Below are 222,015 nucleotides of genomic sequence, written 5' to 3'. Positions count from 1 at the left end.
AAGATCAATTGATCGACTTGACCTTTTCAAGAATCTCCTTGGACGGTTCGCTTGGAATGTAAATCGTTTTTTTATCTTGAACTAAAGGATGAATTCCAGAACGTAATGGCGCATGAATTCCCGATTGATCGAACCAGATCCTATCTGGATCAATGATGCCGTTCTGACTTGAAATTTGAAGTGTTTCCCAGATATCGGCAGCCTGTTCCGGAGATGCGGATCTCTCGATAATCCCGAGAAGATCTGAATTCTTGACTACGCGACCGTTAAATGGACCTTGCCCTAAAAGAATGACGGCACGCCGATATATAGCGCCGACATACTTGCACTTGGCGTCTCCTTTATTCATCTCTACTGCGTCAATAAGTAATTTGTCGTCGCAGAGTTTCTTTGCTGCACGCCTCTGGGGGGACCACTCACTTAACCCACAATATGCTGTTCCATGCATATCCCCACCGGGATCGCATCGGGCATAGCATGCATCGTGCGCCTTGCAGGCTAAAGTCATTTCGCACCCGGCCACGCTTTCAGGAACCACCGGATCGGTTGGGCCTGATCCACAAAAGCTTACCTCTTCAGAGTGAGCTGGAAAGCAAATAGAAAGCAAAACCACAAGCTTGATTCCAAATACCCGTCTCATCGAACACCTCCGTTTGCTCGTTAATTGAACAGAAATATAACCCGCTTCAAATCGCGGGAGGCGATTCCGCCGCAAGCCATCCGGGCAATTCAATGGCGGAATCCGCTTCGCGGGTTCCGCCCTACCAACACGCTTACGGCCTTTACAGATATCAATTATGGACCTAGTTGCTCGCGCTCCTGATAGGTTTCCGCAACAAAGTCAATAAAAGCAACTGCAGAGGCAACTGCCAATCTTGCATGCCTAGGCTGCAAACCACGATGTTGGCCATCACGACCATGGCCTGTTCCGTATAACCCTCTAAGTTGAGCCAAGTTATGCGTGATGGAAGTAAGGTTCCGAAGGATAAGCTTAATATTATCTGCGCCCTTGGCCTCATCCGGTATATTCTCTGGAACCAACTTCAACTCTTTAACCACCAACTTTGTCAGATCCCCCAAGTCTGCAGATCTACCGTACTCGACGCCGCGCTTTGTTAGAATAGTCTTGCAGCAAGTCTCGACCAATTCTTTAGCAGTTCCGATAGCTAAATCAGGATCAGCATCTACTGCTCGCTCCAATCGCTGTATCTCCTTCGCCATCCAGCCAGCACTCAATGCATCGGCGACTGTTCGCGCCCGAGAAACCGCCCGCGTCCCTTGGTTAGATATCTTTCTGTAGGTAAAACGAGGGCGTCCTCCAATGCGTTCCTCTTCTACCAGCTCCCATCCCGCCGCACGCAATTGATCATTGATCTGAGATACAGCATTGATGACAACATCACGATCCGGCCTTACAACTGGATGCACAACCTCGCAAAGGAAGCGCAAAAAATTCTCAGCAGAGCCACTCATAAGCGAAAACCTGCTGTCTGCGAAGACCCAGTCCGCATCCCAGTCGTCGTTGTTGACCGTGTGCTGCCAAATGTCGCCAGCCGCATCACTAAAACGATAGTCTGTCGATGGAAGTCTTTCCAAATCATACAATCGACTTAAAAATTCAACATCATTCAATTGACCTTGCCACGGAATCCCTTCCAATCTCAGGCCATCGATGATGTTCTTCCGCGTCTCTCTTGGAAGTTCCGAGCCTTCCGCCCTCCAATCTTTTGGCAACGCTCGTGATGGCACGATTGCTACCGAGTACCAGTCCTGCGTTTCTTGCTCAAGGACACTTTTAATCCTTCCCGTAATCTGCTCTTCAATCTGTGTTCGCCTTGAACCCATGCGGGCATAATCATGCGGTGGAACGTCGAAATAGATTGTCCAGAGCTCAGTGCCACCGTTCCAGTTGTCGTACCCAGTTTGCTCAGCTCGCGCAGGAAAAGTACGCACTATTGCAGCAGCCTCTGCCATATCCTCCGATACTAATAGCGCATGCACAGTGCCGAGAACATTTTCCAGATTTTCTTTATCCATATTTCCGCTTCTTAATTTATGGAAGTTGATTGAAGAATATGAGAAACATGAAAAATCTTCTTTGCCATTCAGACCTTAAATATCATTATTTCCATGGCCCTGCTGCGACAGGCGACATCGCCTGCCGCTCCCATCCCATCAATCAAATTCACCTTGCCGCATCCCTGCGTTATCGCCAATCACTCCTCCTCATACCTAGGCTTGTAAGCCTCCACCAACCGCGCCTGCACCTGCCCCGGCACAGGCTCGTAATGACTGAAATCCAGCGAATACCGCCCTCTTCCGGCCGTCACCGACTTCAACTCGGCGGCATACCCCTCCAGCTCCGACAGCGGCACCTGCGCCTTGACGACGATCTCGCCGCCGCGCAGTGAGTCGGTGCCGTTGATGCGGGCGCGTTTGGAGGAGAGGCCGCCGCTGATGTCGCCCATGTGGTGTTCGGGGGCGGCGACTTCGAGGTCGACGATGGGTTCGAGCACCTGCGGGCGGGCTTTGGCGATGGCGTCGAGGAAGGCTTTCTTGCCGGCGGCGATGAAGGCGACTTCCTTGCTGTCGACGGGGTGGTGCTTGCCGTCGTAGACGATGACGCGGACGTCCTGCATGGGGTAGCCGGCGACGGCGCCGCTGGCGAGCACCTGGCGGATGCCCTTCTCCACGGCAGGCATGAACTGGCCGGGGATGGTGCCGCCCTTCACTTCGTCGCGGAATTCGAAACCGGTGCCGCGCGGCAGCGGTTCGATGCGCAGGAAGACTTCGCCGAACTGGCCGGCGCCACCGGTCTGCTTCTTGTGGCGGTGGTGGCCTTCGGCGTTGGCGGAGACGGTTTCGCGGTAGGCGATGCGCGGCGGGCGGGTCTTCACTTCGACGCCGAAGCGGTCCTTCAGGCGCTGCAGGTGGATGCGCAGGTGCAGGTCGGACAGGCCGCGCACCACGGTCTCATTCGTTTCGACCTCGTGCTCGACGTGGAAGCACGGGTCTTCCTCGGCGAGCTTGTGCAGGGCGATGGCGAGCTTCTGTTCCTGGCCCTTGCTGGCGGCGTCGACGGCGAGGCCGAACATGGGCCTGGGGAAATCCAGCGGCGCGAGGTGGATGTGGTCTTCGTCGTGGCTGTCGTGCAGCACGGCGTCGAAATGGAGCTCGTCGATCTTGGCGACGGCGGCGATGTCGCCGGGCACGGCGCGGTCGATCTCGACGTGATCCTTGCCCTTGAGCTTGAACAGGTGGGCGACCTTGAAGGGCTTCTTGCCGTCGTCGACGAAGAGCTGGGTGTCCTTCTTCACCGTGCCCTGGTAGACGCGGAACACGCCGAGCTTGCCGACGAAGGGGTCGTTGACGATGCGGAAGACATCGGCGACGACGTGGGCGTCGGGATCCGGGCGGGTCTCGAAATCGGCGGCGGCCTCGCCCTGCCCTTTCACGAACATGGGCGGATTGGCTTCGCCGGGGTGCGGGAAGAGTTTCTCGGCGATGTCGAGCAGTTCCTTCACGCCGGTGCCGGTGCGCGCGGAGACGAAGCAGACCGGGACGAGGTGGCCTTCGCGCAGGCATTGCTCGAAGGCGTCGTGCAGCTCCTGGCCGCCGAGGCCTTCTTCGCCGACTTCGAGGAAGTGGTCCATGACCTGTTCGTTGATCTCGACCACCTGGTCGATGATGCGCTGGTGCCAGTCGGCGACAGGGCCGAGGTCGCTGTCGCCTGTCGTGTTGCCGAAGCAGTCGATGACGGATTTGCCGCCGTTCGCGGGCAGGTTGAGCGGCAGGACTTCGTTGCCGAAGGTCTCGCGCAGGTCGTCGAGCAATGCGCGGAGGTCGGCGCCGTCGTGGTCGATCTTGTTGATGACGATGGCGCGGCAGAGCCGGCGGCCCTGGGCGTATTCCATCATCCGGCGCGTGCCGTAGCCGATGCCGGTGTCGGCGTCGACCACTACGGCGACGGTTTCGACCACGGCGAGTGCGGCAAGCGTGGGGCCGCGGAAGTCGGGGTAGCCGGCAGTGTCGATGATGTTGACGTGGATGCCTGCGTGATCCGTGCTGGCGATGGCGGCGTCGATGGAGTGGCCGCGTTCCTTCTCGATGGGGTCGAAGTCGGACACCGTGGTGCCGCGTTCGATGCTGCCTGCCGTCTGGACTGCGCCGCCGGCATGCAGCAGGGCTTCGAAGAGCGTTGTTTTGCCGGCGCCGGGGTGGCCTGCCAGGGCCACGTTGCGGATCTGCGATGTGCTGTAGGACATGACCGACTCTCCTTCTTTCCAAAGGTCAGAGCCGTCATGGCTGTCCGCTGCGGGCACTGCCTCCGAGCGGTGCTCGGCGGGCGGTCATGGCGGGGCGTCCGGGGGACGCGGGTCAAGCATCGGCAGTTGCGGGGCGGGGGTCAAGCGGCGGTGCGGCGAGGGTTTGATGGCAGTCAAACGGGGCCATCGACGCCTGCGGCTGAGAGCGGGCTAAACTCGCCGGGCCCGCCCATCGGAAACGCGGGTGTGTTCAGCCTGCCGTTACCGCGCCGGCCCTAGCGTGCGTTCGCGCCATCCCGGCGCCCGGAGTCCGCCATGTCCCGCCTCGCCGCTTCGCTGCTTGCCGCCGCCCTTGCAACCGCCACCGCTGCGGCATCCGCCCAGGACTACCCTGCCGGCTACAACGATCCGCCGGCCTACGGCGACCGCATCGCCCCGCTCTACGAATATGCCGAGGTGGTGCGCGTGGACCCGATCATCGGTCGCGGCGAGCGCTACGCCCGCACCGATGACCGCGACTGCTACCAGGAAGGCGGCTACTACACCGATCGCGATGATGGCCGCCATGACGACCGATACAGTCGTCATGACGATCGCTACGGCGACCGCTATCGCGATGATCCCTGGGGCACTTACGACAATCTCGACCGCAGCCAAAGCCACGGCACGCAGACCGGGCGCAATGTGGCGACCCTGCTCGGCGGCCTCGTGGGCGCGGCCTTGGGCAGCAAGGTCGGCGGCGGTTCGGCGCGCTATGCGACGGCGGCGGTGGGATCGATGGTCGGCAGCATGGCCGGCCGCGAGATCTACGAAGGCACCCAGCGACAGCGCCAGGAAGCCCGCGTGACCGTCTGCGACCCGGTGCGCGACGATGTCCGCGAGGCTGGCTACGGCGATGTGCAGGACGATGTGGTCGGCTACGACGTGACATACCGCTACGGCGGACGCGAATACACCACGCGCACCGACCACCACCCCGGCGACCGCATCCGCGTGCGGGTGGACGTGCGGGCGGAGTGAGCCGCGCGGTTCGACATCGACCGAGCAACGAACGACGGGGCCTGCGGGCCCCGTTTCGTTTGCGGCGCCGGATGGCATGCATGCGGCCTCGGGCACCGCGATAGACTGGCCCGAGCCCCCGCCCCGGAGATCGCATGCCACTCGTCACCGCGCGCGCTGCCCGCATCCTGTCGATCATCGTACTGCTGACGATCGCGCTCGCCTGCCCGTTGGCGGCGCTGGCGCAACTGCCCGGTCTGCTGCCCGTGAAGGACACGGGGACCGATTCGTCGCAGGCGCCGACCACGCAGCCTGCCGCGCCGGCCGCAGTGCCGGTCGGCGAGATCGCGTCGCGGATCTCCGACGACGAACGCTTCGTCGAGGAAGTGCGGCTGCGCACGGCGGGCGCCGACCCGGTGAAGCGCCTCGGCCCGGGGCTGGCGGCGATCGAGCGGTCGGTGGACGGCAAGATGCGCCTGTTCCGCAACGAAGAGCTGATGCAGTTGCCGGTGATGCGGCTGGAAAGCCTGGAGCGGCACTGGAAGTTCGATGCGCGCCAGTTCGCGCTGTGGCGCGAGGAGATGAAGCTGGCGACCACGGCGCCGACGAACGATGCCCAGGAGATCGCACGGCGGCGCGCGGACTGGATCGCGACGCGCGATGCGGCGACGGAGTCGAGGCTGCCGGCGCCCCTGCGCGCGCGGGTGGACGCGATCATCGTGCAGCTGGACGGTGCGGAGGTGGCGCTGTCCGGACCGCTGGTGAAGCAGATCGAACTGGCGCGGCGCGCGAACCGCCTGGAAGCGCGCATCGCGGCCGGACAGGCTTCGGTCGTGGCGGCGATCAAGCACATCGATCGGCGACTCATGCGCATCGATGCGAAGCCGATGTGGGCGATGAACGACGGGAGCGACGACGACCGGGCGCTGGAAGGCCTGCGCACCGGACTGCAGGTCGAGATGGATTTCATGCGCCAGTACGGCGCGGCCGATGCCGGCAACCAGCGCGCGCTGCACGTACTGCAGTTCCTGCTGCTGGCGGCGCTGCTGTGGCTGGCGCGGCGAGCGCGACGCGGCGACCTGGCCACGGCGACGCACCCGAGCTACGGGCGCGTGCTGCGCCGGCCGTTCTCGTCCTGGCTGCTGCTGGCGATGATGGCTGTGCCGCTGTTCGAACCGAACGCGCCGCTGCTGCTGCACCAGTTCGCGATGCTGGTGGCGCTGATTCCCGTCCTGCGGATGCTGCCGCCGGAAGCGCGTGGGGTCTTCGGCGCGTGGCCGATCGCGGCGACCCTCTTCTACCTGCTGCAGCGTCTGGAATTCCTGCTGCTGGCCAACGCGGCGCTGTATCGCGGCTACCTGTTCGGCCTGGCGCTGCTGGCGATGGCGCTGACCCTGTGGCTGCTGTGGCGCGCGCACCGGGCCCGCAGTGCCGCGCCGCCGACGCGCGCGCTGCGCCTGCTGCGGATCGGCGCGTGGATCGGCGTCGGCCTGCTCGCGCTCTCGGCGCTGTCGAACCTCTTCGGTAACGTGTCGCTGGCCGAAACGCTGCTGTCCGCGATCATCGACAGCGGCTACATCGCGCTGGCGCTGTATGCGAGCGTGAACGTGGCCTCGGCGCTGGCGCATGCGGTCCTGCACCTGGCGGCCGGCGCGGGCGTGCGCGTGGTCGGCGATTCGGCCGAGGCGATCGCGAGGATCGTGGCGCGGGCGCTGGGCATCGCGGCGCTGGTGGGCTGGGCGATCTTCACGATGCAGCAGTTCCGCGTCTGGCGGCCCGCCTACGCGCTGGCGCGCGACGTGCTCCAGCATGCCTTCACCTTCGGCGAGATCAGCATCAGCCTGGGCAACGTGCTGGTGTTCGCGATCGCGGTGGTGGTGGCGTTCCTGGCCGCACGCGCGGTGCGCTACCTGCTGCGCCACGAGGTGCTGCCGAAGATGTCGCTGCCGCGCGGCGTGGACAACAGCGTGGCCTCGCTGAGCTATTACGCGATGCTGATGCTGGGCCTGCTGCTGGCGCTGTCGGCGGCGGGCTTCAAGGTGGGCCAGCTGGCGTTCGTGTTCGGCGCGCTGGGCGTGGGCATCGGCCTGGGCCTGCAGGACGTGGTGAAGAATTTCGTGTCGGGCCTGATCCTGATGTTCGAACGGCCGATCCAGCCGGGCGACGTGGTCGATGTCAGCGGCACCAATGGCACCGTGCGGATGATCGGCATGCGGTCCACCACCATTACGACGTTCGAGGGCGCGGACGTGGTGGTGCCCAACGGCATGCTGCTGTCGGAAAAGCTGACCAACTGGACCCTGCTGGACCGGCGCCGCAGGCTGGAGGTGCCGGTGGGGGTGGCCTACGGCAGCGACGTGCCCGCCGTGATGGCGTTGCTGCGCCAGACGGTCGAGCAGACGCGCGGCGTGGCGATGTCGCCCGCGCCCGCCGTGCTGTTCAGCGGGCTGGGCGCGAGCGCGCTGGAGTTCTCGGTGCGCGCGTGGACGCACGAGTACGACGACTGGGTGCTGATCCGCAGCGATCTGGTGTCGCGGATCCATGCGGCGCTGGTCGGCGCGGGCATCGAGATCCCCTTCCCGCAGCAGGACCTGCACCTGCGCAGCGTGCCGGAGGGCTGGCCCATGGCGGAGGCGGCGGGCGAAGGCGAGGACCGGCCCGACGGAGACGGCCCGCCGGGCGCATCGCGCTGATCGCGCTTCACGCGCGATGCATGCGCCGCACGCCGCGCGACGGCGTCAGAACTCCGCGACCTGATCGAGCTTGAGTTCCGGACCGTTGGCGCCCTTGGCGAGCTTGTACTGCATCTGGCGCATGGTGCCGGTGGGCTCGCCCCTGTCGTCATGCAGCGGGAAACGACGCGCGAGCACCTTCTCGACGATCGCGAATTCGTCCTTGCCGCGATAACCGGCGCTGTTCTTGGCGTCGGCGGCGAGATCGGGCATCGAGACTTCGACCATGCGCCGGCCCTGGTCGGAAGCGACCACGATGACCGAAGCGCGATCGCCGGTGTCGGCCGATTGCATGAACACGTAGATCTCGGGCTCGCCGTCGGCGTCCAGATCAGTCATCTCCGCGCTCTTGAACAGGCCCGCGACGGTCTTCTTCAGCGGCTTGTTGGACAGGGTCAGCCCCTTGGACGTGATCGTGACGGTGCTGCTGGCAACACCGGACACGATGTCCACCTGGTACGACTGCCGCTTGTGGGTGAAGGTGTGGGTGTAGACGCCGGCCTGCTTGCCGTCCACCGGCTTGTTGCCGGCGGCCGTGGTCGCGCCATCGCTGCCGGGGGCACCCGGAGCCTCGGCGGCGTCGGACGACTGGGCGATATCGGCACCCGCGGCATCGGGCGATGCGCCCTGGGTGTCGTCGTCGGTCGAGCAGGCCGCGAGCGCGAGGACGATGGTGGCGGCGAGGAGAGCTTGGCGCATGGTCGGGCCCCGGTAAGTGGTTGGGTCAGGCGTCGCGACCCGCCCCCTGACGGTCGCGACGCCTGCAGTCTACCCAAGCCGCCTGCCGATCCCAAACCGGGGCGTTTCCCCACCCGCCCGACTCATGCGTGCTCGATCCGCGACGTTGCCGAAGCCGTGGGATGCGCGGACGGATACGGCGACAGCAGCGCGGCTTCCTGGCGCTGCAGCTCGGCACGCAGGTCCCCGGCGACGGTTTCGAGATGGGCGCGGCGCTTCGGATCGGTGATCGACGCGATCACGGTCGGGAACGCGGCGTCGTTCACCAGCAGGTTGGTGTTTTCGATGGGATCGCTGGCGAGGTCGTACAGCTCCCACTGGTCGGGCACGGGCCGTTCGCTCCAAGGGTCGCAGTAGCGCACCAGCTTCCACTGGCCGGAGCGCAGCGCGCGCACGTGCGCCGGCTGCGGCACCGCGCCGGACGACAGCGCAGGCACGTACGGGCGCGACTCGCCCTCGGCCGGCGGCGTGCGCAGCAGGTCGACGGTGGCGGCGTACACCGCGTACTGCTGCCAGGACTGGACGTTGTGCGGGTCGGCGTCGTGCGGCAGCGGCTCGGTGATCATGTCGTCGGTGACGAACAGCACGCCGCTGCGCGGCTGGCCGTCGGGACCGATGACCGGACCGCTGACGATGCGTTCCTCGCTGCGCAGCAGCGGTTTGAGGTTGGCGCCGGGCAAGGGGCCGGCGGCATGCGTCTTCGACAGTTCGTGGCGCACGCGCTCGATGTGGTCGTCGGTGGCGTGGGCGAGCTTGAGCAGGGTCGGCAGGATGTCGATGTGGCTGGTCTGCGCGGTCACGATGCGCGGCACGTCGCGCACGGTGTTGAAACGCGGCGCGCTGACCAGGAACGGCACGTGCACGGCTTCCTGGTAAGCCCCGTGCCACTTCTCGATCATCATCCCGTGCGCGGCGCCGTATTCGCCGTGGTCGGACGCGAAGACGACGATGGTGTCCTTGCGCAGCCCGCTCTGCTCCAGCGTCTCCAGCACGCGCAGGATGTGGCGGTCGACCATCGAGATCATGTAGGCGTAGTACTGCAGGAAGCCGACCGCAGCGCCGTCGGGATCCTTCTGCAGCTGGAAAGGAATGGCGATGCCCAGGGTCGCCTTGACCGCGTTCTGCAGCACGGTCTGCGGATCGCCGCCCATGCCCTGGCCGATGCTCAGGCCGGTCTTCGCCGCCAGGCCCAGCGCGACCTTGTACGAGGCGTCGAACTGCGCGCGCGGCTTGTTGTTGGCGAGCAGGTCCTCGTCCTGGGTCGGCGAGGCGGTGGCGCAGTCCTGCGGCAGGCCCGTCGGATTCATCGGCACCTGGAAGGTGCCCTCGGTCGGCTTCGTGCTGATCGTGCCCTGCGGCGGGATCGGCACGGAACCGCCCGGTCCGACAGGCGACGGCGGCTGGCGTACCGCGATCGCGGCGCCGTGCTCGGGCGGCCACTGCGGCTGCAGTCCGCGCGGCAGCGTGGGATAGGTGGCGATGTCGTGCGGGTTGGTGAACGAGACCACCGCGAAGAACGGCGGCGTCTGCGGCTTGTTCGTGTCCAGCGGCGCATCCACGCCCTGCTGCGACAGCGCGCGGTTGTACGGCACGCCGAGCGCGCGCCCGCGCAGGAAGCTGCAGGCCAGGTCAGCGAACTGATAGTCGCGGTAGGTGCCGAGGTTGTTGATCGAGGCGCCGTGCGGCTCGGGCCATGACAGCTCCCAGTCGCCGAAGCCGTATTCCTGCAGCGTGTGGTTCGGCGGCTCGCTGACGTGCCACTTGCCGAAATAGTGCGTGGTGTAGCCCAGCGCGCGGAACCAGTCGCCGGCGGTCGGCGTGCCGTCATGGCGCAGCCAGGGGAAGTTCGAAGCGTCGCCGTTCTTGAACAGACCATCGGTCTGGGTGACGCCGGTGCGCGGCCCGTACTGGCCGGTCATGATGCTGGCGCGACTGGGGATGCAGGCCGACTCGGCGATGGTGTGGTCGGCGAACACGGTTGCGTACTCGCGCAGCTTGCAGAAGCCCGGGAAATGCTTCGCATACGGATTGGTCGCCGGGTCGATGTCGCCGACGAAGTCCAGCACCTGCTTGATGCCCTGCGCGAACCCGGCATCGCCGTAGCCGCGCTGCGGGTAGTACAGCTGGTCGACGAGGATCATCAGGATGTTCGGCCGCGCCTCGCGGACCTGCTCGATGCCCGCGACGACATCCTCGGCGGTCCTGGTGCCGTCCGTGCCTTGCCCTTCTCCCGCGCCCTGCCCCATGCCCTGTGCCATGCCCGCCGCTCCGTGGTGGTCGAAACCGACGTTGTACCCGATCCGGAAGGGACGGGCGGATCAGTTCGGCATCATTCCACGCACGAGAATCGACGACGAACCGACGATGCCGGGGCCGTGCTTCGGCGGATCGCCGTGCCGGGACGACGGGTCCGGGGGTGCCGCGCCTCGGCGAAGCCTGCGATAATTCCCGGCCTTGGCCCCGTAGCTCAGCTGGATAGAGCGGTCCCCTCCTAAGGGACAGGTCGCACGTTCGAATCGTGTCGGGGCCGCCATCCTTCGTCTGTCCCTCGAACCGTTCCCCTCGAACCCTTCCCTTCGAACGACGCCGGCCCCTGTCGCGGCGCGCCGGCCAGCCCCAGGAGTTTGCGATGACCCACCCCGTTCTGGCCGCCCTCGGCCTCGGCGCCACCGAATCCGGTACCTACCTCGGCAGCGGCGAATGGTCCACCACGTCCGACGCGGGCGTGCTGGAGCCGATCAATCCGACCACGGGCGAGGTGCTGGGACGCGTGCATGCCTCGTCGCAGGCCGACTACGACGTGATCGTCGAGCGCGCCCAGGCCGCGTTCAAGATCTGGCGCACCACCCCGGCGCCGCGTCGCGGCGAAGCCATCCGCCTCTGCGCCGACGCGCTGCGCACCCACAAGGACGCACTCGGTTCGCTGGTCGCCCTCGAAATGGGCAAGTCCAAGCCGGAAGGCGACGGCGAAGTGCAGGAAATGATCGACATCGGCGAGTTCGCGGTCGGCCTGTCGCGCCAGCTCTACGGCCTGACCATGCACAGCGAGCGCCCCGGCCACCGCATGTACGAGCAGTGGCACCCGATCGGCATCGTCGGCGTGATCTCCGCCTTCAACTTCCCGGTCGCGGTCTGGGCCTGGAACAGCTTCATCGCCGCCATCTGCGGCGACATCACGATCTGGAAGCCGTCGCCGAAGACCCCGCTCTCGGCCATCGCCTCGATGAAGATCTGCAATGAAGCACTGGCGAAGGCCGGCTTCCCGGACATCTTCTTCCTTTTCAACGACGCCGGCAGCGACCTCGCCCAGCAGTTCGTCGACGACAAGCGCGTGCCGCTGATCAGCTTCACCGGTTCGACCAAGGTCGGCCGCATGGTCGGCGAGCGCGTCGCGCGCCGCATGGGCCGTTCGCTGCTGGAACTGGGCGGCAACAACGCGATCATCGTCGACCCGACCGCCGACCTGAAGCTGGCGATCCCGGCGATCGCGTTCGGCGCGGTCGGTACCGCCGGCCAGCGCTGCACCACCACGCGCCGCCTGATCGTGCACGAAAGCATCTACGAGGACGTGCTGGCCAAGCTGATCGCGGCCTACAAGCAGGTCGAGACCAAGATCGGCGACCCGACCGACCCGAAGAACCTGATGGGCCCGCTCAACAGCAAGGACGGCGTGGACGCCTTCCTCGACGCGATCGCCAAGGCGAAGGCCAGCGGCGGCACGATCGAGACCGGCGGCACCGCGATCGACGGCCCGGGCAACTTCGTGCGCCCGGCCATCGTCACCGGCCTGACCAACGACGCCGAGATCGTCCAGCACGAGACCTTCGCGCCGATCCTGTACGTGATGAAGTACAAGACCCTGGACGAAGCCATCGACATGCAGAACGCCGTGCCGCAGGGCCTGTCGTCCTCGATCTTCACCACCAACCTCAAGTCGGCGGAAGCCTTCCTCGCCGCATCCGGCAGCGACTGCGGCATCGCCAACGTCAACATCGGCACCAGCGGCGCCGAGATCGGCGGCGCGTTCGGCGGCGAGAAGGAAACCGGCGGCGGCCGCGAGTCGGGCTCCGACGCGTGGAAGGCCTACATGCGCCGCCAGACCAACACGATCAACTACTCCGACGCGCTGCCGCTGGCCCAGGGCATCAAGTTCGACCTCTGATCGGCCGTTGCATCCCCGGGCAGGCCACCGGCCTGCCCGGGCGCCGTGTCCTCACCCCCCGGGAGACTTCGCGCCATGAACGAACGCAAGACCAGCACCCTCGCCATCATCAGCCTGGTCGCGGGCATCTGCGGCTGGACCGTGCTGCCCCTCCTCGGCACCATCGCTGCGATCATCACCGGCCACATGGCGCGCGGCGAGATCCGTCGCTCCGGCGGCACGCTGGACGGCGACGGCATGGCGATGATCGGGCTGGTGCTCGGCTGGCTGCAGGTCGTGATCACCGTGCTGGGCCTGCTCTTCATCTTCCTGTTCCTGGGCGGACTGGCCTGGTTCGCCAGCGTCGCATCCTGACGCGGGCACGCCGGCCACCATGTACGGACTCGCACGCCCCTTCCTGTTCCACCTCGACGCCGAGCGCGCGCACAACCTCGGCCTGTCGATGCTCGAAAAGGCCTATCGCACCGGCCTGAATCCGCTGCTGGCGCGTTCGCGCCCGGCGTTCCCGGTGAAGGTGCTGGGCCTGACCTTCCCCAACCCGGTCGGCCTGGCCGCCGGGCTGGACAAGAACGGCGCGCATGTCGATGCCCTGTTCGCGCTGGGCTTCGGCTTCGTCGAGGTCGGCACGGTCACGCCTAAGCCGCAGGCCGGCAACCCGAAGCCGCGCATGTTCCGCCTGCCGGAGCACAACGCGATCATCAACCGCCTGGGCTTCAACAACGACGGCGTGGACGCGCTGGTGCGCAATGTCGAGAAGGCGCGGCGCAAGGGCGACGGCATCCTCGGCATCAACATCGGCAAGAACAAGGACACCCCGAACGAGGACGCGGCGTCGGACTACATCCACTGCCTGGAGAAGGTGTATCCGCTCGCGGACTACATCACGATCAACATCTCCTCGCCGAACACCGCCGGCCTGCGCGAGCTGCAGGAGGAACAGGCGCTGCGCCGCCTGCTCGGCGAGCTGCAGGAAACCCGCGAACGCCTGTGGACCCGCCATGGTCGCCGCGTGCCGATGCTGGTGAAGGTGGCGCCGGACCTCGCCGACGAGGACATCGACGTCACCGCGCGCGTGCTGGCCGAGATGCAGGTCGACGGCGTGATCGCGACCAACACCACCGTGTCGCGCATCGCAGTCCACCAGCATCCGCTGTCGAAGGAAGTCGGCGGTCTGTCGGGCGAACCGCTGATGGCCAAATCCACCGCCGTGCTGCGCATGCTGCGCACCCGGCTGCCGGAACAGATCCCCCTGGTCGGCGTGGGCGGCGTGCTCACCGGCGCCGACGCGGTGCAGAAGATGGCCGCCGGGGCCAGCCTGGTGCAGTGCTACACCGGCCTGGTCTATCGCGGCCCGCAGCTGATCGGCGAATGCGTCGACGCCATCCGGCGCCGCAAGGAAGCCCCCAGTCGCGGACACCTGCCGCCCAACATGCCGCGCACATGAGCGTTCGCGAGACCGTATCGGCCCCGTTGCGCAATACCTTCGGCGTCGATGCGCGCGCCGGGCGATTGATCGAAATCGATGATGCGAACGACCTGCCGGCGCTGTTCGCCGGCGCGCTGGCCGGCGCGTCGCCGCTGGTCGTCGGCGGCGGCAGCAACCTGCTGATCGTCGAGAACCCCGCGCTGGCGCTGGCGCTGACCTCGCGCGACATCCGGATCGTTCGTGGACACATCGTTCGTGAACAGGGCGATGGCGCCATCGTCCGCGCCGATGCCGGCGTCGAATGGCATGCCTTCGTGCTGTGGACGCTCGAACACGGCTTCGCCGGGCTGGAGAACCTGTCGCTGATCCCGGGCACGGTCGGCGCCGCGCCCATCCAGAACATCGGCGCCTATGGCGTGGAAGTCGGCGAACGCATCCATGCGGTCGAGGTCTTCGAGCGCGCCACCGGCGCCTTCCACCGCTTCGATACCGCCGCCTGCGCGTTCGCCTACCGCGACAGCGTGTTCAAGCACGACCTCGACCGCTACCTGATCGTCGCCGTCGAATTCGCGCTGCCTCACGCAGCCTCGCTGCCGTCGTCGGCGCTGAAACTCGACTACGCAGGCATCCGCGAGGAACTGACCGCGATGGGCATCGATGCGCCGGATGCGCGCACGGTCGCCGAGGCGGTGATCCGCCTGCGCCGCCGCAAGCTGCCCGACCCGGCCGTGGTCGGCAATGCCGGCAGCTTCTTCAAGAATCCGATCGTGCCGCTGGCGCAGGCCGAGGCGCTGCTCGCGGACCATCCGCGACTGCCCGTCTTTCGCGGTGCCGGCGACGACAGTCGCAAGCTCTCCGCCGCATGGCTGATCGATGCCTGCGACTGGAAAGGCCGGCGCAGCGACACCGGCTCCGGCGATGCCGGCGTGTCGGAGCAGCACGCATTGGTCCTGGTCAACCACGGCCGGGCCAGCGGTGCCGAACTGCTCGACCTGGCCCGGCGCATCGCCGAAGACGTGCAGTCGCGCTTCGGCGTGGCGATCGAACCCGAACCGCGCCTGATCGGCGCCCATTGGTAGCCCTCCCGCCCGCATGTCGACCGTCATCGTCCGCCACCCTGCCGCCAGCCTCGCCACCGCCTGCGAACTGACGTTCATGGCACGCGCGCGGATCGAAGTGGACATCCTGCAGCCCCAGCACGCCGCCTACCGCGCCGCGCTGACCGAGGCCGGGGCCGAGGTCATCGCGCTGGATGCGATGGAGTCACTGCCCGACAGCGTCTTCGTCGAGGACGCCGCCGTCGTGCTGGACGAGATCGCGATCCTCACCCGCCCGGGCACGCCTTCGCGCGAACCGGAACCGGACGCCGTCGTCGCAGCGCTGGCGATGCATCGTCGCGACATCGCACGGATCGTCGCGCCGGGCACGCTGGAGGGCGGCGACGTGCTGCGCGTGGGTCGCACGCTGTACGTCGGCCTGACCACGCGCACCAACCGCACGGGCATCGAACAGCTCGCCGCGCTGGTGCAGCCGCATGGCTACACCGTGGTCGCAGTCGACACGCCCGGCAGCCTGCACTTGAAGACCGCCTGCACCGCGCTGGACGACAAGACCCTGCTGGCCAACCCGGCCTGGGTCGACCTGGCGCCGTTCGCGGGCTTCCGCATCCTCGCCGTCGACCCGGACGAACCCTTCGCCGCGAACGTGCTGCCGGTCGGCGACACGCGGATCGTCAACGCCGCGTTCCCGCGCACGCGCGACCTGGTCGAAACGCACTGCGCGATGGCCGGGCTGCCCACGATCGCGGTCGACATCGGCGAGTTCGGCAAGGCCGAGGCCGGGCTGACCTGCATGAGCCTGGTGTTCAGGAGCGGCAACCGCTCCGGATGAGCACGGACCGCACCCCGCACCTGCGCGCCGCGCTGCTGATGTTCTGCAGCACGGTGTTCTTCGGGCTGATGGTCATCGCGATCCGCCTCGCATCGGAAACGCTTCACACCTTCGAGATCGCGTTCTTCCGCAATTTCTTCGGTCTGATCGCGGCACTGCCCCTGCTGCTGCGCCACGGCCCCGACCTGCTGAAGACCACGCAGCTGCCACGCTACGGCGTGCGCTGCCTGATCGGCGTGGTCTCGATGATGGCCGGCTTCTGGGCGATCGGGCACCTGCCGCTGGCGCAGGCGGTGGCGCTGTCGTACTCCACGCCGATCTTCGTGACCATCGCCGCCGTGCTGTTCCTGCACGAACAGGTGCGCGCGCGGCGCTGGATCGCGGTCGGCCTGGGCTTCGTCGGCGTGCTGATCATCGTCCGACCGGGCAGCGCGAGCTTCAGCGCCGGCACGCTGGTGGCATTGGTCGCGGCGGTGCTCAGCGGCGTGGTCTCGATCCAGATCAAGCAGCTGTCGCAGGTCGACCCGGCCGACCGCATCGTCTTCCTGACCACGCTGATCTGGGTGCCGATGTCGCTGCTGCCGGCGCTGACGGTGTGGGAATGGCCGCAGGGCATCACCTGGCTGTGGGTGATCGCCGCCGGCGCCATGGGCACGGCCGGCCACATGCTGTGGACCCGCGCGCTCAAGCTGGGCGACGTCTCGGCGCTGACCCCGATCAGCTTCACCCAGCTGCCGATCGTGGCGATTGCCGGCTGGCTGCTGTTCCAGGAGCCGGTGGACCGCTGGACCGCCATCGGCGCGCTGGTCATCTTCAGCGCGAACGCCTACATCGCGCACCGCGAAGCCCGGCTCGCGCGCCAGGCTGCGACCCACGCACCCACTCAGGCCGCCAAGCCGGGCGAATGAGTGGTGCCGGCCACACCCTCGCTGCACGCATGGCTGTACGCCGCCGTCGCGCAGCTGGTGTAATGGATCCGGGCTGGCGCGGAACGCCCGCCCGCCATGCAATCTCCCCCAGGACAGTCCACGCCCCATGAAGATCCGCTTCGTCCATGTCGGTCTCGTCATCGCCGCCACGCTGATGATCGCGATCTGGCTGTCGGCCAAGATGCGCGAAGCGCATGTCGCGAAGGTACTGGCCGAGCCGGTCCCGGTGAATGCCACCGCCGCCGGCACGCCTGGCGCCGCCAACCAGCGCAGCCACCAGGCCTTCCAGACGATGGCGCGCAAGTTCCTGCGCGACGCGCCGAACATGAGCCCGGAAATCCGCCTCGAGCGCGCCCGTGCGCTGGCCCGCGAGGTCGAGGCGCGCGAGCGTGCGGGCGAACTGACCGGCGAGGAAGCGGTGCTGATCCGCATCGGCCTGATCCAGGCCGCCGTGGTCGACGACACCGAACGCGTCCGCCAGGCCCAGGCCGTGGTCGACCACTACCGGGAGCAGTCGGCGCAGCGACAGGCCGCCACTGCCGCACGGCAACGGCAGGACGCCCGCCAGCGCGAGTACAAGGCGCGCGAAGCGGAGATCGTGGCCGAAGTGCTGGCCATGTCCAGCTACCCCGGCGGCCTGAGCCGCGACGATTACCTGCGGCTTCGCCTGAGCGAGGCGCATCGGGCCATCTACGGAACAACTCGCCCGCCTGCTGTGCCCTGATCTGGCGGCAACGCTGCGCCCCCACCTTCGGCACATGCCCGGGCGCGGCTTTCGGCTAGGCTCGGCGGTCACCTGCCCTTCCTGGACCTGGACCCGCCGATGAAACACGTTCCGACCACCCTGGGGCTCGCCCTGGCCCTTGCTCTCAGCCTCACCGCGCCAGCGGCCCTGGCCGCCGACGGCAAGCCGCAGCTCGGCAGCTTCGGCGTCGACCTCGCCAACCGCGACACCTCGGTGAAGCCGGGCGACGACTTCGATCGCTACGCCAACGGCGCCTGGTTCGACGGCTACACCCTGAAGGACTACGAGACCCGCTACGGCTCCTTCAACGCCCTCGCCGACCGTGCCGAGGAGCAGACCCGCGCGATCGTCGAGGAACTGCTGGCGCGCAAGGACCTGAAGCCGGGCAGCAACGAGCAGAAGGTGCGCGACTACTACGCCAGCTACATGGACAAGGCCGCGCGCGACGCCGCAGGGATCAAGCCGCTGCTGCCCACTCTTCAGCGCATCGAGCGCATCGACTCGATGGCCAAGCTCACCGCCGCGTTCGGCAACGCCGCCATGGACGGCACGTCCAGCCCGATCGGCGCCGGCATCACCCTCGACCGCAAGGATCCCGATCGCTACCTCGTCTCGATCGGCGTCGGCGGCCTGGGCCTGCCCGACAAGGACTTCTACCTCAACCAGGAGCCGCGCTTCGTCCAGATCCGCGCCGCCTACCTCGACCACGTGCAGAAGATGCTCGGCTTCGCCGGCGTGAAGGACGCCAAGGCGCGGGCCGAAGCGATCATCGCGCTGGAAACCGAACTCGCGAAGCAGATGTGGGATCGCGCCCAGTTGCGCGACCGCGACAAGACCTACAACCTGCGCACCTTCGCGCAGCTGGGCCAGGAGTTCGCCGGCTACGACTGGGCCGCGCACTTCGCCGCGCAGGGCCTCGTGCGTCCGCCGGCCGAGGTCAACATCGGCACGCCCAGCGCGGTCACGCCGATCATCGGCATCATCGGCAAGACCCCGCTGAACGTCTGGCGCGACTACCTGACCTTTCACGCCGTGCGCAACCACGCGCCGGTGCTGAGCACCGAGATCGACGAGGCCGCCTTCGCCTTCACCGGCATGGTGCTGCAGGGCCAGAAAGCGCAGCGCGAACCGTGGAAGCGCGGCATCGCGCAGCTCAACGGCATCGGCGACGCCGTCGGCCAGATCTACGTCGCCCGCCACTTCAAGCCCGAAGCCAAGGCGGCGATGGACACGCTGGTGGAGAACCTGCGCAAGGCGCTGCGCATCAACATCCAGAACCTCGACTGGATGGGCGAAGCGACCAAGGCCGAGGCCTACCGCAAGCTGGAAACCTTCAACCCGAAGATCGGCTACACCAAGAAGTGGCGCGACTATTCCAGCGTCACCATCGTGCCGAACGACCTGATGGCGAACGTGCTGTCCGTGCGCCGCTACGCGATCAACGACCAGCTGCGCCGCCTCGGCACCAAGCCGGACCGCGACGAATGGTTCATGACGCCGCAGACCGTCAACGCGTACTACAACGCCTCGTTCAACGAGATCGTGTTCCCGGCCGGCATCCTGCAGCCGCCGTTCTTCGACCTCAACGCCGATCCGGCGGTGAACTACGGCGCCATCGGCGGCGTGATCGGCCACGAGATGGGTCACGGCTTCGACGACCAGGGCTCGAAGTCGGACTACGCGGGCATCCAGCGCAACTGGTGGACCGACGAGGATCGCGCGCGCTTCGAGGCCCGCACCAAGGCGCTGGTCGCGCAGTACAACACCTACTGCCCGCTGCCGAACCAGTGCGTCAACGGCCAGCTCGCCCTAGGCGAAAACATCGGCGACCTCGGCGGCCTGTCGATGGCCTACACCGCTTATCGCCTCAGCCTCAATGGCAAGGAGGCACCGGTGATCGACGGCCTGACCGGCGACCAGCGCTTCTTCCTCGCCTGGGCGCAGGTGTGGAAATCGAAGTACCGCGACGAGGCGATGCTCAACCAGCTCAAGGTCGGCCCGCATTCGCCGCCGCGCTTCCGCGTCAACGGTCCCCTGCGCAATCTCGACGAGTGGTATCGCGCCTTCGACGTGAAGCCGGGCGACAAGCTCTACCTGCCGCCGGAACAGCGCGTGCGTATCTGGTAAGACGACGGATTCCGTCCGCTGCATGCAGAACGGCCGCCCCTCGGGGCGGCCGTTTTCGTTGCGGGTGTCCATGGGGGGTGTTCATGGCGGGTGCCATGGCCTGCCATTTCGGGCCATGCCAGCCTGCTGCCCGGCCGTCGCACTGGGCGCCTCAGCTCCCCAGCAGGCTGTTCGCCACCATCGCCGCGTGCTGTGCCTTCATGGTTTCGTTCAACTGCTGGTGCGCCAGCGCCTTGTTGTTCCACAGCGCATGCCAGGTCTCGCGGAGGTGGGCGTCATCGCGCTGCAGGGCGAAGCTGGCAAGGGCGCTGTCGTAGTAGGTCAGCGCACCCCGCGCATTGCCCTGCATCAGGCAGTCGTTGCCGTGGAGCAGACGCTCGCGCAGGAAGTCCAGCGCATCGCACCCGCCATTGTGTTCCGGCTGCCCCATTCCCCTACCCCCACGCATTACAAGACGCACATCACAACGAAAATGAGAACACGATCAGGACATCCTACCTGATCGGGATCGTCAGGCCGATCCTCAGGCCGGACAAGAAGCAAAAAGAAAGGGCCCGGCGAACCGGGCCCTTCGGGGTGTTGCGGGTCCTTCCTCTTCGTCGCTTACGGCGTGACGGTGAGATTCAGGGGCATCGCCAGACTCGGCAGGACCGGGTCGTTGGTCGTGATGCAGACGTTGCCGGCATAGCTGCCCGGGGCAAGGCCCGTACCGTAGACCACGGTCATCGCCTGAACACTCGTGCCACGCGCCAGGGTGCCCGATGCCGCGTAGGTGCCGCTGATCCACGGGGCGCCGCAGGGCACGTTGCCGATGATGCGCATCGTCAGGCCGGGCAGCGACGGATTCGCAACCCAATTGCCGGTGCCGTTGGTGGCGACCGTGATCGAAGCGAAGCCGGCATTGCCGCTGGCCGTGTTCGAACCATACCAGGCGAAGCGGTTGACGAAGGTGCCGCGGGTGCTGATCAGCAGCCAGTAGCGACCCGGCGGCAGGTTCACGTTCTGGCCTGCGGCCGCCAGGTTCAGCTGGATGTCGCTGCTGCCCACCGTGGTGACGCCCGGACCGGTCGGCGTGGTGGTGTAGGTCCACACCGCCGCAGCCGGGTTGGTCTGCGGATTACCCGCTGGCACACCGGACGCATCCGGATAGATGCTGAAGGTGAGGTTGGTGGCCGCCGAGGTCAGGACGGTGCCGCTGACGACGAAGCCCTGCGAGTACAGCGTCGTGATCTGCGTGTTCTGGGTGATCACGAAGTCATCGGCAGCGAACTGCGCTTGGCTGCCGGCGGTGGCCGGGTCGGTGTAGGTCGTGCTGCGGAAGCCGCTGGCGATGCCCTGGCTGGTGGCATCGATCAGGCGCTGCGAGCCCGTGCCGCTGTTGGCGAAGGCATACGTCAGGTTGGAACCGCCCGTGTTGCTCACCGGGAAGTACACCGAACCCACCGCATTCGTCGCCAGGGAGAGCGACAGGCTGGTCGGCAGGGTCGCGACCGGCGGCTGCACGGCCACACCCACCGGCATGCGCAGCACCGGCGCGGTACCGATGGCCGGGGTCAGCACCACGTTGCCGAAGGCGGTCGAGCCGTTGGCCGGGAGGGTGGCGCCGTAGATCGTGAACTTCACGCGCAGCGTGCCGTTGGCGGGCACGGTGATGATCGGCGAGACCGCGCCGCTGACGCCCTGCAGCTGCACGCGCCAGCTCGTGGACACCGCGTTCGGGTTGCGGAACGTGCGGTAGAACACGCAGGTCGGGAAGCAGCTGCGGTTGTACAGGTTCGGCTGGTTGAGCGTGGTCGGGTCGCCGCCGGTGGCCGGATTGGCCGCCTGGTAGTTGGCCAGCGTCTCATCCAGCACGAGGCCGGCGTTGATCGCGCGATCCACCTGCACGCGACCGCTGCCGCGCGCGAACGGATTGGCGAGGGTCACCTGGTCTTCCAGATAGACCGTCTGGTTCGCGGTCATCGCCAGCGCCGACTTGATCTCCGGCGGCGTCCAGGTCGGACGGGCCTGACGGACCAGTGCGGCGGCACCGGCCTGGTGCGGCGAGGCCATCGAGGTACCGCTGAGCAGGCCGACGAGGTTTTCGGAACCCGTGAGCGCCGTACCGGAGGTCACCGCAAGCACGTCGACACCCGGCGCCGTGATGTCCGGCTTCATGATGTTGAAGGTGCCGGCCGGGCCACGCGAGCTGAATGCCGCCAGCGCATCGGGCGTGTTCGGCAGCGGGATCGCCGGGAACGTGATCTGCGCGGTCGTCGTGGTCGGATTGGCCTGGCCGAAGTTGCGCAGGGCATCGCCCTCGGCCTGGGTCACGCTGAACACCGGGACGGTGGTGGCCGGCACCGACGGCAGGATCACGCCAGCGGCGTTGTTGGCGATGATCACCGCAACCGCACCGGCGGCCGAGGCGTTGTTGACCTTGATCGCGAACGAGCAGGTGCCGCGGCGGATCACCGCGATGCCGCCGGCGAAGGTGTTGGCCGGATAGGCGGCGCAACCGTCGCTGGCGGTGTTGATGCCGGCACTGATGAACAGCGGCGTGGTGCCCGGGATGGTCGCCGAGAAATCGACGCCACCGGAGCCCTGGTTGACGATGATCGGCGCCAGGTTGGCCGGCACCGGGGCCGGACCGGTCACCGACATGGCGATGCCGAAGCCGGCGCGACCATGCTGGGCGGCGGCGGTCGAGCTGACCCACGGCTCGTGGTGACCCATGGTGTTCGGACCCGGGCCGCTGTTGCCGGCCGAGGCCGCGACGAAGATGCCTGCGTCGACGGCGCCGAGGAAGGCCAGCGACGTGGCTTCGGTCCACGGCGAGGAGCCGCCGCTGATCGAATAGTTCAGGACATCGACGATGCCGTCGGCGACGGCCTGGTTGACTGCGGCGGTAGTCGAGGTGTTGCCGCAGAGGCCGCGACCGCTGGAGATCTGCGTGTAGCAGACGTCGTAGGCGATGATGTTGGCGTGCGGGGCGACACCGGAGATGCGCACCGTGTTGCCGGAGAACACCGCGTCGCGCGTGTTGCCGGCGACCGTCGAAGCGACGTGGCTGCCGTGCGAGTTGGTGTCGCCGAAGCCGGGCTCCTCGCGGCTGTCCGCGTTGGTGCAGGCGTTTTCAGGAGCGCCGCAGATGAAGTCGTAGCCGCCGATCAGCTTGTCGTTGCAGCGGCCTTCGTCGGCGCCGCCCGGGGCGCAGGTGCCGAGGTAATTGCCGCTGCCGAGCGGATTGGTGTGGGAATAACCGTCGACCGGGCCGACCGCCGAGAACGACGGGCTGCCGAAGTTGATGCCGGAGTCGATGATGCCGACCACCACGCCTTCGCCCCTGTACGGGCCGGGCGCGCCGGGATTGGTGCCGTTCCACACCGCAGGCGCGCCGATGAGCGCGGGACCGCTGTCGGTGTCGAGTTCGTATTCGCGATAGGGCTCGACCAGGCGAACGTCCGACATCAGGCGCATCGAGCGCGCTTCGGCTTCGCTCAGTTCCACCACCATGCCGTTCAGCGCGTGCTGCATGGTCAGGCGCGGCGTGACGTCGCGGCCGACCATCATCGACATGCGCGTTTCCATCTGCGCCTGGCGGTTTTCGAGGTAATCGACGTAGCGTTCGGAGTTCGTGCCTTCGACGTCGAGGCGCAGCGCGCCCTGCTCATCGCGGACGCGCTCAGGCTGCGGCAGCCCGGGCAGCGTGCCCTTGTAGCTGGCCAGCGCGGGCTCGCGGAACACCACGACGTAGGTGCCGCGCTGCTCCTCCATGACGTTGCCGGCGGAGGCGGATGCCTTGCCGCCGCTGCCCTGGTTGATGGCGCCGACGGTCTCGCCCTGGCCCTTGATCGCCGTCGCGGCGGAACCGCCCGCGTCGTCGGTCGTGAACTGTGCGCCGTTCGGATAGAGATACGCTGCGGTCGCGACCGCGATGAGTGAGAGTGCGCCTGCGGCTGCGCCCCACTTCTTCATACGTGACATGTTCGATGTTCCCCGGATTGAGTGGCGTATGTGGCACGCCCGGGGATACCACACACCGGGCGGGTCCATGAAGCCGGAGCCGCCGCGGATGCGACGACGCCCCCTGTTTCACGCCCGCAACGCGGACGCTTGGCCGATTCTATACGGCGTCAAGGAAAGAATTGTGTATTTCCACGACCCACGCACATTTTTTTCTGCAGCAGGGCCGGATGCTGCGCCGCACAAATAACGATGCGTCATGGATGCGGCAAATATCCGCAACAGGAAGTGCCGGATCGCAGACAGGCAGGCGTCCACGCGAGGTCGGGCGCAACCACGACCGACCTGCTTGCGCATCGCGGACCTTGTCGAATGGTCAGGCGAGACGTCGGCCGTAATTGCGTTCGACGTAATCGTCGATGATGCCGAGGAACTCGCGGGCGATGTATTCGCCGCGCAGGGTCATCGCTTTTTCGCCGTCGATGAAGACCGGCGCGGCCGGCGCCTCGCCGGTCCCGGGGAGGGAGATGCCGATGTTGGCGTGCCGCGATTCGCCCGGGCCGTTGACCACGCAGCCCATGACCGCGAGTGTCAGGTTCTCCGCGCCTGGATGGGTGATCTTCCACTCGGGCATCTTCGCGCGCACATGTTCCTGCACCGACTGCGCGAGTTCCTGGAAGAAGGTGCTGGTGGTGCGCCCGCAGCCCGGGCAGGCGGTGACCATCGGCGTGAACGCGCGCAGGCCCATGGTCTGAAGGAGTTCCTGGGCGACGATGACTTCCTGCGTGCGCGACGCGCCGGGCTCGGGCGTGAGCGAGATGCGGATGGTGTCGCCGATGCCTTCCTGCAGCAGCACGCCGAGCGCGGCGGCCGAAGCGACGATGCCCTTGCTGCCGATGCCCGCTTCGGTGAGACCGAGATGCAGGGCGAAGTCGGAACGACGCGCGAGATCGCGATACACCGCGACCAGTTCCTGCACGCCGCTGACCTTCGCGCTCAGCACGATGCGCTCGCGCGCCAGACCCAGCTCGACCGCACGCTCTGCGGAATCGATCGCCGACAGGATCAGCGCCTCGCGCAGCACGCGCCCGGCATCCCAAGGTTCGACGCGCTGCGCGTTCTCGTCCATCAGCCGTGCGGCCAAGGCCTGGTCGAGCGAGCCCCAGTTGGCACCGATGCGCACCGGCTTGCCATGGCGGCAGGCGAATTCGATCAGCTGCGCGAACTGGGTGTCCTTCTTCTTGCCGAAGCCGACGTTGCCGGGGTTGATGCGGTATTTCGCCAGCGCCTCGGCACAGGCCGGTTCGTCGGCAAGCAGCTGGTGCCCGTTGTAGTGGAAATCGCCGATGATCGGCACCGAGATCCCCATCATCGCCAGCTTGTCGACGATGCGCGGCACCGCCGCCGCCGATTCGGAGTTGTTCACCGTCACCCGGACCAGCTCCGAGCCCGCGCGCCACAGTTCGGCGATCTGCTTCGTGGTCGCGGCAACGTCGGCGGTGTCGGTGTTGGTCATCGACTGCACCACCACGGGAGCCTGGCCGCCGAGGGCGACCTTGCCGACCAGGACCTGGCGGGTGGAACGACGCGGCACGGGGCCGAAGGCGGGGGCCGCGGCGTCGCGGCAGGGCGGGATCTGTTCGGACATGCGCGCATTCTAGCGGCCGTCGCCCGTCTCCCGCAGGAGGCCCCAAGGCTTCAGCACCCGGACGCGGGGCTTCCCGTATCCTGTGCCGATGTTCGATCCCCCCGCTCCGGACGACCGCAAGGCGTTCACGCCGAGCCAGCTGAACGCGCTGGCCCGCAACCTCCTCGAAGATGCCTTTCCCCTGGTCTGGGTGGAGGGCGAACTTGGCAATCTGTCGCGCCCATCGTCGGGACACCTCTATTTCACCCTCAAGGACGACCGCGCCCAGGTCCGCTGCGCGCTGTTCAAGCCCAAGAGCCAGTGGCTGAAATTCACGCCCCGCGAGGGCCTGCGCGTGCTCGCCCGGGGGCGGCTGACACTCTACGAAGCGCGCGGCGACTACCAGCTGATCCTCGACACGATGGAGGAGGCCGGCGAAGGCGCGCTGCGCCGGGCCTTCGAGCAGCTCAAGGCAAAGCTGCAGGCGGAAGGCCTGTTCGACCAAACCCGAAAGCGCGCCCTCCCCGCCCATATCCGCCGCCTCGGCGTCCTGACCTCACCCTCCGGCGCGGCCGTGCGCGACGTGCTGAGCGTGCTGCGCCGCCGCTTCCCGCTGCTGGAGGTCGACATCCTGCCCGTGCCGGTACAGGGTGAAGCCGCCCCGGCGCAGATCGTGCGCATGCTCCAGGCCGCCGGCCGCTGCGGCCGCTACGACGCACTGCTGCTCACTCGCGGCGGCGGCTCGCTGGAAGATCTCTGGGCCTTCAACGACGAGGCGCTGGCGCGCGCGATCGCCGCATCGCCTGTACCCGTGGTGTCGGCAGTCGGCCACGAGGTCGACATCACCCTTGCCGATTTCGCCGCCGACCTGCGCGCGCCGACGCCATCGGTCGCGGCCGAACTGCTGGTGCCTGATCGCAGCGACCTCGCCTCGCGCCTCCGCGCGCAGGCGCGGCGGCTGCAGGCGAACTGGGACCGCCATCAGCGCCACGCCGCGCAACGCGCCGATCGCGCCGCACTGCGTCTACAGGCGCAGCGACCGCTGGCCCGTCTCGACGCCCTGCACCACCGCCAGGAAGCCGCGCTGCGCCGGCTGCAGGCTGCGTGGCAGCGCCAGCAGGCCGCACGCACCGCGCAGCTGCGGCACCACGCCGCCGTGCTGCGCGCCGCGCGTCCGCAGCGGCGACTGGAACAATTGCGCGAACGCCTGCGCTCGCTGTCGGATCGGCCGCGCGCCGCCACGGTGCGGCTGCTGCAGGCGAAGACGATGCAACTTCACGGGCTCGCGCGTTCGCTGGAAGCGGTCAGTCCGCTGGCGACCGTCGCGCGCGGCTACGCGATCCTGCAGCGCGAAGACGGCCGCATCGTGCGCAGCGTGCGCGACGTGCAGCCGGGAGAACGACTCGATGCCCGCGTCGCGGACGGCGTGCTGCGGGTTCGCGCTGAAGACAGCCACGAGCCGGACGCATCGCCCTAGAGAACATGCATCCGTAGAGCGGAGCTTGCTCCGCTCATTCTGCTCGCCATCATGAAGATCGAGCGGAGCAAGCTCCGCTCTACAAGGCACAAGACGCGATGCGCGTCATGTCAAGGGCCGCCCCAGATCTCCTCGTCGACGGTCTTCGCCCGCTTCGCGGGACGCACGCGACCGTGCACGTCGATGGCCACGCCTTCGCGACGCAGTCGCTTCAATTGCTCGTCATGATCCGGCGAACCCGGCGGAAAGGCGCTGCGGCCGTCCGCGCGCAGCACGCGATGCCACGGCAGCGCGGGATCCTCGTTCTGCGAGAGCAGGCGTGCGACCAGGCGGGCACGCCCCGGCAGGCCCGCGCGCTGCGCCACCACGCCATACGCAGCCGTCTCGCCGCGCGGGATCGCGCGGATCGCGGCCAGGATGCGTTCGGCGGCAGACAGGGGGTCCATGGACCGGTAGCATAGTGCACCGCGCTCCCCCGCTCGCCACGTCGAGTTCCCCGTGCCTTCGAGTCACCGCACCATGCAGAATTTCGAACAGATCCGCAGCCACCTCACCTCCGGCGACTTCCGGATCACGATGCAGGAGCCCTACGTGCTGTGCGTCGAGCTGTCCCTCGACCAGGGACGACGCCACCAGGCCATCTTCCTGTCCGAACTCGTGGACGACGATGGTCGCCACTACCTCCGCGTCAGCACCGTGATCGCGCCGACCACCGGCATCGACTGCCGCCGCGCCCTCGCCTTCAACTGGGAAAGCCGGGTCGGCTACCTCGCCATCGGCGAACTCGACCGCGTGCCCTACCTGCAGCTGTGCGAGAACCGTCCGTACGACAGCCTCACCGGCGCCGAAGTGGATCGCCTGATCCTGGAGATCGGCGGGATGGGCGACGAACTGGAACGCGCGCTGTCCGCAGGCGGCGACCTGCTCTGAGCCACGGCGTCTCCGAATGCAGCAAACGAAAAGCCCCGGCAATGCCGGGGCTTTGGCGTGATGCGCGGGACCGATGCCTCAGGCCCAGCCCAGCGCCTCGAACAGCTTGAGCAGGCCGTAGGCCACGCCACCGGCGGCCGGGATCGTCAGCACCCACGCCCACAGGATGCGCTCGATCACGGTGAACTTCAGCTTGCGCGGGTTCTTGCCGAAGCCCACGCCCATGATCGCGGTGGAGATGCTGTGCGTGGTCGACACCGGCATGCCGAAGTGCGCGGCGCCGACGAGGATGGTCGCCGAGGCGGTTTCCGCCGCGAAGCCGTCGATCGGATGCAGCTTCACCATCTTGTGGCCGAGGGTCTTGATGATCCGCCAGCCGCCCATCGCGGTGCCGGCCGCCATCACCACGGCGCAGGTGACGACGATCCAGGTGTCGATCTCGTTCTGGTCGCCGCCCGGATGGAGGAACGCCGCCCACGACGGCAGGTTGTCCAGCGTCCCGGCGCTTTCGGCGGCGAAGATCGTCAGGGCGATGATGCCCATCGTCTTCTGCGCGTCGTTGGTACCGTGGGCGAAGCCCATGTAGCCAGCGGAGACCAGCTGCAGCTTGCCGAAGATCGCATTGACCCAGCGCGGACGCGCCAGCCGGCCCAGCGCGCCACCCAGTTTCGACAGCAGCTTGATGCTGCCGTAGAGAATGCCGAGGATCAGCACCCCGAGGGTGAATCCCGCGATGGGCGAACTGACCATCGGGATGACCACCTTCCACAGCAGGCCCTTGTTGCTGGTCCAGCCTTCCGCGCCCAGCTTCGACCAGATCAATGCGGCGAAGTTGTTGTCGGCGGCGGCCAGGGCGGCACCGCAGAGGCCGCCGATCAGGGCGTGCGAGGAGGAGGACGGCAGGCCGAACCACCAGGTGATCAGGTTCCAGGTGATGCCACCGAGCAGGGCGCAGAGGATCACCTGCGAAGTCACGTTGACCACTTCGGTGTCGATCAGGCCCGAGGCGATGGTCTTGGCGACGGCGGTGCCCCAGAACGCACCCAGCAGGTTCATGAAGGCGGCCAGCATCACCGCCTTGCCGGGGCTGAGCACCTTGGTCGCGACGACGGTGGCGATGGAGTTCGCCGTGTCGTGGAACCCATTGATGAACTCGAAGACGAGCGCGGCCAGGATGACCACGAGGACGAGAGTGAGCATGTCGACTCCGTCAGCTGTTCTTCAGCACGATCTGGTAGGCCACGACGCCCGCTTCGCGGCAGCGGTCGATGGCCTTTTCCAGGATCTCGAAGAATTCCTTGAGCAGGAACATCTGCAGGGGCTCGAGCTTGCCGGAATAGATGTCGCGATAGAGCTCGAGCATCAGGCGGTCCGCCTCGTTCTCCAGCGCGCGCAGCTTCTCGTTCAGCGCGGTCATGCGGTCGATGTTGAGGTGGCGCAGTTCGCTGACCATCTCCACCACCACGCCCGAGGCCTGCTCCAGCATCGCGGCGCGCGGCGCGAAATCGATGCCTTCCAGGTGCTTGATCGCGAGGGAGTAGCGGTCGGCGAACTTCTCGATCTGCTTGGGGATCTTGTACAGCGCCGAGCCCAGGGCCTCGATGTCCTCGCGCTCGATCGGGGTGATGAAGCTGTCGACCAGGGCCTTGCCGATCTTCTCCGAGGCGGCGCGCTCGCGGGTGCGGGCCAGCTTGAACTCGTCGAGCGCCGGCTGGCGGTCGGTGACCTTCATCATGGCGTGCAGCGCCTTGGCGCTGTCGTGCGCGGCCGCGGCGGCCTCGTCGAGCAGGCCGTAGAACTGCTGGCCGGAGCCGAAGATCGTTTGCAGGGAGAACATGGGCGATCGCCTCGATGACAGTGATGTGAATATGGTAAGTCTGAATTGTGACTTTCAAATGACAGCAGACCCTTTGGCGTCACCTGGATGACACCAAATCGTCATTCGGCGGGTTCCGGGCGAAGCTGAACAGGCCACGCCCCGACGCCCCGGGACGGTCATGGGCGCCTGTTATCATCCGCGGACCGTATGGCTCCCCCAGACCCCCTCCCAAGCATGACCCCGCCGGCGCCCCGCACCCGAGGCCGCCAGCGGCCTGTCATCCCCGCACCCCTCTCCCGCCGCCACGCCCTGTCGGCCCAGGCCACCGCCCTCAATAGGGGTGCCGGCCGTGCTTGAGCTGCTCGTCGTCATCGCCCTGATCTTCGTGAACGCCTTCTTCGCCCTGTCGGAGATGGCCCTCATGACCTCGCGCAAGCTCAGGCTCAAGCAGATGGCCGAGACCAGCCGGGGCGCGCGCAAGGCCCTGGCCTTGGCCGAGCATCCGGACAACCTGCTGTCCACGGTGCAGGTGGGCATCACCCTGATCGGCGTACTGACCGGCTTCTTCGGTGGCGAAGCGATCGGGCTGCTGATCGCCGACTGGATCGACGACCTGTTTCCCATGGCGCACGCCTACGCCGACAAGATCGGCATCGGCACCGCCGTGACCCTGATCACCGCCGGCCAGGTGATCTTCGGCGAACTGCTGCCGAAACGACTGGCCCTGACCAATGCCGAAGTCATCGCCAGCCGCGTCGCGATCCCGCTGGACATGCTGGCGCGCGCGGCAACGCCTGTGGTTCGCGCGCTGGGCTGGATCAACCGCGCCGTGCTGCGCCTGCTCGGCATCCGCGACGATGCACGCAACGCGATCACCGAAGAGGAAATCCAGCTGCTGGTGAGCGAAAGCCACGAGCAGGGCGTGATCGACGACGACGAACGCAACATGATGCAGCGGGTCATGCGCCTGGGCGACCGCACGGTCGAAAGCATGATGACCCCCCGCACGCGGATCGTCTGGCTGGACGCCAATGCCGGCTTCGACGAGAACCTGGCGGAGATGCGCGACACGCCCTACTCGCGCTACCCGGTCTACCGGGGCAGCGATGCCGATGTGCTCGGCGTGCTGGAGGTGAAGTCGCTGCTCGATCGCCTGGACGAGCGCAGCCCGGACCTGTTCCGCACCCTGCGCCCGGCCCTGTTCGTGTCCGAATCGACCCACGCCCTGAAGCTGCTGGAGATCTTCCGCGAAGAGCAGCAGTCGCTGGCGCTGGTGGTCGACGAATACGGCGAGATCACCGGCATGGTCACCGTGAACGACATGATGGGTGCGGTGGTCGGACGCCTGCAGTCCAGCGAAACCCCGGATGCGGATGCGCTGGTCATCGAGCGTGCGGACGGATCGCTGCTGGTCGACGGCTCGCTGCCGGTGGACGAGCTGCGCGAGATCATCGGGCAGCGCCTGCCGCAGCAGGACGAGCACGATTACCACACCGCCGCAGGCATGGTGATCGCGCATTTCGGACGCATTCCGAATACCGGCGAATCGTTCGAGTGGGCCGGCTGGCGCATCGAAGTGGTCGACCTGGACGGTCCGCGCATCGACAAGCTGCTGCTGACCCGGCTCATGGACGAGGCCGATGGCGACTGACGGGAACGACACCTCCGGCCAGCGTCCCGTCGGGATGCGCGCCGTACTCGATGGCCTTTGCGATGGCGACCCGGACGATCAGCTGGTCCTGAAGGATCTCGCCGGCGGACTGGGGCGCAGCGCCTTCGGCATGCTGCTGCTGGTCGCGGCCCTGCTGGCCTTCCTGCCGCCGGGCGTCGCCGGAGCGGTGAGCGGCCCGTTGGCCGTGCTCGTCGGCCTGCAGCTGCTGCTGTTGCGCGAACATCCCTGGCTGCCCGCCTTCGTGGCCCGGCGCGGTCCGCAGCGCAAGACCCTGGTGCGTCTCGACCGAGCGGGCGATCGCTGGTTCCGCTGGCTGGAACGCGTGATCCGTCCGCGCCTGACGATCGTGATCGACCACCCGGTGGCGACGGTCTTCACCGGCCTTCTGCTGGTGCTGCTGGGCATCCTGCTGGCGCTGCCGATTCCGTTCACCAACTACATCTTCGCCGGCCTGCTGCTGCTCTACGCGCTGGCCCTGCTCGAACGCGACGGGGTGCTGATGCTGGTCTCCTGGGCCGCCGGGCTGGTCGCGATCTACGTCTTCGGCGCGGTCTCCGGCAATCTCGCCGCGATGCTCTGGGCCTGGGTCGCCGCGCTGGGCTGAGCGCGCGCACATCGATGTCATCCCGAGCGCATGCGAGGGACCTGCCTTGCGCAAGGCATTCGCGTGGCTGGGTGACAATCAGCAGGTCCCTCGCATGCGCTCGGGATGACATGACACGTGCGGACGCACCAGCGCCACCGCATCGGTCGAAACGATCGATCAGTCGATCAGGGCCATGAACTCGTCGAGGCCCAGCGGGTAGCCGAGCCAGTAGCCCTGCGCCAGGTCGCAGTTGCGCGATCGCAGCAGGTCGAACTGGCCTTCCTTCTCCACGCCCTCTGCAATGACGGTCATGCCCAGCGAATGCGCCATGGCGATGATCGCGCTGGTCAGTGCCAGGTCGTCGGGATCGCGCATGACGTCGGCGATGAAGCTGCGGTCGATCTTCACGCCGTCGACCGGGACGCGACGCAGGTGGCTGAGGCCCGAGAAGCCGGTGCCGAAGTCGTCCAGCCACACCTTGATGCCGCTGTCGCGGAGGTGGCCGAGGATCTTCCTCGCCTGCTCCTCGTCGTTGAGCACCGTGGTCTCGGTCAGCTCCATGTGGATCAGCTCGGGCGGCAGGCCGCTTTCGCCGAGCGCGGCGAGCATCTGGTCGCGGAAGTCGCCGCTGCGCAGCTGGCGCGCGGACACATTGATCGACACGAACAGGGCATTGGCCGCGCCGCCGCGCTGGCGCCAGCGCATGGCGTCGCGACAGGCCGCGCGCACCACTTCAGGACCGATGACCTCGATCAGGCCGCTCTGTTCGGCCACGTCGATGAACACCGACGGCGCAACCGGGCCATGCACCGGATGCTGCCAGCGCAGCAGGGCCTCGGCGCCGGCGAGGCGCTTGTCGGCGACGTTGTAGATGGGCTGGTAGACCAGCGAGAGTTCGCCGCGCTCCCATGCGCCGCGCAGGTCCTGCTCCATGCGCACGCGGCGCGAGACCGCCTGCTCCATCGCGCGGCTGTAGAAGCGGTAGCCGTTCTTGCCCGCGACCTTCGCCTGGTACATGGCGATGTCGCCGTTCTTCATCAGCATGGTCGCGCCGGACGCGTCGTCCGGGAACACGGTGACGCCGATCGACGTGCCCAAAAAGACCTGGCGATCCTGCACCACGATCGGACGGCTGAGCTCGGCGACCAGGGTTTCGGCCAGATGCGCGGCGGCGGCGCGGATGTCGCCATGGTCGCCCACCGGATGCAGCAGGATCACGAACTCGTCGCCGCCGAAGCGCGCCAGTTCGCCGGCTTCGCCGCCGATGCGCAGCACGGCTTCGCGGATGCGGTTGGCGAACTGGATCAGCACTTCGTCGCCGACATCGTGGCCCAGGGTGTCGTTGACCCGCTTGAAATCGTCGATGTCGGCGAACAGCAGCGCGAGCTGGCTGCCCACGCCGCGCAGCTGCATCAACCGGTGGTCGAGCGTTTCGCGGAACGCCAGGCGGTTGGGCAGCCCGGTCAGGGAATCCGTGTAGGCCATGCGGCGCATGTCGCGATCGTGGCGAACGATGCTCTCGGCCATGCGCGAGAAGGCGTTGACCAGGGCGCCGACCTCGTCCTTGCGCCGGCTCGCGGGCAAGTCGGTGGCGTAGTTGCCGGCCTCGATCTGCAGCGCGGCGTCCGACAGCCGCCGGATCGGCCGCACCAGCGCGCGCTGCAGGGCGATGCCGACCAGCACGGCCATCGACACCAGCATCATCAGCAGCAGCGCGATCCAGGTCAGGTGGCGGCGGCCGATCTCGTTCAGGCGCGAGGTCGTCTCGCGGTTGATCCGCGCTTCCTCGACCTGGATCTTGTCGAGCGAATAGCCCACGCGCACGCCGCCGAGGCGCTGGTCGCCGATCAGGATCGGCGTGGAAATGTCCATCACCTGCGCGGTATCGAGCACCTGCAGGTCGCGGGCGGCGACGATGCGACTCGCCAGCGGATCGCCCATCTGCTGGCCGAAGGTCGGGATGTCGCCCGAGCCGTCATGGAGGATGTTGCCGCGCGCGTCGTAGACCAGCACGTAGCTCACGTCGGGCTGGCGCAGGATGCTGCGCGTGGTGTTGCCGATGGCGTCGAGGTCGAAGTAGTAGACCGGATTGACCAGCAGGTCGGCGGCCTGCGTCACCTGGGCCTCGCCGCGCTGGCGCAGGCGATCGAACACCAGGCTGCGCGTGCCCTCCTGGCTCAGGCGCAGCACCTCGGCCTGGGTGGTGGTCTGGCGCTGCCAGATCAGGGCCACGACCGCGAGCATCATCACCATCGCGACGGTGATCAGGGTCATGAACTTGGCCTGCAGCCCGGCGAAGAGCTTCATCCGCTGAACCCCCGGCGCATCGGCTCATTCCACATCGGCTTTCACCCTGGCCACGCCGCTGCGCAGCCGTTCCAGCACCTGCGATGCGCCGTCGTCGATCGGCAGGAAGCGCGTGGTGCGGAAGAAATGGCGCATCGCCTGGGCCGCCTTCGGATCGGAGGCGGCCTCGATCAGCACTTCGCGCAGACGCGCCTGCACCTTCGGGTCGAGGTCGGCACGGACCATTTCAAGCGCGCGCGGCACCGGTTCGGTGATGTGGATGACTTCCAGATCCTTGCGGAACGACGGCGGCACGCGTGCCGGGTTGTTCCAGTCCAGGTCGCTCATCGTGCCCGCATCGACGAGGCGCTTGTGGACCCAGGCGCCGATGTTCAGCTCGGACCGCGCGAACACGTAGCCGACGTTGTCGCGGCTTGGCTTGTCCATCGGCGACAGCAGCAGGCTCAGCGACAGGTCCCGGCGCAGCAGCTCGATCGCCGGCACGAAGTAGGCGCTGGTGGAGGCGTTGTTCTGGAAGGCGACGCTGCGTCCGGCGAGATCCTCCAGCCGGACCAGCCCGCTGTCGCGGCGGACGAAGAACACCGTGCGGTAGCGGCTGACGCCGTCGCGCTCGGTCAGCAGCATCGGCCTCACGTTGCCGCGCGACTGCAGCAGCACCGCCGACGCGGCGGTCTCGGTGACCCAGTCGACCTGGCCACGGCGCAGGTAGCTGGTCATCTGCTGGGCATCGCGGGCCATCAGCACCCGGCCCTCGCGGATGCCGACGTCGGCCATGCGCGGCACGACGTAATCGAGCAGCGGCTTGAGCTGTTCGTAGTGGATCTTCGGGTCGTCGCTGATGCGCCCGAGGACAAGAATGTGACGCTCACCGTCACCCGCTGCCGAAATCGGCACGATGGCGAACAGACCGGCCAGCAGCAGGATCGGGGCGAGAAGGCGGGCGAGCAGGCGCGTCGGCATCAGGTCCCCGTCATCGACGTGGCGCCGCCCGGGCGAAGCGGGCGTCGTCGGAACCGGGCACGGACGACCATCGCAGGATCAGTCCGCAGTCTTGCGCGGTGCGGGCAGGCGGCCATGGGCGATGTCCGCCATGCGCTGCGCATCGGCCAGCATTCCCCGCAACAGCCGGACTTCGCGCGCATCCAGCCCGGCGCGCAGGAACAGGCGCCTGAACTTGCGGATCGCGGCAGCCGGGGTCCGGCCTTTGTGGAAATCGATAGCATCCAGGGTGTCCGCCAGTTGCGAGAAGAAGCCCTCAAGTTCGCCGTGCGTGGCCGGAGGCTCGCTGCGGACCTCCGGTCGCTCGTCCTGTCGCCGCACCGCGATGGACGCATCCACCGGGTCCGACGACGCCTGAAGTGACCCAATTCGCAATTCGTATGCCAAGACCTGCACAGCCGCCGCCAGGTTGAGCGAACTGTAGTCGGGATTGGCCGGGATGTGCACGGCGGCATGGCACAGCTGCAGTTCGTCGTTCTCCAGGCCGGTACGCTCGCGGCCGAAAACGACCGCCACGTCCGCGCCACCGTCGGCAGTGTCGAGCGCGCGCGCCGCGCCGACGCGCGGCGACAGCTCCTCGAGGGCGATCCGCCGGCTGCGCGCGGTGCAGCCCAGGACCAGGCGACAATCGGCGACGGCCTCGGCCAGGGTCTCGAAGCGGCTGGCGCTGTCCAGGAGATCCGCCGCCCCGGCGGCCAGGGCCACCGCCTCCGGGTGCGGGAAGCGCTCGGGCGCCACCAGGACCAGCCGGGACAGGCCCATGGTCTTCATCGCACGAGCAGCGGATCCGATGTTTCCGGGGTGCTGGGTCCCCACCAGGACGATGCGGACCCGGTCGAGGGAGGACGGAAAGGTGGACGATTCGGGGGAGGTCGGGTCGGAAGTCATGGCGACAATGTTAAACTCCCGCGCCGGCCCCGAGCCGGACTGTTCTTTTCCCCTGCCCCTTTTCGCTTGCGCCCCTCCGGGCGCGTGGAGTCGTTCGCGATGCATCAGCCCGCTGTCAATGTCATGGTCAAGGCGGCTCGCGCCGGCGGCAACATCCTGCTGCGCCACATGGCCCGCCTCGATGCCATCGAAGTGACCGAAAAGGACCGCATGGACTACGCCAGCGAGATCGACGGTCTGGCCGAGGCCGAGATCATCAAGGAGCTGCGCCGCGCCCAGCCGGATTACGCGGTCCTCGGCGAAGAAGGCGGACACCTGAAGGGCAACCGCGGCCCCAGCCGCTACACCTGGGTCATCGACCCGCTCGACGGCACCAGCAACTACCTGCGCGGCATCCCCCACTGGTGCGTGTCGATCGCCCTGTGCGAAGGCGCAGAACCGCTGCATGCGGTGATCTTCGACCCCCTGCGCAACGAACTGTTCACCGCCAGCCGCGGTGGCGGCGCGCAGGTCAACGGCAAGCGCGTCCGCGTCTCGGAACGCCGCGAACTGCAGGGCGCCCTGCTCGCCACCGGCTTCCCGCCGCGCGAACGCAAGCGCACCGATGCCCAGCTCGACTGCATCAAGAGCCTGCTCGTCCACGCCGAGGACATCCGCCGCGCCGGCTCCGCCGCGCTGGACCTCGCCTATGTCGCCGCCGGTCGCCTCGACGGCTATTTCGAGGCCGGCATCATGGCCTGGGACATCGCCGCCGGCGTGCTGATGGTCCGCGAGGCAGGCGGGAGGGTCTGCGATTTCCGTGGCGCCGCGCTCAGCCCGATGCACATCGATACCGGTCCGCGCCAGATCGTCGCCGCCAACGTGCGCATCATCGAGCCGCTGCAGAAGACGATCGTCAATACCGGCTACGCCAAGGCCTTCGACTGACCGAGGCATCTCCCTTGCAGAGCGGGTCGCAGACCCGCTGCCCTTCTCCGAAGGCGACCAGCGGATCTTCGATCCGCTCTGCAACAGCCAAGGAAGACACAAGGAAAAAGGCCGCGCATCGCTGCGCGGCCTTTCTTTTTGGTGCGATGCCGCCCGGATTACGGGCGACGCGCCAGCTCGGCTTCGTCCTTCGCCTTCGGCAGCAGGTCCTGCTTGCTCACGCCCAGCCACATCAGCAGCGGGCAGGCGACGAAGATCGACGACAGCGTACCGATGATGATGCCGATCATCTGCGACTCGGCCATGCCCTGCAGCGAACCGCCACCGTAGAGGTACAGCGCGAACACCGTGAGGAAGGCCACGAACGAGGTGATCACCGTACGCGACAGGGTCTGGTTGATCGAACGGTTGAGGACCTCGTACGGGTCGGCGCGCATGCCGCGGAAGTTCTCGCGGACGCGGTCGAAGACCACGATGGTGTCGTTGATCGAGAAACCCATCACCGACAGGATGCCGGCCAGCACGGTGAGGTCGAACTCGTGCCCGCTCAGCGCGAACCAGCCGATGACCACGACCACGTCGTGCAGGGTCGTGATGATCGCCGCGACCGCGAACTTCAGCTCGAAGCGCATCGAGATGTACATCAGGAAGCCGACGACCACGAAGACCAGCGCCAGCAGGCCATCCCAGGCCAGTTCCTTGCCGACCTGCGCGCTGATCTCGGAGCTGCGCATCATCCGCGCCGGATTGCCGGGCTCCGACGCCGCCACGCGGACGTTCTCGGCCAGGCTCGACGCATGGTCGCCGGTCGAGTTCTTCTTGGTGGAATCGTCGCGCAGGCGGACCAGCAGTTCCCTGCCGGTGCCGAAGGCCTGCACCTGGGCGTTCTCGAAACCTGCGGTCTCCAGGCGCTCGCGCACGCCATCGACGGCGACCGGCTTGTCGTAGGCCAGCTCGACGCCAACGCCGCCGGTGAAGTCCAGGGCGAAGTTGAAGCCCTTGAAGACCATGCCGCCGATCGCGGCGAACATGATCAGCGCCGCGACGGTCAGCGAGATCATGCGCAGGCGCATGAAATCGATCTTGCTGTCGTAAGGGAACACATTGAACGGTTTCATGATTCTGGCTCCCTCAGATCGCGATGGACTGCAGCTTGCGGCGGCGACCGTAGATCAGCGTCGCGATGGCGCGGGACACGGACACGGCGGTATAGGCCGAGGTCGCGATGCCCAGCATCGTGGTGATACCGAAGCCCTTCAGCGGACCGGTGCCGAACACGAACATCGCCAGACCGGCCAGGAACGCGGTGATGTTGGCATCGAGAATCGTGCCCGAGGCGCGGTCGTAACCCTCGGAAATCGCGGTCAACGGTGGCAATCCCGCGCGCAGCTCCTCTCGTATGCGTTCGTTGATCAGCACGTTGGCGTCCACCGACATGCCTACCGTGAGCGCGATGCCGGCGAGGCCGGGCAAGCTCAGGGTTGCGCCGAACACGGACATCAACGCGAACACCATGAGCAGGTTCAGCAGCAACGCGAGACAGGTCACCAGGCCGAACATGCGGTAGTAGATGAGGAAGAACGCGAGCGCGAACAAGAAGGAGAAGGCCACGGCCTTGAGGCCGCGCTCGACGTTCTGCTTGCCGAGGCTCGGGCCGACGGTGCGCTCTTCGACGATGTCCATCGGTGCCGCCAGCGCGCCGGCACGCAGCAGCTTGGAGAGGCTCTCGGCTTCCTTGCGCTCCAGACCGGTGGTGATGAAGTTCTTGCCGAAGGGCTCGTTGACGTTGGCGATGGAGATGACCTGCTCCTTCACCTGGAAGCTCCTGACTTCCTTGCCGTCGACGATGCGCGAGACCGGCACGCGCTCGATGTAGACCACCGCCATCGGCTTGTTCACGTTCTCGGTGGTGAACTGCAGCATGCGCTGACCGCCGGAGCTGTTGAGCGTGACCTGCACGGCCGGCAGGCCGTTCTGGTCGACCGAACTGCGCGCGTCGACCATGTCCTCGCCGGAGACGATGATGCGCTTGTTCAGCAGCACCGGCGAGGGCTTGCCATCGGGACCGAGGTCGCGGCTTTCGTACAGGCGCGCGCCGGCCGGCACGTTGCCGGTCTCGCGCGCTTCGAGGGCATTGCCTTCGTACACGCCGCGGTATTCCAGGGTCGCGGTCGCGCCGAGGATGCGCTTGGCTTCGACCGGATTCTGCACACCCGGCAGCTGGACGAGGATGCGGTCCGCGCCCTGGCGCTGGATGACCGGCTCGGCGACATTGAGGGCGTTGACGCGGTTGCGCAGCGTGCCGAGGTTCTGTTCGATCGCGTTGAGCGTCATGCCGCGCACGATTTCCTCGGAGACCTCCACCTTGATCAGATTGCCCGAGGCATTCATGTTGAAGGCGTTCGGCGCGACGAAACCACCGGACCCGGTGTCGGTGGCGCTGGCCGTGAGCGAGGTCTGCACCAGGCCCTGCGCCTTCTGCAGGTCGGTGGGGCGATTGAGGGTGATCCAGATGCCGCGTTCGCCATTGCGATCCACCGACTCGTAGCCGACGCCTGCATCGCGCAGCTTCACGCGGATGTCTTCGAGATAGGCATCGAAGCGCTTGTCGATCGCCGCCTTGCGGTCCACTTCCATCAGGAAGTGCACGCCGCCCTGCAGGTCGAGACCGAGGGCCATGGGGCGCGCGCCGATCGCGGTCAGCCAGTCAGGCACGTTCGACGCCAGGGTGAGGGCGACATCGTAGTTGCTGCCGAGCACACCGCGCAGGGCGTCGGCACTCTTGCTCTGGACATCGAGATCCGCTGTGCGGACCAGCAGGTTCTCGCCCTCCAGCTCGATCTCCTTCGGTTTGAGACCGGCCTTGGTCAGCGTCTGCACGACGCGCTGCTTCAGCGCATCGTCGACCTTGGCGCCACGGCTGGCGGAGATCTGCACGGAGGGATCCTGCGGGTAGATGTTGGGCAGCGCGTAGAGCGCGCTGACCAGCACCACGATCAGGGCAATGGCATATTTCCAGCGGGAATATTCGAGCATGACGAGCACCGCGTCCGGTCCTGCGACCGGCCGCATCGGGGTGGACGGAAGGTCAGAGGGACGTCATTACTGCGACGACTTGAGCGTGCCCTTGGGCAGGACGTGGCCGATCGCGCCCTTCTGCACGCGGATCGTCACGCCATCGGCGACTTCGACGGTGATGAAGCTGTCGCCGAGGTCGCGGATCACGCCGGCGATGCCGCCGCTGGTGATCACCTCGTCGCCCTTGGCGAGCTTGTCGAGCATCGCGCGGTGTTCCTTGGCGCGCTTCATCTGCGGGCGGATCATGATGAAGTACATGACGGCGAGCAGCGCGATCGGCAGGAGCAGGCTGCCCATGCCCGGGCCGGCGGGAGCGGCCGCAGCCTGTGCATGCGCGGGGGAGATGATCAGGTCGAGCAGGTTCATTTCGGATCCGTGAACGAAAATTAACGCCGGATTATGCCATGCGGGCGGGCCTTGGCGTGTTCGACCCCTTCCCCCGGCCGGGCCTCGTGGCGCCGGCGACCTCTTGCTGACCGGTCTCCCGGTGAAAAGTTCAACCCGGAGAAGCGCTTGCGCCGGCGCGGGCGGCGTGGAAAGCCTCGCGGAAGGCAGCGAACCGGCCCGCATCGATGGCCGCGCGGATGTCGGCCATCAGCTTCTGGTAGTACCAGAGGTTGTGCAGGGTGCCCAGCATCGGCGCCAGCATTTCGTTGCAGCGGTCGAGGTGGCGCAGGTAGGCGCGGGTGTAGCCGTTGCTGCAGGCGTAGCAGCCGCAGCCCTCCTCGATCGGCCGCACGTCGCGCTCGTACTTCGCGTTGCGGATGCGCACCGTGCCGAAAGATGTGAAGTAGTGCCCATTCCGCGCGTTCCGGGTCGGCATGACGCAGTCGAACATGTCGACCCCGCGCGCCACCGCCTCGACCAGGTCCTCGGGCCGGCCCACGCCCATCAGGTAGCGCGGGCGATCGGTCGGCAGCTGCGGGCAGGTGTGCTCGAGCATGGCGTTGCGCTCGTCCTCGGGCTCGCCGACCGCGAGGCCGCCGATGGCGTAGCCGTCGAAGCCGATCTGCTTCAGCCCATCGGCCGAGCGCGTGCGCAGGTCGTGGTGCACGCCGCCCTGGACGATGCCGAACAGCGCCGCGTCGTTGCCCTCGTGCGCCTTCTTCGAGCGCTCGGCCCAGCGCAGCGACAGCTCCATCGACTTGCGCGCCACGTCCTCGGTCGCGGGATACGGCGTGCACTCGTCGAAGATCATCACGATGTCCGAATCCAGCACCTTCTGGATGCGCATGCTCTCCTCGGGGCCGAGGAAGACCTTGCTGCCGTCGGTGGGCGCGGCGAAGGTGACGCCGGCTTCGGTGATCTTGCGCTTGTGCGCAAGCGAGAAGACCTGGAAGCCGCCCGAGTCGGTGAGGATCGGGCCGTTCCAGCGCGCGAAGCCGTGCAGGCCGCCGTGGTCGGCGATCACGTCCAGGCCCGGGCGCAGATACAGATGGAAGGTGTTGCCGAGGATGATCTCGGCGCCGAGCGCGCGGATCTGCTCGGGGAACACGCCCTTCACCGAGCCGTAGGTGCCCACGGGCATGAACGCGGGGGTTTCGACGGTGCCGCGCGGGAAGGTCAGGCGGCCGCGACGGGCCACGCCGTCGGCGCCGAGGAGTTCGAAGGACAGTCTGGACATCCGGCCATTATGACCGAGCGCGGCGGCCCGGCCGCTGCGTGGGTGCATCGGTCGCGATCACCCACGCGGGAAACGCAGCGGTTCGCCGGCCAGGCGCAGGGAGAGGCGGTCACCGATGCGCGCGGCGGTGGCGGCGTCGAGCGCGATCTCGGCGGTCTCGCCGCTGTCGAACCGCAGCCGGCCGAGATGCTCCGGGCCGATGAAACGCGCGGAGACCAGCTGCGCCGACAGCGGCCCGACCGGGTCGTGGACCAGCTGGCCGGGGCGGACGCGCAGGTCGGCGCCCTCCCCCAGGCCCAGGGTCTCGCTGCGCAGCCAGTCGCCCTGCCCGACGAAGCCGGCGACCCGGCGGTCACGGGGCCGGGCGTACAGGGCTTCGGGCGCGTCCCACTGCAGGATCCGGCCCTCGGCCATCACGCCGATGCGGTCGGCCATGGCGAAGGCTTCGGCCTGGTCGTGGACGACCAGCAGCGCGGTCGCATCGGCGGCCTTGAGCAGGCGGCGGGTGTCCTCGGCCAGGCGGCCGCGGATCTCCACGTCGAGGTTCGAGAAGGGTTCGTCCAGCAGGACCAGCAGCGGCTCCGGGGCCAGCGCGCGGGCCAGCGCGACCCGCTGCTGCTGGCCGCCGGACAGCTCGTGCGGATAGGCCGAGCCGCGGTCGGCGAGGCCGACCAGGGCCAGCAGGTCCCTCGCCCGCGCCGCACGCGCGGCACGGGGCAGCGCGTGCAGGCCGAAGGCGACGTTCGCCGCCGCGTCGAGATGGGGGAACAGCGCGTAGTCCTGGAACATCATGCCGATCCGCCGGGCCTCGGGCGGCAGGCCCGTGCCGGGGCCGGCGACCTCGCGGCCGTCGAGCGCGATCCGCCCGCCGCGCAGCGGTTCGAAGCCGGCGATGGCGCGCAGCACCGTGGTCTTGCCGCAGCCGGAGGCACCGAGCAGGCAGCCGATCTCGCCTCTTGCCAGCTGCAGCGACAAGCCATCGACGGTCGGCCGCGCGCCTACCGCACCGGGATGGACCACGGTCACCGCATCGAGGTCGAGCAGGGGCGCGGTCGCAGTGGGCGGCATGGGATCGGGCATCGGCGGGTTCATGGCGAAAGACGGGGTTCGGAGGCGCTGGCAGGAGGTGTTGCAGGCGCGGGGGCGGGACCTGCGTCGAATCCGCTGCGCGCCAGCAGCACCACGGCGGGCAGCCCCGCCAGCACGATCAGCAGCGCAGCGACCGCGCCCTCCTCGTAGGTGCCGCGCGCGGCTTCGGCATACAGCCAGGTCGCGAGGGTGTCGACGCTGAGCGGGCGCAGCATCAGGGTCGCCGGCAGTTCCTTCATCGCATCGACGAAGACCAGCATCGCCGCAGCGGCCAGCGCCGGGCGCAGCAGCGGCAGGTGGACCCGCCAGAGGCTCGCCGTCGGACCCGCGCCGAGGCCGCGCGCGGCCTGGTCGAGCGAGGGCGGAATGCGCGCCAGTCCCGCCTCGAGGCCGCCGGTGGCGATGGCGAGGAAGCGGATCGTGCAGGCGAGGACCAGCAGGGTCAGGCTGCCCATCAGCAACGGCGTGCCTTCGGACAGCGAGAACAGGACACGATCGACGACGCCCGCCGGGGCCAGCAGGGCGATGGCCAGCACCGTGCCCGGCAGGGCATAGCCGAGGCTGCCGACGCGCAGCGCGAGACCGGCAACGACACCACGGCGACGCGCATTCGCCAGCCGCGCGCCCCACACCAGCACCAGCGCGGCGACCAACGTGGCCATCGTGGCGAACGCAGCGATCCGCAGCGTGTTGCCGGCGCTGGCCCATAGCTGCGGCGAAATGCCCTCGCCGCGCAGGCGTTCGAGGGCCTCGACCGCGAGATGCGCGGCCGGCGCGACGAAGCCGAGCAGCACCGGAATCGCGCAGGCGATCGTCGCCAGCAGCGCAGGCCCGCCGCGCAGGCGCTGCGGCACCAGCGGACGCGCGCGCCCGCCGCCGGCGTAGCGCTGACGTCGACGGCCGAAGCGCTCCAGCGCCAGGGCCAGGATCACCACCGCCAGCATTGCCAGCGCGATCTGCGCCGCACCCGGCAGGTCGCTGCGCGTCACCCAGGTGGTGTAGACAGCGACGGTCAGGGTCTTCACGCCGAGGAACTCGGAGGCGCCGATGTCGTTCAGGGTTTCCAGCAGCACCAGCGCCGTGCCGACCGCGATCGCCGGACGCGCCAGCGGCAGGGCCACGCGCACGAACAGCGCCGCGCCGCCGACGCCCAGCGAACGCGCCGCCTCGACGAGGCTGGCGGCCTGCAGCGCGAACATCGCGCGCACGGTGAGATAGACGTAGGGGTACAGCACCAGGCCGAGCAGGACGATGCAGGCCGGCAGCGATCGCAGGTCCGGCAGGCGGAAGTCGCGCGGGCTGTCGTAACCGAGCAGCGCGCGCAGTCCGGTCTGCAGCGGGCCCAGCGGATGCGAGAGGTCGAGATAGGCGAAGGCGACGATGTAGGTCGGCACCGCCAGCGGCAGCAGCAGCGCCCAGCCGAACAGGCGACGGCCGGGGAAGTCGTAGGCGCTGACCAGCCAGGCGCAGATCGTGCCGACCGGCACCGCCACGGCGGCCACGCCGACCAGCAGCAGCACGGTGTTCCAGGTCGCCTGCGGCAGCACGTGCGCGGCGAGGTGCGACCACAGGCCCGCACTGCCCTGCACCGCCGTCCACAGCAGCGCACCCAGCGGCAACGCGACCAGCGCCGCGACCGCGAACGCGGCCGCGAGCCAGGCCCGTTCGCCCGGAGTCGAACGCATCAGGCGCGCGGCATCACTGGTCGAAACCGACGCGATCGACCAGCACGCTGGCGCGCGCGCGATGCTTGACGATGTCGCCCAGCGGCAGCGGATCGGTCTTGAGCGGGCCGAAGCCGGCGACGATCGGATCGACCGCCACGCCCTTCTTCACCGGCGATTCGTAGTTGGCCTGCGCATACACGCGCTGGGCGTCATCGGAGACGAGGAATTCGAGCAGGCGCACCGCATTCGCGCGGTTCGGCGCATGGCGGGCCACCGAGGCGCCGCTGATGTTGACGTGGGTGCCGCCGCCGGCGAACACCGGGCGCACCACCTGGATGGCATCGCCCCAGCGGCGCTGCTCGCTGCCGGGGGACTCGGACTTCATGCGGCCGGCGTAGTAGGCGTTGGCCAGACCGATGTCGCAGATGCCGGCGAGGATGTCGCGGGCCACGTCGCGGTCGCCGCCGGTGGCCTTGCGCGCGAGGTTCGCCTTGACGCCGCGCAGCCAGGCCTCGGTCTTCGCCTCGCCCTGGTGCGCGATCATCGCCGCGACCAGGCTGATGTTGTAGGGATGCTGGCCGGAACGCACGCAGATGCGGCCCTTCCATTCGGGCTTGGCCAGGTCTTCGTAGCGCAGGCCCGACAGTTTCAGCGAACGCTCGGCGTAGACCACGCGGTCGCGCAGCGACAGGGCGAACCAGTGACCGGTGCGGCCGCGCAGATGCGGCGGGATCGCCGATTCCAGCGGCTTCGACTTCACGCCTTGGGTCACGCCACCGAGCACGAGATCGATCAGCTGGCCGCTGTCGGCGGTCATCAGCAGGTCGGCGGGCGAACGCGCGCCTTCCGCCTTGACACGCTCCAGCAGGCCGTCGCGCAGGAACACGGTGTTGACCTGGATGCCGGTCTCGCGTGTGAAGCGGTCGAGCAGCGGCTGGATCAGCCCGGGCTCGCGGGTGGTGTAGAGATTGAGCGTCTTCGCTACGGGCTGCGCAGGGGCCTGCGCAGCGGCCACGGGCGCGAGGCACGCGAGCGACACGAGCAGCGAAGCGACGACGGCGGAAGCGCGGGACAGCAAACGAGGAGCAGCAGTCAGAGACATGGCAGGCATGGCGCAGGCTGGGGGGAAGCCCGGGAGGAGGATTCTAGTCCGTGCGGCCGCGTCGGCCATCGCCACAGGCGGTCGCAGCGAACGCTGCGGACACAAGTGGCATAGCGCGACCGGGACCGCCATGGTCCGGCGACTATGATGTCAGCGCCGTCCGCCCCACCCTCCCGGCACCCCACGGAGACGAGATGCCATGATCCATGCCCGCCTTGCCGCCCTGCCCGTCCTCTCCGCGTGCCTGGTGTTCCTCGCATGCGCGGCGCCGGCCTTCGCCGATGACGACGGGCCGCACGACGCGGTCTGCCGGCAATGGATGAAGACCCCGATCCCGAAGCAGGACATCGGCAGCGCGCCGGCCGACTGCGATGCCGAAGTCCTCTACTACGGACGCGACGGCAAGGGCACAGGCCGTGACCTCGTCGCCGCGCGGCACTGCGCCTACCGGCAGCGCGGCACGGGCGCGCAGGTGGAATCGCAATCCGAGGTGTTCGGCGGCAGCGGCATCCTGATGATGCTCTACGCCAACGGCGAGGGCGTGAAGCGGAACCTCCCGCTCGCCAAGCGCTTCGCCTGCGAATACGGCGGCGCGCCGGCCGAAGTCGACGGGCGCCTCGAACACATCGACGCCATCGCCGAAGGGACCGACACGCAGGCGATGGACATCTGCGACGACATCACCAGCGGCCTGATGGCGGGCTTCTGTTCGAGGCGCAGCGCGGATGCCGCACGATTCGAACGTAACCAGCGCTGGCAAATGCTGCAAGCCGCATGGACACCCGCACAGCGCGCGGCATGGGCGGATGTGCGCAAGGCCGCCGACGATTATTTCGACCTGGTGTCCCGCGAGGAAACCGACATGAGCGGGACCGCACGCGGCGCGTTCGCGGTGGGCGCGCGCGAGGATCTGGAAATCGCCCTGCTCGACGCCGTGACCCGCTTCGAGAGCGGCAAGCGCCCCACGCAGAAGGCCGGCGATTTCGCCCGCGCCGACAAGGCCTTGAACGCGACCTACAAGGCCACGCTGGCGAAGCTCGTCGCCGGGCTCGGCGACGGGATGTTCGGGGACTACGGCACCATCGGTCCGGACGGCGTGCGCCAGACCCAGCGCGCGTGGCTCCGCTATCGCGACGCCTGGGTGCGCTTCGCGACGCTGCGCTGGCCGGGCACGCCGGCGGATGCGTGGAAGGCCTGGCTCACCGAGGAACGCACCAAGGCGCTGGCCGAGCTGGTGTCCGAAGGTTGACCCGGCTCAGCCCGGACGCTTGAGCGCGAACACATCCCGCGTCGTCGCATAACCGGCGCCGCCGAGACGGCCGATCACGTCGAGCCTGGCCGGGTCGACATGGCGACCGTCGGCCAGCACCGCGTCGTCGATGTGCGCGAACAGCACTTCGGCGAACACGATGTGATGGTTCGGCGCCTCGGCCGGATACGGCAGGATCGAGGCCAGTCGGCATTCGAAGGCCACCGCCGCGCCGGCGACGCGGGCGACATCGACGCGCTCGGCGGGCACGGCCTCGATGCCGCAGTGCGCGAACTCGCTGCTCCCGTGCGGCAGCGCCGCCGAGGTCGCGTTCATCGCGTCCGCCTGCGCCATCGACACCAGCTGGATCACCAGCTCGCCGCGTTCGCGGAGGTTGCGCAGGGTGTCCTTCTCGCCACCGTCGGGGCGGTTGCCGATGCTGATCATCAGCGTCGGCGGCGCGTCGCAGACGACCTGGAAGAAACTGAAGGGCGCGAGGTTGTCGATACCGGCGGCCGAACGCGTGGACACCCAGGCGATCGGTCGCGGCGTGACCGTGGCGATCACCCAGCGATAGGCCTCGGCGGCGCCGAGCGCCTCGAAATCAAGGCGCATGCGCACCGCCAGTGGTGTCGGCGTCGTATCGCTGCGGCCACAGCAGCATCGCATCGCCGTAGCTGAAGAAGCGGTAGCGCTGCTCGACCGCGTGGCGGTAGGCCTCGAAGATGCGGTCGTAGCCGCTGAAGGCGGAGACCATCATCAGCAGCGTGCTTTCCGGCAGGTGGAAGTTGGTGACCAGCGCGTCGACGCTTTCGATGCGGTAGCCCGGGAAGATGAAGATCTGCGTTTCGCCGGCGAATGGGTGCAATTCGCGGCGGCCGTCGTCGTGCGTGCGCATCGCGCTTTCCAGCGCGCGCACCACCGTCGTGCCCACCGCGACCACGCGCCCGCCGCGCTCCCGGGTGCGGCGCACCTGCGCGACCAGCTCCGCGCCGACGTTCAGCCATTCGCTGTGCATGCGGTGGTCGCGCACGTCGTCCGCGCGCATCGGCTGGAAGGTGCCGGCGCCGACGTGCAGGGTGACGTGGCCGAACTCGACGCCGCGATCGCGCAGGGCCTGCAGCAGGCCCTCGTCGAAATGCAGGCCGGCGGTGGGCGCGGCGACCGCGCCGACTTCCTTCGCGAACACCGTCTGGTAGCGCTCCAGGTCGTCGCGGCCCGGTTCGCGCTGGATGTACGGCGGCAGCGGCAGGCGGCCGGCGTGCAGCAGCCAGCTCTCCAGGCTGTCCTCGACATGGAAGCGCAGGTGGTAGAACTCGCCGTCACGGCCCAGCACCTCGGCCTCGCCACCAGCATCCAGCGCGATGCGGCCGCCGGGCTTGGGCGACTTGCTGGCGCCGATCTGCGCCCGCGCCTCGTTGCCCGGCAGCAGGCGCTCGATCAGGATCTCGACCCGCCCGCCGGTGGCCTTCTGGCCGAACAGGCGCGCCGGGATCACCCGGGTGTCGTTGAAGATCAGCAGGTCGCCGGCCTGCAGCAGCGCCGGCAGGTCGCGGATCGCGCGGTCCTCCAGCGCAGCGGGCGCGGGCGGCACCACCAGCAGCCGGCTGGCCGAGCGTTCGGCCAGCGGCGCCTGCGCGATCAGCTCGGGCGGCAGGTCGAAATGGAAATCGGATTTCTTCATGGGGACGGTCAGCGTTCGAATTTGGTCGACAGCACGATCGACGAGGTGGTGCGGGCGACGCCGTCGATGGCGCCGATGCGGTCGGTCAGCACGTCCATGTCGCCCACCGCCGGCACCGCGCCGATCGCGATCAGGTCGAAGCCGCCGCTGACCGAATGCAGCGAGCGCAGCTCGGGCATGCTGCGCAGGGTGTTCACCACCGTGGTCATCTGCTTGGGATGCACGGCGATCATGATGTGGGCGCGCACGTAGCTGCGCTCGTACTCCTCGTCGACGCGGACCGTGTAGCCGCTGATCACCCCCTCGCGCTCCAACCGCTCGATGCGGCTCTGCACCGTGGTCCGCGACAGGCCCAGCCGGCGCGCGATCTGGGCGGTGGACGCCCGGGCGTTCTCGCGGAGCAGGGAAAGCAGTTGCTGGTCGGTGTCGGTGAGCTTCATTTGGCATCCCGGTTTCGTCGATTCGACGAAATATCATCGAAATCCGCACAGACCGCAACTGTCAAACGACCACAGAATGGCAATAATAGCCGGATAGCCGCTTTCAGATGGAGGATCGCCATGGCCCTGCTCGACACCCTTGCCCCGCTGCGCGCCCATGGCGGCCAGCGCCGGACCCCCGGACTGGACGACGCCACCCTGCTGGCCTTCGCCGCCAACCACTCCGACCTGGTGGAGGCCATCGAGGCCGCCGGCGTCGAGTACGCCCGCATCCGCGACGAGTTCCCGGAACTGCTGGACCGCGACGAGGCCGACCAGGCCATCGTGATCCAGGGCGGCTTCGTGAACTTCTACTCGAACGACACCGTGAACCCCTACGTCGCGCTGACCGCGCGCGGCCCGTGGATCGTGACCCTGAAGGGCGCGGTGCTGCACGACTCCGGCGGCTACGGCATGCTCGGCTTCGGCCACGCGCCGCAGGCGGTGATCGATGCGATGTCGAAGCCGCAGGTGATGGCCAACATCATGACCGCGAACCTGTCGCAGCTGCGCTTCGAGCGCGCCATCCGCGCCGAAGTCGGCCACACCCGGGGCGGCTGCCCCTTCGACAGGTTCCTGTGCCTCAACTCGGGTTCGGAATCGGTCTCGCTCGCCGGCCGCATCGCCGACATCAACACCAAGCTCATGACCGACCCGGGCGCACCGCACGCCGGCCGCAAGGTCAAGCGCATCGCGGTCAAGGGCAGCTTCCACGGCCGCACCGAACTGCCGGCGCTGTACTCGGACAGCACCCGCAAGACCTACATGGCCCACCTGGGCAGCTACCAGCACCACGTCGGCCAGCTCATCACCATCGAGCCGTACAGCGTCGAGCAGCTGGAGCAGGCGTTCGCCGACGCCGAGCGCGAAGGCTGGCACATCGAGGCGATGTTCCTGGAGCCGGTGATGGGCGAAGGCGACCCGGGCCGCTCGGTGCCGCGCGCGTTCTACGAGGCCGCGCGCCGCCTGACCAAGGCCCACGGCACCCTGCTGCTGGTCGACTCGATCCAGGCCGGCCTGCGCGCCAACGGCGTGCTGTCGATCGTCGACTACCCCGGCTTCGAGGGCGTCGAAGCCCCGGACATGGAAACCTATTCGAAGGCGCTCAACGCCGGCCAGTACCCGCTGTCGGTGCTCGCCGTGAACGAGCGCGCCGCCGGCCTGTACCGCAAGGGCACCTACGGCAACACCATGACCACCAACCCGCGGGCGCTCGACGTCGCCTGTGCGGTACTCGCCCAGCTCACCCCGGAACTGCGCACCAACATCCGCGAGCGCGGCAAGCAGGCGGTCGCCAAGCTCGAAGCGCTGAAGGCCGAGCTGCCGGGCCTGATCACCAAGGTCCAGGGCACCGGCCTGCTGTTCTCCTGCGAACTCTCCAAGGAGTTCAAGGGCTACGGCACCGGCTCGACCGAGGAGTGGATGCGCGAGCACGGCATCGGCGTGATCCACGGCGGCGAGAACTCGCTGCGCTTCACCCCGCACTTCGCGATGCAGGAAGACGAACTCGACCTGCTGGTCGGCATGGTCAAGCGCGCCCTGCTCGAAGGTCCGCGCGTGCAGCAGGCCGCCGCGGCCTGATCGCAAACCGATCGCCTCCGCAGCGACGCGCACACGAAAAAGCCCGGGTTTCCCGGGCTTTTTCCTTTCCTGCCTCGAACGATCAGATCGAATCGAGGAAATCCAGCAGCTGCTGGCGCGCGGTCGCGTCCAGCGCACGATAGGCGTCGCGCGATGCCGCCGCTTCGCCGTCGTGCTGCTGGATGGCCTGGTCGACCGTGGTCGCGCGGCCGTCGTGCAGGTACGGGCCGCTGGCGCGCAGGCCCCACAGCGGCGCGGTCTTCATGTCGCGCGGGCCGGCGGTACCGTCGGCAATGCCGTCGCCGAGCGCGCCCATGTCGTGCAGCAGCAGGTCCGAGTACAGGCGCACCGGCTTGAAGTTCAGCGCCGCCACCGTGTTCGCCCCGGTCATCATCTGCGGCGTATGGCACCCGCTGCAGCGCACCTGGTCGAACAGCACCTTGCCCTGCAGCGCGGACGGCGTGAGCACGCGCACCGGCGGCGGGCCGAGGAAGCGCATGAAATCCGCGACGAACTCGAAGTCGGCCTTGCCGCTGACCGGGTCGGGCCGATCCTCGGGATCGGCGATGCGATCGAACTGGGCAAGCAGCGCGGCGTTGCCGTTCGGCGCGTTCTCCTGCGGGAACAGGCGGTTGGTGATGCCCATTTCGTTGGTGTACGCATCGGCCGAGAACGCCAGCACCGAGGCGTGCTGCGCCTTCCAGCCGAAGCGGCCGATGCGCACCTGGCCGCTGGCCGGGTCGGTCACCAGCGACGGCACGCCATTGAGGCCGAGGGCGCGCTGCTGTTCGGCGTTGGAGAGGATCACGCTTTCCGGGATCGCCTCGACCAGGCCCATGCCGAACAGCGGCGTCGACTGGCGCGGCGCGCGGGTCGTAGCCTCCGCCGGAATGGTTTCGAGGATGCGCGGATCGATCGAGTTCTGCTGCAGCAGCGAGCCGCCGAGCGCGCCCATCGGATCGAACACACCGTTGACCGTGCGGCCGAAGCGGGTCACGCGGATCGGCGACCCGCCGCCCGCCGCCGCTTGGCCGTGGCAGGCGATGCAGGAACGGTTGTTCATGATCGGGCCGAGGCCGGATGCGGGTGTCTCGGCGACGTTGAAGGCCGCCAGACCGGTGTTGAACGCCGCCAGCTGCTCGTCGGTCAGGCCGGCGAGCGGCGCACCGAACACGGTGTCGGGCGTCAGCTCGGGCAGTGACGACACGGGCCGCGTGAACGGGCGCACCGCAGGGCGCTTGAACGGCACACGGCCTGCATTGGGGCGGTTGCGATCGGACGCCGACAGCGCCGGCTGCACGAGGATGCCGGTGGCGGCCAACACCGTGGCGGCGAGGATGGCGACGTGCAGAGGACGGGATCCGATGCGCATGGCTCACTCCTCGCCCGGCGGAGGAAGTGCGCCCCCATGCGGTGGCGGACGACGGCCACGGTGCGGCCCGCCAGCGGCCCCGCCATTCTGCCCGTGCGGCGGCCGATGTTCGGCACGCCAGGCCTGGAAACGCTGGAAACCGGCCTCGCCGAGCATCGTCTTCAGCTGCGCGTCGGTGCGGGCGCGCAGTGCCTGGCGCTGGTCACGGGCGTCCTCGTCCAGCTGGCGCATCTGCGCGTGATGCGCCGCAAGGGCATCGGCGACCGCCTTCGCCTGGGCTGCCGTGATGCCGAGATCGCGCTGCAGGTCGGCCGCGCGCGGTGGGCCGGGTGGCGGCGGGCGGCGCTCCGCGTTGCCGGCGCCGGGGGCATCCGGCGGCATGGGATTAGCCGCATGCACCGGCAGCCCCCAGGCCAGGGCGCAGAACGATGCCGCCATCGTCGCAAGCAGTCGTACACGCGCATCGATCTTCGCGCGATGGATCATGGCGCCTCCCGTTTCGATAACGCCGGTCATTCCGGCATCTGCAGGCTGATCCACGATTGCGCAGGCAGCGTGGAGCGATCGTGCAGAAACCGTGGAGATTGCGCGGCGCACGTTCCGGGCCGCCCCGCGCCGGGCTAAGGTGACGCCGTCCCACTCGTGCACGATCCCGCCCGCCCATGTCGCTCCGTCTCTGGCATCGCCTGCTCCTCGCCTTCGTGGTGCTCGGCATCGCGGCACTGGCGACGTTCGCCCTGCTCCAGGAACGCAGCTTCCAGCGCGGCTTCCTCGACTACGTGAACCGGCTGGAGCGCGAGAAGATCGACACCGGCGCGGCCAACGTGGCGCGCGCCTTCGCCCGCCACGGCGACTGGGGTTTCCTGATCGGCGACACCCCGCGCCTGATGCGCCTGCTCGAACTCGGCCCCGGCGACCGACCAGGCAATCGACCGGGTGAGCGCCCCGGCGGGCCTCCGGGCGAAGGCCCACCCCCACCGCGCCTCCCGCGTGGCGATGTTGCGGACGCGCCGCCCCCGTTCGCCGCCGACGGCCGGCCGCCCCGGCCGCCGCGCCCGGGCCTGGGCGTGAACCTGCGGCCCCGCCTCCTGCTGCTCGATGCCAACGGCCAGATCGTCGCCGGCAACCCGCAGGTACCGCGCACCGCACCTGCCGTGGATGTCGTCAGCGACGGCGTCGTGGTCGGCCGGCTGCTGGTCGCGCCCCTGCCCCGGCTGCGCGAGGACATCGACCTCGAATTCGCCCGCGAACAGCGCCGGCACATGCTGTGGATCGCCGCCGCCGTGCTGCTTGTCTGCCTGCCGCTGAGCTGGCTGCTCTCGCGCTGGCTGCTGCGCCCGGTGCGCGCCCTCGCCGATGGCACGCGCGCGCTCGCGGCCGGCGACTACGCGACGCGCATCGACATCGACCGCGACGACGAACTCGGCGCACTGGGCCGCGACTTCAACGCCCTTGCTGCGGCGCTCGAAAAGCACCGCGAGGCGCGCCGGCAATGGGGCGCGGACATCGCCCACGAACTGCGCACGCCGATCAGCGTGCTCGCCGGCGAGATCCAGGCGTTGCAGGACGGCGTGCGCCAGGTCGACGCCGAGCGCCTCGCGTCGCTGCAGGCCGAGTGCCAGCGCCTGCGCGCCCTCGTCGACGACCTCTACCAGCTCGCGCTGTCGGATGCCGGCGCGCTGAGCTACCGCTTCGAAGCGGTGGACCTCGCACAGCTGATCCGCGAGGCCGCCCGCACCCACGAAGGCGTGATGCGCGACGCCGGGCTCGCGCTCATCGAAAACGCGGTGCCGGCCACGGCCACGATGGCGCGCGGCGACGCGGCCCGGCTGCGCCAGCTGCTCGACAACCTGCTTGGCAACGCGCTGCGCTACACCGATCGTCCCGGCCAGGTAGTGATGGCGCTCGATCCCGTGCCCAACGGCTGGCGCGTGCGCATCGACGACAGCGCGCCGGGCGTCGGCGACGACGCGCTGCCGCATCTGTTCGAACGCCTGTACCGCGCCGAGCCCTCGCGCAGCCGTCGCCACGGCGGCGCCGGCCTCGGCCTGTCGATCTGCCGCAACATCGTCGAGGCCCATGGCGGCACGATCACCGCCGCGCATTCGCCCGAAGGCGGCTTGCGCATCGAGCTGGTGTTGCCGGATCGTTGACGCGATGGCGCAGACACCACGCATCCTCATCGTCGAGGACGAACCCAAGCTCGCCGCGCTGCTGCAGGACTACCTGCAGGCCGCCGGCTACGGCAGTTCGATCGTCGACGACGGCCTGCGCGCGCTCGCCGCGCTGCGCGCCGAACCCCCGGATGCCGTGCTGCTCGACCTGATGCTGCCCGGTCTGGACGGGCTGTCGATCTGCCGCGAACTGCGCGCATCGAGCGACTCGCGCCTCGCGCAGCTGCCGATCCTGATGCTGACCGCACGCGTGGAGGAAATCGACCGGCTGCTCGGGCTGGAACTCGGCGCCGACGACTACATCTGCAAGCCCTTCAGCCCGCGCGAAGTGGTCGCGCGGGTGAAGACCGTGCTGCGTCGCGTGCGCACGCCGGCCGTGGACGTCACGCCGCCGCTGCTGCTCGACGAAGGCCGGCTCGAAGCGCGTTTGCACGGCATCGCGCTGCCGCTCACGCCGGTGGAATTCCGCCTGCTGCAGGCGCTGCACGCCCGTCCGGGACGGGTGTTCTCGCGCAGCCAGCTGATCGACGCCGCGTATCTCGACCACCGCGTGGTCAGCGACCGCACCGTCGACAGCCACATCAAGAACCTGCGCCGCAAGATCGCCGACGCCGGCCAGGGCATCGACCCGATCGTCTCGATCTACGGCATGGGCTACAAGCTCGACTGGGACGCCGCCGACGCATGACCCTGCCGGCCCTGCGCATCGATGCCGGCGACGCGCTGCCGCGCATCCGCGTGCCGACGCTCTACCTGCGCGCGCGCCACGACCGGCTGATGCATCCCTCGGCGGGTGACACGATCCTGCGCGGCATCGGCGATGTGCGCCTGCACGCACTCGACGGCCCGCACCTGCTGCTGCAGACGCGCGGCGAGGCCTGCGCCGAGGTCATAGCCGCGTTCGCACGCGACACCGTTCGCTGACGCGACTCAGGCGATCCGCAACGCGTCGAACTGCGCAGTCGTGCCGTTGAAACGATCCATGTCCACCGCGCCGCTGATCCCCGCCACGCTGCCGCTCTGCGAGTACTGCCAGAACGTCCACGTCGGCCAGCCGGTCGGCACCTTCGGCGTCGCCGCCGAGGTGTATTCCGCCACCCACAGCGGATAGGCGCCGAAGCCGGTCAGGTATTCGTTGGCGAAGCTCACGCCGGAATACAGGATGGGTTTCGCGCCGTAGGCCTGTTCCAGTTGGGCGAGGAAGGACTTGAGGTCATCAACGAGGTCGGGACGACTGCCCTTCGCCAGCACCTCGATATCGACCACCGGCGGCAGGTCGCCCGGCTTCACGTCGGCATGCTGCCTGAAGTTGCCGAACTGCGCCGACGGGTCGTCGTTCGTCTCGTAGAAGTGGTAGGTGCCGACCACCAGCCCCGCCTCGCGGGCGGCCGTGATGTTATGCGCGTAGTCCGGATCGACACCGGTGATGCCCTCGGTCGCCTTCACGAACACGTAGGTCATGCCCGCGCCCTTGATCTTCGCGAAATCGATCGTGCCCTGGTACTTCGACACATCGACGCCCTGCACCTCGCCTGCTCCGTCCGTCGCCATCCTGTTCCCCTGCTCCGTTGGCTGCGCATGTCGCGCGAAGCGTTCACCGTACGAAGCCGCGCCGACGCGGTCAACGTACGCAGGCCACGCGATACCGGACTGATCCGTGATGCGGACACTCGCGTGTCGAAGGGCGGCGCCCGCCTGCTACCCTTCGCCGCAGACCCGCCGCCGACCGCATCGCCATGAAGACCGTCGAAGTCCGCCATCCGCTCGTCGCCCACAAGCTCGGCCTGCTGCGCGACGCCGCCACCGGCCCGGCCCTGTTCCGCCAGGTGGTCGGCGAGATCGCCACCCTGCTCGCCTACGAAGCCACCGCCGACCTCGCGCTGGGCACGCGCCGCATCGACACCTGGGCCGGCCCGCTCGATGTCGGCCGCTGCGACCAGGACGCGATCACCCTCGTGCCCATCCTCCGCGCCGGCCTCGGCTTCCTGCCCGGCGTGCAGGTGCTGCTGCCCTCGGCCCCGGTCAGCGTGATCGGCCTGCGCCGCGATGAAGAGACCCTGCAGCCGCAGGCCTACTACCAGCGCCTGTATCGCGACATCGCCGGCCGCACCGCGCTGCTGATCGACCCCATGCTGGCCACCGGCGGCAGCGCCATCGCCGCCATCGACACCCTCAAGGCCGCCGGCTGCGCCCGCGTCAAGGCGATCTTCCTCGTCTCCGCCCCCGAAGGCCTGCGCGCCCTCGAAGCCGCGCATCCCGACACCGAAGTCTGGACCGCCGCCATCGACGACCGTCTCAACGACCACGGCTACATCCTCCCCGGCCTCGGCGACGCCGGCGACCGGATCTTCGGCACGCCCGCATAGTTCGCTTTTCCGCTTTGCCCTTGCCTTGTAGGAGGGCCTTCAGGCCCGAGCTCTTCCGCTTTACTCGCAAGAGCGAAGAGCTCGGGCCTGAAGGCCCTCCTACAAAGCGCGGCCCTCCTGCAACGCCATGGACGGCGCTTGCCCCATCCGCCCCGCCCCGGCACGATGTCGCGATGAATCCGCCGTCCTCCGCCATGCCCTCCTGCGTCGTCAATTGCGCGGTCTACCGCGACGGCGTCCGCACCGACATCACCCTCGACCAGATCAGCGACGTGCTGTCCGTCGACGACCACAGCTTCGTCTGGGTCGGCCTGTACGAACCCGAAGAGGCCCAGCTCGACAAGCTGCAGGAGGAATTCGGCCTGCACGACCTCGCCATCGAGGATGCGCACCACGCCCACCAGCGCCCGAAGATCGAGGCCTACGGCAACTCGCTGTTCCTCGCCGTGCACACCGCTCAGCTGGTCGAAGGCCACATCCGCTTCGGCGAAACCCACGTCTTCGTCGGCCCGCGCTTCCTGGTCACCGTGCGCCACGGCGCCTCGCTGTCGTACCGCCACGTCCGCGCCCGTTTCGAACGCGAACCCGAACTGCTCGCCCAGGGCCCCGCGTTCGCGCTGTACGGCATCCTCGATTTCATCGTCGACAACTACCAGCCGATCGTGAACGAGTTCCGCGACGAACTGAACGCGCTCGAACACGAGATCCTCGCCGCCAACTGGCGCCGCGACACCATCGTCAAGCTGTACGAGCTGAAGAAGGAACTCACCCAGATGCGCCTCGCGGTCGCCCCGCTGCAGGACATCCTCGCCCAGCTCACCCGCACCCAGATGACCCAGGTCACCGAGGAAGCCAAGCTCTACTTCCGCGACGTCCTCGACCACGTCGTCCGCCTCAACGACATGATCGACACCCTGCGCGAGATGCTCTCCGCCGCGATGAGCGTGAACCTCTCCATGGTCACCATCCAGCAGGGCGAAACCGTCAAGAAACTCGCCGGCTGGGCCGCCCTCCTCGCCGCCCCCACCCTCATCGCCAGCTGGTACGGCATGAACTTCGAATTCATGCCCGAACTGAAAGGCAAATACAGCTACCCCATCCTCATCGGCAGCGTCGCCGTCGTCTGCATCGTGCTGTACCGCTACCTCAAGAAGGTGCGGTGGTTGTGAGCCTGCATCGGGGCATTGGATGCGCGCTGCTGGCCGCAGCGGCAATCGGATGCACGCATACGCGCGATCCCGGCGATCTGCCGCTGCAGCGCATGGATGCATCCGCGCGATTGCAGATCATCGGCGCAGACGGCAATGTCCTCACGGCATTCGAATCCGGATACCTTTCCGTTCCCGGCCTCATCATTGCCGGTGACACGCTGTCGCTGCACCCCGGTCGACACCGCATCGGCTACGCCTGCCCGCAACCCCCGGACGCCGTCATTCTCAACGATGCCGTCCCCACCTTCGAATTCGATTTCCGCAAGGGACACCGCTACGCATTGCGATGCGACAGAGGCAATCCTGTCATCGAAGACATGGGGCGAGACTGACCGAACCAGCCTCTTACCCGCCCTCGTAGAGCGGAGCTTGCTCCGCTCCTGCTCTTGTAGAGCGGAGCGCAGCTCCGCTGCACCGCCTCCGCCAGCCAGCGTACCTACCGCGCCGGCACGATCACGACCTACGGAAAGAACACAGCGGAGCTGCGCTCCGCTCTACAACAGCCCGGCACGCACCACCTTCACCGCACTGGATGTATCGCTACTTCTTCGCGTCGATACTCCGCACCAGCGCATGCACTTCGCCCGCCGGCAGCGCCAGGCGCGGCAGCTTGCGGTCGTCGATGCCACCCGCAGGCGCGATCACGACACTCGCGCCGATGCGGGTCAACACATCCACGCCGCGCAGGCGATACACCCGCTTGTCGTCATCGCCCTTCGCAGGTGCAGGCTCACAGACCTGCCCGGGCAGCGCCTCCTTCACGATCGCGCAGCCCCGCGCGCTCAACACCAGGTCGACCTTGCGCATCATGCCGAAGCCGTAGTTGGAGGCGGCGCCGTCGAGCAGCGGCTGCGCGAGTCCGGCGAAGAACAGCGCGCCGCCGATGCTGACCACGCGGATCTCGGTGATCAGCTGCCCCTGCTTGCGCAAGGTCGCGTACCACAGCCAGTGCAGCCACGGCGCCCAGAACAGCGACAGGAATCCGAGCATGAACCAGTCGATGAATGCGTTCGGCCAAGCGTCGAACCAGATCAGCAGCACCATCCACGCTGGCCACAGGCACAGATACAGCGACAACAGCAGCAGGAACTGCACGACCGGCCTGCGGATGCGGCGCAGGTTCCGATCAGACATCCACAGCGTCGCCCAGACATCCACGCCGAATGCAACGGCAAATCCGGTGAAAAACAGGATGGCGAAGGGCACAACATGCCACTGGGAGGCCAGATGTGATGGCAGCACGAAGAAGGCGATCGACGTCAGCCCTGCCGCCAACACCGAAGTCGACCAGAACAGGCCAATCGAGCCCGGTGCAAGCCGCACCGAGAACGTGCGCCGCTTCGCTGGGCTGGCATCGGGCTCGACCACGGACAGCGGCCGTCGCGACAGCGAACGACGACGACGCACGACTGCGTCCGGCCGCGATTTCGGCGGCGCCGGCAGGATCGAGCTGGCCGTCCACTGCAGCACTGACCACACCGGAAACAACACCAACACCAACGCCGCCACCAACCCGATCGCCACGAACAACCCGAACGCGCCGAGTACCACGCCCAGCTCCGAGAACGACAGCGCGGGGAGATAGCCGACGCGCCAGAAGTGCACCAGCAGCATCAGGCCGCCGAGCATCGGCGCCAGCCACAGCGTCGAACGCGTCGCGGAGACCAGCCGCGCACCGACGGGCCAGAGCACGCCGGGATTGGGGGCGGCGGCCGGCTCGGCGCTCGCCCCATTCGCGATCGGCGCATCGCTCACGACGCGCCCCCCACAGGCACAGCACACAGCGCCGGCGTACCCGTCGGCATCCCCGGATCGGGCGCGAGCAGCGCACGCGTCAGCTCGGGCCATTCGTCGTCATCCATGTACTTCTCGACGGCGTGCGGGTGGCGCAGGCCCTGCTTGGCGAAGTTGACGGCGAGCAGCCGGGGCGGTGCGATTCGCAGGTCTTCGGCGACCTGCCGGCACGACTGCCGGATCTTCACCGCCATGCAGGTGGCGCCCTTCCATCCGCAGGGAATCACGCCGTACTTGTTGGTCGCGGCGTCGCGCTTGCTCAGGCCGAGGATCAGCCGCTGCGGCACCATCGCGCGCTTGGCGGGATCGGGCTGGCCGGTGTCGGCATTGCGGAAATAATTCCGGAACGCGATGGACGGCTGCGCGGGCACCAGCATCGCGACGCGCAGATCCTGCAACTGCGTGGGCGGCGCGTAACCGGGCACCGTGCCTGCGCTGCGCTGGTGGTAGATCGGCGGCATCGCGTCGAACTGCGCGCCCGCCGAGGCATCGCCCAGCGCATTGGTGATGACGTAGGCACCGGAGCTGTGGGTGAACACGCGCAGCGGCGTGTCGCCCTCCACCTGGGCCAGCAGGCGGCGCAGCTCCAGCCCGACCAGGTAGCCGTTGTACTGCGCGTTGTCCCAGATGAGCAGCGGCGTCCTGCCCTTCAGGCCGTCCCAGTACATGCGCACGAAGGTGATGAGCCGACCATCACGCGCGGCGGCATTGCGGAAACTGGTTTCGGCTTCCTCGTACCACGCCTGTGCCTCGGCATGATCGTTGTTGTAGCCGTGGATCAGCAGCACCACGTCATCGTACCCCTGGCCCAGCTGCGAGATCCGCTGCGCTTCGCGCCTGCGCAGCACGCCCTGCACCGCCGCCCAGTCCGCGTCGAAATCCCCGCTCGCCGTCACGCTGGTATTGGCCAGCAGCTTCGGCCAATCCGCGTCCACGCCCGGCGCGCGCCCTGACTTCCACCGATACAGCGACTTCAGGCTGGCGAACTCCGCGCTGCCCGGCTTCACGTACGGACGCGGCCCGTTCCTGACGTTGATGAAGTGGGACACATCCAGCGACACCGCCCCCGGCGGATACAGGTCGCCATGGCGATCCATGTAGAACGCCTCCGCATTCTCTTCCGCCCGCATGCAGTCGTTGAAGAAGACCTGCTTCGGCTTCGGCTTGCCGGTGCAGTCGTCGGGTAATCCCCCCTCAGAACCGGCCTGTGCCGGCGCGGCGAGGGACAGCCCCGTCAGGCAGAGCGCAGCGAGCGCGAGCGTGTGGATGAATCGCATGGTGGTGGATCCCCTGTCGTTGGTGTTGCCGGGTCTTTCCTGTCGCTGGCGCGGATGGGCCCTCCGGCCATCACTTCACCGATCGGGCTCCCCCCGCTTTTTTGGGAGCGACGCGAGTCGCGACGCCGCAGCATCCAAGCGTGCAGCCAATGAATCAATCGATGCCTGCCATCGCTTCCGAAATTTGCCGTGGCGGGGCCTGTTCCCCGGCGCGCGGCCATACGAGGCACGCTGCACGCAGCAATGCGTCCGCACGCGTCGAGATCGCCTGCTCGTCCCACGCCGCGACGGCGTCGCGCTGGAAGTAGGTATTGATCAGGAGCGCGCTCTGGCCGAGCTTGGTCTTCTTGCCGAGCACGAGTCCCTTCCCCGGTTCCCGAGTGTCCCGGAAAGGCCCATTGCTGACGCTGCTGTTGAGCGGCTGTGTCAGCAATGTCAGGTTTCCGAACCGATGAAGCGCAGCTTGGCGGCTTTCCAAATGATCCTGTGTCATGCCATCGTCCGTATAGTCCGAAAGCGACTGCCAGCTCTGCGGCATGATGTGCTCCACGGACAGTTCCGCCTGCGTCGGCACATGCTGACTGCCCTGCAGGGTTCCACGCGCCGCGTACTCCATCGCCCTGAGAACGCCGCAGACCTTGCCCGGCTTCAGCTCCGTATACACAGCGCGATTGCGCCAGTGGTGGGCGAACGCCGCGTCGTCCGGCCAGATCTCGCTCGCCGAAGTCGCTTCGGAAAGCGCCTTGCGCAGCGCCTCATGCGCTGCCGTCTGGGACGACATGACCGCCTTGAGCACGCGGATGAAGAACCTGTTGTAGCTTTTCGTCGTGAGGCCGCAGACGGCACGCCTCACGAGGTACGACGACAGGTCGCGAAGTGCTTGCTTCAGTTCCGCGCTGTCCTCTGGCAAACGCTCCCGCAGCGCGAGATAGAGCGGCGTCACGGTAGCCACATCCAGCGCCTTGATCAGCCGCGCGAACTCGGCCACATGGCCCGTGCCCTCGGGCGAAACCAGTTCGGCGAAATGCTGGCTCGACGCCTTCAGCGCCTTCAGCTCGGCCTCCAGGTCTCGCTCCTCCTTCAGCCACCACGACTTGAAGGCCTGGAAGACATGACTGGCCAGCGTGACCTCGCCGCTGCGCAGGATCGCGTAGTTGTAGAAGAAGAGATCTATGCGCGGATAGGTCAGGCGGCCCTGACGCTCCTTCTCGCGCCAGTACTGATTCGCGGTCACGCCGCGGGAGCCCGATGCGACGAGATCGAAGGGTTTCCAGTACCTGTCGTACAAGGTATCGACGACATCCCCGCCACTGCGGGCCGCCTGCAGGAAGAGGAAATTCCTGACGAGGTCCGAGGCCAGCAACGGCTCGCCGCGTGCGTTCAAGGTTTCGAAGATCACCTGCGGGTCGTCTTCGACCTCCAGCCGCAGGGTCATGATCTGGATGTGTTCCGAGAGCGCCATGTACAGGGCTTCCGCCCGTCGCTTGTCCAATGCGAGGCCTGCCCCAAGCTCGGGCACGACCGCGCTGTCGCGTATCCAGCGGATCAGCTGATCGCCGTTCGTGCGGTCGTTACCCGGTGCGACCTCATCGGACAGGTCGACACCCCGCATGAAGGCAAGGCAGGCGTGGTGCAGGTACAGGAACGTCTGCACCATCAGCGGCCGATCGAGATGCTTGCGACCATCGCGAACGGGATGTTGCGCGCAGATGTCGTCCGAGGACTTCGCCTGATTCAGCCACACGATCTCCTCGCGGCCTGCCTGCGTTGGCCAGACCTTGTAATGATCGTTGGGTTCGGTGGGGTATGGTCCAGGATTGCGCAGCAGCGCATCCAGTATTCCCGGCAGATGCGTCTCTGGAATCTCCTGCGCTGCCATGCGGAAGGCCAGCAGCAGGAGGTGCAGCGTCGTCGATCGCTGCTGACCATCGATGACTTCGAACGACGACACACGGCCGAAGCTGCTGGGTGCCGGCGTCATGATGATGGAGCCGAGGAAGTGCTTCTGCAGCGGCTTCATGCCGTCGATCTGCGCCTGCGGCAGATTCATCCGCTCAAGCACCGCCTCCGCGCGGTCCTGGATATCCGCCCACAGCGGACCAACCTGCTTTTCGAGCGTCCAGACATAGCCGCGCTGGAAGATGGGGATCTGGTACTGGCACTGGCCACTGAACAGACCGATGACCGTCGTCTTGCTGGGTTGCATTCTTCAAATCCATTTGGTTGTTGTGATTGATTCGATACGCGGCGAGGTACGAGCACATGTGCCCGCTTTCAGCCCTCACCGCAATTCCGACACCGACTGCCACTCGCCGGCATCGTCGCGGAAGCGCCAGAACAGCCAGCCATTGGTCGGGCGCCCGGTCACTGCCGATGCCGCTGCGCTGAGCGAACTGTAGGCATGGCCTTCGTAACGCACGCTGCCGTTCTTGTTGAAGACGGCACTGTAGACCTGTCCCTTGTACACCGCACGCAGCGCCATCGCTTTCGGCGGGCAGCTGGTCTCGCCGGTCGCGGTTGTCTTGCGTGCTCGCGTGCGCGTTGCGGTGGCGGGTTCGCGCGCGGGTGCGCTGCGCGGCCTAGCGAACATCGATTTGCGCTGCTCGGCATCCTGCTGGCGCATCGCTGCCTGCAGTGCCCGCTGCTTGTCGGCGGCGCCCGGCAAGCGCCCGACCTGGCCGTTGCCCGGCGGCCTGAACACACGCAGCAGCAGCGATTCCAACGGCTTGATGTGCTCGTCTCGCGAGGTGAGGTACACGCTGAAGCTGTCCCAGGCGCCGGCATGGCGGTCCTTCTGGTGCTGCTTCATGCGGCGCATCAGGTCCGTGGCGAGGCCGACGTAGTACAGCGTGTCGCCGTCGTACAGCGCGTAGAGCCCGGCATGGCCACGGATCAGTTCCTCCACCTGCTTGCGGTAGCGGTCTTCGAGGATGTCGCCGGACATCTTCTCGATGAATTCGCGGACGAGGATGTCGGTCTTGCGTGCGGGCATTATCGTTCCTCGTCAGCGGATCATGACTTCAAAGCACATGCATTGGTGAATCACCAGCGCGCAAACCTGAACTCTACTTACGCAGATCATTCAATCGTCCGTCGCAATTGTTCTTCAACGGAGACACCCACAGTGTTCCTGTCCGTTGCCATCAAGAACACACACCGCCCACCGCTGGCCGACGCCCAGACTTGGCCGATAGTGCGCTTCTCTCGCGAATCATCGTTGCTGAAACGATCGCCGCCCTTGTATTCGATGACGAACAAACGGCCATCGTCCAATTGCGCAACGAAGTCGGGGTAGAAGCGGTCGGTCGATGTCGGCAGCCAGAACGCATGCGATGGCTGTCTTTCGAGATTGCGTACCCAGAAGCGCACTTGCGGCAACTGGTCCAACGCAATCGCACAGGCAGTTTCCTCAGCATCGATCTCGGGCTTGAGTTCGCCGGGCCTCGGATAATAGTGCCTGCGGAAGCGATACTTGCCTTCGTACAACCAACGAGCAGGATAGGCATGCGGGTCGAACCGGAACGAGAAGTGCTCATTCAATGTCGGCGCAGCGGCAGGGGTCGCCAGGCTTTGCTGGAAGGCAGTCCGTCGCTGCCCCCTGAGCAAGGCATCCAGCCGCTCCGAAGCCGCATCTGCCACGGAATTCAAATGCCGCAGGAGATAGGCAAGATCGAATCCGGCCAAATCAAGACTGTCTAGCAAGCGACCCAACCACGCAATCATGTCGGGCTGCAACAGAGCATCGCGGCGCAGCCGGCGATCAAGCGCTCGGATGAGGGTCTCGCGACTGACACCCTCGTCGCCTTCATCCAGATCAAGCCGATATTGAGCGTGGTCCTCTCGGATGCCCAACTTGCCTTTTTCGATATCGATAAGGTATGGCTTCACTGCCTCTTCCCGGCGCAGATCAGGCAGGTCGGCAGGCAGGCCGGTAAGCGAGTAATCTGCGAGCTCGGTCAACAACTCCGGCTCATACAGCATCAGCTCGCCTTGCAGCGGGATCGCCAGCATGGGGACCGCTGCGAACACTTCGCCGCGCTGGCTGGGTGCCTCGGCAGCCTCGACGTGAACCTGATGCCGCTGTAGCACCCGCATCGCGGCCTCTCGAACTGCCTTGTTGCGCGGCAAGCGCTCCACCGCTGCCTCGATGAGCTCGGCTGTCAACGCGCCGGTCACAGTCATCGTTGCCGGCGCCCCGCCTTCAATGGCAGGCGTCATCCGTACCTGATCGGGCAGCGCCTGTACGAGGGCTGCCATGGCCTCTACGTGTTTGGCTTCCACCTCGAAGCTGGTTTCCACCGCCAGAGGTTGCGGCGCCTGCGGCGTAAAGAGATCGCCACCATCCAGCGACGGCTGGACGTATCGCGCGGCCGCCATTTCCTCGAAACCCATGGAAATAAGCCGGTCGGTCAGCTGTCCTGCAACCAGTGCGGTGCTTGGCCCGCACACATGCGCATAAGCACGGTTAAGAACCTCTGCCGTACGCCTGCGCGCATATGGCATACGCAGCACGCGCCCAAGCAACTGCTCCATTCTTGTGTTCGACCGAATGTTCTGCGCGGTACAGAACACATATGCGAACGAACAATCCCAACCTTCCTTCAGTGCTTCGACGGTGATGATGAAACGGATCTGGCAATCACGCTGGAACAAGTCGACGCCGTCCAATTCACGGCGACTACCTGTATGGATAGCGATCTGCGATGCCGGAATGCCGTGCGCATCAATGAGATGCCTCTGCAGCATTTCAAACGTGACCTCGCCCCCCCTGTCTTCCGCCTGAAACAGCGCGATCGGACGAACATAATCGACCTCGCTGCTTGCCGCCTCTTCCAGACGCGCTCGCGTCAGAACCGCATCACGCACCGCTTCGTGCCAATTTGGATGTGGCGCCAACACGATCGGCAACTTGATCATGTCTTCGGCCTTCAACGCCTCAGCCGATACGTGATAGAGCACGTTTTGGCCCAACGCTGGCGTAGCCGTCCACTCAATCACGCAAGCCGGCCGGATGCGCTCAAGAACGGCGAGGGACAAGTCGCTCTGCGCGTTATGCGCTTCGTCCATGATCACGATCGGCCGATGCCATGCCAGAAGATTTGCGAAGCTTCGCTTAATCTTGCCGATGTCGGCCTGCGACAAGTATGGCTGCGCAGCAAGGTCCGCTTCGCTCACACGTTCGAAGATCGGCGCATCCGGCGCGTCGGCGAAGTGAGGCTCGAAATCTTCCCGATACGCATAGGCGTTCCGCCCCTGGGTCTTGTCCACGCGAAGCGTCTGGATCGTGCCCACCAGAACGATGGCGCGTTCGCCGAAGTCGTGGGCACGCAATTGCCCGGCGTCCGCGATGTCCAGCACGCTGAGCCGCTCGGCAGGCCAATATCGCAGCAGGGCATCACGGTAAGGGTGACCTGGCGTCTTCAGCGCCTCGATCGTTTGTATGCGAATCGCGTCGCTGGGGACCAGCCAGAGTGCCAACGGCGCTGAAGTCCCCGCGTACAGACGCGCGGCGCGCTCGACGGAGTGGGCTGCCATCAGCGTCTTGCCGCCGCCGGTCGGGATGCGCAGGCAAGTAACCGGGATTTCCGGTTGTTCATTGGAGAACACGCGATACGGCAACAGCGGTGCCTGCTCGCCCAACGCCTCAAGACGCGCGGCGGTGAAAGCCTTCTGCATCTCATCGGCAGTGGCACAGCCGCGTGCGGCGACGAGGAAGGCGTCCAGTGCGGCCAGTGCATCCTGTTGATACGGCTTGAGGGTCAGGTCCATGTCAGCCCCGGCGGATGTCGTAGGGAATTTGCTTGAATGTGATTTCGAACCGCTTCAGCGTGGCCGGGCCAAGGCGACAGGCCTCGCCGTAGATCAGCCACGGACCGGAGTGCTCCGGAAAACATGCCCGCAGCTCTTCGAACACCGCATGGGTCAAAACATTGCCGGCTTGTGGGCGCCGATCTCCGAGCACGCCGTTGTAGAGCAGCGCCACCGCAGTCTCGCCGTGCACACCGAGGATAGGCGATGGCATTTTCCGCGCACCCGACGCCGGCGCATCGCCCCATGGGGTGCGCGTATGCAAAAACCAAAGATAAGCAGCGAGCGGAGCAAAGCTCACGTCCTCACGAATGCGCCCCTCGGCATCGAACACCGGCTCACCCAAGCGCATGAAGCGAAATCCTCCGCCCCCCTGCCAGCCCACTGTCTGGGAAATGCCTGTTTGATCCCCTGCAACAACGTCCGAAAGTCGTAAAAAACAGTGAGTTTCCGCCTGCGCTCCTGCCTCGATACCAATCCAGTTCCGCGCCATTTTATGCGCAACAGCCGCAGCTGTCCCGGAGCCCAAGAAACTGTCGAGAACAATATCTTTCTCTTTTGTCGAGATCCTAAGAATCCTAGCTAGAAGCGCCTCAGGCTTTTTTCCTCTTCGAAAATCTACCCCACCTTCATTTGCGAGATCAGCCTTCGGAATATCTCTATGTGGCCAGAAATCGGAAAGCTTGCCCGTTCGAACCACCTCCCCCGCTTCGACCTTTGCGGTATCCGACAGCCATACGACGATTTGTTGACCTACATAGTAGGTAGTGACATTTTCACCCTTTGCTCTACCACGCGAAACTAAATAATCTGCTGAATACAGACCATCCCCACAAAGGGACATGATCTTGTTCTGAAATTCGTTCTCCGCCTGCACACTTGTAAGTCTGAATATTTTTGGAAAATTCTCAACGTACTCATTAAGAATTTCATCTTTTCTCTCGTCGAATTTCCTAAGAGAGATGGATGAAATCTGGCAGGATGCATGCCGATATATAACGACATCCTCTCCAGTAGAGGGAGCTTTAAACCTCGCAACCTCTTCTCTCACGCCAGCATCGACCATGACCTGGTTGTACCGCTTCATATCTTTCTGCTCAAGCGGTCCCGCCCCAGACAAATCATGGGCGACAAAATTTTTCTTAGATTTCGCATAAGCAAGAATTCTTTCGTGAGTATTTACCAAGAACCCCCCGCCCTGCCCAAGACCCGAAACACCGGATCTTTCATATGCGATATCTCCGAGAAAATTAACCCGGCCAAAAACTTCATCCATTGCAACCTTAAGGTAATGCACCTCATTGTCGTCGATAGTCACCCAGATGCTTCCGTCTTCGCTCAGAAGTTCGCGCAGCAGCACGAGACGGGGATACATCATCGACAGCCACTGGCTGTGCTCCAGATTGTCATCGTAATGTTCAAACGCACTCTTGGTGTTGTAGGGCGGATCTATAAACACGCATTTCACCCGACCGGCATACAGCGGCAGCAGGCTCTTGAGCGCGTCGAGGTTGTCGCCCTGGATCAGCAGGTTCTCGCTGCCGGGCTCGCCCACTTCGGCGACTGGTTGCAGCAGGCGGTATTGAACGTGGCGCGCGGCACGGCGGGCCTTCTGGTCGCCAAGCCAATTCAATTCGGGCATTGCAGTGTCTCGTGATGACGCGAAGGGCACAGTCTATCCGCCCAGACAGACGCAAGCGAACACCGCCAGGCACCACTGTTCGGGTCGATATTGACCCTCCCCGCCCCCTGCCCTACAGTCGCGGCAGGTGCTGAACACACCTTCATTAGCTAGGCGGAATACCGCACCCGACAGACAGGCGGTTTTTTTGCGCCCATCGTTTCCGTATGCGTGCATACGGCGGGCAAGTTTCACCTATGGCCGGGTGTCCGCAGCGATACAAGACCCTCACGGGGAAACCTGCGGGCGGGCCTAGCACCGTGTTCAAGCACCCGGCCGCCCTCTCTTGAACAAGAGGGCGAATTCGAACACTCACAACGCTAGGAAATCCACATGCCCAGGACCACCCGCCGGCGCGCTGCGCCGTTGCCTGCCGTGGCGGCTGCGCCCGTTGCCAGCCCCGCGCCCGTTGCCTCGACCGACGAGGCCCATCCCGATCGCCAGACCACGCTGTACGGCACCGCGCGCGACCTGCGTCGCGACGGGTTCCGCACGGGCACGCGGTGGTCGCCGGTGCTGCGCCTCAGCGGCCGGTGGCTGGCGCGGGCGGGGTTCGACATCGGCCAGCGTGTCCGCGTGCGCGTGGATGCGGGGCGGCTGGTGATCGAGCCGGCGGGCTGAGCCCCGCGCCGACGGCCCGGCGAGGGCGCTTGGACCGCCATCGCCGGCCCTGCGAGGGCCATGCGTGCCGGTGCGGGGGCCATCGTTGCCCCTCGAAGGGCCATGCGTGGCGAAAAAAGCGGCATCGATGGCGGTCCGAGGGGCAGCGTTGCGCCTCGAAGGGCCGACGTTGCCGGTCGACAGGCGCAGCGATGGCCAAAAAAGCGCCATCGCTGGCCCTCGAAGGGGCACGCGTGCCGCTGGAAGGGCCGAGGTTGCGGCTTCGGCGGCCACGGTGTGGCGAAAAAAGCGGCATCGCTGGCGGTTGGAGGGGCATGCGTGGCCGTTTGAGGGGCAACGTCGGCGCTCGGAGGCGCAACGGTGGGGGTTGGAGGGGGCGTGGGGGTGCGGAAGAGCTCGGGCCTGAAGGCCCTCCTGCAAGGCTGGGCGCGGCGGCTGCGCCACCGCGCAAATCCCCCCGCACTCGCTGCGCGAGGTCGGCCCCCTTTTGCAAAGGGGGCGATGTTCAAGGGGGCGATGTGCGGCGTCGTTTGCAAAGCAGGTCCCTCGCGTTCGCTCGGGATGACAGGGCGTGCGCGGCATGCGGGGACGTATGGAATTTCTTGTGCGCGAAACGTCGGGACGCGAGGCATCCGATTGATCTGACAGGTGTTGGCGGCCGGAGCGATTGCCTACACTGCGCAGGCTCGCCCGAGAGGGCCAAGGACAGGATGGTCATGCAGTCACCCCCGCGATCACTCGGCCTCTGGGCGCCCTTGGCGCTGGCACTGCTGTCGGCCTGTACGTCCCCGCCCGGGCTGTCCCAGCCCCCTGCCCCGGAGGGCGAGTTGTCGGCGTTCCTGCCTCCAGGCACCAGCCTGAGACTGGCCGAACGCGGGGACATCGACGGGGATGGCGACCAGGATGCGGTGATCGTGCTCGACGCCGGGGATGGCGCGGCCCGCCAGCCGCGCACGCTGCTGCTGTTGCGTCGCGACGCGGACGGCCGCCTGCAACGGGCGATCGAGAGCCCGAGAGCGATCAGCTGCCGTCGTTGCGGCGGCATGATCGGCGACCCGCTGCAGGGCATCCGCATCGCGCCGGGCGCGATCACGCTGCGCTTCGAGGGCGGGTCGCGCGAGATGTGGTCGAGCGAATTCGAGTTCACGCCGGTACCCGGCGGCGAGTGGCGGCTGACGGATGTGACGCATCGCGGATCCGACCGCGCCGATGGCGGGAAAAGCACGGAACGCACGCTGAGCCGCGAAGAAATCGGCGAGGTATCGCTGGCCTCGTTCGATGCCTCGGAATTCCCTGCGGATGCGTTGCCTTGAGGCGACGCAACAGATCGAAGACAGCAGTTTCCGCCGACAAGGATCACGGCCATGCCGACCCAGAACGAAATCGACATGCTGCGCGCAGCGCGGGCAGCAGGAATCACCTCCCGTGAGGAAATGGCGAACTTCATGGGCCAGATGGGCCATGAATCGCAAGGCTTCACCCGTCTGGAGGAAAGCTTCAGATACACGCAGGGCATCCAGCAGATACCGGTGGAGTCCGCGATGCGGGAAGGCGCCGAGGCATTGGAAGCGGCTCGACTGGAAGCGTTGCAGGGTCGGCCGCAGGAGCTGGCGCGCCTGATGTATGGCGGGCGGATGGGCAACGACGATGTCGCAGACGGCTACCTCTATCGCGGCCGCGGTTACACGCAGTTGACCGGCGAGAGCAATTACCGGGATGCAGGGCGGGCGCTGGATCTCGACCTTGTGGGCAACCCGGCGCTCGCCGCGGATCGCGGCAACTCCCAGCGGATCGCGATCTGGTACTGGCAGGATCGGGTGCCGGTCGCGGATCGCGATGATGTGTCGCGCGCGACGCGCGCCATCAATGGCGGCGACAACGGCCTGGAAGACCGACACAACCGCTACGACGCATGGCATGCCGTGCTCACGCCGGAATTCGTTGCCGACCTCGATGCGGGTCGCGTGCAGGCAGGCCGTGGCGTGGCACCTGCAATCGGCAGACCGGCAATGGAGGACGACGCCCTGCGCCGGCTCGAACGGGGCGCCGAGGTCCGCGAGCTGGTCGGCGACCTGCGCACCTTGAATGTGCGCGATGACCGCAATCGTGCAATTCCTGATGGCCAAATCTTCACCGAACGCGTGGAGCAGGGTGTGCGACGTTTCCAGCAGGGGCATGACCTGCCGGTCACCGGGCGCGCAGATCCCGCAACCCTGGAAGCTATCGAGCGTGCCGTGCAGCAGAGACCGCAGGAACCCGCCCCCGCGGCGGAAGGCCCGCGTGCGCCTGGCCCGGTTGTTCCTCCACGCCAGGGCGCCGCGATGGAAGCACTGCCACTGAACGATCCAGGGCACCCGAATCACGACACCTATTCGTTCTTCCTCGATTTGACTCGCGAGCGCTGCACGGCAATGGGTATCGCGCCGAGCGCGAAAGACGAAGTCCTCGCGGCGGGACTGACGTCCGTCGCGTTCGATCGTGGACTCGTCAACGGCGTCGGGTTCGCAAGATTCAGCGCGGATGGCACGCAAGTGGCGATGTCGGACACGAAAGACCCCAGCGCCGAGTGGGCAAGGACAGGGGTCGGCAAGGTCGGAGAATTGCTGCAGCAGTCCATAGATGACAGCAGCCGGATCGTGGCTGACGTCAATCAGGCGCTTGCACAACAGCAGGCGCTTGCGCAGACGCAGTCACGAGCCGAAACGCAGGAAGGCCCGGTGATTCGCGGGCCATCGATGGCCTGAGTGGCGGTTTATCCAAAATTTTTCAGGATCACCTGGTCGTGGCCTGAGGGAGGCGCGGCGGCTGCGCCACCGCGCAAATCCCCCCGCCCTCGCTGCGCGAGGTCGGCCCCCTTTTGCAAAGGGGGCGATGTTCGAGGGGGCGACTTTCAGGAGGACGATGTGCGACGGGGCGAATGGACAGCAGGTCCCGACCGATCTTCGTGCGTTCGCCCCCACCCCGGCCCTCCCCCGCGCGCGAGGGAGGGAGCGATTCGGCATTGTTCGTAAAGCAGGTCCCTCGCGTTCGCTCGGGATGACAGGCGTCGCGGGTGCTGCGCTCAGGGATTGAGCTGCCAAAGCGTGCCGTTGAGGAAGGCGGCGAAGCTGACCCAGGCGATGTAGGGGACGAGCAGCCAGGCGGCGAGGCGGTGGATACGGTGGAAGCTGATGATCGTGGCGAGGATGGCGAGCCAGAGCAGGAGGATTTCGGCGAAGGCGACGCCGGGCTGCTTGAGGCCGAAGAACAGCGGGGACCAGGCGGCGTTGAGCACGAGCTGGACCAGGAAGAGCGTGAGCGCGCGGCGCTGGCGGGCGAAGCCGCCCTGCTGCCAGACCAGCCAGGCGGAGACGGCCATCATCACGTAGAGCGTGGACCAGACGGGGCCGAAGACCCAGGTGGGCGGGTGCCATTCTGGTTTGTTCAGTGCGAGGTACCAGTCGCCCGGGGGCCACCATGCTGCGGGCACGGCGCTGGCGAAGCACAGGAGGATCCAGCCGAGGAGGACCGGCCAGCACCAGCGGACGGGTTGGGGCGTTGCGAGGGATGCGTTCATGGCGGGCGTCCTGCAGGTGGAAGGTGGATGTGCTGCGTGCGGTGGCTCGGGGACAGCTTACGGGCGCTGGTTCGGGACGGATGCGGAGGGCATGCGGGGGTGTATGGGGAGCGCGGCCATCGACATCCCGGGAAAAGCTCGGGCTTGAAGGCCCTGCTACAAAAGCGGAGGGATGGGCGCGATTGACCGGCCCGACCATCCGGGCCACCCTTCCGCCTTCGGCCGGGACGGCCGGGCAACCGGGGAGTGAGGCATGGCTGTGGCGAAGTACGCGGGGTGGGCGCTGTTGTCGCTGTTCGCGGCGTTCTGTCTGGGCACGGTGGCGCTGTCGCGCGGGGAGACCATCAGCGCGTTCTGGGTGGTCGCGGCGGCGGTGTCGATCTTCACCATCGGCTACCGGTTCTATTCGAAATACATCGCGGAGAAGGCGCTGGGCCTGGACCCGACGCGGGCGACGCCGGCGTGGCGGCGCAACGATGGCCTGGACTACGTGCCGACCGACAAGCGCGTGCTGTACGGCCACCACTTCGCGGCGATCGCGGGTGCGGGGCCGCTGATCGGTCCGGTGCTGGCGGCGCAGATGGGCTACCTGCCGGGGATGCTGTGGATCCTGTTCGGTGTGCTGCTGGCCGGTGCGGTGCAGGATTTCATGGTGCTGTTCCTGTCGGTGCGCCGCGACGGACGATCGCTGGGCGACATGATCCGCAGCGAGATGGGCAATGCGGCGGGCAGCGTGGCGATGATCGGCATCCTCGCGATCATGGTGATCCTGCTGGCGGTGCTGGGCCTGGTGGTGGTGAAGGCGCTGGCCGTGAGTCCATGGGGCACGTTCACGGTGGCGATGACCATCCCGATCGCGCTGCTGATGGGCGTCTACCTGCGCTGGCTGCGACCGGGGCGGATCATGGAGGTGTCGATCATCGGCCTGGTCCTGCTGCTGGTGTCGATCTGGCTGGGCGAGTCGGTGGCGAATTCGCCGACCTGGGGCCCGGCGTTCACCTTCGACGGCAAGGCGCTGGCGTGGATGCTGATCGCCTACGGTTTCGTCGCCGCGGTGTTGCCGGTGTGGCTGCTGCTGGCGCCGCGCGATTACCTGAGCACGTTCCTGAAGATCGGCACGGTGCTGCTGCTGGCGATCGCGATCGGTGTCGCGATGCCGGAGCTGAAGATGCCGGCGTTGACCAAGTTCGTCGACGGCACTGGCCCGGTGTTCTCGGGCTCGCTGTTCCCGTTCCTGTTCATCACGATCGCCTGCGGTGCGGTGTCCGGCTTCCATGCGCTGATCAGCAGCGGCACGACGCCGAAGATGCTCGACAACGAGCGCGATGCGCGGATGATCGGCTACGGCGGCATGCTGATGGAGGCCTTCGTCGCGGTGATGGCGCTGATCGCGGCCTGCGTGCTCGACCCGGGCCTGTATTTCGCGCTGAACTCGCCCCCTGCCCTGATCGGCACGACGGTGGAATCGGCGGCGCAGACCATCTCGGGCTGGGGCTTCGTGATCACGCCGGAGATGCTGAGCGCGACGGCGGTGGAGATCGGCGAATCCACGGTGCTGTCGCGCACCGGCGGTGCGCCGACGCTGGCGGTGGGCATGGCGCAGATCCTGCACGGCATGGTCGGCGGCAGCGGCATGATGGCGTTCTGGTACCACTACGCCATCCTGTTCGAAGCGCTGTTCATCCTGACCACGCTGGACGCCGGCACGCGCGTGGCGCGCTTCATGATCCAGGAAGTGATCGGCACGGTGTACGCGCCCTTCCGCCGCACCGAGAGCTGGACCGCGAACATCGTCTGCACCGGTCTGGCCGTCGCGGGCTGGGGCTGGTTCCTCTACCAGGGCGTGGTCGATCCGCTGGGCGGCATCAACACGCTGTGGCCGCTGTTCGGCATCGCCAACCAGATGCTGGCGAGCATGGCGCTGATCTTCGTGTGCGTGGCGATGGTGAAGATGAAGCGCACGCGCTACCTGTGGATCCCGGCGCTGCCGACGGTGTGGCTGCTGGTGTGCACGATGACCGCCGGCTGGCAGAAGCTGTTCCATCCCGATCCGAAGATCGGTTTCCTGGCCAACGCGAGCAAGTTCGGCGATGCGCTGGCGCGCGGCGAGGTGCTGGCGCCGGCGAAATCGCTGAAGGACATGGAGCGCATCGTCTTCAACAACCAGCTCGATGCCGCGCTGTGCGTGCTGTTCATGGGCGTGGTGGTGCTGATGGTGCTGTTTGCGATCCGTGCGATGCTCGCCGCGCATCGCGCGCAGGGCCCGACGGCGCAGGAAAACGCGTATGTCGCGCTCGATGCCGTTCGCTGAGCGCGTCCGCGCGCTCTGGCGTTTCCTGGCCCAGACCGGCCGCCTGATCGTGGGCGTGCCGGACTACGACGTGTACCTGGCGCACATGCGCCGGGTGCACCCGGACCGCGAGCCGCTGGACCGCGAGGCCTTCTTCGCCGACCGCATGCAGGCGCGCTACGGGCGCGGGGCTTCGCGCTGCTGCTGAGGCATGCGCTTGGCCATCGCTTTGCACACACCTTGGCGGCTTTCGATCCGATCGACGGGCGCATGACATCGGCAGGGTAGCCTCCTTGCGACTGCTCCCAGCGTGGCCCAGCAACCGTCGCGCAGCCGGCCCCGCCGCTGCGTCCCCATCGTCCCTTCACGAGACCCCGTGATGCGCAAGCTTCAGTCGCAGACCCAACGCAATGCCCGCCTGCCCGCCCTCCTCTTCGCACTGGCCGTGGCCTGGCTGCCGACGACGGCGCTGGCCCAGCGCACGCCGGATTTCGCTGCATACACGGTGCCGGCCGAGGGCGCGGTGGTGGTCACGATGCGCCAGGGCGGCACGCAGGATCGCGCCTTCCTCGATGTGGATCGCGCCAGCGGTGGCGCCTTGTCGCGTGCGGTGGCCTCGGCGGCGTTCGAGGGCAAGCGCGGCACGAGCCTGACCCTGCACGGGATCGGGCCCTTCAGTCAGGTGACGGTGATCGGGCGCGGCGAGGACGCAATCACGCCGCGCCTGCTGGAGGACATCGGCGCCCTCGCCGGCAGCGCCGGGGCGTCGAGCAAGGCGCCGCGCATGGAACTGCTGTGGCCGGAGGCAGGCATGGCGGCGGGCGGTGCGCACCTCGCCTTCGGCGCGGCGCTCGGCGAATACCGGTTCGGGATCTACAAGACGGAAAGCGGCAACGCGCCGAAACCCGGACAGGGCGCGCTGGTGGTCCGCATCAGCGACCCGGAGGCCGCGCGCTCGGCGTGGACATCGCAGTGGCGCCCGGTCGCCGACAGCGTGCGCTTCGCCCGCGACCTGGTGACCGAGCCGGCGAACGTGATCTACCCCGAGAGCTTCGTCGACCGCACGCGCGCTGCGTTTGCAGACGTACCGGGCGTGGAGATCGAGGTGCTGGACGTGCCGGCGATGGAACGCCTGAAGATGCAGTCGCTGCTGGCCGTGGGCCAGGGCAGCGCCCGGCCGCCGCGCCTGCTGGTGGTGCGCTATCGCGGCGCTCCAGCTGGCGAAGCGCCGGTGGCCTTCGTCGGCAAGGGCATCACCTTCGACAGCGGCGGCATCTCGATCAAGCCCGGCGAGAACATGTGGCGCATGAAGTACGACATGACCGGCGCGGCCACGGTCACCGGCACCGTGCTGGGCTTGGCGAAGCGTCGCGCCAAGGTCAACGCGATCGCGGTGGCGGCGCTGGCCGAGAACATGCCGTCCGGCAACGCCGCGCGACCGGGCGACGTGATCCGCACCATGAGCGGCAAGACCTACGAAATCATGAGCACCGACGCCGAGGGGCGCATGGTGCTGGTGGATGCGATGTGGTTCGTGCAGACCCGCGACCGGCCGCGCGTGCTGATCGACGTGGCCACGCTGACCGGTTCGGTGTCGACCGCGCTGGGCGACGAATACGCGGGCCTGTTCAGCCGCGACGACGCCCTCGCCGACGCCCTGCTGTCCGCCGGCCGCGCGTCGGGTGAGGAGCTGTGGCGCCTGCCGCTGCACCCAAGCTACGCGAAGGACCTGGAATCCCCGATCGCCGACCTGCGCAACGGCGGCAGCAGCGGCCGGGCCGGCGCCGGCGTGGGCGCGCACTTCATCGGCGCCTGGGTGCAGCCGGGCGTGGCCTGGGCGCACCTGGACATCGCGTCGATGGCATGGCGCGACGACAGCGCCCTGCCGACGATGCCCACCGGCGCATCCGCCTTCGGCGTGCGCCTGCTGGACCGCTACGTCCGCGACCATATCGAAGCGGGGCGCTGAGGGCCCGGCGGCGCGCGCGGCCGCAGCCACCGCGACGTCCGGCACGGTCGGTTTTTCGCGAAATGCACTAGGATCGGGGGTCAGCCAGGGGCCGTAGCTCACTGCCCCCGGCGATCCAGACCTGATCCGTACGTGCAACATCTTCCGGGGAACCACATGCTTCGAACTCTTCTTGCGCTCGCCCTCGTCGGGGCTTCGCAGATCGCCCATGCCGCCGAACCCGCCGACATCCCGGTGCAGGATTTCGTGCGCCATCCCACCTACAGCAGCGTGCGGATCTCGCCCAACGGCGACTACCTCGCGATGACCGTCGACCGCGAAGGCCAGGACGTGCTGGTGGTGATGCGCACCAAGGACCTGGGCATCGTCAAGGTCAACACCCTGCCCGACGAAAAGAGCGTGAGCCAGTTCCACTGGGTCAGCCCGACGCGGCTGATGTTCAGCTCGATCAGGAAGTTCGGCCGCTTCGCGCAGCCCTTCGGCACCGGCGAGTGGTACAGCGTCAATGCCGACGGCAGCATGCCGCGCGTGCTGAACTTCGCCAAGCGCGATGCGACGCCGACGCAGGCGCGTTTCAGCCTGCTCGACAACCCGCAGAACGAAGACGGCAAGATCCTGATGACGATGAGCTATCCGCGCTCGTCGGAAGGCGTGAACACCGAAGTCGTGCAGGTCGACACCACCAGCGGGCGCTGGACCAGCATCGGCCGCGCGCCGCGCGAGAACTGCGAGATGGCGCTCGACAAGGACAAGGCCGTGCGCTACGCGGTCTGCTACGACGACGAGGACGCGCAGGGCAACTACGACCAGAGCAACGAGCTCTACCGCCGCGGCGACGACGGCAAGTGGACGCTGATCAACAGCTCCAAGTCCTCGGGCAAGATGCTGTCGGTGATGGGCACCTCGGGCGACGGCCGCATCTATGCGACGCAGAGCGACGGCAAGGCGCCGGAAGCGTTCGGCGTGATCGATTCGGCGACGGGCGAGTTCAAGTCGCTGTTCCAGGATCCGGTCTCCGAGCCCTCGACCTACATCACCTCCGCCGATCGCGAGACCGTGCTGGCCGTGGTCACCGCCGCGGGCAAGCCGAAGATCACCGTCATCGAGGACGAGCATCCGGACACGGCCGTGTACGCCTCGCTGGCCGAGGCCTTCCCGGACAGCTTCGTGAACTTCAGCAGCGCCACGCGCGACGGCAAGCAGATCGTGGTGTCGGTCAGCAGCGACCGCAATCCGGGCGATCTGTACCTGTACGACCGCGCCACGGGCAAGGCGCGCTTCCTGATGCGCAACCGCCAGTGGATCGACAGCAAGCGCATGGGCACGGTCAAGCCGATCTCGCTGACCACCCGTGACGGCCTGAAGGTGCATGGCTACCTGACGATTCCCAATGGCAGCGACGGCAAGAACCTGCCGATGATCGTCAACGTGCACGGCGGCCCGATCGGCCCGCGCGACGACTGGGGCTTCAACTGGGAAACCCAGCTGTTCGCCAGCCGCGGCTACGCGGTGCTGCAGGTGAACTACCGCGGTTCCGGCGGCTTCGGCAAGGCGTTCTCGGACAAGGGCTACGGCACCTGGGCCACCGACATCATGAACGACATCATCGATGCCACGAAGTGGACGATCCAGCAGGGCTACGCCGACAAGGACCGCATCTGCATCTACGGCGGCAGCTTCGGCGGCTACGCCTCGATGATGGCCCCCGCGCGCGAGCCCGGCATGTTCAAGTGCGCGTTCGGCTACGTGGGCGCCTACGACGCCGAGATCCAGATGACCAAGAGCGACACCAGCGAGTCCGAAGGCGGCCGTCGCTACATGCTGCGCGCGCTCGGCAAGACGAAGGAAGAACGCGCCGCGATGTCGCCGGTGAACCACGCCGCCAAGATCAAGATCCCGGTCTACCTCGCCGCTGGCGCCCGCGATGCGCGCTGCCCGCCCGAGAACACCGAGGCGATGCAGAAGGCGCTGATCAACGCCGGCAATCCGCCGGAGGGCATGATCATCCAGAGCGGCGAAATGCACGGCTTCTACAAGGAAGAGAACAACCTGAAGCTGTACACCGAGATGCTGAACTTCTTCGCGCGCCACATCCGTGGTCGCCCGGCAGGCACCGCACCGGCGACAGCCTCCAAGTAAGAGGCTTCGCCAGGCAACACGAAAACGGGCCGCATGATGCGGCCCGTTTTCTTTTTGCACGTTCGCGCTGTCGCCGCCACAGCGTGGATACGACGATCTAGGCGCCCGCCAGGGATTTCAGGATCAGGCCCATCGCGTACGCCAGCGCGGTCCCCGTTGCATAGCCGAGCGTGCCCAGCAGTGCGCCCACCGGCGCGAGCGCCGGATGGAAGGCCGAGGCCACCACCGGTGCGGAGGCCGGGCCGCCGATGTTGCTCTGCGAGCCGATCGCGAAATAGAACAGCGGTACACGCAACAGACGCGCCATGCCCCACAGCAGCAGGATGTGGCAGACGATCCACACGAAACCGAGCAGCAGCAGGTGCGGGCGGTCGAACAGCGACAGGATGTCCATCTGCATGCCGATCGCGGCGATCAGGAAGTACAGGAGCAACGTGCCCAACGTGGAAGCTCCCGCACCTTCGAGGCGGCGGGCACCGGTGAAGCTCAAACCGATGCCGGCGAAGGTCGAGATCGCGATCACCCAGACGAAAGGTTCGTGCAGGCTCACCTTCGAGGCCCAGGCGACATTGGCGCCAAACCACTGCGACGCAGGCGACGCGATGGCATGGGCCAGGCCGACCACGCCGAAGGCGATGCCGACAATCAGCATCTGGTCGGTCAGCGTGGGGATGCGCTCGTGCTGGGCCTTGTAGGCGGCGATGCGCTCCTTCAGTTCGTCGATGGCGGTGGTGTCGGCGCCGTAGCGCGCATCGATGCGCGCGGCGCGCTGGGCGACGAAGATGAGCGTGGCCATCCACGCGTAGCCGACCGCCACGTCGACCACGGCGAACTGGCCGAAGGTGGTGGCGTCGACGTCGAAGATTTCCTTCATCGCCATCATGTTCGCGCCGCCGCCGATCCAGCTGCCGGCGAGCGCGGCCATGCCGGCCCAGGTATCGCCGCCCATGCCCTCGGGGAACACCGCGCGCAACGCCACGAAGGCGACGATGCCACCGAGCATGACGGTGATCGACGCGGTGGCGTACATGGCCAGCAGCTTCGGGCCGAGGCGCAGGATGGCGCGCAGGTCGACCGAGAGCGTCAGCAACACCAGCGCCGCGGGCAGCAGCACGCGGCTGGCGACCGGGTTGTAGATCTTGCTGGCGCCACCGTCGATCAGGCCGATGGTGTTGTAGATGCCAGGGATGAAGTAGCACAGCAGCAGCGGCGGCACGATCGCGTAGAAGCGCTTGAGCGGCCCCTGCTCGCGCGATGCGGTCCAGAAGATCGCGCCCAGGGTGGCGGCGATCAGGCCGAAGACGACGATGTCGTTGTCGATGATCGGCGGCGAGGCATCGGATGCTGCGGGTGCGGCCATGGGCGGTCGACTCGGATGTGGAACGGCCCCGGATCATGCCCGAGCCGGAGCCGGCGCGCACCTGCCGAGGACGCGGGCAGCGCCGATCCAACGAAAAGGCCCCGGCATCGACCGGGGCCTTTTCCTTCATGCTGAACGACGTGCCTCGGCGATCACTTGCCGGTGTGCTTGTCCAGCCAGGCCTTCACGGTGTCATGCCAGTGGATGCTGTTCTGCGGCTTGAGCACCCAGTGGTTCTCGTTCGGGAAGTACAGCAGCTGCGAGTCGATGCCCTTGCGCTGCAGCGCGGTGAACGTGGACAGGCTCTGGTCGATCGGCACGCGGAAGTCGTTCTGGCCGGCGACCACCAGCATCGGCACCTTCCACTTGTGGATGTGGCGCGCCGGGTTGAAGCGCTCGTAGTTCTCGGGCTTGTCGTGCACGGTGCCGCCGAATTCCCATTCGGTGAACCACAGCTCTTCGGTGACCAGGCCCATCGAGCGGGTGTCGAACACGCCGTTGTGGTTCACCAGGCACTTGAACGGCGAATTGCCCTGGGCGTCGAACCAGTTGCCGGCGATCCAGTTGACCATGTAGCCACCGTAGCTCGCGCCCAGCGCGCAGGTGCGGTCGCCATCGAGGAACGGATACTTCTTCAACGCCGCCGCCCAGCCCTTCTGCAGGTCTTCCAGCGGGCGGTCGCCCCAGTGGCCGCTGATCGAATCGGTGAACTTCTGGCCGTAGCCGGTGGAGCCATGGAAATCGATCATCACCACGGCATAGCCGGCACCGGCGTAGGTCTGCGCGTTCCAGCGATAGCTCCAGCCGTCGCTGAAGCTGCCCTGCGGGCCGCCGTGGATCAGGAACGCGACCGGATAGGTCTTGCCTTCCTCGTAGTTCCACGGCTTCACGACGTAGCCGTAGACGGTCTCGTCGTTCCAGCCGATGAAGCTGAACTGCTCGTAGTCGCCGAAGCGCACGTCGGGCAGCAATTCACCTGCGTTCGGCGTGATCTTGCGCAGCGGCGTCTTGCCGTCGGCGCTGGTGGTGTGGATGACGTCGCCGGTCTTCATCGAATTGACCGACAGCGCCAGCGTGTTGCCGGCCAGCTGGAACGCCGACACCGAGCCGTCCTTGTGGATCGAGGTCACTTCACCGTTGGCGATCGACACCGAGAACAGCGGGTGGCGACCGAGTTCCTGCGCGGTGGTGTAGATCGACTTGCCATCGGCCGAGAGCGTGATGCCGTCCGCGGACGCATCCCACTTCGACGCGATCTCGCGGGTCTTGCCGCTGGCCAGGTCCATCGACATCAGCGCGAAGCGGTCGGCCTCGAAGCCCGGGCGCTTCATCGCGCGGTAATACAGGGTCTTGCCGTCCTTCGCGAACACCGGGCCGGTGTCCCAGGCCGGGTTCGCGGCGGTGAGGTTCTTCGCGGTGCCGCTGCCATCGGCCGCGACCAGATACAGATCGAAGTTGGTGCTGGTCGGCTCCGTGCGGTCGGACTTGCGCGCCGAGAGCACGAGCTGCTTCCCGTCCGGCGACCATGCCACTTCGCTCATGTCGCCGAAGGGCTTGGAGGGTACGTCGCCGATCACGTCGGCACCGACCAGGGTGCCGGTCTTCGCCGTGCCTTCGGCCGGCAGCGAGGCCACGACGACACGGTTGAGGCGACCGTCCATCCAGGTGTCCCAATGCCGCACGAAAATCTTGTCGTACAGCACGCCGGTGCTCTTGCGCGCGGCCTGGGCGTCGACGCGCTTCTTCGAGCAGTCGAGGTCACCCTTGCACTCGGCGAACAGCTCCACGGCCAGCGCCACGCGCTTGCCGTCCGGCGAGAGCAGGAAGCCGCCGACGTCGGTCGGGAGATCGGTCAGCTGCTTCGGCTCGCCGCCGGCGACGGGCATCGCGTACAGCTGCTGGCTACCGGACTTCGCGCTGAGGAAGTACACGGACTTGCCGTCCGGCGAGAACGCCGGCGAATTGACGTTCCAGCCCTCCGGCGTCAGGCGCTTCGGCGGCGCCATGTCGCGCGTCACCAGATTGCGGATCCACAGCCCGGTGCTGCTCTTGTTGGCGTCGAGGTCGACCGTGCGCTTGGCGAACACCAGCACGCGGCCGTCGGGCGAGAGCGTGGGCGACGAGAAGCGGTCCATGCCGGCCAGGTCGCGGCCTTCGAGGCCACGGGCGGCGTCGGCAGCAACGGGGAAACACAGGCAGGCGGCCAGGGCCAGGCACAGCGGGGAGCGGATCGGGGACATGGGCTTTCCGATGGGGCAGCGTGGGAAAACCGCGATGTTAGGCCGATCGGCCGCCCCCGGGATAGCCCGCCCACCATGCATACCTTGCCGTCCGGGCGTCCGGGGCTGGCATACTCCGCCGGTCACATCACCCGGAACCCGCCGTGTCCAACACCGCTCCCGCCGCGTCCGCACAGGACGAACTCTTCGGCCATCCCAAGGGCCTCTACGTCTGCTTCATGACCGAGATGTGGGAGCGCTTCGCCTTCTACGGCATGAAGGCGCTGCTGTTGCTGTACCTGGTCAAGCACCACCTGTTCGCCCAGGCCGACGGCACGCTGCTGCTGGGCACCTACGCCGGCCTGGCCTATGCCCTGCCCCTGCTCGGCGGCCTGCTCGCCGACCGTTACCTGGGCATGCGCAAGGCCGTGCTGTTCGGCGGCATCCTGCTGGTGCTCGGCCAGCTCGGCATGGCGTACACCGGCAGCGCGGCCACCGGCACCACGCCCGACAACGCGGTGCGCGACGGCTTCGCGATCCAGGTCATGTACTTCTCGCTGGCGCTGATCGGCGTCGGCGTCGGCTTCCTCAAGCCGAACATCTCGACGATCGTCGGCCGCCTCTATTCCGCCGACGATCCGCGCCGCGATTCGGGCTTCACCATCTTCTACATGGGCATCAACGTCGGCGCGTTCCTGTCCTCGCTGATCGTCGCCTGGATCGGCGAGAAGATCGGCTGGGGCTACGGCTTCGCGCTGGCCGGCGTGATGATGGCGCTGGGCCTGATCCAGTTCGTCATCGGCCAGAAGCACCTGCACAACCACGCCGAACCGGCCGATCCGGTGATGCTGAAGACGGCAGCGTTCGCAGGACTGTCGCGCGAATGGCTGATCTACCTGGGCGCGCTGGTGCTCACCGTGGTGGTCTGGCAGGTCCTGCAGACCCGCATCGATTTCGGCCCGCTCACGGCATTGATGGGCGGACACCAGGTGACCCTGACCGAAGTGGTCGCGGTCGTGATGGGCGCCGCGCTGTACGTGTGGTTCGTGAAGCTGATGTTCTCGGGCCTGTCGCGCAGCGAAAAGGGCGGGATGATCATGCTGATGGTGCTCATCACCGTCAGCGCGCTGTTCTGGGGCCTGTACGAGCAGACCTATGGCCCGTGGGTGCTGATGGCCGAGATCGGCATGGATCGCACCACCTTCGGCATCGAATGGACGGCGGGCCAGACCACGGCCATCGGTGCACTGTGCGTCATCCTCTTCAGCTTCCCCTTCGCCTGGCTGTGGCCGAAGCTGGACAAGACCGGCCTCAACCCGAGCTATCCGGCGAAGTTCGCCTGGGGTTTGGTGTTCTGCGGCCTGTCGTTCGGCATCCTCGCCTTCGCCGCCGCGAACCCGGGCGAAAGCGGCAAGACCAGCCTGTGGTGGATGATCTTGGCGTACGCCGTGCTGGTGATGGGCGAAATGGTGCTGTCGCCGGTGGGCCTCTCGGCGGTGACGCGACTGTCCATCCCGCGCGCAGTCGGCCTGATGATGGGCGCGTGGTTCCTGTTCTCCGCCTTCGGCGAGATCATCGCCGGCCGCCTCGGCACCTGGGCCGCGATCGAACCGGATGCCGCCGGCAAGTACGACGTGGCGGCCGCGCTCGCGCTGTATGCGAACGTCTTCACCAACATGATGTGGATCGGTCTGGCCGCCGGTGCTCTGCTGTTCCTGGCCACGCCGCTGCTCAAGCGCCTGACGCGCGAGTGATGCGCTGATGGGCGGCGGGAGCAACGGGGATGATGGCCATCGTGCGCGGGTCACCAGGCGCATCGCCTGGTGGCTCGGCGTGGCCCCGTCCGTGTGCAGCGCCCTGGCCGGCACCGCGCTGGTCCTGCTGCCGGGCCTGTACGCCCTGCCGCAGCGAGACCGGCCCTACGGCTGGCTGACCGACCGGCTCGCGGCCGGCGGCGGCTGGCTGCTCCTGGGCGCGGCGGCGCTGTTCGCGCTGCTGGCGATCGCGCTGTTCGTGCATGCCCGCCGCGTCGCGACGGGCGGACAGGCAAGCGGAGAAGCGGGCGGATAGTGTCCGCAGCGCCCTGCGGCGCAGAATGCCGGCATGCCTGCGCACGACCATCACACACCGCACGACCACGCCGGCCATGCCCATGGGCACGGACACAGCCACGGCTTCGCCACCGGCACCCGCGCGTTCGCGATCGCGACCCTGATCAACCTCGCCTACACCGTGCTGGAAGCCGGTTACGGCTTCTGGACCGATTCGCTGGCCCTGCTGTCCGACGCCCTGCACAACTTCGGCGACGTGCTGGGCCTGTCGATGGCCTGGGCGGCGGCCTCGATGGCCCGCCGCGCGCCGACCGAACGCCACACCTACGGCTGGCGACGCGCCACCCTCCTTTCGCCGCTCGGCAATGCCCTGCTGCTGGTCGGCTTCAGCGGTGCGCTGGGGTGGGAAGCCGTGCGCCGGTTCTCGTCGCCGCCGGAGATTCCACCGATGCCGATCATCGTGGTCGCCTCGATCGGCATCGCGATCAACCTCGGCGCGGCCTGGCTGATGCGCGATGGCCATGGCGGCCACAGCCACAGCCACGACCTCAACCGGCGAGGCGCCTTCCTGCACCTGATCGGCGACGCCGCCGTATCGCTCGCGGCGGTGCTGGCGGGACTCGGCATGCTCTGGTTCGACTGGCGCTGGCTGGACCCGGCAACGGCCCTGCTGGTGGCGGTGGTGGTGGCGGTCACCGCCACGCGCCTGCTCCGGGATGCCTTCGAGGCCGCGATGGACGCCGTGCCGCGCCATGTCGACCAGAGCGCGGTCCACGCCTGGCTCGCGGACCAGCCGGGCGTCCACGCGGTCCACCACCTGCACATCTGGTCGCTGGGCGCGGGCGAGATCGCGCTGACCGCGCACCTCGTGCGCCCGGCGACGGACGACCACGACGCCTTCCTCGACACCGTGGTCCACGGCCTGGACGAGAAGTTCGGCATCAACCACCCGACCCTGCAGATCGAACACGGCCGGGCCTGCGAGCACGACCGCCACGACCGCGCGCCGCACGGCATGGTGCCGCGCGACTGACCGCCGGGCGGACGCGCGGCCACCGCCGCGGCCATGCCCGGAGGGCCCGGCCCGCCGCTTCGCATATAATCGACGACCTTGGCCCTCCGGCCGCCCCGCGCGCGGGGCGCCGTCGCCCCACCATTCGAGACAGGACCCACCGGCATGCTCAACGACATCAAGAAAGACGCCCAGGCGCGCATGGCCAAAAGCATCGACGCGCTGCGCCACACCCTCACCAAGGTTCGCACCGGCCGCGCCTCGCCTTCGCTGGTCGAGCACCTGAAGGTCAACTACTACGGTTCGGACATGCCGCTGTCGCAGGTCGCCAGCATCGCCGTCGCCGATGCGCGCTCGCTCACCATCACCCCGTGGGAGAAGCAGATGGTCGCGGCGGTCGAGAAGGCCATCTACGCCTCCGACCTGGGCCTGACCCCGAACACCGCCGGCACCGTCATCCGCATCAACCTGCCGCCGCTCACCGAGGAGCGCCGCAAGGAACTGTCCAAGCACGTCCACGGCGAAGGCGAGGACACCAAGGTCGCGATCCGCAACATCCGCCGCGACGCCAACCAGCAGATCAAGGAACTGCTGAAGGAAAAGAAGATCACCGAGGACGAGGAGCGCCGCAGCGAGGAAGAGATCCAGAAGCTGACGGACAAGGCGATCAAGGACGTCGACGAGGTGGTCAAGGCCAAGGAACAGGAACTGATGGCCGTCTGAGGCCCGTTCCGGCATGCCTTCGCCACAATCCGCCGCACCGCATCCCGGGGTCCCGCGCCACCTCGCCGTCATCATGGACGGCAACGGTCGCTGGGCCGAGCGGCGCCGTCGACCGCGCCTGATCGGCCATCGCGCCGGCGCGCGCGCGGTCAACGTCTGCATCGACGTGTGCCTGGCGCGCGGCGTCGAGGCGCTGACCCTCTTCGCCTTTTCCAGCGAGAACTGGGGCCGGCCCGAGGAGGAAGTCGGCGGCCTCATGAAGCTGTTCCTCGCCGCGCTGGAGCGCGAGGTCGATGAACTGCATCGTCGCGGCGTGCGCCTGCGCTTCATCGGCGATCGCGACCGCTTCCAGCCCGACATCCTCGCGCGCATGCGCGACGCCGAGGCGCGCACCGCCGGCAACACCTCCCTGCACCTGACCATCGCCGCCAGCTACGGCGGCCGCCAGGACATCGCCCACGCCACGCGTGCGCTGGCGGTCGAGGTCGCCGAAGGCCGCCTGCGTCCCGAGCAGATCGACGAAGCGGCGGTCGCCCGCCACATGGCGCTGGCCGACCTGCCGCCGCCCGACCTGTTCATCCGCACCGGCGGCGACCACCGCATCAGCAATTTCCTGCTCTGGCAGCTGGCCTACACCGAGCTGTGGTTCACCGAGACGCTGTGGCCGGACCTCGATGCCACGCTGCTCGACGCCGCCTTCGCCGACTTCGCCAACCGCGAGCGCCGCTTCGGCCTCACCGGTGCCCAGATCCGTTCGGCCCAGGCCGGCACCGACGCTTCCCCTTCCGCCGACAGGATCGACGCATGACCAAGACGCGCACGCTGGCCGCCCTGGTCATGGCCCCGCTGGCGATCACCGCCGTCCTGCTGCTGCCCACTCCTTGGATGGCGGCGGTCAGCGCGGCGGCCTTCCTGATCGCACTGTGGGAATGGCTGAAGCTGACCGACATCGAAGACCCCATCGCACGCGGTGTGCTGATGGTGGTGAACCTGATGCTGATGGTCGCCCTGGTCTGGGCTTCGCGCTCGGAGACCGGCGGGTCACTGGTGCTGTTCCAGATCATGACCATGATCGGCGTCGGCTGGTGGTGCCTGGCCACGCTGTGGCTGCGGTTCTACGACTTCGGCTCCGACCACGCCCGCCATGGCCGCGTGTTCAAGCTCGCCGCCGCCACGCTCAGCATCATCCCTGCCTGGTGCGCCCTGGCGCTGATCCATGCCAGCCAGCCGCACGGCAACCGCTGGCTGCTGCTGGCCCTGGCCATCGTCTGGGCGGCCGACAGCGGCGCCTACTTCGTCGGCCGCAAGTTCGGTCGGACCAAGCTCAGCCCGCGCATCAGCCCGAACAAGACCGTCGAGGGCCTGATCGGCGGCGCGGTGGCGGGCATGATCGTCGCCGTCGCCGCGGCACCGCTGGCCGGCGCGAGCGTGGGCCAGCTGCCGGCGATCGCAGTGGTAGCGCTGTGGACCATCCTGTTCTCGGTGGTGGGCGATCTGTTCGAGAGCCTGCTCAAGCGCCACGTCGGCGTGAAGGATTCCAGCAACCTCATTCCCGGCCACGGCGGCGTGCTCGACCGCGTGGACAGCGTGCTCGCCGCGCTGCCGGTGTTCGCGCTGGGCAAATTGTTGTTCGATTTCTGAACCTGGCGCCCGTGATGCGGTCGATCCCTGCCATGCGCAAGCTGTCCCCTTCCCGTCGCCCGGTCTGCGGAGCGTTCCGATGAGGCGCGTCGCCGTCTTCGGCGCCACTGGCTCCATCGGCACCTCGGCGCTGGACGTGATCGCGCGCCACCCCGACCGCCTCCGAGCGGACGTGCTGGTCGCCGGCCGCAACGTCGACGCGCTCGTCGACCTGTGCCGCAGCCACCGTCCGGCCCATGCCGCCGTCGCCGAGGAGTCCGCCTACGCCGCCCTGCGCGACGGCCTGCGCGCGGTCGGCCTGGACACCCGGGCGCACGCCGGCATGGCCGCGATCGACGCGCTCGCCGCCGATGCCGGCACCGATACCGTGGTCGCCGCGATCGTCGGCGCTGCCGGGCTGTCGTCCACGCTCGCCGCCGCCCGCGCCGGCAAGCGCCTGCTGCTGGCCAACAAGGAGTCGCTGGTCCTCGCCGGCGACCTGCTGATGCGCACGGTGCGCGAGCATGGCGCCGACATCGTGCCGATCGACAGCGAGCACAACGCGATCTTCCAGTGCCTGCCGGATTCGCATGCCCGCGCCGGCCTCACGCGCATCCAGCTCACGGCGTCGGGCGGCCCGTTCCGTGGCCGTTCACGGGCCGAACTGGCCGGCGTCACGCCCGCGCAGGCCGTGGCGCACCCGAAGTGGTCGATGGGGCCGAAGATCTCGGTCGACTCCGCCACGCTGATGAACAAGGGCCTCGAAGTGATCGAGGCGCACCACCTGTTCGATCTGTCCAGCGACCGCATCGGCGTGCTCGTGCATCCGCAGAGCCTGGTGCATTCTTTGGTGGAATTCGTCGACGGTTCGACGCTCGCGCAACTCGGCCTGCCCGACATGCGCACCGCGCTGGCGGTCGGTTTCGCCTGGCCCGAGCGCATCGTCTCCGGCGTCGCCGGTCTCGACCTGCTCGCGCAGGGTCGGCTCGATTTCGAGGCGCCGGATCTCGACGCCTTCCCCTGCCTGCGCCTGGCCTACGCCGCACTGGATGCCGGCGGCTGCGCCACCGCCGTGCTCAACGCCGCCAACGAAGAGGCGGTTTCAGCCTTTCTTCAGGGCCGCATCGCTTTCCTGTCCATCCCCGCACTGGTCGAAGACGCCCTGCAACGCATGTCCCACGCTGCGGCCGATTCGCTCGATGCCCTGCTCGACGCCGACGCGGCCACGCGCGCCGCCGTGCGCGAAGCGATCTCCCGCGAGGCCACGCCATGACCGAATTCCTCGCATCCGCCTGGTGGCTGATCGTCGCCCTCGGCATCCTCGTCACCTTCCACGAACTCGGCCACTACCTCGCCGCCCGCTGGTGCGGTGTGAAGGTGCTCCGCTTCTCGGTGGGCTTCGGCAAACCGATCTGGATGCGCACCGACCGCCACGGCACCGAATGGGCGGTCGCGCCGATCCCGCTCGGCGGCTACGTCCGCATGCTCGGCGAACACGAACTGGCCGACCGCGTCGGCGAGGTCACCGAGGCCGAACGCAGCCAGGCCCACGGCAGCAAGACCGTCGGCCAGCGCATGCTGATCGCCGTCGCTGGTCCGCTGGCCAACTTCGTCCTCTGCATCGCCCTGCTCTGGCTGATGTTCGTCATCGGTCGCCCGGACTACGCGCCGACGCTCGGCCAGGTCGGCGGCGTGGCCGCGCAGGCCGGCCTGCGCCCCGGCGACACCCTGGTCTCGGTCGGCGACCGCCTGACCCCGACCTGGACCGAGGCCAGCATGGCCCTCGTCACGTCGGCCCTGGACCGCGCCCCGACGCCGGTGGTCGTGCGCAGTGCCGATGGCGCCGAAAGCACGCGCCGGATGGACTTCTCGCGCCTGCCTGCCGGCGGCGACCTGCAGGCCACCCTCGGCCAGATCGGGATCGTGCCGCGCCATCAGGACATCCCTCCGCCGGTCGTCGGCGAAGTGCCGGCCGAAGGCGCCAGCCACGGCACGATCCAGCCCGGCGACCGGATCCTGTCGATCGACGGCACGCCGATCGGCAACTGGGCCGACATCGCGCCGCTGGTCGCGAAGGCGGGGCCCACGGGCGGCGCGCGGATCGAGATCGAGCGCGAGGGTCGGCGCAGTTTCGTCACCGTCGCGCCGCGCAAGGACCCCGCACCGCCGGGCCATTGGCGGCTGGGCGTGACCCCGGCGGAACCGCGCAAGGACGTGGTCCTGCGCTACGGCCCGCTGCAGGCCGTGCCCGCCGCGCTGCGCGAGACGAAATTCCAGACCGGCGAGCTGTTCGCCATGATCCAGCGCGCCTTCAGCGGCCGGATGGAAGCGAAGGACACGGTCTCCGGCCCGATCGGCATCGCCAGGGCCGCCAACGCCTACGCCCGGAACGGCCTGGCCTGGTACCTCAGTCTGCTCGCCCTGCTCAGCCTGAGCCTGGCCGTCCTCAACCTGCTTCCCGTCCCGGTCTTGGACGGGGGGCAGCTGCTGTATTACCTTATCGAGTTGGTCAAAGGCAGTCCGTTAAGCGAACGTGCGATGGCCGCCGGGCAGTATGTCGGGCTGGCGCTGATCCTGGGGCTCATGGGCCTCGCGTTCTACAACGACCTGCAGGGGCTGATCCGATGACCCGGATGTCGCCCGTGCCCGGCCGCGACCTTCCGATCGGCGACCGCCCGTCGGGACACGCGGCCGAAACCGGCGACTGACGCCCGCCAAGGCGATGCTCGACGCTCCACCGTTCCACCCGAACCACCCGCCCCAAGCCCCTCCTTCGGACGTACTAGATGACGCGCACGCCCACCCGCCGCCTGCTGGCCATTGCCCTCGCCACGAGCCTGGCTTCGTTCCACACCCCGCCCTCGCTCGCACAGGCCGCGTCCTCGGCGTCGTCCTCGTCGTTCACCGTCTCGGACATCCGCGTCGACGGCCTGCAGCGCATCGGCGCCGGCACCGTCTTCACGTACCTGCCGATCGAACGCGGCGACCAGATCGATTCCGGCCGCATCGGCGAAGCGATGCGCGCCCTGTACAAGACCGGGTTCTTCGAGGACATCCGCTTCGACCGCGAAGGCGACATCCTCGTCGTGACCGTGACCGAACGCCCGGCGATCAACACGCTGACGATCACCGGCAACAAGGACCTCAAGACCGAGGACCTGACCCGCAACCTCAAGGAAATCGGCATCGCCGAGGGCGAGACCTTCGACCGCCTCGCCCTGGACCGCGTGACGCTGGAACTCAACCGCGCCTACAACAACCGCGGCAAGTACAACGTCGAGATCACCCCGAAGATCGCGCGTCTCGACCGCAACCGCGTCGACCTGACCATCGCCATCGACGAAGGCAAGGCCGCGCGGATCCGCCACATCAACCTGCTCGGCAACGAGACCTTCGAAGAGAAGGAACTGCGCAAGTCCTGGGAATCGGACGAGACGAACTGGCTGAGCTGGTATCGCCGCGACGACCAGTATTCGCGCGAAAAGCTCACCGGCGACCTCGAACGCCTGCGCAACTTCTACCTCGACCGCGGCTACGTGGACTTCGCCGAGACCGGCACCCAGGTCTCGATCAGCCCGGACAAGCGCGACATGTACATCAGCCTCGGCATCACCGAAGGCGAGGTGTACACGATCTCCGACGTGAAGATCACCGGCGACACCGTGCTGTCGAAGGAACAGATCGACTTCTACCAGCTGGTGCGTCCCGGCCAGACCTTCTCGCGCTCGCTGCTCGAACTGACCTCCGACTCGATCACCGCTGCGCTGGGCAACGTCGGCTACGCGTTCGCCGAGGTCAAGCCGATCCCGGAACTCGACCGCGAGAAGCGCACCGTCGCCCTGACCCTGCAGGTCATCCCGGGTCCGCGCGTGACCGTGCGCCGCATCGTCTTCAAGGGCAATACCCGCACCTCCAACGAAGTCATGCGCCGTGAAATGCGCCAGTTCGAGGGCGCGTGGTACTCGCAGGCCGCGATCGACCGCTCCAAGGTCCGCCTGCAGCGCCTGGGCTTCTTCGAGAGCGGCTCGGTGCAGGTCGAGTCCGAACCGGTCGCCGGCACCAACGACCAGGTCGACGTGGTCGTCACCGTCAAGGAAACCACCTCGGGCAGCTTCACCTTCGGCCTGGGCTATTCGCAGCTGTCGGGCCTGAACACCACGATCCAGCTGTCGCAGAACAACTTCCTCGGCACCGGCAACCAGGTCAGCGTGGAAGTGCAGCGCAGCAGCTACCTGCAGCGCTACTCGTTCTCGTTCCTCAACCCGTACTTCACCGACTCGGGCATGTCGCTGGGCTACAACCTCTGGTGGCGCGAGTTCGACAACTCCGACTTCAACACCGCCCAGTACTCGACGACCAGCGCCGCGGCGCAGACCGTGCTGGGCGTGCCGATCACCGAGAACGACAGCGTCTCGCTCGTGTTCGGCGTCGACCGCAACGAGATCTTCACCTTCCCGACCGCGTCGCCGGTCAGCGTCAACCGCTACATCGACGCCGTCGGCCAGCGCACGTTCCACGCCTGGCGCGCGGAGCTGGGCTGGGCGCGCGACACGCTCAACGACTTCTTCACCCCGACGCGCGGCACCAAGCAGCGCCTCTCGGCGGAAATCACCCTGCCCGGCTCGACCGCCGAGTACTACAAGATCAACTACGAGTTCTCGAAGTACTGGCCGATCAACCGCGCCCTGGTGCTGAACACGCGCTTCCAGCTCGGCTACGGCGACAGCTACGGCTCGGACAAGGTGCAGCTGATCTGCGAAGCGCGCGGCAACCGTCCGCCGCGTCCGACCAAGCAGTACTCCGACGCGGACTGCGGCCCGAACGCTTCGCTCAACGACGTGCTGATCGCCAGCGGCCTGCCGTTCTTCGAGAATTTCTACGCCGGCGGCGTGCGCTCGGTGCGCGGCTTCCGCGACAACACCCTCGGCCCGGTCGACTTCTCGCTCGGCAGCCCGGTCCGCCAGCCCATCGGCGGCGCGCTGAAGACCGTCGGTTCGCTGGAAATGTTCTTCCCCTCGCTGCTCGACAGCCCGGCCGCCCGCGTCTCGGCGTTCCTGGACTTCGGCAACGTCTTCAAGGACATCGACAGCTTCGACGCCGGCGAGCTGCGCGCGTCGGCGGGCGTGGCCCTGCTGTGGCGCGCGCCGGTCGGCCCGATCTCGATCAGCTACGCCTTCCCGCTGCGCAGCGAGGAAACCGACGAACTGGAACGCCTGCAGTTCACCTTCGGCGGCGCGTTCTGATCGCGGCGCTCTGATCCTCCGGACGGAGCGTCCCGTGTCCGCCACTCATTCCGCATCCGACCTCGCCGCGCGGTTCGACCTCGAACTGCGCGGCGACCCCGCCTGGCGCATCGAAGGCGTCGCCACACTCGCCCGCGCGGGCGCGCACCAGCTTGCCTTCCTCGCCAATCCCCGCTACCGCAACCAGCTCGCCGCGACCGGCGCCGGGCTGGTGGTCATGCGCGCGGAGGACGCGGAAGGCTTCTCCGGCAACGCGCTGATCGCGAAGGATCCCTACGCGGCGTTCGCGAAGATGTCCGCGCTGTTCGACGTCCGCCCGGCCGTCGTGCCCGGCGTGCATGCGATGGCGGTCGTCGATCCCTCGGCCGAGGTCTCGCCCGAAGCCAGCATCGGTCCCTTCGTCAGCATCGGGCCCCGGACACGCGTCGACGCCGGCGCGATGATCGGCCCGGGCTGCGTGATCGGCGAGGACTGCGTCGTCGGCGCAGGCTGCGAGCTGGTCGCGAACGTCAGCCTGGTGCGCCGCGTCCGCCTGGGCAAGCGGGTGCTGATCCATCCCGGCGCCGTGCTCGGCGCGGACGGTTTCGGCCTGGCGATGGACCACGGACGCTGGCTCAAGGTGCCGCAACTTGGCGGCGTGGTCGTCGGCGATGACTGCGAGATCGGCGCGAACACGACGATCGACCGCGGCGCGCTGGACGACACCGTGCTGGAAGAGGACGTGCGCCTCGACAACCAGATCCAGATCGGCCACAACGTCCGCATCGGCGCGCACAGCGCGATGGCAGGCTGCTCGGCCGTCGCCGGCAGCGCCACGATCGGCCGCTACTGCCTGATCGGCGGCGGCGCGGGTATCCTTGGTCATCTGGATGTCTGCGACCGGGTGGTGGTCACCGCCATGAGCCTGGTCACCAGTTCGATCCGCGAACCGGGCGAATACTCGTCCGGAACGCCGCTCATGGACAACCGCAGCTGGCGCAAGAGCGCCGCCCGTTTCAAACAGCTCGACGCGCTGGCCCGCCAGGCCGCAGCGCGCAACAAGGAACCCCAATGACATCGACCGAGCCCTGCCAGGCGATCTCGCTGCCCATCGGCGCGAACGAAATCAAGAAGCTGCTGCCGCACCGCTACCCCTTCCTGCTGGTCGACCGCGTCGTCGCGTTCGAGCCGGGCCAGAGCATCCATGCCTACAAGAACGTCTCGGGCAACGAGGAGTTCTTCGAGGGCCACTTCCCGTCGCAGCCGGTCATGCCCGGCGTGCTGGTGATCGAAGCCCTGGCGCAGGCCGGCGGCGTGCTCTACCAGCTGACCACCCGCCTCAGCGGCGACGGCCCCTGCGAAGACAAGCTGTTCTACCTGGTCAAGGTCGACAACGCGCGCTTCAGCCGGATGATCGTGCCGGGCGACCGCGTCGACCTGCATGTCTCGCTCAAGCGCCGCATCCGCAACATGGCGCTGTACGAAGGCATCGCCAGCGTCGAGGGCAAGGAAGCGGCGCGCGCCGAGATCCTCTGCGCGGAAAGCCAGAACCAGGCATGACCATGGGCGCCGTCAGCATCAGCCCGCTCGCCAGCATCCATCCGGACGCCCGGATCGGCGCGAATGTCGAGATCGGACCGTTCACGGTGATCGGCGCGGAGGTGGAGATCGGCGACGGCACGCGGATCGGTCCGCACTGCAGCATCCTTGGCCCGACCCGCATCGGCCGCGACAACCGCATCCACGGCCATGCTGCGATCGGCGGCGATCCGCAGGACAAGAAGTTCGCCGGCGAGCGCACCGAACTGGTGATCGGCGACGGCAACATGATCCGCGAGTTCGTCACCATCAACCGCGGCACCGGCAGCGGCGGCGGCATCACCCGCATCGGCGACCGCAACTGGTTCCTGGCCTACGTCCACGTCGCGCACGACTGCATCGTCGGCGACGACTGCGTGTTCTCGAACAACGCCACGCTGGCCGGCCACGTCGAGGTGGGCAATCACGTCATCCTCAGCGGCTTCGCCGGCGTGCACCAGTTCTGCCGGATCGGCGCCCACGCCTTCATCGGCATGGGCGCGTTCGTCAACGGCGACGTACCGCCTTACCTGATGGTAGCGCAGGAAGACTACGGTCGGCCGCGCGGCATCAACAGCGAAGGCCTCAAGCGCCGCGGTTTCGACGCCGAGCGCGTCGCCGCGATCAAACGCGCCTACCGCGCGCTCTACATGTCCGGCGCGAACCTCACCGACGCCAAGGCCCAGCTCGCCGAACTGGCCAGCGGCAGCGACGACGTGCGCGCGTTCCTGGACTTCATCGAGCGCGGCGAGCGCCCGCTGCTGCGCTGAACCCGGCACCGGCATGGCGAAGCCGCCATCGCCGGCGCACAATGACGGCGTTCCCCTGGTGCACCGGCCGTGACCTCATCCGACTCCCGAACCCAGCCCTCCGGCCACCTGCGCATCGCGCTCGTCGCCGGTGAAGCCTCCGGCGACGTGCTCGGCGCCGGCCTCATCGCAGAACTGCGCGCGCGTTTCCCGCAGGCCGAATTCGCGGGCGTGGGCGGCCCGGCGATGCGCGCGGCCGGTCTGGAGGCCTGGCACGACAGCCAGGAACTCGCGGTCATGGGCCTCGTCGAAGTACTGAAGCACCTGCCCCGCCTGCTGAAGCTGCGCGCGAACCTGCGCAAGCGCCTGCTTGCCTGGCGGCCCGACGTGTTCATCGGCATCGACGCACCGGACTTCAACCTCGGCGTCGAACAGTGGCTCAAGCAACGCGGCGTGCGCACCGTGCATTACGTCAGCCCGTCGGTCTGGGCCTGGCGCGAGGGCCGCGCCGCGAAGATCGGGCGCAGCGCCGACCGCGTGCTCTGCCTGTTCCCGATGGAACCGCCGATCTACGCGAAGCACGGCGTCGACGCGCGCTTCGTCGGCCATCCGCTGGCCGATGCGATCCCGATGCAGCCCGATCGCCTCGCGTCGCGGCATGCCCTGGTGATCCCGGACGACACGCCGGTCCTCGCGATGCTGCCCGGCAGCCGCCTGGGCGAGATCGAGAAGATGCTGCCGCTTTTCCTGCAGGCGGGCGGACTCGTCGCGCGGTCCATCCCGGCACTGCAGATCCTGCTGCCGGCCGCGAACGCCGAGTGCGACGCCGCGATCCGTGCGCAGCTGGCCTCGCAGCCGGATCTCGCCGCGCGCGTGCGCGTGCTCGATGGCGACGCGCAGCGCGCGATGATCGCCAGCGACGCGGTGCTGCTGGCTTCGGGCACCGCCGCGCTGGAAGGCATGCTGTGCAAGCGGCCGATGGTCGTGGGCCACCGTATCTCGCCCACCACCTACCGCATCGTCACGTTCTTCAAGCTGCTCAAGACCCGCTACGTCAGCCTGCCGAACGTGCTGGCCGACGCGCCGCTGGTGCCCGAGCTGCTGCAGGACGACTGCACGCCGGAGAAACTCGCCGCCGCCTGCCTGCGCTGGCTCGGCCAGCCCGCCGCCGTTGACGCGCTGCTCCCGCATTTCACGGACATCCACACGCAGCTGCGCCGCGACGCCTCGGCACGCGCGGCGGAAGCCGTGGCCGAGCTGCTGGGCGTCCCGCGGCGCGACCTGGGCTACGTCCGGGCGGTCTGACGTGGCGCGACGTCGATCCGGCGCCCCCACTGGCGCGGCAGGGCTGTTCGATGGCGAGGCGCACGCGGCTTCCGGTCATGCATCGCGATCACTCGTCGCAGGCGTCGACGAAGCGGGACGCGGGCCGCTGGCCGGGCCGGTGACCGTTGCTGCGGTCATCCTCGATCCCACGCGCCCGATCGACGGGCTGAACGATTCCAAGAAGCTCAGCGAAGCGCGTCGCGAAGCGCTGTATCCGCGGATCATCGAATGCGCGCTGGCATGGCGCATCGAATTCGTCGACGCCGGGGAGATCGACCGCCTCAACATCCTGCAGGCCACGCTGACCGGCATGCAGCGCGCGCTCGAAGCGCTGACGCCTGCAGCGACCTTCGCGCGGATCGACGGCAACCGGCTGCCGACATCGCTGCCCTGCCCGGCCGAGGCCCTGGTCGGCGGAGACGCCATCGAACCGGCGATCATGGCCGCGTCGATCCTCGCGAAGGTCGCGCGCGACAGGCGCATGCTCGAACTGCATGCGCGCTGGCCGCAGTACGGATTCGACCGCCACAAGGGCTATCCCAGCCCGGTCCATCTGGACGCGCTCAGGATGCATGGCCCCTGCCCCGAACATCGACGCAGCTATACACCGGTGCGCGAGGCGCTGGCCCTGCACGCCGGCGGCGTCGCAGACTGACCGGCGGCGCCATCGGCCACCACGAATGGCGCGATGCGCCGCACGCGCTGCGACGGCGTGCCGATACCATGCCCCCTGCGATCCATGCGGAAGCGGATGCACCGGGCCGCATCCCGCCGGGAGGCAGGACTCCACCGCAGTCGCGCACTGGCCCGCTCGCAATGGAACTCATATGGAGATGAACATGCAGAACGCTTTCACCCGCTCGCCCCTGCTGTCCGCCGCGCTGCTGGCGGGACTGTCCGCCGCCGCACTGGTCGCACCGGCCCCGGCGCAGGCCGCAACGCCGACCATCAGCACCTTCGCCTGCCCGCTCGACAACGGCGGCGGTCGCTTCTACTGCTTCGTCGTCTTCAACTCGGACAGCCCGGCGACGGTCGCGTGGTCGGGTCGCGGCATGACCATCAACGAAACCGGCCGCAGCGATTTCTACGGCTACTGCAGCATCGGTTCCCAGCACACGCAGACGGTGACGATCACCAATGCCTCGGGCAGCGTCACGCGCACGGTGACCTTCCTGTGCCGCGGCGGCCCGATCATCCTCTGATCGCCCTGCTCTGGCACGGGCTCGGGCATCCGGATCAGACCGGTCCGGATGCCTTCTTGAAATTGCCGATGGTCAGGTGCAACGGATGCTTCGGCTCGCGCGGCAGGCCGAGGCGCTCGCGATAGTCCAGCGCATCGTCGCAGCGCACCGGGTAGAAGACGTACTCGCCGACTGCCTGCGGCGTCCAGTCGATCTCGAACGCCATCGGCGCGCCTTCGCGGTCCTTCCAGGCCGACAGCTCCGTCGGCACCTCGCCGAGCACCACCGAGACGTGCGGGCCCCACAGCGGATCGCTGAGCTGGGTCGTGCGCCGCGCGTCCAGGTGATGCAGGTGGCGCAGGTAGCGGCCGAGTTCCGGGTCGCAGGCCAGGATCAGCCACCAGTCCGTGGTACTGCCGTCGCGACGCACCCGCCCACCGCGCGGATCGAGCGGAGGCGAAAAGCGGCAGGTGCCGGTGAACCGGGGCATCGCGGGCCGTGCGGGCAGGAAAGGCCTGGGGTCGAGGGGAGCGATTCCGCGACACCCGGACGCATCCGTCAAGCCTTGCCCGAATGCCCCTGCGGACCTAACCTGCACGGCTGGTACCGCTGGTCCGCCGATGTCCTCCCGCTTCGCCCATCTCCACCTGCACAGCGAGTATTCGCTGGCCGATTCGACCATCCGCATCCCGGAACTGGTCCAGCGCTGCGTGGCGCAGGGCCAGCCGGCGGTGGCCATGACCGACCGCAACAACATGTTCGCGCTGGTCAAGTTCTACAAGGCCGCCGAAAGCGCGGGCATCAAGCCGATCGCCGGCGCGGACATCTACGTCGCCGAGGGCGACGAGACGCCCTGGCAGCTCACCCTGCTGTGCCGCGACAACAGCGGCTACCTCGCGCTGTCGCGCCTGCTCAGCCGGGCCTGGATGGAAGGCCAGCGCCACGACGGCGTGGTGGTGCGTCCGCAGTGGCTGGCCGAAGCCAACGAGGGCCTGTTCGCGCTCGCCGGGCGCCACAGCCATGCCGGCCAGCTCGCTGCCGGCAACCGCCACGATCTCGCCCTGCAGTGGCTGCGCGACTGGCAGCGGCATTTCGACGATCGCATCCACCTGGAACTCACACGCTGCGGTTTCGACGGCGAAGAGGCCTTCAATGCCTTCGCCCTGCATGCGTCGGCGGAACGCGGCATCCCGGTGATCGCCAGCAACGACGTGCGCTTCCTCGACGCCGACGGCTTCGAGGCGCACGAAGCGCGCGTGTGCATCGCCACCGGCCGCGTGCTCGACGATCCCAAGCGTCCACGCGAATACACCGCGCAGCAGTACCTCCGCGACACCGACGAGATGGTCGCGCTGTTCCCCGACGCGCCCGACGCGATCGACAACGCGATCGACCTCGCGAAGCGCTGCAACCTGGGGCTGTCGCTGGGCACGTACTACCTGCCCGCGTTCCCGGTTCCGGATGACCATACGCTCGACAGCTGGATCCGCAAGGAAGCGCACGACGGCCTCGACGCGCGCCTGGCGAAGTATCCGGTGGCGCCCGGCCACGACCGCGCCAGCTACGAATCGCGGCTCGACATCGAGCTGGACGTGATCGTGAAGATGGGCTTCCCCGGCTACTTCCTGATCGTTGCGGACTTCATCAACTGGGGCAAGCAGAACGGCATTCCCGTCGGCCCCGGCCGTGGTTCGGGCGCGGGCTCGCTGGTCGCCTGGGCACTGGGCATCACCGACCTGGATCCGCTGCCGTACGACCTGCTGTTCGAGCGCTTCCTGAACCCAGAACGCGTGTCGATGCCCGACTTCGACATCGACTTCTGCATGGACCGCCGCGACGAAGTCATCGACTACGTCGCGCGCAAGTACGGCCGCGACCGGGTCAGCCAGATCATCACCTACGGCACGATGTCGGCGAAGGCGGTGGTGCGCGACGCCGGGCGCGTGCTCGGCCTGCCCTACGGCTTCGTCGACAGCATCTCCAAGCTGATTCCGCTGCAGCCGGCCGATCCGCTGTCGCTGGAGGACGTGCTCGGCCGCAGTCCGCGCGCGCAGAAGGATCCGGACCGCGCGATCGGCGAGATCATCGAGCGCTACAACAGCGAGGACGAGGTCCGCGACCTCATCGACCTCGCGCTGCAGCTAGAAGACCTGACCCGCAACGCCGGCAAGCACGCCGGTGGCGTGGTGATCGCACCGAAGCCGCTGGCCGATTTCTGCCCGCTGTTCGCCGAACACGACGGCGCCGGCAAGGGCAGGAATCCGGTCACACAGTTCGACAAGGACGACGTCGAAGCCATCGGCCTGGTGAAGTTCGACTTCCTCGGCCTGCGCACGCTGACGATCATCGACTGGGCGGTGAAGGCGATCAACGTCCGCCGCGCCCGCGAAGGCCACGAACCGCTCGACATCGGCGCGCTGCCGCTCGACGACAAGCCGAGCTACGAACTGTTCGCGCGCGGCGACACCGTCGCGGTGTTCCAGTTCGAATCGCGCGGCATGCGCGAGCTGCTCAAGCGCGCCAAGCCCGACACCTTCGAAGACATCATCGCGCTCGCCGCGCTGTTCCGCCCCGGCCCGCTGGGCTCGGGAATGGATCGCGAATGGGTCGACCGCAAGCATGGCCGCACCGAGGTGACGTATCCGCACCCGGCGCTGGAGCCGGTGCTGAAGCCGACCTACGGCGTGATCGTGTACCAGGAACAGGTGATGCAGATCGCCCAGGTCCTGGCCGGCTACTCGCTGGGCGGCGCCGACCTGCTGCGCCGCGCGATGGGCAAGAAGAAGCCCGAGGAGATGGCGAAGGAACGCGCCAAGTTCGAGGCCGGCTCGGCCGAGCACGGCGTCGATCCGAAGGTCGCGACGCAGATCTTCGACCTGATGGAAAAGTTCGCGGAGTACGGCTTCAACAAGTCGCACTCGGCGGCCTACGCGCTGGTCGCCTACCAGACCGCATGGCTCAAGGTGCATTACCCCGCAGAATTCATGGCGGCGGTGATGTCCTCGGACATGGACAACACCGACAAGGTGGTCGGCTTCCTCGACGAGGCACGCGCGATCGGCCTGGACGTGAAGCCGCCGGACGTCAACGCGTCCGTCTACATGTTCGAGGCGACCGATCCGAAGACGATCCGCTACGGCCTGGGCGCGGTGAAGGGCGTCGGCCGCGGCGCCTGCGAATCGATCGCCGAGGAGCGCCTGGCCAATGGTCCGTACGCGGACCTGCTGGATTTCTGCAAACGCGTTGATTCCACCAAGCTCAACCGCCGCACGCTGGAAGCGCTGATCAGCGCCGGCGCGCTGGATGCGCTGGCGGTCAACCGCGCCTCGCTGCTGCTGCAGCTGCCGGAAGTGCTGAAGGCGACCGACCAGATCACGCGCAACCGCAACGCCGGCATGGTCGACATGTTCGGCAACAGCAGCGGTGCGCCGGACATCAGCATCGACCTGCCGACCTGCGACGAATGGCCGCTGTCGCAGCGTCTGAACGGCGAACGCGACACCCTCGGCCACTACCTCAGCGGCCATCCGCTGGACCCGTATCGCGAAGAGCTGTCGGCGCTGGTCGGCACTGACCTGGGCAAGCTCGATCAACTCTACGAAAGCGCCGCACCGCCTTCGCGGGGACGCGGCGGCGACGACAACGGCGGCGGCCGGCAATGGCGTTCCGAAGCCACCGTGATCGTCGCCGGCCTGGTCATCGGCATGCGCAAGCGCGGCGACTCGCAGGCGTTCGTGCAGATCGAGGACGGGCGCGGCCGGCTCGAATGCGCGTTCTTCGCCGAACCCTATTTCGAATACCAGCAACTGCTGACCCGCGATCGCATCCTCATCATCGAAGGCGGCCTGCGCGAGGACGAATTCAGCGGCGGCTTCGCGCTGCGCGCGAAACGCTGCTGGGACTACCGGCTGATCTGCGCGCAGCACGCGCAGCGGCTGTCGCTGCGCCTGGACCTGCGCGAAACCGGCCTGATGCAGAAGGTCGAAGCCCTGCTCGGCCAGCATCGCCCCGGGCACACGCCGCTGCGCTACGACCTGATCCTGCCGCAGGGCTGCGCCGGCCAGCTCGACCTCAACGGCACGCAGTCGGTACGCGTGGAAGCCGACCTGCCCAGCGCCCTGCGCAGCCTGCCCGGCGTGCGCACCGTGAAGGTCGCGATGTCCAGACCCTGGGCGGGTTGAGGCCCACGGGCAAAAAAATCCCCATAGATCTGCGGATGCGACGTGCGGCCCTCACCCCGTTCCACATACCCCGGGGTACGGCGGTTTGTCGTCCGCGTCGGCTAGACTTGGGGCCCGAACCGGTCACGGCACACCCCACCCGCGCATGAATCCGAACTACCTCGACTTCGAACAGCCGATCGCCGACCTCGAAACCAAGATCCGCGAACTCCGCCATGCCAGCAACGGTCCCGGCGTCAACATTGACACCGAAGTGCGCGCCCTGGAGGACAAGCTCCGCCTGCGCACCGCCCAGATCTTCCGCGACCTCAGCGCCTGGCAGGTCTCGCAGCTCGCGCGCCATCCCGCGCGCCCCTACACGCTCGACTACCTGCGCGTGATGTGCGACCAGTTCCAGGAACTGGCCGGCGACCGCGCCTTCGCCAACGACAACGCGATCGTCGGCGGCCTGGCCCGCATTAACGGCCGCAGCGTGATGGTGATCGGCCACGAGAAGGGCCGCGACACCAAGGCCAAGGTGCGCCGCAACTTCGGCATGCCCAAGCCCGAGGGCTATCGCAAGGCGCTGCGCCTGATGAAGATGGCCGAACGCTTCCGCCTGCCGATCCTCACCTTCATCGACACCGCCGGCGCCTGGCCGGGCATCGACGCCGAAGAGCGCGGCCAGTCCGAGGCCATCGCCCGCAACCTGCTGGAAATGTCCGAGCTGAAGGTGCCGATCCTGTGCACCGTGATCGGCGAAGGCGGCTCCGGCGGCGCGCTCGCCATCGGCGTCGGCGACCGCACGCTGATGCTCGAATACAGCACCTATTCGGTGATCTCGCCGGAAGGCTGCGCCTCGATCCTCTGGAAGACCGCCGACCGCAAGCAGGACGCGGCCGACGCGATGGCGATCACCGCCAAACGCCTGAAGGATCTCGGCCTGATCGACAAGATCGTGCGCGAGCCGATCGGCGGCGCGCACCGCAACCCGGTGCAGATGGCCCGTCGCCTCAAGGCCGTGCTGCTCAACGAGCTGGATGCCCTCGAAGCCCTGCCGACCGAGGACCTGCTCGACCGCCGCTACAAGCGCCTGCGCGGCTACGGCGCGTACGAAGCGGCCTGAGTCTTCCCCGCACACGGCGCCGGCGCTCCGGCGCCGCTGCGCCGCTGCGCCGCTGCATTCCTCGCATCGCGTTTGACTTCGCTCAAGCGCATCCGGCGCGGCCGGCGGACGATGAGACAGCCCCCTCGGGGCATTCCCAGATCGTCGCCGGAGTCCGACATGGCTGCACCCCGCAAGCGTTCCACCCCTCGTCCGCGTCGCGCGCAGCCCACCGATGCGCGCACGGCCGTCACGTCCACGTCGGCAACCGCGCCCGATTCCGTCCAGCCGATTCCGGCGACGACCGACACCCCGGTCGATCCGACGCCTGCCGTGGCGATCGCGACGGACGCGCTTAGACCAGACCTGCTCGAACCAGACCTGCTCGAGCCCGGCCTGTCCGCCGACGCCGCGCTGCGCATGGAGGCAGTGCCGCTGAGCGACGAAGACAGCAGCAGCGCGCCGCTGCCGGCGGACTATCCCTACCGCACCCGCCTGCGCCGCCGCGAGTACGAAGCGGAAAAGAAGCGCCTGCAGATCGAACTGCTGAAGGTGCAGAGCTGGGTGAAGGACACCGGCCAGCGCATCGTCGTCCTGTTCGAGGGCCGCGACGCCGCCGGCAAGGGCGGCGCGATCAAGCGCTTCACCGAACACCTCAACCCGCGAGGCGCGCGCGTGGTCGCGCTGGAGAAACCGAGCGAGCAGGAGCGCGGCCAGTGGTATTTCCAGCGCTACATCGAACACCTGCCGACCACCGGCGAGATCGTGTTCTTCGACCGCAGCTGGTACAACCGCGCCGGCGTCGAACGCGTCATGGGCTTCTGTTCGCCCGAGGATTACCTGGAATTCCTGCGCGAAGCGCCCGAGTTCGAACGCATGCTCGTGCGCAGCGGCATCCGCCTCTACAAGTTCTGGTTCTCGGTCAGCCGCGAGGAACAGCTGCGCCGGTTCAAGTCGCGGCGCAGCGATCCGCTGAAGCACTGGAAACTCTCGCCGATCGACCTGCAGTCGCTGGACAAGTGGGACGATTACACCGAGGCCAAGTCGGCCATGTTCTTCCACACTGACACCGCCGACGCACCGTGGACCGTGGTCAAGTCCGACGACAAGAAACGCGCCCGGCTCAACGCCATGCGCCACGTGCTCGGCAGCCTGCCCTACCCCGGGAAGGATTCGCGCATCGCCCGCCCCGCCGATCCGCTGATCGTCGGCGACCCGAAGCGCCTCGGCGGCAACGGCGAGGGGCATTGAGCGGGGGCAGTGTATTGCTTGATGCGAGATAACGAGACCGGTCTGGATATGTCCCGCCATGTCCGATCGCAGCGATTTTCAGGGCATTTCCGCCACGCGCGACACGGTTTGCGGGCGCACACCGGGGGAAACACGGCGACGGACGCGTCGAAAAGCCGAAAATCCCCGAAAAAAACCGTCCCGGGGGCTTGGCGACGCCTCGACCATGGCCTACAGTTCACGGGCCGGGGCGGTAATCCGGCCCAGACAAAGATCAATCATCCGACGAGGAAAAAACACTCTCATGGCAACCAAGAAAAAAGCTGCGAAGAAGGTCGCCGGCAAAGCCAAGGCCCCCGCCAAGGCTGCCGCGCCGAAGCCGATCAAGGACGTGATGAGCAAGTCCGCTCTGGTCGCCCACATCGCCGGCGCGACCGAAGTCGCCGCCAAGGACGTGCGCGCCGTGATGGCCGCGCTCGAGGGCGCCATCCACGCCTCCATCGGCAAGAAGGGCGCAGGCCAGTTCGTGCTGCCGGGCGTGCTGAAGATCACTGCGGTGAGCGTTGCGGCCAAGCCGAAGCGCAAGGGCATCAACCCCTTCACCGGCCAGGAAACCGTCTTCGCAGCGAAGCCGGCCACCGTGAAGGTGAAGGTGCGCCCGATGAAGAAGCTCAAGGACGCCGCGACGGCCTGAGGTTCGACATCCCCATCACGGCGCATCATGCCGCGATGACCGCGAAGGCCGGATTTCCGCGAGGAATCCGGCCTTTTCGTTTGGACACGCCGCGATCCGGCGCATCACGACGGGACAGACCATGGCCAAGGCAAGCCACGCCACCGATGTCCGGCGTTTCCAGGACATTCCCAACCTGGGCCCCGCCACCGAGGCGGACCTGCGATTGCTCGGCATCGCCACGCCGGCCGATCTCGCCAGTCAGGATGCGTGGCTGCTCTACGATCGCCTGTGCACGCTCACCGGCGTCCGCCACGATCCCTGCGTGATCGACGTGTTCCTCGCGATCATCGACTTCATGCGCGGCGCGCCGCCACGTCCCTGGTGGGACTACACCCCGATGCGCAAGGCGCGCGTCGATCGCTGAAATCCCTCCCAGTCACGCCTGGCCCGATCACGCCCGGTTCACCGCACCCGCAGCATCGTTCCCCCACCCTCCGGAGACCGCCATGATCGCCCGACGCCGCACACTGCTCCGCGCCGCGCTGCTGCTTGCGACCACCGCCACGCTCGCCGCATGCGGCACGCTGGACACCGCGAAGGCTGTGCTGCTCAACCAGGTGTCCTTCACCCCGGCGCAGCTGCAGGCCCAGCTCGACAAGCACTATCCGCGTCAGTACGACCAGCTCGGCGGTCTGGTCACGCTCAGCGTGATGAATCCGCAGGTCGCCATCCCGCCCGACAGCACGCGCCTGCACCTGGATTTCGACATCGGCATCGAGGGCCTCGGCATGCGCAGCGACCGCCCCGCCGGACATATCGCGCTGACCAGCGGCCTGCGCTACGACCCGCGCAGCAACGCGCTGTACATGGAAGAGCCGACGCTGGAATCCGCAGAACTGCCGCTGCTCGGCGGCCGCATGAACGCCACCGGCCGCGATCTCATCAACGGCTGGCTGCGCGACTACGCGCGCGCAGAGCCGGTCTATCGCCTCGACGCTGAGACCCGGGAGAAACTCGGCGAGCGGCGCATCGCCGGCACGCTCATCCGCAACCAGCGGGTGGTGATCGAGCTGGATCGATGATGGCCGGGCGCGATCCCGCAGGTCAGATCTCGAACCGGTACGACAGCTTCACCAGCAGCTGCTCGCTGTCGCGCAGATCGAAGGCGCCAGTGAATTCATCGCCGACCGAATAGGGGCCGACACCGCGCTGGAACAGCGAACCGCCGCGCACGTAGGCCACGTACAGGTACGACAGCGGGGCGAATTCGTAGCGGTAACGCACCTGGAACCCGAGGTTGCGCAGGGCGAAGTCGTCGAGCGCGTCGTTGCTGCGCACCGGCGTGCCATCGGCGGCGACGCGCCAGGCGCGCTTGGCCTCGGCATCCAGGCCCAGGGCTTCCAGGCGCACGCGCAGCTCCTGCTTCGGGTCGATCAGCCAGACCGAGCCCAGGCTGAGGAACGCCTGTTCGGAACCGAACGTACCCAGCAGGTTGTCGCCACGCCACAGCAGCCAGTCGGGATTGCGCTGCAGTTCGAGGCCCGCCGAAAAGCTCAGGTCGTCGTTGACCGCATAAGCAGGCTCGAGCGTGACCGACCACGCGCCGCGGTCGATGCCGCCCAGGCCTTCGGCGCTGTAGCGGAGGTTGGCATAGAACGACCAGTGCGTCTTCTTCGGGAAAAAACGCTCGGCGAAACCGAACAGACGGCCGGGATGCTTCACGGCACCGTGCCCCCGCGTGATCAGGTCCTCGTGACCCGAAGTCCAGCCGGCGATCTCGACGAACTGGTTGCCGCCGTCGCGGCGCTCGCTGCCCCGGTTGATCGCGAAGGCATCCGCGATGTGCACGCCATCGTCGTTGGTGCGACGCGACACCGCATACCGCCACTGGTGCGACGCGTAAGGCGAGTCCTCCGGAAGGCCGGTGATGCGCCGCGACACCTCGTAGCGCCCGTAGTTGAAGTTGTTGCGATCCAGGAAGCCGAAATCGTTGAGCTGCAGGTCGCCGCCGGTATGCAGCAGGTAGAGCTGCTGGCGCCAGGCATCGTTGATCTGGTGGTCGATGCGCATCTGCCCGCCGGTGTCGCGCAAGCGATCGCCGTTCTGCACGACGCTGGAACCGACGACATTGCTGCGCACCGTCCAGCGCGCGTTCGGGCTCCAGCGGTGGTCGAGCGAGAAGACCGTGGCCTCGCGGTCGAGGAACGGCCGGTTCACCCGCGTGAGCATCGCGCCGACGCCCTGCCCCGCGAAATCGCGGGTGGCGCGCAGGGCATAGAAATCGCGGCCGGCGTCGTCGTTCTCGGTGGCGGCGAACACGCCATAGCCGAAACCGCCTGCGCTGCCGTTGATCTTCACCGCCGCGGCCACGTCGCCGGCACCGCTGCCGTCGTCGGCGGGCGCGCCGATGCGTCGGGTGTAGATCAACTGCTGCGCATTGCCGAGCGAACCGAACGGGACTTCGAAATACCCCTGGTTCTCGGTGAAGAACGGCCGCTTGTCGCCGAAGAAGGTCTCGATGGCGCTGAAGTTGACGACGATGCCGTCGCTTTCGACCTGGCCGAAGTCGGGATTGATCGTGCCGCTGAGCTGGAACTGGCCGTTCGGCTTCCAGAAGATGTCCGCGCCGGCGTCGAAGTCGGCCTTGCCGCCGACGTTGTCGTACAGGCCCACGACGTAGGGCGTGATCGCCAGCAGCGACTGGCTGTACTGCGGCACCTCGACCTTGCGCAGTTCGCTGAGGTAGCGCTGCTCGTTGAAGCTGATCGCCGGCCAAGCCATGCGCTCGTTGCTGTCGCCGACCACGCGGTCGAGGGCCAGGCCGATCGTGCGCGTCGCGCCGTCGCCCTGGCGCATCGGCGCGATGTGCCAGGGAATGAGCATCTCGGCCGACCAGCCGTCGTCGTCTTCGGACACCGCATGCGTCCAGTGGCCGTCCCAGTCGCCGTTGAACTGGTTCTCGTTGCTGATCGTGCTGTCTGCGATGTCGTTCGACAGGCCGACCATGAAGTTGTAGCCGCTGCGGCCGTCGCCGTCGAAGTCGACGTAGACGTTCACGCGGTCGACGTTGCCGTTGCGGTCGCGCTGGAAGCGTTGCCGGGTGCGCGGGACGCGCGCCGGCTGACGGTTGCGGAAAGCGATGGCCAGACCGTATTCGGTGGCCTTGTACCAGGCTTCGGTCGCGTGGGGGCTGGGCGCGCGGGTCAACGGCTGGGTGAGGCGGAAGTCGTCGATGCGTTGCGCATCGGCCCATTCCGTCGGATCGATCCTCCCGTCCACCTGGACGGCGAGGACGGGCAGAGGCAACGAGAAGACCAGTGCGGAGAGCAATGCGCGCATGGCACATCCCGAATGAAAACGTGGCGCACATGCTCGCGCCACGCCTCTACTGCGACGACTGTCTTAAGTCATGGAAACGTTCCGCCCGCCGCATCCTCCGTCACTCCGGACTTTGCCGAAACGGGCGGCAAAGCATGACGAAGGCCGATGCACTGCGGCATCGGCGTTCTTGCATCAGCGCTTGGGCTGCAGCATCGTCCCGGTGCAGTTCTTCGAGCCGCAGCGGCATTCCCAGAGCTTCTTGAGCTTGGGCGTGTAGCGCTCTTCGAGGACGATGCCGTAGTTGTAGGTCAGCTCCTCGCCGGGCTTGATGTCGCGGATCGCCTCGATGAAGACCTTGTCCTTGTGCGACTTGCCCTTGTCGTTCTCTTCGGTGACCGACTCGCAGTTCGGGTCGCAGCTGTGGTTGATCCAGCGCGCGACGTTGCCGCCCTCGTTCGCGTCGATGACGTACTCGTCGTTGAGGGTGAAGAGGAAGGTGTGGCCGTTCTCGTCCTGGTCGCCGTACATGCGATCGACTTCCTTGTGCGTGCGCAGCGTGCCCTTGTAACGGACGATGCGCTCACCCTTGCGGATCGGTTCGTCGGCGAACACGCCATTGCCGTGGATGCTGGACAGGCGGGCGACGATCTTCTTCTTGGGCATGGGCGTGCGTGATCCAGCGGGACGGAGGCCTCGGATTATGGCGCATTTGCCTGCGGGGCGGCTCGCGCCCCGCGCCATCGTCACGGGCCTCGCAACGACCGCTTCAGAACCACACGCGCCAGAGGCCGGTCCAGAACACGGCCATACCCAGGCCGAACAGGGTCCAGAAGATCGACTTGAGTCCGCGCAGGGCCTTCCAGGCCAGGAAGATCGCACCGATCGCGAGCAGCCAGCGCAGCACCTGCGATCCCCGGCCCTCGGTCGACACCTTGGCCGCGCGCTCGACCAGTTGGCCGGCGACGGTGTGCAGCGTGGTTTCGAGGACGGTGCGGGTCTGGGTCTGGGCATTCATGGCGGACTCCTGTGTGCGTGGCGGGATGGCGGTGATTCTCCGGATCGCGCACCACCGGACCATTGCGGATCGTCAGCGATCGGACCTGACATTCGTCACCCGCTGCCGCCCATGCCGACCCGAGGCATCCTGGTCCGCCGATTTGAGCCCTGGGTGGCGAAAGCGTACAATTTCGGTCCTCTTTGTTTCCCGCGCCGGCCGGACACATGCTCCGCGTCACCAAGCTCACCGATTACGCGACCCTCGTGCTGACCGTTCTGGCCAGCACGCCCGAGGCCGTGCTCAGCGCCAGCGGGCTGGCCGAGCGCGCCGGACTGGAAGCGCCGACCGTGGCCAAGGTGCTGAAACCCCTGGCCCAGGCCGGGCTGGTGCAGGCCTTCCGCGGCGCCAGCGGCGGCTACCGCCTCTCCCGCCCCGCCGGCGAGATCTCCCTGGTCGAGATCCTGGAGGCGATGGAAGGCCCGCTGGCGATGACCGAGTGCAGCGTGCACGACGGCCAGTGCGGCATCGAACACTCCTGCGGCGCCCGCGCGAACTGGCGCCGCATCAACGACGTGGTCGCCGAGGCCCTGCGCGGGATCTCGCTGGCCGACATGGCCCTGCCCCCCGGCGCGCCGCTGCCGCGCAAGGCCATTCCCGTCGCGCTGACTGCGCGCTGAGGTATCGAAGATGACGCTCCCCACCCCGCAAGCCTCGACTCCCGAACCGGTGCAGAACGCCGAGATCCTCGAACAGCTCGGCCGTCGCTACGACGCCGGCTTCGTGACCGACATCGAGACCGACACCCTCCCGCCCGGTCTGGACGAAGGCGTGATCCGCTTCCTGTCGGCCAAGAAGGAAGAGCCCGAGTGGATGACCGAGTGGCGCCTCGCCGCCTACCGGCACTGGCTGACCATGACCCCGCCGGAGTGGGCGAAGCTGGAGATCGGCGCGATCGACTTCCAGGCGATCAGCTACTACGCCGCGCCCAAGGGCCCGAAGTACGCCTCGATCGACGACGTGCCGAAGGAACTGCTCGACACCTACGACAAGCTCGGCGTGCCGCTGCACGAACGCGCGAAGCTGGCCGGCGTCGCCGTCGACGCGGTCTTCGACTCGGTGAGCGTCGGCACCACCTTCCGCAAGGAACTGGCCGAGAAGGGCATCATCTTCTGCTCGATGTCCGAGGCCATCAAGGAACATCCCGAGCTGGTGAAGCAGTACCTCGGCAGCGTGGTGCCGGTGGGCGACAACTACTTCGCCGCGCTCAATTCCGCCGTCTTTTCCGATGGCAGCTTCGTGTTCATCCCGCGCGGCGTGCGCTGCCCGATGGAGCTGAGCACCTACTTCCGCATCAACGCCATGAACACCGGACAGTTCGAGCGCACCCTGATCGTGTGCGAAGACAAGTCGTACGTGAGCTACCTCGAAGGCTGCACCGCGCCGATGCGCGACGAGAACCAGCTGCATGCGGCGGTGGTCGAGCTGGTCGCGCTGGAAGACGCCGAAATCAAGTATTCGACGGTGCAGAACTGGTATCCGGGCGACGAGAACGGCAAGGGCGGCATCTACAACTTCGTCACCAAGCGCGGCGAATGCCGGGGCGCGCGCAGCAAGATCAGCTGGACCCAGGTCGAGACCGGTTCGGCGATCACCTGGAAATACCCGTCCTGCGTGCTGCTCGGCGACGACTCGGTCGGCGAGTTCCATTCGGTGGCGCTCACCCACCATCGCCAGCAGGCCGACACCGGCACCAAGATGATCCATGTCGGCAAGCGCACCAAGTCGAAGATCGTCAGCAAGGGCATCAGCGCCGGTCGCGGCCAGAACAGCTATCGCGGTCTGGTCAAGGTCGAGCGCGGCGCCGACGGCGCGCGCAACCATACCCAGTGCGACAGCCTGCTGATCGGCAAGAAGTGCGGCGCGCACACCTTCCCCTACGTGGAAGTGAAGAACCCGACCGCGACCGTCGAGCACGAAGCCACGACCTCGAAGATCAGCGATGACCAGCTGTTCTACTGCCGCAGTCGCGGTATTTCCGAGGAAGACGCGGTGTCGATGATCGTCGACGGCTTCTGCAAGTCGGTGTTCCGCGAACTGCCGATGGAATTCGCGGTGGAAGCGAAGAAGCTGCTCGAAGTCTCGCTGGAAGGCTCGGTGGGATGACCGCGAGCGTCGGCGAAACCGATCTGCAGCGCCTCCTGGCCGGGCTGTCGCCCGCGCTGGCCGCGCGTCCGCGCGCGATCCGCACCCAGGCGCACGATGCAGCGGTGCCGGCGCACGCGATCATGCTGTTCCGCGAGGACGAAGGCGCGACCGTGGTCGTCGAGGCAGGCGAAGACGATGCTGCGCATGCCGACGAACCGCGCTGGGCGCAGATCACCCTGCGCATCCATTCCAGTCTCGACGCGGTGGGGATGATGGCCGCGATCGCCACCGCTCTCGCCGAGCGCGCCATCCCCTGCAACGCGGTGTCGGCCTATTTCCACGACCACCTGTTCGTGCCGTGGACGCAGCGCGAGGACGCGCTGGAAGCCTTGCGCACGCTGGCAAGCGGTGCCGGTGCGATTCGCGTGCGGGAAGCGGTCGACACCGACATACCGGCGATGCACGCGATCCGCATGGACGTGCGCGAAAACACCCTGAGTGACCCGTCCTGGCTGACCCCGGATGTGTATCGCGCCCACCTGGGCGGCGCCGGCGCATCGAACAGCTGGGTCTGCGAACGCGACGCTCGCATCCTCGGCTTTTCGGTCGCGCGACAGGCGCAGGCCGACATCTGGGCGCTGTTCGTCGACCCCGCCAACGAGGGCCAAGGCATCGGCCGCCGCCTGATCGCCGTCGCCACCGACTGGCTGTTCGCGCAGGGCGTCGACATCGTGTCGCTGAGCACCGCGCCGGACACGCGCGCCGATACGTTCTATCGCGCCAACGGCTGGCAGCGCGGCGAATTCACCGACAAGGGCGAGGTGATGTTCCGCCTGCCCCGCATCACTCCTCCTCTTCTGCGTCATTCCGGACTTCCGACATGCTGACCATTTCCAACCTCCACGCCCGCGTCGCCGGCAAGGACATCCTCAAGGGCCTCTCGCTCGACGTGAAGCCCGGCGAAGTCCACGCGATCATGGGCCCGAACGGCGCCGGCAAGTCCACGCTGGGCAACATCCTGTCCGGTCGCGAGGGCTACGAGGTCGGCGAAGGCAAGGTCACGTTCGAAGGCCGCGACCTGCTCGCGCTGGAACCCGAGGAGCGCGCCGCCGCCGGCGTGTTCCTGGCCTTCCAGTACCCGGTCGAGATCCCGGGCGTGAACAACACCTACTTCCTGCGCAGCGCCCTGAATGCGCAGCGCAAGGCACGCGGCGAGAGCGAACTGGACTCGATGCAGTTCCTCAAGCTGGTGCGCGAGAAGCTGGCCGTGCTGCACCTGAAGGACGAGCTGCTGCATCGCGGCGTCAACGAAGGCTTCAGCGGCGGCGAGAAGAAGCGCAACGAGATCTTCCAGCTCGCCGTGCTCGAACCGAAGCTGGCGATCCTCGACGAAACCGATTCCGGCCTCGACATCGACGCACTGAAAGCTGTCGCTGATGGCGTGAACGCGCTACGCAGTCCGGACCGCGCCTTCATCGTGATCACCCATTACCAGCGCCTGCTCGATTACATCAAGCCGGACGTGGTGCACGTGCTCGCCGACGGCCGCATCGTCGAGAGCGGCGGCCCGGAGCTGGCGCTGGAACTCGAAGCCCACGGCTATGCCTGGATCAAGGATCGCCTGGCGCCGGGCGCGCAGGCGACGGGAGCGGCCGCACGATGAGCGCCCTGCTCGACGCGTTCGCGCAGGCGTTCGATGCGCTGGCGCAACCCGAGGCCGCCGGCCTGGGCGAGAGCCGCCGTGCCGCGCGCGATGCGCTGCTCCGCGACGGCCTGCCGGCACCGCGCAGCGAAGCCTGGAAATACACGCCGCTGCGCGCGCTGGAACGGCGCGCCTTCGTGCCGGCTGCCGCTGTCGAGATCGATGCCGCAGCGCTCGACGCGCGCCTCGCCGCGATCCCGACGCCGCGTCTGGTCTTCGTCGATGGCCGTGTCGATGCGGCGCGCAGCGACATCTCGGCCTTGCCGGCCGGCGTCGACGCACAGCCGCTGTCGCGCGTGCTGCGCGAAGGCGAGCCGCGCGATGTCAACGTCCTGCAGCGCCGCTACGCCGGCGCCGATGCTCTGTTCGCCGTCGCCAACGCCGCACTGGCCGAGGAAGGCGTCGTGATCCGCGTCGAACAGGGCGTTGTCGTCGACGCCCCGCTGTACGTGGTCTTCGTCGCCAGCGGCGCGCAGGCCGATGCGGCCGTGCATTTGCGTCACCTCGTCGACCTGCGCAACGACGCCGCGCTGACCCTGGTCGAACATCACATCGCGCTCGGCGAGGATCGCGGCCTGCGCAACCACGTGCTGCATGCGCATCTCGGCCAGCGCGCGCGCCTCGTCCATGCCCGCGTGCAGGACGACGCGGAGGGCGCCAGCGCCTTCGCGCGCACCGACGCGGTGCTGGCGCGCGACGCGGACTACCGCCGCGTTGACCTCGAGCTCGGCGCTGCGTTGTCGCGCCACGAACTCAACGTGCGTCTGGAAGGCGAAGGCGCCAGGCTCGCCGCCAACGGCGTGCTGCTCGCCGACGGCAAACGGCATGTCGATACCCGCCTGGGCATCGAGCACATCGCCCGCGACACCGCCTGCGACCTGCTGTGGCGCGGCCTCGGCGCCGGTCGCGGCCGTGCGGTGTTCCATGGCGGGATCACCATCCGCGAAGGCGCGGATGGCACCAACGCCAACCTGTCGAACAAGAACCTCCTGCTTTCGGCCAACGCCGAAATCGACACCCAGCCGGTGCTGGTCATCCACGCCGACGAAGTGCAGGCCGCGCACGGTGCCACCGTCGGTCAGATCGACCCGACCGCGCTGTTCTACCTGCGCTCGCGCGGTCTGCCCGAACTGGAGGCACGTGCCCTGTTGACGGCCGCGTTCTGCCGCGAAGTCCTCGCCGTGGTCGAGGATGCCGCGCTGCGCGCGGCGCTGACCGCCACGCTGGACATCCACCTTTCGCGAGTGTCGCCCGCATGAGCACGACGCACGACTGGGCCGCGATCCGTGCGGACTTCCCGCTGCTGACCCGCGAAGTCCACGGCAAACCGCTGGTCTACCTCGACTCGGCGAACACCGGGCAGAAGCCGGCGAAGGTCATCGACACCGTCGACGACTTCTTCCGCCAGCACAACGCCAACGTCAGCCGCGCCGTTCACGCGCTGGGCACCGAGGCCACCGAGGCGTACGAGGCGTCGCGCACGAAACTCGCCGGGTTCCTCAAGGCGCATCGCGACGAACTCGTGCTGTGCAGCGGCACGACCTTCGCGATCAATATCGTGGCCTATTCCTGGGCGCTGCCGCGCCTGAAGGCCGGCGACGCCATCCTGGTCAGCCGCATGGAGCACCACGCCAACATCGTGCCGTGGCAACTGGTCGCCGAGCGCACCGGTGCCGTGATCAAGGTCGCCGAAATCCGCGAGGACGGCACGCTCGACCTCGATGCGCTGTACGCGGCAATGACCCCGGACGTGAAGCTGCTGGCCCTGGCCCACGTGAGCAACGTGCTGGGCACGGTCAATCCGGTGAAGGAGATCTGCCGCGAAGCGCGCCGACGCGGCATCACGACCGTGATCGACGGCTCGCAGGCGGCGCCGCACCGCGCCGTGGACGTGCCATCGCTGGGCTGCGATTTCTACGCGATCACCGGCCACAAGATGTGCGGGCCCACCGGCACCGGCGCGCTGTGGGCGCGCAGGGAACACCTCGCCGCGATGCCGCCCTTCCTCGGCGGCGGCGAGATGATCAAGGAAGTGCGCTTCGCGGGCACGGTCTTCAACGACGGACCGCATCGCTTCGAAGCCGGCACGCCGAACATCGCCGGCCACATCGGCCTCGGCGCGGCGGTCGACTACCTGTCCGCGATCGGCATGGACGCGATCGAAGCGCGCGAGGCCGAACTGCTCGCTCACGCCAACGAGGAGCTGCGCAAGGTCGACGGCCTGCGCATCCTCGGCGAAGCGCCGGAAAAGGCCGCGGTGATCAGCTTCCTGGTCGCGGGCGCGCATGCGCACGACCTCGCGACCCTGCTCGACCTCGAAGGCGTCGCGGTACGCTCCGGCCAGCACTGCGCGCATCCGCTGCTGCAGTTCTACGGCGTACCTGCCACCTGCCGCGCCTCGTTTGCCTTCTACAACACGCACGACGAGATCGAACGTTTCGTCGCCGCGCTGCGCAAGGTGCGCCACCTGCTTGCCTGATCGCCACCACGCCATGACCACCCTCGCCTTCCGCACCGCCACCGACGCCGACATCCCCGCGCTCATCGACCTGGTGACCTCGGCCTATCGCGGCGACGCCAGCCGCGTCGGCTGGACCACCGAAGCCGACCTGCTCGACGGCCAGCGCATCGATGCCGACATGCTGCGCACCGATCTCGAACGGCCGCGCAGCGTCATTCTCGTCGCCGAGGACGCCGGCCGCATGGTCGCCTGTGCGCACGTCGCGGAAGAGGCCGCAGACGATGGCATCGCGACCGCGTATTTCGGCATGTTCTCGGTCGATCCGAGCATCCAGGGCGGCGGCATCGGCAAGGCCGTGCTCGCCGAAGCAGAACGCGTCGCCCGCGGGACACTGGGTTGCGCGCGCATGCGCATGACCGTGATCGACTGCCGCGACGAACTGATCGCGTTCTACGTGCGTCGCGGCTACCGGCGCACCGGCATCGTCAAGCCTTTCCCCTACGGCGACGCGCGCTACGGGCAGCCCAAGCGTCCCGACTTGCGCTTCGAAGTCCTCGAAAAATCCCTGGCTGCGGCCAGCCCCATGGAACCCGCCCGATGAGCGACTGGGTCTTCGTCTGTCCGACTTCGCAGCTGCTCCCCGGCGAAAAGGCCGTGGCCTGGGCCGGCGACACGCCGATCGTGGTGGTCAACCTCGACGGCGCGTTCTACGCGCTGGAAGACCGCTGCACGCACGACGAGTTCGAACTGTCCTCGGGCGACGTCGACCTTGCCGAGGGCAGCATCACCTGCGTGCTGCACGGCGCGCGCTTCTCGCTGCGCGATGGCGAGGCACTGTGTGCACCGGCCTATGAGCCGGTGGCCAAATTCCCGGTGAAGGTCGAGGACGGCCTGGTCTGGACCCGCGACGACCGGACCTGACGACGCCCTCCGCCCGGCATGACCGGGCGACATCGACGCATCCGTGCACGGAAAAGGCGGGACTTCGCTGCGGAGTCCCGCCTTTTTCGTGTCGACACATGAGCCGCGGCGAGTGAGAACATGTTGCAATTGATAATAATTATCATTTAACATCATCGCCGGTCCGACAGCCCCGTGCACGGACCTGTCCGCAGGCGAGAGAGCCAACGATTGCCGCCAGCCATCGTCGCCCGGAGCCGCCGTCGCGCAGCGCATGTCGCCGCGCGCGTCCCTTTGACCGTACCGACCGATGACCATGCCTGCCCACCTCGCGAAAACCGCACTCGCAGTCGCCGTACTGCTCGCCCTCTCCACCGCCGCCCAGGCGGAAACCCTGTCCGATGCTGCCGGCGATGCCGGCCTCGACGCCCAGACCATCGACAAGGTCGAAGTGCACGGCATGCGCCCCAAGGCGCAGTCGCCGAAATACACCGAATCGCTGCAGGACACGCCGCAGACCATCACCGTGGTCACCAAGGACGTGATGGCACAGCAGAACCTCCTGGGCCTGCGCGATGTACTGAGCACCCTCCCCGGCATCACCTTCGGCGCCGGTGAAGGCGGCGGTGGTTTCGGCGACAGCATCAACCTGCGCGGCTTCACTGCCAACAGCGACATCACCGTCGACGGCGTGCGCGACAGCGCGCAGTACAGCCGCAGCGACAACTTCAACCTCGAAGCGATCGAACTGGTCAACGGCGCGAACTCCGTGATGTCCGGCGCCGGCTCGGTCGGCGGCACGATCAACCTGTCCAGCAAGGTCGCCCGCGAAGGCGATGCCCATGCGTTCACGCTCGGTGCGGGCACCGACAGCTACGTACGCGGCACCGCCGACAGCAACTTCGACTTCGAGAACGGCACGGCCCTGCGCCTCAACGCGATGGTCCACCAGAACGACGTTCCGGGTCGCGACCACGAAGAAGCCAAGCGCTGGGGTTTCGCGCCGTCGATCGCCTTCGGCCTCGGCACCGACACCCGCTTCACCCTGAGCCATGTGCATCAGCAGGATGACAACACGCCGACCTACGGCGTGCCTTACTACCGCAACGCCTTCAACGACGGCCCGCTGCCGGGCGTCGATCCGTCGACGTATTTCGGCTTCCACAATTTCGATACGCAGGAAATCACCAGCGACACCACGACGGCAATCTTCGAGCACGACTTCAACGAGAAGTTCTCGATCCGCAACCTGACCCGCTGGTCCGAGGTCGAGCAACTCATCCGCGTGACGCCGCCGCAGGGCACCTGGTGCCTCGGCAACGGCACGCTCGTGACCACGGGCGCCGCTTGCGCCACCCCGGGCTTCTTCACCCAGGGCGGCCCGGCCGGCAACACGCGCGACACCCGCAACACGATCCTGTACACGCAGACCGATGCCACCCTGAACTTCTCGACCGGCAGCGTCGAACACGATCTCGTGGCCGGTTTCTCGATCATGCACGAGTCGTTCGACCTGGCCACGGGCAACTCGCTGCGCAATCCGAACGGCACCACGCCGACGTTCCCGGTCCGCAGCATCTACAACCCGGACACGCGCTGGACCGGCCCGGTGAACTTCATCGTGACCGGCAAGACCAAGGGTGACCTGGACAACCGTTCGCTGTACGTCTTCGACACCATCAAATTCAACCCGAAGTGGTGGCTCAGCCTCAGCGCGCGCTACGAGCGCAACGAAGGCGATACCAGCTCGATCACCATCGCCACCCCTGCCGCGGGCGGCGCGATCACCTACAACCCGACCTTCGAGAACGCCGACAACCTCTTCTCGTACCGCGCGGGCCTGGTGTTCAAGCCCGTCGAACACGGCACGATCTACTTCGCGTACTCCAACAGCAAGACGCCATCGAAGGCCTCGGTCAACGGCAGTTGCACCGCGCAGACCTGTGCTGTCGATCCGGAAACCGCAGTCAACGTCGAACTCGGCACCAAGTGGGATTTGCTGGACAGCAGGCTCGCGCTGACGGCAGCTCTCTTCCGCAACGAGCGCCAGAACTACAAGGTCGCCGACCCCGGCAATCCGAACAACCCGACCGGCGAACAGCAGCTCGACGGCAAGGCGCGCGTCGACGGCATCGCGCTGGGCGTGGCCGGCAACATCACCGATGCCTGGTCGGTGTTCGCCAACTACACCTACCTCGACAGCGAAGTGCTGCAGAGCGTCTCTGATTTCGTGCGCCAGACCACCGGCGTCGATGCGCAGGCGGGCAACCCGCTGACCAACACGCCGAAGCATTCGGCCAGCGCGTGGACGACCTACCGCCTGAACGACTGGACCATCGGCTACGGGGCGACCTATCAGGGCGACTTCTACCTCAACAACAGCGGCGCGGTGCTCTACAAGGCGCCGAGCTACTGGATGCACCGCGCGATGGTCGGCTATCGCATCAATGACGCCTTCGCCCTCCAATTGAACGTCAACAACCTGTTCGACAAGGAGTACTACACCCGCATCCGCAACAACGGCTGGGCCACACCTGGCGATGCGCGTTCGGCGACGTTGACGGCGACCTACCGCTTCTGATCCCCTAACCGCCCGTCGTATTTCCGAACGTCCCGACCCATGCTCCTCGCCATCCCCGACGTCCTCACTCCCGAACAGGTCGCGCACGCGCGCGGCCTGCTCGACGCCGCCGACTGGGCCGACGGCAAGGTCACTGCGGGCTACCAGTCCGCGCAGGCGAAGGACAACGCGCAGTTGCCCGAGGGATCGCCGGTCGCGCGCGAACTCGGGCAGATCGTGCTCGACGCGCTGGCGAAGAACGACACCTTCTTCGCCGCCGCGCTGCCGAAGCGCATCTATCCGCCGCTGTTCAACCGCTACAGCGGCGGCCAGTCCTTCGGTTACCACGTCGACAACGCGGTGCGCTACGACCGCAGCCGTGGCAGCGCCGAACCAGTCCGCACCGACCTCTCGGCGACGCTGTTCTTCAGCGCGCCGGACGAATACGACGGCGGCGAACTGGTCATCGAGGACACCTACGGCACGCAGCGGGTGAAGCTGCCGGCCGGCAGCCTGGTGCTGTATCCCAGCACCAGCCTGCACCAGGTCACGCCGGTCACGCGCGGCGCGCGGGTGGCTTCGTTCTTCTGGATGCAGAGCATGATCCGCGACGACGGCCATCGCCGCCTGCTGTTCGACCTGGACCTGTCGATCCGCATGCTCACCCGCGACCATCCCGGACATCCCTCGCTGGTCCGCATGACCGGCGTGTACCACAACCTGCTGCGGCAATGGGCCGAGACGTGAGTCCGTCGCGCGCGAAGGACATCGCTGCGGCGCAGCGCCAGCGCGGCTTCTGGCTGCGCACGCTGCACCAGTGGCACTGGATCAGCGCCGCCGCGTCGCTCGCCGGCATGCTGCTGTTCGCGATCACCGGCATCACCCTGAACCATGCCGGCTCGATCGAAGCCTCGCCGCAGGTCGAGCGCAAGGCAGCGACGCTGCCGCCGAAGGTGCTCGCCGCACTCGGCACGCGCGAGGAAGGCGAAGCGCCGCTGCCGGCGCGCGTCGAGGACTGGCTCGATGCGCAGCTGCGTCTCGATCTGAGCGGTCGCCCCGGCGAGTGGTCGCCCGAAGAGGTCTACATCTCGCTTCCGACACCCGGTGCGGACGCTTGGTTGAGCATCCACCGCGAGACCGGCGAAGTCGAATACGAGCGCACCGATCGCGGCTGGATCGCCTATTTCAACGATCTGCACAAGGGCCGCAACAGCGGCACCGCGTGGCGCTGGTTCATCGATGTCTTCGCCGTCGCCTGCGTGCTGTTCTGCCTCACCGGCCTGCTGCTCCTGCAGATGTACGCGCGGCAGCGACGCAGCACCTGGCCCTGGGTCGGCCTCGGCATCGTGCTGCCGGTCCTGCTCGCCCTTCTCTTCATCCACTGAGGTCCGTCGCCATGTCGTTCCGCGGAACATCATTCGCTTCCATGTCCGTCTCCATGCCCGTCACCGTCACGCTCGCCATCGGCGCCGGCCTCGCCCTGCCCGTGCATGCCGCCGAACTGAAGATCGACATCGAAATCCCGAAGCTCAACGTCGCCGAATACCACCGACCGTATGTCGCGGTGTGGATCGAAGGCGCCGACCAGGCGGTCGCCGCCAACCTCAGCGTCTGGTACCAGCAGCGCAGCAACAGCGAAGGCCACGGCACCAAGTGGCTGCCCGACCTGCGCCAGTGGTGGCGCCGCAGCGGCCGCACGCTGAAGGTGCCGGTCGACGGCGTGACCGGCCCGACCCGTCCGGTCGGCAAGCACGCCCTGAGCTTCAAGGACAGCGATCCGCGCCTCGCCTCGCTCAAGCCGGGCCAGTACACGCTCGTGGTCGAAGCCGCGCGCGAAGTCGGTGGTCGCGAACTGCTCAAGATCCCCTTCACCTGGAAGCCCAAAGCTGCGTTCACCGGCAACGCCCAGGGCACAACCGAACTCGGTGCGATCGCGCTGAAGATCGCGCCCTGATCCTGCCTTCCGCCCCTTCAATCCCCATCTTCCGAGGTCATGCGATGAAACTCCGTCCCGTGCTCGCTGTTGCGCTCGCCGCCGCCCTCCTGCCCTTCGCCGCCTCCGCGCACAAGTCCTGGCTGCTGCCGTCGCAGACGGTCGTCGCGGGCGAAAAGCCGTGGGTCACCTTCGACGCCGCCGTGTCGAACGACCTGTTCCATCTCAACCACGTGCCGATCGCGCTGGATCGCCTGTCGATCACGATGCCCGACGGCTCGCGCGGTACCAGCGCCAACGGCGCGACCGGCAAGTTCCGCAGCGTGTTCGACATCGAACTGACCCAGGAAGGCACCTATCGCGTCGCGATGCTCAACCAGGGCCTGTTCGCGAGCTGGGACGAAGCCGGCAAGCCGAAGCGCTGGCGCGGCACGGCCGAGACTTTCGCGACCGAAGTGCCCAAGGACGCGCCGAACCTGCAGGTCTCGCAGTCGATCGGCCGCGTGGAAACCTTCGTCACCCGCGGCGCGCCGAACACCACCGCGCTCAAGCCCGCCGGCACCGGCATCGAACTGGTCGCGAAGACCCATCCGAACGACCTGTTCGCCGGCGAAACCGCCGAATTCGCGCTGGTGATCGACGGCAAACCCGCCGCAGGGCTGGAAGTCGAGATCGTGCGCGGCGCCACGCGCTATCGCAACGCGCAGGAAGAGATCAAGGTGACGACCGGTGTCGACGGCAGCTTCCGCGTGACCTGGCCGCAAGCCGGCATGTACTGGCTGGAAGCCGCGACCGAAGACGAGCGCACCAGCGTGCCGCAGGCGAAGAAGCGTCGCCTCAGCTACGTCGCCACGCTCGAAGTGCTGCCGCAGTAAGCCGCACCGGAGACTTGCAGTGGCAGGACCAGGGGAAGCACGCGCGCTCGACGGCGTGCGCCTTGCGGGTGCGACGATGGGCACGACCTGGTCGGTGCGCGCGTACTGCGCGCCGACCCGGAACCCGCACGCCCTGCACGCGATCGCGCAGGGCGCACTCGACGCGGTCGTCGCGCAGATGAGTCCCTGGGTCGAGGACAGCGACCTCGTCCGCTACAACCGTGCGCCGCCGTGCAGCGTCCATGCCCTGCCCGCTGCCTTTGCCGAGGTGCTGCGCTGCGCGCTCGACATTGCCGCGCGCAGCGACGGCGCCTTCGATCCCGCACTCGGCGCGCTGGTCGATGCCTGGGGCTTCGGTCGGTCGACACCGGCGCAGCGCGTGCCCGATGACGAAATGCTCGCCGGCTTGCGCATTCGACATGTCGATGCGCTCGCTTCGCTGTTCGAAGACGACCCGCCACGCCTGCGCCAGCCCGGCGGCGTAACGCTCGACTTCTGCGCGATCGCCAAGGGCCATGGCGCCGACATCGTCGCGCGTCGCCTGCGCGATGCCGACGTGCCCGCCGCGCTGGTCGAAGTCGGCGGCGAACTGTTCGGCTACGGCCGCAAGCCCGACGGCACGCCGTGGCGCGTGGTCGTGGAAGGCTGCGCAGAAGAGTCCGAGCCCGTACCGGACATCGGGCCACCGCCGCTGCGCACCGTCGAACTGGACGGCCTGGCGATCGCCACGTCCGGCGACCGCTGGCATGTGTTCGAACACGACGGCCAGCGTCTCTCGCACACCATTGATCCACGCACCGGGCGCCCCGTGCAGGATGCGCCGGTCGCGGTCACCGTCATCGCCGACAGCGCGATGCGCGCAGATGCCTGGGCGACCGCGCTCACGGTGATGGGCGCCGACGCCGGGCTCGCGTTCGCCGAACGTCATGCGCTGGCGGCACGCTTCCTCGTGCGCGACGGCATGCGGCTGGTCGAACGCGTGTCGTCGCGCTTCGACGCGCTGTCGGAGATCGCTGGGTGAGCGCGCCGTCCGCACCGCATGCGTCGCCACGCGCACGCCTCGCCCAGGCCGTGCTGCTCGCGGCACTGGCTGCCCTCGCGCTGTGGATGCCCACCTGGCAGAGCGCGCCGTGGCCGTCGATATCCGCATCGGGACCGAAACTCGCCATCGCCGGCGGCCTGCTGCTCGCCTACCTGCTCGGTTGTGCCTACTTCCTGCGCAGTGGCCGCGCAGCGACGCCAGCTTCCAGCACCTCACCCGTCGCACGCGACGCCTCGCTGCGCGTGCTCTACGCCAGCCAGACCGGCTTCGCGCTGCGATTGGCCGAACTGAGTGCCGACAGCCTGCGCGCGGCCAGCGCCGCACCGGCGCTGTCGGCACTCGATGACATTGGATCCGATCCGTTCGACGGCTGCGAGACCGCGCTGTTCATCGTCAGCACCACCGGCGAAGGCGATCCGCCGGACAACGCCTTGGCGTTCGCGGCAGACGTGATGTCAAGCACGCGCGACCTGACGCATCTGCGCTATGCCGTGCTCGCACTGGGCGATCGCCGCTACGTGCGCTACTGCGCGTTCGGCCACGCGATCGACGACTGGCTGCGCCGCTGCGGCGCGACACCGCTGTTCGACGTGATCGAAGTCGACAATGGCGATGGCGGCGCGCTGCGGCGCTGGCAGCACGAGATCGCGCAGGTCGCAGGAGATGCGTCCGCCGCGATCGAAGCCGCGGACTGGGCCGCGCCGGACTATGAGGCATGGACGCTCGTGTCGCGGCGCGAGCTCAACCCGGGCAGCCTCGGCGCGCCGGTGTACGACATCCGCCTGCGCGCGCAGGGCGCGATGCCGCGCTGGACGGCGGGCGACCTGGTCGAGATCGGCCCGGAGCACGATGCGGCATCGGTGGCGGACTGGATGCATGCGCATGGCATCGAAGACCGCGCGCTCGAAGATGCATCGGGACACGAAACGTTTTCGACGCGCCTCGCCCGCTCGCGCTGGCCTGACATGCGCGAGAACGAGGACATCGCCACGCTCGCTGCACGGCTGGAGCCGCTGCCGCATCGCGAATACTCCATCGCCTCGATTCCGGAAGACGGCGACCTGCGCCTGCTGGTGCGGCTGACACGACGCGCAGATGGCGAGCATGGCCTCGGCAGCGGCTGGCTGTGCCTGCACGCACCGCAGGCGGCGACGATCCGTCTGCGCATCCGCAGCAACCCGGGCTTCCATCCCGCGCCGGACGAGGCGCCGCTGATCCTGATCGGCAACGGCACCGGCATCGCCGGCCTGCGCGCGCATCTCGCGCAGCGCGCGCTGTCTCGAACCGGTCGTAGTTGGTTGCTGTTCGGCGAACGCCGACGCGAGCACGACCTGCACTATGCCGACGAACTCGATGCGTGGTCGCGCGACGGCGTGCTCGCACGCAGCGACTTCGCCTTTTCCCGTGATCCGCTGCGACCGCGCTACGTGCAGGACGCGCTGCGTGAAGCCGCCGATACGCTGCGCGGCTGGATCGACGACGGCGCGCACCTGCGCGTCTGCGGCAGCGCCGCCGGCATGGCGACCGGCGTCGACGAAGCATTGCGCGACATCCTGGGCGACGCGATCGTCGATGCGCTGCGTCGCGACGGACGCTATCGCCGCGACGTGTACTGAGCCTGCCTCAGCGCACGCGACGCCGCTTCAATCGACGATCGCGTGCGGCACGAAGCGCGAGGTGTCCAGGGTGATCGCGGTCGAATCCTCGCGCAGGCCCATGCCGCACGCACGGTCGCCGACGACCCAACTGCCGATCAGCGGATAGCCGCCATCGAACACCGGCAGCGAATGCCAGGCCTGGCGCACGGCGGGGCCGTCGGCATACGGTCCTTCGGTGCGCGTGGCGCGGCCCTGCGCATCGATCGCTTCGATGTTCGCGCCTTCGCGCGAGAAGAACGGCTTGCGTACCCAACCCGGCGCCAGCGGCGCTTGCCGATCGGTGTCGATATGGCATTCGAGCAGGTTCGGATGGCCGACATGGCGCTCCCAGAGCAGCGCGAGGATGCCCTTGTTCGACAGCACGGCCTTCCACGCCGGCTCCAGCAGGCGCAGGCCATCGTTGACGAGCGCCGGGCCGAAGCGTTCCTCGAACATGAATTCCAGCGGATACAGCTTGAACAGGCTGGGGATGACGCGATCGTCGAGATCGGTGAACCAGCGGCCGCTCACGTCGAGGCCGATGTCCTCGATCGCGATGCTTTCGGTGCGCAGGCCGGCCTGGATCGCGCAATCGCGCAGGTACTGCACCGTGCCGCGATCCTCTTCCGAGGCGGCGACGCTGGCGAAGTACAGCGGCATGGGCAGCGCGGCGTCCTTCGCCATCGCGCCGAAGGCTTCGATGAGCGCGTCCTGGATCGCGTTGTACTGGTCCGCACCGGATGGCAGGCGGCCATCGGCGATGCCGTCCTCCAGCCACAGCCACTGGAAGAAGGCCGCTTCGTACAGCGCGGTCGGCGTGTCGTAGTTGAACTCGAACAGCTTCGCCGGGCCGCTGCCGTCGTAGGCGAAATCCATGCGCCCGTAGAGGTGCCGGTCGCGGCGCTGCCAGGACCGCGCGATCCAGTCCCAGTAGGTCGCCGGGATCGCCAGTCGCGACAGCAGCGCCTCGCTGCGCACGACCTCGTCGACCAGCGACATCGCCATGTCGTGCAGGTCCTGGGTCGGCGCCTCGATGTCGTCCTCCACCTGGCGCAGCGTGAAGGCGTAATACGCGCTTTCGTCCCAGTACGGCGCACCGTCGATGGTGTGGAAGCGGAAGCCGAGCGCTTCCGCTTTCGCGCGCCAGTCCGGGCGCGGCGCGATGGCGATGCGTCGCATCAACCGCCCCAGCCGCTGCGCGCGGACGAGCTGGACCCGAAGCCGCTGCGCGACGCGGTCACCGCGCGTGCCGGCGGCGGGTCCACGGTCACCGCCTTGCGCGTGGTCAGCGTGTTGCGGCCGTAGATCGGCGCAATGCTGCCGTACTGCGACTTGCGGCTCGTGCCGTAGCCGTAAGGCACGGAATAGCCGCCGAGGATCGGCATGAAGTAGGTGCGCGAACCATCGTAGTCTTCGCAGGCATCGTCACCGTACATCCGCTCGCACTCTTCTTCGCTGAGGTAGCGCGGCGCCATCGAACGCGCCTGCTGGAACGCGCCACGACAGTCGCCGTCGGCGATGTCGTCGGCGTCGAGGCAGGACTGCAGCGACGGATAATCGAACTGGGCGACCTGCGGCGGCGGATCCACCATGTCCGGCTGGCATGCGGTGAGCACCACCGGAGCGATAGCCATCGCCGTGAGGCGCAAGCTGCGGGAACGTTTCATCTCGGCAGGACTCCTCAGTAGATCATGGACGCGGCATTGAGGATGCCGACGCCGAGCGAGACGATGCCGGCGAACGCGCCTGCGGCGATTTCGCCCGAGGAAATGCGCGTGGACAGATCGCGGATCACCAGACGGTTTGCGAAGTAGGCCAGCACCTGGACGATGAAGGCGACGCCACCCCAGAGCACGAAGTCCACCAGGCTCACGGAGTTGGCCATGGCCGAGGCCAGCGGCAGGATGAAGCCGAGCAGCGCACCGCCGAACGCGAGCGTGGCGGCGACGTTGTTGGCCTGGATCAGCGCGAACTCGCGATGCGGGGTCAGGCGCACGTAGACCAGCATGAAGACGACCAGCATGCCGATCGATGCGCCGAAATAGGCGAGGAAGGCCGGCAGGCCGGACAGAGAGAGGGCGAATTGTTCGGGCATGGCGTACGGCTCCTTCGGGAATGCAATGGATGGAATGATCGATGGCGAGCGGCGGCGCCTGCGACAGGCGCTGCCGCGTCAGGTGATGCGCAGATCGGCCTGGCTCAGCGGCACGCCGACCGAGATGACCACGCAGAATTCGTTAGGGCCGTAGTCCTCGGCACTGATCAGCAGATGCTCGCGACCGGACGGCACGTCGGCATCGCGCGCATAGAGCATCGCGTAGTGCGTCAGGTCGAATTCCGGTCGCGTCGGGTCGGCGCCGTACACGGCCTCGTCCATCGCCACGGGCGGCGCCCACTGCGCCTCGTCCTCGCCCCACTGCCGTTCGTAGCGATGCTCGCCCACGACGAAGGTCGGCGCACCGATGCGGCTGCCGGACTGCGTCCAGGTGCGGAACGCGGCCGCGTTGTCCGGGGTGATGGTGTCGTGGAACACGAAATAGCCGATGGCCTCGATCACGCCCGCGCTCTGGATCACCTGCAGGAAGGCATCGTCGGTGAGATAGAAGCGGAAGATCTCGGTCGCGCCTTCGCTGAGACGAATTCGCCCGATGCGTTCGACGAACTGCGCGCCGGTCGGCGGCTGGAACAGCAGGCGGTCCGCGGCCATGCGGAACGGCAGCGCGTCGATCTCGACGCCGGCCTTCAGGCGCAGACCCAGCGGATAGGCAGGCGCCGACGGCGCCCGCACCGCAGGCTTGCGGAACAGATCGAAAAGGCTCATCCGGCCTGCACTCCAGCCGCATGCAGCAGGGCATGCGCATCGACGCGCCGGCTGGCCAGGTAGAACAGCGTCGCACCGGGCGGCACGACCGCATCGTCGTCGGCGTTGAGGATGGCGGTCAGCGGCGCGTCGGGCGTCGCGTAGCCGAGCAGGGTCGAGCGATGGCGCGTGCGCAGCAGCGAGAGGTAATCGTCGTATCGACGCGCCGGCGCACTGCCGGGCAGGACCAGGCTGTACTGGGTCGCGCCATCGGCGATCGACAGCATCTCCAGCGCGACCCGCGATGCACCGATGTCCTGCGAGGCACGGACGATCAGCTCGGCCTGGACCGGTGTCGTGCATTCCACGTCGGCATGATGGCGCTTGAGCAGCGTCGCCGATTCCTCGCGATCGAAGTGCGCGACGATGTGCGCAGCCGCGCCCGCCGCGCGCAGCGCGAGTGCAGCCGCCAGGGTCTGCTCGTCGGTCGGTGCGTCGATGATGATGCGCCTTGCACCAACGGCACCGGCACGCGCGTATTCCGAGGGATCGGCCAACGAGCCGACCTTCACGAAGCGCGCATGGTCCGGACGGGGGTTGGCGTCGAGCATCGCATCGACGATGACGATCTCGTGCACGGTGCCGCCTGGCTCCTGGCGCAGCAGATCGATGATCCGCTGCGATTCGTGCCCGTTCCAGCCGACCAGCAGGGTATGTCCTTCCATTTTCGGATAGTTCCTCTTGCCATGCAGTCCGCGCTGCCAGCGATCGGCCAGCACGGAGGACGTCTTGCCAATCATCGAGGCCAGCAGGGCGATGCCGCCCGGCATCAGCCACAGCGCCGCGAACACGCGACCTGCTGTGGTGGACGGGCTGAAATCGCCGAAGCCGACGGTGAACGCGACGGTCGCGTAGAAATAGGGAAAGATTTCGGGCGAGGACAGCTTGTCCTCGCCCAGCCAGACCATCGCCATCCACGACACGAGGAAGTGGACGGCGATGGCGCACGCGAGCGCGCTCCAGCTGAGCGTCGACGCATGCTTGCGCAAGGAGCGCAGCAGCCGGAACAGCATCACCGCACGTTACTCGGCGATGCGGTCGACGGTGCCGGGCAGCTGCAGCGGCGCAGCCTCCGGCGCCGGCAGCGCGGCCTGCTGCGGCTTGCGGTAGCGGGCCAGCACCGCCTCGGCGCCCGCGTTCTCGCCGAACAGGCGGCGCTTCAGACCGTCGTCGCCGCTGTCGGCCTGCAGCTGATCGGCCGCTTCGATGCGCGCGCCGGTTTCGGCCTGGCGCTGCTTGATGCGCTCGAGGCTGTCCAGCGCGGTGCGCATCTTCGCGTTGGTGCCGGAGTGGCGGGCGGCGATCGTCGCCTGCGCGCGCTGCACCGATTCGGTCGCACGCACGGTGTCGATCTGCGCGCGCAGCCGTTCCAGGCCGCGTTCGCCCTGCACCACCGCGGCACGCAGCTTCTCGATCGATGCGTCGTACTCGACGATGACCTTGCCGTCCTCGCCGAGCTTCGCTTCGAGATCGGCGATGCGCTGCGCGACTTCCAGCTGCAGGGCTTCGTCGTTCTTCTGCAGCGCGACCTGCATGTAGCCTTCGTATTCGCCGAGCTTGCGGCGGTTGGCCTCGGCGGCATCGGCCTTCAGCTTGCGCTGTGCCATCAGCTTGGCGAGGTCGTCGCGCGAACGGTTGAGGGCATCCTGCGCGTCCCGGGTTTCCTGGTCGAGGATGCGCAGCGCATTGGCGTCGACCACGGCCTGGCCGGCCTCGGTGGCGGTGCCGCGGAACAGGGTGAACAGCTTGCTGAGGATCGCCATCGGTCAGCCCCCCTGCGCCACGGACATGGCGGCCAGCGGCGCATGCGCGCCGAGGAACGGGGCGATGGCTTCGGCGGCCTCCAGCGCGTTGTCGGCCAGCACGCGGATTTCCTCCAGCACGTTCACCACCGGCGAACGCGACGACAGCTCGCCGAACACGATGTACACGTCGCGGCCGTCGGCCTGGCGGACGATGCCCAGGTTGGACAGCGGATTGATCGGATTCATGCGCAGGCAGGCGTCGTTGAGGCCGGGGATGTCGGCGACGTCGTCGGCGGTCACCAGCGGCACGCTGACGAAGATCTGCTCGCCCGAGACGGCCATGGTCACATCCAGTTCGCCGTCATCGTCGACCACGATGTGGATCGTCGGCTCCGCCCCGTCGATCAGCTCGGCGGTCATCCCGTAACGCGTCAGGTACGGCTGCAGCGCGTCGAACAGCGGGCGCGCGGTCCATGCAGCATGGGGAGCGACGGCCGAAGGGGCCGACGTCGTTTGGGCCAGGGGGGTGGACATGGTGCTGTCGATCTCCGCGATCAGGAGGGAGGGAGGGGTGTTGTCGCGCTGCATGCGCTTTTCCAGCGATTTCAGCAGCGAGTGGTACTGGGGGCGCACGTGCAGCGTCACCGGTTTCAGGCCCCGATCCTTCAGCCGCTCACGGAACCGCGCCTGGCGCAGGGCCTGGGGCGACGGTGGCGAGGGCGGACGATCAGGCATGGGCTCGTGGGCGGCGAAACTGTGACGTGTGACGTTACGCGTGACGATTCCGAAATGCAAGTGACTTCCGACCTACCCTGCCCCGCCCGATACACCACCCCGGCTCGGCACGGCGACCATCCGCACAAACGAAGACACCCGGCAGCGGAGGCCGGGTGTCAGGGTGAAAGGCATCGATTGGGACGCCAGGCCGGCGTCGACGGCCCGCCTCGTCGGTCGGGCACAGGCCTGCTCAGTAATGCGCCGGGGTCGCCTCGCGGGTGACCTGGTGGCGATAGTGCATCGGCCCGAGCAGGTCGATGCCGCAATCCAGGCGCGACAGCCAGTCCAGCATCTGCGTCATCGCCTCACCGCGGAATGGCATGCCGTGCTGCGGCACGATCATCTCCGGCGCGAGGTCGCGGACCATGTCCACCCACAGCCGGAGCACGCGGTTGCTGGCCATGTAACGGCGGTGGAAGCCCTCCATGCAAGGCCGGTAGGCCTCGAAATCCTCGACGAAGGCGTATTCGCGCCCGCTAGGGACGAGGCCGGAGCAAACATCGCCCGAGAACAGGATGCGACTGGTCGGGTCGTAGAACGACAGGTTGCCCACCGAATGCAGGAAGTGCGCCGGCAGGGCGACGAGGTGCGCGTCGCCCAGCGGAATGCGCGCGCCCTCGTCGTCGACCAGGAGGTAGCGCTCACGGCCCGCGTTCTCCATGTAGTGCGGCACGAGGTGGGGCACGAACCGCCCCCAGAGCTTCGAGCAGACCACGGTGGCCTTGGTGTACAGAAGCCACTTGTCGATCGCGCCGATGATGTCGGGGTCCTGGTGCGAGCACAGGATCAGGCCGATCTCGTGCGGACGCACATCGCGCCCCAAGGCCAGCACCAGCGGGTTGTAGAGCAGCGCGCCGCCCGGGTCCATCAGCGCCGAGGCGTCGCCGTGCTTGATGAGGAACTGGTTGGCCTGCACGCCGTCGTCGCCGCGCACCAGATCGCTGTAGGCCACGCAACGATGCTGGCCGGACTCGAAGAGAACGAAACCCATGGCGGTCGTCCTTGGAAGGAAAGGGTGGCGCAGGTTATGGCCGCCCTCTTTTCCCGACCTTGATCACGATCAATTCGCCGGGGAACGCTGCGTTCGCCGGGAAGCACGCACGGACTTGCGGCATCGCCATCGACACGCAAAGCTCGCGCACCCGATCGATCGCATCAATCGATGGCGTCAGTCTCCGCGCGTGCGCAGGCGGATCACCAGCACTTCGCCGCCACCATCCAGCGCGTAGCGCGCGCGCGTCGAGCCGGTCGGAAACAGCAGGGTGTCGCTGGCGGCGGCATCGCAGCGGGCGTCGCTGCCGGTGGCATGCGCATGCCCCGACAGCACGTGCACGACCCAGCGCTCCCCGGGTTCGACGAACAGCACCATCGAACCCACGAGCGGGCGATGCCACACCTCGGCGTCGATGCGATCACGACGCCACATCAGGTTGAAATCGTGGGTGAGCCCGTCGACGAGCTCGCCGCGGGCGGAACGCTCGCCGGCGAAACGGACGCGGCCATGGGGCGGCAGGACTTCGCGCACTTCGCCGTCGTCGAAATGCAGGCGTACCCCATGGCCGTGGAGCAGGACCAGTTCGCGCTCGACGCCCGGAAACGCGGAGAACGGGCCGTCCTGTTCGATCTCGGCGATCGACAGCCGCCAATCCCAATCGTCGCCACCCTCCGGCCAGCGCAGGATCTCCCGCGTCCAGCCGAAACCATTGCGCCAGCGCTCGCGGCGATACTCGTTGGCTGGAATCAGGCGGGGCTGTGTCATGGGGGCTCCGGGATCGATGCGGCGGAGTGTATCCAAACGCGGTCATCCAAACGGGGCCGGGTTCACTCCCTGCGAAGTGAACCCGACCCCGTTCGAGTCGCGACAGTGGGCGATCAGCGCTTCTTCGGGGCCGCCACCACCGCCGGTGCCTTGCCGGCCGCCGCTGCGGGACGTGCCGCAGGCGCCGCGCCACCGACCATGATCAGCTCGCGGTTGCGCTCGACCGTCTTCAGGCCGATGCCATCGACCTGGGCAAGCTGTTCGGCGCTGCGGAACGGCCCGTTCTGCTTGCGGTAGGCCACGATCGCCTCGGCCTTGGCCGGGCCGACGTTGACCAGCACGCGGTCGAGCGTGGCGGCATCGGCGCTGTTGATGTTGACCTTCTCGGCGGCGAGGGCGCCCAGGCTCAGGCCCAGCGACAGGGCGGCGGTGGCGAGGATGCGGGCGGTGTTGAACAGGTTCATGGTGTTTTTCCTTTGGATGGGTTGGATCGATTGAAGGGTTTGGGTTCGTCCCGCGTCTGCAGCGGCCGGTGTTTCGTGGCATCCGCTGCATCGCGTCGACAGGGACAGTCTCCGGATCCGGGCCATCCGCCCCCATCGCCGGACCACCCGCCGTGGGCTGCGGAAAATCCCCTCGCCCGTGTCGGAAAAACCCGACCCCCGCCAAGCCGCGTAGAATCCATGGAGTCTTTTTCCGCCGCCGGACCCGCCGCATGGACATCAGTCGCATCGAACATTTCGTTGGCCGCAAATGGGACGAGGAAATCGTTCCGCAGCTGGTCGAATACATCCGCATTCCCAACAAGTCGCCGATGTTCGACAAGGACTGGGCCGCGCACGGCCACATGGATGCGGCGGTCGAGCTGATGACGACATGGGCGCGCGCCCAGGACGTGCCGGGCATGCAGGTCGAGGTGGTGCGCCTGGACGGCCGCACGCCGCTGATCTTCATCGACATCCCGGCCAGCGCCGATGCCGGCACCGGCGACGACTGCATCCTGCTCTACGGCCATCTCGACAAGCAGCCGGAAATGACCGGCTGGGACGACGACCTCGGCCCGTGGACGCCGGTGATCAAGGGCGACCGCCTCTACGGTCGCGGCGGCGCCGACGACGGCTACGCCATCTATGGTTCGCTCACGTCGATCCTCGCGCTGCGCGAACAGGGGATTCCGCATGCGCGCTGCGTGGTGATGATCGAAGCCTGCGAGGAATCCGGCAGCTACGACCTGCCCGCCTACGTCGACCATCTCGCGCCGCGCATCGGCAAGCCTTCGCTGGTGGTCTGCCTGGATTCGGGCTGCGGCAACTACGAACAACTGTGGTGCACCACGTCGTTGCGCGGCCTGGCCGGCGGCAACCTCACCGTGAAGGTGCTGGACGAAGGCGTGCACTCCGGCGACGCCTCCGGCATCGTGCCGTCGAGCTTCCGCATCCTCCGCCAGTTGCTGTCGCGCATCGAGGACGAGAAGACAGGGCGCATCCTGATCGAAGGCATGCAGGTGGAGATTCCGGCCGATCGTCTCGCCCAGGCGAAGACCTGCGCCGAAGTGCTGGGCACGGCGGTCTACGACAAGTTCTCGTTCCTGCCGGGCATGACGCCGATGCACGACGAATTGACCGAACTCGTGCTCAACCGCACCTGGCGCCCTGCGCTGTCGGTGACCGGCGTGGACGGCATGCCGCCGCTGTCGTCCGCAGGCAACGTGCTCCGCCCGTTCACCGCCGTGAAACTGAGCCTGCGCCTGCCGCCCACGCTCGACGGCAAGCACGCCGGGCAACTGCTGACCGACACGCTGCTGCGCGATCCGCCCTACGGCGCGCAGGTCTCGCTGCATCTGGAAAAGGATTCCACCGGCTGGAACGCACCGACGCTCAGTCCGTGGCTGGAACAGGCGATCGACAGCGCCAGCCAGACCTTCTTCGGCAAGCCGGCGATGTACATGGGTGAAGGCGGCACGATTCCTTTCATGGGCATGCTGGGCGAGAAATTCCCGGGCGCGCAGTTCATGATCACCGGCGTGCTCGGTCCGCAGTCGAACGCGCACGGACCGAACGAATTCCTCGACATCCCGATGGGCAAGCGCGTCACCGCCTGCGTGTCGCAGGTGATCGCCGCGCATCGCAACGCCAGCCAGCGCGGCGAAACCACCGGTGTCGCTGCCGTGGCAGGCGGTCATCATCACGGCGAGCACGGCTGCTGCTGAGGCCTGTCGAGCCGTCGTCGCCATGCGGGACGCCATCGTCCCGCATGGCGACCGAACGCATCGGAACAGATTGCAGGAAGACCGGAATCGCGCCAGCGATACGTGGATCGTGTGCGCTCAGCACGCACGCGCCGATGACAGCGCAGTCACGGAACTCGGCCGTCACGTTTCCAGGGCGAATATCGACCGCACTCGCTCCGGCAAAAATCCGGCACGACCCGGATCGACCAGCGTTTCCCCCGCACGGAAAATCGTCACGGGCGCCGCGATGGCTCGCGCACGTCGCCTGCGGTATACGAAAAACGCGTGATCCAAACGCTTGATTCAAGCGCGGCAGCGCTGTGCGCATGCCGCAAACCGGAACGAATGTCCGGTAATTCGCCTGCCGTCCCTCGCCGAACCGACCCGCCGGTCGAGACGACATCGTAATCCCAACCACGAAGCAATCCCGGATGTTAACGTCGGTTTGCCCGAGGATCCGCCCTGCGGGCACGGAATCGTTGGCGTAACCAGCGCAGGGGAGCCGACAGCAAATGGTTTATCGAAATATATCCAAGGAGTAGCCCATGTTGATTCAACACAGTCGCGCACTGGCATATTCGATCCTGGCCTTGTTTGGATCGTGGCTGGCGATTTCGCCTGCGAGTGCATGCTGTCCCAGCGGTGGCGTCGGCGAACCCGTTCCCTCGAACGGACTCGGCCAGACGAATCCGCCTTCCACCGATCTCGCACCGAATTCGCCATGGCAGGTCTACCAGTTCGAACGCGATGGCATCCGTTATCTGCAGATCAACGACAGCGCAGGCGTGGTACGCACTGCCGTCGGTCGCATCGAGGACACGTTCTGGGTCTTGCCGATCGGCTCCGATGCGGATCACGTCGTGGTCGATGGCACGACCGCACCCGCCGGAACACCGACGACGGTCTATCTCGGTCCCGATGTGGAAGTGGTGGTGTACGAGGACGGCATCCGCCAGCGCTGGTGGATTCGCAGGCCGACGTCGACCTACTGATCCGGGCTCAGTGGCCCGTGCCGGCTTCGGTCAGCAGGATCGAGAGCTGGTGCCCATGGCGGCGCAGCAGGCCGCCATGGGCCTTGATCCGCGCATTGAGCAGCATCTGCGCGGTTTCCCCCGCATGCGAGGTTTCCTGCTGCGACGTGGGCACCACACCGACGTGCAGCACGATGCCGCGGGATCGACTGGCGCTCCAGGCACGCATGTTGATGCGGTACTCGTCCGGGTTGTAGTCCGACAGCAGCGCCATCGCATGGCAGATGCAGCGATACGCCGTGAGCTGCAGACCGGTGGACAGCGTCTTCACCGGCCCCCGGAAGCCATAGCTGACATGGGCATCGCCGGCCCAGAAGTCGCTGAACGCCTGGTTGTGCACGGCCTTGAACAGGCCACCCTCTTCGAGCTGGATCGGATAGAGGGCCATCGCCTGCTCGTCGAACGCCTGGCGATGCACCATGCCGCTGCTGTTGAGGTTCATCGCATCCTCGAAGCGTCCCTGGCTTTTCAGCCAGTCGGCGAGCATCTTGCGTTCGCCGTCGAGCATCAACTGCATCTGCGCCATGTAGAGCAGCTGTTCGCGCAGGATGTGCTCGGTCGTGTCGAAGCTGGTGCGCGCGAGCCGCCTGGCTTCCTCCTCGGCGACACCGGACTGGCTGGCGTTCTGGTGGTGCCGGGTCATCGACCAGCCGATGGCGAGCACCGCCGTCGCCGTGATCACCAGCGCCTGCTGCGCGATGAACACGCCGGAATCGTGGCCGCCCTCGAAGCCGAAGTTGGGCAGGATCGCGCCGACCGCGAGGTTGCCGATCCAGGTCCCGAACGCCGCGCCGCGCCAGCCATGCAGCAGCGTGAGCCCCACTGCAGGCGTGATCATGAGCATGAGCAGGCCCTGGCGGATGCCCACGGCCAGGTCCTGGGCGACATGGAGGACCAGATACAGGGTGACGACGACCCCGGCAGCGATCGCAGCGTTGCGACGGAAGCCTCGGGTCGCGAACCAGGACACCTGCCGCGTCATCCACAGCAGGCAAGGCAGCAGCACGATCGTGATGCCCAGGTGGTAGCCGACGGAGACGCGGAGGAAGCCTTCGAGCGAGGCCATCACCGGCGGCCCGGACAGGAGGAAGTTCACGATCGCGTTGCTGGCGGCGCCCCACAGGGCGAGCAGCAGCGCCGAGAACGGCAGCCATCGCACCTGCGCGACGAGGGTGGACAGGCGCCTGTGCAGCACGGCAGGCACCATGGCGATCATGGAAATCAGCAGGAAGGGGCTGGCATAGGCCCACAGTGCGCCATCGACGGGCGCGCGCGGCACGCGCAGCAGGCCGAGCGCGGCGATGTCGCCGATGAAGAGGTACGGCCAATAGCGGATCGGCAGAAGCAGCAGGCCGGCGATGCGAATTCCCGCGGGAAGGAACCACTGGTCAAGCGAACTGAACCAAGCCGCGAGATACGCAAAGCAGTAGACCACCGAAAATGCCAATCCTTTGGCGATGCTTTTCCACTTCGCATCTTCCATTGCATGTTCCTGCGAACCCTCACCGGGACGATCCGCACACGCCTCTTCTGGTTGTTCGTATCGGGCTTAATTTGCACAAATTGAGGGGCCCGTCAAACGATTCGACGCGTCGCCCCGGTCAGAGCGCGCCGACGACCGCGCCGAGGATCCGCAGATCCGTTAACTCGGACACGGGCACGTGGACGCGATCGACCCCCGGGTCCTGCCCGACGAGCAGCCAGCCGTCGCGCCGGGGCAGGACTCGGCGGATGTCCGGACGCCCCCAGAGGGTGTAGGCATAGAGGCCACCGTCGACCACGTCCTCGTGCCGGGTCATGCTGGTGTCGACCAGCACCAGGGCATTGCGGCGGATGTCCGGTTCCATGGCGCGGGACAGCTGCACCGCCCATCGGACGTGCTGGACCGGTGTCGGCCCCAGTTCCCGACGGACGACGAATTCGGGCAGCCAGATGCGCACGGGCATGTCGGCACGGGCAAAGCCGTCCAGGCGCTCGATCGCCACATGCGCGTCGGGCGTCGCCCCGGAGCGCAGGCCCTGGAGGGCCATGACCTGCTGGGCGGATTCGACGCGGAGCATCTGGTCGTAGGCGCGACTGATGCGCTCGGGCGCGACGCCCAGCAGGGCGGCGATGGCCGGGGCGTGCTCGGCGGGGATGGGGCGCCGCCCGACGCGCCAGTGCGCGACATTGTTGCGGCCGACCCGCGCGACTTCCGCCACCCGCGTGTTGCTGGTGCCGGTTTCGTCCATCGCCTGCATGAGGGCTTGTGCGTACTTGTCCATGGGCCTGCCTACCCGACTTCCGGGCGACAGGTTCGCATGATCCGCCCTCGATTGACAGGCATGTCAATTGTGCTAACTTCGATTCCGAATGGGGTAACCGCGGGACAAGGGGCGGTTCCGGGATCGGCGCAAGGTCGCCGATCGGCGACATCGGTCACGCCAGCGCGCAGCCGCGCGCATCGGGCGGATCGAACCGGGACCGACGGAAAGGCCAGGCATGGTCGCTGTCTTCACAGGAGAGGTGCAGAGTGGTGGTGATGACTTGCCGGATCGGGGGGACGGTCCGCATCGGTGACGACATCCATGTCACGCTGCAGCGCCGCCTGCAGGACCGCGTCACCCTCGGTGTCATAGGGCCCGCCGGCAGCCGCCTGCATTTCGATGGCGCCTGCCTGCAGCCGATCGTGCTGCCGAGCGGCGCCCAGGCCTATCTCTTCTCCCTGCTCGGCGTGCGGCGCTTCCGCATCGACGGCATCGAGGTCGAAGTCTGGATTCCCGGCGATGCCGTGCCGCTGGCGTCCGACTGCGACGACCATGTCCATTTCGGCATCCGCACACCGCAGCCGCTGCGGATCACCTGCGAACAGGAACACGAGCCGCCGGCGCGCGTCGCGCCGCGGTCCAAGGCGTCGCCCGTGCAGCTCCGGAACTGAGCGCCCCGTCCTGACGGCGCGCTCGAACAAGGTTCCGGAACGACAGAAGGCCCGGTGAAAACCGGGCCTTCATATTGATGGGCTGGTTGATGGGCGCATCGATGGACGCATCGATGGGCCGGTGGCCAGCCGACAGGACCGGGCAAGGGCACCGCCCTGCCCGGTTCGCGGGTCAGCCCTGCCCCAGGATCCGCTGCACCACCGCCTCCGCGAGGGCTTCCGGCGAGTGGGCGACCGTATCCAGCCGCAGTTCCGGCGATTCCGGGGCTTCATAGGGCGAATCGATGCCGGTGAAGTTCGGGATCTTGCCGGCGCGGGCCTTGGCGTAGAGGCCCTTCACATCGCGGCCCTCGGCGACCGCCAGCGGCGTGTCGACGAAGACTTCGACGAACTCGTCGCCCTCGAACAGCTCGCGCGCCATCTGTCGCTCGGCGCGGAAGGGCGAGATGAAGCTGACCAGCACGATCAGGCCGGCATCGACCATCAGCTTCGACACCTCGGCGACGCGGCGAATGTTCTCGACGCGGTCCTCTTCGCTGAAGCCCAGGTCCTTGTTGAGGCCGTGGCGGACGTTGTCGCCGTCGAGGATGTAGGTGTGCAGGCCGAGCGCGGCGAGGCGCTTCTCGACCAGGTTGGCCACCGTCGACTTGCCGGAGCCCGAGAGGCCGGTGAACCACACGCAGCGCGGCGACTGGCCGAGGCTGCGGGCACGGGCGGCCTTGTCCACTTCGAGGTGCTGCCAGTGGATGTTGGCGGCGCGGCGCAGCGCGAAATCGAGGGTGCCGGCGGCGACCGTGCCGTTGGTCTGGCGGTCGATCAGGATGAAGGCGCCGAGCTCGCGGCTGTCGGCGTAGGCCTCGAAGGCCACAGGCTGGTCGAGGTGCAGGTTGCAGTAGCCGACCTCGTTGAGTTCGAGGTGCTTCGCGGCCAGGTGGTCCTGCGTGTTCACGTCGACGCGGTGCTTGATCTCGGTGACCGAGGCGCCGACCGTGCGCGCGCCGATCTTCAGCCAGTACGGCCGGCCCGGCAGCAGCGCCTGCTCGCCCATCCACAGCACGTGCGCGGCGAACTGGTCGGCGACCTGCGCCGGTGCGCCACCGGCGGCGATCACGTCGCCACGGCTGATGTCGATCTCGTCTTCCAGGGTCAGCGTGACCGCCTGGCCGACGATCGCGACCTCCAGGTCGCCGTCGCCGGTGACGATGCGCGCGATCTTCGAGCGACGTCCGGACGGCAGCGCGACGATCTCGTCGCCCACCCGCGCCGCGCCGGACACGAGGGTGCCGGCGAAACCGCGGAAGTTCTGGTCGGGCCGGCAGACCCACTGCACCGGCATGCGCAGGCCGAGGTCCTTGCGCGCGTGCGACGCATCCACCGTTTCCAGGTGTTCGAGCAGCGTCGGGCCGGCGTACCAGGGCATGCGCGCCGAACGCTCGAGCATGTTGTCGCCGTTGAGCGCGGACAGCGGGATCGCGGTGACGTTGGCGATGCCGAGCTGCGCGGCCAGCGCGCGGTAGTCCTCGGCGATGCGCGCGAACACGGATTCGTCGTGGTCGACGAGGTCCATCTTGTTCACCGCCAGCACCACGTGGCGGATGCCCAGCAGCGAGACGATGTAGCTGTGCCGGCGCGTCTGGGTCAGCAGGCCCTTGCGCGCGTCGACCAGCACGATGGCGAGGTCGGCAGTGGATGCGCCGGTGGCCATGTTGCGCGTGTACTGCTCGTGGCCGGGACAGTCGGCGACGATGAACTTGCGCTGGTCGGTGCTGAAGAAACGGTAGGCGACATCGATCGTGATGCCCTGCTCCCGCTCGGCCTGCAGGCCGTCGACGAGCAGCGCGAAATCGATCTGGCCGTTCTGCGTGCCGTGGCGGCGGCTGTCGGCTTCGAGCGCGGCGAGCTGGTCGTCGAGCAGCAGCTTGGTGTCGTGCAGCAGTCGACCGATCAGCGTGCTCTTGCCGTCGTCGACGCTGCCGCAGGTGATGAAGCGCAGCAGCTGCTTGTGTTCGTGCTGTTCGAGATAGCTGGCGACGGCGGCGACGGCGTCCTGCACGGCGGTTTCCGGGGTCTGGAGTTCGGCGTTCATCAGAAATAGCCCTCCTGCTTCTTCTTCTCCATCGAGGCGGAGGGATCGTGGTCGATCACACGCCCCTGGCGTTCGGAGGTGGTGGCGACGAGCATCTCGGCGATGATCTTCTCCAGCGTGTCGGCCTCGGATTCGATCGCGCCGGTCAGCGGGTAGCAGCCGAGGGTGCGGAAGCGCACGCGCCTCATCGCCGGGGTCTCGCCCGCGTGCAGCGGCAGACGGTCGTCGTCGACCATGATCAATGCGCCGTCGCGCTCGACCACCGGGCGCTCCTGGGCGAAATACAGCGAGGGCACGGGGATCTTCTCGCGGAAGATGTACAGCCACACGTCCAGTTCGGTCCAGTTGGAAATCGGGAAGACGCGCACCGATTCGCCCTTGTGGATGCGGGTGTTGTAGAGGTTCCACAGCTCCGGGCGCTGGTTCTTCGGATCCCAGCGATGCTGCGCGGTGCGGAACGAGAACACGCGTTCCTTGGCGCGGGACTTCTCTTCGTCGCGGCGCGCGCCGCCGATCGCGGCATCGAAGCAGTGCAGGTCCAGGGCCTGCTTCAGCGCCTGGGTCTTCATCACGTCGGTATGCACGGTGGCGCCGAAGGTGATCGGGTTCATGCCCATCGCCACGCCTTCCGGATTGGTGTGCACGCGCAGCTCGATACCCGTTTCTTCGGCGCGGCGGTTGCGGAAGTCGATCATCTCGCGGAACTTCCAGCCCGTATCGATGTGCATGAGCGGGATGGGCGACCGGCCCGGCGCGAACGCCTTCTGCAGCAGGTGCAGCAGCACGGAACTGTCCTTGCCGATCGAATACAGCATGACCGGGTTGCGGAACTCGGCCGCGACCTCGCGGAGGATGTGGATGCTCTCGGCTTCGAGCCGATCGAGATGACTGAGGGCGGGAATGGACATGGACTCTCGACAGGGGAACCAGGTGTGGCGGGGCCGGGGAGGACGAACGATCGATGGCTTACCCGGCGAAGGTCTTGTACAGGGTCCGCAGGCTCAGGCCAATCACCAGCAGGCCGACGAAGGGCATGAGCACGCGGGGTTTGACGAAGCGGATCAGCCAGGCGCCCAGCGGGGCAGCCAGCACGCCGCCGATGGCCAGGCCGACCACGATGCCGATGTGGCTGAAGCCCATCGTGACCAGGAAGACGATCGACGCCGTCAGGGTGACGAAGAATTCCACCGCGTTCACGCTGCCCACGGTGAGGCGCAGCTCGTGCCCGCGGGCGATCAGGTTGGTGGCCACGATCGGGCCCCAGCCGCCGCCCCCGATGGCGTCGAGGAAGGCGCCGATGAAGCCGACCGTGGAGACGTGCGAGGTGACTTCGCGCGGCACCAGCTCCTTGAAGGCCTTGAACAGGATGATCACGCCCATCAGCAGCAGGTAGCCCGCGATCCAGGGCTTGAGGGCGTCGCCGTCGATCGCGGTCAGCAGGTACGCACCGATGCCCGCGCCCAGCACCCCGGGCAGGAGCAGCCGCCGGAACAGCTTGCGGTCGATGTTGCCGAACGCGTGGTGCGAGATCGCCGAGGTGCCGGTGGTGAAGCACTCGGCGGCATGCACGGTCGCGCTGCTGACCGCCGGCGGCACGCCGAAGCCCAGCAGAAGCGTGGATGCGGTCACACCATAGGCCATGCCCAGCGCGCCATCGACGAGTTGCGCAGCGAAACCGATCGCGATGAACAGGAGGAAATCGGGGGGCAGTTCCATGTGGGGAGGAGCCGCTGAAGGCTTTCCAGTATCGATAAACCCTCCCTGCGTCGAAAGTGCGCGCCGGCATAAGCGAATAACGACCGATCCTTTCCTGCTTGAAATACAGGGACATAGGCTGGGTCCATCCCCCGGACCCCCATCCCGGGCAGCCCCAGGTTCCCGCCATGTCCTCCGCCCCCGCCACCGTCGCCCTGTCCACGCTCGCGCAGCCGCCGCTGTCGGTGGAGCCTTTCGCCCAGATCGCCCGCCTCGCCGAGGGCCTGGACAGCGCTGGCCTGTGGTGGCTGTCGGGCTATGCGGCCGGGCTTGCACGCGCGCAGGGCGGCCTGGTGCCGCTGGCGCCGGTGGCCGGTCAGGCCGACGCCGCCGCGCAGCCGCGCGAGCGCCTGACCGTGGTCTATGGCAGCCAGACCGGCAATGCGAAGCGCTTGGCCGAAGCCCTGGCCGCGAAATTCGAGGCCGAAGGCCTTCCGGTGCGCCTGCTGCGCGCCGATGCGTATCCGACTCGGGAGCTCAAGGACGAGCATTATCTTGCGATCGTGATCAGCACCCAGGGCGACGGCGACCCGCCGGACGACGCCCGCGCGCTGGTCGAATTCCTCGACGGCAAGCGCGCGCCGAAGCTGCCCAGCCTGCGCTACACCGTCCTCGGCCTGGGCGACTCCAGCTATCCGCAGTTCTGCGCCATCGGCCAGCGCATCGACGCCCGCCTCGAAGCCCTGGGCGCCCAGCGCTGGGTGGCCCGCGCCGATGCCGACCTCGACATCGACACCGTGGCCACGCCCTGGGTCGCGCAGGTCCTGGCCGAAGGCAAGGAGGCGCTCAAGGCGCGCAGCGCCCCGCTGGCCACGGTCACCCCGCTGCGCCCGCACCTCGCCGCCCCGGTCGCCTGGACCCGCGAACGCCCGTTCGTCGCCGAGCTGCTGACCAACCAGCGCATCACCGGTCGCGGTTCGGACAAGGACATCCGCCACATCGAGCTGTCGCTGGAAGGCGCCGGCCTGGACTACGAACCGGGCGACGCGCTGGGCGTGGTCATCGAGAACCCGCCGGCTTTGGTCGAAGCGATCGTCGCCGAACTCGGCCTCGATGCCGCCGCGCCGGTCACCATGGGCACGGACACCCTGCCCCTGCGCGATTGGCTGGGCAAGCGCCGCGAGATCACCCGCCTGAGCCGTCCGTTCGTCGCCACCCACGCCGCGCACGCCGGCAGCGACGCGCTGAACCGCCTGCTCGCACCCGACCAGCGCGAAGCGCTGACCGCCCTCATGGCCGATGCGCAGATCATCGACCTGCTGCACGACCATCCGGGCGCCTGGACTGCCGAGGCGCTGGTCGAAGCCCTGCGTCCGCTGCAGCCGCGCCTGTATTCGATCGCGTCGAGCCGCAAGGCCGTCGGCGACGAAGCGCACCTGACCGTTGCCCATGTCGAGTACGCCCGAGGCGACGCGACCCGCTGGGGCGCGGCCTCGCATTTCCTCGCCGCCCGCGAGGAAGGCGCGCAGGTGCAGGTGTACATCGAGCACAACGAGCGCTTCCGCCTGCCCGCCGACGGAGCCAAGGACATCATCATGATCGGCCCGGGCACCGGCGTCGCGCCGTTCCGCGCCTTCGTGCAGGAACGCGAGGCCGTCGCGGCGACCGGCCGCAACTGGCTGTTCTTCGGCAACCCGCACGCCCGCGAGGACTTCCTCTACCAGGTCGAGTGGCAGGACGCACTGAAGCGCGGCGCGCTGCACCGGCTCGACCTCGCGTTCTCGCGCGACCAGGCCAGCAAGGTCTACGTGCAGCACCGCCTGCGCGAACAGGCGCGCGAACTCTACGCGTGGCTGGAGAACGGCGCGCACCTCTACGTCTGCGGCGACGCCACGCGCATGTCCAAGGACGTGCACGCCGCACTGCTGGACATCATCGCGGTGCAGGGCGGCAAGTCCGCCGAAGACGCCAACGACTACCTCAATACCCTGCAGACGCAGGGTCGCTACGCCCGGGACGTGTACTGATATGGCCGCTCACTCCGTCGAAGACATCAAACGGCAGAGCGGTCGCCTGCGCGGCACGCTGGTCGAATCGCTGGGCAACCAGATCACCGGTGCGCTGGCCGAGGACGACCAGACCCTGATCAAGTACCACGGCAGCTACCAGCAGGACGACCGCGACATCCGCGACGAGCGCCGCCGGCAGAAACTGGAGCCGGCGTATTCGTTCATGATCCGCACCCGCACCCCGGGCGGCGTGGTCACGCCCGCGCAGTGGCTGAAGCTCGACGCCATCGCGACGACCTATGCCGAACGCGGCCTGCGCGTGACCACGCGCCAGGCCTTCCAGTACCACGGCGTGATCAAGGGCGAGCTCAAGGCGACGATGCAGGCGATCAACGCCGCGCTGATCGACACCCTCGCCGCCTGCGGCGACGTCAACCGCAACATCGCGGTCGCCGCGAACCCCTATCTCTCCGCCGTGCACACGCAGGTGCAGGCGCAGGCCGAGGCGCTGTCGAAGCACCTGCTGCCGAACAGCCGCGCCTACTACGAAATCTGGTTGGACGAAGAGAAGGTCGCCGGCAGCGGCGAGGAAGAGGAGCCGATCTACGGCGCCGTCTACCTGCCGCGCAAGTTCAAGATCGGCTTTGCGGTGCCGCCGAGCAACGATGTCGACGTGTTCGCGCAGGATCTCGGCTACATCGCGATCATCGAGAACGGAAAACTCGCCGGCTACAACGTCAGCGTCGGCGGCGGCATGGGCGCGACCCATGGCGACCCTGAAACCTACCCGCGCCTTGCGAACGTGATCGGCTTCATCACGCCCGACCAGGTGATCGCAGTCGGCGAAGCCGTCGTCACGACGCAGCGCGACTGGGGCAACCGCGCGGTGCGCAAGCGCGCGCGCCTGAAGTACACGATCGACGACCACGGCCTGGAGAACTTCCGCGACGAAGTCGCGAAGCGCGCCGGCATCGCGTTCGGCCCCGCCCGCGCCTACGCCTTCGACCACAACGCCGACCAGTTCGGCTGGAGCCAGGGCGATGACGGCCTGTGGCATCTCACGCTGCGGATCATCGCCGGCCGCATCTGGGACCGGGACGGCGTCGAACACCTGACCGGCCTGCGCAGGATCGCCGCGCTGCTCGACGAAGCCGGCGGCCGTAGCGAGTTCCGCCTGACCGCGAACCAGAACCTGCTGATCGCCAACCTCGACGCCTCGCAGCGCGACGCGATCGATGCGCTGGTCCGCGAATACGCGCTCGACACGCACACGGCCGCGTCTCCGGCGCGCAAGGCCGCACTGGCCTGCGTCGCGCTGCCGACCTGCGGCCTGGCGATGGCCGAAGCCGAGCGCTACCTGCCGGCGTTCGTTGATCGCATCGAAGCCCTGCTGTCGACGCACGGCCTCGACGGCGCCGACCTGCACATCCGCCTCAGCGGCTGCCCGAACGGCTGCTCGCGTCCGTATCTGGGCGAGATCGCGCTGGTCGGCAAGGCACCGGGCCGCTACAACCTGATGATCGGCGCCGACCATCGCGGCCAGCGCCTGAACACGCTGTATCGCGAGAACATCGACGAGGCCGCAATCCTGGCGACCCTCGACCCGCTGTTCGCGCGCTACGCCGCCGAGCGCGGCGCCAGCGAACGTTTCGGCGATTTCCTGGTCCGCGCCGGCGTCGTCGCCGTCGACGTGAGCGGCAGCAGGACGCTGCCATTGGAGTTGGTCGCATGAGCCTGCCCGACCCCGTCACCGCCGCCGAGTCGCCGCAGGCGCTCGCCGAACTCAACCGCTGGCTGGGCGCGCGCAGCGCACCCGAGCGCGTCGAATGGGCGCTGGAGCACCTCGCCGGCAACCACGCACTGTCGTCGAGCTTCGGCGCGCAGGCCGCCGTGGCCCTGCACATGACGACACAGGTGAAGCCGGACATCCCGGTGATCGTGGTCGACACGGGTTACCTGTTCCCGGAAACCTACCGCTTCATCGACGAACTGACCGAGCGCCTCAAGCTCAACCTGCATGTCTATCGGCCGCAGGTCGGCATCGCGTGGATGGAAGCGCGCCACGGCAAGCTCTGGGAACAGGGCCTGGAAGGCCTGAAGCACTACAACCAGATCCGCAAGGTCGAACCGATGCAGCGCGCGCTGCGCGAACTCGATGTGCGCACCTGGATCGCCGGCCTGCGTCGCAGCCAGTCCAGCTCGCGCGCCGGCGCCGGTTTCCTGGAACTGCGCGACAACCGCTGGAAGCTGCAGCCGATCGTCGACTGGAGCGACTACGACGTCTGGAAATACCTCGAATCGAACGGCCTGCCCTACCACCCGCTGTGGCACGAAGGCTACGTCTCGATCGGCGACACCCACACCACGCGCCCGCTGGAAGCCGGCATGAGTGAGGAAGACACCCGCTTCTTCGGCCTCAAGCGCGAATGCGGCCTGCACGAGGACTGGGGCACGGAGTCGCTGGCGAAGAGCGCCTGAGGCCGCCGCCCCCGCGCGGACATCAGCGCTGCGCGAATTCGCGCCGGTACGCCTGCGGAGACAGGCCCGTCGCCGCCTTGAACATGCGGCCGAGATTCGATTCGCTGCTGAATCCCAGGTCCATCGCGATGCGGCTGACCGACGCACGCGTCAGCAGCAACCGCTCGCTCACCTGATTGAGCTTCACCCGGCGCGCATGCGCGGCCACCGCCATGCCGGTTTCACGCAGAACCTTCCTCGACAGGGTGCGTTCGGACATCGCCAGCGGCTCGGCCAGGGCCGCCGCCGTCAGCCGCTCTGCGGGCGTCGCCTCCACCAGCGCGTGCAGACGCCGCAGCAGGCCGCTGCGCTGTTCGATCAGGCTCATCGCGCGGAACGCCGGATGCGGCTGCACCGGTCGAGGGAGGACCATCATCCGGGCCAGGTCGCGGAACAGCGCAGGCGGCAGGTGCCGCTCGACGACAGTCTGCGCGATCGCATGGTGGCCGTTGACGCCGCCGGCCGTCATCGATCGCGACGTCGAGACCAGGTCCTGCTCGCAGCGCCAGGCCACGCCCGGATAGCGCGCCTGCATCGTGTCCGCCAGCCACCATGTCGTCGTGGCCGGCTCGCCGTCGAGGCGACCGCTCGCCGCCAGCCAGGCCACGCCGGTGCAGTAGGCCCAGCAGGACAGGCGAGGCGGACAGGCAGCCAGCGCGTCGACGAGCGCGGACTGGCGTTCGATCGCGGCACTCACCTGCCCTGGGGATTCCGCCCAGAATCCCGGCACGAGGACGGCATCGAACCGATCCGCCTCGAAAGCCGCCATTCCCTCCAGACGCAGGCCATGCGCGGCCGGCGCAGCCTCGCGGCCCGCATCGCCGCCGATCATCACGAAGCGGGCGTCGAACAGGCAGCGACCGGTTCGCCGGTTGGCCGCGTGCAGCAGGTCGGCGAACGCGAACAGGCCCGTGGGCAGGCAGTCGGGATACAGCAGCAGGCCGATCCGCAACGTCGTTGGCGCGTCCATATTTGAATGAATGGTGTCCATTCCAGACATTGTGGGCGCCCGGCCCGCCTCCGGACAATGCCGGCACCCTTTCGAGGCCTGGCCCATGCAGATCCAGCACCTGCGCAACGCGACGATCATCGTCACCCTCGGATCGCACCGCATCCTGGTCGATCCGATGCTGGCGCCACGCGGCACCCTGCCGCCGCTGCGGATCCTCGGCGGTCCCGGCCTGGGCGGACGCCAGCGCAATCCGCTGGTCGACCTGCCCGCCGGCACCGATGCCGCCCTCGACGGCGTCACCCACGCCCTCATCACGCATTGCCAGAAAGGGCATTTCGACCACCTCGACCGCGCCGCGAAGCGCTGGCTGCGCGAGCGGAACATTCCGGTGGTCTGTTCGCCCGAGGACGCTGCGCACCTGCGCGCACGCGGGCTGGACGCCCGGCCGCTGCCGGCCGACCACGCGCAGCCATCGCCCTTCCTCGGCGGCCGCATCCGCACCGTGCGCTGCACGCACGGGCGCGGCCTGGTCGGTCGATTCATGGCGCACGGTGTCGGCTACCTGATCGAACTGCCGGGCGAACCCAGCCTCTATCTCAGCGGCGACACCGTGCTGACACCGGCCGTGGAGGCGTTCGTGACGCGCCATCGTCCGGATGTGAGCGTCGTGCCGGCGGGTGGCGCGAAATTCGACGTGGGCGGCGAGATCATCATGGGCATCGACGAGGTCGTCGCGCTGTGCCGCATCGCGCCCGGCATCGTCATCGCCAACCATCTCGAAGCCCTGGGCCATTGCCCGGAAACCCGCGCCGGCCTGGCGGAGGCCGCACGCCGCGCAGGCATCGGCGACCGCCTGCGGATTCCCGAGGATGGCGAGGTGCTGACGTTCCGAGGCGCGGGAGACTGATCGCACGCGTCCGGCGCCCCATCACGACCTTCCCCGCGCGCGGGGGAAGAGCCGACCGGCGGGGCAGCGGACGTCAGTTGGTGATCACCTGGCTGAGGTCAGTCCAAGTCGGCGGCGCCGGCCAGGTCGCGGCCTGGTTGCCGGCGAGGATCCGGCGCAGGTCGTGGCGATCGAGCTGCGGCGCGAGCGAGACAAGCAATTCGACGGTGTAGTCGCGCAGCACCCGTTCGCGCGGCAGCACGGCCCAGGCGGTGCACTCGGGGATCGCATCGGGCGCCGGGAAGGCGACGAGGTCGGAATCCTGGATCGCGCTGACCGCCATTTCGGCGAGCAGGCCGACGCCGATGCCGGCGCGCACATAGGTCTTGATCAGGTCGGCGTCGCGCGCGGTCATCGCCAACTGCGGCTCCAGCCCGCGTGTCGCGAAGGCGCGGCGCAGCGAGGAGTCCGGGCGGATCGAGGATTCGTAGCTGACCAGCGGGTAGCCGGCGAGGTCGGCCAGGGTCGGCCGCGCACCGCTCTGCGCCAGCGGGTGCGAGCGCTGCATCAGCACGACGCGGCGCCAGCGGAACAGCGGGATGGCCACGCCGTCGGCCGGCACGTCCCCGGCGGTGCTGATCAGGGCCAGGTCGGCCTCGCCGCGCGCCAGCTGCGACAGCACGTCGCCGTCGGCGCTGGGCTGCAGATGGATGCTCAGCCGCGGATAGGCCTGGTGGACCTGCGAGATGACCGGCGGCAGGACGAAGCGGGCCTGGGTGTGGGTGGTGGCGATCAGCAGCTGGCCGTGACCGTCACGACGCTGGTTGGCGGCGAAGGCGCGGATGTTCGAGGCTTCCAGCAGGATCTTGCGGGCATGGGCCAGCACCTGCGCGCCGGCCGGGGTGAGCTCTTCCAGGCTCCTTCCCTTGCGGACGAACAGCAGGAAACCCAGCTCGTCCTCCAGTTGCTTGAGTTGCTTCGACAGCCCGGGCTGGGTGGCGTGGACGTGTTCGGCCGCCGAGGTGATGTTGAAGCCCGCATCGGCAATTGCGACGAAGTAGCGCAGTTGAACAAGGGTCATGACGGTCTTTCCGGAAGCGAGAGCGAAAGGACGGGAAACGGGGCACCCCAAATGATGCCCTGAAATCTAATCTCTTCATGCGGATCAAGAGATTTAATTCTGATAACTTATAGAAATAAAACTGTCATCGCACATTCCAAATTCTTATATAGCAAGTCAGGGCGGTCATTTCCGGCGTCCCGGTCGCGGATTTACGTTGGACTGCCTGCTCCCAGATCCGGACCCGGCCATGCCCGCCCTTGCCCACACCACGCCCGTTGCGCCGCCTGCCGCCCCTGCGGACGCGACGCCGTGCATGGCGGCCGGCGAGGCCCCGGACTTCCAGCCTCCCCCGCTGTTCCCGGCCTTCCTCGACCTGCGCGGTCGCATCGTGCTGGTGGTCGGCGGAGGCGCGGTGGCCCTGCGCAAGATCACGGCGCTGCTGCCCACCGGTGCACGGGTGAGGGTCGGCGCTCCGGAGCTGATACCCGAAATCGAGGCGATGTCCGCCACAGGCGCGATCGAACACCTCGACGGCCGCTTCCAGCCGGCCTGGCTCGACGACGCCTGGCTGGCGGTGGCCGCCACCGACGATGCCGAGGTGAACCGCGCCGTGGCCGTGGCCGCCGAGGCCCGGCGCCTGTGGGTGAACGTGGTCGACGACGCGCCGCTGTGCAGCTTCCAGGTGCCGGCCCGCGTCGAACGCGGCCCGCTGCAGATCGCCATCTCCAGCGGCGGCGGCGCGCCGATGCTGGCCCGCCACCTGCGCGAACGTCTGGAAACCGAGATCGATGAATCCATCGGCACGCTCGGGACGCTGCTGGTCCGCCATCGGAGGCGCATCCGCAGCCGGATCGCCGACACCGGCGCGCGGCGGCGGTTCTTCGATGGCGTGATGACCAGCGAGATCCCGTCGCTGCTGCGTCGCGGCGACCACGACGGCGCCGAGCGCGCGCTGCTGGCACGGATCGAACAGGCCGATACCGCGAAGCGGACCGGACGCGTCGCCCTGGTCGGCGCCGGCCCGGGCGACGCAGGCCTGCTCACCCTGCGCGGCCTGCGCCTGCTCAACGAAGCAGACGTCATCCTCCACGACCGCCTGGTCAGCGCCGAGGTGCTGGACCTCGCCCGCCGCGATGCCGAGCGCATCGAGGTCGGCAAAGAAGCCGGCCATCACCACGTGCCGCAGGACAAGATCCACGCGCTGATGCTCGAACACGCCCTGGCCGGCAAACGCGTAGTGCGCCTCAAGGGCGGCGACGCCTTCGTGTTCGGGCGCGGCGGCGAAGAGATCGAATACCTGCGCGACCACGGCATCGACTACGAAGTCGTGCCCGGCATCACCGCTGCCCTCGCCTGCGCCGCGTACGCCGGCATCCCGCTGACCCATCGCGACCATGCGCAGTCGGTGCGCTTCGTCACCGCGCACAGCAAGGCCGAGAACGACGAACTCGACTGGGCCGGCTTCGCCCGCGAGGGCCAGACGCTGGCGTTCTACATGGGCGTCGCCGGGCTGGAACGCGTGCGAGCACGCCTGCTGGCGCACGGCCGCGCGGCGTCGACGCCCTGCGCGCTGGTCGAGAACGGATCGCGGCCGGACCAGCGCGTGGTGCTGGCCACGCTCGACACCCTGCCCGAGACCGCCCGTACCCACGATGTGCGTTCACCCGCCCTGCTGTTCGTCGGCGAAGTCGCCGGGCTCGCCGCGCGCCTGCACTGGTTCGGCGCCGCGCCGATCGGCAGGAACCACGTGCACGGCCACGCGCAGCATGACGCCGGGAGCGACGATGCGATGATCGTCGCGCCTGCCCGGACGGACACGCCGCTCGCTGCGGCCGCCTGACCTCCTCTATCCCCTTTCCCCCTCGACACCGCTCCAGGACATCCCATGGCTCTCCACGACAGCATCCTCGACACCATCGGCAACACGCCGATCGTCAAACTGCACCGTCTCGCGCCGAAACACGTGACGCTCTACGCCAAGGTCGAATCCTTCAATCCCGGCGGCTCGGTCAAGGACCGCCTCGCGCTGGCGATCGTGCTCGATGCCGAACGCAAGGGCCTGCTGCGCCCCGGCCAGACGATTGTCGAAGCCACCTCGGGCAACACCGGCGTCGCGCTGGCGATGGTCGCCGCCGCGCGCGGCTATCCCTTCGTGGCGATCATGACCGAGACCTTCTCGGTCGAACGCCGCAAGCTCATGCGCGCCTACGGCGCCAAGGTCATCCTCACCCCCGCCGCCGAGCGAGGCAGCGGCATGGTGCGCAAGGCCAAGGAGCTCGCCGCGAAGCACGGCTGGTTCCTCGCACGCCAGTTCGAGAACGAAGCCAACCCGGCCTACCACCGCAGCACCACCGGCCCGGAAATCCTGCGCGATTTCGCCGGCAAGCGGCTCGACTACTTCGTCAGCGGCTGGGGCACCGGCGGCACGATCACCGGCGCCGGCGAAGTGCTCAAGCTCGCGCGCCCGGACATCAAGGTCATCTCCAGCGAACCGGCCGGCGCGCAGCTGCTCGGCGGCAAGGAATGGCAGCCGCACAAGATCCAGGGCTGGACCCCGGACTTCCTGCCGGACGTGCTGAGCCGCACGATCGCCGACGAGATCGTTCCCATCGAAGATGTGGTCGCGCGCGACACCGCGCGTCGCCTCGCGATCGAGGAAGGCCTGTTCGTCGGCCTCTCCGCCGGCGCCACCGCCGCCGCCGCGCTGAAGGTCGCGGAAAGCGCACCGGAAGGTTCGGTGCTGCTGACCATGCTGCCCGACACCGGCGAACGCTATCTGTCGACCTTCCTGTTCGAAGGCATCAGCGACGGCTCCGACGACGAGTGGCTGGCGTCGCTGGATTGATCGTCACGAACTGATCGCGATGAACTGACTCCGCCGGTTGTTCTCCTTCCCCCGCATGCGGGGGAAGGTCGGGATGGGGGCAATGCGGGACCGGAGCTCCCCCTCCTCAATCCTCCCCCGCATGCGGGGGAGGAGGTCAATTCACCGGCGACTCGCCTTCCCCGGTCGGCCACACCCGGAACCAGCTCTCGTCCGCGAGCGCCAGCAGCTCCGCATCCTCCGCTGTGTCGCCGTAGGCATGCACCGCCGAGAACTCGCGCAGCACGTAGCGTTCGCGCACCCGCCGCGCCTTCTCCTCGCGCACGCACTGCGCGCCGTCGAAACGACCGGTGAGCACGCCGTCGACGACCTCCAGCTTCGAGCACAGCAGATCGATGCCCTGCGCGCGGCACCAGTGCGACAGGTACACGTCGAAGCCGCCGGACACCACAGCAATGGCGTCGCCCCGCGCCTTGTGCCACGCGATCCGTGCCATCGCCTCCGGTCGCAGCACGCGCGGCAGCACGTCGCGCGCGAAACGTTCGCCCGCCGCGCGGTAATCGGCCTCGGGCATCCGGCTGAACCCGGCGCGGACGATCTTGCCCCGGATGTTCGAACCCGACACCCAGCCGGCCTTGTAGCCGAACACCCACGGCGCGAGCAGCGTGCCCCACAGGCGCAGGCGCGCGCGCGGCACCGCCATGCGCACGAAGTCCGGCATCATCTCCCGCGTGGTGATCGTGCCGTCGAAGTCGAAGAGGGCGAGGATCACGCCCATCGCCGTTCGCACGAACGCCTCACGCCTCACCCCCGCCCATATACATCCTCGTAGCGCACGATGTCGTCCTCGCCGAGGTAGTCGCCGGACTGCACCTCGATCAGCTCCAGCATCTCCGTTCCCGGGTTTTCGAGTCGATGCTTCGCGCCGATCGGGATGTAGGTCGACTGGTTGGCGAACAGCTCGAACACGTCGTTGTTGCGGGTGACGCGCGCGGTACCGCGCACGACGATCCAGTGTTCGGCGCGACGTTCATGGGACTGCAGCGACAACGCGGCGCCGGGCTTGACCTTGATGCGCTTGACCTGGAAGCCGTCGCCGGCATCGACCGAGTCGTAACTGCCCCAGGGGCGATGCACTTCGCGATGCAGCGCGGCCTGCGAGCGCTGCTCGGCCTTCAGGCGCGCGACCACCTGCTTGACCTCCTGCACCTTGTCCTTTGCCGCGACCAGCACCGCGTCGTCGGTCTCGACGACCACCAGATCGTCCACGCCGACCAGCGCGACCAGCCGGCGCGCATAGGCATAGCTGTTGCGGCTGTCGATCGCGATCACGTCGCCATGGTGGGCGTTGCCGTCGCCGTCCTGCTCGCTCACCTCCCACAGCGCAGACCACGAGCCGACGTCGTTCCAGCCGATGTCGACCGGCAGCACCATCGCGGCGTCGGTCTTCTCCATCACCGCGTAATCGATCGATTCCGACGGCGACGCGGCGAAGGCGTCGCGATCGAGCCGGAGGAACTCGCCGCCCTGCGACAGCGCGTCGTGATCGAGATGCGCGCAGGCGGCGCGCGCGGCGGCGGCGATGTCGGGCCGATGGCGGCCGAGTTCTTCGAGATAGCGGGAAGCGCGGAACAGGAACATGCCGCTGTTCCAGAAATAGCCGCCGTCGTCGAGGTAGGCCTGCGCGGTCGCGGCATCGGGCTTCTCGACGAAGCGCAGCACGCGCCGCACGCTGTCGCCAGTATCGGCCTGAATGTAGCCAAATCCAGTCTCGGGTGCCTGCGGCACGATGCCGAACGTCACCAGCGCACCGGCCTCGGCGGCCGGCATGGCGGCAGTCACTGCGGCGCGGAAGGCCTCGGCATCGCGGACCACGTGGTCGGACGGCAGCACCAGCAGCAGCGGGTCGCTGCCGTCAGCCATCGCGACCAGGGCGGCGGCGGCGATGGCGGGGGCGGTGTTCCGACCCACCGGCTCGAGCACGATGCGCGCGGCCGGCGCCCCGATGACCCGGAGCTGCTCGGCGACCAGGAAGCGGTGGTCCTCGTTGGCCACCACCAGCGGCGCGGCATCAGACAGAGCCGCCACCCGGCGCCAGGTGGCCTGCAGCATGGTGTACTCGCCGGCCAGCGCCAGGAACTGCTTCGGATAGGCCTCCCGCGACAGCGGCCACAGCCGCGTTCCGGACCCGCCCGACAACAACACCGGCTGCAATGACGCCATGACCCGCTCCGCGAAAACGATCCGGTGAGTGTACTAAACGCCCGCATGCGATCTCCCGGTGCCGTTCAGGCGGGCCGGTCCGTTGCAGGAATATGGCGCGGGGGCGGCCGGGCTTATACCCTGTCGCATTCGCCCAACCCACCGTGCCGCATGACCCAGTCGTCCCACACGATCGCACCGAACGCCGACCTCGACCCCCGCGCCGCCGCCCGCACCGACTGGGCCCGTGCCGCCACCGGCGACGCCGGACTGGTGCTGGAGCGCGCCTCGATGGACGCGGGGTTCCGCAGCTACTGGCGGGGGCGCACCGGCGACGGCACGGTCATCGTGATGGACTCGCCGCCGGACAAGGAGGACGTGCGCCCCTGGCTGCAGGTGCGCGAACTCATCGCCGCCGGCGGGGTTCGCGTGCCGGACGTGCTGGCCATCGACGAGGCCACCGGCTTCCTGCTGCTCGAAGACCTGGGCCATCACACCTATCTCCACGTCATCGACGCCGACAACGCCGGCGCGCTGTTCGACGCCGCGATCGACCAGCTCCTCAAGCTGCAGGCCACGCCCGTGCCGACAGGCTTCCCCGCCTACGACGAGGACCTGCTGGCGCGCGAACTGCGCCTGTTCGACGAATGGTTCCTCGGCCGCCATCTCGGCGTGAGCCTGGACTGCGGCGACCTGGAGCAGCTCGAACTGGTCTACCGTCGCCTGATCGATGCCGCGCTGGCCCAGCCGCGCGTGCTGGTGCATCGCGATTTCATGCCGCGCAACCTGATGCCCGTCGGCGACGATGGCCCGGCGGTGCTGGACTTCCAGGACGCCGTGCTCGGCCCGATCGCCTACGACCCGATCTGCCTGTTCAAGGACGCCTTCCTGAGCTGGCCGGAGCACCGCGTCGACGCGTGGCTGGACCACTACCACGCCCGCGCCTACGCTGCCGGCCTGCCGGTGCCCGAACTGGCCCGGTTCCGCCGCGACGCCGACTGGATCGGCGTGCACCGCCATCTCAAGGTCATCGGCATCTTCGCCCGCCTCAACCTGCGCGACCACAAGCCCAAGTACGTGGCCGATGTCGCCCGCTTCTTCGCTTACCTCGATGGCGTGCTGCCGAAATACCCCGAACTGGCGCCGCTGGCCGAGCTGATCGCGCGTCACGTCAAGCCCGCGCTGGCCGCCGCATGACGGTGGCGCGATGAAGGCCCTGATCTTCGCCGCCGGCCTCGGCGAGCGCATGCGACCGCTCACCGACACCACGCCGAAACCGCTGCTGCGGGTCGGCGGCAAGCCGCTGATCGTCTGGCACCTGGAGAAACTCGCCGCGATCGGCATCCGCGACGTGGTCATCAACACCTCCTGGCTCGCCCACCAGTTCTCCGAAACGCTCGGCGACGGCCGCATCTGGGGCCTGCGCCTGCACTTCTGCTACGAAGGCCCGACGCCGCTGGAAACCGGCGGCGGCGTGTGGAACGCGCTGACCCTGCTGGAATACAACGAGATGTCGACCCCGTTCATCGCGGTGAACGGCGACATCTGGACCGACTACGACTTCGCCCGCCTGCCGCGCGACATCGCCGACGACGCGCACCTGGTGCTGGTCGACAACCCCGAGCACAACCCAGGCGGCGATTTCGCCCTGCAGTCCGACGGCCACGTCGCCTCCGAGGGCGCCTCGCGGCTCACCTTCGCCGGCATCGGCGTCTACCGCGCCCGCCTGTTCGACCAGTGGCTCGACGTTATCGGCGAAAACCCCGACTCCACCGCCTCCCCGCCCCGCTTCAAGCTCGCCCCCCTGCTCCGCGCCGCGATGCAACGCGGCCGCGTGCGTGGCGAGCACCATCGCGGACGCTGGACGGATGTAGGGACGCCGGAGCGGTTGGCGGAGCTGGATCGGCAACTCGGTTCGGCGAACGATCAGGACTCGTAGGACGCGTCACTTCTGTAGGGCGGGCTCAAGCCCGCCATTGCAACGCACGATATTCCGCACACAATCGAATGCACGTATCGGAGACATACTGCCGCTTGCAGTTCGCAACTCCGTTTCGGCGGGCTTGAGCCGACCTATGGCACTCACAGCCTAGATACAAGATTAAATCAAGCCCAATTGACTGACCGCCCGCTTCCCAACTCTAGCTTTTGTTGTGGAACCGTCAGTTATGGGCTCAAGACTCTCGCCTTTGAAGTTTGGGTACATTGACTTGAGAAGATCGATGTTTTTGCGAAGATTTCCGTAGTGGTGTGCATCCAGCTCCACGCCTACGCTGTCGTAGCCTATCGCTTCGCATGCGGCGACGGTAGAGCCACTGCCTGCAAATGGTTCAAGAATCACCCCCTTACCCAAGGGAAGAAGGGATCGCGCCAAAATGCGCAGGATGTGCTGAGGCTTTTGTGTCGGATGATCGCCAACAGCTTCTTCAGACGCGGGGGTCTTTCCTGACTGAATTACATCAGGAAAAGGACTGTCGGCATTGATGCGACGAAGTGCGCCTACACCCCATTTTCTCAGGTTTTCCGCCACAGTACGCTCTGATATGGGTTTGCGAAAAATCATCCATGGCTCGTAATTGCCCCTAGGGGTTACACAGACCTCCGGAAATTCTTCCTCGGCGAGCTTTGGACGATCCCCCCCTCTAAAGCCTCTGTACAACCTCATAACAGCGCCTCTAACTTCGAAGCCTGCGGCAGCCATACCATCCTGAACCAAGAACTGAAGCATTGGAGTGCCCGCAATCATCACGTGCGCACCTGGAACAAGAGCAGGCTCTAGAGCACTCCCAAAGCTTCGGAAATATGTTCGGACATGCTCTCGTTGTTCAGTCGTGAGAGTCGTGAACCTCGGCAGCGGAGCACGCTCGCTGCCGCCGATCCTTGGTGGAATGCGCCAGACGCCGCCGCGACCGGCACGAAGCTTAGCCACTTCTTCCGGAGTGAATTCCACAACTCCAAAGGGTGGGTCTGTAAGGACTGCGTGAAAGGAGTTAGGCGCTTGTTCCTTAAGCCAATTGAAGCAGTCTCGGTTGTGAATGGTGAAGGCCATGCAGCAGGTTCGCCTATAGTTGAAAGACTGTCAAGGGCGCAGAAAGCTACATTCTGCACATGACATCGGAAGCACAACAAATCATTGGGGCATGCGTGCGCCTTTTCCGGGAGAGAGCCGGACTGACGCAGGAAGGACTTGCCATGAAGGCCGGAATTTCGTACCAGTATCTCTCGGGCATTGAGACTGGACGAGAAAACTTCACAATAGGGGTGTTGGAGGCCATCTGTGCAGGGCTAGGCGTTTCGATTCGAACCCTTATCCCTACTGCTTATGACAACGCATCAGGACACTTCGCCCCTCTTGTCAACCCATCCTTCTTTCGTTGCGGTGTGCCTCTGCCTGAAGGCCTTTCTTTCGAACATCTACGAAATGTTCTAAACCGCACCCAGTCGGTGATTCATAGAATCAACCGAAACATGGTCGCAGAAAGCGGGGAAACGTTGCAGAACTTGATTCAAGGGAACAACTTTTCCGGTTTGGTAAGCAACATCTTGGCAGACAGTTTCCACTACTGCTCTCCTTACAAACACAACCACGACCAGCGCTACCCTGACCTCATCAACCCTTGGGCGAACAACGGTGCCTCAGGAGGTTTAGAGGTCAAGACCACCCTGAGGATTGGCAAAGGCGGAGAAAGCCACAATGGCCATGATGGATGGCATGTCGTCGCTTGCTACAACTTTACCGACAATGGCGATATCCAGTTTGTTCACGTGATGTTCGCTTGGTTGAACGGACACATGCACGATGCACCAGACTGGAAATATGTCGGCAGCAGGGTTAATGAAGAAACTGGCAGCCGTCGAACAGAGACTTTCAACACAACACCAGAGGGCAATCTGAAGTTGCGCGACGGCTCAGCCTACCTTGACCCTACCAAAGTGCTCTTCAATAGGTGGAAGCACCCTCCTGACCGCGTTCCTCCAACATGGAGCATCTGGAGTGATTAAGCGAGCTCACAATTCCGACCTCCTGAGTTTTTAGGCAAGCATCCATCTTGCACCAATGGATCCCGCTTTAATTGCTGTGCGAATGCATCGGGTGACACTCACCCCCCCAACACCTGCCTCAAAAACGGCACCGTCAACCTTCGCTGCGCCGCCAGCGATTCGCGATCCAGCCGATCCAGCAGCACGGTGAGCGTGACCAGGTCGCGGTCGACGCGCTTGAGGAGCCAGTCGATGGCAGCATCGTCGAGCTGCAGGCCACGGCGCTGCGCGCGGAGGCGCAGGACGTCGGCGCGGCCGGCGTCGTCGAGCGGTTCGAGTGCGATGCGTGCGCATTGCGAGAGGCGCGAGCGCAGGTCCGGCAAGGTCAGCGGCAGGGCGTCGGGCATGACGCGGGCGGCGTAGAGCATGCGACGGCCGGCGTCGTGTGCGCGGTTGTGCGCGTCGAACAATGCGATCTCGTCGTCGCGATTGCCGGCGACGATGTCGAGGCCGTCGAGCGCGACCAGGTCGGCCTGTTCCAGCGCGTCGAGCGCGTCGCGCAGGCGGCCTGCGGCGGCGAGCATCGGCAGGTAGGCGACGCGGCGCCCGGCCTGTTCGGCTTCGGCGCAGGCAGCGAGCAGCAGATGCGTCTTGCCGGTGGTGCTGGCGCCGGCGACGTAGACGCTGCCGGCGTCGCCACGCGCGAGCGCGCGCAGCTGCGCGAGCGCACCATCGGGCGCGGCGACGAAGGTCTCGAAACGCTGGTCGGGCGGGAAACGCAGCGCCAACGGCAGTTGCGCCGGGGCCATGGGGGACTTCGATTCGGTCACACGGTGTCCGTCGGCTTGGACGTCTCGTCGGACGCCGTGCGGGCATGGTGCGTGCCCGCGATCTCGATCTTCGGCCCGTTCGCGCCATCGCCGAGATAGAAGCGGCTCGCGGTGTAGCGCGCGTGCGCATGACGGATCACCACGTTCGCCACCGCCGCGACCGGCAGCGCGAGCAGCATGCCGAGGAAACCGAACAGCGTGCCGCCGGCCATCACCGCGAACACCACGGTCACCGGGCCCAGGCCGACGCGATCACCCACCAGCTTGGGCGTGAGGACGTAGCTTTCCAGCAACTGGCCGATGCCCCACACCGCGAGCACGCCGACGATGTGCTGCCAGTCGCCGAACTGCACCAGTGCGGCGATGACGCCGCCGACAAGCACCGTGGTCGGACCGATGTAGGGGATGAAGGTGAGCAGGCCGGCGGCGACGCCGATCAGCACGCCCACTTCCAGGCCCACCAGCCACAGGCCCAGCGCATAGAACACGCCCATCGCCAGCATCACCATGAACTGGCCGCGCAGGAAGCTGCCGAGCACGGCGTCGGATTCCTTCGCCAGCATGGAAATGGTGTCGACGCGATCGCGCGGCACCAGCGCGGCGACGCGCTGCACCAGCAGGTCCCAGTCGCGCAGGAAGAAGAAGGTCAGGAACGGGATCAGGACGAGGTTCGCAAACCAGCCGAGCACGGTGAAGCCGGACTGCGTGACCATGCCGAGCACCTGCGTGGCGATGCCGCTGGCGCCCTGCCAGTTGCGCTTGAGCATGTCGAGCAGGTAGTCCGGATCGAGCCAGGTCATCACGTCCATGCCGGTCTTCTCCTGCAGCCACGGCAGGCCGGTGCGCACCACCCACTCGAAATAGACCGGGATCGAACGCGCCAGCACCTCAACCTGGCTCTGCACCAGCGGGATCAGCACCAGCACCAGCACGATCATCACCAGCAGCATCACGGTGAACACCAGCCCGACCGAGGCATTCCGCGAGAAGCCGCGCTTTTCGAGGCGGTCGACCACCGGATCGCCCAGCCAGGCCAGCAGCAGCGAGGCAGCGAACGGGGTCAGCACCGGCGTCAGCACCCAGATCAGCAGACCGACGCCGACCAGCAGCAGGGCCCACTGCAGGCGGCGGAAGAACGTGGCGATGTCCTCGACCGGGCCGAGACTGGGCGGAGGAGCACCCGGCAGACCGGGGTTCGGCAGGCCGTTGGACGGGCCGCTGGGCGTCGATTCGGTGGTCATGCGGTCAGGGCCCGTGATGGTGGTCGGTACGAAAGGAAGTGCTGGCATCGCCTGCACGCGCGGCATGCAGGTCGACGCCGGCGCAGGTCGATGTCACCGCAGGTCGAAGACCGGCACGGCCGGCGGCGTCGGCGCCTCACCGTCGTCCGTGGCCGCCGGCGGCTCGTTGCCGACCAGGATGCCGCGTCCCTGGATCATGCGACGGAAGCCCGGCAGGCCGCTGACCAGGTCCAGTTCCAGCAGCAGGCCGTCGGGGCCGGCGCTGATCGGACGGATCTTGCGGACCACCGAAATCTCCTGCAGGTGCGACATCAGGCGGATGTAATCGTCGGCGCTGTCGATACCGGTGATCTGCACGCGGTAATTGCCCGCCGGACCCGCGCCACCGCTCTGGCGGGCGTAGCGGCGGATCAGCGCATCGGCGGCGCCGTCGGCGCCTGCGGCCATCGCGCGGCGGGCATCGCCGTCCTCGCTGGACCACTTGGACAGCACGCGGCCGGCGTCGACGAACACCCAGTCGGCCTTCCAGCCGGTGCCCTTGCGGTAGAGCTTGCCGATCAGCTGCATCGGCGGGCTGTAGCGGGCCGAGAGGCGCGAGATCGCGCCGCTGTCGCCGCGCCAGATGGCGCCGACGGCGGCCAGTTCGGCGGCGCTGCCGGTCGGCAGGCCGAGGCGGTAGCCGCGCTCGATCGCACGGTCGAGGATGGCGCGGGCGGCATTGCTCTGGTTCACGCCGACCAGGCGCGGACCCTTGCCGTCGTCGATCGCCAGCCACAGCACCGGCTTGGGGCGCGGCTGCGGCCAGACCGGCAGGCCCAGCGCGGAGATCACGCCTTCGACCTTGGCTTGGTCGAAGCGCACGACCAGCGTGGTGCGGAAGGTCGGCGCGCCGGTCGCGGAGACGCCCTGGTCCTGGCGGTAGTCGTAGCTGGCGACGTATTCCCTGGCGCGGCGCAATTCCTGGCCGACGCCCGGGCGGGCGGTCGCGGCGCGATCGCCGCTGATCTTCGCCAGGACCTGGGCCAGCGCGCGGGCGAACCCGTTGTTGCGCTCGGTGTCGGTCTGGTTGTTCACCGGCACTTCGGCCTCGAAAACGCCGCTGGCGCCGGCGCGATCGCCTTCCACGCGCTGCGCGGACGCGGTCCCGGCCGGCAGCCCCGCCAGCAGACCCACGGCGAGGCACAGCCCCAGCATTCCGCGCACCACCCACCACCTCGACTGCCGCATCGTTTCGTCCCGGACATTGGCCAACGCCGGAAATGGTGCCACAACTGCCCCGCTCCATGCCCCGACGGATGGCGCACCGGCGTCACCGACGTAGGCCCGCCCCGGCCCCAGCGGCTACAATGGCGGTTTCCCGCGCCCGCAGCCCTCGCCGTGACCCAGACTCCCTCCGCCCCCTCCGCCCTGACCTACCGCGACGCCGGCGTCGACATCGACGCGGGCAACGAAGTCGTCGAGCGCATCAAGCCGCTGGTCAAGCGCAGCTTCCGCCCCGAAGTGATGGGCGGCCTCGGCGGGTTCGGCGCGATGTTCGACCTCTCGGCCAAGTACAAGGAGCCGGTGCTGGTCTCGGGCACCGACGGCGTCGGTACCAAACTGAAATTGGCCCAGCAGCTCAACCGCCACGACACCATCGGCATCGACCTGGTCGCCATGTGCGTGAACGACGTGCTGGTGCAGGGCGCCGAGCCGCTGTTCTTCCTCGACTACTTCGCCACCGGCAAGCTCGATGTCGACACCACGGTCGCCGTGGTCGGCGGCATCGCCAAGGGCTGCGAACTCTCGGGCTGCGCGCTGATCGGCGGCGAAACCGCGGAAATGCCCGACATGTACCCGCCGGGCGAATACGACCTGGCCGGTTTCTGCGTCGCCGGCGTGGAGAAATCGAAGATCCTCGACGGCGCGAAGGTGCGCGAAGGCGACGTGCTGATCGGCATCGCCTCCAGCGGCCCGCATTCCAACGGCTATTCGCTGATCCGCAAGATCTACGACCGCGCCGGTCGTCCGGCCGACCTCGACCTCGGCAATGGCGTGAAGCTGATCGACGCGCTGATGGAACCGACGCGCCTGTACGTCAAACCCATCCTCGAACTGCTCGGCGGCGCCCACGGCGGCGACATCCACGCGATGGCGCACATCACCGGCGGCGGCCTGACCGAGAACATCATCCGCGTCGTGCCCGACGGTCTGGGCCTGGACATCGATGCCGCTGCGTGGACGCTGCCGCCTGTCTTCCAGTGGCTGCAGCGCGAAGGCAACGTGCCGAGCGAGGACATGTGGCGCACCTTCAACTGCGGGATCGGTTTCGTGCTGATCGTCCCGCAGGCCGCCGTCGCCGCGATCGGCGGCGAACTCGACCGCCTCGAACTGACGCACTGGACGATCGGCCAGGTCGTCACCGCCGCCGGTGAAGGCGAGCGGGTGCGGATCGGCTGATCACGTCGGCTGATCACTTCGGCTGACCGCGGCTTGGCTTCCGCACGCGCGGACATCGCGAAGAGGACCGCCTTCGCGCTCACCCTCGCGGTGTTCGCGATCACCTGGATCTCGCCGCTGTGGCCGCTGGAACAGGCGCTGCACGGCTCGCTGGCCGTGGTCGGCCTGATCTGGCTTGTCCTGCACGACCGCCGCTGGCCGATGCGCAGCGGCGACTTCATCGCCATCTGCGCCTTCATCGCGATCCACTGCATCGCCGCGCGCTGGCTGTATTCGAACGTGCCCTACGACGCCTGGTGCCGCGCTGTCTTCGACTGGTCGCCGCAGCAGGCGTTCGGCTGGGAACGCAATCATTTCGACCGGCTGATCCACCTGCTCTACGGCCTGTGCTTCACCGCCGCGCTCGCCGCCCACGCCCGGCAGCGCTGGCCGGGCATCGGCGCCGGCGGCGCGTTCACGCTCGCCGTGCTGGCGATCATGGCATCCAGCCTGATCTACGAATGGCTGGAATGGGCCATCGCACTGCTGCTGTCGCCGGAACAGGCCGAGGCCTACAACGGCCAGCAGGGCGACATCTGGGACGCGCACATGGACATGCTGCTCGCCACGCTCGGCGCGCTGGCGACCTGGCCGTGGCGGGCGCGCCATATCCCGGGCACCGCACCATGAACAGGCCGCGCGCGACCGGCTCGCGTTGTCCGGATTCCACCTCCGGCGTATCCTCGACTGCATGAGCCTGCCCGTCGAAAAGATCGCCGAACTCGCACTGGCGCTGTCCAGCGACGCCCGCGCATTGCTGGCGGACCGCCTCGTCGAAAGCCTCGACCCGCTCACCGACGACGACATCCGAGCCGCATGGATCGACGAATCCCGCGCACGGCTCGATGCCCTGCGAAGCGGCGAAGTGCAGGCGATTCCACGTGACGAGGCGCTGGCGCGCATCCGCACCCGATTGAAATGAGAGTCATCGCGTTTCACCCGGAGGCGCTGGCCGAATTCGAGGCTGCGGTCGTCCACTATGAACAGGAACATCCCGGCCTCGGCGCCCGCTTTGTCGCGAGCATCGAAAGCGCACTCGACCGGATCGCCGATGCGCCGGAACGCTGGCCCGAACTCGCGCCGGGCATCCGCCGCCATCTGGCCAGGGTCTTTCCATACGCGATCCTCTACGCCGAATTCGACGGTCGCGTCACGACCCTCGCCGTGATGCATTGCCATCGGCGCCCGGGCTACTGGCGACACCGCACTCCGCAGGACTGAACGCTGCCATGCCCGCTCCCTTCCGCATCGCCGTCCTCGCCTCCGGCGCCGGCACCAACCTGCAGGCGCTGATCGATGCCGTCGCCGCCGGCGAGCTGGCCGTCGACATCGTCGGCCTGTTTTCCGACAAACCGAAAGCCTTCGCGCTGGAGCGCGCGCGCGCGGCGGGAATCGCGACCACGGTGGTCTCGCCGAAGCGGTTCGCGACCCGCGAGGAACACGACGAAGCCTTCTTCGCCGCCGTCGACTCTGCGCAGGCGGATCTGATCGTCTGCGCCGGCTACATGCGGATCATCGCCGCCGCGCAGATCGAGCGCCGGCCGAACCGGATGATCAACCTGCACCCCTCGCTGCTGCCGGCCTTCAAGGGCTTGCACACCCACCTGCAGGCGCTGGACGCGGGCGTGGCCGAACACGGGGCCAGCGTCCACGTGGTCACCGCCGACCTCGACGACGGCCCGGTGCTGGCCCAGGCACGGGTGCCGGTGTTGGCCGGGGACGATGCCGAATCGCTCGGCGCACGCGTCCGGACGGTCGAGCACCCGCTGCTGATCGAGACCGTCCGTCTCCTCGCCGAAGGCCGCCTGCGGCTTGGCGCCGACGGCCCGCGCCTGAACGGGGTCGCCCTGGCCGCCCCGCTTCAGCTGGGAGCCAACCGGCGGCTTGCATGATCCCGGCCGTCATGCGCCCCTTCCCAGCCCTCGCCCTGCTGCTCGCCCTCGCCGGCCCTGCCATCGCGCAGGTGGGTATCGCGCCCGCGCCGGCCGGGCCGGAGACCGAGGCACCGCGCACGCTCGAACCCTTCGTCGCCCGCTACGACGCGCGCTACCGCGGCAAGCCGGCGGGCAACGCCACGCTCCAGGTCGTCCGACAGGCACCGCCGCGCTGGCGCGTGGACCTGGGCATCGACGGAGAAAAAGGCATGGCCGGGGTGCTCGGCCTGAACGTGCAGCAGAGCACCGTGTTCGAGAGCGGCGACGCCGGCTATCGCCCACTCAGCCAGAGCACGGTGCGCAAGGGCCTGTTCCTCGGCCGCAAGAGCACCGGCACGTACGATTGGGTGAAAGCCACCGCGCAGTGGCGCGGCGACCTCAAGAAACGCCACCAGCAGCCGGTGCCGCTGCAGCCGGGCGACATGAGCGGCCTGCTGATCAATCTCGCGATCGTGCGCGACGCCCGCCCAGGCGCCGTCCTGCGCTATCGTTTCGTCGAAGGCGGACGCGTCCGCGACCACATCTACCAGGTCGCCGCCGCATCCGAAACGGTGTCGGTCGGCGAACTGAGCTACGACGTCCTGCGCGTGGCCCGCACCAACGGCGGCAACGACGACACCGTCGTCTGGGTCGCCGCCGGCGTACCGACCCCGGTGCGCATCCTGCAGCGCGAAGACGGCGAGGACGCCGTCGACCTGCACCTCATCGAATACGAAGGAACCCCCTGATGTCGTCGATCCTGTCCCGCCTGCCCCTCCGTCGCACGCTCGCCGCGCTCACGCTCGTCGCCGGCGCCTTCGTCGCGCCCGCACAGGCCCTCGAACCCTTCACCGCCGACTACGAAGCCAGCTACATGGGGCTCTCGGCCACGGGCCAGATGAGCATCGAGCCGCAGGGCGGCAACCAGTGGAAGTACACGCTGAAGATCGCGAACAAGGTCGCGCAGCTCACCCAGACCACGGTGTTCGAAGACCGCAACGGCGACTGGCGCCCGCTGACCGGCACCGATGCCTCGCTGCTGCTGATCAAGAAGATCCGCCGCAACGCCGTCTACGACTGGGCGGCCGGGGAAGCGCGCTGGACCGGCGACGTGAAACCCGAACGCGCCGGCCCGGTCGCGCTGCAGCCCGGCGACGTCGACGGCCTGCTGCTGAACCTCGCCATCGCCCGCGATGCCGTCGCCGGCAAGCCGCTGCGCTACCGCCTGGTCGACGAAGGCCGCGCCAAGCCGATGGCCTTCACCGTCGCCGGCAAGGACACCGTGACCGTCGGCGGCAAGCCACGCCCGGCGACGAAACTGGTCGCCAGCAGCGGCAACAAGCAGATGCTGATCTGGGTGGTCGAGGGTCTGGCCCTGCCGGCGCGCATCCTGCAGCGCAAGGACGGCAAGGACGACATCGACCTGCGCATCACGAACGTGCGCTGAAGCGATGCGTCGACACCCCGACCAGATGAAGTGCGACGTGCCGTAAAAGCATTGGCCACGGATTTTCGCGGATGAAAAGCAGGATGTTTCGGAATGCGTTGAACCACTCCGCCTTCGCTTCATCCGCGTCCATCCGCGAAATCCGTGGCAAAAATAGCTTCGCCGGGATCACTGCAATGACAGGCAGCGATCGATCGCGCTGACCCCATCCACGGCGACCCGCTCCCGGATCGCCGGAGGCGTCACTCGTCGCCGATCGCCGCAAGATCACCGCCACCGTCATCGTCACCCAGCCGCGCCGAATCAGCGGTCCGTGTGCCGCGCTGCGTTGCTGGGCGCCCCGACATCGCCGGATTCGCATTGGCGCGCCCGGACTCGGCCATCTGGCAGCCCATGCCCGGACGCAGCCCGGTGATCGCCAGCACCGTCAGCACCTCGCCCTCGGCGCCGCGATCGATCTCGCCGGTCACCTCGCCGTACCAGAAGCCCTGCGGCACAGGCCGAGCGCGCAGCTGCGCCACCGCCTTCACCCGCTCGGCGTCGCGCAGCGGATACGCCTTCGCCCCGCGCTCGCAGCCCCGGAAGGTCGCCTCGCCATCCTGCAGCTCGATGACGCCCGCGTAGGTCTCCATGGCGTTGGCAGTGCCTGCCGCGAGCAGCAGCGCCGCAATCGACGAACACCCCATCCACTTGCCCATTTCGGATCCTCCTGATCGAACGTGGAAACAGCCTGGATCGATTCTGCGTGCGGCGCGTGCCTCAATCGACGCGCTGGATCTTCGCGCCGAGCGCCGAGAGCTTGGCCTCGATGCGCTCGTAGCCGCGGTCGAGGTGGTAGATGCGGTCGATGGTGGTGTCGCCGTCGGCGACCAGGCCGGCGAGGATCAGCGAGGCCGACGCGCGCAGGTCGGTGGCCATCACCGGTGCGCCGCTGAGCTGCGGCAGGCCGCGGACGATGGCGGTATGGCCGTCGATGCGGATATCCGCGCCGAGGCGCTGCAGTTCCTGCACGTGCATGAAGCGGTTTTCGAAGATCGTTTCGCTGATGATGCCGACGCCGTCGGCGACGCAGTTGAGCGCCATGAACTGCGCCTGCATGTCGGTCGGGAAACCCGGATGCGGCGCGGTGGTGATGTCCACCGCCTTCGGCCGCTTGCCATGCATGTCGAGCGTGATGCTGTCGGCGTCCTCGGTGATCTCGGCACCGGCCTCGGTGAGCTTGTCGATCACCGCATCCAGCGTGTCCGGGCGCGTGGCGCGACAGACGATGCGGCCGCCGGTCATCGCGGCGGCGACGAGGAACGTGCCGGTCTCGATGCGGTCGGCCACGACATCGTGGCTGCCGCCATGCAGGCGTTCGACGCCGTGCACGGTGATGCGGTTGCTGCCGGCGCCCTCGATCTTCGCGCCCATCGCGATCAGGCAGTCGGCCAGATCGACGATCTCCGGCTCCATCGCGGCGTTTTCCAGCACGCTGGTGCCTTCGGCGAGCGTGGCGGCCATCAGCACGTTCTCGGTCGCGCCCACGCTGACCATGTCGAACACCACGCGCCCGCCCTTCAGGCGATCGGCCCTAGCCTTGATGAAGCCGTGTTCGACGCTGACTTCGGCGCCCAGCGCCTGCATGCCCTTGATGTGCTGGTCGACCGGGCGCGAGCCGATCGCGCAGCCGCCCGGGAGCGACACTTCGGCGGCGCCGTAGCGCGCCAGCAGCGGGCCCAGCACCAGCACCGACGCGCGCATGGTCTTGACCAGTTCGTACGGCGCGACGTGGCTGTGCACGCTGCGCGCATCGACACGGACGTGACCGCGTTCGACGTCATGGTCGACCGTCGCACCCAGTTCGCGGAGGACCTTGATCGTGGTGACCACGTCGTGCAGGTGCGGCACGTTGCCGATATCGACCGGACCGTCGGCGAGCAGGGTCGCGCACAGGATCGGCAGGACCGCGTTCTTCGCGCCGGAAATCCGGACTTCGCCCTGGAGCGGCACGCCGCCGGTGACTACGATTTTCTGCATGGAGTGTTCTGGGTCTGGAGGGTTCAGGGGGATCGACGCGACGCGTCGGATGAGCGCAGGCTCGGATCAGGCGTCGGCGACGCCGGCTTCCGCCGGGGTCACGGTCTTCAGCGCCAGGGCGTGGATCGCGCCGCCCATCAGGTCACCGAGGGTGGCGTAGACCATGCGGTGGCGGGCCAGCGGCAGCTTGCCCTGGAAGGCGTCGCAGACCACCAGCGCTTCGAAATGCACGCCGTCGTCGCCCTGCACGTGGGCGCGGGCGCCGGGCAGGCCCTGTTCGATGAGCTGGCGGATGGTGTCGGGGGTCATGGCGAGGGTCATGGCGGATCGGACCGGTGGGTTCGGGAGGCGCCCGCCGCGCCGGCCGGGGCCGGCATCGCGCGGAGATCGTCCTCGATTCGGAGGGGAAGACCGGCATTCATCGCCCGTGCGGGCAAAGCTGAACGCGGGTGCGTAGAATTGGCCGACTAGCGTAACGGAAAGCCGCCGGCTCCCCAATGGCGAACGCCACCCCCACTACATCGCCTGCGGGCACCCAGGACGCCGCCTCGCTCGACGACGGCGCCCTCGCGGCCAGCGGCCGCCGGGTCTTCGAGGTCGAGCGCGACGGGCTCGCGGCCGTCTCCGCACGGATCGACGGCCAGTTCTCCGCCGCCTGCCGCGCCATGCTGTCCTGCACGGGGCGGATCGTGTGCATCGGCATGGGCAAGTCCGGCCACGTGGCAAGGAAGATCGCCGCCACCCTCGCCTCCACCGGCACCCCCGCCTTCTACGTGCATCCCGGCGAGGCCGGGCACGGCGACCTGGGCATGATCACCGACCGCGACGTGGTCCTGGCCCTGTCCTACTCGGGCGAATCCGACGAAATCCTGATGCTGCTGCCGGTGCTCAAGCGCCAGGGCAACACCCTGATCGCGATGACCGGCCGTCCGCAGTCCACCCTCGCCCGCGAGGCCGACCTGCACCTCGACGTCAGCGTCCCGGCCGAGGCCTGCCCGCTGGCCCTGGCCCCGACCGCCAGCACCACCGCCTCGCTGGCCATGGGCGACGCCCTCGCCGTGGCCCTGCTCGAAGCCCGCGGCTTCACCTCCGACGACTTCGCCCGCTCCCATCCCGCCGGCGCGCTCGGCCGCCGGCTGCTGCTGCACATCGCCGACGTCATGCATTCGGGCGACGAGATCCCCGCCGTCGGGCCGGACGCCACCCTCGGCGATGCCCTGTTGGAGATGAGCCGCAAGCGGCTGGGCATGACCGCCGTGGTCGATGCCGACCGCCGCCTGCTCGGCCTGTACACCGACGGCGACCTGCGCCGCTCGCTGTCCGACCCCGCGACCGACGTGCACGGCACCCGGATCGAACAGCTGATGACCCGCACCCCGGTCACCATCGACGCCGACGCGCTCGCCGTCGAGGCCGCGCAACTGATGGAAACCCGCAAGATCAACGCACTGCTGGTGATCGATGGCGAGCGCCGCGTGGTCGGCGCGCTGAACATCCACGATCTGCTGCGGGCGCGGGTGGTCTGAGCATGGGAAGCACCGTGATCGACGCTGCCATGGACACCCTGCCCCTCGCCCGCCGTGCCGCCGGCGACACCGAGCTGATGGCGCGCGCCGGCAACATCCGCCTGGTGTGCTTCGACGTCGACGGCACCCTGACCGACGGCCGCCTGACCCTGGACGCCGACGGACGCGAAACCAAGAGCTTCCACGTCCACGACGGCCAGGGCATCGTCCTGCTGCGCCAGTGCGGGATCGAGGTCGCGTTCGTCACGGCGCGCCGCAGCGAAGTGGCCGAACGCCGCGCCCGCGAGCTGGGCGTGCGCTGCCACATCGGCGTGAAGGACAAGCTGGCCTGCGTGCGCGCACTCTGCGCGGAGCTGGGCATCGGCCTCGACGCGGTCTGCTTCATGGGCGACGACCTGCCCGACCTGCCGGCGATGCGGGCCGTGGGCCTGTCCGCCACCCCCGGCAATGCCCACGACCTGACCGCCGCTGCCGCCGAACTGCGCACTGCCGCGAAGGCCGGCAAGGGGGCCGCGCGCGAGCTGTGCGACCTGCTGTTGGCCGCGCAGGGCCGCATCGACGATCCGCTGCCGCCTGCCGCACGCGGGGAAGTCTCGTGAGCTGGCGTACCGTGGTGATCCTGCTGCTGTCGCTCGGCGCGCTCGTCGCCGGCTGGGCCGTGTGGAACCAGCAGCGTCCGGCACCACAGGCGCGCGTCGCCGACAATCGCCCGGACTACGTGCTGCACGACTTCGAGCTGACTGCGCTCGACGGCGAAGGCAAAGAATCGTTCACCCTGCGCGCCCCGCGCCTGGAACGCCGTCCCGACGACGCGACGATGTCGCTGGCGACGCCGCTGTTCCTGATCCCGAACGCGGAAGGCCAGCACTGGGAAATCCGCTCGAAGCAGGGTTGGGTCAGTGCCGACCAGGAAGAGATCCAGCTGTCGGGCGAGGTCAAGGCCAACAGCCCGGCCGCCACGGTGCGCCCGGTGACCATGAATACCGAGACCCTGCGGGTGTTTCCCCGCAGGAATCTGGCCGAAACCGACGATGTGATGACCATCGTTCAGCCCGGCTCTATACTCAGTGGACGCGGCTTTGCGGTGTCCACGGCCACGAAACGCTACGTGTTCCGATCCGAGGTCAAAACCCGCTATGTCCCAGCCCGTCGCTAAGACTCCTGTCTCCGTCGTTGCGCGCACCGTGCGCGGCATGCTGCTCTCGGCCCTGGTCGTCGCGGTCGCACTGCCGGCCTTCGCCTGGGCGCGCGGCACCGACCGCAACCAGCCGATGGACATCAAGGCCGGCAAGCAGGAGGGCACGCTCGACGGCAACAGCGTGAACGTGCTGTCCGGTGGCGTCACCATCTCCCAGGGCACGCTGGACATCCAGGCCGCCCGCGCCGACATCCACCAGCGCGGCGGCGATGTCGTCCGCGCAGTGCTCACCGGCAGCCAGGCGCAGCTCAAGCAGCAGATGGACGACGGCACCTGGATGACCGCCAAGGCCGACCGCATCGATTACGACATGGGCACCGACGTGATCGTGCTCACCGGCAACTACACCGTCACCACCGCGCGCGGCAGCACCAGCGGCCAGAAGATGACCTACGACCTCAAGACCAGCCGCGTCGAAAGCGGCGGCGAAGGCAACGGCCCGGTCACGATGCGCATCCTGCCCAAGACCGCCCAGGCCAAGCCGGCGACGCAGGGCAAACCCTGATGCTGGTCGCCGAAGGGCTGCGCAAGCGCTACAAGTCGCGCGAGGTCGTCCGCAATTTCGGCCTGCGCCTGGACGCGGGTGAAGTGGTCGGCCTGCTCGGACCGAACGGCGCTGGCAAGACCACCTGTTTCTACATGATCGTCGGCCTGGTGCCGGCCGATGCCGGCCGCATCGTGCTGGACGGACACGACATCACCGGCGAACCGATGTACGCCCGCGCCAAGCGCGGCGTCGGCTATCTGCCGCAGGAACCGTCGGTGTTCCGCAAACTCACCGTGGCCGACAACCTGCGCCTGGTGCTGGAACTGCGTCCGGATCTGAATCGCGCGAGCCGCGAGCGCGAGCTGGAAAGCCTGCTGGACGAACTGCAGGTGACGCATGTGGCCGACCAGATCGGCGCCAGCCTCTCCGGTGGCGAGCGCCGGCGCGTGGAGATCGCGCGCGCACTGGCCGCGAAGCCCAGGCTGATGCTGCTCGACGAGCCGTTCGCGGGCGTCGACCCGATTTCGGTCGGCGAGATCCAGCGCATCATCCGTCATCTGAAGAACCGCGGGATCGGCGTGCTGATCACCGACCACAGCGTCCGCGAGACGCTCGGCATCTGCGATCGCGCCTACATCCTCAGCGAAGGCGCCGTGCTCGCCCAGGGTGCGCCCGAAGCATTGCTCGCCAACCAGGACGTGCGTCGCGTCTATCTCGGCGACGCGTTCACCCTGTAAGGTCGCGCAGGGCATCCGCGCGTCTAGAGCCGCGCGGTATCCGAGGACATGCACAGCGCACCGGGAAGCGCGAGCCGCGTCTCAAAATAATTGCACGCAAGGATCGCGCCAAGCGCCGGGATCGCACTACCATAGGGACATGAAGCCTCGCCTGCAGACATCGCTCGGGCAGCAACTGGTCCTGACGCCGCAACTGCGTCAGGCCCTGCATCTGCTGCAGTTGTCGTCGCTCGAACTCGAGGCCGAAATCACCACGGCGGTCGAAAGCAACCCGCTGCTGGACTGGGACGAAGCCGAGGCTTCGGCGGAAACGCCTGAAGGCATGCCCGAGATCCCCGCACCGGAAGCGCCGGTCCCGGCGGCCGAGGATGCCTCCGATACGCCGCGCGAGAGCGACGAGGCCGACTGGGAGCCGCCGGACAGCTGGAACACCACCAGTTCCGGCACCGGCAGCGGATCGGGCGGAGACGAAGACGGCCTCGACCCGATGGACCGCCTGGTCCACACCGAATCCCTGCACGACCACCTGTCCTGGCAACTGCGCCTGACCCGGCTGTCGGCGCGGGACATGCAGATCGGCGCCGCGCTGATCGACGCGATCGAAGACGATGGCTACCTGCGCGAACCGCTGGAGGAGATCGCGCAGACGCTGCAACCGGAGATCGATGCAAATCCGGCCGAAATCCTCGCGGTGCTGCGCCAGATCCAGCGTTTCGACCCGCTGGGCGTGGGCGCGCGGGACCTGCGCGAATGCCTGACCCTGCAGATCGAAGCGCTCTCCGACGACACGCCGGGCAAGGCACTGGCGCTGCGGATCGTGGCCGGTCCGCTGGAGCGGCTGCCGAAAATCGGCGCCGACGGGCTGGCGCACGAACTGGCGGCGCCAGCCGATGACATCGCGGTCGCCCTGCATCTGGTGAGGTCGCTCGACCCGCGCCCGGGCTCGCAGGTCGGGGGCATGAGCGCGGACACCTACATCACCCCGGACTGCGTGATCTGGCGCCACCAGGGCATCTGGCGCGCTGCGCTGGCCGGCAGCCACACCCGGCTGACCATCCATCGCGGCTACGAGAGCATGATCCAGCGCGCCAGCAGCAGCGATGCCAGCTACCTGCGCGGACGCCTGCAGGAAGCCCGTTGGCTGCTCAAGCACCTGGAAGCGCGGGGCGACACCCTGCTCAAGGTCGTGCGCTGCCTGATCCGCCAGCAATCGGGCTATCTGGAATTCGGCGAGCAGGCACTGCGCCCGCTCACCCTGCGCGAAGTCGCCGCGGAAGTGGGCCTGCACGAATCGACCGTTTCGCGTGCGATCGCGCGCAAATACGCGATGACACCGCGCGGCACGCTGCCACTTCGCAGCTTCTTCGCCTCGGGCGTGGGCAGCGACGAAGGCGGCGAGACCTCCAGTACCGCGATCCAGTCGATGATCAAGCGGCTGATCGAAGCCGAGAATCCGCGCAAGCCGCTGTCCGATGCCAAGCTGGCCGACACGCTCAAGGCCTCCGGCGTGCCGGTGGCACGTCGCACCGTCGCGAAGTACCGCGAGGCGATGAACATTCCCGCCTCGCATGAACGCGTGCGGATGGCCTGATACGCGGATCGCGCGCGCCGCACGGGCTGATCGCAGTCAAAAAACAGCGCATTCCGCGCTTGCGCCGCCGCCCCGCTGGGGTACTCTGTGAACGAGGGATGGTTCGGGCGCGACAGGGCCTTGCAATCGAAGCCCGCGGGCCCGATCTCTCCCGGTACGACAGTGTCGGAAACGGCATTGTCGGCATCGCGGCGGTGGCCGTCCGGGCCCCACGCGGCGATGTGCGCCCAGGCCCGGCATCCAGAGGACACCGTCGATGCGTATCGAAACCCACGGCCACCAGCTCGAAGTCACTCCCGCCCTGCGCGACTACGTCGAAACCAAGCTCGCGCGACTCGGTCGGCATTTCGAACACCCGATGGACACCGTCCGCACCCAGCTGAGCATCAACAAGCCGCAACACTGCGCCGAAGCCACCGTCCACATCGCCGGCCGCACCCTGCATGCCGACGCCAACGGCCAGGACATGTATGCCGCCATCGACCTCCTCGCCGACAAACTGGATCGACTGCTATTGAAGCACAAGGAAAAGATGGTCGATCATCACCGCGGCGAAAGCCTCGCCCAGTTGGGGGATGCCGGCTGATCCGCTGAGCCCCGCCAAGACGCCACCGACGACCGCAGTTCGATGCGGCGGCACCCGCCGCGCATCGCTGCGGTCGTTCTCTTGTCCACGCATCGTTCCACGCCACCTTCGGTCACCACCTCCGACATGAACGCCAGCATCAGCGCCCGCGACCTGTTCGACCAACTGCACGAGCGCCTGGGCCTGCGCTGGGTAGCAGGACAACGCGGGCAGGAGCGCGTGCTGGAGGCCGTCGACACCGTCGCCCGCCGGCCGTCCCTCGCCGGCTACCTGAACATCATCTACCCGAACAAGGTGCAGATCCTCGGCACCGAGGAACTGGCCTGGCTGGACGCGCTCGATGCGCGCCAGCGCTGGGAGACGATCGAGAAGATGATCCAGTTCCGGCCGCTGGCGATGGTGATCAGCAAGAGCCAGCCCTGCCCCGAGGACCTGCGCGCCGCTGCCGAGGAATCGGACACCCCGCTGTGGTGCTCGCCGCGTCGCGGCCACGAGCTGTTCAACCACGTCCAGTATCACCTCGCGCGCAAGCTCGCACCGCGCCTGACCGTGCATGGCGTGTTCATGGAGATCTATTCGATCGGCGTGCTGATCACCGGGGAATCCGGCGCGGGCAAGAGCGAACTGGCGCTGGAGCTGGTGACGCGCGGCCACCGCCTCGTCGCCGACGACGCGCCGGAATTCACCCAGATCGCGCCCGACGTGCTCGATGGCGCCTGCCCGGACCTGCTGCAGGACCTGCTGGAAGTGCGCGGCCTGGGCATCCTCAACGTGCGTCAGATGTTCGGCGACACCGCGGTCAAGCGGAACAAGTACCTGCGCCTGATCGTGCACCTGACGCGCCCGCACCTGGAACCGCAGGCGACCGGCATCGAACGCCTCACCGGCGAGCTCGGCTCGCGTCGTGTGCTCGACCTCGATGTGCCGATGATCACCCTGCCAGTGATGCCCGGCCGCAACCTCGCCGTGCTCACCGAAGCCGCTGCGCGCGCGCACATCCTTCGCATCAAGGGCGTCGACCCGGCCGCGGCGTTCATGGCCCGCCACTCGCATTTCCTGGAGCGCGCGGAATGACCCCGCCCGATACCGAACGCGTGGCCGCGAACCCGAAACTGATCATCGTCAGCGGCATGTCGGGCAGTGGCAAGTCGATCGCGCTGCACACCTTCGAAGACCTCGATTTCTACTGCGTCGACAACCTGCCGGCGGAGCTGCTGCCCGAATTCGTGCGCAGCGCGACCGGCAAGAGCGACCTGCCGCCCAAGCTCGCCGTCGGCATCGACGTGCGCAGCCGCAACACCGATCTCTCGACCCTGCCCTCGCTGCTGTCCAAGGCCGGCGAACTGGGCCTCGATCCGAAACTCGTATTCTTCGACGCCAGCGACGATGTGCTGATCAAGCGTTACGCCGAAACCCGTCGCCGCCATCCGCTGAGCCACCTCGGCCTGACCCTGCACGACGCGATCGCGCTGGAACGGCGCATGCTGAAGCCGCTGCGCGCACTGGCCGACATCAGCATCGACACCAGCGAGACCAACGTCCACCAAATGCGCCGGCGCGTGATCGCAGAACTGGACCTCGCGGCGGAACGCCCGGTCTCGCTGCTGTTCGAATCCTTCGCCTACCGCCGCGGCGTGCCCGCCGACGCCGACTTCGTCTTCGACGCGCGCTGCCTGCCCAATCCGCACTGGGACGCGAGGCTGCGCCCGCTGTCCGGACGCGACCAGGGCGTGCGCGACTATCTCGCCGCGCAACCGGAAGTCGGCGAATACGTCGCCCAGGTCACGACTTTCCTCGATACCTGGATGCCGCGCATCCAGGCCGACACCCGCAGCTACATCACGGTCGCCTTCGGCTGCACCGGCGGCAAGCACCGCTCGGTCTACCTCGCCGAAACCCTCGCCGCACACGCCCGCGACAAGGGCTGGCGCGAGGTCGCGACGTATCATCGGGAGTTGGAGTAGCGGCTCGGCGTCACACCTTGCGTGATTGCGCACGCACCACCAGTCCAATCCCCCCAAGGATCGCCAGCGTCGCGAACAGCAGTCGCCAGGTCGGCGGCTCGCCCAGCAGCATGATGCCGGCGATCGCGGCGATCGCGGGGACGCTCAGCTGCACGGTGGCGGCGCTGGCGGCGCGCAGGTGCGGCAATGCTGTGTACCAGATCGCATAACCGACGCCGGAGGTCAGCGCGCCGGAGATCAAGGCGCACAGGATTCCGACGGCATCCGCATGGGCATCGCGCAGCAGGAACAAGCTGAGCACCAGGGCGAACGGGACCGCGCGGATGAAGTTGCCGGCGGTCTTCGCGGTGGCGTCGCCTGCGCCGCGTCCGCGCAGGGAATACGCACCCCAGGCGATGCCGGCAGCGACCATCAGCAGCGCCCCGCCCACCGGCGGCGCGGAGACGCCGGGCAGGAGCAGGCCGATGAGACCGGCCAGCGCCAACGCGAGTCCGCACCATTGCAGCGCCGCGAGCCGTTCACCGGCGAACAGGCCGTGACCGATCATCGTCGCCTGCACCGCACCGAACAGCAGCAGCGCGCCGGTGCCGGTCGACAGCGAGACGTAGGCGAAGGAGAAGCCGGCGGCGTAGACGAACAGCGCGAACGCAGACACCAGGTCGCCACCGGTACGCGCACCGCTGCGCAAGCGGACGATCGACCAGAGCACGAGCGCACCGGACACCAGCCGCAGCGACGTGAAGCTCGCCGCGTCGATGCCGCCATCGCGCAAGGCCAACCGACACAGCACCGAGTTGCCCGCGAACGCCAGCATCGCAGCGGCGACCACCAACCACAGCCGCGTGCCGGTCAGCGCCTGCACGCGGTCAGGCCTGCCCGGATGCAGGCCGACGCGCGCGGACGAGCAGCACGATGCCGAAGAGCACGAACGGCAGGCTCAGCCATTGCCCGACCGAGATCAGCTGGCCCGCTTCGTAGGCCGCCTGCGGGGTCTTCACGAATTCCACGAGGATGCGCACGCCGAAGATCAGGACCAGCATCCAGCCGAGGAGCAGGCCGCGCGGGGTGTCGGCGCCGGTGCGCGCGTAGATCGCGCGCAGCACGAGGAAGGTCAGCAGATAGCCGAAGGCTTCGTACAGCTGCGCCGGATGACGCGGCAGTGCATCGATCGCTTCGAAGACCACGCCCCATTGCCCACCCGTCGGATTGCCGACGATCTCGGAATTCAGGAAGTTCGCCGTGCGGATGAACACCGCAACCAGCGCCGAAGGAATGGCCATGCGATCCAGCAGCCAGGCGAACGGCAGCTGCAGCTTCCGGCAGGCCAGCCACATGCCGACGACCACGCCGATGACGCCACCATGGCTGGCCAGCCCGCCTTCCCAGATGCGCAGGATCGCCAGCGGATTCGCCAGATAGTACGCGGGCTCGTAGAACAGGCAGTGCACGATGCGCGCACCGAGCACCGCGCCGATCAGCGCGTACATCAGCAGCGCATCGGCGTGCTGTTCGGGCACGCCTTCGCGACGGAACATGCGAGCGAGGATGCGCTGGCCGACGAAGAAACCGCCGACGAACAGCAGCCCGTACCAGCGCAGGGAGACTTGCCCGATCTGCAGCGCGATCGGATCGAAATTCCAGTGGATCAGCATGCGGAACGGGAATCCTGGAGGTGGATGCAGTTCATACACCGGCCGCGTGGCGCCACAGCGCGCGGTTGAGCGGCGCGATCTTCCCGGCCAGTCCCAACGCATGGCCGCGCAACAGGGTGGTGACCAGGTCGTCGTTGGAAAACACGCGGTTGATCGCGCCGAAGGCGTAGGCAGATGCGGTGGCGTCGCTGCGGCGGGCACGCGCCCAGCGGGCGAGGCGATGCGGCGCGGCCCAGTCGGCCTTGCGCGCCTGCGCCGAGACGACCATGTCGCGCAGTGCGGCCACGTCGCGCAGGCCGAGATTGACGCCCTGCCCGGCCAGCGGATGGACCACGTGCGCGGCGTCGCCCATCGCGAGCACGCGGCCCTGGACATAGGTCTGTGCGAGCTGCCGGCGCAGCGGGAACGCGACGCGTGGCGTGAGCGGACGGCAGGCGCCGAGCCGCGAGGCGAACGCGCGGGTCAGCTCCTCGGCGAAGGCGACATCGTCGAGCGCGACCACGCGCGTGGCTTCGTCCTCGGGCAGCGTCCACACGATCGAACTGACGTGCGGCGCATCCGGCCACGGCGCGCAGGGCAGGAAGGCCAGCGGCCCGGTCGGCAGAAAGCGCTGCCAGGCGGTGTCTTCGTGCGGGTGCTCGGTGGCGATGTAGGCCACCACGCCCTGCTGACCGTAGCCGGCGGTGCGGGTGGTGATGCCGGCGAGATCGCGCAGCGCGGAACGGCCGCCATCCGCAGCGATCGCGATCCGCGCCTCGATGCGCAGGCCGTCGTCGAGTTCGAGGGTCGCCACGCCTTCAGGGTCTGCATCGCTGTCCTGGGTCAACGCGACCACCGACGCCGGACAGCGCAACACCACGTCCGACGCGCGCAGCGCGGCCCAGAGTCGGTCCTGCAGCAGCGCGTTCTCGACGATCCAGCCCAGCTGGCGCACCGCGACTTCGTCGGCATCGAAGCACAGTTCGTCGCCGCCGGCCGCGTCCCAGACGCGCATGCGTCGGTAGGGCTGCGCGCGTCCGGCATCAACGCTGTCCCACACGCCCAGCGCGGCGAACAGCGCAGCGTTGTCGGGGGCGAAGGCGTAGACGCGCAGGTCGTGGTCGTCGCGGGTCCAGGGCGTGGGTTCGGTGCGCTCGATCAGCGTGACCTGCAGGCCCTGCCGCGACAGCGACAGCGCGCAGGCCGCGCCGACCACGCCACCGCCGACGACGGCGACATCGACACGGCGACCGGAGGTCAGACGGCCAGGGCCGGAACGGCGATTCATGCGGCTTCTCCACGACACAGGCGCGGCACGTCGCCGCGATAGCCCATCGCACCGCCGACCACGCGCGCGCGCAGCGCGGCGTCGTGATCGAGGGCGAACAATCCGAGGCCGCGCATCGCTGCGGCCAGCGTCGACGGATTCGCGGTCGTCCGCGCCAGACCATCGGAGAATGCAGCCGTGCGCGCGCGATCCTCGCGCCGGCGCTCGGCCCAGTCGGCCAGCACCGCCGCGCTGCCGATGTCATCGCCGCGCGCTTGCGCGGCTTCGATGCACTCGACCAGGGTCAGCGCATCGCGCAGGCCGAGATTGAAGCCCTGCGCGCCGATCGGGTGCAGGGTCTGCGCGGCATTGCCGACCAGCACCGCGCGCGGCGCCACGGTGCGCTCGGCAAGGACGCGCACCATCGGGTAGGTGCTGCGCGGGCCCACATGGAGGAAACGCCCGGCACGCCAGCCGAAGGCCCGCTGCAGCCGCGCGAGATAGGCGGCATCGTCGAGCGCGGCGACGGCATCGGCATCGTCCCGGGCCACGCCGTGGATCACGCCGTAATGCCCGTCGCCGCGCGGCAGCACGGCCGTGGGGCCATGGTCGGTCAGACGCTCCCAGGCGGTGCCGTCGGGCGCGCGTTCGCCGCGCACGCGGGCGACGAACAGTGTCTGGTCGTAATCATGGCGCTGCGTCGCGATGCCCAGCGCATCGCGCACCGCGCTGGCGGTGCCGTCGGCCGCGACGACGAGACAGGCGGCGATGCGCAATTCGCCGGCCTCGGTCGCGACGCGCGCGACGCGACGGTCGTCCTGCGCCCCATCGATGCTGAAGCCCAGGAACCGGGCCGGTCGGTAGCGGCGCAGGCGGGGCAGCGCGGCGAGCGTCGCCTCCAGCGCGTCACCGAAGTCGCGAGCGACCACTACCTGGCCAAAGCTGTCGCGCCCGTGCTCGGCGGCCTGCAGCAGGACGCGGCCGAAGTCGCCGCTGCGACTGATGTGGATACGGCGGATCGCCCCGGTCGGCGTGCGCAGTCGCGGCAGCACGCCGAGGGTGCGCAGAGCGTTGACGCTGGCCTCGGCGAGGCTGAGGTTGCGCTGGTCGAACACCGCCGGCAGCGCACCGGCCGGCGCGGCTTCGACCATCGCGACATCCAGGCCGGTGCGATCCAGCGCGATCGCGAGACTGGCGCCGACCAGGCCGCCACCGACGATCAGGACATCATGCGACGTCGCAGGCGAGGCCTCGGACGGAGCGCCCGGGGACACGGGCAGAGGGTCGGGGGAAGACATTGCGCTATGCTAACGCCTCTGTGTTCCGAACAGCCGACACCCTCATGAATCGTCCCGACGCACTCCCCTCTTCCGGCAACCGCCTGCTGGCGCCCGGTCCGCTGATGCTCGCCGGCCTGATCCTGGTCGCGGCGCTCAGCCGCCTGCTGCCCCACCCGCCGAATTTCTCGCCGGTCGAAGCGATGGCCCTCTTCGGCGGCGCCTATTTCGCCAACCGCTCCTGGGCCGTGGCGGTGCCGCTGGTGGCGATGCTGGTCTCCGACCTCGCGCTGGCAGCGATCATGGGCGGAGACTATCTCGGCTACATGGCCGGCCTCAGCTTCTGGGCGGTCTACCTCTGCATCGCGCTGTCGACCGTCATGGGCTTCGGCCTGCGCGGCAAGGTCGGCGCCGGCCGCGTGCTGGGCTACTCGCTCGCCGGCTCCGTGCTGTTCTTCCTGGTGACCAACTTCACCACCTGGCTCGGCTCGACGATGTACCCGCAGACCGGCGCGGGCCTGGTCGCCGCGTACGTCGCCGGCATCCCGTTCTTCAAGTGGACCGTGCTCGGCACCCTGTTCTACTCGGCCCTGCTGTTCGGCGGCTTCGACCTGCTGCGCGAACGCCTGCCGTCGCTCAACGCGCAGACGGTCTGAACACGGCACACCGCCTGTCGTCATCCCCGCAACAGCGGGGATGACATTCGCACCGGACCGCGTATCGGAACCACACCATGGGCAACCGCCTCTCCAAGATCTACACCAAGACCGGCGACGACGGCACGACCGGGCTCGGCGATGGCAGCCGGGTGGCGAAGGACTCGGCGCGCGTCTCGGCCTACGGCACCGTCGACGAGGCCAACTCGGCGATCGGCGTGCTGCTCGCCACCGACCTGCCGGACGACGTCCGCACCCTGCTGACCACGATCCAGCACCAGTTGTTCGACCTCGGCGGCGAGCTGTGCATCCCCGGCCATGCCGCGATCGAGGACGCCGACATCGAGCGCCTCGAACAGCAGCTCGACCACTACAACGATCCCCTGCCGCCGCTGAAGGATTTCATCCTGCCCGGCGGCGGCGAGGCGGCGGCGCGCTGCCACCTCGCGCGCACCATCGTGCGCCGCGCCGAGCGCGAGTCGGTGACCCTGTCGCATCACGACGCGGTCCGCCCGCAGGCGATCCGCTACCTCAACCGCCTCTCCGACCTGCTGTTCGTGCTCGCCCGCGTGCTCGCCAGGCACAGCGGCCACGGTGAGGTCCTCTGGCAACACGAGCGCCGCAAGCCGCAGCCATGAGCCTGCCCGTCTTCAGCCACGCCGCCTGCCTCGCCCACGACACCGGTCCGGGCCACGCGGAATGCGCGGCCCGGCTGCAGGCGGTGACCGAACTGCTCCGCGCACGCCATCCCGACCTGGAATGGATCGAAGCGCCGCGCGCGACACGCGGGCAGCTGCTGCGGGTACATACCGACACCCTGCTGCACGCGGTCCTCGAAACCCGGCCTTCGCACCGGATCTGGCTCGATCCCGACACCGTACTGTCGCCAGCCTCCGCTGAAGCCGGATTGCGCGCCGCCGGCGCGGTCGCCGCCGCCGTCGACATGGTGCTCAGCGGCGAAGTGAAGCGCGCCTTCTGCGCGGTCCGTCCGCCCGGCCACCACGCCACAACCAGCGCGGCCATGGGCTTCTGCCTGTTCAACTCGATCGCGGTCGGCGCCGCACATGCGCTCGAGAAATACGGCCTGTCGCGGATCGCCATCGCCGATTTCGACGTCCACCACGGCAACGGCACCCAGGCGATCTTCGACAACGAGCCGCGCGTGGTCTTCGCCAGCTCGCACCAGCTGCCGCTGTATCCCGACAGCGGCCACGCCAGCGACCGCGGCGTGCAGAACATCTTCAATGCCCCGCTGCCGCCCGGCGCCGGCAGCGCGCAGTTCCGAGCGGCCTGGCGCGAGCGCCTGCTGCCCCAGCTCGACGCCTTCCGCCCGCAGCTGGTAATGATCTCCGCCGGCTTCGACGCACACCGGCTCGACCCGCTGGCGCAGCTGGAGCTGGAGGCCGAGGACTTCGCCTGGATCACCCGCGAACTGGTCGCCCTCGCCGAACGCCACGCCGACGGCCGCGTGGTCTCCAGCCTGGAGGGCGGTTACGACCTGCAGGGCCTCAGCGAATCCTGCGCCGCCCATGTCGGCGCGCTGTCCGCCGCCTGACCTGCCGCGCCTCCTGCGCGTTGCCCCCCCGGGGCGGATGCGTCAAGCTAACTAGGATTTGCCTACTTCTATGGTTGACCGCGTGCGAAAGAACCTCCGCCTGCTGCCGCTGCCCTTCTTCATCGCCCTGTCGCTGTCAGCGCACGCGGCCGACCAGCCGCCCGAGAACTGGGCGCTGTGCCCGATCGAGGAAGTGGTGCCCGCCTTCGCCGACAAGCTCCCGCCGCCGCAGACCGACGCGGCTGCGCAGCCTGGCGAAACCGAGGTCACCGGCGACAAGCTCCAGGGCACCGAAGGCCAGGTCCTGAACCTCGACGGCAACGTCAGCCTGCGTCGCGGCGACCAGATGCTGCTGGCCGACAACCTCGCCTACGACCAGGAAAAGGAAACCTACGTCGCCGAAGGCACCGTGCGTTACCAGGACCGAGGCATGCGCCTGAGCGCGGCCCGCGCCAAGGGCGACCAGGGCAAGGACACGCACGAGCTGGAAGACATCAAGTACCAGCTCAGCCGCCGGCGCGGCAACGGCGGCGCCGACCGCATCGTGATGAACGGCGACGTCGGCTCCCTGTTCGGCTCGACCTACTCCACCTGCCCGCCCGGCGCGCGCGCCTGGGAACTGCACGCGAAGCAGATCGACGTGGACACCGAGGAAGGCATGGGCACGGCGCGCCACGCGACGCTGCGCATCGGCCGGATCCCGGTGCTCTACCTGCCCTGGTTCCGCTTCCCGGTCGACGACCGCCGCCGCACCGGCCTGCTCTACCCGGCGATCTCGCAGTCCGGCCGCAACGGCTTCGACTGGCGCCAGCCGATCTACCTGAACCTGGCGCCGAACATGGACGCCACCCTCACGCCGCGCTGGATGAGCAAGCGCGGCCTGCAGCTTGGCGGCGAGTTCCGCTACCTCACCGAGACCGGCCGGGGCGTGCTGGACGGCGCTTTCCTGCCCTCCGACCAGCTGGCCGAGCGCGAACGCGCCGAGGAGATCGCCGAAGGCGTTCCCGAATCCAACCGGCGCCGCGACGACCGCGGCTACCTGCGCTTCGTCGGCAGCCAGAACCTCGGCCCGCAGTGGCAGGCCCGCGCGAACCTGGGCTGGGTCAGCGATCCGCGCTACCTCGACGACGCCAGCAACAACCTCAACGGTGCCGCGTATTCGTTCGTGACCAGCGACATCGGCATCTACGGCCGAGGCCGCCACTGGGAAGCTTCGTTCATGGCCGACCACTGGCAGCTGGCGGACTACACCCTGCGCGACACCAACCTGCCCTTCAATCGCCTCCCGCGCGCGCACATGCGCTGGGACCAGCCGTTCACGCGCTGGCTCAATGCGGGCTTCGACGCGGAAGCGATCCGTTTCGACCACGAGGTCTTCAGCGGCGGCACGCGCGTGGATCTCCGCCCGTTCGTGCAACTGCCGCTGGAAGGCGACAGCTGGTTCCTGCGCCCCACCCTGGCCTGGCGTTACACCAGCTTCCAGCTGTCCGGCGACGCGCTCGACCGCGCCCTGACCCACGCGCTCCGCAACGGTCTGGACAGCAGCAACCCGGCGGTGATGGCTCCGCTGATCCAGCAGTACCGCAACGATCGCATCACCCGCAGCCTGCCGATCGGCACCATCGATGCCGGCGTCTACTTCGACCGCGAGACCCGGATCGGCGGCACCAACTACCTGCATACGCTGGAGCCGCGGCTGTTTTACTTCAACGCACCCTACCGCGACCAGTCCGGCATCCCGGTCTTCGACACGCGGCCGCTGACCTTCGGCTGGGGCCAGCTGTTCCGCGACAACCGCTATTCCGGCGCCGACCGCCAGTCCGACGGCAACCAGCTGACCCTGGCGCTCTCCACCCGCCTGATCCGCGAATCCGACGGCCGCGAGAAGCTGTCGGCCAGCCTGGGCCAGATCCGCTACTTCGAGGACTCGCGGGTCACCGTGCCGGGCGAGGCGCCGATCGAACAGGGCAAGTCGGCCTGGATCGCCGACGCCAACTACGCCGCGAACGACCGCTGGACCATCGGCGCCAGCTACCAGTGGGATCCCAAGGCCGGCCGTCGCGACCTCGCCAGCGTCCGCACCCGCTACCTGATCGGCGACGCTGGCATCGTCAACCTGAGCTACCGCTATCGCCGCGACCTGCTGGAACAGGCCGACCTGTCGTTCCTGTACCCGATCAACCCCACCTGGAGCGTGGTCGGCCGCTACTACTACTCGCTGTACGACGACTCGCGCACCGCCGCCAACGAGCGCCAGCTCCTGGAAGGCATCCTCGGCGTGCAGTGGGAAAGCTGCTGCGTGGCCGTGCGCCTGGTCGGCCGCCGCTACCTGCGCAACCGCGGCGAGGACCTCGACAACGCCATTCAGCTGGAAATCGAACTCAAGGGGCTAGGCTCCGCTGGACCCGACACGGAAGGCCGTCTGCGCCGTGCTATCCTCGGCTATTACCGCGAGGACCTGTCCCTCGTTCCGCCGCCCCAGACGCGCGGTGGCGGCGATCTCCCCTCTCCAGACACTGTCCCATGATCCGATCGTTCCGCAGCCTCACCCTCGCCGTGCTCCTCGCCGGCAGCTTCTCCGCCTTCGCCCAACAGCCGCTGGACCGGATCGCCGCGGTGGTCGACGAGGACGTCATCCTGCAGAGCGAGCTGGACCGCGCGGTGGTCAACATCCGTGCCCAGTACGCCGGCCGCGAAGGCCAGCTGCCGCCGCCCAACGTGCTGCAGCGCCAGGTGCTGGAACGCCTGATCCTCATCAAGCTGCAGACCGCCCGCGCCGAGGGCACGGGCATGCGCATCTCCGACGAGGAAGTGAACGCCGCGATGGCCAACATCGCGCGCCAGAACAATCTCACCAACGACCAGCTGCGCCAGCAGCTCGCCCGCGACGGCCTGTCCCTGGCCGATTTCCGCAATTCGCTCCGCGAGGAAATCACCGTCCAGCGCCTGCGCCAGCGCTTCGCGCAGCAGGTCGACATCAGCGAGGCCGAGGTCGATGCCGCGATGGCCATGCAGGCCGGTGGCAACGCCCAGTACCGTCTCTCGCACATCCTGGTCGCCCTGCCCGAAGGCGCCACCGCCGAGCAGATCTCGACCGGCCAGAAGAAGATCGAAGGCATCAAGGCCCTGCTCGACAAGGGCGAGATGGAATTCAGCGCCGCTGCCGTGCGCTATTCCGACAGTCCCAACGCGCTCGAAGGCGGCGACCTGGGCTGGCGCGGCCTCGACCAGGTGCCGACGAGCTTCGGCAACACCATCCGCACCATGCAGCGTGGGCAGATCGTCGGCCCAATCCGCGGCCCGAGCGGTTTCCAGTTGATCAAGCTGGAAGACGTGCGCAACGAGGAAGCCGCCGGCGCGCAGATGGCCACCCAGTTCCAGGCCCGCCACATCCTGGTCCGCACGCCGGAAAACGGCGACGACGCGGCCGCGAAGGCGAAGATCGAGACCCTGCTGGCGCGCGTGCGCGGCGGTGCCGATTTCGCCGAACTGGCCGGCAAGGAGTCGGAAGACACCGCGAGCAAGGCGCGCGGCGGCGACCTCGGCTGGTTCGGCAAGGACGACTTCGGTCCGGAGTTCGGGGCGCAGGTTGCCGGCCTGACCGATGGCCAGGTCTCCCAGGCGTTCAAGACCCAGGCCGGCTGGCACATCGTCCAGCGCGTGGGCAGCCGAGAGGTCAATGCCACCGACCAGAACCGCCGCGCCAAGGCCCGCGAAGCCATCGGCCAGCGCAAGTTCGAAGCCGAGTGGGACACCTTCCTGCGCCAGATGCGCGGCGAAGCCTTCATCGACATCCGCATCGGTGCGGACGCCGCCGGCAACGCCGGCTGACCGTCCCGACCGAACGCCACCGATGCGCCAACGCCCCCGTCTCGCGCTGGTTCCGGGCGAGCCGGCCGGCATCGGTCCCGAACTCGTGGTCCGCGCCGCCCAGCGATCCTGGGGCGCGGACCTCGTCGTTTACGGGGATCGCGCCACCCTGCTGCACGCTGCCGAGGCCATCGGCCAACCGCTGCGCCTGATTTCACCGAACGATCCGTCCGCAGCCGGCCCCGGCGCCCTGGCGCATGTCGAGATCCCGCTGACGGTCCGCGCGGCGTTCGGCCAGCCGGAACCGCGCAACGCCCGCGCGACCATTGGTTCGCTGGAAACCGCCGCCGGTGCCTGCCTGCAGGGCCTGTGCGACGGCATCGTCACCGGGCCCGTGCACAAGGCTGCGATCAACGATGGCGGCATTCCCTACACCGGCACCACCGAGCTGCTGGCCGCACAGGCCGGCTGCGAGGTGGTGATGATGCTCGCCAACGACATCGTCCGGGTCGCGCTGGCGACCACCCACCTGCCGCTGCGCGAGGTCGCGGATGCGATCACCGCCGACAGCCTGGAACGCACCCTGCGCATCCTCCACGCCGCGCTGTACCACGATTTCGGCATCGAGGCCCCGCGCATCGCGGTGCTCGGTCTCAACCCGCATGCCGGCGAAGACGGCCACCTGGGGCGCGAGGAACTGGACATCGTGATCCCGTTGCTCGACGGGCTGCGCGGCGAAGGCTGGCAGCTGATCGGTCCGCTGCCGGCGGACACCGCCTTCCTGCCGTCGAAGCTGCGTGGCTTCGACGCGGTGCTGGCGATGTACCACGACCAGGGGCTTCCGGTGCTGAAGTACAGCGGCTTCGAGCACGCCGTGAACCTGACCCTGGGCCTGCCCTACCCGCGCGTGGCGGTCGACCACGGCACCGCGCTGGAACTGGCCGGTCGCGGCGTCGCCGACCCGTCCAGCCTGTTCGCGGCGATCGACACCTGCACCCGGCTTGCGCGCAACCGCCTGCACGCAGGCACATGAGCAGCGCAGCGAGGGACGCGAACATGGAGACGATCGGCTGGGACGATTTCATGAAGGTCGAGCTGCGCGTCGGCCGCGTCCTGCGCGCCGAGCCCTTCCCGGAGGCGCGCAAACCGGCCTATATCCTGCATGTGGACTTCGGCCCCGAGCTGGGCGTCCGCAAGTCCAGCGCGCAGATCACCGTGCATTACCGGCCCGAGGACCTTGTCGGCCGGCTGGTGGTGGCGGTGGTGAATTTCCCGAAGAAGCAGATCGGCCCGCTGATGTCGGAATGCCTGGTCACCGGCTTCCACGACGCGAACGGCGCCGTCGCGCTGTGCGTGCCCGATCGCGATGTGCCGCTCGGCACGCGCCTGCTCTGAACGCGCCCGCTCTGAACCATACTGCCCCCATGACCACACCCTTCAGCCAGCCCGCCAAGAAAGCCCTCGGTCAGCATTTCCTGCACGAGCGCGGCATCATCGACAAGATGCTGCTGGCGATCGACCCGAAGCCCGGCGACCGCTTCGTCGAAATCGGCCCGGGCCAGGGCGCGCTGACCTTCCCGCTGCTGGCTCGGCACGGCGCGCTGACCGCCATCGAGTACGACCGCGACCTGCTGGTCCCGCTCACCGAAGCGGCGAAGGCGCACGGCGAACTCACGCTCGTGCATTCCGACGTGATGGACGTCGACTTCACCGCGCTGGCGGCAGGCACACCGTTCCGTCTGGTCGGCAACCTGCCCTACAACCTGTCGTCGCCGATCCTGTTCCATGCACTGGACCATGCTGCGGTGATCCGCGACATGCACTTCATGCTGCAGAAGGAAGTGGTCGACCGCATGGCCGCCGCGCCCGGCAGCAAGGTGTACGGCCGCCTCAGCGTGATGCTGCAGGCCTACTGCGTGGTCACCTCGCTGTTCAAGGTGCCGCCGGGTGCGTTCAGGCCGCCGCCGAAGGTGGATTCCGCCGTCGTCCGGCTGGTGCCGCGCCCGCCGGAACAGGTCGGCATCGTCGATCCTCGGCACTTCGCCGATGTCGTGCGCGCCGCCTTCGGCCAGCGCCGCAAGACCCTGCGCAATGCGCTGTCGAACATCTGCGACGCCGAGCGGATCAGCGCCGCCGGCATCGACCCGCAGAGCCGCGCGGAGCAGCTGGCGGTGTCGGAATTCGTGCGTCTGGCGAACGAGACCGCCGGCAGCTGAGCCGCCCGAATCCGCGTCGCGGGCCCTGCTAAACTGTGGCCCATGCAGGACACTTCACCGGAACACCCGGACTACGCCATCGCGATCGACATCGCGACCCGCTATCTCGACGAGCAATCCAGGCCCGACGAGGAGCTGTACTACTTCGCCTACACGATCGGCATCCGCAACACCGGCGCGCGCGCGGCGCGCCTGATCAGCCGGCGCTGGCTGATCGTCGACGCGATCGGCTTCCCGCGCGAGGTCGTCGGCGAAGGCGTGGTCGGCGAACAGCCGCACCTGCGCCCCGGCGAACGCTTCGAGTACACCTCCAGCACCTTCTTCAAGACGCCCTACGGCACGATGGAAGGCGCCTACACGATGCGCGGCGACGACGGCACCGAGTTCGAGGCGCCGATCCCGCAGTTCGTGCTGTGCATTCCGCGGATGCTGCACTGATGGCTGTCTGGGCGATCGGCGACCTGCAGGGCTGTTACGGCCCCACCCAGCGGCTTCTGGAGAAGATCCGCTTCGACCCCGCGCAGGACCGGCTGTGGTTCTGCGGCGACCTCGTCAACCGCGGCGGGGAGTCGCTGGAAACCCTGCGTCTCGTGCACTCGCTGCGCGAGCACTGCGAGGTGGTGCTGGGCAACCACGACCTGTCGCTGCTGGCGATCTCCGAGCGCAGCCCCGACGACCAGCGCAAGGTCAACCCGGACCTGCAGCGCATCCTCTTCGCCGAGGACCGCGAGCCGCTGATCGAATGGCTGCGCCATCGCCCGCTGCTGCACAGCGATCGCGAACTGGGCTGGATGATGATCCACGCGGGCATGGCGCCGAAGTGGACCACCGCGCACGCCGAGAAACACGCGCGCGAAGTCGAGCACCGCCTGCGCAGCGACAGCCGCCGCAAGCTGCTGCGCAACATGTACGGCGATTACCCGCCGTGGTCGCCCGCACTGCGCGGCGTGGAGCGCGAGCGCGCGATCATCAACATCTTCACCCGCCTGCGCTACTGCTCGCCGCGCGGGCGCATCGCCTTCAACGAGAAGGGCGCGCCCGGCACGCAGGCACCAGGCCTGTACCCCTGGTACGAAGTGCCCGGTCGCAGCGAACGCGATCTGAAGATCGTCTGTGGCCACTGGTCGACCCTCGGCCTGTTCATCGGCCACGGCGTGCATGCGATCGACACCGGCGCGGTCTGGGGCGGCAAGCTCACCGCGCTGCAGCTGGATACCGACGAGCTGCGCATCGTCCAGGTGCAGGGCCGCGAGGTCGCCACGCCGGGGGAACAGGACTGATGCGCCGCGACGCGCGCCGCCGGATGTCCTGGCTGCCCGTGTCGCTGCGAGTGTCGCTGACCTGCACGCTGGCCGCATGCATGTTTGCCGCGTGTTCCGGCTCGGAAGCCGCGCCGACATCGCCGGGGGCGTCCGCGCGTGCGGCCATCACGACACGCGCACAGCCACGTACTCCAGTGCACCCGCGCGTCGCCGCCGCGCGACGACAGATCGGCGTGACCCTGCTGTACGACCCCGCCTACGTCGTCCTGCCCTACCCCGGCGGCGACGTGCCGGAGAGCCGGGGCGTGTGCACCGATGTGGTGATCCGCGCGCTGCGCGCGGAAGGCATCGACCTGCAGAAGACCGTGCATGAGGACATGCGCGCCCACTTCGACCTGTATCCGAAGAAGTGGGGCCTGCGCCGCCCCGACCGCAACATCGACCATCGCCGCGTGCCGAACCTGCAGACCTGGTTCGCGCGGCAGGGTTGGTCGCTGACGCCTTCGCAGTCGGCAGCTGCCTACAAACCCGGCGACCTGGTGACCTGGATGTTGCCCGGCAACCTGCCGCACATCGGCATCGTCGGCGACCGCACCAGCTCGCGCGACGTGCCGCTGATCATCCACAACATCGGCAGCGGCACACGCGAGGAAGACATCCTGTTCGCGTATCCGATCACGGGGCACTACAGGAATCGTGCGCGCTGATCCGCACGCCGATCAAGCCAACGACTTCACCATGTTCAGGTCAATCACGAACGGCATCCTTCCACTGCCATCCGCATCGGATGGGCAGAGGCGAGCATCCGACGCCCAGGTCATGAAAGCAGCGTCGAGCCTCTCGATGCCACTCGACGTATGCATCGACACCCGCGTGATCGTTCCGTCCGCCTTGTAATCCACTTGCAGGACGAGCTCGACCCGTCCGTCCCGCCCTTTCGCAATCTCCCTCACCACGACCTCAAGCGCTGCCATCGAGGGTCTGGTGCACATTGATGTGCGCAGATCGTGGTCTCGATTCCAGTCACGCGAAGTTGCTGAGGCAGGCGACGCGGGCACAGTCTCTTGTTGAGGCAAGCGATCATCCACAAGAACAAGGGCCAGCAAGATTGCGATTGGAATCATGGGCATCCTCGACGTTTCCATGAGCGTGATTGTCGAAGCGGAAAAATAGAGAGCTACAGGATCAACCCTCGACGGCCGTCACATAGAATCAGGCGAGACTGTCGTAATCCACGAAATCGAATGCGAACGCGTGCGTTTCATCGGCAGCATGGTGGTCACGGGCGGACTCGCGCCATGCCATCGCATCGAACTTGGGAAAAAACGCATCGCCATCCTCGATGGCGATGTCGACATGGGTCAGATGCATCCGCGTCGCCATCGGCAGCGCGAGCGCGTACACCTCGCCACCACCGATCACGCACAGCTCTTTGGCTCCATCCTCTGCCGCAAGGCGCAAGGCATCTCCGATCGAGGCGACCGCCTCCATCCCCTCGAACGGCACGCAGCCGCTGCGGGTGAGCACGAGGTTGCGGCGCTTCGGCAGCGCACGGCCCAGCGACTCGGCGGTCTTGCGCCCCATCAGCACCGGCTTGCCCAGGGTCAGCGCCTTGAAGCGCTTGAGGTCGTCGGGCAGGTGCCATGGCAACGCATTGCCGCGTCCGATGGCATGGTTGCGGTCGAGCGCGGCGATGAGGACGAGCGCAGGGCTCACACCGCCACCGGCGCCTTGATCGCCGGGTGCGGGTCGTAACCCTCGATGGCGATGTCGTCGTAGGCGAAGGCGAAAAGATCCTTCACGTCCGGGTTCAGGCGCAGCGTCGGCAGCGCGCGCGGTTCACGGGAGAGCTGCTCGCGCGCCTGGTCGAAATGATTGGAATACAGGTGCGCATCGCCGAGGGTGTGCACGAAGTCGCCGACGCCGAGGTCGCAGACCTGCGCGACCATGTGCGTGAGCAACGCGTAGCTGGCGATGTTGAACGGCACGCCGAGAAAGATGTCGCCACTGCGCTGGTAAAGCTGGCAGCTGAGTTTTCCGTCGGCGACGTAGAACTGGAACATGGTGTGGCAGGGCATCAGCGCCATCTGCGGCAGGTCCGCGACGTTCCATGCGCTGACGATGAGGCGGCGCGAATCGGGATTGCGTTTGATCTCGTCGACCACCCAGCGGATCTGGTCGATCTCGATGCCATCGGCACCGACCCAGCGGCGCCACTGCTTGCCGTAGACCGGGCCCAGCTCGCCGTCCGCGTCGGCCCATTCGTCCCAGATGCTGACCTTGTGGTCCTTGAGATAGGCGATGTTGGTCTCGCCCTTCAGGAACCACAGCAGCTCGTGCACGATCGAGCGCAGGTGCAGCTTCTTGGTGGTGACCAGCGGAAACCCGTCGCCCAGCGCGAAGCGCATCTGCCAGCCGAACACGCTGCGCGTGCCGGTGCCGGTGCGATCGGCCTTCTCGGTACCGTGTTCGAGGACGTGGCGCAGCAGGTCGAGGTACTGTTTCATTGACGGCGATTCATTCCGGAAGCATCAGCGATTGGCAGGCAGCGGCTGCAGCGTCGGCGCACGGCGCGACAGCCACAGCAGCACCGCGCCGAGCACGATCAGCGGCAGGCTGAGGACCTGGCCCATGGTCAGCCAGTCGAAGGCGAGATAGCCGATCTGCGGGTCCGGCAGACGGACGAATTCCACGAGGAAGCGGAAGCAGCCGTACAGCAGGGCGAACAGGCCGGCGACGGCATAGCGCGGTCGCGGCCTGCGCGAGAACCACCACAGTGCGCAGAACAGCACCACGCCTTCGAGCGTGAACTGGTACAGCTGCGACGGATGCCGCGCGAACTGGTCGAGCATGCCGGTGGCGTGCATCGCCTCCAGCTGCACGGACGACAGTCCCTGGATCCTGTCCTCCGCATGCGGAAAGATCACGCCCCAGCCGGCTTCGGTGTACTTGCCCCACAGCTCGCCGTTGATGAAATTGCCCAGCCGCCCGAAACCGAGCCCGGGCGGCACCAGCGGCGCGACGAAGTCGACGATGTCGAAGAAGTGCATGCGGTGCTTGCGCGCCCACCACAGCGAGGCCACGAGCACGCCGACCAGGCCGCCATGGAAGCTCATGCCGCCTTGCCAGATCTTCAGGATCAGCAGCGGCTCGGCGATGTAGGCCTTGAGGTCGTAGATCAGCACGTAGCCGATGCGCGCGCCGAAGATCACGCCGAGCATGCTGTAGAACAGCAGGTCGCTGTAGGCCTGTTCGCTGATGCCGGGCAAGCGACCGGCGCGCACGCGGCTGCGGCCGAGGAACCAGGCGGCGGTGAAGCCCAGCAGGTACATCACGCCGTACCAGTGGACCTTGAAACCATCCCCGAACGCGATCAGGACGGGGTCGATCTGATGCAGGAAAGTCATGGTCGAAGTCGCCTGGAGAGCCCATCGCATCGGGCGCGATCCCGTGCCCGATGCGTGGAATGCGGGATCGGACTCAGTCCGGCAGCAAGCGGTCCTGCGACCGCTTCTTGGTCCAGAGGTTCAGGCCTTCGACCACGGCCGAGAAGCCCATCGCGAAGTAGATGTAGGCCTTGGGCACATGGGCCTCGAAGCCCTCGGCGACCAGGAAGCCGCCGACCAGCACGATGAAGGCCAGCGCCAGCATCTTCACGGTCGGGTTGCGGTCGATGAACTTGCCCAGCGGCGTCGCGGCCAGCAGCATCACGCCCACCGCCAGCAGGATCGCCGCAACCATGACCGGCGTGCGGTTGGCCATGCCGACCGCCGCGATCACCGAGTCCAGCGAGAACACGATGTCGATCACCGCGATCTGCGCGATCACGCCCCAGAACACGGTCACCGGCTTGGTGTTGATGTCCTCTTCCTCGCCGCGACCGCTGACGATGCCGTGGATCTCCTTGGTGCCCTTCACCAGCAGGAAGGCGCCGCCGAGGATCAGCACCAGGTCGCGTACCGAGAAGCCGTGGCCGAGCACGCTGAACAGGTCGTAGGTCAGTCCGGCCAGCCAGGCGAGGGTCAGCAGCAGGCCGATGCGGGTGATGCAGGCGACCGCGATGCCGAACTTGCGCGCCTTCTCGCGCTGCACGTACGGCAGCTTGGAGACGGCGATGGAGATGAACACCAGGTTGTCGATGCCCAGCACGATCTCGATCGCGCTCAGGGTGATGAGGGTGATCCACGTCTGCGGATCGGAAATCAGTTCCAGCATTGCTTGTTGTCCCGGGAAACGTTGCGGGCGCAGGGGATGCGCCCGGGAAGAGGATCAGAGGTAGCGGTCCCAGAGGATGAGGCCCCAGACCAGCAGCACGTTCATCATGAGCACGAACACCGCGGCGGACCCCATGTCCTTGGCGCGGCCGGCCAGTTCGTGGAACTCGGGGCCGTAGCGTTCGATCACCGCCTCGATCGCCGAATTGAGCAGCTCGGCCGCCATGACCAGCAGGCAGCTGCCGATCATCAGGGCCCGTTCGACCGGGCCATCCACCAGCCAGAAGGCCAGCGGCGCCAGGACCACGAAGAGGTAGACCTCCAGGCGAAACGAGGACTCGTGCAGCCAGGCCGCGCGCAGCCCCTGCAGGGACCAGATCGTGGCCTTGAGGATACGCCCCGGCGTGCGCGGCAGGTGCCCGGTGTTGTCCGCCATGTCAGCGGACGCTCCCGGCCGGGAGGCGATGGCGGTGGCGCGGAACGTTGACCGGCATGGAGGGCTGGGCGGGCGGCGGAGGCAGGCGATTTTGCCACATCCCCGGGAGCGGCCGGTGACCCGCGACGGTCCAGACGGCTTCAGGCCTGGCTTCCGCACTCGCTTGCCGTTCCCACCCACAGGCTTGCTACGATGACGACCGTCACGCAAGCCGGCCTTACCGGCGCGAAGGCCGCTCCAGGACGCGCCACGGATCGACAGGGGACCACCGATGCAGGACATGCCGTATCCACCGGCTGGCGCGACGCCGGCCCGCACAGCGCCTTCTCCCGCCCGCGGCCGGCGTTCATGGCCGCTGGTCCTCCTCCTGACCGTGCTGGCCGGCTGCACCGCCACGCCGGACCGCGAGGAGATTCCACAGTTCCGGCAGGGCGCGGCCACCGCGAACCAGCAGACGGCGCAGGCCTTCTCCGACATCAACGCCTTCCTGCGCCAGCAGCAGATCGAGCGCGCGATGGGTCTGCCGACACTTACCGAAGGCGAGTTCCTGACCGTGCTGGGCGACGAGGACGTGGCCAAGTGGAGCCGCGCCTTCGCCGTGATCGATGCCTACGCCGCCTCGCTGGAAAAACTGCTGGACCCGCAGCGGCGCGACGATGCGCAGCAGGAGTTGGTGAAGCTCGGCGAGACCATCGGCGCCCTGGACGGCCGGCAGCTGCCGGCCGGCGTGGCCGGGGGCTTCGCCACGCTCGGCGGCCTGCTGCTGCAGATCAAGGGGGAGCGGGACGCGATGCGCGCGATCCGCACCGCCAACCCCGGCATCCAGGCCACCTTCTCGACGATGATGGACGCCATCGGCGCTGACCAGAACAGCGGCGTGCGCAGCGTGGTGCGCAATACCTGGCAAACCATGCTGGCCCAGCAATCCGTGGATTTCCTGCGCGCGCCCGACAAGGACACCAAGCGCGCGGTGGTGCAGCAGTACGTCACGACCATGGACCAGCGCGACGCGCAGGACGCTTCGCTGGCGGCGCTGCGACGGTCGCTCGGGCTGCTGGCATCGGCGCATGCGGAACTCGCCGCCGGCCGCAATGACGGCGCACAGGGCCTGATCGATCTGGTGCAGCGCGAATACGCCACCTACCGCGATCAGGTCGACGCGATCCGCAAGCAACGCGAAGCTGCCGCCAGCGGCCAGCAGGGAGCCGCACCATGAACGCCGTCATCGCCAACCAGAGCACGATCAACAGCGAGACCAAGCAGCTGCACGACAACCTGATCGCGCAGCACCAGGCCTTGTCCGACCGCCTCTCGACGGTCACCTCCGCCGACGATGCCGACGCGATCGTGCGCGAGATGCAGGAGATCAACTTCCGGGTGATGATCAGCGGCGGCCTGCTGTTCAAGCAGACCACCGCGCAGATCGACGACAACCTCCAGAGCGTGATCGCGGCCGGCACCGACCTGAAGACCGCCATCGCGCAGGCCGACAAGGTGCGCGACATCATCAAGGCCACCAGCAAGTACCTGGGCCTGGTCGACAAGGTGCTGGACCGGATCAAGCTGCTCTAGCGCGTGTCATGCCGGATCGGCACGGCAGGCCGGACCGGCCTGCCGCGTCCATGGACACCGCGACCTGTCAGCCTGCTCGGCCGCGCGGCGCGCCCTGCGGCTGGTACAGGCTCAGCACGTTGCCGTCCGGATCCAGGAAGTCCAGGGTCAACCCGCCATCCGGCGCTTCGCTGACCGGGACCACGATCTCCACGCCCTTCCCCGCCAGGGCCTCGGCATAGTCGTCGATGCCGCCGTCGAGCGAAAACACGACCACCGGGCTGTCGCCGGCCTTCGCCGGGCGCTGGATGAACACCAGGCTCAGGTCGCCCAGTTCGGCGAGGGCGAACGGGCCGTCGTGGCCTTCCAGTTCGGCCACCGGCAGGCCGAGGGTGTCGCGGTAGAAGGCGACGGAACGGTCGAGGACACCGACGAAGAAAACGATGGCGCCGACTTTGGCGTTGACGAGCATGGGAGGACTCCTGTGATGGTCGAATGCGTGAACGCCGGGCGGGCGCGCTGCACGCCCGGTCGCCCCTGTCAGTTGCCGCCACCTGCCGATGTGTGAGCGCGCGTGCGCACGACCAGCAGATGGCCATCCGGATCGTGGCTGCCGAGGCCGTCGCGCCCGGCCAGCGCCGCCTTCAACGCACGTCGGACCAGGCCGAACTGCAGGTCGACGCTGCGCGCGGGATCGCGCACGTAGGCCAGGGCCAGGGCCTCGGCGCGCTGACCGGTCGACATCGTGCCGAGCGCCTTGCGGATGCGGGTCAGGCGCTGGCGGAACGCGGTGTCGGGGATGTCCAGGATCCAGCGAATTTCCTCGTGGCCCAGTCCGTGCAGGGCCAGCACCGCAAGCCGACGCGCGGCAGGCGGCAGGCGCGCGAGCAGGTCCGTCGCATCGGGCGCTGCGTCGGGGGATGGCACGACCTCGTCGGTCGGCGCCGCCACCGCCACCTCGCGACGTCGCCGGCGGATTGCGCTGCGCGCCTGCATGAGCGCGCGCTGGCGGATGACGCCCGACAGCCAAGGCAATGCCCCGGCATCGAGCGCGTCGCGCCGTTCTTCGAGCGCGATCAGCAGTGCGTCCTGGACCAGGTCCTCGGCTTCGGCGGCGTTACGGGCATGACGCCGCGCCACGCTGCGCAGGCGGCGGTACAGGTCGATGTCCACTGCGCACGCGCGCCTTGGCCGAAGCGATCAGGGATCGTCGCGGAACACGGCGGTGCCGCGGCTGCCATCGGGCTTGACCCAGCCGCGATACATGCCGCTGGTGTTGAACGGCAGAGCGATGTTGCCGGCGCTGTCGAGGGCGATCGCGCCACCGTCGCCGCCCAGCGTGGGCACGACGCCGTTGATCACCGCATCGGCGGCATCGACCAGGCGGTCGCCGCGATAGGCCACGCGTGCGCAGATGTCGTGCGCCACGGCCGCACGGATGAAGAACTCGCCCCAGCCGGTACCGGAAACGCCGCAGCGGTCGTCGGCCCAGGTGCCGGCGCCGATCACCGGCGAATCGCCGATGCGGCTCCAGCGCTTGTTGGTCATGCCGCCGGTGGAGGTGCCGGCGGCGATGCGGCCGTTGCGATCCAGCGCGACCGCGCCGACGGTGCCGAAATAGGTGCCGCGCAGATCCTGGCCGGCCTGGCGCTGCGCGCGGGCCTTGGCCTCTTCGAGCTGCTTGCGGCGGTGTTCGGTGTCGAACCAGGTGTTCGGCACGCGCTCGATGTCCTTCTGCGTATCGGCGAAGGCTTCCGCACCGGCGCCGGCCAGCATCACGTGCGGGCTCCGTTCCATGACCGCGCGCGCCAGCTTGATCGGGTTGCGCACCGTGGTGACGCCGGCCACCGCGCCGGCCCGGCGGGTGTGGCCTTCCATCACCGAGGCGTCGAGCTGGTGGCCGCCGTCGGCGTCGTAGACCGCGCCCTTGCCGGCGTTGAAGTGCGGCGATTCCTCCAGCACCAGGATCGCGGCTTCGACCGCATCGAGGGCGTCGCCACCGCGCGCGAGCACGGCATGGCCGGCGTCGAGCGCACGGTCGAGGTCGGCGCGGATCGCGCGCTCCTGCTCGGCGGACAACTGGTCGCGTTCGATGACGCCGGCCCCGCCGTGGATGACGAGCGCGGTACGACCGGTCATCGACTTCTCCGGCATCGGATTGTCGGGATAGGGACTGTTCTCGGGGCGGTGCTGGGCGTGGGCGGTCATCGTGGCGACGGCGAGGCAGAGGGCGAGCAGCGGGCGCATCGGGAACTCCGGGCGGCGGATGCCGAAGCATAGCCCCCTGTGTCCCGCCCTTGTAGAGCGGAACCTGCTCCGTTCCCGCTTTCCGCTGGCGGCCGAACCTGCCACAGGCGTCTGGAGAGGGAGGCGCAAACCAGCCCCCGCCACACGACCAGGGCGGTTACCCCACCTGCAGCATCTTCCCGATCAAGGTCCGATACAGATCCGGCAGTCGCTGCAGATCCGCCACCGAGACGTGCTCGTCGACCTTGTGGATGCTCGCATTCACCGGGCCGATCTCGATGCACTGCGCGCCGAGCGGTGCGATGAAGCGTGCGTCGGAGGTGCCACCGGCGGTGTTCTCTTCCGGCGGCGTGCCCGCGAACGCAGTGAGCACCTCGCGCGCAGCCGCGCGCAGCGGGCCTTCCGGGGTGTAGAACGGTTCGCCGCCGCGGTGCCAGCGGAGGTCGTATTCGAGACCGTGGCGATCGAGGATCGCCGCGCACTCGGCTTCGAGCTGTTCCGCGCGCCAGTTCGGGTTGAAGCGCAGGTTGAACATCGCCTGCAGTTCGCCCGGGATCACGTTGTTCGCGCCGGTGCCGGCGTGGATGTTGCTGATCTGCAGGCTCGTCGCCGGGAAATTCTCGTAGCCCTCGTCCCAGCGCCGCGCGGCCAGTTCGGCCAGCGCCGGCATCGCCTGGTGGATCGGGTTGCGCGCCTTGTCCGGATACGCCACGTGGCCCTGGATGCCCTTGACCGTGAGCGTCGCCGACAGCGTGCCCCGACGCCCGACGCGCAGCAGGTCGCCGAGCGTCGCCTTCGACGAAGGCTCGCCGGTGATGCACCAGTCGATGCGCTGCCCGCGCTCGCGGAACAGGTTCGCGACCTTCGGCACGCCATCGATCGCGTCGCCCTCTTCGTCCGAGGTCAGCAGCAGGCCGACGGTGCCCGGATGGTCGGGATGCTCGGCGACGAAGCGTTCCAGCGCGATCACGAACGCGGCCACGCTGCCCTTCATGTCCGCGGCACCGCGGCCGTAGAGATTGCCGTCGCGCACCGTCGGCACGAAGGGATCGCTGGTCCATTGCTCGATCGGCCCCGGCGGCACCACATCGGTGTGGCCCAGCAGGATGAGGACGGGACCGCCCGTGCCGTGCGTCGCCCAGAGGTTGTCGGTCTGGCCGAAGCGCAGGTGCTCGCAGCGGAAGCCCGCGCGCTCCAGTCGTTCGGCGATCAGTGCCTGGCAGCCGGCATCCTCGGTGGTGATCGAGCGACGCGCGATGAGGTCGCAGGTCAACTCGAAGACATTCGAATCCACTGTGCCGTTCACGATCCGACTCCGAAGCGCTTCTTGAACCCGTTGTCACTGAACCCCTGCGTGACCACGCCGTCGTCGGTGACCACCACGGGCCGGCGGATGAGCTGCGGGTATTCCTTGAGCAGCAGCTTCCACTCGGCATCCGAGCCAGGCGACTTGCGGGTGTCCGGCAACTGCCGCCAGGTGGTCGAGGACTTGTTGATCATCGCCTCCCAGCCGCCGAGCGCCTCTTTCCACGCGACGAGAGTCTCCGGCGACTGGCGGTTGTCGCGGTAGTCGACGAACTCATGCGCGATCTCGAAGCGCTTCAGCCAGTTGCGGGCTTTCCTGCAGGTGTCGCAGTTATTGAGGCCGTAGAGGGTAGTCATGGCGCAAAAATCCCTTGTGTAGAGCGGGTCGAAGACCCGCTGTCACGTCTCCGGAAATGCCGCAGCGGGTCTTCGACCCGCTCTACAACATCAACATCCAGGTCAATCCGCCAGACCGCGCAGCAAATCGTTGATCGAGGTCTTGCTGCGCGTCTTCTCGTCGACCTGCTTGACGATCACCGCGCAGTACAGCGAGTGCGAGCCGTCGGCGGCGGGCAACTGGCCGGAGACGACGACGCTGCCCGGCGGCACCGAGCCGTAGGAGATCTCGCCGGTGGCGCGGTTGTAGACGCGGGTGCTCTGGCCGAGGAAGACGCCCATGCCGATCACGCTGTGGTGGCCGACGACGAAGCCTTCGACGACTTCGGAGCGCGCACCGATGAAGCAGTGGTCCTCGATGATCGTCGGGCTGGCCTGCAGCGGTTCGAGCACGCCGCCGATGCCGGCGCCGCCGGAGAGATGGCAATGCTTGCCGATCTGCGCGCAGCTGCCGACCGTGGCCCAGGTGTCGACCATGGTGCCTTCGCCGACGTAGGCGCCGATGTTCACGAAGCTCGGCATCAGCACCACGTCTTTGCCGATGTGCGCGCCGCGACGCGCGATCGCGCCCGGCACCACGCGCGCGCCGAGCGCGCGGAAGTCGGCCTCGGTGAAGCCTTCGAAGCGCGCCGGGACCTTGTCCCAGAACGGCGCCGGCTGCGCATCGACCACCTGCATGTCCTGCGTGCGGAAGAACAGCAGCACGGCTTTCTTCAGCCACTCGTTGACGGTCCAGCCACCCTCGGCGTTCGGCGCGGCGACGCGCAGCGTGCCGGCTTCGAGGCCGGCGATGGCCTGGTCGACGGCCGGGCGGACGCGCTGGGCGATCTCGTCAGCGGTCAGCTCGGCGCGACGTTCCCAGGCGGTGTCGATGATGGACTGCAGTTCGGCGATGGCGATGTTCATTCGGTATGGGAGATTCGGGGGAAAGTGGAGGCTTCAGCCCTTCGGCGGGCCGTCGAGCGCGGTGCGCAGGGCATCGCGCAGGGTCGCGCATTGTGCGTCATCCAGTGCGGTGTCGCCGGCACTGGCGATGAGGAACAGATCTTCCGCGCGCTCGCCGAAGGTGGCGATGCGTGCGTCCTGCACGCGCACGCGCTGACAGCGCAGCACGTGGGCCACGTCGGCGAGCAGACCCGGGCGGTCGGTGCAGATCAGGCTCAGCTGCGTATGGCGCCCGTCGGAGGTGGTCTCCAGACCGATGCGCGGCGAGATGCGGAAATGCTTGAGATGACGCGGCTGCGTGCGTCGCGACGGCAGCAAACGGTCGAGATCTCCGGTGAGCGCGCGACGCAGGCCGGCTTCGATCTGCACGATCGATGGCGGGTTCGCGGCATCCACCGGCAGCACGTGGAAGGTGTCGAAGATCGTGCTGCCGTGTCCGTCGAGCGCCGGGCCGTCCAGCGCGCGCGCCTGCTGGATCGCCAGGCCGAGGCGGTCGAGCGTGATCACGATGGCCGCGAAAAGACCGTCGCGGTCCGGCGTGCAGACCAGCACCTCGCAGCCGCCGCCATGGCGACTGAGCAGGCGCGCGGAGATCACGGTCGCGGCGTCGCCGGCATCGCGCAGGGCGAGCGCCTGCCACGCGATCTGGTCGGGCCGGCTGCGCAGGAAGTTCTCGCGCGGCATGCGTGCGAACAGCGCATCGACGGTCGCGCTGTCCAGGCCTTCGGCGAACAGCAGGCCGTGTGCGACGCTGCGGTTCTCGACGATGCGCTCGTCGGCGGCGACCGGGTTCTCCAGGCCGCGACGCAGCGCGAAGCGGGTCGCCGTGTGCAGGTCGGCCAGCAGCCGGTCTTTCCAGGCGTTCCACAGCTTCGGCGATGTGCCGGCGATGTCGGCGCAGGTCAGCAGGTAGAGGTGGTCGAGGCGTTCGCGATCGGCCACCTCAGTGGCGAAACGGTGGATCACCTCGGGATCGGTGATGTCCTGCTTCTGCGCGGTCACCGACATCAGCAGGTGCTTGCGCACCAGCCATTCGATCAGCGCGGTGTCGGCCTCGGACACGCCGTGCGCAGCGCAGAATTCGCGCGCATCGACGGCACCCAGTTCGGAATGATCGCCGCCCCGCCCCTTGCCGATGTCGTGGAACAGGCCGGCCAGCAGCATCAGTTCCGGCTTGCGCAGCGACGGCCAGATCGTGTGCGCGATCGAGAAGCGATCGTCGGTCTGCCCGGAGGCGAACAGCGCGAGATTGCGCAGCACCGCCAGCGTGTGCTGGTCGACGGTGTAGACATGGAACAGATCGAACTGCATGCGTCCGGAAACCTGCGCGAACGCCGGAATCCAGCGGCCCAGCACGCCAAGCCGGGCCATGCGCTCCAGGGTCTTCACCGGCTGCGGCCCGCGCAGCAGTTGCATGAACTGCTCGCGCAGTTCGGGCGACGCATCGGGATAGGCAGGAATGGACGGCAGGGTCTCGGCCAGCGTCCACGCGGTCATCGAATGCAGGCCGCGACTCTGCGCATGCGCGGCCCAGGCCGCGAACAGTTCGAAGACCTGGGCAGTGCCGTCGAGCAGGCGCGCGCGATCGCGGGCCGCGAGATAGGCGCGCCGCAGTTCGAAATGGTCGTCGAGGACTTCGGTCTCGCCCTCGCCTTCCAGTTGTTCCTCGAAGCGCTGCAGCAGGCGGTCGTTGATGCGCAGCACCCGCCCGGCGCTGCGATAGAAGCCCTGCATCATCTGCTCGACGGCGAGGTTGTCGGCATCGTCGGTATGGCCCAGGCGCGCGGCTAGCAGCTTCTGGTAGTCGAAACGCAGGCGCTCCTCGCGGCGTCCGGCGACCAGATGCAGACCGAAGCGCAGCCGCGACAATGCCTTGCGCTCGCGCTCCAGCGTATCGAACTCGACCGCGCCGATCTGGCCGAACGCCAGCATCGATTCGAGGTTGCCGCTGCCCAGCATGCGCTGCGCCATCCAGCGCAGGGTCTGGATGTCGCGCAGCCCGCCCGGGCCGTCCTTGAGGTTGGGCTCGAGGTTGTCGGAGGTGTCGCCGTAGCGCGCGTGGCGCCACGCCTGCTCTTCGCGCTTGGCGTTGAAGTAGTCGCGGGCCGACCAGATCCGCTCGGGCGAGATCGCAGTACGCAGCGCGTCGGTCGCGCCCGCGTCGGCGACCAGGGCGCGCGACTCCATCAGCGCGGTCAGCACGGTCTGGTCGTCGGCGGCCTCGATGCACTGCTCGACCGAGCGCACCGCCTGGCTGGCCTGCAGCCCTGCGTCCCACAGCACGGCGAGGAAGCGCGACAGCGCATCGCCGTAACGGGCCTGGGCCGCGTCGTCGGCCAGCACCAGCAGGTCGATGTCGGACTGGGGAAAGAGTTCGCCGCGACCGTAACCGCCGACGGCATGCAGGCTGGCGCCGGCATCGGCGGGCAGACAGCGGGCCCAGGCCTGGCGGATCAGGTCATCGACCGCCGCCGCACGCATCGCGACCAGGCGATCGACGTCATCGCCGCGATCGAAGGCCGTCGCCAGCGCGGCGTCGGTGCGTGCCAGCGACGCGCGGGCACCAGCGGCCCAGGCGGCATCGCCATCGGGAGGCACGGACGCCGGACCGCCGTCCGCAAGCGTGGAGGCGGCGTCGACCATGCGATCAGAGATCGTTGTCGTCGCCGGGCAGGCGGGTCAGGATCTCGACGCCGTCCTCGGTCACTGCCACGGTGTGCTCCCACTGCGCGGACAACTTGCGGTCCTTGGTGACCACGGTCCAGCCGTCGGGCATCAGGCGGGTGTGGTGCGTGCCTTCGTTGATCATCGGCTCGATGGTGAAGGTCATGCCCGGCTTCAGCACCAGTCCGTCGCCTGGGCGCCCGTAGTGCAGCACCTGCGGATCCTCGTGGTAGACCTTGCCGATGCCGTGGCCGCAGTACTCGCGCACCACCGTGAACCGCTGGGACTCGGCATAGGTCTGGATGGCATGGCCGATATCGCCCAGGGTCGCGCCGGGCTTGACCATGCGGATGCCCCGGAACATGGCTTCGCGGGTGGTCTCGACCAGGCGCTTCGCCATCACCGAAGGCGTGCCGACGTAGTACATGCGGCTGGTGTCGCCGTGCCAGCCGTCCTTGATGACGGTGACGTCGATGTTGATGATGTCGCCGTCCTTCAGGACCTTGGTCGGCCCGGGGATGCCGTGGCAGATCACGTTGTTGACCGAGGTGCAGATGGTCGCCGGGAAGCCCCGGTAGCCGACGTTGGCCGGAATCGCGCCCTGCGTGTTCACGATGTGCTCGTGGCAGATGCGGTCCAGCTCGCCGGTGGTGACGCCCGGCTTCACGTGCGGGGCGATGATCTGCAGCACCTCGGCGGCCAGCCGGCCGGCGACGCGCATGCGCTCGATGTCTTCAGGGGTCTTGATGGTGATCGGCATGGCGGCATTATCGCCCATTCGCGCCTCGGTTCGCGCCCGCGCCAGCCCTGCCCCGCGCCCATCGGTGTGCTCGACTTGCCCGCAAGGCCCTGTCGCGGCTAGAATTCGGCGGCTTGGCCGGGCACCTGCCCTGCCATACACCGTCCACGGCGGACGTCATCGCCGAATCCACACCCGTCGCACACCACCGTTCCGGGGTGTTTCTCGCAAGTCTGGCGCCAAGGCACCGGTCAGGCGAGGAATCTGGACACGGCGCGACGGGGAGGCCCAACCCCGGAACCCCGCGACCGCCGCCCGGCGGCCGCACCGCCCTCACATGCCGCAACGCGGCCCGGCGGTCGGTTCCCTTATCCGGAGTCACTGCAATGCCCCAGATCACCATGCGCCAGATGCTGGAAGCCGGCGTCCATTTCGGCCACCAGACCCGCTACTGGAACCCCAAGATGGGTCCGTACATCTTCGGTGCCCGCGGCAAGATCCACATCATCAACCTCGAGAAGACCGTTCCGCTCTTCAACGACGCGATGAACTTCATCTCGGCGATCGCCCAGAAGCGCGGCACCATCCTGTTCCTCGGCACCAAGCGCAGCGCGCGCGACACCGTCAAGGAAGAAGCCGAGCGCTGCGGCATGCCGTACATGACCCAGCGCTGGCTGGGCGGCACGCTGACCAACTTCCGCACCGTGAAGCAGTCGGTCCAGCGCCTGAAGGAGCTGGAAGCCGGCGAAACCGACGGCACCTTCCAGAAGCTGGTCAAGCACGAAGTGCTGAACCTGCGCCGCGAGCGCGACAAGCTGCAGGCCTCGCTGGGCGGCATCAAGGACATGAACCGTCTGCCCGACGCGCTGTTCGTGATCGACATCGGCCATGAAGACATCGCGATCAAGGAAGCCAAGAAGCTCGGCATCCCGGTCGTCGCCGTCGTCGACACCAACTACGACCCGGCCCTGGTCGACTACGCCATCCCGGGCAACGACGACGCCATCCGCGCCGTGCAGCTGTACGCCCGTGCCGCCGCCGATGCCGTGCTCGAAGGCAAGGCTGCCGCCCCGTCGGCCGCCTCGGTCCGCGAGGAAGACTTCGCTGCCGAAGGCGAAGGCGAAGCCAAGGCCGACAAGCGTGGCCCGCGTCCGCCGCGCGGCGCCAAGAAGCCCGACGCGCCCGCCGCCGAGTAATTCCGCGGGTTCATTCCCGTGTCACGCGGCCGCGCGAGCATGCGCGGCCGCACCGATTTTCACGCAGGAGCGGCTTGAGCCGCGATTTCCCGCGCGCCGACGCGATCGGCCGTCGGAATCGCCATGCAAGCGACCGCAAGCACGGCGCTTTCGCGCTTCGCGGCTGAAGCCGCTCCTGCCACACACATTCATCGAAGAGGTATCCCATGGCTGAAATCACCGCCTCCCTGGTCAAGGAACTGCGCGAGCGCACCGGCGCCGGCATGATGGAGTGCAAGAAGGCGCTCACCGAAAACAACGGCGACCTCGACGCGTCGGCCGAGTGGCTGCGCAAGCAGGGCATCATCAAGGTCGGCAAGAAGGCCGACCGCGTGACGGCCGAAGGCCGCGTCGCGGTCGCCCAGGACGGCGGCAAGGCCGTGCTGGTCGAGATCAACTCCGAGACCGACTTCGTCGCCAAGGACGAGAACTTCATCGCCTTCACCAACGCCGTCGCCCAGGCCGCCCTGGCCTCCGGCGCCGCCGATGTGGAAGCCCTGAAGGCCGCCAAGACCGCCTCCGGCGAGACCGTCGAGGAAGCGCGCGCCGCCGCCGTGTCGAAGCTCGGCGAGAACATCCAGATCCGTCGCCTCGCCCGCATCGAGACCGCGAACAACGTCGCGGCCTACGTGCACGGCGGCAAGATCGGCGTGCTGGTCGAGCTGGCCGGTGGCGACGCCGAACTGGCCCGTGGCATCGCGATGCACGTCGCCGCGATGAACCCGCCGCACAACAAGGCCTCGGACGTCCCGGCCGACTTCATCGCCAAGGAAAAGGAAATCGAACTGGCGAAGATGACCGACAAGGACAAGGCCAAGCCGGCCGACATCCTCGAGAAGATCATCGGCGGCAAGATCGCCAAGATCATCAATGAGAACACCCTGTACGGCCAGGCTTACGTGCTCAACAGCGACCAGACCGTGGAAGCCACGGTCAAGGCCGCCGGCGCCGACGTCGTCGGTTTCCAGCGCCTCGTCGTGGGCGAAGGCATCGAGAAGGTGGTCGAGGATTACGCCGCCGAAGTGGCGAAGGCGATGCAGGTCTGATCGCCGCACCGCTCGTCCATTCCGGACGATCACGAAAAACCCGCGGGCAACCGCGGGTTTTTTGTTGTGCCGAAATCGGGGGCAGGCCGATCAGTCCACCAGCGCCCCCAGCAAGCCGCCACCGGACGACGAGCCGCCCTGCTGGAAATAGACCTCCTCATACGGCTGCACCACGACCCAGCCTTCGCCGGCGAAGCGCAGCTGGATGCTTTCGCCGGAACCGCGCCCGATCAGGGTCTTGAAGCTGATGTCGGTGACGATCTCCGGCGACAGGCCGCCGGACCAGGCGACGGTCGCATTCGGATCGGTGAACACCGGGCCGGTGCTGGCGCTGACCGGGAGGGTCAGCGGCTCGTAGTGCGAGGTGATCGCCACCAGGCCGCTGCCGCTGAGCTTCACGTTGAACAAGCCGCCGGTCATCATCCCGGCCGCCTTGCGCATCATCTTGATTTCATTGGTGATCGTCGATTCGGTGGCGAGCACGTCGTTGCCGTTGACGAAGATCGACTCGCCTTGCAGGCGCAGCACGGTGATCTTCTTGCCGACGTCGGCCAGGTAGACGCGCCCCTGCCCTTCGACCTTCATCAGGGTCATGCCCTCGCCGCTGACCGCCTTCTTCAGCAGATTGCCCAGGCCCTGCTCCAGCATGCCCTGGCGAGTGAACTTCACGTTGCCCTTGCGGGCGATCATCGCGCCAGCCTTGGCCCAGATCAGGCCATCGATGCGGGCTTCGAGCATGTGCGGGCTTTCCAGCTCGAAGGCGTCGCCGGTGAGGTCCTTTTCCTTGCTGGTGGACAGGAATTCCTGGAGGGTCTTGGCAGCCATGCGGGTCTCGTTGTGAGGAGGATGACCGGCATTGTGAGCCCCGCGCCGGTCCGGCACCATGCCGGGAAGTCACCCTTGGGACCGCCCGCCATGCCCCCCATCGTCCGCCTGCCCGGCCACATCGACCACGCGCCCCGCCAACCGGTCGACAGCGACCGACTCGTGAAGGGGACGCCCCGGCAAGCCATCGACAATGTCTACGCCTCGGCCGACCAGGCCTTCCAGTGCGGCGTCTGGGAGGGCGAGGTCGGTGCCTGGCGGGTGCGCTACACCGAGCACGAGCTGTGCCACATGCTGGCCGGGCGAGTGCGCCTGACCGGCGACGATGGCACCGAAGCCGTGTTCGCCGCCGGCGACAGCTTCGTCATTCCCGCCGGCTTCCGCGGCATCTGGGAAGTGATCGAGCCTGCGCGGAAGCTGTACGCGGTTTACGAACCCTGACAACGCAGGGAGGATGCGGGAATCGAGCCCGGGCTCGCGCCCCGGCGGGTTAGAATTCCGCAGTTTTGTCATCACCTCCGGAGTCTGCCATGTCGTCCCAACTCGCCTACCGCCGCGTCCTGCTCAAACTTTCCGGCGAGGCCCTGATGGGCGACGAGGACTACGGGATCGATCCGAAGATCATCGGCCGTCTCGCCCGGGAAGTCATCGAAGTCCGCGACGCCGGGGCCGAGATCGCGCTGGTGATCGGCGGCGGCAACATCTTCCGCGGCGCGGGCCTGGCCGCAGGCGGCATGGACCGTGTCACCGGCGATCAGATGGGCATGCTCGCCACCGTCATCAACGCGCTCGCCATGCAGGACGCCCTGGAGAAGCTCGGTGCGAAGTGCCGGGTGATGAGCGCGATCAAGATCAACGACGTCTGCGAAGACTACATCCGCCGCCGCGCCGTGCGTCACCTGGAAAAGGGCCGGATCACGATCTTCGCCGCCGGCACCGGCAACCCCTTCTTCACCACCGACTCCGGCGCGGCACTGCGCGCGATCGAGATCGGCGCCGACCTGCTGCTGAAGGCGACCAAGGTCGACGGTGTGTACGACAAGGATCCGAAGAAGCACGCCGACGCCGTGCGCTACGAGACGCTCACCTACGACGAGGTCATCGCCCGCAACCTGCAGGTCATGGACACCGCCGCGTTCGCGCTGTGCCGCGACAGCGACCTGCCGCTGCGGATCTTCGACATGAGCCAGCCCGGCGTGCTGCTGAAGATCCTGCGCGGCGCCGACATCGGTACCTTGGTCACGCCGAACCACTGAGGCCCGCAACGAGAAACGCCCGGCATCGCTGCCGGGCGCTGTTCAGGCCGATGCACGAACGAAGCCCGCGGAAGCGGGCTTCGTCGTTTCAGGACATCACGGCCGAGGCATCACTTCTTCTCGTCCGCCTTGATCACCGGTGCGCGACCGCCGAGGTGACGCTGGAAGAAGGTCAGGAGCTTGCCGTAGTACTCGCGCTCGTTCTCGGTCTTGTAGAACCCGTGGCCTTCGGTCGGGTAGTAGATCGCCTCGACCGGCACGTTCGCAGCGCGGAGGGCCTTTTCCATCATCTCCGTGTGCTTCATCGGCGTGCGCTGATCCTGCCCGCCCGCAGCGAGGAACACGGGCACCTTGATGCGATTCGCGATGCGATTCGGGGATACGGCTGCCAGTTCCTCCTTGGGACCGATCCACTCGAACACGAAATTCTCGCCGGACTTGCGATCCTGGATGTCGCCAGCCGTATGCATCGTCGGCAGGTCATACGCGCCGACATATCCAGCCGCGCAACGGTACAGGTCCGGTTCCTTCGCAACGCCCATCAGCGAGGCATAACCACCATAGCTGGCGCCGTAGAGACAGATCCGCGAAGGATCCGCGATGCCCTGGGCGATCGCCCACTTGGTGGCGTCGGTGATGTCGTCCTGCATCTTGCCGCCCCACTGCCGCTTGCCGGCACGCTCGAACCCGATGCCATGGTTGCCCGAACCGCGGAAATTCACCTGCATGACGGCATAGCCATGGGCCGCGAGCATCTGCGCTTCCGAGTCGAAACGCCAGGCATCGTAGATGCCGAACGGACCGCCATGGATCAGGATGACCAGCGGTGCGTTCTTCGCCTCGCCGTTCACCGGCGATGTCAGATAACCGTGGATATCCAGGCCATCCCTTGCCTTGAACGTGATGGGCTTCACCGGCGCGAGAGCGGCAGGGTCGATCCAGTCACTGGCGCTGAGCAGGTAGTCGGCCTTGTTGGTCGTCGTGTCGAAGACGTAGAAGTCACCGGGATTGCGATCGGACCATACCGCGACGAGCGCAAGCTTGCCGTCGTCGGTCATCGAGGTGATCGTGACGCCCTGTCCCTTGAAGGCTTTTTCCAGCTTGCGGTAGAGCTTGGCGATCTGCGATTGCTCATCGATGAAAGCGCGCCTGGGCAGACCATCCATCAGATGGAAGCCCTCGAGCTGCCCGCGCGCATAGATCGGCGACGGACTGGTGTTGTCGTCGCGGAAAATCTCGGTGCGTTTGTCCTCGGCAATATTCCAGGCCACGATCGAATCGGGACCCTGCTCGTGCTCGACGCGCAGGTAAGCCGTGCCGTTGTCGGGAGAGAAGCCCAGCGGAATCTCCTTCAGCCCGGACTTGAAGCTGCTGGACATCACCTTCCATTCGGACTTGTCATCGGCGCGATAGAAGAGCTTGTAGGTGCGGTCGACTTCCATCGCCAGCGCGAAACGCACCTGTCCCGCATTGTCGGTCAGGAACTGGGCATTTCGCACCGGCACCTGGGCGATCTGCACGCGTCGGCCAGTGAACACATCCATCTTCTCGACCCGGGTGTAGGGATCGCGAGTGAACGGTGTGATGGCCACGATCACGTTCTTGTCGTCTGCGGGCAGGTCGTCGATGACCTCGGCGAACACCGACTGGGGCTTGGAATCGCCGATGGCGCTGCCCAGGGAATCGCCCTGACGACGGAAACCGATCAGCATGTCCGCCTTACTGCCATCCGCATTCACACCGAACAGCTCACCGGTGGGTTGAGGCGCTTCGAGCGCACCCAGCTTCAACGCAGACGACAGGACGACGCGATCGTTGCTGACCCACTCGAAATCCGCGACGTGCGTCTGGTCGCCCGGCACGCCCATCGTTGCCGTGACCTTGCTGTCCGAGCGCCTGACGATGATCAGGCCGGTCTTCCGCCCGACCGCGACAGTCGCGGCGTAATACTCGCCGGTCGGCGATATCTTGATGCCGTAGAACTTCGGCTTGCGGATGAAATCCTCGACCTCATGGGGCTTCGGCGTCTGAGCCAGGGCCGTGAAGGAGCCCAGTGCGAGTGCGAGCGAGGTGATGGATGTGATGACGACTTTCTTCATGGCTCCCCCATGGATTCGGTGACGCTGTGGCTGGCAGATCGGCATTCTGTTGAAGCGGAAATCAAGGCTGCAGAGGATCACGGCGTGGATGATCGCGCAATCCCGTCGAGGACGAGATCACAGACCTCCCGCCAATCCGGCAGTTCCACCCCGAAGTCCACCTGCAGGCGCGAAGTATCCAGCCTGGAATAGGCCGGGCGCCGCGCGGGGGTCGGGTAATCGGCGGTGGCGATCGCATTGACCTGCGGCGCCCTGGGCAGCAGCCCGCGTACGACCGCGCCGGCGAAGATCGCTTCGGCGAAGCCGTGCCAGGATGTTTCGTCGCTGGCGGTGAGATGCCAGGTGCCGGACGGCGTGCCGGTCTGCGACAGCAGCCGCGCGGTGACCTCGGCAGTGACATCGGCGATGAGGCCGGCGGAGGTCGGCGTGCCGATCTGGTCCGCGACGACACCGAGCGTGTCGCGCTCGGCCCCCAGGCGCAGCATGGTGCGCAGGAAATTCTTGCCGTGCGGTGCGTACACCCACGCTGTGCGGAGGATCATGTGCGACGCGCCGCTGGCGCGGATGCCCTGCTCGCCGGCGAGCTTGCTCTCGCCGTAGACGCCGAGCGGCGCGGTCGGATCGTCTTCGCGATACGGCCGCGTGCCGGTGCCGTCGAACACGTAATCGGTCGAGTAATGCACCAGCGGGATGCCCCTGCGCGCGCACGCTTCGGCGATGCGCGATGGCGCTTCGGCGTTCGCGCGGAACGCGGCATCGCGATCGGATTCGGCCTTGTCCACCGCCGTGTAGGCTGCGGCATTCACGACCAGTGACGGCGCGATGCGCTCGACCAGCGCAGGCAAGGCCTCGGGCGCATCGAAGTCGGCGATCTCGCAGGCGCTGCCATCTTCGAGACGACCGCTGCGCGTGGTCGCGACGATCTCACCCTGGCGGGCCAAACTGCGTCGCAGCTCGTGGCCGACCTGTCCATTGGCACCGAACAACAGGATCCGCATCGCGACCTCAGCCTGCGAAGACGGGCAACCGTGCCTCGGGCACGTCTGCAAGGAACGGCGCTTTCGCATCCTTCTCCGACAGCGACGGCGCGGAGATCGGCCAGTCGATGGCGAGATCAGCATCGTTCCAGCGGATCGCTGCATCGGCCTCGCGATCATAGGTCTCGGTACAGAGATAGGAGAACACCGCGCGCGCGCTCAGGGTCGCGAAACCGTGCGCAAAGCCTTCCGGAATCCAGAAATGACGCTTGTTCTCCGCGCTGAGCAGCACGGCCGTCCAGCGACCGAAGCTTGGCGATCCTCTTCTGATATCGACGGCAACATCCCAAGCTTCACCTTCGATCACCGAGACCAACTTGCCCTGTGGCTTCGGCCACTGGTAATGCAGGCCACGCAGCACGCCGTGCGCCGAGGAAGACACGTTGCCCTGAACGAATTCGGGAAAGGAGAAGCCAGCTCCAGCCCACTTGTCACGGTTGAACGATTCGTAGAAGAAGCCACGGCTGTCATGGAAGACATGCGGCTCGATGACGATGCAGCCGGGCAGATCCGTTTCGATGATCTTCATGGGGCGGCGTGTCAGGGAACGAAGCCGCGCTCGGCCAGACCGAGCAGGTATTGGCCGTAGCCGTTCTTCACCAGCGGCTTGGCGAGACGTTCGAGCTGCGCAGCATCGATCCAGCGATTGTTCCAGGCGATTTCCTCCGGGCAGCACACGCGCAGCCCCTGGCGAGCCTCGATGGTCTCGATGTAGTTCGAGGCTTCGAGCAGCGACTGGTGGGTGCCGGTATCAAGCCAGGCATAGCCGCGACCGAGGCGCTGCAAATGCAGCGAGCCGTCTTCGAGATAGCGTCGGTTGAGATCGGTGATTTCCAGCTCGCCACGTGCCGAAGGCTTCAGATCCGCTGCGAAATCGCTGGCGCGGCCGTCGTAGAAATACAGGCCGGTGACGGCATAGTGCGACTTCGGCTTTTCCGGTTTCTCTTCGAGCCCGATGACCTTGCCAGTGTCGTCGAATTCGGCCACGCCGTAACGCTCCGGATCGCGCACCCAGTAGCCGAACACGGTCGCACCGTGCTGCAGGGTGTCGGCTTCGCGCAGCATCGCGGTGAGGCCGGGGCCGTGGAAGATGTTGTCGCCGAGCACGAGGCAACTGGGCTGGGCGTCGACGAAATCGCGGCCGATGAGGTAGGCCTGCGCCAACCCGTCCGGGCTCGGCTGCACGGCGTATTCGATGCGCATGCCCCACTGCGAGCCATCGCCGAGCAGGGCCTTGAACAGCACCTGCTCGTGCGGTGTGTTGATGACCAGCACCTCGCGGATCCCGGCCAGCATCAGCACGCTGAGCGGGTAGTAGATCATCGGCTTGTCGTAGACCGGCAGCAGCTGCTTGCTGACTGCCTGCGTGATCGGATACAACCGGGTGCCGGAACCGCCGGCGAGGATGATGCCCTTGCGCGCGGTCATGCGGCGCTCCCGATGCGTTCCAGGCGATAGCTGCCGTCGAGCACGCGGCTCACCCAGTCCTGGTGATCGAGATACCAGTCGACGGTACGCGCGATGCCTTCCTCGAAGGTCACCGACGGCGCCCAGCCCAGTTCGGACTTCAGCTTGGTCGCATCGATGGCGTAGCGGCGGTCGTGGCCAGGGCGGTCCTTGACGAAGGTGATCAGCGATTCGCGCGCGCGGCCATCGGCCAGCGGGCGACGCGCGTCGAGCAGCGCGCAGATCGTCTTCACCACGACGATGTTCTCGCGTTCGGCGTCGCCGCCGACGTTGTAGACCTCACCGATGCGACCGCGCTCGAGCACGGCACGGATGGCGCTGCAGTGGTCGCCCACGTACAGCCAGTCGCGGACGTTGCGGCCGTCGCCGTAGACCGGCAGGGCATCGCCGGCCAGCGCCTTGGCGATGATCAGCGGGATGAGCTTTTCGGGGAACTGGAACGGCCCGTAGTTGTTCGAGCAGTTCGTGGTCAGCGTCGGCAGGCCGTAGGTGTGGTGGAACGCGCGGACCAGGTGGTCGGACGCTGCCTTCGACGCGGAGTACGGCGAATTCGGCGCGTAGGACGTGGTTTCGGTGAACTTGCCGATGTCGCCCAGCGAGCCGTAGACCTCGTCGGTCGAGACGTGCAGGAAGCGGAAGTCGTCGCGTGCTGCGCCGTCGAGCGACTTCCAGTAATCACGAGCACATTCGAGCAGGCCGAGCGTACCGACGACATTGGTCTGGACGAAGGCGGCCGGGCCGTCGATCGAACGGTCGACGTGGCTTTCGGCAGCGAAGTTGACGATCGCGTCCGGCCGGTGTTCGGCCAGCAGCGCGGCGACCAGGGCGCGGTCGCCGATATCTCCCTGGACGAAACGATATCCGTCATGGGTCGAGATCGCCGCCAGGGTGTCCGGATTGCCGGCGTAGGTCAGCAGGTCCAGGTTCACCACGCGAACGCCACGCGACACTGCATCCAGCACGAAGTTGCCACCGATGAAACCGGCACCGCCGGTCACCAACCATGTCGACACGTGAGTTCCTGTCTTCGGGGGAAAGGGATGGGCCATTGTACAGGCAGCCCCCGGACCACTCCCGACCGCCCATGAACGAAAAAACCCGGATGCGTGGCACGCATCCGGGTTTCGTTGATGACTCGGGCAAAACAGCTCCGCGACCCGCACGGGGTCGCGCAAGCCTCGATCAGGGAACCAGCGCGGGATCGCGGCCGTTGGCCGCCTGCTGGTTGGCCGGATCCGGCGTGATGTCGCGACCGTTGCGAGTGCTGCACACGTCCTCGAAGGTCGAGATCCAGCGCTTGTTCGGGCGCTTCACGATCTTGCGCCACTTCCCGTCGCCCTGCGACACCCAGCCATCGCTGGGCATGCCGTACTTGCAGAACAGGAAGGGATTGTTGCCGTACGGAACGGTCTTGTAGGTGCCGGCCTGCGCCGAACCGATGACCGATGCGGCGATCACGATCGCAGCGGCGAGTACTGTCTTCTTCACGCCCTACTCCTTTTGCGTTTCCATGGGGGTAACCAGATGGCGGATCACCGGATGGGTCCGCGTGATGCGATTTCCTTGCACCGGTGCGACCATCAGGTCAGACCGGGGACATCCTGCGCGCCCGTGACGCGCCTCGTCTTCGGTTCAGCTATGTACCGCAACGTACGGTCCGATTCAAGGCGCGGCGGACGGATGGCGTCCTTGCCGGGGATCGTCGGGGAGGGATCGCCGGGGTCAGGCCGGATCCCAGAGGCAACGGCCGGCCTTCTTGCGGATCGCCTCGATACGGGCAGCATGCGCGGCCAGCTCGTCATCGGCCACCCGGACGCGGGGACGCTGGGCCGGATCGAGCACCGTGGCCGCGAACGCGGCCGCAGCCCCGCCGGTGCCCTCCTCCTCGGTCGCCGGTGCGCCGAAGCCGATCTCGCTCTGCCCCGAGGTCAGCGCGAGGTAGACCTCGGCCAGCAACTGCGAGTCGAGCAGCGCGCCATGCAACTGACGATGGGTATTGTCGACGCCCAGTCGCCTGCACAGCGCGTCCAGCGAGTTGCGCTGCCCGGGGAAGCGCTGCCGGGCCATGAGCAGCGAATCCTCCACCCCGGCGACGTGGTCGCGAAGGCGGCCGTACTGCGGCCCGAGCAGCGACAGCTCGTAGTCGAGGAAGCCGACGTCGAACGCAGCGTTGTGGATGATCAGCTCGGCATCGCGGACGAAATCGAGGAAAGCGTCCGCGATTTCGGCGAACTTCGGTTTGTCGGCGAGGAACTCCAGGGTCAGTCCGGTCACTTCCTGCGCGCCGGGCTCGAACTCGCGCTCGGGATGGATGTACTGCTGCCAGGTGCGACCGCTCGGTCGGCGTTCGATCAACTCGACGCAGCCGATTTCGACGACACGGTTGCCCTTCTTCCATTCCAGACCGGTGGTTTCGGTATCGAGGACGATCTGCCTCATGCGCGTCTGGCCTCCCGGGTGGCGTCCTGTTTGAGCAGCGTGGCCTGGTCGCGGGCCAGGGTATCGACGCGTTCGTTGTCGGGGTCGCCGGAGTGGCCCTTCACCCAGCGCCAGTCGATGGTGTGGCGCTGGCTGGCGGCATGCAGCCGCTCCCAGAGATCGCGATTCTTCACCGGATCGCCGCCGGCGGTCTTCCAATGCCGGCGCACCCAGTTCGGCAGCCATTCGGTGATGCCCTGGCGCACGTACTGGGAATCGGTGAACAGGGTCACCCGACACGGCTCGCTCAGGGTCTCCAGGCCGACGATCGCCGCCATCAGCTCCATGCGGTTGTTGGTGGTCTGCGCCTCGCCGCCGGCCAGTTCGCGCTCGCGCTCGCGGTAGCGCAGCAGCGCGGCCCAGCCGCCCGGGCCGGGGTTGCCGAGGCAGGCGCCGTCGGTATGGATTTCGACGTGTTTCATCGTCGGGTCGATCGGGGAATTCGTCATCAGGAGCGCTTCGACATGGATCAGGTGACCGGCACGCCGTCGGCCAGCCCGAGCGGCTTGCGCTGGCGAACCGGCGTGAGGGGGAGCGCGCGCTTCTCGGCGCGCTGCAGGTAGGCGACGCGCAGGCCGGGACCGGACTGCAGGCTGGGCGATGCGACCGGCGACCACTGCGGGCCGATGCCCTGCGCCGAGGATTCGGGACTCAGCCCGGCATCGACCATGTGGCGGCGCCAGGTCGCGGGATCTTCCACGCAAGGGCGACCACGACGCAGACGCAGTCGGTAGGGCGACAAGGGATTGAGCGCGAAGACCGCCAGGCGGCCGCCCGGCACCAGCAATCGCGCACATTCGTCGAGCAATCGCGAACGCGCATCGGCCGACGCCAGCGGCAGGTGCTGCAGCACGATCGCGCCGAGGGATTCGCTCGCCAGCGGCAGGGGCAGCCTGCAGACGATCGGCCCCTGCCAATGGGCGTCGCTGCCGGTCAGGCGCAGGCCGCGCCCGGCCGGTGCTTCGCCGTCGGTCACCGGCGACAGCCACAGCCAGGGCAGGCCGACGACCGGATGGGCCGCGAGCGCATCGGCGACCGCCGTCTGCTCGCTCTCCAGCACCGGGAGACCCGCCGGCAGCTGGTACCACTGCTGCGTCACGGCCTCGGGCGTCTGGGAGTGGGACAATGCAGGCATCGCGTCATTGTACCCAGCCCGCAACCGGACCCGACACGCCGACCATGCCTGCCTTCGCATCGACTCCCCTGCCGCCCTGCGTTCCGATCCCCCTGCCCGCCTTCGAGGACAACTACATCTGGACGCTGGCCGGCGACGACGGCGCCGCGCTGGTGGTCGATCCCGGCGATGCCACGCCGGTCCTGGCGGCGATGGCCAACGGCCTGCGGCTGGTCGCCATCCTGGTGACGCACCACCACAACGACCATATCGGCGGTCTCGCCGCGCTCGCCGCCGCCGTGCCGGGCATCGAGATCGTCGCGCCGCACGACGACCGGATCCCGCTGGCGACCCGGCGCGTGGACGACGGCGAGCGCGTCCGCGTCGCCGGCATCGACTTCGACACGCTGGCGGTGCCCGGCCATACCCGCAGTCACATCGCGTTCAATGCGGGCGATGCCGGCGGCGCGCCGCTGCTGTTCTGCGGCGACACCCTGTTCAGCCTCGGCTGCGGCCGCCTGTTCGAGGGCACGCCCGGGCAGATGCTCGCCTCGCTGGATCGCCTGGCCGCCCTGCCTGGCGACACCCGCGTCTGCTGCACGCATGAATACACCTGGTCGAACGCCGCCTTCGCACTCGCCGTGGATCCGGGCAACGCCGCCCTGCAGGCGCGTGCCGAGGCCGTCCGCGACCTGCGCGAACGCCTGCAACCCACCCTGCCGGTGACGCTGGCCGAGGAACGCGCGACCAACCCCTTCCTGCGCTGCGACGACCCCGCGATCCGCGCGTCGGCGGCGACGCGACTCGGCCGACAGCCCGTGGATCGCGTCGAGACCTTCGCCGCGCTGCGCGAATGGAAGAACGTGTTCCGGGCCTGAGGCCCCGGCCCCGCCGCGTCCATACGGCATCCGATGGTCGGGGACGCATGGCACACTAGGGTTTCCGATTCGACACACGTCACGAGACCACCATGGGTTTTCTGCAAGGCAAACGCGCGCTCATCACCGGCATCGCCAGCGAGCGCTCCATCGCCACCGGTATCGCCGAAGCCATGCACCGCGAAGGTGCCGAGCTGGCCTTCACCTACCAGACCGAGAAGCTCCGCCCGCGCGTCGAAAGCGCCGCGCAGGAGTACGGTTCGAACATCGTGCTGCCGCTGGACGTGGCCGACGATGCCCAGATCGAAGCCTGCTTCGCCGAACTGGGCAAGCACTGGAACGACGGCTTCGACATCCTGATCCACGCCATCGCCTTCGCGCCGCGCGAAGCGATCGCCGGCCAGTTCCTCGACGGCCTGACCCGCGAGAATTTCGCCATCGCCCATGACATCTCGGCGTATTCGCTCTCGGCGCTGGCCAAGGCCGCCCGGCCGATGATGCAGAACCGGAAGGCCTCGATCCTCACCCTCAGCTACCTCGGCGCCGAGCGCGCGCTGGTCGGTTACAACCTGATGGGCGTGGCCAAGGCCAGCCTCGAATCCAGCGTGCGCTACCTCGCCTGCAACCTCGGTCCGGAAGGCATCCGCGTCAACGCGATCTCGGCCGGCCCGATCAAGACGCTCGCCGCCGCCGGCATCGCGGGCTTCCGCAAGATCCTCGGCCACGTCGAGGAAAACGCACCGCTGCGCCGCACGGTCACCATCGAGGACGTCGGCAACGTCGCCGCCTTCCTCAGCTCGGATCTCGCTTCGGGCGTCACCGGCGAAGTGACCTACGTCGATGCCGGCTACAACATCCTCGGCATGACCGGCATCCATTACGACTGATCCCCGCAGGCGCGCATCCGTCGCCGGACGCACGCAGAAGGGACAACGCGATGCAAAGAAAAAGCCCGGCTTCGCAGCCGGGCTTTTTCGTGTCTCGCCAACCTCGCCGGATCAGAGTCGATCTTCGGCGATGGTGACCTTCATCCGCTTGCGCTGGTCCTTGCTGACCGACAGCGCATCCTGGTCGCCCAGGCGCGGAGCCAACTGGCCGAGGAAGGCGGCACGGATTTCCGCCGGCATGTCGCTGTCCTGACCAGCGATCACCTTGGTGACCTCGAACACGACCATCTGGCCGTTCGGCAGCTGCGCCTTGCCCGGCGAGACCTTGCCGGCAGCCGGCGCGTCGACCTGGAAATAGGCCTCGCTGACGGCGGGATCCGGACTGGGAGCGCCACGCTGCACGGCAGCGGCGGTTTCCACGGTCAACTGCTTCTCGCCGGCGACCGCAGCCAGGGTCTCGCCCTTCTTCAGGCGCGCGACGATGGCCTCAGCCTGAGCCTCGGCGGCCTTGCGCGTACGATCCGCACGCACCGCCGCGACGATCTGCGGGCCCAGTTCGGCCAGCGGACGCACACGTTCCGGGGTGTGGTCGACGACGCGGATCATCACGCTGTGATTGGGCGCGACCTCGATCGGATCGGAGACGTTGCGACGGGTCTTCGCGTCTTCGGAGAAGGCCGCGCGCAGCACTGCCTGATTGGCGAGGACGCCCTGCGCCTGGTTGCGCGAGATCGGACCGACACGCTGGACCTGCAGCTTGGCCACATCGGCCACCTGCTTCATCGACGACGGCGTCTTCAGTGCCTGATCGACAAGTGCGCCGGTCAGGTCGTTGTAGGCGCGTTCGCGGTCGGTTTCGACCAGCATGCGCTCCAGCTCGGGGCGCGCCTGTTCGAACGGCATCTCGCGCCCGGCCTTCAGCTCGCGCACCTGGATGATGTGCCAGCCGAACTCGGACTTGACCGGCCCGGAGATCGTGCCCGGTGCGGTCGTGAACACCGCATCCTCGAACGGCTTGACCATCTGGCCGTTCTTGGCGACCCAACCCAGGTCGCCACCGCCGTCCTTCGAACCGGCGTCATCGGAGTTCTGTCGCGCAAGCGCCGCGAAATCAGCGCCCGGAGCCTTTGCCTTCGCCAGCAGATCGCGCGCCTTGGCTTCGGCCGCCTTCTGCGCCGCGGCATCCGCACCCGCATCAACCTTCACCAGGATATGCGCGGTGAGACGCTGCTCGGGTTCGACGAAACGCGCCTTTTCCTGCTCGTAGCGCGCCTGCAGCGCGCGCTCGTCCGGTGCGACCGGCGGCGGCAGGGTCGCGGCGTTGATCTCGACGTATTCGAGCGTGACCATCTCCGGCGCGCGGAAATCATTCGGATGCGTCTTGTACCAGCTCGCGATCTCCGCGGGCGTCACCGGCGCGGTGTCGGGCGTGGGCGCGGGCAGCGCCACATAGGACACATCGCGCTTTTCGTTGAGCATGCGCAGCAGGCGCTGGCCTTCGGACGGCGTGACGAACGCCGATTCCTGCAGGCGGCTCGCCACGAAGCTCTGCTTGAGGCTGTCGCGCACTTCCTGGTCGAACTGCGTCGGCGTCTTCGGCGGCGCCAGCGACGCCAGCGCGAGCCGGTAGCGCTGCTCGCTGAACTTGCCGTCCACCTGGAATGCCGGGATCGACTGGATGGCGTCGATGACCTGGGCGTTGCCGACCACGAAGCCGTCGCGCTCGCTGGCCAGGCGCATCACGCGCTGGTCGACCAGCTGTTCGAGGATCTTGCGCTTGTTGTCGATGCTCTCGAATTCGCGCGCATCGAAATTCTCGCCATCCTGCTGGCGTCGACGCTGGCGCTCGTCCTCGAATGCACTGCGGAACTGGTCCGCTGTGATTTCGTCCTTGCTCCAGAACGCCTTGCGAACCACCCACCAATCCGGCGCGTCCGACCACCAGGCCGGGGGCGTTTCGATCTTGGCGGCGAAGGTTTCGGTGCGCTGGAACAGATACTGCTCCATCCCGAAGAACGCGAAGGGAATGGTCAGCAGGCCCAGGATGACCGTGGCGATCCAGCCGGAGGATTTGTCGCGTAAGGCTTGCAGCATTGGCGAACGGAGCCGTAAGAGGAGCCGCCAAGTGTAGCCTGAGCGGGCGCCTGCAACACCCCCGGCACGCTTTCGGGAGGGGAAGAAGGGACGGCAGGCGACCGGCATGTCGCGATTTCCAGACGCCGGACACGAAAAAGGCACCGTTTCCGGTGCCTTTGCGTCCGCTTGCGCGGAGAATTCCCAGGGATTGGCGGAGTGGACGGGACTCGAACCCGCGACCTCCGGCGTGACAGGCCAGCATTCTAACCGACTGAACTACCACTCCGCATTTGACCCTGCGATGGCGCGCATTTTAGCGCCTTTTCGTGACCGATGGGAAGTTCTTTGCAGAAATTCTTTTCAATCACTTCGAACTCTTTGTGGTGGGTGCTGAGGGTTTCGAACCCCCGACCCTCTCCGTGTAAAGGAGACGCTCTACCGCTGAGCTAAGCACCCCAACGGGAAGAGCCAATTAGTTTACGGCATCCTTGAGCGCTTTGCCAGCCTTGAAGACCGGATTCTTCGACGCCGGGATCTGCAGTTCGCCACCGGTCTTCGGGTTGCGGCCGGTGCGGGCGGCGCGCTCGCGGACAACGAAGGAACCGAAGCCGATCACGGTCACGGTCTCGCCCTTCTTCAGCGCCTGGGTGATGGCGGCGACCGTGGCATCGAGCGCGCGCCCGGCATCGGCCTTGGACAGCTCGGCACCGGCGGCGATCGCGTCGATAAGCTCGGCTTTGTTCATGTTGAAAACTCCCGTGGGTATGGTGTGAGGAAGGAAGAATGAGGCGTGGATGCCACGCGATTGCTGTCGGCGGGAACGCGACTCCCTGCATTCGGCGTCGAAAAGACGCGGACTTTTCCTGCGTCAACAGGCGTCCGTTATACCAGCGGGGGTGACCCCGCGCAAGAAAAAACCCCGGAAAAACCAGGGAAAAACGCATGAACGGAGCGGATGGCCGACTGCGGCCATCCGTCCGTCCGACGATCAGTGCCTGCGCACCTCGCGTCGGCTCGCGACCTTCGGCTTGACCGCCTTGCGCGGAGCGGCACGCTCTTTCCTGGCGGTCTGCGGCGCGATCGGATGCACCAGGGCGAGGTCGAGCACT

At 67.8% G+C, this 222,015-nt stretch carries 208 protein-coding genes, 3 tRNA genes and 2 pseudogenes (1 of these 213 cut by a window edge); 114 read left to right on the top strand and 99 right to left on the bottom strand.

From position 1 onward, the window contains the following. Window positions 1-4: 4 nt before the first annotated feature. The 3 genes from ACFQ0E_RS11920 to fusA all read right to left on the bottom strand — a co-directional run bounded on the left by ACFQ0E_RS11920 (window position 5) and on the right by fusA (window position 4,265). Entirely contained in the window at window positions 5-640 is a 636-nt protein-coding gene (locus ACFQ0E_RS11920; RefSeq protein ID WP_386823919.1) for a hypothetical protein, read from the bottom strand. Window positions 641-795: 155 nt separating this feature from the next. Next, entirely contained in the window at window positions 796-2,037 is a 1,242-nt protein-coding gene (locus ACFQ0E_RS11915) for an abortive infection family protein (RefSeq protein ID WP_386823917.1), read from the bottom strand. 179 nt (window positions 2,038-2,216) lie between these two features. Then, window positions 2,217-4,265, bottom strand: coding sequence for an elongation factor G (gene fusA, locus ACFQ0E_RS11910; RefSeq protein WP_386823915.1), 2,049 nt, complete (start codon window positions 4,263-4,265; stop codon window positions 2,217-2,219). A 315-nt stretch (window positions 4,266-4,580) separates the two neighbouring features. On the opposite strand from fusA, the gene ACFQ0E_RS11905 reads away from it, so the two are divergent. Together ACFQ0E_RS11905 and ACFQ0E_RS11900 are read left to right on the top strand one after the other, a co-directional pair. After that, complete coding sequence (locus ACFQ0E_RS11905; RefSeq protein WP_386823914.1) at window positions 4,581-5,285, top strand: glycine zipper 2TM domain-containing protein; 705 nt, start codon at window positions 4,581-4,583, stop codon at window positions 5,283-5,285. A 134-nt stretch (window positions 5,286-5,419) separates the two neighbouring features. Further along, window positions 5,420-7,957: a mechanosensitive ion channel family protein gene (locus tag ACFQ0E_RS11900; protein ID WP_386823912.1), complete on the top strand. Its 2,538-nt coding sequence runs from the start codon at window positions 5,420-5,422 to the stop codon at window positions 7,955-7,957. 45 nt (window positions 7,958-8,002) lie between these two features. Here the strand turns inward: ACFQ0E_RS11900 and ACFQ0E_RS11895 are convergent, their stop codons facing one another. Both ACFQ0E_RS11895 and ACFQ0E_RS11890 read right to left on the bottom strand, forming a co-directional pair. Continuing rightward, window positions 8,003-8,695, bottom strand: coding sequence for a hypothetical protein (locus ACFQ0E_RS11895; protein WP_386823910.1), 693 nt, complete (start codon window positions 8,693-8,695; stop codon window positions 8,003-8,005). Between the two features lie 122 nt (window positions 8,696-8,817). Beyond that, a complete protein-coding gene (locus ACFQ0E_RS11890; protein ID WP_386823909.1) occupies window positions 8,818-10,992 on the bottom strand; it encodes a sulfatase-like hydrolase/transferase in 2,175 nt (724 codons plus the stop codon). A 198-nt stretch (window positions 10,993-11,190) separates the two neighbouring features. Here ACFQ0E_RS11890 and ACFQ0E_RS11885 point away from each other — a divergent pair. From ACFQ0E_RS11885 to ACFQ0E_RS11845, 9 genes are all read left to right on the top strand, one after another. Continuing rightward, a tRNA-Arg gene (locus tag ACFQ0E_RS11885) sits at window positions 11,191-11,267 on the top strand. A 96-nt stretch (window positions 11,268-11,363) separates the two neighbouring features. Continuing rightward, window positions 11,364-12,896, top strand: coding sequence for an L-piperidine-6-carboxylate dehydrogenase (gene amaB / locus ACFQ0E_RS11880; RefSeq protein WP_386823907.1), 1,533 nt, complete (start codon window positions 11,364-11,366; stop codon window positions 12,894-12,896). Between the two features lie 75 nt (window positions 12,897-12,971). Next, a complete protein-coding gene (locus tag ACFQ0E_RS11875; RefSeq protein WP_386823905.1) occupies window positions 12,972-13,250 on the top strand; it encodes a DUF4190 domain-containing protein in 279 nt (92 codons plus the stop codon). 19 nt (window positions 13,251-13,269) lie between these two features. Further along, window positions 13,270-14,340: a quinone-dependent dihydroorotate dehydrogenase gene (locus tag ACFQ0E_RS11870; RefSeq protein ID WP_386823903.1), complete on the top strand. Its 1,071-nt coding sequence runs from the start codon at window positions 13,270-13,272 to the stop codon at window positions 14,338-14,340. Further along, window positions 14,337-15,401, top strand: coding sequence for a UDP-N-acetylmuramate dehydrogenase (murB, locus tag ACFQ0E_RS11865; RefSeq protein ID WP_386823901.1), 1,065 nt, complete (start codon window positions 14,337-14,339; stop codon window positions 15,399-15,401). Before ACFQ0E_RS11870 ends, murB begins: the two co-directional genes overlap by 4 nt. Window positions 15,402-15,414: 13 nt before the next feature. Then, window positions 15,415-16,212, top strand: coding sequence for a dimethylarginine dimethylaminohydrolase family protein (locus ACFQ0E_RS11860; protein WP_386823899.1), 798 nt, complete (start codon window positions 15,415-15,417; stop codon window positions 16,210-16,212). After that, window positions 16,209-17,120, top strand: coding sequence for a DMT family transporter (locus ACFQ0E_RS11855; RefSeq protein WP_386823897.1), 912 nt, complete (start codon window positions 16,209-16,211; stop codon window positions 17,118-17,120). Before ACFQ0E_RS11860 ends, ACFQ0E_RS11855 begins: the two co-directional genes overlap by 4 nt. Window positions 17,121-17,247: 127 nt before the next feature. Further along, complete coding sequence (locus ACFQ0E_RS11850) at window positions 17,248-17,865, top strand: hypothetical protein (protein ID WP_386823895.1); 618 nt, start codon at window positions 17,248-17,250, stop codon at window positions 17,863-17,865. Window positions 17,866-17,964: 99 nt separating this feature from the next. Continuing rightward, window positions 17,965-20,013, top strand: coding sequence for a M13 family metallopeptidase (locus ACFQ0E_RS11845; RefSeq protein WP_386823893.1), 2,049 nt, complete (start codon window positions 17,965-17,967; stop codon window positions 20,011-20,013). A 151-nt stretch (window positions 20,014-20,164) separates the two neighbouring features. Here ACFQ0E_RS11845 and ACFQ0E_RS11840 read toward each other — a convergent pair whose 3' ends face one another. The 3 genes from ACFQ0E_RS11840 to ispG all read right to left on the bottom strand — a co-directional run bounded on the left by ACFQ0E_RS11840 (window position 20,165) and on the right by ispG (window position 25,606). Next, the gene (locus ACFQ0E_RS11840; RefSeq protein WP_386823891.1) at window positions 20,165-20,443 is read right to left on the bottom strand and encodes a hypothetical protein; all 279 of its coding nucleotides are present in this window, start codon (window positions 20,441-20,443) and stop codon (window positions 20,165-20,167) included. 173 nt (window positions 20,444-20,616) lie between these two features. Beyond that, entirely contained in the window at window positions 20,617-23,979 is a 3,363-nt protein-coding gene (locus tag ACFQ0E_RS11835; protein ID WP_386823890.1) for a S8 family serine peptidase, read from the bottom strand. 355 nt (window positions 23,980-24,334) lie between these two features. Further along, complete coding sequence (gene ispG / locus ACFQ0E_RS11830; protein ID WP_386823889.1) at window positions 24,335-25,606, bottom strand: flavodoxin-dependent (E)-4-hydroxy-3-methylbut-2-enyl-diphosphate synthase; 1,272 nt, start codon at window positions 25,604-25,606, stop codon at window positions 24,335-24,337. A gap of 88 nt (window positions 25,607-25,694) precedes the next feature. On the opposite strand from ispG, the gene xseA reads away from it, so the two are divergent. Beyond that, window positions 25,695-27,062 (top strand): exodeoxyribonuclease VII large subunit, encoded by a 1,368-nt coding sequence (xseA, locus tag ACFQ0E_RS11825; RefSeq protein ID WP_386823887.1) that lies wholly within the window; start codon window positions 25,695-25,697, stop codon window positions 27,060-27,062. 110 nt (window positions 27,063-27,172) lie between these two features. Here xseA and ACFQ0E_RS11820 read toward each other — a convergent pair whose 3' ends face one another. Continuing rightward, a complete protein-coding gene (locus tag ACFQ0E_RS11820) occupies window positions 27,173-27,508 on the bottom strand; it encodes an MGMT family protein (protein ID WP_386823885.1) in 336 nt (111 codons plus the stop codon). Between the two features lie 73 nt (window positions 27,509-27,581). Here ACFQ0E_RS11820 and ACFQ0E_RS11815 point away from each other — a divergent pair, with 73 nt between their 5' ends. Then, window positions 27,582-27,992, top strand: a complete 411-nt coding sequence (locus ACFQ0E_RS11815) for a hypothetical protein (RefSeq protein ID WP_386823883.1) — start codon at window positions 27,582-27,584, stop codon at window positions 27,990-27,992. A gap of 78 nt (window positions 27,993-28,070) precedes the next feature. Here the strand turns inward: ACFQ0E_RS11815 and ACFQ0E_RS11810 are convergent, their stop codons facing one another. After that, window positions 28,071-29,192, bottom strand: a complete 1,122-nt coding sequence (locus ACFQ0E_RS11810) for an inorganic phosphate transporter (RefSeq protein ID WP_386823881.1) — start codon at window positions 29,190-29,192, stop codon at window positions 28,071-28,073. Between the two features lie 10 nt (window positions 29,193-29,202). Then, on the bottom strand, window positions 29,203-29,829 hold the full coding sequence (locus ACFQ0E_RS11805; protein WP_386823879.1) for a DUF47 domain-containing protein: 627 nt from the start codon (window positions 29,827-29,829) through the stop codon (window positions 29,203-29,205). A gap of 331 nt (window positions 29,830-30,160) precedes the next feature. On the opposite strand from ACFQ0E_RS11805, the gene ACFQ0E_RS11800 reads away from it, so the two are divergent. After that, window positions 30,161-31,462, top strand: coding sequence for a hemolysin family protein (locus tag ACFQ0E_RS11800; RefSeq protein WP_386823877.1), 1,302 nt, complete (start codon window positions 30,161-30,163; stop codon window positions 31,460-31,462). Then, window positions 31,452-32,087, top strand: coding sequence for an exopolysaccharide biosynthesis protein (locus ACFQ0E_RS11795; protein ID WP_386823875.1), 636 nt, complete (start codon window positions 31,452-31,454; stop codon window positions 32,085-32,087). Before ACFQ0E_RS11800 ends, ACFQ0E_RS11795 begins: the two co-directional genes overlap by 11 nt. A 159-nt stretch (window positions 32,088-32,246) precedes the next feature. On the opposite strand, the gene ACFQ0E_RS11790 is transcribed toward ACFQ0E_RS11795, so the two are convergent. The 3 genes from ACFQ0E_RS11790 to ACFQ0E_RS11780 form a co-directional block, all read right to left on the bottom strand. Further along, window positions 32,247-34,376 (bottom strand): putative bifunctional diguanylate cyclase/phosphodiesterase, encoded by a 2,130-nt coding sequence (locus tag ACFQ0E_RS11790; RefSeq protein WP_386823873.1) that lies wholly within the window; start codon window positions 34,374-34,376, stop codon window positions 32,247-32,249. 24 nt (window positions 34,377-34,400) lie between these two features. After that, on the bottom strand, window positions 34,401-35,336 hold the full coding sequence (locus ACFQ0E_RS11785; RefSeq protein WP_386823871.1) for a phosphate/phosphite/phosphonate ABC transporter substrate-binding protein: 936 nt from the start codon (window positions 35,334-35,336) through the stop codon (window positions 34,401-34,403). A 78-nt stretch (window positions 35,337-35,414) separates the two neighbouring features. Continuing rightward, window positions 35,415-36,263: an RNA methyltransferase gene (locus tag ACFQ0E_RS11780; protein WP_386823869.1), complete on the bottom strand. Its 849-nt coding sequence runs from the start codon at window positions 36,261-36,263 to the stop codon at window positions 35,415-35,417. Between the two features lie 99 nt (window positions 36,264-36,362). Between ACFQ0E_RS11780 and ACFQ0E_RS11775 the strand changes: the two genes are divergently transcribed. Beyond that, window positions 36,363-37,190 (top strand): inositol monophosphatase family protein, encoded by an 828-nt coding sequence (locus ACFQ0E_RS11775; protein WP_386823867.1) that lies wholly within the window; start codon window positions 36,363-36,365, stop codon window positions 37,188-37,190. A 158-nt stretch (window positions 37,191-37,348) separates the two neighbouring features. Here ACFQ0E_RS11775 and secF read toward each other — a convergent pair whose 3' ends face one another. The 7 genes from secF to ACFQ0E_RS11740 form a co-directional block, all read right to left on the bottom strand. Then, window positions 37,349-38,308, bottom strand: coding sequence for a protein translocase subunit SecF (gene secF / locus ACFQ0E_RS11770; protein ID WP_386823865.1), 960 nt, complete (start codon window positions 38,306-38,308; stop codon window positions 37,349-37,351). 13 nt (window positions 38,309-38,321) lie between these two features. Continuing rightward, window positions 38,322-40,226, bottom strand: coding sequence for a protein translocase subunit SecD (gene secD, locus ACFQ0E_RS11765; protein ID WP_386823863.1), 1,905 nt, complete (start codon window positions 40,224-40,226; stop codon window positions 38,322-38,324). A 66-nt stretch (window positions 40,227-40,292) separates the two neighbouring features. Continuing rightward, a complete protein-coding gene (yajC, locus tag ACFQ0E_RS11760) occupies window positions 40,293-40,634 on the bottom strand; it encodes a preprotein translocase subunit YajC (protein ID WP_386823861.1) in 342 nt (113 codons plus the stop codon). 130 nt (window positions 40,635-40,764) lie between these two features. Beyond that, window positions 40,765-41,892: a tRNA guanosine(34) transglycosylase Tgt gene (gene tgt, locus ACFQ0E_RS11755; RefSeq protein WP_386823859.1), complete on the bottom strand. Its 1,128-nt coding sequence runs from the start codon at window positions 41,890-41,892 to the stop codon at window positions 40,765-40,767. A 57-nt stretch (window positions 41,893-41,949) separates the two neighbouring features. Next, the gene (locus ACFQ0E_RS11750) at window positions 41,950-42,972 is read right to left on the bottom strand and encodes an ABC transporter ATP-binding protein (RefSeq protein WP_386823857.1); all 1,023 of its coding nucleotides are present in this window, start codon (window positions 42,970-42,972) and stop codon (window positions 41,950-41,952) included. Between the two features lie 8 nt (window positions 42,973-42,980). Beyond that, window positions 42,981-44,666 carry an ABC transporter permease gene (locus tag ACFQ0E_RS11745; RefSeq protein ID WP_386823855.1) on the bottom strand — a complete coding sequence of 562 codons (1,686 nt, stop codon included), beginning with the start codon at window positions 44,664-44,666 and terminating at the stop codon, window positions 42,981-42,983. Window positions 44,667-44,679: 13 nt separating this feature from the next. Then, window positions 44,680-45,750, bottom strand: coding sequence for a Fe(3+) ABC transporter substrate-binding protein (locus ACFQ0E_RS11740; RefSeq protein ID WP_386823853.1), 1,071 nt, complete (start codon window positions 45,748-45,750; stop codon window positions 44,680-44,682). Between the two features lie 199 nt (window positions 45,751-45,949). On the opposite strand from ACFQ0E_RS11740, the gene ACFQ0E_RS11735 reads away from it, so the two are divergent. After that, window positions 45,950-46,999: a lysozyme inhibitor LprI family protein gene (locus tag ACFQ0E_RS11735; protein WP_386823851.1), complete on the top strand. Its 1,050-nt coding sequence runs from the start codon at window positions 45,950-45,952 to the stop codon at window positions 46,997-46,999. 6 nt (window positions 47,000-47,005) lie between these two features. On the opposite strand, the gene ACFQ0E_RS11730 is transcribed toward ACFQ0E_RS11735, so the two are convergent. Genes ACFQ0E_RS11730 through ACFQ0E_RS11720 form a run of 3 tightly spaced genes read right to left on the bottom strand, consistent with a single transcriptional unit; the run spans window position 47,006 to window position 49,123 of the window. Next, on the bottom strand, window positions 47,006-47,614 hold the full coding sequence (locus ACFQ0E_RS11730) for a flavin reductase family protein (RefSeq protein ID WP_386823849.1): 609 nt from the start codon (window positions 47,612-47,614) through the stop codon (window positions 47,006-47,008). Then, on the bottom strand, window positions 47,604-48,683 hold the full coding sequence (gene queA / locus ACFQ0E_RS11725; RefSeq protein ID WP_386823847.1) for a tRNA preQ1(34) S-adenosylmethionine ribosyltransferase-isomerase QueA: 1,080 nt from the start codon (window positions 48,681-48,683) through the stop codon (window positions 47,604-47,606). Before queA ends, ACFQ0E_RS11730 begins: the two co-directional genes overlap by 11 nt. A gap of 8 nt (window positions 48,684-48,691) precedes the next feature. After that, window positions 48,692-49,123: an Lrp/AsnC family transcriptional regulator gene (locus tag ACFQ0E_RS11720; RefSeq protein ID WP_386823845.1), complete on the bottom strand. Its 432-nt coding sequence runs from the start codon at window positions 49,121-49,123 to the stop codon at window positions 48,692-48,694. Window positions 49,124-49,243: 120 nt separating this feature from the next. Here ACFQ0E_RS11720 and ACFQ0E_RS11715 point away from each other — a divergent pair, with 120 nt between their 5' ends. Then, a complete protein-coding gene (locus ACFQ0E_RS11715) occupies window positions 49,244-50,743 on the top strand; it encodes an aminotransferase class III-fold pyridoxal phosphate-dependent enzyme (protein ID WP_386823844.1) in 1,500 nt (499 codons plus the stop codon). Between the two features lie 82 nt (window positions 50,744-50,825). Here the strand turns inward: ACFQ0E_RS11715 and ACFQ0E_RS11710 are convergent, their stop codons facing one another. Next, window positions 50,826-52,115, bottom strand: a complete 1,290-nt coding sequence (locus ACFQ0E_RS11710) for a di-heme oxidoredictase family protein (protein ID WP_386823842.1) — start codon at window positions 52,113-52,115, stop codon at window positions 50,826-50,828. A 3-nt stretch (window positions 52,116-52,118) separates the two neighbouring features. Further along, entirely contained in the window at window positions 52,119-52,601 is a 483-nt protein-coding gene (locus ACFQ0E_RS11705) for a hypothetical protein (protein WP_386823840.1), read from the bottom strand. 176 nt (window positions 52,602-52,777) lie between these two features. On the opposite strand from ACFQ0E_RS11705, the gene ACFQ0E_RS11700 reads away from it, so the two are divergent. From ACFQ0E_RS11700 to ACFQ0E_RS11690, 3 genes are read left to right on the top strand one after another with little or no spacing between them, the layout of a single operon-like run. After that, window positions 52,778-54,268, top strand: a complete 1,491-nt coding sequence (locus tag ACFQ0E_RS11700; protein ID WP_386823838.1) for an ATP-binding protein — start codon at window positions 52,778-52,780, stop codon at window positions 54,266-54,268. A gap of 4 nt (window positions 54,269-54,272) precedes the next feature. Next, window positions 54,273-54,977, top strand: a complete 705-nt coding sequence (locus ACFQ0E_RS11695; protein ID WP_386823836.1) for a response regulator — start codon at window positions 54,273-54,275, stop codon at window positions 54,975-54,977. Beyond that, window positions 54,974-55,213, top strand: coding sequence for an alpha/beta fold hydrolase (locus ACFQ0E_RS11690; protein WP_386823834.1), 240 nt, complete (start codon window positions 54,974-54,976; stop codon window positions 55,211-55,213). Before ACFQ0E_RS11695 ends, ACFQ0E_RS11690 begins: the two co-directional genes overlap by 4 nt. A 6-nt stretch (window positions 55,214-55,219) precedes the next feature. Here the strand turns inward: ACFQ0E_RS11690 and ACFQ0E_RS11685 are convergent, their stop codons facing one another. Continuing rightward, window positions 55,220-55,840 carry a glycoside hydrolase family 25 protein gene (locus ACFQ0E_RS11685; protein WP_386823832.1) on the bottom strand — a complete coding sequence of 207 codons (621 nt, stop codon included), beginning with the start codon at window positions 55,838-55,840 and terminating at the stop codon, window positions 55,220-55,222. Between the two features lie 185 nt (window positions 55,841-56,025). Between ACFQ0E_RS11685 and upp the strand changes: the two genes are divergently transcribed. The 3 genes from upp (at window position 56,026) to ACFQ0E_RS11670 (ending at window position 58,198) form a co-directional block, all read left to right on the top strand. Next, window positions 56,026-56,655 carry a uracil phosphoribosyltransferase gene (gene upp / locus ACFQ0E_RS11680; RefSeq protein ID WP_386823831.1) on the top strand — a complete coding sequence of 210 codons (630 nt, stop codon included), beginning with the start codon at window positions 56,026-56,028 and terminating at the stop codon, window positions 56,653-56,655. 173 nt (window positions 56,656-56,828) lie between these two features. Beyond that, window positions 56,829-57,824 (top strand): magnesium/cobalt transporter CorA, encoded by a 996-nt coding sequence (corA, locus tag ACFQ0E_RS11675; protein WP_386823829.1) that lies wholly within the window; start codon window positions 56,829-56,831, stop codon window positions 57,822-57,824. Next, the gene (locus tag ACFQ0E_RS11670; protein ID WP_386823827.1) at window positions 57,821-58,198 is read left to right on the top strand and encodes a hypothetical protein; all 378 of its coding nucleotides are present in this window, start codon (window positions 57,821-57,823) and stop codon (window positions 58,196-58,198) included. Before corA ends, ACFQ0E_RS11670 begins: the two co-directional genes overlap by 4 nt. A gap of 208 nt (window positions 58,199-58,406) precedes the next feature. Here ACFQ0E_RS11670 and ACFQ0E_RS11665 read toward each other — a convergent pair whose 3' ends face one another. From ACFQ0E_RS11665 to ACFQ0E_RS11640, 6 genes are all read right to left on the bottom strand, one after another. Continuing rightward, window positions 58,407-59,495: a hypothetical protein gene (locus ACFQ0E_RS11665; protein WP_386823825.1), complete on the bottom strand. Its 1,089-nt coding sequence runs from the start codon at window positions 59,493-59,495 to the stop codon at window positions 58,407-58,409. A gap of 122 nt (window positions 59,496-59,617) precedes the next feature. Further along, entirely contained in the window at window positions 59,618-60,937 is a 1,320-nt protein-coding gene (locus ACFQ0E_RS11660; protein ID WP_386823823.1) for a hypothetical protein, read from the bottom strand. 154 nt (window positions 60,938-61,091) lie between these two features. Next, a complete protein-coding gene (locus tag ACFQ0E_RS11655) occupies window positions 61,092-63,143 on the bottom strand; it encodes a DUF262 domain-containing protein (RefSeq protein ID WP_386823821.1) in 2,052 nt (683 codons plus the stop codon). A gap of 75 nt (window positions 63,144-63,218) precedes the next feature. Continuing rightward, window positions 63,219-63,929 carry a GIY-YIG nuclease family protein gene (locus ACFQ0E_RS11650; protein WP_386823819.1) on the bottom strand — a complete coding sequence of 237 codons (711 nt, stop codon included), beginning with the start codon at window positions 63,927-63,929 and terminating at the stop codon, window positions 63,219-63,221. Between the two features lie 86 nt (window positions 63,930-64,015). Continuing rightward, window positions 64,016-66,706: a DEAD/DEAH box helicase gene (locus ACFQ0E_RS11645; RefSeq protein WP_386823817.1), complete on the bottom strand. Its 2,691-nt coding sequence runs from the start codon at window positions 66,704-66,706 to the stop codon at window positions 64,016-64,018. A 1-nt stretch (window position 66,707) separates the two neighbouring features. Continuing rightward, window positions 66,708-68,387, bottom strand: a complete 1,680-nt coding sequence (locus tag ACFQ0E_RS11640) for a site-specific DNA-methyltransferase (protein WP_386823815.1) — start codon at window positions 68,385-68,387, stop codon at window positions 66,708-66,710. 372 nt (window positions 68,388-68,759) lie between these two features. On the opposite strand from ACFQ0E_RS11640, the gene ACFQ0E_RS11635 reads away from it, so the two are divergent. From ACFQ0E_RS11635 to ACFQ0E_RS11625, 3 genes are all read left to right on the top strand, one after another. Continuing rightward, window positions 68,760-69,047, top strand: a complete 288-nt coding sequence (locus ACFQ0E_RS11635; protein WP_386823813.1) for a SymE family type I addiction module toxin — start codon at window positions 68,760-68,762, stop codon at window positions 69,045-69,047. A 716-nt stretch (window positions 69,048-69,763) separates the two neighbouring features. Continuing rightward, window positions 69,764-70,360: a hypothetical protein gene (locus ACFQ0E_RS11630; RefSeq protein WP_386823811.1), complete on the top strand. Its 597-nt coding sequence runs from the start codon at window positions 69,764-69,766 to the stop codon at window positions 70,358-70,360. 51 nt (window positions 70,361-70,411) lie between these two features. After that, complete coding sequence (locus ACFQ0E_RS11625) at window positions 70,412-71,791, top strand: glycoside hydrolase family 19 protein (RefSeq protein ID WP_386823810.1); 1,380 nt, start codon at window positions 70,412-70,414, stop codon at window positions 71,789-71,791. A gap of 317 nt (window positions 71,792-72,108) precedes the next feature. Here ACFQ0E_RS11625 and ACFQ0E_RS11620 read toward each other — a convergent pair whose 3' ends face one another. Beyond that, entirely contained in the window at window positions 72,109-72,603 is a 495-nt protein-coding gene (locus ACFQ0E_RS11620) for a TspO/MBR family protein (RefSeq protein ID WP_386823809.1), read from the bottom strand. Between the two features lie 253 nt (window positions 72,604-72,856). Here ACFQ0E_RS11620 and ACFQ0E_RS11615 point away from each other — a divergent pair, with 253 nt between their 5' ends. From ACFQ0E_RS11615 to ACFQ0E_RS11600, 4 genes are all read left to right on the top strand, one after another. After that, window positions 72,857-74,914 (top strand): carbon starvation CstA family protein, encoded by a 2,058-nt coding sequence (locus tag ACFQ0E_RS11615; protein ID WP_386823808.1) that lies wholly within the window; start codon window positions 72,857-72,859, stop codon window positions 74,912-74,914. Next, a complete protein-coding gene (locus tag ACFQ0E_RS11610; RefSeq protein WP_137853383.1) occupies window positions 74,889-75,101 on the top strand; it encodes a YbdD/YjiX family protein in 213 nt (70 codons plus the stop codon). Before ACFQ0E_RS11615 ends, ACFQ0E_RS11610 begins: the two co-directional genes overlap by 26 nt. A 171-nt stretch (window positions 75,102-75,272) precedes the next feature. Further along, a complete protein-coding gene (locus tag ACFQ0E_RS11605; RefSeq protein WP_386823806.1) occupies window positions 75,273-76,862 on the top strand; it encodes a leucyl aminopeptidase in 1,590 nt (529 codons plus the stop codon). Between the two features lie 156 nt (window positions 76,863-77,018). Further along, window positions 77,019-79,001, top strand: a complete 1,983-nt coding sequence (locus ACFQ0E_RS11600) for an alpha/beta hydrolase family protein (RefSeq protein ID WP_386823804.1) — start codon at window positions 77,019-77,021, stop codon at window positions 78,999-79,001. Between the two features lie 97 nt (window positions 79,002-79,098). Here ACFQ0E_RS11600 and ACFQ0E_RS11595 read toward each other — a convergent pair whose 3' ends face one another. Together ACFQ0E_RS11595 and ACFQ0E_RS11590 are read right to left on the bottom strand one after the other, a co-directional pair. Beyond that, entirely contained in the window at window positions 79,099-80,361 is a 1,263-nt protein-coding gene (locus tag ACFQ0E_RS11595; protein WP_386823802.1) for a DUF819 family protein, read from the bottom strand. Window positions 80,362-80,513: 152 nt separating this feature from the next. Then, on the bottom strand, window positions 80,514-82,601 hold the full coding sequence (locus ACFQ0E_RS11590) for a S9 family peptidase (RefSeq protein WP_386823800.1): 2,088 nt from the start codon (window positions 82,599-82,601) through the stop codon (window positions 80,514-80,516). A gap of 143 nt (window positions 82,602-82,744) precedes the next feature. Here ACFQ0E_RS11590 and ACFQ0E_RS11585 point away from each other — a divergent pair, with 143 nt between their 5' ends. The 15 genes from ACFQ0E_RS11585 (at window position 82,745) to ACFQ0E_RS11515 (ending at window position 98,063) form a co-directional block, all read left to right on the top strand. Continuing rightward, window positions 82,745-84,334, top strand: coding sequence for a peptide MFS transporter (locus tag ACFQ0E_RS11585; RefSeq protein WP_386823798.1), 1,590 nt, complete (start codon window positions 82,745-82,747; stop codon window positions 84,332-84,334). A gap of 79 nt (window positions 84,335-84,413) precedes the next feature. Next, on the top strand, window positions 84,414-84,650 hold the full coding sequence (locus tag ACFQ0E_RS11580) for a hypothetical protein (RefSeq protein WP_386823796.1): 237 nt from the start codon (window positions 84,414-84,416) through the stop codon (window positions 84,648-84,650). 33 nt (window positions 84,651-84,683) lie between these two features. Next, window positions 84,684-85,664 (top strand): cation diffusion facilitator family transporter, encoded by a 981-nt coding sequence (locus ACFQ0E_RS11575; protein WP_386823794.1) that lies wholly within the window; start codon window positions 84,684-84,686, stop codon window positions 85,662-85,664. 144 nt (window positions 85,665-85,808) lie between these two features. Further along, a complete protein-coding gene (gene frr, locus ACFQ0E_RS11570; RefSeq protein ID WP_386823792.1) occupies window positions 85,809-86,366 on the top strand; it encodes a ribosome recycling factor in 558 nt (185 codons plus the stop codon). 13 nt (window positions 86,367-86,379) lie between these two features. Next, window positions 86,380-87,174 (top strand): polyprenyl diphosphate synthase, encoded by a 795-nt coding sequence (gene uppS / locus ACFQ0E_RS11565; protein WP_386823790.1) that lies wholly within the window; start codon window positions 86,380-86,382, stop codon window positions 87,172-87,174. Further along, on the top strand, window positions 87,171-88,007 hold the full coding sequence (locus tag ACFQ0E_RS11560) for a phosphatidate cytidylyltransferase (RefSeq protein WP_386823788.1): 837 nt from the start codon (window positions 87,171-87,173) through the stop codon (window positions 88,005-88,007). The genes uppS and ACFQ0E_RS11560 overlap by 4 nt, the downstream gene beginning before the upstream one ends. Before the next feature lie 79 nt (window positions 88,008-88,086). Continuing rightward, on the top strand, window positions 88,087-89,259 hold the full coding sequence (locus ACFQ0E_RS11555; protein WP_386823786.1) for a 1-deoxy-D-xylulose-5-phosphate reductoisomerase: 1,173 nt from the start codon (window positions 88,087-88,089) through the stop codon (window positions 89,257-89,259). Next, a complete protein-coding gene (gene rseP, locus ACFQ0E_RS11550; RefSeq protein WP_386823784.1) occupies window positions 89,256-90,614 on the top strand; it encodes an RIP metalloprotease RseP in 1,359 nt (452 codons plus the stop codon). Before ACFQ0E_RS11555 ends, rseP begins: the two co-directional genes overlap by 4 nt. Window positions 90,615-90,772: 158 nt before the next feature. Then, complete coding sequence (gene bamA / locus ACFQ0E_RS11545; RefSeq protein ID WP_386823782.1) at window positions 90,773-93,229, top strand: outer membrane protein assembly factor BamA; 2,457 nt, start codon at window positions 90,773-90,775, stop codon at window positions 93,227-93,229. 34 nt (window positions 93,230-93,263) lie between these two features. Then, on the top strand, window positions 93,264-94,283 hold the full coding sequence (gene lpxD, locus ACFQ0E_RS11540; RefSeq protein WP_386823780.1) for a UDP-3-O-(3-hydroxymyristoyl)glucosamine N-acyltransferase: 1,020 nt from the start codon (window positions 93,264-93,266) through the stop codon (window positions 94,281-94,283). Further along, window positions 94,280-94,768: a 3-hydroxyacyl-ACP dehydratase FabZ gene (gene fabZ / locus ACFQ0E_RS11535; RefSeq protein WP_386823778.1), complete on the top strand. Its 489-nt coding sequence runs from the start codon at window positions 94,280-94,282 to the stop codon at window positions 94,766-94,768. The genes lpxD and fabZ overlap by 4 nt, the downstream gene beginning before the upstream one ends. Next, window positions 94,765-95,556, top strand: a complete 792-nt coding sequence (lpxA, locus tag ACFQ0E_RS11530; protein ID WP_386823776.1) for an acyl-ACP--UDP-N-acetylglucosamine O-acyltransferase — start codon at window positions 94,765-94,767, stop codon at window positions 95,554-95,556. The genes fabZ and lpxA overlap by 4 nt, the downstream gene beginning before the upstream one ends. 69 nt (window positions 95,557-95,625) lie before the next feature. Further along, window positions 95,626-96,840, top strand: a complete 1,215-nt coding sequence (gene lpxB / locus ACFQ0E_RS11525; RefSeq protein ID WP_386823775.1) for a lipid-A-disaccharide synthase — start codon at window positions 95,626-95,628, stop codon at window positions 96,838-96,840. Between the two features lie 43 nt (window positions 96,841-96,883). Continuing rightward, on the top strand, window positions 96,884-97,516 hold the full coding sequence (gene rnhB, locus ACFQ0E_RS11520) for a ribonuclease HII (protein ID WP_386824126.1): 633 nt from the start codon (window positions 96,884-96,886) through the stop codon (window positions 97,514-97,516). 184 nt (window positions 97,517-97,700) lie between these two features. Further along, complete coding sequence (locus tag ACFQ0E_RS11515) at window positions 97,701-98,063, top strand: hypothetical protein (RefSeq protein WP_386823773.1); 363 nt, start codon at window positions 97,701-97,703, stop codon at window positions 98,061-98,063. Window positions 98,064-98,097: 34 nt separating this feature from the next. Here ACFQ0E_RS11515 and ACFQ0E_RS11510 read toward each other — a convergent pair whose 3' ends face one another. Then, entirely contained in the window at window positions 98,098-98,532 is a 435-nt protein-coding gene (locus ACFQ0E_RS11510) for a hypothetical protein (RefSeq protein WP_386823771.1), read from the bottom strand. A gap of 130 nt (window positions 98,533-98,662) precedes the next feature. On the opposite strand from ACFQ0E_RS11510, the gene dnaE reads away from it, so the two are divergent. From dnaE to ACFQ0E_RS11480, 6 genes are all read left to right on the top strand, one after another. Further along, window positions 98,663-102,223: a DNA polymerase III subunit alpha gene (dnaE, locus tag ACFQ0E_RS11505; RefSeq protein WP_386823770.1), complete on the top strand. Its 3,561-nt coding sequence runs from the start codon at window positions 98,663-98,665 to the stop codon at window positions 102,221-102,223. A 145-nt stretch (window positions 102,224-102,368) separates the two neighbouring features. Further along, a complete protein-coding gene (locus ACFQ0E_RS11500) occupies window positions 102,369-103,328 on the top strand; it encodes an acetyl-CoA carboxylase carboxyltransferase subunit alpha (RefSeq protein ID WP_386823769.1) in 960 nt (319 codons plus the stop codon). Window positions 103,329-103,487: 159 nt separating this feature from the next. After that, window positions 103,488-104,558, top strand: a complete 1,071-nt coding sequence (gene ppk2 / locus ACFQ0E_RS11495; protein ID WP_386823768.1) for a polyphosphate kinase 2 — start codon at window positions 103,488-103,490, stop codon at window positions 104,556-104,558. Window positions 104,559-104,841: 283 nt separating this feature from the next. Then, window positions 104,842-105,231, top strand: coding sequence for an HU family DNA-binding protein (locus ACFQ0E_RS11490; RefSeq protein WP_137853364.1), 390 nt, complete (start codon window positions 104,842-104,844; stop codon window positions 105,229-105,231). Window positions 105,232-105,352: 121 nt separating this feature from the next. Then, complete coding sequence (locus ACFQ0E_RS11485; protein ID WP_386823767.1) at window positions 105,353-105,637, top strand: helix-hairpin-helix domain-containing protein; 285 nt, start codon at window positions 105,353-105,355, stop codon at window positions 105,635-105,637. Window positions 105,638-105,719: 82 nt separating this feature from the next. Next, window positions 105,720-106,295 carry a DUF1439 domain-containing protein gene (locus ACFQ0E_RS11480; RefSeq protein ID WP_386823766.1) on the top strand — a complete coding sequence of 192 codons (576 nt, stop codon included), beginning with the start codon at window positions 105,720-105,722 and terminating at the stop codon, window positions 106,293-106,295. 22 nt (window positions 106,296-106,317) lie between these two features. Here ACFQ0E_RS11480 and ACFQ0E_RS11475 read toward each other — a convergent pair whose 3' ends face one another. The 3 genes from ACFQ0E_RS11475 to ACFQ0E_RS11465 all read right to left on the bottom strand — a co-directional run bounded on the left by ACFQ0E_RS11475 (window position 106,318) and on the right by ACFQ0E_RS11465 (window position 109,549). After that, the gene (locus ACFQ0E_RS11475) at window positions 106,318-108,552 is read right to left on the bottom strand and encodes a DUF5916 domain-containing protein (protein ID WP_386823765.1); all 2,235 of its coding nucleotides are present in this window, start codon (window positions 108,550-108,552) and stop codon (window positions 106,318-106,320) included. Window positions 108,553-108,726: 174 nt separating this feature from the next. After that, window positions 108,727-109,197, bottom strand: coding sequence for an SET domain-containing protein (locus ACFQ0E_RS11470; protein WP_386823764.1), 471 nt, complete (start codon window positions 109,195-109,197; stop codon window positions 108,727-108,729). Window positions 109,198-109,300: 103 nt separating this feature from the next. Then, window positions 109,301-109,549, bottom strand: a complete 249-nt coding sequence (locus tag ACFQ0E_RS11465; RefSeq protein ID WP_386823763.1) for a hypothetical protein — start codon at window positions 109,547-109,549, stop codon at window positions 109,301-109,303. Window positions 109,550-109,755: 206 nt separating this feature from the next. Here ACFQ0E_RS11465 and ACFQ0E_RS11460 point away from each other — a divergent pair, with 206 nt between their 5' ends. The 15 genes from ACFQ0E_RS11460 to ACFQ0E_RS11390 all read left to right on the top strand — a co-directional run bounded on the left by ACFQ0E_RS11460 (window position 109,756) and on the right by ACFQ0E_RS11390 (window position 124,765). Next, on the top strand, window positions 109,756-110,208 hold the full coding sequence (locus ACFQ0E_RS11460) for an SUF system Fe-S cluster assembly regulator (protein ID WP_386823762.1): 453 nt from the start codon (window positions 109,756-109,758) through the stop codon (window positions 110,206-110,208). Window positions 110,209-110,218: 10 nt separating this feature from the next. Next, complete coding sequence (gene sufB, locus ACFQ0E_RS11455; protein ID WP_386823761.1) at window positions 110,219-111,694, top strand: Fe-S cluster assembly protein SufB; 1,476 nt, start codon at window positions 110,219-110,221, stop codon at window positions 111,692-111,694. Continuing rightward, a complete protein-coding gene (locus ACFQ0E_RS11450; protein WP_386823760.1) occupies window positions 111,691-112,563 on the top strand; it encodes an ACT domain-containing protein in 873 nt (290 codons plus the stop codon). Before sufB ends, ACFQ0E_RS11450 begins: the two co-directional genes overlap by 4 nt. Further along, window positions 112,557-113,339, top strand: coding sequence for a Fe-S cluster assembly ATPase SufC (sufC, locus tag ACFQ0E_RS11445; protein ID WP_386823759.1), 783 nt, complete (start codon window positions 112,557-112,559; stop codon window positions 113,337-113,339). Before ACFQ0E_RS11450 ends, sufC begins: the two co-directional genes overlap by 7 nt. After that, window positions 113,336-114,637 (top strand): Fe-S cluster assembly protein SufD, encoded by a 1,302-nt coding sequence (gene sufD, locus ACFQ0E_RS11440; RefSeq protein ID WP_386823758.1) that lies wholly within the window; start codon window positions 113,336-113,338, stop codon window positions 114,635-114,637. The genes sufC and sufD overlap by 4 nt, the downstream gene beginning before the upstream one ends. After that, window positions 114,634-115,857 (top strand): cysteine desulfurase, encoded by a 1,224-nt coding sequence (locus ACFQ0E_RS11435; protein WP_386823757.1) that lies wholly within the window; start codon window positions 114,634-114,636, stop codon window positions 115,855-115,857. Before sufD ends, ACFQ0E_RS11435 begins: the two co-directional genes overlap by 4 nt. A 13-nt stretch (window positions 115,858-115,870) precedes the next feature. Then, entirely contained in the window at window positions 115,871-116,440 is a 570-nt protein-coding gene (locus ACFQ0E_RS11430; RefSeq protein ID WP_386823756.1) for a GNAT family N-acetyltransferase, read from the top strand. Further along, window positions 116,437-116,760 (top strand): Rieske (2Fe-2S) protein, encoded by a 324-nt coding sequence (locus ACFQ0E_RS11425; protein WP_386823755.1) that lies wholly within the window; start codon window positions 116,437-116,439, stop codon window positions 116,758-116,760. The genes ACFQ0E_RS11430 and ACFQ0E_RS11425 overlap by 4 nt, the downstream gene beginning before the upstream one ends. Window positions 116,761-117,055: 295 nt before the next feature. Then, complete coding sequence (locus ACFQ0E_RS11420; RefSeq protein ID WP_386823754.1) at window positions 117,056-119,320, top strand: TonB-dependent receptor; 2,265 nt, start codon at window positions 117,056-117,058, stop codon at window positions 119,318-119,320. A 39-nt stretch (window positions 119,321-119,359) separates the two neighbouring features. After that, window positions 119,360-120,046, top strand: a complete 687-nt coding sequence (locus ACFQ0E_RS11415; protein ID WP_386823753.1) for a Fe2+-dependent dioxygenase — start codon at window positions 119,360-119,362, stop codon at window positions 120,044-120,046. Then, entirely contained in the window at window positions 120,031-120,684 is a 654-nt protein-coding gene (locus ACFQ0E_RS11410; protein WP_386823752.1) for a PepSY-associated TM helix domain-containing protein, read from the top strand. The genes ACFQ0E_RS11415 and ACFQ0E_RS11410 overlap by 16 nt, the downstream gene beginning before the upstream one ends. 53 nt (window positions 120,685-120,737) lie before the next feature. Next, window positions 120,738-121,253 carry a DUF2271 domain-containing protein gene (locus ACFQ0E_RS11405; protein WP_386824125.1) on the top strand — a complete coding sequence of 172 codons (516 nt, stop codon included), beginning with the start codon at window positions 120,738-120,740 and terminating at the stop codon, window positions 121,251-121,253. 44 nt (window positions 121,254-121,297) lie between these two features. Continuing rightward, entirely contained in the window at window positions 121,298-122,107 is an 810-nt protein-coding gene (locus tag ACFQ0E_RS11400) for a DUF4198 domain-containing protein (RefSeq protein ID WP_386823751.1), read from the top strand. Window positions 122,108-122,183: 76 nt separating this feature from the next. Beyond that, entirely contained in the window at window positions 122,184-123,128 is a 945-nt protein-coding gene (locus ACFQ0E_RS11395) for an FAD:protein FMN transferase (RefSeq protein ID WP_386824124.1), read from the top strand. Beyond that, window positions 123,125-124,765, top strand: coding sequence for a sulfite reductase subunit alpha (locus ACFQ0E_RS11390; RefSeq protein WP_386823750.1), 1,641 nt, complete (start codon window positions 123,125-123,127; stop codon window positions 124,763-124,765). The genes ACFQ0E_RS11395 and ACFQ0E_RS11390 overlap by 4 nt, the downstream gene beginning before the upstream one ends. Window positions 124,766-124,792: 27 nt before the next feature. On the opposite strand, the gene ACFQ0E_RS11385 is transcribed toward ACFQ0E_RS11390, so the two are convergent. The 10 genes from ACFQ0E_RS11385 to ACFQ0E_RS11340 all read right to left on the bottom strand — a co-directional run bounded on the left by ACFQ0E_RS11385 (window position 124,793) and on the right by ACFQ0E_RS11340 (window position 132,391). Then, window positions 124,793-125,965 (bottom strand): glutathionylspermidine synthase family protein, encoded by a 1,173-nt coding sequence (locus tag ACFQ0E_RS11385; protein WP_386823749.1) that lies wholly within the window; start codon window positions 125,963-125,965, stop codon window positions 124,793-124,795. Then, window positions 125,965-126,453: a DUF1190 domain-containing protein gene (locus ACFQ0E_RS11380; RefSeq protein WP_386823748.1), complete on the bottom strand. Its 489-nt coding sequence runs from the start codon at window positions 126,451-126,453 to the stop codon at window positions 125,965-125,967. The genes ACFQ0E_RS11385 and ACFQ0E_RS11380 overlap by 1 nt, the downstream gene beginning before the upstream one ends. 14 nt (window positions 126,454-126,467) lie before the next feature. After that, window positions 126,468-126,881 carry a DUF350 domain-containing protein gene (locus ACFQ0E_RS11375; RefSeq protein ID WP_386823747.1) on the bottom strand — a complete coding sequence of 138 codons (414 nt, stop codon included), beginning with the start codon at window positions 126,879-126,881 and terminating at the stop codon, window positions 126,468-126,470. A 78-nt stretch (window positions 126,882-126,959) separates the two neighbouring features. Beyond that, on the bottom strand, window positions 126,960-127,607 hold the full coding sequence (locus tag ACFQ0E_RS11370) for a DUF2491 family protein (protein WP_386823746.1): 648 nt from the start codon (window positions 127,605-127,607) through the stop codon (window positions 126,960-126,962). Next, entirely contained in the window at window positions 127,604-128,635 is a 1,032-nt protein-coding gene (locus ACFQ0E_RS11365; protein ID WP_386823745.1) for a potassium channel family protein, read from the bottom strand. The genes ACFQ0E_RS11370 and ACFQ0E_RS11365 overlap by 4 nt, the downstream gene beginning before the upstream one ends. 33 nt (window positions 128,636-128,668) lie before the next feature. Continuing rightward, window positions 128,669-129,409 (bottom strand): PspA/IM30 family protein, encoded by a 741-nt coding sequence (locus ACFQ0E_RS11360; protein ID WP_386823744.1) that lies wholly within the window; start codon window positions 129,407-129,409, stop codon window positions 128,669-128,671. A gap of 3 nt (window positions 129,410-129,412) precedes the next feature. Next, window positions 129,413-130,126 carry a YjfI family protein gene (locus ACFQ0E_RS11355; RefSeq protein WP_386823743.1) on the bottom strand — a complete coding sequence of 238 codons (714 nt, stop codon included), beginning with the start codon at window positions 130,124-130,126 and terminating at the stop codon, window positions 129,413-129,415. Between the two features lie 232 nt (window positions 130,127-130,358). After that, window positions 130,359-131,159: an MBL fold metallo-hydrolase gene (locus ACFQ0E_RS11350; protein WP_386823742.1), complete on the bottom strand. Its 801-nt coding sequence runs from the start codon at window positions 131,157-131,159 to the stop codon at window positions 130,359-130,361. Window positions 131,160-131,336: 177 nt separating this feature from the next. Then, the gene (locus ACFQ0E_RS11345; RefSeq protein ID WP_386823741.1) at window positions 131,337-131,927 is read right to left on the bottom strand and encodes a HutD/Ves family protein; all 591 of its coding nucleotides are present in this window, start codon (window positions 131,925-131,927) and stop codon (window positions 131,337-131,339) included. A gap of 113 nt (window positions 131,928-132,040) precedes the next feature. Further along, on the bottom strand, window positions 132,041-132,391 hold the full coding sequence (locus ACFQ0E_RS11340; protein WP_386823740.1) for a ComEA family DNA-binding protein: 351 nt from the start codon (window positions 132,389-132,391) through the stop codon (window positions 132,041-132,043). Between the two features lie 251 nt (window positions 132,392-132,642). Between ACFQ0E_RS11340 and ACFQ0E_RS11335 the strand changes: the two genes are divergently transcribed. Continuing rightward, complete coding sequence (locus ACFQ0E_RS11335; protein ID WP_386823739.1) at window positions 132,643-134,136, top strand: M20 family metallopeptidase; 1,494 nt, start codon at window positions 132,643-132,645, stop codon at window positions 134,134-134,136. Window positions 134,137-134,702: 566 nt separating this feature from the next. Further along, window positions 134,703-135,149, top strand: a complete 447-nt coding sequence (locus tag ACFQ0E_RS11330; protein ID WP_386823738.1) for a hypothetical protein — start codon at window positions 134,703-134,705, stop codon at window positions 135,147-135,149. A 7-nt stretch (window positions 135,150-135,156) separates the two neighbouring features. Here ACFQ0E_RS11330 and ACFQ0E_RS11325 read toward each other — a convergent pair whose 3' ends face one another. Together ACFQ0E_RS11325 and ACFQ0E_RS11320 are read right to left on the bottom strand one after the other, a co-directional pair. Then, window positions 135,157-136,671, bottom strand: coding sequence for an MASE1 domain-containing protein (locus tag ACFQ0E_RS11325; protein ID WP_386823737.1), 1,515 nt, complete (start codon window positions 136,669-136,671; stop codon window positions 135,157-135,159). 118 nt (window positions 136,672-136,789) lie between these two features. Then, a complete protein-coding gene (locus ACFQ0E_RS11320; protein WP_386823736.1) occupies window positions 136,790-137,419 on the bottom strand; it encodes a LexA family transcriptional regulator in 630 nt (209 codons plus the stop codon). Window positions 137,420-137,709: 290 nt separating this feature from the next. On the opposite strand from ACFQ0E_RS11320, the gene ACFQ0E_RS11315 reads away from it, so the two are divergent. Continuing rightward, on the top strand, window positions 137,710-138,105 hold the full coding sequence (locus ACFQ0E_RS11315) for a hypothetical protein (RefSeq protein WP_386823735.1): 396 nt from the start codon (window positions 137,710-137,712) through the stop codon (window positions 138,103-138,105). A 172-nt stretch (window positions 138,106-138,277) separates the two neighbouring features. Here ACFQ0E_RS11315 and cysN read toward each other — a convergent pair whose 3' ends face one another. Genes cysN through ACFQ0E_RS11300 form a run of 3 tightly spaced genes read right to left on the bottom strand, consistent with a single transcriptional unit; the run spans window position 138,278 to window position 141,907 of the window. Continuing rightward, on the bottom strand, window positions 138,278-140,191 hold the full coding sequence (gene cysN / locus ACFQ0E_RS11310) for a sulfate adenylyltransferase subunit CysN (RefSeq protein ID WP_386823734.1): 1,914 nt from the start codon (window positions 140,189-140,191) through the stop codon (window positions 138,278-138,280). After that, on the bottom strand, window positions 140,191-141,099 hold the full coding sequence (gene cysD, locus ACFQ0E_RS11305; RefSeq protein ID WP_386823733.1) for a sulfate adenylyltransferase subunit CysD: 909 nt from the start codon (window positions 141,097-141,099) through the stop codon (window positions 140,191-140,193). The genes cysN and cysD overlap by 1 nt, the downstream gene beginning before the upstream one ends. 58 nt (window positions 141,100-141,157) lie before the next feature. Beyond that, the gene (locus ACFQ0E_RS11300; protein WP_386823732.1) at window positions 141,158-141,907 is read right to left on the bottom strand and encodes a sulfite exporter TauE/SafE family protein; all 750 of its coding nucleotides are present in this window, start codon (window positions 141,905-141,907) and stop codon (window positions 141,158-141,160) included. A 167-nt stretch (window positions 141,908-142,074) separates the two neighbouring features. Between ACFQ0E_RS11300 and ACFQ0E_RS11295 the strand changes: the two genes are divergently transcribed. Genes ACFQ0E_RS11295 through ACFQ0E_RS11285 form a run of 3 tightly spaced genes read left to right on the top strand, consistent with a single transcriptional unit; the run spans window position 142,075 to window position 146,373 of the window. Beyond that, on the top strand, window positions 142,075-143,913 hold the full coding sequence (locus ACFQ0E_RS11295; protein ID WP_386823731.1) for an assimilatory sulfite reductase (NADPH) flavoprotein subunit: 1,839 nt from the start codon (window positions 142,075-142,077) through the stop codon (window positions 143,911-143,913). Window position 143,914: 1 nt separating this feature from the next. Continuing rightward, window positions 143,915-145,627, top strand: coding sequence for an assimilatory sulfite reductase (NADPH) hemoprotein subunit (gene cysI, locus ACFQ0E_RS11290; RefSeq protein ID WP_386823730.1), 1,713 nt, complete (start codon window positions 143,915-143,917; stop codon window positions 145,625-145,627). Next, the gene (locus ACFQ0E_RS11285; RefSeq protein ID WP_386823729.1) at window positions 145,624-146,373 is read left to right on the top strand and encodes a phosphoadenylyl-sulfate reductase; all 750 of its coding nucleotides are present in this window, start codon (window positions 145,624-145,626) and stop codon (window positions 146,371-146,373) included. The genes cysI and ACFQ0E_RS11285 overlap by 4 nt, the downstream gene beginning before the upstream one ends. Before the next feature lie 22 nt (window positions 146,374-146,395). On the opposite strand, the gene ACFQ0E_RS11280 is transcribed toward ACFQ0E_RS11285, so the two are convergent. Then, window positions 146,396-147,469, bottom strand: a complete 1,074-nt coding sequence (locus tag ACFQ0E_RS11280) for a GlxA family transcriptional regulator (RefSeq protein ID WP_386823728.1) — start codon at window positions 147,467-147,469, stop codon at window positions 146,396-146,398. Here ACFQ0E_RS11280 and ACFQ0E_RS11275 point away from each other — a divergent pair. Beyond that, complete coding sequence (locus ACFQ0E_RS11275) at window positions 147,468-148,271, top strand: MBL fold metallo-hydrolase (protein WP_386823727.1); 804 nt, start codon at window positions 147,468-147,470, stop codon at window positions 148,269-148,271. The genes ACFQ0E_RS11280 and ACFQ0E_RS11275 overlap by 2 nt on opposite strands. A 73-nt stretch (window positions 148,272-148,344) precedes the next feature. Here the strand turns inward: ACFQ0E_RS11275 and ACFQ0E_RS11270 are convergent, their stop codons facing one another. Further along, on the bottom strand, window positions 148,345-149,331 hold the full coding sequence (locus tag ACFQ0E_RS11270) for a LysR family transcriptional regulator (RefSeq protein WP_137852966.1): 987 nt from the start codon (window positions 149,329-149,331) through the stop codon (window positions 148,345-148,347). Window positions 149,332-149,626: 295 nt separating this feature from the next. Here ACFQ0E_RS11270 and cysG point away from each other — a divergent pair, with 295 nt between their 5' ends. Together cysG and cysK are read left to right on the top strand one after the other, a co-directional pair. Further along, a complete protein-coding gene (gene cysG, locus ACFQ0E_RS11265) occupies window positions 149,627-151,153 on the top strand; it encodes a siroheme synthase CysG (protein ID WP_386824122.1) in 1,527 nt (508 codons plus the stop codon). Window positions 151,154-151,198: 45 nt separating this feature from the next. Then, window positions 151,199-152,158 carry a cysteine synthase A gene (cysK, locus tag ACFQ0E_RS11260; RefSeq protein WP_386823726.1) on the top strand — a complete coding sequence of 320 codons (960 nt, stop codon included), beginning with the start codon at window positions 151,199-151,201 and terminating at the stop codon, window positions 152,156-152,158. Between the two features lie 136 nt (window positions 152,159-152,294). Here the strand turns inward: cysK and ACFQ0E_RS11255 are convergent, their stop codons facing one another. Next, window positions 152,295-152,909 carry an HAD family hydrolase gene (locus tag ACFQ0E_RS11255; protein WP_386823725.1) on the bottom strand — a complete coding sequence of 205 codons (615 nt, stop codon included), beginning with the start codon at window positions 152,907-152,909 and terminating at the stop codon, window positions 152,295-152,297. 32 nt (window positions 152,910-152,941) lie between these two features. Further along, window positions 152,942-154,360: a mannose-1-phosphate guanylyltransferase/mannose-6-phosphate isomerase gene (locus ACFQ0E_RS11250; protein ID WP_386823724.1), complete on the bottom strand. Its 1,419-nt coding sequence runs from the start codon at window positions 154,358-154,360 to the stop codon at window positions 152,942-152,944. Between the two features lie 150 nt (window positions 154,361-154,510). On the opposite strand from ACFQ0E_RS11250, the gene ACFQ0E_RS11245 reads away from it, so the two are divergent. Continuing rightward, a complete protein-coding gene (locus tag ACFQ0E_RS11245) occupies window positions 154,511-155,536 on the top strand; it encodes an aminoglycoside phosphotransferase family protein (protein WP_386823723.1) in 1,026 nt (341 codons plus the stop codon). Window positions 155,537-155,546: 10 nt separating this feature from the next. Next, a complete protein-coding gene (murU, locus tag ACFQ0E_RS11240; protein WP_386823722.1) occupies window positions 155,547-156,278 on the top strand; it encodes an N-acetylmuramate alpha-1-phosphate uridylyltransferase MurU in 732 nt (243 codons plus the stop codon). A 162-nt stretch (window positions 156,279-156,440) separates the two neighbouring features. Here the strand turns inward: murU and ACFQ0E_RS11235 are convergent, their stop codons facing one another. Next, a complete protein-coding gene (locus tag ACFQ0E_RS11235) occupies window positions 156,441-157,388 on the bottom strand; it encodes a DNA methyltransferase (RefSeq protein ID WP_386823721.1) in 948 nt (315 codons plus the stop codon). Window positions 157,389-157,447: 59 nt separating this feature from the next. Here ACFQ0E_RS11235 and ACFQ0E_RS11230 point away from each other — a divergent pair, with 59 nt between their 5' ends. Further along, a complete protein-coding gene (locus ACFQ0E_RS11230; protein ID WP_386823720.1) occupies window positions 157,448-158,341 on the top strand; it encodes a helix-turn-helix domain-containing protein in 894 nt (297 codons plus the stop codon). 98 nt (window positions 158,342-158,439) lie between these two features. On the opposite strand, the gene hda is transcribed toward ACFQ0E_RS11230, so the two are convergent. From hda to ACFQ0E_RS11215, 3 genes are all read right to left on the bottom strand, one after another. Continuing rightward, a complete protein-coding gene (gene hda, locus ACFQ0E_RS11225; protein WP_386823719.1) occupies window positions 158,440-159,129 on the bottom strand; it encodes a DnaA regulatory inactivator Hda in 690 nt (229 codons plus the stop codon). A 17-nt stretch (window positions 159,130-159,146) separates the two neighbouring features. Next, window positions 159,147-160,391 carry an AI-2E family transporter gene (locus ACFQ0E_RS11220; RefSeq protein WP_386823718.1) on the bottom strand — a complete coding sequence of 415 codons (1,245 nt, stop codon included), beginning with the start codon at window positions 160,389-160,391 and terminating at the stop codon, window positions 159,147-159,149. Between the two features lie 93 nt (window positions 160,392-160,484). Then, a complete protein-coding gene (locus tag ACFQ0E_RS11215; RefSeq protein ID WP_386823717.1) occupies window positions 160,485-161,618 on the bottom strand; it encodes a DUF2066 domain-containing protein in 1,134 nt (377 codons plus the stop codon). Between the two features lie 150 nt (window positions 161,619-161,768). On the opposite strand from ACFQ0E_RS11215, the gene purM reads away from it, so the two are divergent. The 7 genes from purM to ACFQ0E_RS11180 all read left to right on the top strand — a co-directional run bounded on the left by purM (window position 161,769) and on the right by ACFQ0E_RS11180 (window position 166,229). Continuing rightward, a complete protein-coding gene (gene purM, locus ACFQ0E_RS11210; protein WP_386823716.1) occupies window positions 161,769-162,830 on the top strand; it encodes a phosphoribosylformylglycinamidine cyclo-ligase in 1,062 nt (353 codons plus the stop codon). 33 nt (window positions 162,831-162,863) lie between these two features. Continuing rightward, window positions 162,864-163,499 (top strand): DUF2238 domain-containing protein, encoded by a 636-nt coding sequence (locus ACFQ0E_RS11205; protein WP_386823715.1) that lies wholly within the window; start codon window positions 162,864-162,866, stop codon window positions 163,497-163,499. 61 nt (window positions 163,500-163,560) lie between these two features. Beyond that, entirely contained in the window at window positions 163,561-163,791 is a 231-nt protein-coding gene (locus ACFQ0E_RS11200; RefSeq protein WP_386823714.1) for an addiction module protein, read from the top strand. Beyond that, window positions 163,788-164,090, top strand: coding sequence for a type II toxin-antitoxin system RelE/ParE family toxin (locus tag ACFQ0E_RS11195; RefSeq protein ID WP_386823713.1), 303 nt, complete (start codon window positions 163,788-163,790; stop codon window positions 164,088-164,090). The genes ACFQ0E_RS11200 and ACFQ0E_RS11195 overlap by 4 nt, the downstream gene beginning before the upstream one ends. Before the next feature lie 8 nt (window positions 164,091-164,098). After that, window positions 164,099-164,761, top strand: a complete 663-nt coding sequence (gene purN, locus ACFQ0E_RS11190) for a phosphoribosylglycinamide formyltransferase (protein WP_386823712.1) — start codon at window positions 164,099-164,101, stop codon at window positions 164,759-164,761. Window positions 164,762-164,772: 11 nt separating this feature from the next. After that, complete coding sequence (locus ACFQ0E_RS11185; protein ID WP_386823711.1) at window positions 164,773-165,531, top strand: DUF3108 domain-containing protein; 759 nt, start codon at window positions 164,773-164,775, stop codon at window positions 165,529-165,531. Further along, on the top strand, window positions 165,531-166,229 hold the full coding sequence (locus ACFQ0E_RS11180; protein WP_386823710.1) for a DUF3108 domain-containing protein: 699 nt from the start codon (window positions 165,531-165,533) through the stop codon (window positions 166,227-166,229). Before ACFQ0E_RS11185 ends, ACFQ0E_RS11180 begins: the two co-directional genes overlap by 1 nt. A 242-nt stretch (window positions 166,230-166,471) precedes the next feature. Here ACFQ0E_RS11180 and ACFQ0E_RS11175 read toward each other — a convergent pair whose 3' ends face one another. From ACFQ0E_RS11175 to ACFQ0E_RS11165, 3 genes are all read right to left on the bottom strand, one after another. Next, window positions 166,472-166,927, bottom strand: a complete 456-nt coding sequence (locus ACFQ0E_RS11175) for a hypothetical protein (RefSeq protein WP_386823709.1) — start codon at window positions 166,925-166,927, stop codon at window positions 166,472-166,474. A gap of 61 nt (window positions 166,928-166,988) precedes the next feature. Beyond that, the gene (gene murA / locus ACFQ0E_RS11170) at window positions 166,989-168,248 is read right to left on the bottom strand and encodes a UDP-N-acetylglucosamine 1-carboxyvinyltransferase (RefSeq protein WP_386823708.1); all 1,260 of its coding nucleotides are present in this window, start codon (window positions 168,246-168,248) and stop codon (window positions 166,989-166,991) included. A 66-nt stretch (window positions 168,249-168,314) separates the two neighbouring features. Beyond that, complete coding sequence (locus tag ACFQ0E_RS11165) at window positions 168,315-168,557, bottom strand: BolA family protein (RefSeq protein WP_137851137.1); 243 nt, start codon at window positions 168,555-168,557, stop codon at window positions 168,315-168,317. Between the two features lie 188 nt (window positions 168,558-168,745). Here ACFQ0E_RS11165 and ACFQ0E_RS11160 point away from each other — a divergent pair, with 188 nt between their 5' ends. The 9 genes from ACFQ0E_RS11160 to rapZ all read left to right on the top strand — a co-directional run bounded on the left by ACFQ0E_RS11160 (window position 168,746) and on the right by rapZ (window position 176,337). After that, a complete protein-coding gene (locus ACFQ0E_RS11160; protein ID WP_386823707.1) occupies window positions 168,746-169,774 on the top strand; it encodes a KpsF/GutQ family sugar-phosphate isomerase in 1,029 nt (342 codons plus the stop codon). Window positions 169,775-169,803: 29 nt separating this feature from the next. After that, complete coding sequence (locus ACFQ0E_RS11155) at window positions 169,804-170,373, top strand: KdsC family phosphatase (protein ID WP_386823706.1); 570 nt, start codon at window positions 169,804-169,806, stop codon at window positions 170,371-170,373. 14 nt (window positions 170,374-170,387) lie between these two features. Beyond that, window positions 170,388-170,930, top strand: a complete 543-nt coding sequence (gene lptC, locus ACFQ0E_RS11150) for an LPS export ABC transporter periplasmic protein LptC (protein ID WP_386823705.1) — start codon at window positions 170,388-170,390, stop codon at window positions 170,928-170,930. Further along, the gene (gene lptA / locus ACFQ0E_RS11145; RefSeq protein WP_386823704.1) at window positions 170,911-171,477 is read left to right on the top strand and encodes a lipopolysaccharide transport periplasmic protein LptA; all 567 of its coding nucleotides are present in this window, start codon (window positions 170,911-170,913) and stop codon (window positions 171,475-171,477) included. The genes lptC and lptA overlap by 20 nt, the downstream gene beginning before the upstream one ends. Next, entirely contained in the window at window positions 171,477-172,196 is a 720-nt protein-coding gene (gene lptB / locus ACFQ0E_RS11140) for an LPS export ABC transporter ATP-binding protein (protein WP_386823703.1), read from the top strand. The genes lptA and lptB overlap by 1 nt, the downstream gene beginning before the upstream one ends. Window positions 172,197-172,335: 139 nt before the next feature. Continuing rightward, a complete protein-coding gene (locus tag ACFQ0E_RS11135; RefSeq protein ID WP_386823702.1) occupies window positions 172,336-173,787 on the top strand; it encodes an RNA polymerase factor sigma-54 in 1,452 nt (483 codons plus the stop codon). Window positions 173,788-174,043: 256 nt separating this feature from the next. Beyond that, window positions 174,044-174,373 carry a ribosome hibernation-promoting factor, HPF/YfiA family gene (hpf, locus tag ACFQ0E_RS11130; protein WP_386823701.1) on the top strand — a complete coding sequence of 110 codons (330 nt, stop codon included), beginning with the start codon at window positions 174,044-174,046 and terminating at the stop codon, window positions 174,371-174,373. A gap of 126 nt (window positions 174,374-174,499) precedes the next feature. Continuing rightward, the gene (gene hprK, locus ACFQ0E_RS11125) at window positions 174,500-175,447 is read left to right on the top strand and encodes an HPr(Ser) kinase/phosphatase (RefSeq protein ID WP_386823700.1); all 948 of its coding nucleotides are present in this window, start codon (window positions 174,500-174,502) and stop codon (window positions 175,445-175,447) included. Next, a complete protein-coding gene (rapZ, locus tag ACFQ0E_RS11120) occupies window positions 175,444-176,337 on the top strand; it encodes an RNase adapter RapZ (RefSeq protein WP_386823699.1) in 894 nt (297 codons plus the stop codon). The genes hprK and rapZ overlap by 4 nt, the downstream gene beginning before the upstream one ends. Before the next feature lie 10 nt (window positions 176,338-176,347). On the opposite strand, the gene ACFQ0E_RS11115 is transcribed toward rapZ, so the two are convergent. Genes ACFQ0E_RS11115 through ubiH form a run of 4 tightly spaced genes read right to left on the bottom strand, consistent with a single transcriptional unit; the run spans window position 176,348 to window position 180,509 of the window. Continuing rightward, complete coding sequence (locus tag ACFQ0E_RS11115) at window positions 176,348-177,199, bottom strand: DMT family transporter (RefSeq protein ID WP_386823698.1); 852 nt, start codon at window positions 177,197-177,199, stop codon at window positions 176,348-176,350. 4 nt (window positions 177,200-177,203) lie between these two features. Next, a complete protein-coding gene (gene lgt / locus ACFQ0E_RS11110) occupies window positions 177,204-177,989 on the bottom strand; it encodes a prolipoprotein diacylglyceryl transferase (RefSeq protein ID WP_386823697.1) in 786 nt (261 codons plus the stop codon). A 31-nt stretch (window positions 177,990-178,020) separates the two neighbouring features. Further along, window positions 178,021-179,256, bottom strand: a complete 1,236-nt coding sequence (locus ACFQ0E_RS11105; protein WP_386823696.1) for an FAD-dependent oxidoreductase — start codon at window positions 179,254-179,256, stop codon at window positions 178,021-178,023. Beyond that, window positions 179,253-180,509, bottom strand: coding sequence for a 2-octaprenyl-6-methoxyphenyl hydroxylase (gene ubiH, locus ACFQ0E_RS11100; protein WP_386823695.1), 1,257 nt, complete (start codon window positions 180,507-180,509; stop codon window positions 179,253-179,255). The genes ACFQ0E_RS11105 and ubiH overlap by 4 nt, the downstream gene beginning before the upstream one ends. Window positions 180,510-180,577: 68 nt before the next feature. Here ubiH and ACFQ0E_RS11095 point away from each other — a divergent pair, with 68 nt between their 5' ends. From ACFQ0E_RS11095 to ACFQ0E_RS11045, 11 genes and pseudogenes are all read left to right on the top strand, one after another. Continuing rightward, window positions 180,578-181,168 carry a DUF6580 family putative transport protein gene (locus tag ACFQ0E_RS11095; RefSeq protein WP_386823694.1) on the top strand — a complete coding sequence of 197 codons (591 nt, stop codon included), beginning with the start codon at window positions 180,578-180,580 and terminating at the stop codon, window positions 181,166-181,168. 77 nt (window positions 181,169-181,245) lie between these two features. Next, window positions 181,246-181,806 (top strand): cob(I)yrinic acid a,c-diamide adenosyltransferase, encoded by a 561-nt coding sequence (locus ACFQ0E_RS11090; protein ID WP_386823693.1) that lies wholly within the window; start codon window positions 181,246-181,248, stop codon window positions 181,804-181,806. Further along, window positions 181,803-182,723, top strand: coding sequence for a histone deacetylase family protein (locus ACFQ0E_RS11085; RefSeq protein ID WP_386823692.1), 921 nt, complete (start codon window positions 181,803-181,805; stop codon window positions 182,721-182,723). Before ACFQ0E_RS11090 ends, ACFQ0E_RS11085 begins: the two co-directional genes overlap by 4 nt. A gap of 82 nt (window positions 182,724-182,805) precedes the next feature. Further along, entirely contained in the window at window positions 182,806-185,250 is a 2,445-nt protein-coding gene (gene lptD, locus ACFQ0E_RS11080; protein WP_386823691.1) for an LPS assembly protein LptD, read from the top strand. Further along, entirely contained in the window at window positions 185,247-186,554 is a 1,308-nt protein-coding gene (locus ACFQ0E_RS11075) for a peptidylprolyl isomerase (protein ID WP_386823690.1), read from the top strand. The genes lptD and ACFQ0E_RS11075 overlap by 4 nt, the downstream gene beginning before the upstream one ends. Window positions 186,555-186,576: 22 nt before the next feature. Further along, complete coding sequence (pdxA, locus tag ACFQ0E_RS11070; RefSeq protein ID WP_386823689.1) at window positions 186,577-187,566, top strand: 4-hydroxythreonine-4-phosphate dehydrogenase PdxA; 990 nt, start codon at window positions 186,577-186,579, stop codon at window positions 187,564-187,566. Further along, window positions 187,563-187,928, top strand: a complete 366-nt coding sequence (locus tag ACFQ0E_RS11065) for a tRNA-binding protein (protein WP_449284338.1) — start codon at window positions 187,563-187,565, stop codon at window positions 187,926-187,928. The genes pdxA and ACFQ0E_RS11065 overlap by 4 nt, the downstream gene beginning before the upstream one ends. A 29-nt stretch (window positions 187,929-187,957) precedes the next feature. Further along, the gene (gene rsmA, locus ACFQ0E_RS11060) at window positions 187,958-188,749 is read left to right on the top strand and encodes a 16S rRNA (adenine(1518)-N(6)/adenine(1519)-N(6))-dimethyltransferase RsmA (RefSeq protein WP_386823688.1); all 792 of its coding nucleotides are present in this window, start codon (window positions 187,958-187,960) and stop codon (window positions 188,747-188,749) included. Window positions 188,750-188,791: 42 nt separating this feature from the next. Beyond that, a complete protein-coding gene (gene apaG / locus ACFQ0E_RS11055) occupies window positions 188,792-189,187 on the top strand; it encodes a Co2+/Mg2+ efflux protein ApaG (protein ID WP_386823687.1) in 396 nt (131 codons plus the stop codon). Next, window positions 189,187-190,014 (top strand): annotated as a pseudogene (locus ACFQ0E_RS11050) (symmetrical bis(5'-nucleosyl)-tetraphosphatase); the annotation flags it as partial. The gene apaG and the pseudogene ACFQ0E_RS11050, both read left to right, overlap by 1 nt. 14 nt (window positions 190,015-190,028) lie before the next feature. Continuing rightward, window positions 190,029-190,718: a DUF1287 domain-containing protein gene (locus ACFQ0E_RS11045; protein WP_386823686.1), complete on the top strand. Its 690-nt coding sequence runs from the start codon at window positions 190,029-190,031 to the stop codon at window positions 190,716-190,718. A 12-nt stretch (window positions 190,719-190,730) separates the two neighbouring features. On the opposite strand, the gene ACFQ0E_RS11040 is transcribed toward ACFQ0E_RS11045, so the two are convergent. The 6 genes from ACFQ0E_RS11040 to ACFQ0E_RS11015 all read right to left on the bottom strand — a co-directional run bounded on the left by ACFQ0E_RS11040 (window position 190,731) and on the right by ACFQ0E_RS11015 (window position 194,661). Further along, complete coding sequence (locus ACFQ0E_RS11040; protein WP_386823685.1) at window positions 190,731-190,985, bottom strand: hypothetical protein; 255 nt, start codon at window positions 190,983-190,985, stop codon at window positions 190,731-190,733. Window positions 190,986-191,223: 238 nt separating this feature from the next. Continuing rightward, a complete protein-coding gene (locus ACFQ0E_RS11035) occupies window positions 191,224-191,727 on the bottom strand; it encodes a dihydrofolate reductase (protein WP_386823684.1) in 504 nt (167 codons plus the stop codon). Further along, a complete protein-coding gene (locus ACFQ0E_RS11030) occupies window positions 191,724-192,518 on the bottom strand; it encodes a thymidylate synthase (RefSeq protein ID WP_386823683.1) in 795 nt (264 codons plus the stop codon). The genes ACFQ0E_RS11035 and ACFQ0E_RS11030 overlap by 4 nt, the downstream gene beginning before the upstream one ends. A gap of 24 nt (window positions 192,519-192,542) precedes the next feature. Then, window positions 192,543-193,418, bottom strand: coding sequence for a prolipoprotein diacylglyceryl transferase (gene lgt / locus ACFQ0E_RS11025; RefSeq protein ID WP_386823682.1), 876 nt, complete (start codon window positions 193,416-193,418; stop codon window positions 192,543-192,545). A 73-nt stretch (window positions 193,419-193,491) separates the two neighbouring features. Then, entirely contained in the window at window positions 193,492-194,226 is a 735-nt protein-coding gene (locus tag ACFQ0E_RS11020; protein ID WP_386823681.1) for a TerC family protein, read from the bottom strand. A gap of 54 nt (window positions 194,227-194,280) precedes the next feature. Beyond that, the gene (locus ACFQ0E_RS11015; RefSeq protein WP_386823680.1) at window positions 194,281-194,661 is read right to left on the bottom strand and encodes a diacylglycerol kinase; all 381 of its coding nucleotides are present in this window, start codon (window positions 194,659-194,661) and stop codon (window positions 194,281-194,283) included. A gap of 280 nt (window positions 194,662-194,941) precedes the next feature. Between ACFQ0E_RS11015 and ACFQ0E_RS11010 the strand changes: the two genes are divergently transcribed. Together ACFQ0E_RS11010 and ACFQ0E_RS11005 are read left to right on the top strand one after the other, a co-directional pair. Then, window positions 194,942-195,877: a hypothetical protein gene (locus ACFQ0E_RS11010; protein ID WP_386823679.1), complete on the top strand. Its 936-nt coding sequence runs from the start codon at window positions 194,942-194,944 to the stop codon at window positions 195,875-195,877. After that, window positions 195,874-196,233 carry a hypothetical protein gene (locus ACFQ0E_RS11005; protein ID WP_386823678.1) on the top strand — a complete coding sequence of 120 codons (360 nt, stop codon included), beginning with the start codon at window positions 195,874-195,876 and terminating at the stop codon, window positions 196,231-196,233. The genes ACFQ0E_RS11010 and ACFQ0E_RS11005 overlap by 4 nt, the downstream gene beginning before the upstream one ends. 67 nt (window positions 196,234-196,300) lie before the next feature. On the opposite strand, the gene ACFQ0E_RS11000 is transcribed toward ACFQ0E_RS11005, so the two are convergent. The 8 genes and pseudogenes from ACFQ0E_RS11000 to map form a co-directional block, all read right to left on the bottom strand. Then, complete coding sequence (locus tag ACFQ0E_RS11000; protein WP_386823677.1) at window positions 196,301-196,684, bottom strand: VOC family protein; 384 nt, start codon at window positions 196,682-196,684, stop codon at window positions 196,301-196,303. A gap of 68 nt (window positions 196,685-196,752) precedes the next feature. Then, window positions 196,753-197,385: an RNA polymerase sigma factor gene (locus ACFQ0E_RS10995; RefSeq protein ID WP_386823676.1), complete on the bottom strand. Its 633-nt coding sequence runs from the start codon at window positions 197,383-197,385 to the stop codon at window positions 196,753-196,755. 27 nt (window positions 197,386-197,412) lie between these two features. Beyond that, window positions 197,413-198,366, bottom strand: coding sequence for an isoaspartyl peptidase/L-asparaginase family protein (locus ACFQ0E_RS10990; protein WP_386824117.1), 954 nt, complete (start codon window positions 198,364-198,366; stop codon window positions 197,413-197,415). A gap of 250 nt (window positions 198,367-198,616) precedes the next feature. Beyond that, window positions 198,617-199,765 carry a succinyl-diaminopimelate desuccinylase gene (dapE, locus tag ACFQ0E_RS10985; RefSeq protein WP_386823675.1) on the bottom strand — a complete coding sequence of 383 codons (1,149 nt, stop codon included), beginning with the start codon at window positions 199,763-199,765 and terminating at the stop codon, window positions 198,617-198,619. Continuing rightward, complete coding sequence (locus ACFQ0E_RS10980) at window positions 199,762-200,121, bottom strand: Spx/MgsR family RNA polymerase-binding regulatory protein (RefSeq protein ID WP_386823674.1); 360 nt, start codon at window positions 200,119-200,121, stop codon at window positions 199,762-199,764. Before ACFQ0E_RS10980 ends, dapE begins: the two co-directional genes overlap by 4 nt. Window positions 200,122-200,223: 102 nt before the next feature. Beyond that, window positions 200,224-201,048 (bottom strand): annotated as a pseudogene (gene dapD, locus ACFQ0E_RS10975) (2,3,4,5-tetrahydropyridine-2,6-dicarboxylate N-succinyltransferase); the annotation flags it as partial. Window positions 201,049-201,099: 51 nt separating this feature from the next. Next, the gene (gene glnD / locus ACFQ0E_RS10970) at window positions 201,100-203,748 is read right to left on the bottom strand and encodes a [protein-PII] uridylyltransferase (protein ID WP_386823673.1); all 2,649 of its coding nucleotides are present in this window, start codon (window positions 203,746-203,748) and stop codon (window positions 201,100-201,102) included. 4 nt (window positions 203,749-203,752) lie between these two features. Continuing rightward, entirely contained in the window at window positions 203,753-204,547 is a 795-nt protein-coding gene (map, locus tag ACFQ0E_RS10965; protein WP_386823672.1) for a type I methionyl aminopeptidase, read from the bottom strand. A gap of 347 nt (window positions 204,548-204,894) precedes the next feature. Here map and rpsB point away from each other — a divergent pair, with 347 nt between their 5' ends. Further along, window positions 204,895-205,704: a 30S ribosomal protein S2 gene (gene rpsB, locus ACFQ0E_RS10960; RefSeq protein WP_386823671.1), complete on the top strand. Its 810-nt coding sequence runs from the start codon at window positions 204,895-204,897 to the stop codon at window positions 205,702-205,704. Window positions 205,705-205,910: 206 nt separating this feature from the next. Continuing rightward, window positions 205,911-206,789 carry a translation elongation factor Ts gene (tsf, locus tag ACFQ0E_RS10955; RefSeq protein ID WP_386823670.1) on the top strand — a complete coding sequence of 293 codons (879 nt, stop codon included), beginning with the start codon at window positions 205,911-205,913 and terminating at the stop codon, window positions 206,787-206,789. A 90-nt stretch (window positions 206,790-206,879) separates the two neighbouring features. Here tsf and ACFQ0E_RS10950 read toward each other — a convergent pair whose 3' ends face one another. Beyond that, window positions 206,880-207,614, bottom strand: a complete 735-nt coding sequence (locus tag ACFQ0E_RS10950; RefSeq protein WP_386823669.1) for an AIM24 family protein — start codon at window positions 207,612-207,614, stop codon at window positions 206,880-206,882. Between the two features lie 90 nt (window positions 207,615-207,704). Here ACFQ0E_RS10950 and ACFQ0E_RS10945 point away from each other — a divergent pair, with 90 nt between their 5' ends. Further along, on the top strand, window positions 207,705-208,055 hold the full coding sequence (locus ACFQ0E_RS10945; RefSeq protein WP_386823668.1) for a cupin domain-containing protein: 351 nt from the start codon (window positions 207,705-207,707) through the stop codon (window positions 208,053-208,055). An 89-nt stretch (window positions 208,056-208,144) separates the two neighbouring features. Continuing rightward, entirely contained in the window at window positions 208,145-208,870 is a 726-nt protein-coding gene (gene pyrH, locus ACFQ0E_RS10940) for a UMP kinase (protein WP_386823667.1), read from the top strand. A gap of 110 nt (window positions 208,871-208,980) precedes the next feature. Here the strand turns inward: pyrH and ACFQ0E_RS10935 are convergent, their stop codons facing one another. The 9 genes from ACFQ0E_RS10935 to ACFQ0E_RS10895 form a co-directional block, all read right to left on the bottom strand. After that, window positions 208,981-210,969 carry an alpha/beta hydrolase family protein gene (locus ACFQ0E_RS10935; RefSeq protein ID WP_386823666.1) on the bottom strand — a complete coding sequence of 663 codons (1,989 nt, stop codon included), beginning with the start codon at window positions 210,967-210,969 and terminating at the stop codon, window positions 208,981-208,983. A gap of 77 nt (window positions 210,970-211,046) precedes the next feature. Next, entirely contained in the window at window positions 211,047-211,967 is a 921-nt protein-coding gene (gene rfbD, locus ACFQ0E_RS10930) for a dTDP-4-dehydrorhamnose reductase (protein ID WP_386823665.1), read from the bottom strand. A 7-nt stretch (window positions 211,968-211,974) separates the two neighbouring features. Next, on the bottom strand, window positions 211,975-212,535 hold the full coding sequence (gene rfbC / locus ACFQ0E_RS10925; protein ID WP_386823664.1) for a dTDP-4-dehydrorhamnose 3,5-epimerase: 561 nt from the start codon (window positions 212,533-212,535) through the stop codon (window positions 211,975-211,977). An 11-nt stretch (window positions 212,536-212,546) separates the two neighbouring features. Beyond that, entirely contained in the window at window positions 212,547-213,434 is an 888-nt protein-coding gene (gene rfbA / locus ACFQ0E_RS10920) for a glucose-1-phosphate thymidylyltransferase RfbA (protein WP_386823663.1), read from the bottom strand. Next, window positions 213,431-214,486, bottom strand: a complete 1,056-nt coding sequence (gene rfbB / locus ACFQ0E_RS10915) for a dTDP-glucose 4,6-dehydratase (protein ID WP_386823662.1) — start codon at window positions 214,484-214,486, stop codon at window positions 213,431-213,433. Before rfbB ends, rfbA begins: the two co-directional genes overlap by 4 nt. A 169-nt stretch (window positions 214,487-214,655) precedes the next feature. Continuing rightward, on the bottom strand, window positions 214,656-214,961 hold the full coding sequence (locus tag ACFQ0E_RS10910) for a hypothetical protein (RefSeq protein ID WP_386823661.1): 306 nt from the start codon (window positions 214,959-214,961) through the stop codon (window positions 214,656-214,658). A 234-nt stretch (window positions 214,962-215,195) separates the two neighbouring features. Further along, window positions 215,196-215,912, bottom strand: a complete 717-nt coding sequence (gene dnaQ / locus ACFQ0E_RS10905; protein ID WP_386823660.1) for a DNA polymerase III subunit epsilon — start codon at window positions 215,910-215,912, stop codon at window positions 215,196-215,198. Beyond that, window positions 215,909-216,373 carry a ribonuclease HI gene (gene rnhA / locus ACFQ0E_RS10900; protein WP_386823659.1) on the bottom strand — a complete coding sequence of 155 codons (465 nt, stop codon included), beginning with the start codon at window positions 216,371-216,373 and terminating at the stop codon, window positions 215,909-215,911. The genes dnaQ and rnhA overlap by 4 nt, the downstream gene beginning before the upstream one ends. Before the next feature lie 47 nt (window positions 216,374-216,420). Further along, a complete protein-coding gene (locus ACFQ0E_RS10895) occupies window positions 216,421-217,077 on the bottom strand; it encodes a hypothetical protein (protein WP_386823658.1) in 657 nt (218 codons plus the stop codon). Between the two features lie 53 nt (window positions 217,078-217,130). Here ACFQ0E_RS10895 and gloB point away from each other — a divergent pair, with 53 nt between their 5' ends. Together gloB and ACFQ0E_RS10885 are read left to right on the top strand one after the other, a co-directional pair. Continuing rightward, window positions 217,131-217,943 carry a hydroxyacylglutathione hydrolase gene (gene gloB, locus ACFQ0E_RS10890; RefSeq protein WP_386823657.1) on the top strand — a complete coding sequence of 271 codons (813 nt, stop codon included), beginning with the start codon at window positions 217,131-217,133 and terminating at the stop codon, window positions 217,941-217,943. Between the two features lie 92 nt (window positions 217,944-218,035). Further along, window positions 218,036-218,830: an enoyl-ACP reductase FabI gene (locus ACFQ0E_RS10885; protein WP_386823656.1), complete on the top strand. Its 795-nt coding sequence runs from the start codon at window positions 218,036-218,038 to the stop codon at window positions 218,828-218,830. 111 nt (window positions 218,831-218,941) lie between these two features. Here the strand turns inward: ACFQ0E_RS10885 and ACFQ0E_RS10880 are convergent, their stop codons facing one another. From ACFQ0E_RS10880 to lon, 5 genes are all read right to left on the bottom strand, one after another. Then, window positions 218,942-220,924: a peptidyl-prolyl cis-trans isomerase gene (locus ACFQ0E_RS10880; RefSeq protein ID WP_386823655.1), complete on the bottom strand. Its 1,983-nt coding sequence runs from the start codon at window positions 220,922-220,924 to the stop codon at window positions 218,942-218,944. Window positions 220,925-221,115: 191 nt separating this feature from the next. Further along, window positions 221,116-221,192: transfer RNA gene (locus ACFQ0E_RS10875), tRNA-Asp, on the bottom strand. 95 nt (window positions 221,193-221,287) lie between these two features. Beyond that, window positions 221,288-221,362, bottom strand: a tRNA-Val gene (locus ACFQ0E_RS10870). Between the two features lie 16 nt (window positions 221,363-221,378). Beyond that, entirely contained in the window at window positions 221,379-221,651 is a 273-nt protein-coding gene (locus ACFQ0E_RS10865) for an HU family DNA-binding protein (RefSeq protein WP_137851499.1), read from the bottom strand. Between the two features lie 243 nt (window positions 221,652-221,894). Continuing rightward, window positions 221,895-222,015, bottom strand: the final stretch of a protein-coding gene (gene lon, locus ACFQ0E_RS10860) for an endopeptidase La (RefSeq protein WP_386823654.1). It continues 2,360 nt past the right edge of the window; only the last 121 of its 2,481 coding nucleotides appear in the window; its start codon lies off the right edge, out of view — the gene reads right to left on this strand; the stop codon is at window positions 221,895-221,897.

This window comes from Lysobacter brunescens (assembly GCF_042677005.1).
In the GTDB taxonomy this organism is placed as follows: domain Bacteria; phylum Pseudomonadota; class Gammaproteobacteria; order Xanthomonadales; family Xanthomonadaceae; genus Lysobacter_I; species Lysobacter_I brunescens.
This window is presented reverse-complemented; position numbering and strand designations above follow the sequence as displayed.

What these genes read in the sequence shown, in the direction of transcription:
- cysG (WP_386824122.1), top strand. Translation starts at nt 149,627, where the DNA reads ATGGCGGCCGGCGAGGCCCCGGACTTCCAGCCTCCCCCGCTGTTCCCG.
- ACFQ0E_RS11285 (WP_386823729.1), top strand. Translation starts at nt 145,624, where the DNA reads ATGAGCCTGCCCGACCCCGTCACCGCCGCCGAGTCGCCGCAGGCGCTC.
- ACFQ0E_RS11045 (WP_386823686.1), top strand. Translation starts at nt 190,029, where the DNA reads ATGCGCCGCGACGCGCGCCGCCGGATGTCCTGGCTGCCCGTGTCGCTG.
- ACFQ0E_RS10865 (WP_137851499.1), bottom strand. Translation starts at nt 221,651, where the DNA reads ATGAACAAAGCCGAGCTTATCGACGCGATCGCCGCCGGTGCCGAGCTG.
- rpsB (WP_386823671.1), top strand. Translation starts at nt 204,895, where the DNA reads ATGCCCCAGATCACCATGCGCCAGATGCTGGAAGCCGGCGTCCATTTC.
- ACFQ0E_RS11300 (WP_386823732.1), bottom strand. Translation starts at nt 141,907, where the DNA reads ATGGAACTGCCCCCCGATTTCCTCCTGTTCATCGCGATCGGTTTCGCT.
- ACFQ0E_RS11610 (WP_137853383.1), top strand. Translation starts at nt 74,889, where the DNA reads ATGTCGCGCTCGATGCCGTTCGCTGAGCGCGTCCGCGCGCTCTGGCGT.
- ACFQ0E_RS11785 (WP_386823871.1), bottom strand. Translation starts at nt 35,336, where the DNA reads ATGCCGACGCGCCTGCTCGCCCGCCTTCTCGCCCCGATCCTGCTGCTG.
- ACFQ0E_RS11695 (WP_386823836.1), top strand. Translation starts at nt 54,273, where the DNA reads ATGGCGCAGACACCACGCATCCTCATCGTCGAGGACGAACCCAAGCTC.
- ACFQ0E_RS11625 (WP_386823810.1), top strand. Translation starts at nt 70,412, where the DNA reads ATGCCGACCCAGAACGAAATCGACATGCTGCGCGCAGCGCGGGCAGCA.
- ACFQ0E_RS11705 (WP_386823840.1), bottom strand. Translation starts at nt 52,601, where the DNA reads ATGATCCATCGCGCGAAGATCGATGCGCGTGTACGACTGCTTGCGACG.
- murU (WP_386823722.1), top strand. Translation starts at nt 155,547, where the DNA reads ATGAAGGCCCTGATCTTCGCCGCCGGCCTCGGCGAGCGCATGCGACCG.
- ACFQ0E_RS11020 (WP_386823681.1), bottom strand. Translation starts at nt 194,226, where the DNA reads ATGCTGGAACTGATTTCCGATCCGCAGACGTGGATCACCCTCATCACC.
- ACFQ0E_RS11475 (WP_386823765.1), bottom strand. Translation starts at nt 108,552, where the DNA reads ATGCGCGCATTGCTCTCCGCACTGGTCTTCTCGTTGCCTCTGCCCGTC.
- ACFQ0E_RS11160 (WP_386823707.1), top strand. Translation starts at nt 168,746, where the DNA reads ATGGCGAACGCCACCCCCACTACATCGCCTGCGGGCACCCAGGACGCC.
- ACFQ0E_RS11555 (WP_386823786.1), top strand. Translation starts at nt 88,087, where the DNA reads ATGAGGCGCGTCGCCGTCTTCGGCGCCACTGGCTCCATCGGCACCTCG.
- ACFQ0E_RS11500 (WP_386823769.1), top strand. Translation starts at nt 102,369, where the DNA reads ATGAATCCGAACTACCTCGACTTCGAACAGCCGATCGCCGACCTCGAA.
- ACFQ0E_RS11380 (WP_386823748.1), bottom strand. Translation starts at nt 126,453, where the DNA reads ATGAAACGTTCCCGCAGCTTGCGCCTCACGGCGATGGCTATCGCTCCG.
- ACFQ0E_RS11660 (WP_386823823.1), bottom strand. Translation starts at nt 60,937, where the DNA reads ATGCGATTCATCCACACGCTCGCGCTCGCTGCGCTCTGCCTGACGGGG.
- ACFQ0E_RS11135 (WP_386823702.1), top strand. Translation starts at nt 172,336, where the DNA reads ATGAAGCCTCGCCTGCAGACATCGCTCGGGCAGCAACTGGTCCTGACG.
- ACFQ0E_RS11860 (WP_386823899.1), top strand. Translation starts at nt 15,415, where the DNA reads ATGTCGACCGTCATCGTCCGCCACCCTGCCGCCAGCCTCGCCACCGCC.
- ACFQ0E_RS11370 (WP_386823746.1), bottom strand. Translation starts at nt 127,607, where the DNA reads ATGAGCCTTTTCGATCTGTTCCGCAAGCCTGCGGTGCGGGCGCCGTCG.
- ACFQ0E_RS11075 (WP_386823690.1), top strand. Translation starts at nt 185,247, where the DNA reads ATGATCCGATCGTTCCGCAGCCTCACCCTCGCCGTGCTCCTCGCCGGC.
- ACFQ0E_RS11105 (WP_386823696.1), bottom strand. Translation starts at nt 179,256, where the DNA reads ATGAATCGCCGTTCCGGCCCTGGCCGTCTGACCTCCGGTCGCCGTGTC.
- tgt (WP_386823859.1), bottom strand. Translation starts at nt 41,892, where the DNA reads ATGTCCAGACTGTCCTTCGAACTCCTCGGCGCCGACGGCGTGGCCCGT.
- ACFQ0E_RS11915 (WP_386823917.1), bottom strand. Translation starts at nt 2,037, where the DNA reads ATGGATAAAGAAAATCTGGAAAATGTTCTCGGCACTGTGCATGCGCTA.
- lpxA (WP_386823776.1), top strand. Translation starts at nt 94,765, where the DNA reads ATGACCATGGGCGCCGTCAGCATCAGCCCGCTCGCCAGCATCCATCCG.
- ACFQ0E_RS11630 (WP_386823811.1), top strand. Translation starts at nt 69,764, where the DNA reads ATGCAGTCACCCCCGCGATCACTCGGCCTCTGGGCGCCCTTGGCGCTG.
- ACFQ0E_RS10990 (WP_386824117.1), bottom strand. Translation starts at nt 198,366, where the DNA reads ATGCCGGAGAAGTCGATGACCGGTCGTACCGCGCTCGTCATCCACGGC.
- purN (WP_386823712.1), top strand. Translation starts at nt 164,099, where the DNA reads ATGCCCGCTCCCTTCCGCATCGCCGTCCTCGCCTCCGGCGCCGGCACC.
- murA (WP_386823708.1), bottom strand. Translation starts at nt 168,248, where the DNA reads ATGCAGAAAATCGTAGTCACCGGCGGCGTGCCGCTCCAGGGCGAAGTC.
- murB (WP_386823901.1), top strand. Translation starts at nt 14,337, where the DNA reads ATGAGCGTTCGCGAGACCGTATCGGCCCCGTTGCGCAATACCTTCGGC.
- ACFQ0E_RS11810 (WP_386823881.1), bottom strand. Translation starts at nt 29,192, where the DNA reads ATGCTCACTCTCGTCCTCGTGGTCATCCTGGCCGCGCTCGTCTTCGAG.
- map (WP_386823672.1), bottom strand. Translation starts at nt 204,547, where the DNA reads ATGGGCGATAATGCCGCCATGCCGATCACCATCAAGACCCCTGAAGAC.
- ACFQ0E_RS11335 (WP_386823739.1), top strand. Translation starts at nt 132,643, where the DNA reads ATGGACATCAGTCGCATCGAACATTTCGTTGGCCGCAAATGGGACGAG.
- rfbD (WP_386823665.1), bottom strand. Translation starts at nt 211,967, where the DNA reads ATGCGGATCCTGTTGTTCGGTGCCAATGGACAGGTCGGCCACGAGCTG.
- ACFQ0E_RS11815 (WP_386823883.1), top strand. Translation starts at nt 27,582, where the DNA reads ATGCAGAATTTCGAACAGATCCGCAGCCACCTCACCTCCGGCGACTTC.
- ACFQ0E_RS11450 (WP_386823760.1), top strand. Translation starts at nt 111,691, where the DNA reads ATGACCGCGAGCGTCGGCGAAACCGATCTGCAGCGCCTCCTGGCCGGG.
- ACFQ0E_RS11875 (WP_386823905.1), top strand. Translation starts at nt 12,972, where the DNA reads ATGAACGAACGCAAGACCAGCACCCTCGCCATCATCAGCCTGGTCGCG.
- ACFQ0E_RS11470 (WP_386823764.1), bottom strand. Translation starts at nt 109,197, where the DNA reads ATGCCCAAGAAGAAGATCGTCGCCCGCCTGTCCAGCATCCACGGCAAT.
- ACFQ0E_RS11155 (WP_386823706.1), top strand. Translation starts at nt 169,804, where the DNA reads ATGGACACCCTGCCCCTCGCCCGCCGTGCCGCCGGCGACACCGAGCTG.
- ACFQ0E_RS11480 (WP_386823766.1), top strand. Translation starts at nt 105,720, where the DNA reads ATGATCGCCCGACGCCGCACACTGCTCCGCGCCGCGCTGCTGCTTGCG.
- ACFQ0E_RS11355 (WP_386823743.1), bottom strand. Translation starts at nt 130,126, where the DNA reads ATGCCTGATCGTCCGCCCTCGCCACCGTCGCCCCAGGCCCTGCGCCAG.
- ACFQ0E_RS11345 (WP_386823741.1), bottom strand. Translation starts at nt 131,927, where the DNA reads ATGACACAGCCCCGCCTGATTCCAGCCAACGAGTATCGCCGCGAGCGC.
- ACFQ0E_RS11515 (WP_386823773.1), top strand. Translation starts at nt 97,701, where the DNA reads ATGCAGAACGCTTTCACCCGCTCGCCCCTGCTGTCCGCCGCGCTGCTG.
- ACFQ0E_RS11230 (WP_386823720.1), top strand. Translation starts at nt 157,448, where the DNA reads ATGACATCGGAAGCACAACAAATCATTGGGGCATGCGTGCGCCTTTTC.
- ACFQ0E_RS11270 (WP_137852966.1), bottom strand. Translation starts at nt 149,331, where the DNA reads ATGACCCTTGTTCAACTGCGCTACTTCGTCGCAATTGCCGATGCGGGC.
- ACFQ0E_RS11220 (WP_386823718.1), bottom strand. Translation starts at nt 160,391, where the DNA reads ATGACCACCGAATCGACGCCCAGCGGCCCGTCCAACGGCCTGCCGAAC.
- ACFQ0E_RS11920 (WP_386823919.1), bottom strand. Translation starts at nt 640, where the DNA reads ATGAGACGGGTATTTGGAATCAAGCTTGTGGTTTTGCTTTCTATTTGC.
- ACFQ0E_RS11490 (WP_137853364.1), top strand. Translation starts at nt 104,842, where the DNA reads ATGGCAACCAAGAAAAAAGCTGCGAAGAAGGTCGCCGGCAAAGCCAAG.
- ACFQ0E_RS11235 (WP_386823721.1), bottom strand. Translation starts at nt 157,388, where the DNA reads ATGGCCTTCACCATTCACAACCGAGACTGCTTCAATTGGCTTAAGGAA.
- ACFQ0E_RS11040 (WP_386823685.1), bottom strand. Translation starts at nt 190,985, where the DNA reads ATGGCAGCGCTTGAGGTCGTGGTGAGGGAGATTGCGAAAGGGCGGGAC.
- ACFQ0E_RS11820 (WP_386823885.1), bottom strand. Translation starts at nt 27,508, where the DNA reads ATGGACCCCCTGTCTGCCGCCGAACGCATCCTGGCCGCGATCCGCGCG.
- secF (WP_386823865.1), bottom strand. Translation starts at nt 38,308, where the DNA reads ATGAAACCGTTCAATGTGTTCCCTTACGACAGCAAGATCGATTTCATG.
- ACFQ0E_RS11175 (WP_386823709.1), bottom strand. Translation starts at nt 166,927, where the DNA reads ATGGGCAAGTGGATGGGGTGTTCGTCGATTGCGGCGCTGCTGCTCGCG.
- rfbA (WP_386823663.1), bottom strand. Translation starts at nt 213,434, where the DNA reads ATGACCGCGCGCAAGGGCATCATCCTCGCCGGCGGTTCCGGCACCCGG.
- ACFQ0E_RS11685 (WP_386823832.1), bottom strand. Translation starts at nt 55,840, where the DNA reads ATGGCGACGGACGGAGCAGGCGAGGTGCAGGGCGTCGATGTGTCGAAG.
- ACFQ0E_RS11740 (WP_386823853.1), bottom strand. Translation starts at nt 45,750, where the DNA reads ATGTCTCTGACTGCTGCTCCTCGTTTGCTGTCCCGCGCTTCCGCCGTC.
- ACFQ0E_RS11510 (WP_386823771.1), bottom strand. Translation starts at nt 98,532, where the DNA reads ATGCCCCGGTTCACCGGCACCTGCCGCTTTTCGCCTCCGCTCGATCCG.
- pdxA (WP_386823689.1), top strand. Translation starts at nt 186,577, where the DNA reads ATGCGCCAACGCCCCCGTCTCGCGCTGGTTCCGGGCGAGCCGGCCGGC.
- ACFQ0E_RS11360 (WP_386823744.1), bottom strand. Translation starts at nt 129,409, where the DNA reads ATGGCGATCCTCAGCAAGCTGTTCACCCTGTTCCGCGGCACCGCCACC.
- ACFQ0E_RS11845 (WP_386823893.1), top strand. Translation starts at nt 17,965, where the DNA reads ATGAAACACGTTCCGACCACCCTGGGGCTCGCCCTGGCCCTTGCTCTC.
- bamA (WP_386823782.1), top strand. Translation starts at nt 90,773, where the DNA reads ATGACGCGCACGCCCACCCGCCGCCTGCTGGCCATTGCCCTCGCCACG.
- rnhA (WP_386823659.1), bottom strand. Translation starts at nt 216,373, where the DNA reads ATGAAACACGTCGAAATCCATACCGACGGCGCCTGCCTCGGCAACCCC.
- ACFQ0E_RS11280 (WP_386823728.1), bottom strand. Translation starts at nt 147,469, where the DNA reads ATGGGCCAGGCCTCGAAAGGGTGCCGGCATTGTCCGGAGGCGGGCCGG.
- ACFQ0E_RS11185 (WP_386823711.1), top strand. Translation starts at nt 164,773, where the DNA reads ATGCGCCCCTTCCCAGCCCTCGCCCTGCTGCTCGCCCTCGCCGGCCCT.
- ACFQ0E_RS11430 (WP_386823756.1), top strand. Translation starts at nt 115,871, where the DNA reads ATGACCACCCTCGCCTTCCGCACCGCCACCGACGCCGACATCCCCGCG.
- cysI (WP_386823730.1), top strand. Translation starts at nt 143,915, where the DNA reads ATGGCCGCTCACTCCGTCGAAGACATCAAACGGCAGAGCGGTCGCCTG.
- lptB (WP_386823703.1), top strand. Translation starts at nt 171,477, where the DNA reads ATGCTGGTCGCCGAAGGGCTGCGCAAGCGCTACAAGTCGCGCGAGGTC.
- ACFQ0E_RS11895 (WP_386823910.1), bottom strand. Translation starts at nt 8,695, where the DNA reads ATGCGCCAAGCTCTCCTCGCCGCCACCATCGTCCTCGCGCTCGCGGCC.
- uppS (WP_386823790.1), top strand. Translation starts at nt 86,380, where the DNA reads ATGCCTTCGCCACAATCCGCCGCACCGCATCCCGGGGTCCCGCGCCAC.
- cysK (WP_386823726.1), top strand. Translation starts at nt 151,199, where the DNA reads ATGGCTCTCCACGACAGCATCCTCGACACCATCGGCAACACGCCGATC.
- ACFQ0E_RS11090 (WP_386823693.1), top strand. Translation starts at nt 181,246, where the DNA reads ATGGGCAACCGCCTCTCCAAGATCTACACCAAGACCGGCGACGACGGC.
- sufB (WP_386823761.1), top strand. Translation starts at nt 110,219, where the DNA reads ATGACGCTCCCCACCCCGCAAGCCTCGACTCCCGAACCGGTGCAGAAC.
- lgt (WP_386823682.1), bottom strand. Translation starts at nt 193,418, where the DNA reads ATGACTTTCCTGCATCAGATCGACCCCGTCCTGATCGCGTTCGGGGAT.
- ACFQ0E_RS11350 (WP_386823742.1), bottom strand. Translation starts at nt 131,159, where the DNA reads ATGGGTTTCGTTCTCTTCGAGTCCGGCCAGCATCGTTGCGTGGCCTAC.
- ACFQ0E_RS11165 (WP_137851137.1), bottom strand. Translation starts at nt 168,557, where the DNA reads ATGACCCCCGACACCATCCGCCAGCTCATCGAACAGGGCCTGCCCGGC.
- amaB (WP_386823907.1), top strand. Translation starts at nt 11,364, where the DNA reads ATGACCCACCCCGTTCTGGCCGCCCTCGGCCTCGGCGCCACCGAATCC.
- ACFQ0E_RS11890 (WP_386823909.1), bottom strand. Translation starts at nt 10,992, where the DNA reads ATGGCACAGGGCATGGGGCAGGGCGCGGGAGAAGGGCAAGGCACGGAC.
- sufD (WP_386823758.1), top strand. Translation starts at nt 113,336, where the DNA reads ATGAGCGCCCTGCTCGACGCGTTCGCGCAGGCGTTCGATGCGCTGGCG.
- ACFQ0E_RS11330 (WP_386823738.1), top strand. Translation starts at nt 134,703, where the DNA reads ATGTTGATTCAACACAGTCGCGCACTGGCATATTCGATCCTGGCCTTG.
- hprK (WP_386823700.1), top strand. Translation starts at nt 174,500, where the DNA reads ATGAACGCCAGCATCAGCGCCCGCGACCTGTTCGACCAACTGCACGAG.
- ppk2 (WP_386823768.1), top strand. Translation starts at nt 103,488, where the DNA reads ATGGCTGCACCCCGCAAGCGTTCCACCCCTCGTCCGCGTCGCGCGCAG.
- apaG (WP_386823687.1), top strand. Translation starts at nt 188,792, where the DNA reads ATGCAGGACACTTCACCGGAACACCCGGACTACGCCATCGCGATCGAC.
- ACFQ0E_RS11835 (WP_386823890.1), bottom strand. Translation starts at nt 23,979, where the DNA reads ATGTCACGTATGAAGAAGTGGGGCGCAGCCGCAGGCGCACTCTCACTC.
- sufC (WP_386823759.1), top strand. Translation starts at nt 112,557, where the DNA reads ATGCTGACCATTTCCAACCTCCACGCCCGCGTCGCCGGCAAGGACATC.
- fusA (WP_386823915.1), bottom strand. Translation starts at nt 4,265, where the DNA reads ATGTCCTACAGCACATCGCAGATCCGCAACGTGGCCCTGGCAGGCCAC.
- ACFQ0E_RS11385 (WP_386823749.1), bottom strand. Translation starts at nt 125,965, where the DNA reads ATGCGACGCATCGCCATCGCGCCGCGCCCGGACTGGCGCGCGAAAGCG.
- fabZ (WP_386823778.1), top strand. Translation starts at nt 94,280, where the DNA reads ATGACATCGACCGAGCCCTGCCAGGCGATCTCGCTGCCCATCGGCGCG.
- rapZ (WP_386823699.1), top strand. Translation starts at nt 175,444, where the DNA reads ATGACCCCGCCCGATACCGAACGCGTGGCCGCGAACCCGAAACTGATC.
- ACFQ0E_RS11325 (WP_386823737.1), bottom strand. Translation starts at nt 136,671, where the DNA reads ATGGAAGATGCGAAGTGGAAAAGCATCGCCAAAGGATTGGCATTTTCG.
- ACFQ0E_RS11420 (WP_386823754.1), top strand. Translation starts at nt 117,056, where the DNA reads ATGCCTGCCCACCTCGCGAAAACCGCACTCGCAGTCGCCGTACTGCTC.
- ACFQ0E_RS11615 (WP_386823808.1), top strand. Translation starts at nt 72,857, where the DNA reads ATGGCTGTGGCGAAGTACGCGGGGTGGGCGCTGTTGTCGCTGTTCGCG.
- ACFQ0E_RS11200 (WP_386823714.1), top strand. Translation starts at nt 163,561, where the DNA reads ATGAGCCTGCCCGTCGAAAAGATCGCCGAACTCGCACTGGCGCTGTCC.
- queA (WP_386823847.1), bottom strand. Translation starts at nt 48,683, where the DNA reads ATGAAGAAATCCGATTTCCATTTCGACCTGCCGCCCGAGCTGATCGCG.
- ACFQ0E_RS11010 (WP_386823679.1), top strand. Translation starts at nt 194,942, where the DNA reads ATGCCGTATCCACCGGCTGGCGCGACGCCGGCCCGCACAGCGCCTTCT.
- frr (WP_386823792.1), top strand. Translation starts at nt 85,809, where the DNA reads ATGCTCAACGACATCAAGAAAGACGCCCAGGCGCGCATGGCCAAAAGC.
- ACFQ0E_RS11720 (WP_386823845.1), bottom strand. Translation starts at nt 49,123, where the DNA reads ATGAAGCTCACCGACACCGACCAGCAACTGCTTTCCCTGCTCCGCGAG.
- ACFQ0E_RS11905 (WP_386823914.1), top strand. Translation starts at nt 4,581, where the DNA reads ATGTCCCGCCTCGCCGCTTCGCTGCTTGCCGCCGCCCTTGCAACCGCC.
- gloB (WP_386823657.1), top strand. Translation starts at nt 217,131, where the DNA reads ATGCCTGCCTTCGCATCGACTCCCCTGCCGCCCTGCGTTCCGATCCCC.
- ACFQ0E_RS11250 (WP_386823724.1), bottom strand. Translation starts at nt 154,360, where the DNA reads ATGGCGTCATTGCAGCCGGTGTTGTTGTCGGGCGGGTCCGGAACGCGG.
- ACFQ0E_RS11850 (WP_386823895.1), top strand. Translation starts at nt 17,248, where the DNA reads ATGAAGATCCGCTTCGTCCATGTCGGTCTCGTCATCGCCGCCACGCTG.
- ACFQ0E_RS11465 (WP_386823763.1), bottom strand. Translation starts at nt 109,549, where the DNA reads ATGAATGCCCAGACCCAGACCCGCACCGTCCTCGAAACCACGCTGCAC.
- ACFQ0E_RS11795 (WP_386823875.1), top strand. Translation starts at nt 31,452, where the DNA reads ATGGCGACTGACGGGAACGACACCTCCGGCCAGCGTCCCGTCGGGATG.
- ACFQ0E_RS11005 (WP_386823678.1), top strand. Translation starts at nt 195,874, where the DNA reads ATGAACGCCGTCATCGCCAACCAGAGCACGATCAACAGCGAGACCAAG.
- ACFQ0E_RS11405 (WP_386824125.1), top strand. Translation starts at nt 120,738, where the DNA reads ATGCCCGTCACCGTCACGCTCGCCATCGGCGCCGGCCTCGCCCTGCCC.
- ACFQ0E_RS11095 (WP_386823694.1), top strand. Translation starts at nt 180,578, where the DNA reads ATGAATCGTCCCGACGCACTCCCCTCTTCCGGCAACCGCCTGCTGGCG.
- glnD (WP_386823673.1), bottom strand. Translation starts at nt 203,748, where the DNA reads ATGGTCGACGCCGCCTCCACGCTTGCGGACGGCGGTCCGGCGTCCGTG.
- ACFQ0E_RS11560 (WP_386823788.1), top strand. Translation starts at nt 87,171, where the DNA reads ATGACCAAGACGCGCACGCTGGCCGCCCTGGTCATGGCCCCGCTGGCG.
- yajC (WP_386823861.1), bottom strand. Translation starts at nt 40,634, where the DNA reads ATGAACCTGCTCGACCTGATCATCTCCCCCGCGCATGCACAGGCTGCG.
- ACFQ0E_RS11710 (WP_386823842.1), bottom strand. Translation starts at nt 52,115, where the DNA reads ATGCGCATCGGATCCCGTCCTCTGCACGTCGCCATCCTCGCCGCCACG.
- ACFQ0E_RS11650 (WP_386823819.1), bottom strand. Translation starts at nt 63,929, where the DNA reads ATGCCCGCACGCAAGACCGACATCCTCGTCCGCGAATTCATCGAGAAG.
- ACFQ0E_RS11485 (WP_386823767.1), top strand. Translation starts at nt 105,353, where the DNA reads ATGGCCAAGGCAAGCCACGCCACCGATGTCCGGCGTTTCCAGGACATT.
- ACFQ0E_RS11605 (WP_386823806.1), top strand. Translation starts at nt 75,273, where the DNA reads ATGCGCAAGCTTCAGTCGCAGACCCAACGCAATGCCCGCCTGCCCGCC.
- dnaQ (WP_386823660.1), bottom strand. Translation starts at nt 215,912, where the DNA reads ATGAGGCAGATCGTCCTCGATACCGAAACCACCGGTCTGGAATGGAAG.
- ACFQ0E_RS11775 (WP_386823867.1), top strand. Translation starts at nt 36,363, where the DNA reads ATGCATCAGCCCGCTGTCAATGTCATGGTCAAGGCGGCTCGCGCCGGC.
- ACFQ0E_RS10945 (WP_386823668.1), top strand. Translation starts at nt 207,705, where the DNA reads ATGCCCCCCATCGTCCGCCTGCCCGGCCACATCGACCACGCGCCCCGC.
- ACFQ0E_RS11790 (WP_386823873.1), bottom strand. Translation starts at nt 34,376, where the DNA reads ATGAAGCTCTTCGCCGGGCTGCAGGCCAAGTTCATGACCCTGATCACC.
- ACFQ0E_RS11180 (WP_386823710.1), top strand. Translation starts at nt 165,531, where the DNA reads ATGTCGTCGATCCTGTCCCGCCTGCCCCTCCGTCGCACGCTCGCCGCG.
- upp (WP_386823831.1), top strand. Translation starts at nt 56,026, where the DNA reads ATGAAGACCGTCGAAGTCCGCCATCCGCTCGTCGCCCACAAGCTCGGC.
- lptA (WP_386823704.1), top strand. Translation starts at nt 170,911, where the DNA reads ATGTCCCAGCCCGTCGCTAAGACTCCTGTCTCCGTCGTTGCGCGCACC.
- ACFQ0E_RS11400 (WP_386823751.1), top strand. Translation starts at nt 121,298, where the DNA reads ATGAAACTCCGTCCCGTGCTCGCTGTTGCGCTCGCCGCCGCCCTCCTG.
- ACFQ0E_RS11215 (WP_386823717.1), bottom strand. Translation starts at nt 161,618, where the DNA reads ATGCGGCAGTCGAGGTGGTGGGTGGTGCGCGGAATGCTGGGGCTGTGC.
- corA (WP_386823829.1), top strand. Translation starts at nt 56,829, where the DNA reads ATGAATCCGCCGTCCTCCGCCATGCCCTCCTGCGTCGTCAATTGCGCG.
- tsf (WP_386823670.1), top strand. Translation starts at nt 205,911, where the DNA reads ATGGCTGAAATCACCGCCTCCCTGGTCAAGGAACTGCGCGAGCGCACC.
- ACFQ0E_RS11750 (WP_386823857.1), bottom strand. Translation starts at nt 42,972, where the DNA reads ATGCCCGATCCCATGCCGCCCACTGCGACCGCGCCCCTGCTCGACCTC.
- ACFQ0E_RS11735 (WP_386823851.1), top strand. Translation starts at nt 45,950, where the DNA reads ATGATCCATGCCCGCCTTGCCGCCCTGCCCGTCCTCTCCGCGTGCCTG.
- ACFQ0E_RS11320 (WP_386823736.1), bottom strand. Translation starts at nt 137,419, where the DNA reads ATGGACGAAACCGGCACCAGCAACACGCGGGTGGCGGAAGTCGCGCGG.
- ACFQ0E_RS11195 (WP_386823713.1), top strand. Translation starts at nt 163,788, where the DNA reads ATGAGAGTCATCGCGTTTCACCCGGAGGCGCTGGCCGAATTCGAGGCT.
- ACFQ0E_RS11600 (WP_386823804.1), top strand. Translation starts at nt 77,019, where the DNA reads ATGCTTCGAACTCTTCTTGCGCTCGCCCTCGTCGGGGCTTCGCAGATC.
- ACFQ0E_RS11015 (WP_386823680.1), bottom strand. Translation starts at nt 194,661, where the DNA reads ATGGCGGACAACACCGGGCACCTGCCGCGCACGCCGGGGCGTATCCTC.
- ACFQ0E_RS11435 (WP_386823757.1), top strand. Translation starts at nt 114,634, where the DNA reads ATGAGCACGACGCACGACTGGGCCGCGATCCGTGCGGACTTCCCGCTG.
- ACFQ0E_RS11640 (WP_386823815.1), bottom strand. Translation starts at nt 68,387, where the DNA reads ATGCCCGAATTGAATTGGCTTGGCGACCAGAAGGCCCGCCGTGCCGCG.
- pyrH (WP_386823667.1), top strand. Translation starts at nt 208,145, where the DNA reads ATGTCGTCCCAACTCGCCTACCGCCGCGTCCTGCTCAAACTTTCCGGC.
- ACFQ0E_RS11855 (WP_386823897.1), top strand. Translation starts at nt 16,209, where the DNA reads ATGAGCACGGACCGCACCCCGCACCTGCGCGCCGCGCTGCTGATGTTC.
- ACFQ0E_RS11780 (WP_386823869.1), bottom strand. Translation starts at nt 36,263, where the DNA reads ATGACTTCCGACCCGACCTCCCCCGAATCGTCCACCTTTCCGTCCTCC.
- ACFQ0E_RS11635 (WP_386823813.1), top strand. Translation starts at nt 68,760, where the DNA reads ATGCCCAGGACCACCCGCCGGCGCGCTGCGCCGTTGCCTGCCGTGGCG.
- ACFQ0E_RS11395 (WP_386824124.1), top strand. Translation starts at nt 122,184, where the DNA reads ATGGGCACGACCTGGTCGGTGCGCGCGTACTGCGCGCCGACCCGGAAC.
- ACFQ0E_RS11805 (WP_386823879.1), bottom strand. Translation starts at nt 29,829, where the DNA reads ATGTTCTCCCTGCAAACGATCTTCGGCTCCGGCCAGCAGTTCTACGGC.
- cysN (WP_386823734.1), bottom strand. Translation starts at nt 140,191, where the DNA reads ATGAACGCCGAACTCCAGACCCCGGAAACCGCCGTGCAGGACGCCGTC.
- ACFQ0E_RS11645 (WP_386823817.1), bottom strand. Translation starts at nt 66,706, where the DNA reads ATGGACCTGACCCTCAAGCCGTATCAACAGGATGCACTGGCCGCACTG.
- ACFQ0E_RS11315 (WP_386823735.1), top strand. Translation starts at nt 137,710, where the DNA reads ATGACTTGCCGGATCGGGGGGACGGTCCGCATCGGTGACGACATCCAT.
- hda (WP_386823719.1), bottom strand. Translation starts at nt 159,129, where the DNA reads ATGGCCCCGGCGCAACTGCCGTTGGCGCTGCGTTTCCCGCCCGACCAG.
- ACFQ0E_RS11245 (WP_386823723.1), top strand. Translation starts at nt 154,511, where the DNA reads ATGACCCAGTCGTCCCACACGATCGCACCGAACGCCGACCTCGACCCC.
- ispG (WP_386823889.1), bottom strand. Translation starts at nt 25,606, where the DNA reads ATGTCCGAACAGATCCCGCCCTGCCGCGACGCCGCGGCCCCCGCCTTC.
- ACFQ0E_RS11715 (WP_386823844.1), top strand. Translation starts at nt 49,244, where the DNA reads ATGGCCCTGCTCGACACCCTTGCCCCGCTGCGCGCCCATGGCGGCCAG.
- ACFQ0E_RS11620 (WP_386823809.1), bottom strand. Translation starts at nt 72,603, where the DNA reads ATGAACGCATCCCTCGCAACGCCCCAACCCGTCCGCTGGTGCTGGCCG.
- ACFQ0E_RS11745 (WP_386823855.1), bottom strand. Translation starts at nt 44,666, where the DNA reads ATGCGTTCGACTCCGGGCGAACGGGCCTGGCTCGCGGCCGCGTTCGCG.
- ACFQ0E_RS11415 (WP_386823753.1), top strand. Translation starts at nt 119,360, where the DNA reads ATGCTCCTCGCCATCCCCGACGTCCTCACTCCCGAACAGGTCGCGCAC.
- ACFQ0E_RS11340 (WP_386823740.1), bottom strand. Translation starts at nt 132,391, where the DNA reads ATGAACCTGTTCAACACCGCCCGCATCCTCGCCACCGCCGCCCTGTCG.
- lgt (WP_386823697.1), bottom strand. Translation starts at nt 177,989, where the DNA reads ATGCTGATCCACTGGAATTTCGATCCGATCGCGCTGCAGATCGGGCAA.
- ACFQ0E_RS11030 (WP_386823683.1), bottom strand. Translation starts at nt 192,518, where the DNA reads ATGAAACAGTACCTCGACCTGCTGCGCCACGTCCTCGAACACGGTACC.
- ACFQ0E_RS11840 (WP_386823891.1), bottom strand. Translation starts at nt 20,443, where the DNA reads ATGGGGCAGCCGGAACACAATGGCGGGTGCGATGCGCTGGACTTCCTG.
- ACFQ0E_RS10885 (WP_386823656.1), top strand. Translation starts at nt 218,036, where the DNA reads ATGGGTTTTCTGCAAGGCAAACGCGCGCTCATCACCGGCATCGCCAGC.
- rseP (WP_386823784.1), top strand. Translation starts at nt 89,256, where the DNA reads ATGACCGAATTCCTCGCATCCGCCTGGTGGCTGATCGTCGCCCTCGGC.
- ACFQ0E_RS11410 (WP_386823752.1), top strand. Translation starts at nt 120,031, where the DNA reads ATGGGCCGAGACGTGAGTCCGTCGCGCGCGAAGGACATCGCTGCGGCG.
- ACFQ0E_RS11085 (WP_386823692.1), top strand. Translation starts at nt 181,803, where the DNA reads ATGAGCCTGCCCGTCTTCAGCCACGCCGCCTGCCTCGCCCACGACACC.
- ACFQ0E_RS11595 (WP_386823802.1), bottom strand. Translation starts at nt 80,361, where the DNA reads ATGGCCGCACCCGCAGCATCCGATGCCTCGCCGCCGATCATCGACAAC.
- rfbC (WP_386823664.1), bottom strand. Translation starts at nt 212,535, where the DNA reads ATGAAGATCATCGAAACGGATCTGCCCGGCTGCATCGTCATCGAGCCG.
- ACFQ0E_RS11575 (WP_386823794.1), top strand. Translation starts at nt 84,684, where the DNA reads ATGCCTGCGCACGACCATCACACACCGCACGACCACGCCGGCCATGCC.
- ACFQ0E_RS11000 (WP_386823677.1), bottom strand. Translation starts at nt 196,684, where the DNA reads ATGCTCGTCAACGCCAAAGTCGGCGCCATCGTTTTCTTCGTCGGTGTC.
- ACFQ0E_RS11900 (WP_386823912.1), top strand. Translation starts at nt 5,420, where the DNA reads ATGCCACTCGTCACCGCGCGCGCTGCCCGCATCCTGTCGATCATCGTA.
- ACFQ0E_RS11295 (WP_386823731.1), top strand. Translation starts at nt 142,075, where the DNA reads ATGTCCTCCGCCCCCGCCACCGTCGCCCTGTCCACGCTCGCGCAGCCG.
- ACFQ0E_RS11590 (WP_386823800.1), bottom strand. Translation starts at nt 82,601, where the DNA reads ATGTCCCCGATCCGCTCCCCGCTGTGCCTGGCCCTGGCCGCCTGCCTG.
- ACFQ0E_RS10880 (WP_386823655.1), bottom strand. Translation starts at nt 220,924, where the DNA reads ATGCTGCAAGCCTTACGCGACAAATCCTCCGGCTGGATCGCCACGGTC.
- ACFQ0E_RS11375 (WP_386823747.1), bottom strand. Translation starts at nt 126,881, where the DNA reads ATGCCCGAACAATTCGCCCTCTCTCTGTCCGGCCTGCCGGCCTTCCTC.
- dnaE (WP_386823770.1), top strand. Translation starts at nt 98,663, where the DNA reads ATGTCCTCCCGCTTCGCCCATCTCCACCTGCACAGCGAGTATTCGCTG.
- rsmA (WP_386823688.1), top strand. Translation starts at nt 187,958, where the DNA reads ATGACCACACCCTTCAGCCAGCCCGCCAAGAAAGCCCTCGGTCAGCAT.
- ACFQ0E_RS11665 (WP_386823825.1), bottom strand. Translation starts at nt 59,495, where the DNA reads ATGCTCGGCGGCCTGATGCTGCTGGTGCACTTCTGGCGCGTCGGCTAT.
- ACFQ0E_RS11425 (WP_386823755.1), top strand. Translation starts at nt 116,437, where the DNA reads ATGAGCGACTGGGTCTTCGTCTGTCCGACTTCGCAGCTGCTCCCCGGC.
- ACFQ0E_RS11065 (WP_449284338.1), top strand. Translation starts at nt 187,563, where the DNA reads ATGAGCAGCGCAGCGAGGGACGCGAACATGGAGACGATCGGCTGGGAC.
- cysD (WP_386823733.1), bottom strand. Translation starts at nt 141,099, where the DNA reads ATGTCCATTCCCGCCCTCAGTCATCTCGATCGGCTCGAAGCCGAGAGC.
- ACFQ0E_RS10935 (WP_386823666.1), bottom strand. Translation starts at nt 210,969, where the DNA reads ATGAAGAAAGTCGTCATCACATCCATCACCTCGCTCGCACTCGCACTG.
- secD (WP_386823863.1), bottom strand. Translation starts at nt 40,226, where the DNA reads ATGCTCGAATATTCCCGCTGGAAATATGCCATTGCCCTGATCGTGGTG.
- ACFQ0E_RS11460 (WP_386823762.1), top strand. Translation starts at nt 109,756, where the DNA reads ATGCTCCGCGTCACCAAGCTCACCGATTACGCGACCCTCGTGCTGACC.
- ACFQ0E_RS11690 (WP_386823834.1), top strand. Translation starts at nt 54,974, where the DNA reads ATGACCCTGCCGGCCCTGCGCATCGATGCCGGCGACGCGCTGCCGCGC.
- ACFQ0E_RS11655 (WP_386823821.1), bottom strand. Translation starts at nt 63,143, where the DNA reads ATGCAACCCAGCAAGACGACGGTCATCGGTCTGTTCAGTGGCCAGTGC.
- hpf (WP_386823701.1), top strand. Translation starts at nt 174,044, where the DNA reads ATGCGTATCGAAACCCACGGCCACCAGCTCGAAGTCACTCCCGCCCTG.
- ACFQ0E_RS10980 (WP_386823674.1), bottom strand. Translation starts at nt 200,121, where the DNA reads ATGACTACCCTCTACGGCCTCAATAACTGCGACACCTGCAGGAAAGCC.
- ACFQ0E_RS11730 (WP_386823849.1), bottom strand. Translation starts at nt 47,614, where the DNA reads ATGCGCCTTGATTTCGAGGCGCTCGGCGCCGCCGAGGCCTATCGCTGG.
- ACFQ0E_RS10950 (WP_386823669.1), bottom strand. Translation starts at nt 207,614, where the DNA reads ATGGCTGCCAAGACCCTCCAGGAATTCCTGTCCACCAGCAAGGAAAAG.
- ACFQ0E_RS11700 (WP_386823838.1), top strand. Translation starts at nt 52,778, where the DNA reads ATGTCGCTCCGTCTCTGGCATCGCCTGCTCCTCGCCTTCGTGGTGCTC.
- ACFQ0E_RS11275 (WP_386823727.1), top strand. Translation starts at nt 147,468, where the DNA reads ATGCAGATCCAGCACCTGCGCAACGCGACGATCATCGTCACCCTCGGA.
- xseA (WP_386823887.1), top strand. Translation starts at nt 25,695, where the DNA reads ATGTTCGATCCCCCCGCTCCGGACGACCGCAAGGCGTTCACGCCGAGC.
- ACFQ0E_RS11870 (WP_386823903.1), top strand. Translation starts at nt 13,270, where the DNA reads ATGTACGGACTCGCACGCCCCTTCCTGTTCCACCTCGACGCCGAGCGC.